Annotated in this window: 196 protein-coding genes, 2 tRNA genes, 1 pseudogene and 1 riboswitch (1 of these 200 cut by a window edge); of the genes and pseudogenes, 91 read left to right on the forward strand and 108 right to left on the reverse strand. The window is 62.3% G+C overall.

Annotated elements, in window-relative coordinates:
- Positions 1–93: 93 nt before the first annotated feature.
- The 8 genes from ABDX79_RS05605 (at position 94) to ABDX79_RS05640 (ending at position 15,945) form a co-directional block, all read left to right on the forward strand.
- Positions 94–1,434 carry a virulence-associated E family protein gene (locus tag ABDX79_RS05605; protein ID WP_346219293.1) on the forward strand — a complete coding sequence of 447 codons (1,341 nt, stop codon included), beginning with the start codon at positions 94–96 and terminating at the stop codon, positions 1,432–1,434.
- 879 nt (positions 1,435–2,313) lie between these two features.
- Positions 2,314–5,397 carry a BPTD_3080 family restriction endonuclease gene (locus ABDX79_RS05610; protein ID WP_346219294.1) on the forward strand — a complete coding sequence of 1,028 codons (3,084 nt, stop codon included), beginning with the start codon at positions 2,314–2,316 and terminating at the stop codon, positions 5,395–5,397.
- A gap of 2 nt (positions 5,398–5,399) precedes the next feature.
- Complete coding sequence (locus ABDX79_RS05615; RefSeq protein WP_346219295.1) at positions 5,400–7,334, forward strand: GmrSD restriction endonuclease domain-containing protein; 1,935 nt, start codon at positions 5,400–5,402, stop codon at positions 7,332–7,334.
- 95 nt (positions 7,335–7,429) lie between these two features.
- Positions 7,430–7,762 carry a hypothetical protein gene (locus ABDX79_RS05620; RefSeq protein ID WP_346219296.1) on the forward strand — a complete coding sequence of 111 codons (333 nt, stop codon included), beginning with the start codon at positions 7,430–7,432 and terminating at the stop codon, positions 7,760–7,762.
- Positions 7,759–10,761, forward strand: a complete 3,003-nt coding sequence (locus ABDX79_RS05625; RefSeq protein WP_346219297.1) for a site-specific DNA-methyltransferase — start codon at positions 7,759–7,761, stop codon at positions 10,759–10,761. Before ABDX79_RS05620 ends, ABDX79_RS05625 begins: the two co-directional genes overlap by 4 nt.
- A 30-nt stretch (positions 10,762–10,791) precedes the next feature.
- Positions 10,792–11,697: a hypothetical protein gene (locus ABDX79_RS05630; RefSeq protein ID WP_346219298.1), complete on the forward strand. Its 906-nt coding sequence runs from the start codon at positions 10,792–10,794 to the stop codon at positions 11,695–11,697.
- Positions 11,698–11,719: 22 nt separating this feature from the next.
- Positions 11,720–13,828, forward strand: coding sequence for a 3'-5' exonuclease (locus ABDX79_RS05635; RefSeq protein WP_346219299.1), 2,109 nt, complete (start codon positions 11,720–11,722; stop codon positions 13,826–13,828).
- Complete coding sequence (locus ABDX79_RS05640; RefSeq protein ID WP_346219300.1) at positions 13,825–15,945, forward strand: ATP-dependent helicase; 2,121 nt, start codon at positions 13,825–13,827, stop codon at positions 15,943–15,945. Before ABDX79_RS05635 ends, ABDX79_RS05640 begins: the two co-directional genes overlap by 4 nt.
- Before the next feature lie 60 nt (positions 15,946–16,005).
- Here ABDX79_RS05640 and ABDX79_RS05645 read toward each other — a convergent pair whose 3' ends face one another.
- The 5 genes from ABDX79_RS05645 to ABDX79_RS05665 all read right to left on the reverse strand — a co-directional run bounded on the left by ABDX79_RS05645 (position 16,006) and on the right by ABDX79_RS05665 (position 24,549).
- Positions 16,006–18,963, reverse strand: a complete 2,958-nt coding sequence (locus tag ABDX79_RS05645) for a DEAD/DEAH box helicase (RefSeq protein WP_346219301.1) — start codon at positions 18,961–18,963, stop codon at positions 16,006–16,008.
- Between the two features lie 2 nt (positions 18,964–18,965).
- On the reverse strand, positions 18,966–20,336 hold the full coding sequence (locus ABDX79_RS05650) for an EH signature domain-containing protein (RefSeq protein WP_346219302.1): 1,371 nt from the start codon (positions 20,334–20,336) through the stop codon (positions 18,966–18,968).
- Positions 20,333–21,232: an OmpA family protein gene (locus ABDX79_RS05655; RefSeq protein WP_346219303.1), complete on the reverse strand. Its 900-nt coding sequence runs from the start codon at positions 21,230–21,232 to the stop codon at positions 20,333–20,335. The genes ABDX79_RS05650 and ABDX79_RS05655 overlap by 4 nt, the downstream gene beginning before the upstream one ends.
- A gap of 16 nt (positions 21,233–21,248) precedes the next feature.
- A complete protein-coding gene (gene zorA / locus ABDX79_RS05660; RefSeq protein ID WP_346219304.1) occupies positions 21,249–23,777 on the reverse strand; it encodes an anti-phage ZorAB system protein ZorA in 2,529 nt (842 codons plus the stop codon).
- Positions 23,778–24,459: 682 nt separating this feature from the next.
- A tRNA-Ser gene (locus ABDX79_RS05665) sits at positions 24,460–24,549 on the reverse strand.
- A 334-nt stretch (positions 24,550–24,883) separates the two neighbouring features.
- Here ABDX79_RS05665 and ABDX79_RS05670 point away from each other — a divergent pair.
- The 7 genes from ABDX79_RS05670 to ABDX79_RS05700 all read left to right on the forward strand — a co-directional run bounded on the left by ABDX79_RS05670 (position 24,884) and on the right by ABDX79_RS05700 (position 32,772).
- Positions 24,884–25,162: a hypothetical protein gene (locus ABDX79_RS05670; protein ID WP_346219305.1), complete on the forward strand. Its 279-nt coding sequence runs from the start codon at positions 24,884–24,886 to the stop codon at positions 25,160–25,162.
- A gap of 75 nt (positions 25,163–25,237) precedes the next feature.
- Positions 25,238–25,906, forward strand: a complete 669-nt coding sequence (msrA, locus tag ABDX79_RS05675; RefSeq protein WP_346219306.1) for a peptide-methionine (S)-S-oxide reductase MsrA — start codon at positions 25,238–25,240, stop codon at positions 25,904–25,906.
- A 329-nt stretch (positions 25,907–26,235) separates the two neighbouring features.
- Positions 26,236–27,177: a nucleoside hydrolase gene (locus tag ABDX79_RS05680; protein WP_346219307.1), complete on the forward strand. Its 942-nt coding sequence runs from the start codon at positions 26,236–26,238 to the stop codon at positions 27,175–27,177.
- 227 nt (positions 27,178–27,404) lie between these two features.
- Entirely contained in the window at positions 27,405–28,682 is a 1,278-nt protein-coding gene (locus ABDX79_RS05685; protein WP_346219308.1) for an imelysin family protein, read from the forward strand.
- A 260-nt stretch (positions 28,683–28,942) separates the two neighbouring features.
- Positions 28,943–30,472 (forward strand): di-heme oxidoreductase family protein, encoded by a 1,530-nt coding sequence (locus ABDX79_RS05690; protein WP_346219309.1) that lies wholly within the window; start codon positions 28,943–28,945, stop codon positions 30,470–30,472.
- Positions 30,472–31,644: an imelysin family protein gene (locus ABDX79_RS05695; protein WP_346219310.1), complete on the forward strand. Its 1,173-nt coding sequence runs from the start codon at positions 30,472–30,474 to the stop codon at positions 31,642–31,644. The genes ABDX79_RS05690 and ABDX79_RS05695 overlap by 1 nt, the downstream gene beginning before the upstream one ends.
- Positions 31,645–31,650: 6 nt before the next feature.
- The gene (locus ABDX79_RS05700) at positions 31,651–32,772 is read left to right on the forward strand and encodes a DUF1513 domain-containing protein (protein WP_346219311.1); all 1,122 of its coding nucleotides are present in this window, start codon (positions 31,651–31,653) and stop codon (positions 32,770–32,772) included.
- Here the strand turns inward: ABDX79_RS05700 and ABDX79_RS05705 are convergent.
- From ABDX79_RS05705 to ABDX79_RS05720, 4 genes are read right to left on the reverse strand one after another with little or no spacing between them, the layout of a single operon-like run.
- Positions 32,742–33,161: a helix-turn-helix domain-containing protein gene (locus tag ABDX79_RS05705; protein ID WP_346219312.1), complete on the reverse strand. Its 420-nt coding sequence runs from the start codon at positions 33,159–33,161 to the stop codon at positions 32,742–32,744. The genes ABDX79_RS05700 and ABDX79_RS05705 overlap by 31 nt on opposite strands.
- A gap of 10 nt (positions 33,162–33,171) precedes the next feature.
- On the reverse strand, positions 33,172–33,714 hold the full coding sequence (locus tag ABDX79_RS05710) for a Smr/MutS family protein (protein ID WP_346219313.1): 543 nt from the start codon (positions 33,712–33,714) through the stop codon (positions 33,172–33,174).
- A complete protein-coding gene (gene mltA, locus ABDX79_RS05715) occupies positions 33,711–34,817 on the reverse strand; it encodes a murein transglycosylase A (protein ID WP_346219314.1) in 1,107 nt (368 codons plus the stop codon). The genes ABDX79_RS05710 and mltA overlap by 4 nt, the downstream gene beginning before the upstream one ends.
- An 18-nt stretch (positions 34,818–34,835) precedes the next feature.
- Positions 34,836–35,549 (reverse strand): Tim44/TimA family putative adaptor protein, encoded by a 714-nt coding sequence (locus tag ABDX79_RS05720; RefSeq protein WP_346219315.1) that lies wholly within the window; start codon positions 35,547–35,549, stop codon positions 34,836–34,838.
- Positions 35,550–35,762: 213 nt separating this feature from the next.
- On the opposite strand from ABDX79_RS05720, the gene ABDX79_RS05725 reads away from it, so the two are divergent.
- Both ABDX79_RS05725 and ABDX79_RS05730 read left to right on the forward strand, forming a co-directional pair.
- Positions 35,763–36,323, forward strand: a complete 561-nt coding sequence (locus ABDX79_RS05725) for an FxsA family protein (RefSeq protein WP_346219316.1) — start codon at positions 35,763–35,765, stop codon at positions 36,321–36,323.
- Positions 36,324–36,578: 255 nt separating this feature from the next.
- Positions 36,579–38,213 (forward strand): hypothetical protein, encoded by a 1,635-nt coding sequence (locus ABDX79_RS05730; protein WP_346219317.1) that lies wholly within the window; start codon positions 36,579–36,581, stop codon positions 38,211–38,213.
- 142 nt (positions 38,214–38,355) lie between these two features.
- Here the strand turns inward: ABDX79_RS05730 and ABDX79_RS05735 are convergent, their stop codons facing one another.
- The 6 genes from ABDX79_RS05735 to ABDX79_RS05760 all read right to left on the reverse strand — a co-directional run bounded on the left by ABDX79_RS05735 (position 38,356) and on the right by ABDX79_RS05760 (position 45,194).
- The gene (locus ABDX79_RS05735; protein WP_346219318.1) at positions 38,356–39,807 is read right to left on the reverse strand and encodes an aspartate aminotransferase family protein; all 1,452 of its coding nucleotides are present in this window, start codon (positions 39,805–39,807) and stop codon (positions 38,356–38,358) included.
- A 13-nt stretch (positions 39,808–39,820) separates the two neighbouring features.
- Positions 39,821–40,834 carry an NAD-dependent epimerase/dehydratase family protein gene (locus ABDX79_RS05740; RefSeq protein ID WP_346219319.1) on the reverse strand — a complete coding sequence of 338 codons (1,014 nt, stop codon included), beginning with the start codon at positions 40,832–40,834 and terminating at the stop codon, positions 39,821–39,823.
- A complete protein-coding gene (locus tag ABDX79_RS05745; protein ID WP_346219320.1) occupies positions 40,831–41,271 on the reverse strand; it encodes a DMT family transporter in 441 nt (146 codons plus the stop codon). The genes ABDX79_RS05740 and ABDX79_RS05745 overlap by 4 nt, the downstream gene beginning before the upstream one ends.
- Before the next feature lie 71 nt (positions 41,272–41,342).
- Positions 41,343–42,689, reverse strand: a complete 1,347-nt coding sequence (locus ABDX79_RS05750) for an FAD-binding oxidoreductase (protein ID WP_346219321.1) — start codon at positions 42,687–42,689, stop codon at positions 41,343–41,345.
- Positions 42,690–42,852: 163 nt separating this feature from the next.
- Entirely contained in the window at positions 42,853–44,289 is a 1,437-nt protein-coding gene (locus ABDX79_RS05755) for a UbiA family prenyltransferase (protein WP_346219322.1), read from the reverse strand.
- 158 nt (positions 44,290–44,447) lie between these two features.
- The gene (locus ABDX79_RS05760) at positions 44,448–45,194 is read right to left on the reverse strand and encodes a LysR family transcriptional regulator (protein ID WP_346219323.1); all 747 of its coding nucleotides are present in this window, start codon (positions 45,192–45,194) and stop codon (positions 44,448–44,450) included.
- Positions 45,195–45,319: 125 nt separating this feature from the next.
- On the opposite strand from ABDX79_RS05760, the gene ABDX79_RS05765 reads away from it, so the two are divergent.
- Together ABDX79_RS05765 and ABDX79_RS05770 are read left to right on the forward strand one after the other, a co-directional pair.
- The gene (locus ABDX79_RS05765) at positions 45,320–46,300 is read left to right on the forward strand and encodes an aldo/keto reductase (RefSeq protein WP_346219324.1); all 981 of its coding nucleotides are present in this window, start codon (positions 45,320–45,322) and stop codon (positions 46,298–46,300) included.
- Positions 46,297–46,683, forward strand: coding sequence for a carboxymuconolactone decarboxylase family protein (locus ABDX79_RS05770; RefSeq protein ID WP_346219325.1), 387 nt, complete (start codon positions 46,297–46,299; stop codon positions 46,681–46,683). Before ABDX79_RS05765 ends, ABDX79_RS05770 begins: the two co-directional genes overlap by 4 nt.
- 133 nt (positions 46,684–46,816) lie before the next feature.
- Here the strand turns inward: ABDX79_RS05770 and ABDX79_RS05775 are convergent, their stop codons facing one another.
- Together ABDX79_RS05775 and ABDX79_RS05780 are read right to left on the reverse strand one after the other, a co-directional pair.
- Positions 46,817–47,638: a ferredoxin--NADP reductase gene (locus tag ABDX79_RS05775; RefSeq protein WP_346219326.1), complete on the reverse strand. Its 822-nt coding sequence runs from the start codon at positions 47,636–47,638 to the stop codon at positions 46,817–46,819.
- A gap of 261 nt (positions 47,639–47,899) precedes the next feature.
- Entirely contained in the window at positions 47,900–48,406 is a 507-nt protein-coding gene (locus ABDX79_RS05780) for a DUF3429 domain-containing protein (protein WP_346219327.1), read from the reverse strand.
- 188 nt (positions 48,407–48,594) lie between these two features.
- On the opposite strand from ABDX79_RS05780, the gene ABDX79_RS05785 reads away from it, so the two are divergent.
- Both ABDX79_RS05785 and ABDX79_RS05790 read left to right on the forward strand, forming a co-directional pair.
- Positions 48,595–49,722 carry a branched-chain amino acid ABC transporter substrate-binding protein gene (locus ABDX79_RS05785; RefSeq protein WP_346219328.1) on the forward strand — a complete coding sequence of 376 codons (1,128 nt, stop codon included), beginning with the start codon at positions 48,595–48,597 and terminating at the stop codon, positions 49,720–49,722.
- The gene (locus ABDX79_RS05790) at positions 49,719–50,711 is read left to right on the forward strand and encodes a P1 family peptidase (protein WP_346219329.1); all 993 of its coding nucleotides are present in this window, start codon (positions 49,719–49,721) and stop codon (positions 50,709–50,711) included. The genes ABDX79_RS05785 and ABDX79_RS05790 overlap by 4 nt, the downstream gene beginning before the upstream one ends.
- Positions 50,712–50,718: 7 nt before the next feature.
- Here the strand turns inward: ABDX79_RS05790 and ABDX79_RS05795 are convergent, their stop codons facing one another.
- Both ABDX79_RS05795 and ABDX79_RS05800 read right to left on the reverse strand, forming a co-directional pair.
- A complete protein-coding gene (locus ABDX79_RS05795) occupies positions 50,719–51,534 on the reverse strand; it encodes an SDR family oxidoreductase (protein WP_346219330.1) in 816 nt (271 codons plus the stop codon).
- Positions 51,521–53,389, reverse strand: coding sequence for a glycoside hydrolase family 15 protein (locus ABDX79_RS05800; RefSeq protein WP_346219331.1), 1,869 nt, complete (start codon positions 53,387–53,389; stop codon positions 51,521–51,523). Before ABDX79_RS05800 ends, ABDX79_RS05795 begins: the two co-directional genes overlap by 14 nt.
- 331 nt (positions 53,390–53,720) lie before the next feature.
- On the opposite strand from ABDX79_RS05800, the gene ABDX79_RS05805 reads away from it, so the two are divergent.
- From ABDX79_RS05805 to ilvA, 3 genes are all read left to right on the forward strand, one after another.
- On the forward strand, positions 53,721–55,172 hold the full coding sequence (locus tag ABDX79_RS05805) for a hypothetical protein (protein WP_346219332.1): 1,452 nt from the start codon (positions 53,721–53,723) through the stop codon (positions 55,170–55,172).
- Positions 55,173–55,400: 228 nt separating this feature from the next.
- Entirely contained in the window at positions 55,401–57,332 is a 1,932-nt protein-coding gene (dnaK, locus tag ABDX79_RS05810; RefSeq protein ID WP_346219333.1) for a molecular chaperone DnaK, read from the forward strand.
- A gap of 576 nt (positions 57,333–57,908) precedes the next feature.
- Positions 57,909–59,168 carry a threonine ammonia-lyase IlvA gene (gene ilvA, locus ABDX79_RS05815; protein WP_346219334.1) on the forward strand — a complete coding sequence of 420 codons (1,260 nt, stop codon included), beginning with the start codon at positions 57,909–57,911 and terminating at the stop codon, positions 59,166–59,168.
- Positions 59,169–59,223: 55 nt separating this feature from the next.
- On the opposite strand, the gene ABDX79_RS05820 is transcribed toward ilvA, so the two are convergent.
- The 4 genes from ABDX79_RS05820 to rpsT form a co-directional block, all read right to left on the reverse strand.
- Positions 59,224–59,853 carry a LysE family translocator gene (locus ABDX79_RS05820; RefSeq protein WP_346219335.1) on the reverse strand — a complete coding sequence of 210 codons (630 nt, stop codon included), beginning with the start codon at positions 59,851–59,853 and terminating at the stop codon, positions 59,224–59,226.
- 126 nt (positions 59,854–59,979) lie between these two features.
- Complete coding sequence (locus ABDX79_RS05825; protein WP_346219336.1) at positions 59,980–60,540, reverse strand: GNAT family N-acetyltransferase; 561 nt, start codon at positions 60,538–60,540, stop codon at positions 59,980–59,982.
- Complete coding sequence (gene sseA, locus ABDX79_RS05830) at positions 60,537–61,385, reverse strand: 3-mercaptopyruvate sulfurtransferase (protein ID WP_346219337.1); 849 nt, start codon at positions 61,383–61,385, stop codon at positions 60,537–60,539. Before sseA ends, ABDX79_RS05825 begins: the two co-directional genes overlap by 4 nt.
- Before the next feature lie 185 nt (positions 61,386–61,570).
- A complete protein-coding gene (rpsT, locus tag ABDX79_RS05835) occupies positions 61,571–61,840 on the reverse strand; it encodes a 30S ribosomal protein S20 (RefSeq protein ID WP_346219338.1) in 270 nt (89 codons plus the stop codon).
- Positions 61,841–62,151: 311 nt separating this feature from the next.
- On the opposite strand from rpsT, the gene ABDX79_RS05840 reads away from it, so the two are divergent.
- From ABDX79_RS05840 to ABDX79_RS05850, 3 genes are all read left to right on the forward strand, one after another.
- Positions 62,152–62,454, forward strand: a complete 303-nt coding sequence (locus tag ABDX79_RS05840) for a YggT family protein (RefSeq protein WP_346219339.1) — start codon at positions 62,152–62,154, stop codon at positions 62,452–62,454.
- 44 nt (positions 62,455–62,498) lie between these two features.
- On the forward strand, positions 62,499–62,816 hold the full coding sequence (locus ABDX79_RS05845) for a DUF167 domain-containing protein (RefSeq protein WP_346219340.1): 318 nt from the start codon (positions 62,499–62,501) through the stop codon (positions 62,814–62,816).
- 62 nt (positions 62,817–62,878) lie between these two features.
- The gene (locus tag ABDX79_RS05850; protein ID WP_346219341.1) at positions 62,879–63,484 is read left to right on the forward strand and encodes a hypothetical protein; all 606 of its coding nucleotides are present in this window, start codon (positions 62,879–62,881) and stop codon (positions 63,482–63,484) included.
- On the opposite strand, the gene cls is transcribed toward ABDX79_RS05850, so the two are convergent.
- Positions 63,481–64,968, reverse strand: coding sequence for a cardiolipin synthase (gene cls / locus ABDX79_RS05855; RefSeq protein ID WP_346219575.1), 1,488 nt, complete (start codon positions 64,966–64,968; stop codon positions 63,481–63,483). The two genes, ABDX79_RS05850 and cls, sit on opposite strands and share 4 nt — an antisense overlap.
- A gap of 167 nt (positions 64,969–65,135) precedes the next feature.
- Between cls and ABDX79_RS05860 the strand changes: the two genes are divergently transcribed.
- Complete coding sequence (locus ABDX79_RS05860; RefSeq protein ID WP_346219342.1) at positions 65,136–65,900, forward strand: endonuclease/exonuclease/phosphatase family protein; 765 nt, start codon at positions 65,136–65,138, stop codon at positions 65,898–65,900.
- On the opposite strand, the gene ABDX79_RS05865 is transcribed toward ABDX79_RS05860, so the two are convergent.
- From ABDX79_RS05865 to ABDX79_RS05880, 4 genes are all read right to left on the reverse strand, one after another.
- Positions 65,901–66,647 (reverse strand): SDR family NAD(P)-dependent oxidoreductase, encoded by a 747-nt coding sequence (locus ABDX79_RS05865; protein WP_346219343.1) that lies wholly within the window; start codon positions 66,645–66,647, stop codon positions 65,901–65,903.
- Positions 66,644–66,856 (reverse strand): hypothetical protein, encoded by a 213-nt coding sequence (locus ABDX79_RS05870; RefSeq protein ID WP_346219344.1) that lies wholly within the window; start codon positions 66,854–66,856, stop codon positions 66,644–66,646. Before ABDX79_RS05870 ends, ABDX79_RS05865 begins: the two co-directional genes overlap by 4 nt.
- A gap of 197 nt (positions 66,857–67,053) precedes the next feature.
- On the reverse strand, positions 67,054–68,376 hold the full coding sequence (gene purB / locus ABDX79_RS05875) for an adenylosuccinate lyase (protein ID WP_346219345.1): 1,323 nt from the start codon (positions 68,374–68,376) through the stop codon (positions 67,054–67,056).
- 111 nt (positions 68,377–68,487) lie between these two features.
- Positions 68,488–69,243, reverse strand: coding sequence for a DUF2259 domain-containing protein (locus ABDX79_RS05880; protein ID WP_346219346.1), 756 nt, complete (start codon positions 69,241–69,243; stop codon positions 68,488–68,490).
- Between the two features lie 282 nt (positions 69,244–69,525).
- Here ABDX79_RS05880 and ABDX79_RS05885 point away from each other — a divergent pair, with 282 nt between their 5' ends.
- From ABDX79_RS05885 to ABDX79_RS05900, 4 genes are read left to right on the forward strand one after another with little or no spacing between them, the layout of a single operon-like run.
- Entirely contained in the window at positions 69,526–70,320 is a 795-nt protein-coding gene (locus ABDX79_RS05885) for an SDR family NAD(P)-dependent oxidoreductase (RefSeq protein ID WP_346219347.1), read from the forward strand.
- A 56-nt stretch (positions 70,321–70,376) separates the two neighbouring features.
- Positions 70,377–71,561: a pyridoxal phosphate-dependent aminotransferase gene (locus tag ABDX79_RS05890; RefSeq protein WP_346219348.1), complete on the forward strand. Its 1,185-nt coding sequence runs from the start codon at positions 70,377–70,379 to the stop codon at positions 71,559–71,561.
- A gap of 14 nt (positions 71,562–71,575) precedes the next feature.
- On the forward strand, positions 71,576–72,802 hold the full coding sequence (locus tag ABDX79_RS05895) for a CaiB/BaiF CoA transferase family protein (RefSeq protein WP_346219349.1): 1,227 nt from the start codon (positions 71,576–71,578) through the stop codon (positions 72,800–72,802).
- Positions 72,799–73,524: a glutathione S-transferase family protein gene (locus ABDX79_RS05900; RefSeq protein WP_346219350.1), complete on the forward strand. Its 726-nt coding sequence runs from the start codon at positions 72,799–72,801 to the stop codon at positions 73,522–73,524. Before ABDX79_RS05895 ends, ABDX79_RS05900 begins: the two co-directional genes overlap by 4 nt.
- 61 nt (positions 73,525–73,585) lie before the next feature.
- Here the strand turns inward: ABDX79_RS05900 and ABDX79_RS05905 are convergent, their stop codons facing one another.
- Positions 73,586–74,272 (reverse strand): D-lyxose/D-mannose family sugar isomerase, encoded by a 687-nt coding sequence (locus tag ABDX79_RS05905; RefSeq protein ID WP_346219351.1) that lies wholly within the window; start codon positions 74,270–74,272, stop codon positions 73,586–73,588.
- A gap of 371 nt (positions 74,273–74,643) precedes the next feature.
- On the opposite strand from ABDX79_RS05905, the gene secB reads away from it, so the two are divergent.
- A complete protein-coding gene (gene secB / locus ABDX79_RS05910; RefSeq protein WP_463671123.1) occupies positions 74,644–75,165 on the forward strand; it encodes a protein-export chaperone SecB in 522 nt (173 codons plus the stop codon).
- Between the two features lie 272 nt (positions 75,166–75,437).
- Here the strand turns inward: secB and dnaQ are convergent, their stop codons facing one another.
- Positions 75,438–76,166 (reverse strand): DNA polymerase III subunit epsilon, encoded by a 729-nt coding sequence (dnaQ, locus tag ABDX79_RS05915; protein WP_346219353.1) that lies wholly within the window; start codon positions 76,164–76,166, stop codon positions 75,438–75,440.
- 287 nt (positions 76,167–76,453) lie between these two features.
- Between dnaQ and ABDX79_RS05920 the strand changes: the two genes are divergently transcribed.
- On the forward strand, positions 76,454–77,440 hold the full coding sequence (locus tag ABDX79_RS05920; RefSeq protein ID WP_346219354.1) for a DUF808 domain-containing protein: 987 nt from the start codon (positions 76,454–76,456) through the stop codon (positions 77,438–77,440).
- Positions 77,441–77,563: 123 nt separating this feature from the next.
- On the opposite strand, the gene ABDX79_RS05925 is transcribed toward ABDX79_RS05920, so the two are convergent.
- The gene (locus tag ABDX79_RS05925; protein WP_346219355.1) at positions 77,564–77,695 is read right to left on the reverse strand and encodes a hypothetical protein; all 132 of its coding nucleotides are present in this window, start codon (positions 77,693–77,695) and stop codon (positions 77,564–77,566) included.
- Positions 77,696–77,927: 232 nt separating this feature from the next.
- On the opposite strand from ABDX79_RS05925, the gene ABDX79_RS05930 reads away from it, so the two are divergent.
- From ABDX79_RS05930 to ABDX79_RS05950, 5 genes are all read left to right on the forward strand, one after another.
- A complete protein-coding gene (locus ABDX79_RS05930; protein WP_346219356.1) occupies positions 77,928–78,512 on the forward strand; it encodes an SCO family protein in 585 nt (194 codons plus the stop codon).
- A complete protein-coding gene (locus tag ABDX79_RS05935; RefSeq protein ID WP_346219357.1) occupies positions 78,509–79,084 on the forward strand; it encodes a cytochrome c oxidase assembly protein in 576 nt (191 codons plus the stop codon). Before ABDX79_RS05930 ends, ABDX79_RS05935 begins: the two co-directional genes overlap by 4 nt.
- A 123-nt stretch (positions 79,085–79,207) precedes the next feature.
- The gene (locus tag ABDX79_RS05940; RefSeq protein WP_346219358.1) at positions 79,208–79,621 is read left to right on the forward strand and encodes a hypothetical protein; all 414 of its coding nucleotides are present in this window, start codon (positions 79,208–79,210) and stop codon (positions 79,619–79,621) included.
- A gap of 61 nt (positions 79,622–79,682) precedes the next feature.
- Positions 79,683–80,234: a copper chaperone PCu(A)C gene (locus ABDX79_RS05945; protein ID WP_346219359.1), complete on the forward strand. Its 552-nt coding sequence runs from the start codon at positions 79,683–79,685 to the stop codon at positions 80,232–80,234.
- A gap of 53 nt (positions 80,235–80,287) precedes the next feature.
- On the forward strand, positions 80,288–80,578 hold the full coding sequence (locus tag ABDX79_RS05950) for a hypothetical protein (RefSeq protein ID WP_346219360.1): 291 nt from the start codon (positions 80,288–80,290) through the stop codon (positions 80,576–80,578).
- Between the two features lie 101 nt (positions 80,579–80,679).
- Here the strand turns inward: ABDX79_RS05950 and ABDX79_RS05955 are convergent, their stop codons facing one another.
- The 4 genes from ABDX79_RS05955 to ABDX79_RS05970 all read right to left on the reverse strand — a co-directional run bounded on the left by ABDX79_RS05955 (position 80,680) and on the right by ABDX79_RS05970 (position 83,710).
- The gene (locus tag ABDX79_RS05955; protein WP_346219361.1) at positions 80,680–81,186 is read right to left on the reverse strand and encodes a copper chaperone PCu(A)C; all 507 of its coding nucleotides are present in this window, start codon (positions 81,184–81,186) and stop codon (positions 80,680–80,682) included.
- A 35-nt stretch (positions 81,187–81,221) separates the two neighbouring features.
- Positions 81,222–81,442: riboswitch (cobalamin riboswitch) on the reverse strand.
- A 74-nt stretch (positions 81,443–81,516) separates the two neighbouring features.
- Positions 81,517–81,729 carry an anti-sigma factor domain-containing protein gene (locus ABDX79_RS05960; protein ID WP_463671118.1) on the reverse strand — a complete coding sequence of 71 codons (213 nt, stop codon included), beginning with the start codon at positions 81,727–81,729 and terminating at the stop codon, positions 81,517–81,519.
- A gap of 61 nt (positions 81,730–81,790) precedes the next feature.
- Positions 81,791–82,792 (reverse strand): hypothetical protein, encoded by a 1,002-nt coding sequence (locus tag ABDX79_RS05965; RefSeq protein ID WP_346219362.1) that lies wholly within the window; start codon positions 82,790–82,792, stop codon positions 81,791–81,793.
- 234 nt (positions 82,793–83,026) lie between these two features.
- Positions 83,027–83,710 (reverse strand): DUF1007 family protein, encoded by a 684-nt coding sequence (locus ABDX79_RS05970; protein ID WP_346219363.1) that lies wholly within the window; start codon positions 83,708–83,710, stop codon positions 83,027–83,029.
- Positions 83,711–83,828: 118 nt separating this feature from the next.
- Between ABDX79_RS05970 and ABDX79_RS05975 the strand changes: the two genes are divergently transcribed.
- Positions 83,829–84,533 carry a DUF1007 family protein gene (locus tag ABDX79_RS05975; protein WP_346219364.1) on the forward strand — a complete coding sequence of 235 codons (705 nt, stop codon included), beginning with the start codon at positions 83,829–83,831 and terminating at the stop codon, positions 84,531–84,533.
- A gap of 63 nt (positions 84,534–84,596) precedes the next feature.
- Here ABDX79_RS05975 and ABDX79_RS05980 read toward each other — a convergent pair whose 3' ends face one another.
- From ABDX79_RS05980 to ABDX79_RS05995, 4 genes are read right to left on the reverse strand one after another with little or no spacing between them, the layout of a single operon-like run.
- Positions 84,597–85,607: a quinoprotein relay system zinc metallohydrolase 2 gene (locus ABDX79_RS05980; RefSeq protein ID WP_346219365.1), complete on the reverse strand. Its 1,011-nt coding sequence runs from the start codon at positions 85,605–85,607 to the stop codon at positions 84,597–84,599.
- A 42-nt stretch (positions 85,608–85,649) separates the two neighbouring features.
- Positions 85,650–86,060, reverse strand: a complete 411-nt coding sequence (locus ABDX79_RS05985) for a Fur family transcriptional regulator (RefSeq protein WP_346219366.1) — start codon at positions 86,058–86,060, stop codon at positions 85,650–85,652.
- Positions 86,057–86,914: a metal ABC transporter permease gene (locus ABDX79_RS05990; RefSeq protein ID WP_346219367.1), complete on the reverse strand. Its 858-nt coding sequence runs from the start codon at positions 86,912–86,914 to the stop codon at positions 86,057–86,059. The genes ABDX79_RS05985 and ABDX79_RS05990 overlap by 4 nt, the downstream gene beginning before the upstream one ends.
- Positions 86,907–87,734, reverse strand: a complete 828-nt coding sequence (locus ABDX79_RS05995; protein WP_346219368.1) for an ATP-binding cassette domain-containing protein — start codon at positions 87,732–87,734, stop codon at positions 86,907–86,909. The genes ABDX79_RS05990 and ABDX79_RS05995 overlap by 8 nt, the downstream gene beginning before the upstream one ends.
- A gap of 142 nt (positions 87,735–87,876) precedes the next feature.
- Here ABDX79_RS05995 and znuA point away from each other — a divergent pair, with 142 nt between their 5' ends.
- The 4 genes from znuA (at position 87,877) to ABDX79_RS06015 (ending at position 92,288) form a co-directional block, all read left to right on the forward strand.
- Positions 87,877–89,031, forward strand: coding sequence for a zinc ABC transporter substrate-binding protein ZnuA (gene znuA, locus ABDX79_RS06000; protein WP_346219369.1), 1,155 nt, complete (start codon positions 87,877–87,879; stop codon positions 89,029–89,031).
- A gap of 296 nt (positions 89,032–89,327) precedes the next feature.
- Entirely contained in the window at positions 89,328–90,005 is a 678-nt protein-coding gene (locus tag ABDX79_RS06005; protein WP_346219370.1) for a metal-binding protein ZinT, read from the forward strand.
- Between the two features lie 98 nt (positions 90,006–90,103).
- A complete protein-coding gene (locus ABDX79_RS06010) occupies positions 90,104–91,324 on the forward strand; it encodes a GTP-binding protein (protein WP_463671124.1) in 1,221 nt (406 codons plus the stop codon).
- Between the two features lie 208 nt (positions 91,325–91,532).
- On the forward strand, positions 91,533–92,288 hold the full coding sequence (locus tag ABDX79_RS06015) for a DUF3623 family protein (RefSeq protein WP_346219372.1): 756 nt from the start codon (positions 91,533–91,535) through the stop codon (positions 92,286–92,288).
- A gap of 62 nt (positions 92,289–92,350) precedes the next feature.
- On the opposite strand, the gene ABDX79_RS06020 is transcribed toward ABDX79_RS06015, so the two are convergent.
- The 5 genes from ABDX79_RS06020 to hglS all read right to left on the reverse strand — a co-directional run bounded on the left by ABDX79_RS06020 (position 92,351) and on the right by hglS (position 100,805).
- Positions 92,351–95,188: an FAD-binding and (Fe-S)-binding domain-containing protein gene (locus ABDX79_RS06020; protein WP_346219373.1), complete on the reverse strand. Its 2,838-nt coding sequence runs from the start codon at positions 95,186–95,188 to the stop codon at positions 92,351–92,353.
- A 72-nt stretch (positions 95,189–95,260) separates the two neighbouring features.
- Positions 95,261–96,493 carry an NAD(P)/FAD-dependent oxidoreductase gene (locus tag ABDX79_RS06025; protein WP_346219374.1) on the reverse strand — a complete coding sequence of 411 codons (1,233 nt, stop codon included), beginning with the start codon at positions 96,491–96,493 and terminating at the stop codon, positions 95,261–95,263.
- A gap of 41 nt (positions 96,494–96,534) precedes the next feature.
- Positions 96,535–97,755, reverse strand: a complete 1,221-nt coding sequence (locus ABDX79_RS06030) for a pyridoxal phosphate-dependent aminotransferase (protein ID WP_346219375.1) — start codon at positions 97,753–97,755, stop codon at positions 96,535–96,537.
- A gap of 124 nt (positions 97,756–97,879) precedes the next feature.
- A complete protein-coding gene (gene amaB, locus ABDX79_RS06035) occupies positions 97,880–99,361 on the reverse strand; it encodes an L-piperidine-6-carboxylate dehydrogenase (RefSeq protein WP_463671125.1) in 1,482 nt (493 codons plus the stop codon).
- A gap of 64 nt (positions 99,362–99,425) precedes the next feature.
- A complete protein-coding gene (gene hglS / locus ABDX79_RS06040; RefSeq protein WP_346219376.1) occupies positions 99,426–100,805 on the reverse strand; it encodes a 2-oxoadipate dioxygenase/decarboxylase HglS in 1,380 nt (459 codons plus the stop codon).
- Positions 100,806–100,975: 170 nt separating this feature from the next.
- On the opposite strand from hglS, the gene ABDX79_RS06045 reads away from it, so the two are divergent.
- The gene (locus ABDX79_RS06045) at positions 100,976–101,890 is read left to right on the forward strand and encodes a LysR family transcriptional regulator (RefSeq protein ID WP_346219377.1); all 915 of its coding nucleotides are present in this window, start codon (positions 100,976–100,978) and stop codon (positions 101,888–101,890) included.
- Positions 101,891–101,908: 18 nt separating this feature from the next.
- Here the strand turns inward: ABDX79_RS06045 and lepA are convergent, their stop codons facing one another.
- On the reverse strand, positions 101,909–103,720 hold the full coding sequence (gene lepA / locus ABDX79_RS06050) for a translation elongation factor 4 (protein ID WP_463671119.1): 1,812 nt from the start codon (positions 103,718–103,720) through the stop codon (positions 101,909–101,911).
- A gap of 133 nt (positions 103,721–103,853) precedes the next feature.
- On the opposite strand from lepA, the gene ABDX79_RS06055 reads away from it, so the two are divergent.
- Complete coding sequence (locus ABDX79_RS06055; protein ID WP_346219379.1) at positions 103,854–104,330, forward strand: CYTH domain-containing protein; 477 nt, start codon at positions 103,854–103,856, stop codon at positions 104,328–104,330.
- Positions 104,327–105,313, forward strand: a complete 987-nt coding sequence (locus tag ABDX79_RS06060; protein ID WP_346219380.1) for a CHAD domain-containing protein — start codon at positions 104,327–104,329, stop codon at positions 105,311–105,313. The genes ABDX79_RS06055 and ABDX79_RS06060 overlap by 4 nt, the downstream gene beginning before the upstream one ends.
- A 36-nt stretch (positions 105,314–105,349) precedes the next feature.
- On the opposite strand, the gene ABDX79_RS06065 is transcribed toward ABDX79_RS06060, so the two are convergent.
- Positions 105,350–106,021 (reverse strand): outer membrane protein, encoded by a 672-nt coding sequence (locus tag ABDX79_RS06065; protein ID WP_346219381.1) that lies wholly within the window; start codon positions 106,019–106,021, stop codon positions 105,350–105,352.
- Positions 106,022–106,399: 378 nt separating this feature from the next.
- Here ABDX79_RS06065 and uvrC point away from each other — a divergent pair, with 378 nt between their 5' ends.
- A complete protein-coding gene (gene uvrC, locus ABDX79_RS06070) occupies positions 106,400–108,451 on the forward strand; it encodes an excinuclease ABC subunit UvrC (RefSeq protein WP_463671126.1) in 2,052 nt (683 codons plus the stop codon).
- 135 nt (positions 108,452–108,586) lie between these two features.
- On the forward strand, positions 108,587–109,168 hold the full coding sequence (gene pgsA / locus ABDX79_RS06075; protein ID WP_346219383.1) for a CDP-diacylglycerol--glycerol-3-phosphate 3-phosphatidyltransferase: 582 nt from the start codon (positions 108,587–108,589) through the stop codon (positions 109,166–109,168).
- 15 nt (positions 109,169–109,183) lie between these two features.
- Here the strand turns inward: pgsA and ABDX79_RS06080 are convergent, their stop codons facing one another.
- The 3 genes from ABDX79_RS06080 to folP all read right to left on the reverse strand — a co-directional run bounded on the left by ABDX79_RS06080 (position 109,184) and on the right by folP (position 111,135).
- A complete protein-coding gene (locus tag ABDX79_RS06080) occupies positions 109,184–109,669 on the reverse strand; it encodes an Lrp/AsnC family transcriptional regulator (protein ID WP_346219384.1) in 486 nt (161 codons plus the stop codon).
- 102 nt (positions 109,670–109,771) lie between these two features.
- Positions 109,772–110,278 carry a 2-amino-4-hydroxy-6-hydroxymethyldihydropteridine diphosphokinase gene (folK, locus tag ABDX79_RS06085; RefSeq protein ID WP_346219385.1) on the reverse strand — a complete coding sequence of 169 codons (507 nt, stop codon included), beginning with the start codon at positions 110,276–110,278 and terminating at the stop codon, positions 109,772–109,774.
- Positions 110,275–111,135: a dihydropteroate synthase gene (folP, locus tag ABDX79_RS06090; RefSeq protein WP_346219386.1), complete on the reverse strand. Its 861-nt coding sequence runs from the start codon at positions 111,133–111,135 to the stop codon at positions 110,275–110,277. Before folP ends, folK begins: the two co-directional genes overlap by 4 nt.
- A 188-nt stretch (positions 111,136–111,323) precedes the next feature.
- Between folP and ABDX79_RS06095 the strand changes: the two genes are divergently transcribed.
- Positions 111,324–111,947 carry a DUF922 domain-containing Zn-dependent protease gene (locus ABDX79_RS06095; protein WP_346219387.1) on the forward strand — a complete coding sequence of 208 codons (624 nt, stop codon included), beginning with the start codon at positions 111,324–111,326 and terminating at the stop codon, positions 111,945–111,947.
- A gap of 137 nt (positions 111,948–112,084) precedes the next feature.
- Positions 112,085–112,159: transfer RNA gene (locus tag ABDX79_RS06100), tRNA-Val, on the forward strand.
- Between the two features lie 182 nt (positions 112,160–112,341).
- Here ABDX79_RS06100 and ABDX79_RS06105 read toward each other — a convergent pair.
- From ABDX79_RS06105 to ABDX79_RS06130, 6 genes are all read right to left on the reverse strand, one after another.
- Positions 112,342–113,715: an aspartate aminotransferase family protein gene (locus tag ABDX79_RS06105; RefSeq protein ID WP_346219388.1), complete on the reverse strand. Its 1,374-nt coding sequence runs from the start codon at positions 113,713–113,715 to the stop codon at positions 112,342–112,344.
- Between the two features lie 202 nt (positions 113,716–113,917).
- Positions 113,918–114,415, reverse strand: a complete 498-nt coding sequence (locus ABDX79_RS06110; protein ID WP_346219389.1) for an Lrp/AsnC family transcriptional regulator — start codon at positions 114,413–114,415, stop codon at positions 113,918–113,920.
- Positions 114,416–114,523: 108 nt separating this feature from the next.
- The gene (locus tag ABDX79_RS06115) at positions 114,524–114,970 is read right to left on the reverse strand and encodes a universal stress protein (protein WP_346219390.1); all 447 of its coding nucleotides are present in this window, start codon (positions 114,968–114,970) and stop codon (positions 114,524–114,526) included.
- 33 nt (positions 114,971–115,003) lie between these two features.
- Positions 115,004–116,281 carry a TRAP transporter large permease gene (locus tag ABDX79_RS06120; RefSeq protein WP_346219391.1) on the reverse strand — a complete coding sequence of 426 codons (1,278 nt, stop codon included), beginning with the start codon at positions 116,279–116,281 and terminating at the stop codon, positions 115,004–115,006.
- 49 nt (positions 116,282–116,330) lie between these two features.
- Positions 116,331–116,987, reverse strand: coding sequence for a TRAP transporter small permease (locus tag ABDX79_RS06125; protein WP_346219392.1), 657 nt, complete (start codon positions 116,985–116,987; stop codon positions 116,331–116,333).
- A gap of 170 nt (positions 116,988–117,157) precedes the next feature.
- Positions 117,158–118,300 carry a TRAP transporter substrate-binding protein gene (locus ABDX79_RS06130; protein ID WP_346219393.1) on the reverse strand — a complete coding sequence of 381 codons (1,143 nt, stop codon included), beginning with the start codon at positions 118,298–118,300 and terminating at the stop codon, positions 117,158–117,160.
- Between the two features lie 577 nt (positions 118,301–118,877).
- Between ABDX79_RS06130 and ABDX79_RS06135 the strand changes: the two genes are divergently transcribed.
- Genes ABDX79_RS06135 through doeB form a run of 5 tightly spaced genes read left to right on the forward strand, consistent with a single transcriptional unit; the run spans position 118,878 to position 123,875 of the window.
- A complete protein-coding gene (locus ABDX79_RS06135) occupies positions 118,878–119,666 on the forward strand; it encodes a maleate cis-trans isomerase family protein (protein ID WP_346219394.1) in 789 nt (262 codons plus the stop codon).
- A gap of 4 nt (positions 119,667–119,670) precedes the next feature.
- The gene (eutB, locus tag ABDX79_RS06140) at positions 119,671–120,657 is read left to right on the forward strand and encodes a hydroxyectoine utilization dehydratase EutB (RefSeq protein ID WP_346219395.1); all 987 of its coding nucleotides are present in this window, start codon (positions 119,671–119,673) and stop codon (positions 120,655–120,657) included.
- On the forward strand, positions 120,657–121,649 hold the full coding sequence (gene eutC, locus ABDX79_RS06145) for an ectoine utilization protein EutC (protein ID WP_346219396.1): 993 nt from the start codon (positions 120,657–120,659) through the stop codon (positions 121,647–121,649). The genes eutB and eutC overlap by 1 nt, the downstream gene beginning before the upstream one ends.
- Positions 121,650–121,676: 27 nt before the next feature.
- The gene (doeA, locus tag ABDX79_RS06150; protein ID WP_346219397.1) at positions 121,677–122,855 is read left to right on the forward strand and encodes an ectoine hydrolase DoeA; all 1,179 of its coding nucleotides are present in this window, start codon (positions 121,677–121,679) and stop codon (positions 122,853–122,855) included.
- A gap of 15 nt (positions 122,856–122,870) precedes the next feature.
- Positions 122,871–123,875, forward strand: a complete 1,005-nt coding sequence (doeB, locus tag ABDX79_RS06155) for a N(2)-acetyl-L-2,4-diaminobutanoate deacetylase DoeB (protein WP_346219576.1) — start codon at positions 122,871–122,873, stop codon at positions 123,873–123,875.
- A 42-nt stretch (positions 123,876–123,917) separates the two neighbouring features.
- On the opposite strand, the gene ABDX79_RS06160 is transcribed toward doeB, so the two are convergent.
- The gene (locus ABDX79_RS06160; RefSeq protein WP_346219398.1) at positions 123,918–125,063 is read right to left on the reverse strand and encodes an alpha-hydroxy acid oxidase; all 1,146 of its coding nucleotides are present in this window, start codon (positions 125,061–125,063) and stop codon (positions 123,918–123,920) included.
- 73 nt (positions 125,064–125,136) lie between these two features.
- Positions 125,137–125,268 carry a hypothetical protein gene (locus ABDX79_RS06165; RefSeq protein ID WP_346219399.1) on the reverse strand — a complete coding sequence of 44 codons (132 nt, stop codon included), beginning with the start codon at positions 125,266–125,268 and terminating at the stop codon, positions 125,137–125,139.
- Between the two features lie 211 nt (positions 125,269–125,479).
- On the opposite strand from ABDX79_RS06165, the gene ABDX79_RS06170 reads away from it, so the two are divergent.
- A complete protein-coding gene (locus ABDX79_RS06170; protein WP_346219400.1) occupies positions 125,480–126,256 on the forward strand; it encodes a hydroxypyruvate isomerase family protein in 777 nt (258 codons plus the stop codon).
- A gap of 268 nt (positions 126,257–126,524) precedes the next feature.
- On the opposite strand, the gene fdxA is transcribed toward ABDX79_RS06170, so the two are convergent.
- From fdxA to ABDX79_RS06210, 8 genes are all read right to left on the reverse strand, one after another.
- Positions 126,525–126,863 (reverse strand): ferredoxin FdxA, encoded by a 339-nt coding sequence (fdxA, locus tag ABDX79_RS06175; RefSeq protein ID WP_346219401.1) that lies wholly within the window; start codon positions 126,861–126,863, stop codon positions 126,525–126,527.
- A 185-nt stretch (positions 126,864–127,048) separates the two neighbouring features.
- Positions 127,049–127,522, reverse strand: a complete 474-nt coding sequence (locus tag ABDX79_RS06180) for an RNA-binding S4 domain-containing protein (protein WP_346219402.1) — start codon at positions 127,520–127,522, stop codon at positions 127,049–127,051.
- Positions 127,512–130,907: a helicase-related protein gene (locus ABDX79_RS06185; RefSeq protein WP_346219403.1), complete on the reverse strand. Its 3,396-nt coding sequence runs from the start codon at positions 130,905–130,907 to the stop codon at positions 127,512–127,514. The genes ABDX79_RS06180 and ABDX79_RS06185 overlap by 11 nt, the downstream gene beginning before the upstream one ends.
- Positions 130,908–131,028: 121 nt before the next feature.
- Positions 131,029–132,663, reverse strand: a complete 1,635-nt coding sequence (locus tag ABDX79_RS06190; protein WP_346219404.1) for a long-chain-fatty-acid--CoA ligase — start codon at positions 132,661–132,663, stop codon at positions 131,029–131,031.
- A gap of 113 nt (positions 132,664–132,776) precedes the next feature.
- Positions 132,777–133,160: a RidA family protein gene (locus tag ABDX79_RS06195; protein WP_346219405.1), complete on the reverse strand. Its 384-nt coding sequence runs from the start codon at positions 133,158–133,160 to the stop codon at positions 132,777–132,779.
- Between the two features lie 5 nt (positions 133,161–133,165).
- The gene (locus ABDX79_RS06200; RefSeq protein ID WP_346219406.1) at positions 133,166–135,265 is read right to left on the reverse strand and encodes a 3-hydroxyacyl-CoA dehydrogenase NAD-binding domain-containing protein; all 2,100 of its coding nucleotides are present in this window, start codon (positions 135,263–135,265) and stop codon (positions 133,166–133,168) included.
- 109 nt (positions 135,266–135,374) lie between these two features.
- Positions 135,375–136,658 carry an acetyl-CoA C-acetyltransferase gene (locus ABDX79_RS06205; RefSeq protein ID WP_346219407.1) on the reverse strand — a complete coding sequence of 428 codons (1,284 nt, stop codon included), beginning with the start codon at positions 136,656–136,658 and terminating at the stop codon, positions 135,375–135,377.
- On the reverse strand, positions 136,658–138,928 hold the full coding sequence (locus tag ABDX79_RS06210; RefSeq protein ID WP_346219408.1) for an acyl-CoA dehydrogenase: 2,271 nt from the start codon (positions 138,926–138,928) through the stop codon (positions 136,658–136,660). The genes ABDX79_RS06205 and ABDX79_RS06210 overlap by 1 nt, the downstream gene beginning before the upstream one ends.
- 578 nt (positions 138,929–139,506) lie before the next feature.
- Here ABDX79_RS06210 and ABDX79_RS06215 point away from each other — a divergent pair.
- Positions 139,507–140,538 (forward strand): sodium:calcium antiporter, encoded by a 1,032-nt coding sequence (locus ABDX79_RS06215; RefSeq protein ID WP_346219409.1) that lies wholly within the window; start codon positions 139,507–139,509, stop codon positions 140,536–140,538.
- A 25-nt stretch (positions 140,539–140,563) separates the two neighbouring features.
- Here the strand turns inward: ABDX79_RS06215 and xylB are convergent, their stop codons facing one another.
- Positions 140,564–142,018 (reverse strand): xylulokinase, encoded by a 1,455-nt coding sequence (xylB, locus tag ABDX79_RS06220; RefSeq protein WP_346219410.1) that lies wholly within the window; start codon positions 142,016–142,018, stop codon positions 140,564–140,566.
- A gap of 456 nt (positions 142,019–142,474) precedes the next feature.
- Here xylB and ABDX79_RS06225 point away from each other — a divergent pair, with 456 nt between their 5' ends.
- The 10 genes from ABDX79_RS06225 to ABDX79_RS06270 all read left to right on the forward strand — a co-directional run bounded on the left by ABDX79_RS06225 (position 142,475) and on the right by ABDX79_RS06270 (position 152,818).
- The gene (locus ABDX79_RS06225; protein WP_346219411.1) at positions 142,475–142,987 is read left to right on the forward strand and encodes a hypothetical protein; all 513 of its coding nucleotides are present in this window, start codon (positions 142,475–142,477) and stop codon (positions 142,985–142,987) included.
- 400 nt (positions 142,988–143,387) lie between these two features.
- The gene (dps, locus tag ABDX79_RS06230; RefSeq protein WP_346219412.1) at positions 143,388–143,915 is read left to right on the forward strand and encodes a DNA starvation/stationary phase protection protein Dps; all 528 of its coding nucleotides are present in this window, start codon (positions 143,388–143,390) and stop codon (positions 143,913–143,915) included.
- 76 nt (positions 143,916–143,991) lie between these two features.
- A complete protein-coding gene (locus ABDX79_RS06235; RefSeq protein WP_346219413.1) occupies positions 143,992–146,253 on the forward strand; it encodes a primosomal protein N' in 2,262 nt (753 codons plus the stop codon).
- A gap of 52 nt (positions 146,254–146,305) precedes the next feature.
- The gene (locus ABDX79_RS06240; RefSeq protein WP_346219414.1) at positions 146,306–146,941 is read left to right on the forward strand and encodes a hypothetical protein; all 636 of its coding nucleotides are present in this window, start codon (positions 146,306–146,308) and stop codon (positions 146,939–146,941) included.
- Positions 146,942–147,078: 137 nt separating this feature from the next.
- Entirely contained in the window at positions 147,079–147,471 is a 393-nt protein-coding gene (locus ABDX79_RS06245) for an AGROH133_08824 family phage infection protein (protein WP_346219415.1), read from the forward strand.
- 304 nt (positions 147,472–147,775) lie between these two features.
- Positions 147,776–148,336: a F0F1 ATP synthase subunit delta gene (locus ABDX79_RS06250; protein ID WP_346219416.1), complete on the forward strand. Its 561-nt coding sequence runs from the start codon at positions 147,776–147,778 to the stop codon at positions 148,334–148,336.
- The gene (atpA, locus tag ABDX79_RS06255) at positions 148,336–149,865 is read left to right on the forward strand and encodes a F0F1 ATP synthase subunit alpha (protein ID WP_346219417.1); all 1,530 of its coding nucleotides are present in this window, start codon (positions 148,336–148,338) and stop codon (positions 149,863–149,865) included. The genes ABDX79_RS06250 and atpA overlap by 1 nt, the downstream gene beginning before the upstream one ends.
- Positions 149,866–149,959: 94 nt before the next feature.
- Complete coding sequence (locus tag ABDX79_RS06260) at positions 149,960–150,847, forward strand: F0F1 ATP synthase subunit gamma (RefSeq protein ID WP_346219418.1); 888 nt, start codon at positions 149,960–149,962, stop codon at positions 150,845–150,847.
- A 25-nt stretch (positions 150,848–150,872) separates the two neighbouring features.
- Positions 150,873–152,327, forward strand: coding sequence for a F0F1 ATP synthase subunit beta (gene atpD / locus ABDX79_RS06265; RefSeq protein ID WP_346219419.1), 1,455 nt, complete (start codon positions 150,873–150,875; stop codon positions 152,325–152,327).
- Between the two features lie 86 nt (positions 152,328–152,413).
- Positions 152,414–152,818 carry a F0F1 ATP synthase subunit epsilon gene (locus tag ABDX79_RS06270; RefSeq protein WP_346219420.1) on the forward strand — a complete coding sequence of 135 codons (405 nt, stop codon included), beginning with the start codon at positions 152,414–152,416 and terminating at the stop codon, positions 152,816–152,818.
- A gap of 123 nt (positions 152,819–152,941) precedes the next feature.
- Here ABDX79_RS06270 and ABDX79_RS06275 read toward each other — a convergent pair whose 3' ends face one another.
- The gene (locus tag ABDX79_RS06275; RefSeq protein WP_346219421.1) at positions 152,942–153,682 is read right to left on the reverse strand and encodes an ABC transporter substrate-binding protein; all 741 of its coding nucleotides are present in this window, start codon (positions 153,680–153,682) and stop codon (positions 152,942–152,944) included.
- 170 nt (positions 153,683–153,852) lie between these two features.
- On the opposite strand from ABDX79_RS06275, the gene ABDX79_RS06280 reads away from it, so the two are divergent.
- Positions 153,853–154,530, forward strand: coding sequence for a haloacid dehalogenase type II (locus ABDX79_RS06280; RefSeq protein ID WP_346219422.1), 678 nt, complete (start codon positions 153,853–153,855; stop codon positions 154,528–154,530).
- A 21-nt stretch (positions 154,531–154,551) separates the two neighbouring features.
- Here ABDX79_RS06280 and ABDX79_RS06285 read toward each other — a convergent pair whose 3' ends face one another.
- From ABDX79_RS06285 to rsfS, 7 genes are all read right to left on the reverse strand, one after another.
- On the reverse strand, positions 154,552–154,770 hold the full coding sequence (locus ABDX79_RS06285; RefSeq protein ID WP_346219423.1) for a hypothetical protein: 219 nt from the start codon (positions 154,768–154,770) through the stop codon (positions 154,552–154,554).
- Positions 154,771–154,945: 175 nt separating this feature from the next.
- Entirely contained in the window at positions 154,946–155,458 is a 513-nt protein-coding gene (locus tag ABDX79_RS06290) for an RNA pyrophosphohydrolase (protein WP_463671120.1), read from the reverse strand.
- 143 nt (positions 155,459–155,601) lie between these two features.
- Positions 155,602–156,765 carry a divergent polysaccharide deacetylase family protein gene (locus tag ABDX79_RS06295; protein ID WP_346219425.1) on the reverse strand — a complete coding sequence of 388 codons (1,164 nt, stop codon included), beginning with the start codon at positions 156,763–156,765 and terminating at the stop codon, positions 155,602–155,604.
- A gap of 142 nt (positions 156,766–156,907) precedes the next feature.
- Positions 156,908–158,275, reverse strand: coding sequence for a S41 family peptidase (locus tag ABDX79_RS06300; RefSeq protein WP_346219426.1), 1,368 nt, complete (start codon positions 158,273–158,275; stop codon positions 156,908–156,910).
- Positions 158,276–158,295: 20 nt separating this feature from the next.
- Positions 158,296–159,957, reverse strand: a complete 1,662-nt coding sequence (locus ABDX79_RS06305) for a murein hydrolase activator EnvC family protein (RefSeq protein ID WP_346219427.1) — start codon at positions 159,955–159,957, stop codon at positions 158,296–158,298.
- A 461-nt stretch (positions 159,958–160,418) separates the two neighbouring features.
- Complete coding sequence (rlmH, locus tag ABDX79_RS06310; protein ID WP_346219428.1) at positions 160,419–160,901, reverse strand: 23S rRNA (pseudouridine(1915)-N(3))-methyltransferase RlmH; 483 nt, start codon at positions 160,899–160,901, stop codon at positions 160,419–160,421.
- A gap of 119 nt (positions 160,902–161,020) precedes the next feature.
- The gene (gene rsfS, locus ABDX79_RS06315; protein WP_346219429.1) at positions 161,021–161,431 is read right to left on the reverse strand and encodes a ribosome silencing factor; all 411 of its coding nucleotides are present in this window, start codon (positions 161,429–161,431) and stop codon (positions 161,021–161,023) included.
- 426 nt (positions 161,432–161,857) lie between these two features.
- On the opposite strand from rsfS, the gene cysG reads away from it, so the two are divergent.
- The gene (gene cysG / locus ABDX79_RS06320) at positions 161,858–163,303 is read left to right on the forward strand and encodes a siroheme synthase CysG (RefSeq protein ID WP_346219577.1); all 1,446 of its coding nucleotides are present in this window, start codon (positions 161,858–161,860) and stop codon (positions 163,301–163,303) included.
- Positions 163,304–163,374: 71 nt separating this feature from the next.
- Here cysG and trhO read toward each other — a convergent pair whose 3' ends face one another.
- Positions 163,375–164,262: an oxygen-dependent tRNA uridine(34) hydroxylase TrhO gene (trhO, locus tag ABDX79_RS06325; protein ID WP_346219430.1), complete on the reverse strand. Its 888-nt coding sequence runs from the start codon at positions 164,260–164,262 to the stop codon at positions 163,375–163,377.
- 52 nt (positions 164,263–164,314) lie between these two features.
- Between trhO and ABDX79_RS06330 the strand changes: the two genes are divergently transcribed.
- Positions 164,315–165,808 (forward strand): hypothetical protein, encoded by a 1,494-nt coding sequence (locus ABDX79_RS06330; protein ID WP_346219431.1) that lies wholly within the window; start codon positions 164,315–164,317, stop codon positions 165,806–165,808.
- Between the two features lie 137 nt (positions 165,809–165,945).
- Here the strand turns inward: ABDX79_RS06330 and ABDX79_RS06335 are convergent, their stop codons facing one another.
- Together ABDX79_RS06335 and ABDX79_RS06340 are read right to left on the reverse strand one after the other, a co-directional pair.
- On the reverse strand, positions 165,946–166,431 hold the full coding sequence (locus ABDX79_RS06335) for a peroxiredoxin (protein WP_346219432.1): 486 nt from the start codon (positions 166,429–166,431) through the stop codon (positions 165,946–165,948).
- 117 nt (positions 166,432–166,548) lie between these two features.
- Positions 166,549–167,493 (reverse strand): sugar kinase, encoded by a 945-nt coding sequence (locus tag ABDX79_RS06340; RefSeq protein ID WP_346219433.1) that lies wholly within the window; start codon positions 167,491–167,493, stop codon positions 166,549–166,551.
- A gap of 278 nt (positions 167,494–167,771) precedes the next feature.
- Between ABDX79_RS06340 and ABDX79_RS06345 the strand changes: the two genes are divergently transcribed.
- The 4 genes from ABDX79_RS06345 to ABDX79_RS06360 all read left to right on the forward strand — a co-directional run bounded on the left by ABDX79_RS06345 (position 167,772) and on the right by ABDX79_RS06360 (position 172,750).
- The gene (locus ABDX79_RS06345; RefSeq protein ID WP_346219434.1) at positions 167,772–168,284 is read left to right on the forward strand and encodes a MarR family winged helix-turn-helix transcriptional regulator; all 513 of its coding nucleotides are present in this window, start codon (positions 167,772–167,774) and stop codon (positions 168,282–168,284) included.
- Positions 168,281–169,567: an HlyD family secretion protein gene (locus tag ABDX79_RS06350; RefSeq protein ID WP_346219435.1), complete on the forward strand. Its 1,287-nt coding sequence runs from the start codon at positions 168,281–168,283 to the stop codon at positions 169,565–169,567. The genes ABDX79_RS06345 and ABDX79_RS06350 overlap by 4 nt, the downstream gene beginning before the upstream one ends.
- A gap of 80 nt (positions 169,568–169,647) precedes the next feature.
- Complete coding sequence (locus tag ABDX79_RS06355; protein WP_346219436.1) at positions 169,648–171,165, forward strand: DHA2 family efflux MFS transporter permease subunit; 1,518 nt, start codon at positions 169,648–169,650, stop codon at positions 171,163–171,165.
- A 169-nt stretch (positions 171,166–171,334) separates the two neighbouring features.
- A complete protein-coding gene (locus ABDX79_RS06360; protein ID WP_346219437.1) occupies positions 171,335–172,750 on the forward strand; it encodes a carotenoid oxygenase family protein in 1,416 nt (471 codons plus the stop codon).
- Positions 172,751–172,797: 47 nt separating this feature from the next.
- On the opposite strand, the gene ABDX79_RS06365 is transcribed toward ABDX79_RS06360, so the two are convergent.
- Both ABDX79_RS06365 and ABDX79_RS06370 read right to left on the reverse strand, forming a co-directional pair.
- Positions 172,798–173,337: a GNAT family N-acetyltransferase gene (locus ABDX79_RS06365; RefSeq protein ID WP_346219438.1), complete on the reverse strand. Its 540-nt coding sequence runs from the start codon at positions 173,335–173,337 to the stop codon at positions 172,798–172,800.
- A gap of 91 nt (positions 173,338–173,428) precedes the next feature.
- A complete protein-coding gene (locus ABDX79_RS06370; RefSeq protein ID WP_346219439.1) occupies positions 173,429–175,612 on the reverse strand; it encodes a putative bifunctional diguanylate cyclase/phosphodiesterase in 2,184 nt (727 codons plus the stop codon).
- Between the two features lie 566 nt (positions 175,613–176,178).
- Here ABDX79_RS06370 and ABDX79_RS06375 point away from each other — a divergent pair.
- The gene (locus ABDX79_RS06375; RefSeq protein WP_346219440.1) at positions 176,179–177,798 is read left to right on the forward strand and encodes a vWA domain-containing protein; all 1,620 of its coding nucleotides are present in this window, start codon (positions 176,179–176,181) and stop codon (positions 177,796–177,798) included.
- A 17-nt stretch (positions 177,799–177,815) separates the two neighbouring features.
- Here the strand turns inward: ABDX79_RS06375 and ABDX79_RS06380 are convergent, their stop codons facing one another.
- The 3 genes from ABDX79_RS06380 to ABDX79_RS06390 form a co-directional block, all read right to left on the reverse strand.
- The gene (locus ABDX79_RS06380; RefSeq protein WP_346219441.1) at positions 177,816–178,229 is read right to left on the reverse strand and encodes a curlin; all 414 of its coding nucleotides are present in this window, start codon (positions 178,227–178,229) and stop codon (positions 177,816–177,818) included.
- A 114-nt stretch (positions 178,230–178,343) separates the two neighbouring features.
- The gene (gene csgH / locus ABDX79_RS06385) at positions 178,344–178,733 is read right to left on the reverse strand and encodes a curli-like amyloid fiber formation chaperone CsgH (protein WP_346219442.1); all 390 of its coding nucleotides are present in this window, start codon (positions 178,731–178,733) and stop codon (positions 178,344–178,346) included.
- A gap of 34 nt (positions 178,734–178,767) precedes the next feature.
- Complete coding sequence (locus ABDX79_RS06390) at positions 178,768–179,202, reverse strand: curlin (RefSeq protein ID WP_346219443.1); 435 nt, start codon at positions 179,200–179,202, stop codon at positions 178,768–178,770.
- 484 nt (positions 179,203–179,686) lie between these two features.
- Here ABDX79_RS06390 and katG point away from each other — a divergent pair, with 484 nt between their 5' ends.
- Positions 179,687–181,978 carry a catalase/peroxidase HPI gene (gene katG / locus ABDX79_RS06395; protein ID WP_346219444.1) on the forward strand — a complete coding sequence of 764 codons (2,292 nt, stop codon included), beginning with the start codon at positions 179,687–179,689 and terminating at the stop codon, positions 181,976–181,978.
- A gap of 27 nt (positions 181,979–182,005) precedes the next feature.
- Positions 182,006–182,275: a hypothetical protein gene (locus ABDX79_RS06400; protein ID WP_346219445.1), complete on the forward strand. Its 270-nt coding sequence runs from the start codon at positions 182,006–182,008 to the stop codon at positions 182,273–182,275.
- A 68-nt stretch (positions 182,276–182,343) separates the two neighbouring features.
- Here the strand turns inward: ABDX79_RS06400 and ABDX79_RS06405 are convergent, their stop codons facing one another.
- The 8 genes from ABDX79_RS06405 to ABDX79_RS06440 all read right to left on the reverse strand — a co-directional run bounded on the left by ABDX79_RS06405 (position 182,344) and on the right by ABDX79_RS06440 (position 192,977).
- Positions 182,344–183,762 (reverse strand): amidase, encoded by a 1,419-nt coding sequence (locus ABDX79_RS06405; protein ID WP_346219446.1) that lies wholly within the window; start codon positions 183,760–183,762, stop codon positions 182,344–182,346.
- Positions 183,759–184,901, reverse strand: coding sequence for a M20/M25/M40 family metallo-hydrolase (locus tag ABDX79_RS06410; RefSeq protein ID WP_463671121.1), 1,143 nt, complete (start codon positions 184,899–184,901; stop codon positions 183,759–183,761). The genes ABDX79_RS06405 and ABDX79_RS06410 overlap by 4 nt, the downstream gene beginning before the upstream one ends.
- A gap of 72 nt (positions 184,902–184,973) precedes the next feature.
- Positions 184,974–186,137: a M20 aminoacylase family protein gene (locus ABDX79_RS06415; RefSeq protein WP_346219447.1), complete on the reverse strand. Its 1,164-nt coding sequence runs from the start codon at positions 186,135–186,137 to the stop codon at positions 184,974–184,976.
- A 57-nt stretch (positions 186,138–186,194) separates the two neighbouring features.
- Positions 186,195–187,733, reverse strand: a complete 1,539-nt coding sequence (locus ABDX79_RS06420; RefSeq protein ID WP_346219448.1) for a M81 family metallopeptidase — start codon at positions 187,731–187,733, stop codon at positions 186,195–186,197.
- Positions 187,730–189,418 carry an ABC transporter ATP-binding protein gene (locus ABDX79_RS06425; protein ID WP_346219449.1) on the reverse strand — a complete coding sequence of 563 codons (1,689 nt, stop codon included), beginning with the start codon at positions 189,416–189,418 and terminating at the stop codon, positions 187,730–187,732. The genes ABDX79_RS06420 and ABDX79_RS06425 overlap by 4 nt, the downstream gene beginning before the upstream one ends.
- A 5-nt stretch (positions 189,419–189,423) precedes the next feature.
- The gene (locus ABDX79_RS06430) at positions 189,424–190,320 is read right to left on the reverse strand and encodes an ABC transporter permease (protein WP_346219450.1); all 897 of its coding nucleotides are present in this window, start codon (positions 190,318–190,320) and stop codon (positions 189,424–189,426) included.
- Positions 190,320–191,261 carry an ABC transporter permease gene (locus ABDX79_RS06435; RefSeq protein ID WP_346219451.1) on the reverse strand — a complete coding sequence of 314 codons (942 nt, stop codon included), beginning with the start codon at positions 191,259–191,261 and terminating at the stop codon, positions 190,320–190,322. Before ABDX79_RS06435 ends, ABDX79_RS06430 begins: the two co-directional genes overlap by 1 nt.
- A 102-nt stretch (positions 191,262–191,363) precedes the next feature.
- Positions 191,364–192,977, reverse strand: a complete 1,614-nt coding sequence (locus ABDX79_RS06440; protein WP_346219452.1) for an ABC transporter substrate-binding protein — start codon at positions 192,975–192,977, stop codon at positions 191,364–191,366.
- Positions 192,978–193,132: 155 nt separating this feature from the next.
- Between ABDX79_RS06440 and ABDX79_RS06445 the strand changes: the two genes are divergently transcribed.
- Together ABDX79_RS06445 and ABDX79_RS06450 are read left to right on the forward strand one after the other, a co-directional pair.
- Positions 193,133–193,900 carry an IclR family transcriptional regulator gene (locus ABDX79_RS06445; protein ID WP_346219453.1) on the forward strand — a complete coding sequence of 256 codons (768 nt, stop codon included), beginning with the start codon at positions 193,133–193,135 and terminating at the stop codon, positions 193,898–193,900.
- A complete protein-coding gene (locus ABDX79_RS06450) occupies positions 193,887–195,479 on the forward strand; it encodes a gamma-glutamyltransferase (protein WP_346219454.1) in 1,593 nt (530 codons plus the stop codon). The genes ABDX79_RS06445 and ABDX79_RS06450 overlap by 14 nt, the downstream gene beginning before the upstream one ends.
- Positions 195,480–195,513: 34 nt before the next feature.
- Here ABDX79_RS06450 and ABDX79_RS06455 read toward each other — a convergent pair whose 3' ends face one another.
- From ABDX79_RS06455 to ABDX79_RS06505, 11 genes and pseudogenes are all read right to left on the reverse strand, one after another.
- Positions 195,514–197,280, reverse strand: coding sequence for a BatD family protein (locus ABDX79_RS06455; protein ID WP_346219455.1), 1,767 nt, complete (start codon positions 197,278–197,280; stop codon positions 195,514–195,516).
- Positions 197,281–197,295: 15 nt separating this feature from the next.
- Positions 197,296–199,389, reverse strand: coding sequence for a VWA domain-containing protein (locus ABDX79_RS06460; protein ID WP_346219456.1), 2,094 nt, complete (start codon positions 199,387–199,389; stop codon positions 197,296–197,298).
- Positions 199,390–199,535: 146 nt separating this feature from the next.
- A complete protein-coding gene (locus ABDX79_RS06465) occupies positions 199,536–200,654 on the reverse strand; it encodes a vWA domain-containing protein (protein WP_346219457.1) in 1,119 nt (372 codons plus the stop codon).
- Complete coding sequence (locus ABDX79_RS06470; protein ID WP_346219458.1) at positions 200,651–201,115, reverse strand: DUF4381 domain-containing protein; 465 nt, start codon at positions 201,113–201,115, stop codon at positions 200,651–200,653. The genes ABDX79_RS06465 and ABDX79_RS06470 overlap by 4 nt, the downstream gene beginning before the upstream one ends.
- Positions 201,112–201,810 (reverse strand): annotated as a pseudogene (locus ABDX79_RS06475) (DUF58 domain-containing protein); the annotation flags it as partial. The gene ABDX79_RS06470 and the pseudogene ABDX79_RS06475, both read right to left, overlap by 4 nt.
- A 12-nt stretch (positions 201,811–201,822) precedes the next feature.
- Positions 201,823–201,960: a hypothetical protein gene (locus tag ABDX79_RS06480; protein WP_346219459.1), complete on the reverse strand. Its 138-nt coding sequence runs from the start codon at positions 201,958–201,960 to the stop codon at positions 201,823–201,825.
- A gap of 17 nt (positions 201,961–201,977) precedes the next feature.
- Positions 201,978–202,967 carry an AAA family ATPase gene (locus ABDX79_RS06485; protein WP_346219460.1) on the reverse strand — a complete coding sequence of 330 codons (990 nt, stop codon included), beginning with the start codon at positions 202,965–202,967 and terminating at the stop codon, positions 201,978–201,980.
- 249 nt (positions 202,968–203,216) lie between these two features.
- Positions 203,217–204,194, reverse strand: coding sequence for a sensor histidine kinase (locus ABDX79_RS06490; RefSeq protein ID WP_346219461.1), 978 nt, complete (start codon positions 204,192–204,194; stop codon positions 203,217–203,219).
- 96 nt (positions 204,195–204,290) lie between these two features.
- Complete coding sequence (locus tag ABDX79_RS06495) at positions 204,291–205,340, reverse strand: L-idonate 5-dehydrogenase (protein ID WP_346219462.1); 1,050 nt, start codon at positions 205,338–205,340, stop codon at positions 204,291–204,293.
- A gap of 64 nt (positions 205,341–205,404) precedes the next feature.
- A complete protein-coding gene (locus ABDX79_RS06500; protein WP_346219463.1) occupies positions 205,405–206,184 on the reverse strand; it encodes an SDR family oxidoreductase in 780 nt (259 codons plus the stop codon).
- On the reverse strand, positions 206,184–207,389 hold the full coding sequence (locus ABDX79_RS06505) for a mandelate racemase/muconate lactonizing enzyme family protein (protein ID WP_346219464.1): 1,206 nt from the start codon (positions 207,387–207,389) through the stop codon (positions 206,184–206,186). The genes ABDX79_RS06500 and ABDX79_RS06505 overlap by 1 nt, the downstream gene beginning before the upstream one ends.
- Before the next feature lie 125 nt (positions 207,390–207,514).
- Between ABDX79_RS06505 and ABDX79_RS06510 the strand changes: the two genes are divergently transcribed.
- From ABDX79_RS06510 to ABDX79_RS06555, 10 genes are all read left to right on the forward strand, one after another.
- Entirely contained in the window at positions 207,515–208,357 is an 843-nt protein-coding gene (locus tag ABDX79_RS06510) for a GntR family transcriptional regulator (protein WP_346219465.1), read from the forward strand.
- A 58-nt stretch (positions 208,358–208,415) separates the two neighbouring features.
- Positions 208,416–209,438 (forward strand): TRAP transporter substrate-binding protein, encoded by a 1,023-nt coding sequence (locus tag ABDX79_RS06515; protein ID WP_346219466.1) that lies wholly within the window; start codon positions 208,416–208,418, stop codon positions 209,436–209,438.
- Between the two features lie 80 nt (positions 209,439–209,518).
- Positions 209,519–210,103 (forward strand): TRAP transporter small permease subunit, encoded by a 585-nt coding sequence (locus ABDX79_RS06520; protein WP_346219467.1) that lies wholly within the window; start codon positions 209,519–209,521, stop codon positions 210,101–210,103.
- Complete coding sequence (locus ABDX79_RS06525; RefSeq protein ID WP_346219468.1) at positions 210,100–211,428, forward strand: TRAP transporter large permease; 1,329 nt, start codon at positions 210,100–210,102, stop codon at positions 211,426–211,428. The genes ABDX79_RS06520 and ABDX79_RS06525 overlap by 4 nt, the downstream gene beginning before the upstream one ends.
- A 519-nt stretch (positions 211,429–211,947) precedes the next feature.
- The gene (locus ABDX79_RS06530) at positions 211,948–212,625 is read left to right on the forward strand and encodes a response regulator transcription factor (RefSeq protein ID WP_346219469.1); all 678 of its coding nucleotides are present in this window, start codon (positions 211,948–211,950) and stop codon (positions 212,623–212,625) included.
- Entirely contained in the window at positions 212,612–214,036 is a 1,425-nt protein-coding gene (locus ABDX79_RS06535) for a sensor histidine kinase (protein ID WP_346219470.1), read from the forward strand. Before ABDX79_RS06530 ends, ABDX79_RS06535 begins: the two co-directional genes overlap by 14 nt.
- 438 nt (positions 214,037–214,474) lie before the next feature.
- Positions 214,475–214,990, forward strand: a complete 516-nt coding sequence (locus tag ABDX79_RS06540; protein WP_346219471.1) for a cytochrome b — start codon at positions 214,475–214,477, stop codon at positions 214,988–214,990.
- 146 nt (positions 214,991–215,136) lie between these two features.
- Positions 215,137–216,789, forward strand: coding sequence for a phosphoethanolamine transferase (locus ABDX79_RS06545; protein ID WP_346219472.1), 1,653 nt, complete (start codon positions 215,137–215,139; stop codon positions 216,787–216,789).
- On the forward strand, positions 216,786–217,178 hold the full coding sequence (locus ABDX79_RS06550) for a diacylglycerol kinase (RefSeq protein WP_346219473.1): 393 nt from the start codon (positions 216,786–216,788) through the stop codon (positions 217,176–217,178). The genes ABDX79_RS06545 and ABDX79_RS06550 overlap by 4 nt, the downstream gene beginning before the upstream one ends.
- A gap of 170 nt (positions 217,179–217,348) precedes the next feature.
- On the forward strand, positions 217,349–217,960 hold the full coding sequence (locus tag ABDX79_RS06555; protein ID WP_346219474.1) for a phosphatase PAP2 family protein: 612 nt from the start codon (positions 217,349–217,351) through the stop codon (positions 217,958–217,960).
- 56 nt (positions 217,961–218,016) lie between these two features.
- Here the strand turns inward: ABDX79_RS06555 and ABDX79_RS06560 are convergent, their stop codons facing one another.
- From ABDX79_RS06560 to xdhA, 6 genes are all read right to left on the reverse strand, one after another.
- Complete coding sequence (locus ABDX79_RS06560) at positions 218,017–220,785, reverse strand: bifunctional acetate--CoA ligase family protein/GNAT family N-acetyltransferase (protein WP_346219475.1); 2,769 nt, start codon at positions 220,783–220,785, stop codon at positions 218,017–218,019.
- A gap of 171 nt (positions 220,786–220,956) precedes the next feature.
- On the reverse strand, positions 220,957–222,291 hold the full coding sequence (gene guaD, locus ABDX79_RS06565) for a guanine deaminase (protein ID WP_346219476.1): 1,335 nt from the start codon (positions 222,289–222,291) through the stop codon (positions 220,957–220,959).
- A gap of 64 nt (positions 222,292–222,355) precedes the next feature.
- On the reverse strand, positions 222,356–223,951 hold the full coding sequence (locus tag ABDX79_RS06570) for a xanthine/uracil/vitamin C permease (protein WP_346219477.1): 1,596 nt from the start codon (positions 223,949–223,951) through the stop codon (positions 222,356–222,358).
- Between the two features lie 46 nt (positions 223,952–223,997).
- Positions 223,998–224,879 carry a xanthine dehydrogenase accessory protein XdhC gene (gene xdhC, locus ABDX79_RS06575; protein WP_346219478.1) on the reverse strand — a complete coding sequence of 294 codons (882 nt, stop codon included), beginning with the start codon at positions 224,877–224,879 and terminating at the stop codon, positions 223,998–224,000.
- A 3-nt stretch (positions 224,880–224,882) separates the two neighbouring features.
- A complete protein-coding gene (gene xdhB, locus ABDX79_RS06580; RefSeq protein ID WP_346219479.1) occupies positions 224,883–227,330 on the reverse strand; it encodes a xanthine dehydrogenase molybdopterin binding subunit in 2,448 nt (815 codons plus the stop codon).
- Positions 227,331–227,352: 22 nt separating this feature from the next.
- On the reverse strand, positions 227,353–228,819 hold the full coding sequence (xdhA, locus tag ABDX79_RS06585) for a xanthine dehydrogenase small subunit (RefSeq protein ID WP_346219579.1): 1,467 nt from the start codon (positions 228,817–228,819) through the stop codon (positions 227,353–227,355).
- Between the two features lie 149 nt (positions 228,820–228,968).
- Here xdhA and ABDX79_RS06590 point away from each other — a divergent pair, with 149 nt between their 5' ends.
- Complete coding sequence (locus ABDX79_RS06590; protein ID WP_346219480.1) at positions 228,969–229,898, forward strand: LysR family transcriptional regulator; 930 nt, start codon at positions 228,969–228,971, stop codon at positions 229,896–229,898.
- A gap of 42 nt (positions 229,899–229,940) precedes the next feature.
- On the opposite strand, the gene ABDX79_RS06595 is transcribed toward ABDX79_RS06590, so the two are convergent.
- Positions 229,941–230,686, reverse strand: partial view of a urate hydroxylase PuuD gene (locus tag ABDX79_RS06595; RefSeq protein WP_346219481.1) — the 3' portion only. The gene runs 493 nt beyond the window's last position; 746 of the gene's 1,239 nt are visible here — the last part of the coding sequence; the start codon falls outside the window, past its right edge — the gene reads right to left on this strand; its stop codon occupies positions 229,941–229,943.

Raw genomic sequence — 230,686 nt, forward strand, 5'->3', positions numbered from 1 at the left:
CATCCACCTGCCGCAGCTTCGCGACGATCTCTTCAGGCTTGTGCTTCTTGTTGGGCATGCTCTCGTCCTCCGATGGTGCCAAAACCATACTTCATGAAGGACCACTTTTTCGGGGGCAGGCCACGGTGCGACGACCCCGAGAACGGCAACCCCTTTACGGATTACGAGCTGGCGTGGCTCCGGGCCGTCCTCGACTCGCCGACCGGCAGTTCGGGGTATGGCCTCAAGACGGGCAAAGAGCGCGTCAGCGAGTGCCTGATCAACGTCGCGATGCGCAATCGCTTCCACCCGATCAAAGACATGCTTGAAAGCCTCGGGCCGTACGATCATCGGGACTACAACGGCACGGCCCTTGAGCGCCACCTGGGCGTCCCGCAGACCGTCTATACGACCGAAGCCTTCCGCTTGATGATGGTCGCCGCCGTGGCGCGCACATACGAGCCGGGGCACAAATTCGACAACTGCCTCGTGATCGTCGGCGAACAGGGCATCGGCAAATCGACCTTCATCGAAGAGATCGCGATGGGCCGCTGGTTCGACAACTTCAACGTCAATTTCGACGATCCCGGCCGCGCCATCGAGAAGATGATGGGGAACATCTTTCTCGAATTTGGCGAGATGGCCGCGTACAACAAAGGCGACCTGGAATCGGTCAAGTCGTTCCTATCGCAGACCGAAGACACCCACCGCCTCGCCTATGCCCGCACGCCGACGCATTTCAAGCGCCAGTGCGTGTTCTTCGGCACGTCGAACAATCCCGAGTTCCTGCGCGACGAGACGGGCAACCGCCGCTTTTGGCCGGTGCGATCCGAACTGCCGTACATGACGCTCGGGCCGGCTCGTCAGCTTCTCCGCAGCGAGGTTCCGATGATGTGGGCTCAAGCCCTTCACGAGTACCGCGAGCTGCGCCGCAAGCACCCGACCGGCCCGCTGCCGCTCCTGTTGTCGCCGGCCGCAGAAGCGCTCGCCAGACAGGCGCAGCGCGAGGCCAAAGAGATGACCGCCGCCGAGATGTACGCGGAGGATATCAGGCGCGGCATGGACCGCGTTGTGATGCGATCCGAGCTTGGGACCGACAATGTGGCCGACCGCTTCGACGACGCGTCAGACGAGCCCGATGTGCCGATGATCCGAAATATGATCTCGCGATCCGACATCATGTCCGACATGCTCGGCATCGCGAAACGCGAGATCAAGAGCCAAATGTCGACCGTTACCGGGGCGATCAACATTCTCGAACGCGAGGGATTCTTGACCGTACCGCGCACGCAAAACGGGAAGGAAGCCAAGGCTAGATTCGGTAGCGGCGACAAAGAGCGCTTCGTCGTAAGGGCTAGTTTGGAACAAAACAGTACGTTTAGGCGGGCAAAGTGGGTTCCGGCCAGTGTGGTCTACCCGGTCGACGACGACGAAATAGCCGATCTGATCGGATGAAGCTTAAAGCCCCCTAACGGGGGTTTTTCTTTGCTAACCGTATGTTTTCCGAAAACTCGTTTGAAATGGGGGCCATCGACAGAGAATCGATGACCCCACCGCAATCCCCTGAGAAATAAGGGGTTGCGGCATTTTGGGGCCATTGGTGCCATCGATTCTCTATGTAGCTCCAGAGGAAAGAGAGACAGATGCACACCTGCTATAACACCCCGTTAGCTAACCGTACGTTTCCCCCGTAACCCCCCTTTATTCCCTTTTTCTCTCTCTTCTCTCTATTTCTATATTTCCTTTATAAGAAAATCGATGGCCCCAATGGCCCCACTAGGGGTAGGAATCCTTATTTCTCAGGGGCTCCAGCCGGGGCCATCCCTGGGGCCATCGCCGGGGCCATTGGCATCGATGGCATCACCCTTGGCCCCACCCCTGTTTCCGTGCATTCGGTACAACCTATAGGTGGTACAACCGGGCATATCCTACCTACTCAGTGGGGTATATCACGCGCCCGTGAGCGGGTATTCCGTCGAGATCGGAAACCGGCTAGGGAGCCCACGCCCGGAAACCGTACCTTTACAAAACGAAAAGAAGTATTTTTCAAAAATCCACATCGGATGCGGCCCCGCGTGCTCTTCGCACCCCCCGGCAGCTCGACCTCCGATTAAGGACCCTGAGCGACAAAGAGTAGTTTAGCAGCTGCAGACAGCAGCACATCTCCAGCCGCTGACTACCATCTTTTTGGGGTAGACGCGCCCAACCCAGAACCTGCAGAGCGGACCAGTTGTTTCTACCGCAACAGCTGGTTATCAAACCAAAAGTCCATGATTGATGATTGGTTGCGGACAACCGGGCCGGCGAGGAACGGACTGACGAGGAGAGACTGTTTTGGCGACACCGTTCTATGAACAACCTATCCTCAATTCGCCCTATCACTTCCCGACGCGCCACCATTGCCTTGATGATCGCGGGCAACCGACGGCCCTCGATCCGCTTCCTGGAAGACGTCGATCCAAATATCTGACGCCGGTTCCGACAGCGAAGCGGAGACGTGCCGACCAGGCCGAGCTTGCCTTTCACACACAGGAAGGAGAACCCGGCACCTACAGCGAAAATCCGATCGTCAATGAAATCCGCACTCATCTCTCGGCTTGGCGGTCTCTGCCCAATCCAGCCGACTGGAGTGTTTCGCCGACGACGCAGCGACTGCTGCTGCACTGGCGGCAATACGCGTTCGAGGGCCCTCGCCCGTTCTTCTGTCAATTGGAGGCCGTTGAAACGGCGATCTGGCTGTCAGAAGTCGCACCGAAGAATAGCAAGCGGTACGCGTCGCTCTTTTCCTATCTGGAAACGGCCAATCTCAACGCTAATCCCGAATTAATGCGGTTGGCGCTAAAGCTCGCGACCGGAGCCGGCAAGACAACCGTCATGGCGATGTTGATCGCCTGGCAGACCCTTAATGCGGTGCGCAGTCCGAGCTCAAAGCGTTTCTCCAAAAGTTTTCTGATTGTCACGCCCGGCATTACGATCAGGGATCGCCTGCGAGTGCTACTTCCGGCCGATGGCGAGAACTATTATCGCACCCGGGAGTTGGTGCCGGCCGAAATGCTGACCGATCTCGGCAAGGCGAAGATCGTCCTGACCAATTACCATGCATTCCAGCTTCGAAAGACGAGCCCTTTGAACCAAGTCGGCCAGGCGGCCATGCGTGGCTGGCGCGAAGAGGCGATCGAAATCGAGGAGAGCGAAGAGGCGATGCTGGAGCGCGCCTGCGGCGATCTTCTTCGCCTGGGCCGGCCGGTCGTTGTCCTCAATGACGAAGCTCACCATTGCTATCGCGAGAAGCCGGAAGACGAAACCGTCGAAGAGACGAAGGTCTCCGCGGACGAACGCGAGGAGGTCAAGCAGAACAAGGAGGCCGCACGGCTCTGGATTTCAGGGCTAGAAGCGCTCAATCGCAAGATCGGCGTAAAAACCGTCTATGATCTGTCGGCGACGCCCTTCTTCCTGCGCGGCTCCGGCTATGCGGAGGGGACACTGTTTCCATGGGTGGTCTCGGATTTCTCACTGGTAGACGCCATCGAATGCGGCATTGTAAAACTGCCGCGCGTTCCAGTATCTGACAACACGGTCGCCAACGATTTGCCGATCTTTCGCAATCTGTGGGATCATATTGGCAAGGCCATGCCGAAGAAGGGCGCGGCGAAGAGCGGCGATCTCTCGCCCGAGGACCTTCCCGATCTTCTGAAAAACGCGCTTCTCTCGCTTTACAGCCACTACGAAGATACGGACGCAATCTGGCGCAAAGCCGGGATAGACGTTCCACCGGTCTTCATCGTCGTATGCAACAACACTGCGACGTCAAAGCTCGTCTACGAGTGGATCTCCGGCTACGAGCGCGAGATCGAAGGCGTGCCCACGCTCCAGAGGAACGGCCATCTGGAAATGTTCCGGAACTACGATGAGTATGGCAATCCGCTGCCGCGCATGAACACACTTCTGATAGACTCCGAGCAGCTGGAGTCCGGCGAGGCCCTCGATTCGAATTTCCGCAAACTTGCCGAGACAGAGATCGAGCAGTTCCGCCGTGAACTACGCGAGCGCCAAGGCTCTGAAGCCGGAACGCTTTCCGACGCAGATCTGCTTCGCGAAGTCATGAACACGGTCGGACGCAAGGGCCGGCTTGGTGCCGATATCCGGTGCGTCGTCTCCGTTTCGATGCTGACCGAAGGCTGGGACGCAAATACCGTGACCCACGTCCTTGGTGTGCGCGCCTTCGGCACCCAGCTCCTCTGCGAGCAGGTGATCGGCCGAGGCCTGCGTCGCCAGTCCTACGAACTCGGAGAGCAGATCACGCCCGAGGGCCATCCCCTTTTCGACGTCGAATATGCGGACATTCTTGGCATCCCGTTTGATTTTGCAACGGAAGGCCGGCGCACCGCGCCGACGCCCCCCAAGAAGCTGACCCATATCCGCGCTCTGAAAGAGCGCGCCGCTTGCGCCATAAGGTTTCCACGCGTCGCCGGCTATCGCACCGAGCTTCCCGACGATCGTTTCTCGTATGAATTCGATAAAGATTCGGCTCTCACCGTTACCACCGACAATATCGGCCCTGGCACAACCCGGATGGAGGGCGTTGTCGGCGAGGGCTACGATCTGACGGCGGATGTCCTTGACGAAACGCGACCTGCCGCGATCACCTTCCATCTCACCAAGCGACTGATCGAGCGCTATTTCTGGCCGGAAGGCGCCGCTCAACCCTCCTATAATCTCGTTCCGAGGCTACAGCCGGTCGTGCGGCGCTGGCAGCGCGATCATCTGGTGCTGACGGGTGAACTGAAGCCGGCCGTCATGGTCTACTTCTCAGTTCAGGAAATGGCAGTGGAGCGCATCTACCAGGCGCTTGTGCGCGGTGCGGCGAAGGCCGACGGAAACGGCTCCGATCGGCAGGTCATCCGCGCGATCCTCGATCCGTACAATCCCTCCGGCGTCACCGACCATGTGGGTTTTTCCACATCGAAGGACCGGCTCTGGGCAACGGCTCAGGACAAATGCCACGTCAACTTCGTCGTCGGCGACAGTGACTGGGAACTGGAGGCGGCCCGCGTCATCGAGAGCCATCCAGCGACGATCGCCTACGTCAAGAACCAAGGCCTCGGCTTCGAGATTCCATACCGTTCAGGCTCCATCGCGCGCCGCTACGTACCGGACTTCATCGTCCAGATCGACGATGGCAACGGCCCGGACGATCCGCTGCATCTCATCTGCGAGACGAAGGGCTATCGCGGCGAAGACGCCAAGGACAAAAAGACGACGACCGAGACCTTCTGGCTCCCCGGCGTCAACCGTATGGGCACCTATGGCCGCTGGGCTTTTCGCGAATTTCGCGACATCGCTGATTTCCAGAGGCTTTGGGACGAGGCGGCAAGCGAATTCATCGCAACCAAATCAATCCATTTGCAGGACGCATGAAAATGCCCGGTTCTACCTTCACGACCAACCCCGTCTCATTGCATGAGCTTCTGAAACAGAGCCACGAGGGCAAGCTTCAACTTCCGGATTTCCAGCGGAGTTGGGTCTGGGACGAGGACCGCATCAAAAGTCTGATTGCTTCGATATCGAGGGCGTTCCCGGTTGGAGCGCTGATGACGCTCAACACGGGCGGCCCCGTCAGCTTCAAACCGCGTCCGATCCAGGGGGCGCCGGACGGTATCGGACCGAACACTGCCCAGGCGCTTCTGCTTGACGGCCAGCAAAGAACGACATCGCTCTATCAGGTCGCGTATCGCGGCGAAGTCGTGAAAACGATGACCGTGAAGAAGAAACCGGTGGAGCGCTGGTTCTATATCGACATCGAGAAGGCACTCGATGCATCGATCGATCGCGAAGAGGCGATTATCTCGATTCCGGCCGATCGCAAACTCAAGTCAGACTTCAATCGTTCGATCGATCTCGATCTGTCGACGATCGAAGACGAGTTCAAGGCGCTGATGTATCCGGTGACCCAGCTTTTCGCATGGAGCGAATGGCAGATGCGGTTCATCACCTGGGCGAACCGGAACGGAACCTTTCCTGAGAAGTGGCCGATCATCGACCGGTTCTACAAGGAGATCGTCCAGAACTTCGAGCAATATCAGGTTCCGGTCATCGCTCTCGACAAGGAGACGTCGAAGGAAGCGGTTTGTACGGTCTTCGAGAAGGTGAATACGGGAGGCAAGTCTCTAGACGCCTTCGAACTCGTCACCGCGATGTTTGCAGCAGAAGGCCATGAGCTGCGTAAGGACTGGTACGGCAAAGGAAACGAGCGGGGTCGCCATCATCGGCTCGTCGATACGATGCGCGCCGGCAATCAATCGAAGGGCATCGTCTCCGAGGTCTCCAACACCGATTTCCTTCAAGTCGTCGCGCTGTTTTATGGCCGCGATCGGCGACGTGCCGCTGCCGAGGCCGGCAAAACTGGCAAGGAATTGCCAGCCATCGCACCGAACCGGCAGACGCTGCTGGATCTGCCCCTCGCTGCCTATCTAAAATACCAGGATCAGGCCGAAGAGGGCTTCGTTCGCGCAGCGAAATTTCTTCATTCGCTCAACATCTTTCGCGTCTTCGACCTGCCCTATCAGTCGCAAATCGTTCCGCTTGCCGCGATCCTCGCCGATCTCGGTACAGAGATCGACAATCACGCGGTCAAGAGCAAGCTCGTCCACTGGTACTGGAACGGTGTCTTCGGCGAGCTTTACGGATCGGCAGCCGAAAGCCGGATGGCAAGGGACTTCCTGGAAGTTCCGGATTGGGCGCGCGGACACGGCGCCGAACCTTCCACGGTTCGCGACTCCATCTTTCGCGCAGATCGCCTCCACACCATGCGAATGCGCCTGTCGGCAGCCTATAAGGGCGTGAATGCCCTGCTGATGAAACGAGGGGCGAGAGACTGGCTCTCCGGCCAGGATTTCAGCCTTGCGGTCTTCTTCGATGAGAATGTCGACATCCACCACATATTCCCGAAAGACTGGTGCAAGAAGAAGGGGATCAAACAGGAGCGCTACGACTCCATCATCAACAAGACACCGCTTGGTTCACGAACGAACAGGATCATCGGCGGCAGTGCGCCGTCGTCCTATCTGAACAGCCTCGAGACCGGTTCGGCGACGCAGCAAGCGATTGCGACCGACCACCTCGATGCGTCGATGAAATCCCATCTGATTGAACCTTCCCTGCTTCGAGCGGACGATTTCGACGCGTTCATGCTCGATCGCCAGAACCAGCTGATCGCTCTGATCGAGGATGCGACCGGAAAGAACGTCCATCGCTCGACGGCGGAGCCCGACGAAGAGGCGGAAGCGGTCAGCGCGGACGAGGAGGATGATGCAGACGCCTACGAGGCCGAACTCACCATGGAGGCCGCTGAGTGACGGTAGATCCGAAACCTCTGACGCCGCCCCGCATTCTCGCGTTCTGGCAGCACTTGATGAAACGCCATCGAAAAGAATGGGAGTGGGGCCGCCCCATGCACGACGCCATGCGCTGGCACGAGCATGACAGCTTCAAGCTTGCAGTCGCTCAGACGATTGGTTCGACCTATGCGAGCGTCTACACGCGTGGCCTGGAGAAGGTTTCGGCAGCCAGCGTGAAGGCGCGGCTGGAACCATGGCAGGACGAGCTAAGCGAACGGACAAATGCGCCATTCGTCGCGAAAGGCGATCGCAACGCATTTCTTCGACAGCAACTGGACATCGACATGACCGATGAGACGAATTGGGACACTGCGTCCGATTTCATTATCGAAGCAACTGATCGGCTCGAAATGGCGCTTTCCGAACGACTGGTACTCCGCACATGACCCGCCGCCCCCGCCGCTCCGCTTCCTCTCCGAAAGACGTCGAAGCTCTCACCCATGAGGGCGCATCGCGGCTGAACAATCCGACGGCCGAGATGGCGTCTCTCTACGAGCAGCAGGCCGAAGCGCTCGGCGAGATGGATGTGACGATGACCACTCCCCGCGACAGGCCGCTTTCCCACGGCGAGACCCGCGAGCGCGAGACGCTGCATGATCCGCAGATCGTGTGGAAGAACGCCAAGCTGAAGCTTTCCCAGAAGCAGATCCAGGCGCTTTTGAACGGCGAGACGGTGGATCTGGGTGATGCGCAGTTCACCTGGAAGGGCAAAGACGCGCAGGACTGGTCCGATCTCGTGATCAACGCGCCGCCGCTCTACATTCAGGAAAAGGTGCATCCCAAGGCGATCATCGACGGGCTGAAGAAGGCGGCGAAGAAAGCCAGACAAGATGCGGTGAACGGTAAGCCGGACGCAACCCCCGATCTCTTCGCCGATTTCAACGGCCTCGAAGATCCGGAGGCCCGGGCCGAGTTCTACCAGCATTCCAAGCACTGGCAGAACCGGATGATCCTTGGCGACTCCCTGCAGGTGATGGCCTCGCTGGCCGAGCGCGAAGCCTATCGCGGCAAGGTGCAGTGCATCTATTTCGACCCGCCCTACGGCATCAAGTTCAATTCCAACTGGCAGGTCTCGACACTCAGCCGGGACGTGAAGGACGGCAAGTTCGAAGACGTGACGCGCGAGCCCGAACAGGTGAAGGCCTTCCGCGACACCTGGAAGGACGGCATCCACTCCTACCTCTCCTATTTGCGCGACAGGCTCTCCGTCGCCCGCGAACTCCTCACCGAAAGCGGCTCGATCTTCGTCCAGATCGGCGACGAAAACGTTCATCGCGTGCGCGCGCTGATGGACGAAGTGTTTGGAGAAGAGAATTTTGTTAGTTTGATTGTAGTTGCAAAGACAGCAGGGGCAACGTCTCAGTATTTACCGCCAATAGCCGATTACGTTTTATGGTATGCAAAAAGTAGCGAATCGCTGAAATACCGCCAGCCCTACGTCCAAAAAACCGCTGAAATCGGAGGCGGCGAGTACAAATACCTATTACTGAATGATGGCCGTAAGAGGCCAGCGACAGCCTCGGAAATTGCAGGAACCATTCCGGAAGGTGCCAAACTATTTCGACCTAGCGCAACAACTTCGCCGAAAGCTCCTGGAAACGACCCACTAAACTTTGAGGGAAAACAATACACCCCGAACCGTAGCCAGTACTGGAAAACGAGTATACGGGGATTAGAGCGCCTCGGAAAAGCGGGGAGGTTAATCTCACGAAAGACAACGGTATCTTACCTTCGGACACTCGTTGATTTCCCCGTGATGGGAATCAACAATATTTGGACGGACGTTCGCTGGGGTTTTGACGCCTCGGAAAAAAGATATGTTGTCGAAACAAACCCGCAAATCTCGCAACGTTGCATCCTCATGACCACCGATCCCGGTGATCTCGTTCTCGATCCCACCTGCGGCTCTGGCACGACAGCGACCGTCGCCGAGCAGTGGGGCCGGCGCTGGATGACCATCGACACCTCGCGCGTCGCCTTGGCGCTCGCCCGTACCCGGCTGATGAGCGCGCGCTATCCCTATTATCTTCTCGCCGACAGCGAGGAAGGCCGCGAAAAGGAGATGGAGGTCTCCGGCAAGGTCCAGCCCGATGGCCGGACTCTTGGCGATATCCGCCAGGGCTTCGTCTACGAGCGCGCACCGCACATCACGCTCAAATCCATCGCCAACAATGCCGAGATCGACACGATCTGGGAGCGCTGGCAGGAAACGCTCGAACCCTTGCGCGAGACGCTGAACGCCTCCCTCGGTGTTGCATGGGAAGAATGGGAGATCCCCCGCGATCTCGATGCGTGGCTTAAAACCGAGAACGGCAAGAGCAAGGCCGGTCTCGTGAGCGATAAGGCCCGAAGAGCCCATAGTGACTGGTGGGAGGCCCGGATCGCGCGCCAAACGGAGATCGACGCGTCCATCGCTAAGGCGGCCGATGTCGAAATGCTCTACGACCGCCCCTACGAGGACAAGTCGAAAGTGCGCGTCGCCGGGCCTTTCACCGTGGAAAGCCTCTCGCCGCATCGGGTCGTGACCATGCGGGACGATACGCTGATGGACGACATCCATGCCGTAGAAGGCGCGCTTCAACCCTCCCCCGCCTCCGTGCCCGAGGCCGATTTCACGGCCATGGTGTTGGAGCACCTGAAAAGCGAAGGCGTCGTTCAGCAAGCCAAGAGCGACCGCGTCACCTTCACCGCGCTCGAACCCTGGCCAGGGCACTATCTGGCGGCCCTCGGCACCTATGAGGACGCGAACGGGGCGGAGAAGCGGGCCGGCGTACTGATCGGACCGGAGTTCGGCACCCTTGCCCGCTCCACCATCACGGCCGCGGCGCGCGAAGCCTCCGACGCACGGTTCGACGCGCTGATCGCCTGCGCCTTCAACTTCGAGGCCCAGGCCTCCGACCTCACCCGTCTCGGACCGCTCGCCATCCTGAAAGCGCGCATGAACCCGGATCTTCACATGTCGCAGGAGTTGAAGAACACCGGCAAGGGCAATGCCTTCGTCGTCTTCGGCGAGCCCGATGTGGAACTCCTCGACGCGCCCGGCGGCAAGATGCGCGTGAAGGTGAAGGGTGTCGACGTATTCGACCCGTCCAACGGCGAAATCCGTTCCGACGGCACCGATGGCATCGCGGTCTGGTTCGTCGACGACGACTATGACGAAGAGAGCTTCTACGTGCGACATGCCTACTTCCTCGGAAGCGCAAAGTCGGGTAACGATCCCTACAAGTCGCTGAAAACGGCGTTAAAGGCGGAGATCGACAAGGATGCGTGGGACACGCTTTATTCCGACGTCTCCGTCCCGTTCGACAAACCCCGTAATAGGAGAATCGCTGTGAAGGTGATTAACCATTTCGGCGACGAGGTTCTGAAGGTGTTTGGCGTTTAGGCCACCATAGACAAGAAAGTTTCATAGTTTATGCCTTATGATTTGCATCAGAGTCTATCAGAATTTTCTTATGGGTATGGGGTTACTCGCGAAATAGAAGACTTACTCGGTGGGATGGGTTTTCGTACAATACCATATCTGCCAAATCTGGTTCATGAGGGAAAACAGGGTTTCGACGCAGGTTTCGACCGTCCCGGGAAAGCTCTTCTGATACAATTTAAACTTGGCCATGAGCTGAAGCAATTCAGAAGAGCTCGCGGCTATGGAGGGAAGCCTGCAAATGTCGGGAGCCCATACTACAGGTTCGATGTCGATATAAGCGCCGATGAAGGACAATTCGGCTTACTTTCAAAAGCGCAAAGAGATGGCGCGGAGGTGTACTATATCGCTCCAGTCTTTAAGAATTGGATTGAGTATTCGAATGCGTTTCTCGACGAAAAAATATTAGAGAATTCGATTATCGTCATGCCGAATGAGATACTTGCTGCAGCAAGTTCAATCGCCGCCGAAAAAAACTACGAAAGTAAACATCGCGTTCTTTACGATTCGGATGGAAACTGGGGTATTTGTTCCGAGCCGGTCGAGATGCCACATCGTAGTATCAGAGAATTTATAACTGAGCGGTTTCAACCGAATTTTGATAAAACGATTTCGGAGCAAATATCTGAAATCTATCGAGGTCTCGATGATCAGTTGAAATCAGAATTTCGCTCTTCGGTGCCAGAAAGGGATGAGGAGAAGAAACTCCGAGAAGCGTCAGCTTCTAAAAGATCTGAGAATTATTCGCGAATGCGCTCGCTAGGTTATTCTGAGATAGAATCTCAATTTCTGACGCTGGGCTTCGAAGCTTGGATTAAAGGTGCTCAATTATTGACGGTGACTAATGATATGTCAGATGAAGATCGCGCAGCTATCGATGGGCTAGTTCTGAGTTAATTTTGATGCTGGGGACTAGCTCATGCCCACCCTTCTGGCCGACACGTTCCAGTCCGCGCTGACGAAGCTCACCAATGACGAACAGAAGCAGGTGAAGATCTGCGTGTTCGATCTGCAGTCGAACCCGTCCCATCCGGGCCTGAAGTTCCATCGGATCGACAAGTCGAAGGACCCGAACTTCTGGTCCGTTCGGGTGGGTCGGGACATTCGGGTGATCGTCCACAAGACCGGCGATACGACTGCGCTCGTTTATGTCGATCATCACGACGACGCCTATAAATGGGCAGAACGGCGCAAGCTGGAGCGACACGAGACCACCGGGGCGTTGCAGATCGTCGAGGTGCGCGAGCGGGTCGTAGAGATCGAACAGCAAGTAGCACCCGATCTCTTCGCGGATTCGGAAGCTGGAAGCGCATCGCGGTTCGAGCCTGAACCGAAATCCACGCGTTCCAAGCGAAGCGCGGAGCCGATCAAGATCTTCTCCGGTCTCGCAGAGCGCGATCTCCTCTCCGTCGGCGTGCCGCGCGACTGGCTGAGCGATGTTCTCGGCGCGGACGAGGACGGCTTCTTCCGCCTTGCCTCCCATCTGCCGCAAGAAGCCGGCGAAGCGCTGCTCGAATATGCCGCGACCGGAACCTTGACGCCCTCCCCGCCGCCGCAGGAGGATGCGGTCGCTCACCCCGACACCCTGCGCCGCTTCCGGGTAATGGAAGGCGTAGAGGAACTGAAGGCTGCATTGGAGGCGCCTTTCGAACGTTGGGCGGTCTTCCTCCACCCGATGCAGAATGCGTTGGTTCAACGCGGCTATACCGGCCCCGCGCGGGTGACGGGATCGGCCGGGACAGGTAAGACAGTCGTTGCCTTGCACCGGGTGGTGGCGCTTGCGAAGGCCGATCCGGCGGCTCGAATTGCGCTGACGACCTTTTCGCGTCCTCTCGCTGAAACGCTGAAGGCAAAACTCGAACTTCTCAGCGAGCATCATCTCGGCCTTGACGCGCGGGTGACGACGGCGTCGTTCCTCGATCTTGCGCGGGAAACGCTTACACTAAAGACCGGCCGCGAGCCGAAGCTAGTGTCCGACGTAGATCTGCGCGCCATCGCAGAACGAGCGCTCTCGCAACATGCCGATGCGGGGTTCGCGCTGCCTTTCGTTTTGTCCGAATGGCGCAATGTCGTCGACGCCTGGCGCATCGAAACGCTAGAGGCCTATCGCAACGTACCACGCATGGGCCGCAAGAGCCGGCTTGGCGGGAAACAGCGCGACGCTTTATGGCCAGTGTTCGAAGCCATTCGGGCCGGGCTCAGGCGGATTGGACGCGTAACGCCTGCGGGTTTGTTTGCAGAGGCAACGAGCGTTTTGGAAGCTGGCGCCAAACCCTACGATTATATTGTCGTCGACGAGGCTCAGGATCTGGGGGTTGCCGAGCTTCGGTTCCTCGCTGCAACCGCATCCATTCGTCCGGACGCACTGTTCTTTGCAGGCGATCTCGGCCAGCGCATCTTTCAACAGCCGTTTTCCTGGAAGGGTCTTGGCGTCGACGTGCGGGGGCGCTCGGCGACACTCAAGGTCAACTATCGCACCTCCCACCAGATCAGGAGGATGGCGGATCTTCTGATGCCGAGCGAACTGACGGACGTGGACGGCGTTCTGTCCGATCGGCAAGGAACGGTCTCGGTCTTCGAGGGACCGGAACCGGTCATCGTTCTGGCCGATGACGAGGACGATGAACGTGATCGGGTTGCAGCAGTCCTGAAGGCCGCGATCGCGGCCGGGCTCGAAGCGCGTGAGATCGGGGTCTTTGTGCGATCGGAAGCGCAGCTCGATCGAGCACGTGCCTTGGCGCAAGCCGCTGGTCTGCCGATCGCACCCGAAGCCGATGCTGCGACGGTCGGAACCATGCATCTCGCAAAGGGTCTTGAATTTCGTGCCGTTGCCGTCGTTGCCCTGGACGAGGATGCGCTTCCCACTCCCGAAGCGCTTCAGGACGTCGCGGACGGGTTCGACATCGATGAAGCCATGGCAGGAGAACGCCAACTTCTCTACGTCGCAGCTACCCGGGCGCGCGATCGTCTCATTCTGGCCGGGGTCGCCCCTGGCTCCCCATTCATCGAAGATTTGAGAGTCGAATGACGACCGAAACGTTTGAGATCAGGCCAGCCTCCCTTCTGGAGGATCATCTCTCGGCGGCAAAGCTCGATCCGTTCCAGCGTAAGTTCGTCGAAGCGGACGACGGGCATGTTCGTCTCCTCGCGCCGGCCGGCAGCGGCAAGACGCACTCTTTGCTCTGGCGATGCGCAGAACTTTACCGGCGCAGTAATGGCGCGTCTCGCTTTCTCGTCGTCACCTTTACGCGAGCGGCACGAGATGAATTGCGCAACCGGCTGTTTACGCCCGAATTCAAGGCATTCGCCACTGATACGGACGTCGTGACCCTTAACGGCTGGGGCAACCGCGTGATCAAAGATCATTTTCAGAATATTCAGATGAAGGTGAGCGAAGGCGACAAGACTTTTTTGATGAAGAACGCTCTGCAATCCGCCTGGAGCGAAGATGATGCTCTGACTCAGGGTATGAAAGACCAGCCTTTCAAATTGCCGAAAGTCTTGATCGATCTTCTTGAGACGATGAAATCGCTCGGGTTCGACCACGAGGACGGCTCCATGCGCCACGCGAATGATCGCATTGACGCACTGGAAGAGTTGGGGCTGATGAGTCATCTCGACGAGATTTCGCGCAAGCTCCTCGAATTCGGCATCCTGGAAAACGGACGTCTGGAAACCTTCGTCGAAACCGCCATGCCGTTTTTCGTACACGCTTGCGAGACGCAACAGGCCCAGGCGGTCTTCACGCTCGAAGACCAGAAATATGTTTCATGGCTGAAACTTCGCAAACTGGCGCAAGAGGGCTCGCATCCTGACCCTGGTGCAGCATACACTCATATCCTCGTGGATGAGTTTCAGGACATCAATCCGCTAGATCTCGCTCTCATTCGCCAGATCGCCGATCTACACGGCGCGCGAATAACGATCGTCGGAGACGATGATCAGGCGATCTTCGAATGGCGCGGCGCGACGCCGGATTATATTCTGGAGCCGCAACGCTTCTTCGATCGAAGTTTCGAAACGCACATTCTGGAGCGCAACTATCGCTGTCCGAAGAACATCGTCACGATGTCCGGCCAGCTGATCGCGTACAACAAACGGCGGGTCGCGAAGACCATGACGCCGATGCTGGAAAGAGACGCGAAAATCGATTTCTTCGACGCGGAACGGTTTGTGGACTCCACCGAGGCCGTCATGGCCGAAGCACGTAGATTCGTAGCTGACAACAGTCCCGGCGCGAAATTTGCAATTCTGTCGCGTAAGCGGGCGCAGATCATTCCTTATCAGATCATGATGGCACGCGAAGGCATGTCGTTCTGTGCCGCAGAAGACCTGTCGATCTTCATGTCCGAGACCTTTGATCGCCTGATACGTGCGCTCCAGACCCGCGCTATGGCCGCCTTGCCGATCCGCGTTCCCACGATGGTCGAAGACGTACTTGGCCTCTGCAACTCGGTGCGTCGGTTCCCTTTGTCAAAATCCGATGCCGATCGGCTCGGCAAGCATCTCCGAGCGGCAAAACCCAAAAGCTACGATGCGGTGCTCGACGCGCTCGAAGTTTTTACCGGCAGCCTTAAAGGCAAGAACGACGACGGCAAAGTTGCGGCAAGTTTCGCGCGTTCGCTCCGCCGCCTCGTCCACGCGCCGACGGTCAAAACAGCGTTGGAAGCGATAGAGGAGCTTGACGGTTTCAAACAGGATCACGGACGCGGCCAAGAAGACATCTTCCTGACGGATCCGCCATTCTTCTACCTAACAGAGTTTGCCGAATCCTACGGCGATGACTTCCAGTCCTTTATTGACGATCTGGAAACAGCGAAAGACACGCTCGTCAAGCTGCCTGGAGAGGATCGCGAGGATGCGGAAAACGCCATCTGGAAGCGGCCGATCCATTTGATGACGGCGCTGCGCGCCAAGGGTAAGGAGTTTGACACGGTCGTCATGCTCGACATGGTGGATGGGATCTGGCCCCTCAGGATGAACGCGAAGACCGAGCGCGGTCTGGAAGCGGAGAGGCGCCTCTTTTATGTCGCTATGACCCGCGCGAAACGGCGGCTCATCTTGACCTCGTCTGGACGGATTGGCGACCAGGCCGTCCAGCAATCGCCATTCATCGAAGAGTCTGGTCTCGCCTTGCGTCGCTGAGACGTCCGTGAAGATGAGACAAGTCAGGCGCGATAGCAGCACCGCGAGCAAGCTTTGCTGTCAAGCAGCCTCGCGCACACTCGCGGCAAAGAGGTTGCCCACATCGCCGTCCTCGACTGGAGGAATCAGCATGTCGCGCGATAGCGATCGTTTGCGCTCAAGAAGCTGATCGAGCGTCACGTCGAAGCTTGCTTCGCCAAAACTGGCATGAACGGCGACCGGAATATGGATTGTAACGTCCTTGTCCTGACCGATGCGGTAGGCGCGATCGTTGCACTGATCCTCGACGGCCGGATTCCACCAACGTGACAAGTGGATCACATGATTGGCAGCCGTGATCGTCAATCCGACCCCGGCAGCCTTCGGTGACAGGATCAAGCAATCGAAACCAGGCGGTGATGCTTGAAAAGCGTCGACGATTTGGAGGCGTTTGTCTCCGGGAACTGTCCCATTTATGATCGGCGGCTCCCGATCAAGACCAAAATAGGTCGCGAGTGCAGACGCAATTGTTGTCTGAACTTTTCGGTCTTCGAGGAAAATCAAAGCCTTTTCCCCTCGATCTCGGATGGCTTCAAGGCAAGTGACGGCATGGCTCATCCGGGCTGATTGATCGAACCAGCCTCGAACGGAAGCTTTGTCGTAGGTGTCGAACGCATCGCTTGCATTCGGATGAAGCGAGATGCCGCGGAACGCGTGGATCGCCTTCAGCATGGCATTCATGTTGCTGCCACCGGTTCGAGCAAGAGCGACAGCCTTCTCATATGCCTCCGCCTGTTCCGCTGGCATATCAATACGTGTGGTTTCGACACGCTTCTCTGGAAGGCCCGTCAGGATATCCGTCTTCATCCTGCGAAGCAGGACAGCTGGCGCACCCGGTTTGGGAGGCTCCAGTTTTTGGCGCAGTTCTGCGCGGTCTTCCGCCCCACCCTCTTCGTAACGCTTGGCGAAGCTTTTCAGATCGCCGAGATAGCCCGGCACGATGCGATCCATAATGCACCAAAGATCGGACAAGCGATTTTCGATTGGCGTTCCGGTCAAAGCCAGAACGAAGTCGACATTCATGGCTTTGGCCGTCTGCGTGTTAATTGATCCGGGTGCCTTTATCTTCTGGGCTTCGTCGAAGATTGCGACGCTGTAACTGAGGCGAGCGAATGCGCGGTGATAATTCGCCAGCGTCTCGTAAGTGGTCAATATCCAGTCCGCTTCGCGAAGGACACGGACGTCGAGAGCGTCCTCCGGTGCGACATCACTCGCTTTTGAGCGCTTGAGTTTCGAAAGCTTCGAGCCGAAGGCATCGACGCGCTTGCCGAGCACGCCATCGACGAGATGGCGTTCGCTTTCGTCCGCCCAGTTCCGAAGCAGCGCGGTCGGTGCCACGACGAGGATCGGCTGGCGCTTGGTGCCGTCCTGGAGACCGGCCTTCGCGCGAGCATCGCGAAGCCAAGCCAGGAAGGCCAAAGCCTGAAACGTCTTGCCGAGCCCCATGTCGTCGGCAAGAAGCACACCAGGCCAGCCCATGCGCCAAGCCTCAACGAGCCACGCAAACCCTTCCGTTTGATGGTCTTTCGGCACACTTCGCGTCAAATGCGGATGCGGGAACGCGTCGTCTGCGACCAGTTTGCGTTTTGGCCATGAGATCTCAAAGTCCACTCCCTCGAGATTCTGCGAAATCAGCAGCACATCTCGGTCGACCGAAACATCGTCAAGCGGCTCGATTATCGGACTGGTCGGCTGGTTTGGAGTTTGCGGTTCATCATCAAACGCAGGCAAGTACGGCTCGAGAGCTTGCCGGACGTCATCGACGGCATGTTCGGTGTCCTCGAAAGCGACAGTGACGTCTTTCGAGGCTTCCGCAGTCTCGTATGCCTTCTTCAGTGCAAGAAAACGCCTTTCATTCATCAAGACATCGCGATTACCGATTTTCAACGGAAACGTTTCGGGCAGCCATTGTCCGGCTTTGTTCTGCAGCCACGGGATCGCCGGCGGTTTCCAAAGCCCCAGTCCCAATACACGTTCGGAATACTGAGACGTTTCGACGAACAAGGATGAGGGCACATTCTCGTATCCAAGACCTATCGCTTCTGCAATCGAGGGTTTTGGGTTGCGCAAAAAAGCACGTCGTTCCTCAACCGGTGCGCGACGTTTTTCCCGCACGACGTCAAGGGCCCTCTTCAACTCCGGTTCCACGACAAGATAAGTGTTCCGATCGAGCACATATCCGGACCGGGTGCGGCTTTCGTTCGAAAAGAGATCATCGGCGAAGCGCTTCTGCAAAGCTTCCGGCAAAAGCGCGTCGGCAACGACGTCGACGATTGCGTCGGTCTCCTCGTCTCCGGCTTGTTCTTCTTCGATCGCCTTTTTCTGCGTACCCATGACGACGGGAACGAAATCAGGCCCGTTCGCCGTTTCACGAACGTCGAGCGCGAACGCACCGGCTTGATAGATCGATAGACTCTTCAGGTATACATCGTCCGAAGCGACATCTCGTCCGAACGATTGTTTGAGTGCGGACTGAACCGGTGCCCATCGACGAATCCTTTCTTCGGGCTCGCATCCTTCACCCGAGTTGTAGGCGTTGATGGCCTCACTCAGGGCATAAAGCGGCTGGGAGAGACGGTAGGTTTTCGTGCCGATTGTTATGAAACACCCTGTTCTTTTCGGGCGCACGACATTGTCGGCTGCGTCGTACCAGCGAACCCTGATCTTGCCGTCTGGATCAGTCATCTTTCCTTCGAAGGAGAGCGTCGCCGACACCGTCGCCACCGATGGAAGACCGATCGCTTCAGCCTGCGCCTGCGAAAGCTCGCAGATGGTCTGAAATGGTAGGACGTAGCGCTCGCCGTCTATCGATATCTTACCTGCGTCTTCCAGACGCGACAGCGATCGGGACACCTGACCGATGGAGCTGTTCAGCGCCGTCCATTCTGAAACCGAGATAGGTTTTCGCGAAAAGAGCCGACGCTCTTCGACGCCGAGCGAGAGGTGCGTTTCGGTGATGTCGTAGACGAAGTTCGCCACGATCAAAGATACTCCGAAGCCTGCATTGCCGTTCCTGTCGCCGAGAAGATGCGCCGAGCGACTTTATGCTGCCAAGCGCCGGGCCCGTGATGCGGGTAATGCCGCACCTCCAAAACCGGATCGGCTCCGCGATTGCCTCGCAGTTCCTCAGCGGCATACAAACTTCTATAAAGCGAAGGGACGCCATGCGCGCTGGCATTCGCCCAAAAGCGGCATGCTCCGCTGTGACTCCATTCTGCGCAGGTTTCGCTTCCGATCTTCAGAAGTAAGACGGAATGGCCGGTCTGGATTCCGCCGCCTTTCTCGAAGCGACCAAATCGAACCTTGCCGCCAAACCTTCGGCGCGCCTCCGCTTGTCCTTGTGGATCGAGGACGACCCATGCTCCGCTGATCAGTTTTTTGTCGTAGACAGCTTCCCAGAATGTTCGCCGATAACTCCACATTTCGTCTGGTGCAACAGCATCGACGACATCGAGAAACTGCCGCAGGGCTTGGCGGGTTAGCCAGCCACGCGCGATCTCTGCCGCTTCGGGCATAGCCGCCCATTGGCCCGAATTTGTACGCGGATCGCGAAACAAGCCGATCAGAACATCGAGATAGCGATCGCAAACCGCTTCGTCCGGCTGATGGTCGCGAAAAGGAAGGAGCAAGGCATTTGCCACGACTGCCGCGAACTCGGAAAAATACAGTTGGCCCTCTGGATTGATCGCAAGATCCTTAACGAAGTCGAGACGTTCTTCCGGATCCTCGACTCGCATCGATGACAGCGCCTGCAGCGCATCGAACGTCGCGGTCTTTGCGAAATTCCCTTGCGATATCGATGCAGAAAACTTTTCGTCCGTCATCAATGCGCTTGGTGCGCGCCTGCGATCGATGGCGAGCTGGGCTAGTCTGCGAGAGCCTTCTCGCCCGTCGAACATCGCCCACTCTCGAGCCAGGCGTGGAAAAGGTTCCCGAGCGATCTCCGCGACTCGTTTGAGCGTCGCTGCCACGTCTTCGATCCCATCAGCATCGGGGTGGTATTTATAAAGATACGCAAGAGCCAGCGCACGTGTGCTCGATCGAGCACCAATCCGTTCAAGTTGAGCGAGAAACTCCCGCAACGCCGAATCAGACGACGCAATTTTCGCCTTCAAGCCCCAAAGGCACCAGGCTACATCGCGCAACTGCGTCCGTGTGAGACCCACACCATTTTCAAGAGACATCAGACACTCGGCGGCAATCGCTTCGTAATCTCGCGCCTCTTTGCGCGCACCCGCCTCCGGAAGCTGCATCCTGGCTGCGACCGACTGCGTTTTAGACGTCCGCTCCGACATTGGGCGGGTAGGATGTCGATCGATCAATTCGCCGAGCGCATCGCGAAAGGCAGTCATCTCAAGCTACCTCGAAGCGAGGGACCGGCATCTGACGGCGCAGTCTGCTGCCGGAGCCGGCCGAGTTCGTCCTCCATTCGATGCAGCAATTCCTGGACCTCGGTCAGTCGCGACCGATCCTCATTTTCCATAACAAATCGCAGGTCGATGCGACGGTTCTGATCCCAATCCTGGCGTTCATTCGTACCGAGGCTCGGCAGTGGACGTGTCGAGGAATACCCCGAAACCGACATGATCTCTTCGCCCTTGCTGTTCCTTAATTTGCGAAGCGTCGGCTCTGCGGTGACAAGGCTGCGGTAAGTATTTACGGCTCGTTCGGTAGATAATGCCCAGTTGCGGGCGTCGGACCCGGTCACGTCCGTGTGGCCTTCAATGAAAACGGTCTCGACCTTGAACGGAGCTTCGTTCAAGCAGGCCTCGCTCGTCTCCGCGCAATCGGCATACTCCTTCAATGTTGCGCCAAGAACCTTGCCGATCACCTCGACCGTTCCCTCAACCTGAGGCGAGAGGTCGGAGCGATCCGTCGAAAAGCGCACGGCATCTTCGGTCAGTCGCAAGACACCGTTTCTCTCATCGATGATCACCGGGACATCGAGGAGGGCCAAACGTCTTTCGATATCGGCCAGCATTTTCGCGCGCGCTTCCTCCGCACGCTCGATGGCTGCGATCGCTTCAGTGACCGCCTGATTCTGCTCGCGAAGCGTCTCGGCAACTTCTTCGGCGATGTTAATATTTCGCTCCTGGTTGTCCGTTTTCTCACGAAAATTCAGCGCGAACATCATAAGCATGATGATGAAGATGAAGAGGATACCAACCATCATGTCGGTCATGGAGACAAAATAGTTCTCCTCCTCGTCCGCGCTGGTTCCTTCGGCGACGTCGTGTTCGGCAATCATCGAAAAGCTTCCTCGATCATTCAGCCGCTATCTGGCGCATGTTGCGCGACAACTTGTCTGCACTCTCACTGAAGCTTTCGGCGCTGTCGTTAAGCGTTTCAAGCAGACCGCTCAGTTTGCCGACGGCGTTGCCCAAGCCATCGTCTGTATCGCGAACATGCCGATCCAACACCTGCTGGTGGTTGGTCGTCGCAGTCGAGAGCGCATCCACTGCACGGCCCAGCTCAGTATCGATCCCACGGAAACTTTCCGCATAGTTCTGCCAAAATCCGCGCGACTCCTCGTGGGCTTCGCCAAGCGATCTAGCCATGGCCTCGGAAGCACCCTGCGCCAATCGGATCGCAGAAAGCGTTTCCTCCATGCGGGTTCCAAGTGTCTCGGTCGCCATTCCAAAACGCTCCCCGACTTGAATCAACGGAGCGGAGGCCGATCGGACGCTTGCAGCCGTCTCGTGAAAGACGTCTGCTGTTTTGCGGGTTTCAGATGTTGTGGCCGTGATGGCTGTGGATTGGGACTGCAAGCTCGTTTCAAGACTGCGTATTGTCCCAGTCAAACGTTCGAACTCGCCCGAAACCGACTGCATGACGTCGGTCATTCCCGCCCTCAATGTCTGCGTCAGTTCGTTCGAGAGCGCGAGCATGGCGTCCGAAGCTTGCCGTTGTGCTGAAGCAACGTGGGCGGAGGTTTGTTCCAGTTCGCTGCGTATGCCGGACTGATACCGACCGACGTCTTCGCTGAAGCCTCCGACTTGGCCTTCAAGTCTCTCCAGAACCCGACCCATCGCCTCTTCGAGACGAACTGACGCGCCGGTCGCGGCACTCCCAAGAGCTTGGTCGACCTGCGTGTTGGCGCGCTCCATCGTCTGGCGGAGCGTTTCCGCGATCTCGGCTAGCGCTGCGCTGCTTTGCTGGGAGCTCGCCCCGAAAGTTTCTCCAGCGCGCGCGACCATTTGGTTGAGATTGTCCGCGGCTTCGGAAATCTTCGTTCCGAACTGCTCACTCGTTCGGCTTGCACCGGACCGCAACACTTCCGAGAACTCTTCGCTCATCCGCGACGAGCGTTCTGCCGCTTCCCTTTGAGAGCGCACGAGTTCTTCCTGTGTCGTCTCAATCTGACTGCGCATGTCCGATTGGAAGCGCCCCATTTCGGTAGCCAATCTTCCAATCTGGGTTTCAAGCTTCTCGAGGACGCGGCCCATCGTCTCTTCGAGTTGTGCTGATGCGCCACCCGCAGCAGACCCAAGCGCCTGTCCGATCTGCGCGTTCGCCGTTTCCATCGTTTCGCGAAGCGTGTTTGCGATCTGGTCGAAGGCTTCCTTACTCTGTTCGGACGATCGTCCGAGATTGGCCCCTGCTTCTCCTACCATTTTCGTGAGATTGTCGGCAGCATCGGCCATGCGACGGCCAAAATCCTCACCTGTGCCGCGCAAGCCCGCCTGCATCTCCGCAAGGCCTTCCTGCATCTTGGATAGCGTTTCGGCGAGCTCGCGCATCTCAGTGCCAGCGCTGCTTTGAACGCTCTGTGAAAATTCTTTGATCAGCTCGCCGACACCAGTCTCGTTCTGGTTCTTCATCTCGACAATTGCTCTATCGAGACTTTGCGTGACCGGGCCAAGCGCCCCGCTCATCGCTGTATCAATACGTCCGCCAAGGACGCTAAGCGCATCGTTGATTGACTTGTCGAACTTCGGCGCGATCTCCTCGCCCATGCGCGCGAAGAAATCACCTTGAGTGATCTGCTTAAGCTCGTCACGCTGCTCCTTCATCGTTCGATTCATTTCGATCGAAATCGATTGAGGCGCTTTGTACAGAAGAGCTTGTTCCAGTGTCCGGCACAACCGATGGAATGAGGCTTCAATTGCGATCGTATAGGCTCTGAAAAGGATCGCGAGCAGGATCGACATCCCAAGCCCAGCAATCGAAGTTGCAAACTTGAACGTCGCGATCTGCAGAAGCTCACCAACGGCTCTTTGCATATCGTCGACGTCTTGTGCTGCAGCTGCCGCGCCAGCTTTACTAAGCGCCAAAACAAGCCCAACGAAAGTAAGCAGCAGACCGATCCCGACAAAATAGCCGGGCAGCGCATTCATAAACTTCAGACCGCCGAACGTTTCTTTGGCTACGCCTGGATTTATGAAGGCCTGTGGTCTGACGGTGTTGCATACAAGATCGGTCCGGTCCTCGTCGACAACCAGAGTCTCGTCGAACTCATGGAATGCGTGACCGATAAGACCGTTATTTCGAAACCTTTCGCGAACCGCATCGTAATTCTTCGCGAAAATCTTCCGATCGATACCACGGCCCTTCGTTGCGCTTTTGCTTAAGACTTCGACAGTTTTACGCAGCGAGTGAAGCGAGAAGCTGATCCAAACCACGTAAAGGACGAAATAGCAGGCTGCAAACCCAAGGCCTGCCGCAACAATCGCCCAAGCCAATGCGAAAACGAATGTCGGTCGGCTGAGTGCCTCGACCGAACCGCTCAACGAATCTTGAACCGCGAGCGTGAGATCGCCAAAGCTGAACCATGGATTGAAGAGTTCGAACACGAAGTTCGTCGCGACGAAAATTGCGACGAATAAAAACGATCGTAGAGCGAAATTCGAGAGGGAATTCATATCTGCCCTGATTTGCAGTTTGCGTCTGTCACTATCGCCCTCGGAGTGCGAAGGACGATCGTGTGAGGGGTCGAACAATTCGCCACCATGGCATTCGTCAGTTTGCCTGTCTGTCGCTAGATTGCAGCAGTCCGATCAGTTCTTTAATCGTAACGTGCATGTGCCAAGCGCAAACATTCCGGATTCGACGAATGCTCGAATCTACCCGCTGAGACCGACTTAAACGCGTTAAGCATCCAGTCCCGCGCTTTGGTGCTAGCTTATCAAGCCAGCATAGGAATGTGATATAGAACAGGGTGTTCAGGGAAGCGCCACGACCAATCACGTTGCTCGAGCAGCAATAGACCAATCTAAGGTTAAGTGAACCTTGCTTTAATGCAGCCTCAGCGAGAACGCATCGTTTGCAATTCCGAATTTAGCTGGTTCAGTCAGCCACTCTTTGTATCGAACCGACCCGCGAAGCAAACTGGAGGGCAATCCGCCTTTAAAGGCGCTATCGCCCGCGTTAACTGCCGTACCTCTAGAGCCAAACCGTCTGTTGGGGTAATCGTTGGGGCAAGCCGTCCCCGAACTGCAATTTTGTAAGCTAGAATAGAAGCTTATACCAAAATAATGGCGGTGAGAGAGGGATTCGAACCCTCGATACGGTTTCCCGTATACACGCGTTCCAGGCGTGCGCCTTCAACCACTCGGCCACCTCACCAAAGTCCCTTCGCTTTCCTGGCGATTCGCCTTCGAGCCTCACAGAGGTGGAAGGAACCGAACGCTTGGCGGAAAAGCAGCGGACGGCGCGGGACCTAAGCCAGAAATCGTCGCGGTTCAAGCGTTTTGTCCGGACCAAGCCACGGAAGTTCGATCTTTCTTCGATCGACGGGCGGTTTTCGCCCCTGCCGAGCGGCAATCGAGAAAAGCGGGCGAGACATGACGCAATTGCAACACAGGCCAGCGCCGTTGCCAAAAGACCGGCGAGCCCCCATCTTCCCGGTCTGAATAACGAGACCTGAAACGCCCTCGCCACACGGGAGCCCACCCCTTCGATGCGCTTTTTCCTGCGGATGATCGGAACCCTGTTTCTGGCGATCGCAACCGTCTTCGCCGTTGGCGACATCGCCCAGTATGTAGCCGACGACGTGATCCGCATGGCGACGATCGCGGAAATTGCACGCATGACCGGCATTGGCTCGGGCTTGTTTGGCCAAGGCGCCTCACCCACGATCGCGGCCATCGGCACCTGGCCGTTCGCGATCACCTTCGCCGTCATCGGCGCGATACTCATGCTGCTCGGACGCAAACCGCGCAGGATCGGGCGAACCTGACCCGGCAGACAGATCAAACAATGCCGGCCAGTGCGCATCCCGACAGAGCGCAGCGCCGGCGAAAGGAGCGAGACGATGTATATTCTCGACATGTTCGCCAAGAAGACCAAGATGATCGCCCCGGCCGACGCCCTCAAAGGGCGCTCCACGGAAATGCCGGTGCCGGAAACGCACTTCGTCAACGGCGCACCGCTGAAAGGGCCGTTTCCCGATGGCATGAAGCAGGCCGTCTTGGGCATGGGCTGCTTCTGGGGCATCGAGCGCAAATTCTGGCAGCTCGACGGCGTCTATTCGACAGCGGTCGGTTATCTCGGAGGCTATACACCGAACCCCACCTATCACGAGGTCTGCACGGGTCAGACCGGCCATAACGAGGTGGTGCTCGTCGTCTACGACCCGGAGAAGGTCAGCTATCGCGAGCTCCTGAAGACGTTCTGGGAAGGCCATGATCCGACCCAGGGCATGCGTCAGGGCAACGATATGGGTACGCAATATCGCTCCGGCATCTACACCTTCGACGACGAGCAGGCGGAAATCGCGGAAGAGACGAAGGCGGCCTATCAGCAGGCGCTGAAGAAGGCCGGACACACCGGCACAATCTCCACCGAGATCAAGCCCGCCGGCGAGTTCTACTATGCCGAGGACTACCACCAGCAATATCTCGCGAAGAACCCGCGCGGCTATTGCGGCGTCGGTGGTACGGGCGTGACCTGCCCGGTGGGTGCAGGCGTCGCGGCGGAGTAAACCGCGCGGGCTGCCCATCATTATAAGAAGGTGGACGCCCGTGCGGGGCGTCCGCCTGTCGAAGCGGGACATCCCTCGCCGGTCGTCGTTCCCGGGCTAGGTTCCTGCTATCCATGCGGTGTCGATGCGTAATGCGAACACCCGTCAGGCCGAAGCAGTGCCCCTTACCCACCCTCGGCACTGAACGTTCGGCGCGGTGGCCGATCATGACGGAGGCTGGGGCGGGTATGGGCGATCCTATCGCGGCTTTCGTGGCATGAGACCGCTTTCTTTCCCTCGCCAATAGGGTATGGCTCACGCTGCACGACAACGAGCCGAGGACAGGTGACATGGCCCAGAAGGTGATTTTCGATACCGATCCGGGGCAGGACGATGCCGTTGCGATCCTGACCGCCCTCGCCTCGCCCGATGACATCGATCTACTCGGCATCGTCACGGTCGCGGGCAATATTCCGCTCGATCTGACGACGAAGAACGCCCTCAAGCTTCTCGAGCTTGCCGGCCGCACCGATATTCCCGTCTATCCGGGTTGTTCAAAGCCGTTCGGCCGCACACTCGTCACCGCCGAGCATGTTCACGGCGAGACCGGCCTCGACGGGCCCGACCTGCCGGAGCCGTCGATTGCCGCCCAGACCCGGCACGGCGTCGATTATCTCATCGAGACGATCCGCGCCCACGAAGCCGGCTCGATCCGCCTTCTCTGCCTTGGCCCGCTGACCAATGTCGCACTGGCGTTCGCAAAGGCCCCCGATATCGCGGCGCGCCTCAAGGACATCGTCCTCATGGGCGGAGGCTATTTCGAGGTCGGCAACATCAAGCCGACCGCCGAGTTCAACATCTATGTGGACCCGGAAGCAGCCAGCGCCGTCTTCCGCTCGGGCGCATCGATCACCGTTCTTCCCCTCGATGTCACCCATTTCATGCGCTCGACCAAAGCGCGGATCGAAGCCTTTGGCGCGATCGGCAACCGGTCCGGCGATGCGGTGGCGGCGATGCTCTCCTTCTCGGAACGCTTCGATGTCGAGAAATACAACTGGGAAGGCGCGCCGCTGCACGATCCGTGCGTGACGGCCTATGTGCTGAAGCCCGAGCTCTTCGAAGGTCGCCATGTCAACGTGTCCATCGAGACCGCCTCCGAGCTCTGCCGGGGCATGACGGTGGTCGACTATTGGGGCGTGACCGACCGGACGAAGAACGCCGTCTGGGTGCGCTCGGGGGATGCGGACGGCTTTTTCACGCTGCTCACCGAGCGGATCGCGCGCTTGCCCTAAGGGCAAGAAAGCGCCAGCATCACAAGAATAGAAGAATTCTAAAAACCCGATTTCAAAATAGAACTATTCTAATCTGAAAGTAGAACCATTCCAAAAAGCTGATTTCTATTTGACAACGACTATTCTGCCGCTTAGCCGAAAGGGCGGGAGGCGATCGTTTTAAGACGGTTCCGCCGATCCCTCGACCTTCATCGGACTTTGCCCCCGGCAGGAGATTGACCCGTCCCATGGCCTTTTCAGCATCGCGCGTCCTCACGCTCTCCGCTTCGATCCTCGCCGTCTCGGCGCCCGCTTATGCCGCAGACGTCTCGAAGGAAGCGATTCTCACCAATTACGCCGACATCGCCCTTGCGGGCTATTCGGATGCCCTCAAGAAGGCCAAGGCGCTCGACACTGCGACGGACAGGCTGATCGAGAATCCGAGCGACGAGACGCTTAAGGCCGCGCGAGAGGCCTGGCGGGACGCGCGCCCCAGCTACCAGCAGACCGAGGTGTTCCGCTTCGGCAACCCGATCGTCGATGCGTGGGAGGGCCGCGTCAATGCATGGCCGCTCGACGAGGGGCTGATCGATTATGTTGACTCCAGCTATGGCGACGGGTCCGACTCCAACCAGCTCTACACCGCGAATGTCATCGCCTCGGACGAAGTGACAATCGGTGGCGAGACGGTGGACGTGACGACGATCACGCCCGCACTCCTTCAGGACAAGTTGCAGGAAGCGGGCGGTATCGAGGCCAATGTGGCGACCGGCTATCACGCCATCGAATTCCTGCTTTGGGGCCAGGACCTCAACGGCACCGAAGCCGGAGCGGGCAACCGCCCGGCGACCGACTACGCCACCGGCGACGCTTGCACGAACGGCGCCTGCGAAAAGCGCGGCCAGTACCTCAACGCCGCCACCGATCTTCTGGTCTCCGATCTCGAAGAGATGGTGGCGAACTGGGAGGACGACGGCGAGGCCCGCGCGGCACTTATGGAAGACGAGAACAAGGGCATCAGCATGATGCTCACCGGCATGGGCTCGCTGTCCTATGGCGAGATGGCCGGCGAGCGCATGAAGCTTGGCCTTCTTCTGCATGATCCGGAAGAAGAGCATGACTGTTTCTCGGACAACACGCACGTCTCGCACCTTTACGACGTGGTCGGCATCCAGAACGTCTATCTCGGTCGTTATGAAGGCGCGGACGGCAAGACGGTAGAAGGTCCGGCGCTCGCCGATCTCGTCGAAGCCACGAACGCCGATCTCAACGAGGAGATGAAGGCTGACCTCGACAAGACGCTCAAGGCCATGCGCTCAATTTCGGATGCCGCCGAAAACGGCGAGGCCTACGACCAGCAGATTGCCGAGGGTAATACCGATGGCAACGAGCGTGTGCAGAGCGCGATCGACGGCCTGATCGGCCAGACCCGCACCATCGAACGCATCATCGCCGCACTCGACGTCGGCGGCGTCTCCATCGAGGGTTCGGATAGCCTCGACAATACGAACGCCGTATTCCAGTAAGCGATACGGACATCGACAGGTGGCCGCGGTGGCGACACCGCGGCTGCCAGCCAGTGACATGGCGGGTTCTCGTCCCCGCAAGAATCGCTCGCCACCTCTGAGACGTGGCTCCCGGACCCAAGGCGGGCAGAGCCCTCTGGCCTGTCCCCGGAACGACGAGGATGGCGGGTAGGAAGGCGAGAAGCCTTCCGACGCCCCTCAAAGGCTGATGTCACGCCCTGCCGGAAGGCGTCGCAAAAGAGGAAAGTCGAAACAGCCCCATGCCGACCCGCCGTATCGCCGCCTTCGCTGCAGCCTCCCTCACCGCTCTTTTCGCTCTGCCGCTCGCGGCGGCAATCGGCGAAAACCAGCCGGTCCGGCAGGATCTGAGCGCGGCAGATCTCAAGCGGGTACGCACGGTCACGGCGCCGACGACGGATTTCTCAAAGCCCGAAGCCTTCGAAGCCATGCAGGCCGGCGCATCGACGTCCACAAAGGCGATCAACCACGACGCCTTCAGCCATGTCTCGGCCAATCAGAGCTTCGAAGGCGAGGATCGCTTCAAGCTCGGCAATGCGCTCTTCCGCAAGTTCTGGGTCTCCTCGCCGTCTTCGACCGAAGCCTCCGATGGGCTCGGTCCCCTTTACAATGCACGCGCCTGCCAGAGCTGCCACATCAAGGACGGACGCGGACGCCCGCCGCTCGATGGCGAAGACGCGGTTTCCATGTTCCTGCGCCTTTCGGTGCCGGCCCACACCGAGGAGGAGCGCGAGAAGCTGCGGACCAAGGAGCTGACGCGCATTCCCGAGCCGACCTATGGCGGCCAGCTCCAGAATTTCGCCGTGCCGGGCTACAAGCCCGAAGGGCGCATGGTCGTCGATTACGAAGAGATGCCGGTGACGCTCAAGGGCGGGATGACCGTGTCCCTGCGCAAGCCCTCCTACAGCGTCGCTGACCTGCAATATGGACCGATGGCCAAGGACGTTCTCCTCTCGCCGCGCCTCACCCCACCCATGATCGGCCTCGGCCTGGTGGAGGCGGTCGAGGCGGCGGATATCCGGGCGCTCGCAGATCCTGACGACAGGGACGGTGACGGAGTTTCCGGCAAGGTTTCGGAAGTCCGCGATCCTGAGACCGGCGAGATCGTGCTTGGCCGGTTCGGCTGGAAGGCGACGACACCCTCGATCAAGGTGCAGAGCGCGGAGGCCTTTTCCGGCGATATCGGTATTTCGACCCCACTGAAGACCGATGCCTTTGGCGAATGCTCGAACGCCCAGGAAGATTGCCGCACAGCCCCTTCCGGCGTTCAGGAACGCCTCGGAGAGGTGGAGGCCCCCGATCCGATCCTCGATCTCGTCGCCTTCTATTCGCGCAATCTCGCGGTCCCCGCGCGCCGCGATGTGGGCAAGGACACTGTCCTTGAAGGCAAAAAGGCCTTCTACGAGGCGGGCTGTGCCGCCTGCCACCAGCCGAAATTCGTGACATCGCGCAAGGCGCAGGACGAGGCCCAGCGCTTCCAGCTGATCTGGCCCTATTCCGACTTCCTTCTCCACGACATGGGCGAAGGCCTTTCCGATGGACGGCCTGTCGGCGATGCGTCGGGCAGCGAATGGCGTACGGCGCCACTTTGGGGTATCGGTTTGACCGAGACCGTCGGCGGGGCCGGCTTCTATCTTCATGACGGCCGCGCCCGCAGTCTCGAGGAAGCGATCCTCTGGCATGGCGGTGAGGCCGAGGCGGCACGCGATGCCTATATGGACATGGATGCCAAGACCCGTTCGGCCCTGATCGAATTTCTGGAGTCCCTGTGATGCATCTTTCCCCGAGCACCGCCCGCTTCTCACTCCGCCTCGCCCTCGCTGCGGCCGTCGGCGCCTTGACACTGTCCCTTGCCTCCGCGCCGGCTCAGGCGCAGTCCTCCGGCGAGGGTGGATCGGGCCCTGACACCTCGGGACTTTTCGATGAGACCATGGCGCTCGATGTCGTGGCGAACGCCGTCGACAGTGCGATCCGCCCGGGATACCAGGCTTTCGACGACGCCGTGCGTGAACAGGCCTTCATGCTGGAAACCCTGTGCTCCAATCCCAATCAGGACAATCTCCAATCGGCACAGGAGAATTTCGGCGGGCTCGTCTCCGCCTTCTCCCAGATCGAGTTCGTCCGCTTCGGGCCGATCCGCGAGGACAACCGGCTGGAGCGCATCCTGTTTTTCCCCGATCCGCGCGGCGTCATGAAGAAGCAGGTCGAGGCGATCCTCAAGGATCAGGCGGACGACGCGCTCCATGCCGACGACCTCGCCAAGAAATCGGTCGCCGTGCAGGGCCTCCCGGCCCTCCAATATGTGCTCTTCGGCGAGGGTTCGGACGATCTGACCAAAGAGAGTGCCGCCTATCGCTGCAGCTATGGCAGGGCGATCGCTGCCAACCTCAAGGCGATCAGCACGTCTCTGGTCGACGATTGGGGTAACGAGTCGGGCATCTCCAATCGCCTCATGGAGCCGAGCGAGGACGATCCGGTCTATCGGACCGCTTCCGACTCCCTCGGGGCTATCGTCTCGATCTTCACCGACGGGCTCGAAATCATCGCCGAACAGCGCCTGTCGCCGCCGCTGGGCGCCACGGACGGCGCGGACACGCCGGCCAAACCGAACCTTTTCCTGTTCGGCGCCTCGGACAACGCCCTCACGGCTCTTGGAGCCGATTTCCAGGGGCTGAAACAGCTTTTCGAGGCGTCGAGCTTCTCCTCGGTCCTGCCCTCGGACAAGCAGTATCTCAGCCAGTCGATCGAACTCGAATTCGAGCAGATCGGTTCCAATCTCAACGAGGTCGAGACGCCGCTGTCGAAGGCGGTGAACGATGCCGATTCTCTTGGGAAGCTCGGCTATGTGCTGATCGCGACCGAGAGCCTGCGCTCCCAGTTCACCGGCCAGCTTGCGCCCGCCCTCGGGCTGTCCTCGGGCTTTTCATCCCTCGACGGAGACTGACCGCAGATGAGGCTCGTGCGAACGCCGCTCCTGTCCCGCAGACTGTTCCTCGCCGGTGCAGGATCGGCCTTCGCCGCCGGTCTTCTGCCGCGTGAAGCGGATGCGTTCGAGGGGACCGATGCGCTTTACGCCTCGGCCGTGCGGCGGGACGATGGCGGTTTCGGCTGCGCAATCTTTGCCGAGGACGGGCGGATCGTCTGCGAGGTTCCGTTGCCCGATCGCGGGCACGACGTCGCCTTCGATCCCGTCAGCCGCCGTGCCGTCGCCTTCGCCCGCCGACCGCGCACCTTCGCGGTCGTCTTTGATCCCATGTCCGGCGCGATCGAGCGAACGCTCACCTCGGCAGAAGGTCGGCATTTCTTCGGCCACGGCTTCTTTTCGCCGGACGGCAAGCTTCTTTATGCGACCGAGAACGACTTTGCCGAGGCAAGGGGACTCATCGGCGTCTACGATGTGGCCCGTGATTTCGCCCGGATCGGCGAATTCGAAACCCACGGCATGGACACCCACGAGGCCCTGCTGATGCCGGACGGCGAGACGATCGTCGTTGCCAATGGCGGCATCGAGACCCACCCGGACTATGGCCGCCAGAAACTCAACATTCCGACCATGGACCCGTCGCTGGTCTTCATCGACCGGCGAACCGGCGATCTTGTCAGCCAGCACCGGCTGCCGGCCGATCTCCATCAGCTCTCCATCCGCCATCTGGCCATCGACGGCCGGTCGCGCGTCTGGTTCGGCTGCCAGTACGAGGGCGCGGATATCGACGTGCCGCAGCTAACCGGATTTGCTTCGCCCGAAAACGGCTTGCAACTGGCCGAACTGCCGCGCAGCCAGCTCGTCCAGCTCTCCAATTATGTGGGGTCCGTCGCCGCGAACAGGGACGGCAGCCGCATCGCGCTCTCATCGCCGGTGGGCGGCACATTCCTCATACTTGATGCGGCAACAGTGAGGATCATCGGCGAACGCAGGATCGAGGACGGCTGCGGGCTCGCCCCCTCGGGACCGGGCTTCATCGCGACCAGCGGAAAGGGTCTCGTCGCAGAAATCGGCGCCAAGACGCTTGAGCCAAGACACACGACCTATCACTTCGACAATCACGTTCTGTCGCTGCGCCGCTCGGCCTGAGGTCTCGGCGCCTTTCGTGCGCCACGGGCGCGAATTTCAGCTCTTTCGACGATTTCCAGGATCTCGTCCCGGTCGCTCGCGTTCAGAACCTTGAAGGTCTCCGCCAGCCGGTTGGCAAGATGGGTGGTAGCCGGCGAAAGCCCGCCGGTATCGATCGTCACCTTCGGATGGGACTTTTCGGCAAGCCGCTGCAGCTCCTCCGCTTCATCCCAGATCACACCGAGGCACCCGATGATCCGGTGAACGAGATCGAAGGTCGGCTTGCCTCGCCGACCATGTTCGAGCGCGGAAAGATAGGCATTCGAAACCCCGATCGCCTTCGCCATCTCGCCCTGTGTCATGCCGCGCTCCCGGCGCAGCGCCCGCAGATGTTCGCCGAAGGGCGTCATGAGCCTTTCCTCATCCTCGCCTGCGCACCCTGACATAAAGCGCGCCCTCTCCGCCATGATGGCGTTCGGCGCTTTCGAAGGCCGAGACCAGCGCACGGAACTCGTTGCCGGCGAACCAGAGCGGCACCATGCGCCTGAGGATACCGCGCGAGCCGCCGGGCTTGCCGCGCCCGGTGATGACGAGGACATGGCGAAAGCCGAGAGCCTGGGCCTGACGCAGGAAATTCGACAGCGCCGCATGGGCGCGCTCCTGGGTCATCTCATGCAGGTCGATGCGCGCCTCTATGGCGATCCGGCCTTTCGAAAGCTTGCGCCGGGTTGGCCGCTCGATCGTCGGCTGAACCTGCATGGGCTTGGGCTCGGTGCGCTTGGCGGGCAGCGGCGCGAGCGTCGGGCGCGGTTCGTGGAAGGCCGGATGCGGCTCTTCCTTCGGTTTCGCAATCTCCTCCGGCGGAGCGTTCGGCACGCTCTTGTTTCGCAAGGGCACCGCTGTGCGCGCAACGCTCGCCCACAAGCGCCTGTCCTCCGCCGAAAGGGTCTTCGAGCGCTTCATGGCAGAAGCTTTGCCGCAAGGATGTGCGGCACCAGGACGGCGAAATCGGCGGCATGCCTCACGGAGCCTGCGATATCCCCAGCACGCTCACCCGAGCCGAGAAAGATATCGGCCCGCGCATTGCCGATGATGGCGGAGCCGGTGTCCTGGGCCACCGCGATCCGGTGATAGGGCTCGCCGTCGACCGTCAGGTCGGACGCCGCGATCAGATAGGGAATGCCATAGGTCGCCCGCTCCCGATCGACCGCGATGGAGGCAAGAGGCGTCAGCGGCACCTTGGCCGCACCGATGGGCCCGAGGCTCTGATCGGTGACGGGATGCTCGGTAAAAAAGATGAAAGATCGGTTGTGATCGAAGAGCCAGCGCAGCCGGTGGGGATTGCGGGCGAGCCAGGCCCGGATGCCGGCCATGTCCGCTTCGGCAAGCGTCAGTTCTCCGCTTTCCACCAGAACCCGGCCGATCGCCGTGAAGGGATGACCGGTCTTTGCGGCATATCCGACGCGCCGAATACTGCCATCGCTCATCCGAAGACGTGCGGACCCCTGAACATGGATGAAGAAGGCATCCACCGGACTTTTCAGCCAGGCGATTTCGAGCCCATGCCCGCTCAAGGCACCCCGCTCGATCGCCGGACGGTCGGGATATTCCTCTAAGAGTCCGGAGGGCAGACGGCGGGCGAAGCGGAAACTCTCCTCCATTCCCGGCGGCCGGTTCACGTCATCGACCTTCACCAGATCGTCCGGCCTGGCATAAAGCGGCGCCTGAAACGCACCTGTTGCAACGGGCGACGCCTCGACCTCGGGCTCGTAATAGCCCGTGACGAAACCCCGCTTGCGTGGCGATTGCGGCTCCGGGCTCAAGGTCAGAACGGTGAAACGGGATTGGAAGAAATGGCGTGCTTCCGCTTCGTCCAGATTGTCGGACGTTGCCAAAGCGGCCTCGGCGGCATCCCGATAGGACGCCGGGTCGAGACCCAGCGTGCCGGTCCCGTATCGCCCTGCGAGCAGCTCCGGCGCACTCCGGCGAAACGCCGCAAGCGCCTCGGCATAGCCGAGATCGCCGTCCGGCAGAGCGCCATCGCCGCGTCGGGAGAACGGCCCCATGGGACGGACGACCCGAACTTATTCTTCGGATTCGGTTCCGACCAGCTTCCAGTTCGGATCACGAGACTTCGTGTCGCGGCCGAAGGTCCAGATGTCGCGGACTTCGACGACCGTTTCCATGTCGCCGTCGAGGACATCGCCGTTGGAATTCAGCGTCGCGGAGATCATTTCGGAGACGATCCGGATCGTCACGAGCGCCTCGCGCCCACGCAATTCGGCAGATACGATCTTCGCATCGTCGATGCCGATGAAGGACGAGCGCATGGTCTCGCCGCTTTTCTCACGCGCAGCGATCGCCGCCTCGAAGCCTTCGTAGACTTCCGACGACAGAAGATTTCGCAACGTGTTGCGATCGCCCTGGGCGAACGCGTCGACCACCATCTCATAGGCGATCTTGGCACCTTCAAGGAACTGCTTCGGCTCGAAGTCCGCATCCACGTCCTTGATCTTGCGAAGTTCCTTGTTCAGCGGCGTTCCCGGCTGAGCGACCTTGTCGATCTCGGCATAGCGCATGCCTGCCGGCACATCCTCGGTCCTGTCGCTCGCGCGCCGGTTCGGCAGGGTAACCACGTTGTCGCCCGCAGCTTCCTCGCCCTGGCCCTCGCGGTTCCGGTCCCGGCTATAGGGATCGAAGGGCGGTCGCTCGTTACCGGTTCGCCGCCCAAGAACATTGTAAAGCTGGAACAGGACGATCGCCGCCAATACGATAATGAAGATCGTCCCAAAACTCATAATGCGGCAAACCCTTGGTCTTTTGATCTTTGTGATATTCGTCGATCGCGGATTGCGTTCATATAAGAGGAACACGTCCCGCATTCAAATCATCGGTTTGGCTCCCTATCTGTGAAAGAAGCGCGTTTTCGAGAATACGGGTCTGCGACCAGTCGCGATGGCCCTTTTCGACGGGGAAACGCAAGTTCCAGCTTCGAAGAAGTGATGTCACCCATGCCTCTCGCACTGATTCCATTCCTGCTTCTCGTCGTACCAATCGTCGAGATTGCCGTTTTCATCATGGTGGGCCAGCTCATCGGTCTCTGGCCGACGATCGGGTGTATTATCCTGACGGCCGTGATCGGCTCGATGCTGCTCAGGCGGCAGGGGATTTCGACCTTGAACCGGATTCGCGCCGAAATCGACGCCAAGCGCGTGCCCGGCAAGGATCTGGTGTCTGGTGTGATGATCGCGGTCGCCGGCGTTCTTCTTCTGACGCCCGGCTTCGTCACCGATACGATCGGCTTCATCCTGTTCGTGCCGAAGGTGCGCGAAAAGGTCTGGTCGTTCCTGAAAAACCGCGTCGTAGTCGTCGGACAGCAAGGCGCAGGACGCTTCGGCAGCCGCAATCCCTACAGCCGCGAACCCGGTGGCTCGATCGACGACGGAGAGCTTCGCCGCCCCTCGAACCGGCCCGACGTGGTCGATTTGTCCGGGGATGAGTTCAAGCGCAACCCGGACCCGTCCTCGCCCTGGAACGCGGACGGCAACGACAACAAGCCGACGATCCACTGATATCAGGTCCCACCGAAGCCGGTCGGGCTGCGCGTCGAAAGGGCCAGACAGCCGAGGGAGGATTGAAAGCGCTGCTTTCAACTGGCCGTCGGCGTACGAAACGGCATGGGAAATAGTTCGTGCAGCTCAGCATCTCGCCGATTTGAAGATGCAACTCTCAACCTGAAGGTCTGAAATTCGAGGCTTGCTTCATTGACCGGTGCGCCGGCATGGCCAGATAATCGCGTCAGGTGATTTGGTAGCGAAAGGCTGACCATGACGACGCGACTTGCAGCCCTGACGATCGCACTCTCCCTGACTGCCGGCTCCCTGACCGTGGGCACAGCCCTCGCCCAGACAGCATCGGATGCGATCGTTTCGGCGGCACCGGATCTGAAGGCGCTTGTCGACACGCCGGTGCTCCAGCCCGGCGATGAAAGCGGAGCGGCCGAGCTCAGAACGTCGCTAGAGCCCTATGTGACGAAACAGGCCTTCGAGAACGGCGTCATCTCCATCGAGCCCACGGACGAGGGCTATCGCCTCGATTTCGCGTTGCAGGCTTTGATTGACTCCATTCCCGCAGCCAAAGACATGTCCATAACGATCAGCGACTACTCGGTGCTCGTGAGCGAGCAGCCGGACGGTCGATGGTATGTCTCAGCGAGCGGCCCCCTCGCCTTCGGCTACAAACTGGATACGCCGCCGGGCGCGCCCCACAACGATGCGGTGCCCCAATCGGTCGAATACGACACGGAGACGATGGACTGGACCGGCTATTTCGATCCGAGCATCGCCACCTATTCGAACTGGGAAGGCTATTTCGGCAAGACCCGACAGGTGCAGCGGAGCACGGATGGAACCGTAACCGCAGTCACCGAGCCGATCCGCGTTCAATTCAGCGGGCGTCCCGCCACGGATGGCACAGTGGATATGGAGGTCATTCAGTTTGGCGGTGGCGCCCGGCAGGAAATGAATGTTCCCCTCGATCCGGCAAACCCGCAGTCGATCCTCCCCATTGTGATCAGCAATGGTGCGGCGGAATCCGTCACGATCGGCAAGGAGGTCAAGACCAAGGAACTGTTGCGGCTCTATGCTGTGGGACTTCAGCTGATCCAGGACCCGGAGCGCAAGGGATTGCTGGAGGAGTTGAAATCGGCGCTCCAGATGGCTCTCCCGCTCTGGACCGATCTCGCGAGCGAGACAAAGGTCTCCGGCTTCAACGTCGACCTCGGCAGCTTCGGCTCGGGACAGGTCGGCTCCCTCGATTTCGACATGGACCTCGACGGGATCAGCGAGGCCGGCGACTACACCATGGCCTACGATCTCTCCGACATGTCCGTCAGCTCGCCCTTCGTGCCTGAATGGGCAAATGCCCTGATTCCGACGCGCGTGCTGATCCGCTTCGACGCCGAGAATGTCGATCTCTGGAGACCGGCTGCTGTCCTGATTTCGGATTTGCGGCTCGATCCAAAAGCTCCGATCTCCGAAGAGGCCAAGGGAAAGATCATCGAACTCTTCAAAACCTCCCAGGCAAAGCTTGGCCTCAAGAATTCCGCCGTCACAGGCCGAAATTACCACATCGACTATTCCGCCGAATTCGAGGACGGCGATGTAGCGGTTCAAGTGCAGGCCGAGGGTATCGATGCGGTCATCGCCAGTCTGCAGGAGGCGAGCCAACAATATCCCGAAGCTCTTCAGGGCGTCAGCTTTCTGCAGATCGCCAAAGGATTCGGACGGCCCGCCGGCGATGACGCGCTTGAATGGAACGTGGATATCGCGAGCGACGGATCGGTTACCGTCAACGGCGCGATGCTGAAAGGCCCCGATCCGACGCCGCTGCCCGGTTCAGGCAACCAGCCGCTCGATCTCGACGCTCCCCCGCCGACCAGTCAGCCCAGCGACCCTCTGTAAAAGAAAATTCGAAGGGGCCGAGCGTTTCCGCCCGACCCCTTCGTTTGCCTTCCCTGTCGAAGGTCTCTTGTAGCGCCGGACAGATGACTTTGCCCCTTGCGGGTCAATTTCTGTCCGACGAATGACTCACCCGCTTGGGCCGTCAGCCCACCTGGGACTGGACGAAATTCTTCACGATCGAGACGATGCCCTTTGAAAGGAGATCGTCCAGCGCGTCGCAGAACGTGTCCACATGGCTCTCGTCGCAGATCAGCGGCGGCTCCAGACGGATGACGTTGCGGTTGTATTCGGTGAAGGCGACGAGGACGTCGTAGTCGCGCAGGAGCGCGGCCCCGATGAAGCCCGACAGGGAGCCCTTCAACTTGTCGTCCAGAAGCGCCACCATCGGACGCAGCGCGAAGGGCAGCGTCTGGGAGAAGTCCTGGAATTCGAGCCCGACCATCAGGCCCTGACCGCGAACTTCCTTGATGATCTTCGGATATTTCGCCTGGATGTCCTTGAGGCGCTTCAGGAGATAGGCACCGGTTTCGGCCGAATTGCCGATCAGGTCCTCGTCGTAGAGGACATTCAGCCCCTCGATCGCCGTGACGCAGGCCTCGCCGATGCCGCCAAAGGTCGCCTGGGCGTGGATCATTGCCGTCTTCGGCGTGCCATAGGCCTTCATGTAGACTTCGCGCCGCGCGATCATCGCACCGACGGGGGCCTTGCCCGCGCCGAGGGACTTGGCGAGCGCCGTCACGTCCGGCACCACGCCGTGATGCTCGAAGGCGTAGAACTTGCCGGTCCGGCCATAGCCGCACTGCACTTCGTCCGCGACCCAGAGCACGTTGTGCCTGTCGCAGAGTTCGCGCACGCCCTTCCAGTAAGCGGTGGGCGCGGTGATGATGCCGCCGCCGCCCTGCACGGTTTCGAGCACGACGACACCGATGTCGGAATCGTTCTCGATCACACGCTTGAGCGCCGTCAGATCGCCAAACGGCACCTTGTAGGTGTTGCCCGTCAGCTTGAAGTCGCCCTGATAGAGCGGCGAATCCGTGATCGAGAGAACGCCCTTGGACTTGCCGTGGAACGAGTTCTCGGCATGGACGATCTTGCAGTTCTTCCGGCCGGAGGCACGCTCGGCGACCTTGATCGCCGCTTCCATGGCTTCCGAGCCCGTGGAGCCCAAAAAGACCATGTCGAGATCGCCCGGCGAACAGGCGGCCAGATTCTTGGCCAGCGCCGAGGCGTATTGCGACATGAAGGCGATCGCGATCTCGTGGCGGTTCTCATCCTGGAACCGCTGGCGCGCGGCGATGACGCGCGGGTGGTTGTGGCCCTGTGCCAGCGAGCCGAAGCCGCCGAAGAAGTCGAGGATCTTCCGACCGTTCTGGTCGGTATAGTACATGCCCTCGGCGGTCTCGACCTTCACCTTGTGGAAGCCGAGCAGCTTCATGAAGTGATACTGGCCGGGATTGATGTGATCCTTGAAGAGATCGGCCATCGTCTTGACGTCGAGCGCCTTGGCGTCCTCGACGGAAAGAAGGTCCGGCTTTTTCGGGCCGGTCCGGTTGATGTCGAGGCTCGGAGCCTCGACCGTCGTGCGATCGAGCATGGAAGAGCCTTTCTTATTCGGCGGGTTGGAGGGATGAGACGGGCTTGCCCGCCTTGCCGGTGAGCTTCGCGCGATATTCGCTATAGGCGGCGATCAGCATGTCCTCGTCGCGGTACTGCGGCACCCAGCCGAGCTGTTCCTTGCCCTTGGTGACGTCGAGCACGCAGTTTTCGTCTGCGATGAGATACTGCTCGGGGTCCATCAGCGGCTTGTTCAGCCAGTCGAGGGTGTCGAGGGTCTTCTTCACCGCCCAGCCCGGCGTCGGGATCAGGATCGAGCGCGATTCCGCATGGCGGATCAGGTCACCAAGCAGCTTCCGCACCGGTGGCGGGTTGAGCGAGCCGAGATTATAGGCCTCGTTCGGAACGCCGGCCTTCCAGGCAAGCCGCGCAGCTTCCGCGCAGTCGAACACGGAGATAAACTGGTAAGGGTTCTTGCCCGAGCCGATCATCGGCACCGGCAGGTTGTTGTCGATCAGCTTGAACAGCTTTTCGAGGATACCGAGACGGCCGGGGCCGATGATGAGACGCGGACGGAAGAGCGAGATGTTCATGCCCTTCTCGCGCCAGTCATGGGCGAGGAACTCGGTGTCGAGCTTGGACTGTCCGTATTCGCCAAGCGGCGCGACCGGGTGTTCCTCGGTCATCGGATAGGTGACCGTATGACCGTAGATCATGTCGGTCGTGAAGTGGACGAGGTTGGAGGCACCTGCCTTGTCCATCGCCTCGATGATGTTCTTCGTGCCGTCGTAATTGACCGGGTAGAAGAAATCGTGACGCTTGGCGCGCACCTGAAGCGGAGACAGCATCTTGGCCGACAGGTTGTAGACCATGTCGTCGGCCTTCAGCCCGAGCCGCGCGATCGCTGCGGGATCGGTCACATCGCACTGGACGTGGCGGACATTCGCATAATGGGAAAAGTCGCCCTTCGCGATGTCGGCAACGACGACCTCTTCGCCGTCTTCGTTGAGTTTGCGAGCAAGGTGCCGGCCGACAAAGCCATCACCACCGAAAAGAATATGTCTCATTGGGAAACCTCGTGGGCAGCGGTCTGGGTGAGTTCGACGGCCTTTTCCGCCTCATCGCTGACGGACGAGCCGCCCTGGGCGATGAAGTACGTGCCGACGCAGATGAGGGCGATCCCGCCGACCCGGTACGCGTTGAGGTCTTCGGAGAACACGAAGTAAGCAAAGACCGCGACGGCGACATAGGCCAGCGAGAGGAAGGGATAGGCGTAGGACAGCTCGACCTTGGACAGGACGTAGAGGTGTGACGCCATCGAGATGACGAACGTACAAAGGCCCAGGAACACAAACGGGCTGAAGACGATCGACAGTAGCTTCAGAACCGGATTGACGCCGGCAAAGCTGATCGTGCCAAGCTGCATCATCCCGTATTTCAGCATGACCTGAGCCGCAGCATTCGTGAATACCGTAAACAAGATAAAGGGGATATACTTCGACATGGGCTTTTGAAGCTCCGTTCGGACCAGTCTTTCGCTGGCTCCGTTTCTAGGCGTCAGGATCGACTGAACTGTTAAAAAGCGCGCTTTCTCGCGAAAGCGTGAGCAGCAACGTCCCGTAAGGTAAACGCATCGTTCTCGACCGCCTCAGATCCAGCCCCGGCCACCCGCGCACATGGTGCTCCGAGCACGGTCCGCGCCCAGAAATCGGACATCATCGCGGGATCGCGCAGGGCCTCGAGTTCGCCGTTGCGCGGATAGCTCGCCCGGAAAGTCTCCGCGCTCATACGGTGATGCTTGTAAGGGTTGACGGCACCGCCGGCTTCGACGGTGATCCGGTCGAGGTCTGCAAGCAGCCGAAGCGTTTTCTCGCCGCGATCAGGGAAGTCGAGCGTCAGGGTATAGCCGGGTCGGGGGAACGAATTGAGCCCAGGGCTCTCGATCGCACCGAAGCGTTTCAAAACGGTCAGGAACGAGCCCTGGCCGTGGGCATGGGCACATTCGATGAGCGCGCGAACGCCCTCACGCCCCGTCTCGTCCGGCAGAACGCCCTGATGCTGACAAAGGCCGCGCGGACCATAGAGCCGGTTCCAGCGCCCCACCCTGTCGAGGGGGAAGAAGAACCCGTCGAACGGGACGGTTCGCGTGTGCGTGCCGGCCTTCGCCTTGCGATAATAGGTTTCGTTGAAGGCTTTCAGCGCCGGCCCCATGAGAGGGCTGAACGGCGGTGTGAACGGGATGCTCGCGATCGGCGGGCGTGAGGCTCCGGATCGGGGTCCCGTCCGCGCATGATCGCCGCAGATCAGGTGGCCGCGACCGAACTGCCCGCCCTTGGCGAGCGAATCGATCCAGGCGACGGCATATTCGTGCCGCGCATCGGCCTCCTCGGCCAGATCGAAATAATCCTCCAGCCGGTTAAAACGCGTCGTCGTCTCGACGATATCCGTGGAAGCGACCGGCATCAGCTTGAGCGTCGCCTCCTCGATCAGGCCGGTCATACCCATGCCGGAAATCGTCGCGGCGAAGATGTCGGCGTTCTCGCTGCGAGAACAGACGAGACGCCCCCGATCGGAGCGATTGAGGACGATCGCCTCCACGTGGCAACCGAAGGTGCCGCGAAGATGGTGGTTCTTGCCGTGAATATCGTTGGCGATCGCGCCGCCCACCGTCACGAATTGCGTGCCCGGCAGGACAGGCGGGAACCAGCCCTGCGGCGCGACATAGGCGATGAGATCGGACAGGAGAAGGCCGGCCTCGACGCGGATCGTTCCCGCTTCGGCATCAAAACCCAGGACCCGGTTCGCCTTCCGCGCCTCGATCATCGTGCCGAAGGACAACAGACAGCTATCGCCGTAGGAGCGGCCATTGCCGAACGGCAGTGCCGGAACGGCGGGTTCTGTTGACGTTTGATGGGATCGCATCCCTCTCTGCCCTGTCAAGCATCTCTCCCCATTGGGGAGAGATGTCGGCGCAGCCGACAGTGAGGGGCCTGAACCGTCTTTATTCTTGCTCGCCGACGCCCATTCAGCGGGCGAGACGCCAACCGCGTGCCTCGCCGTCGAGCCGCCCCAGCTTCGGAAGTGCTCAGACATAGACGGCACCGAGGAACATCAGCCCGCCAAGGCCCATCATCATCTGCGAACGCCAGTCCTGCAGAATGAAGACGACCGGGTCCTCGTGCATCTGATCGCGCCGGGCGAGGATCCAGATGCGGGAGATGATGTAGAGAACCAGCGGGCACAGCGGCCAAACGAGATAGGGGATGTCGTAATGGGCCGCGACTTCCGGGCTGTTGATATAAAGCGCCAGAACGAGAACCGCAGCAAACCCCGACGACATGCCCATCTGGCCGAGCGTTTCGAGATCGGCGTTCACATAACCGCGCCCCGTCGTCGCGCGGCTTGCCTCCTTTCCGTAATCCTGGAGCTCGGTGTAGCGCTTCACGAGGGCGAGCGAGAGGAAGAAGAAGATCGAGAAGGACAGAAGCCAGAAAGAGACACCCACGCCCGACGCCTCGGCACCGGCAATGATGCGCGTCGTATAAAGAAAGGCGAGCGTCATCACGTCGACGAGAAGCATGCGCTTCAGAGCGATCGAATAGGCCGTGGTCGCAACGAGATAGCCCACAAGAACGACGGCGTAGGTTATCGGAAGAAGCGCCGCCGCCGCGGATGAGATCGCGATCAGGGCGAGCGCCATCTTGAGGCCCGTCGGGATGCTCAGCCGGCCGCTGGCAAAGGGCCGGTTCCGCTTGGTCTTGTGGCGGCGGTCGGCCTCCAGATCGAGAAGGTCGTTGACGATATAGACCGAAGACGCGGCGGCCGAGAAGCTGATGAAGGCGAGTAAGGACGCCCACATCATCTCCAGATTGAGGAATTCGTGGGTCAGAACCATCGGCACGAAGACGAGAACGTTCTTCGACCACTGGTGCGGACGCATTGCCTTGATTGCCGCTTTCAGGCGTCCTTTCTCGTGATCGATCCGGGCCGAGCCCGTCCGCTTCTGCCACCGATCCGCCGTCTTGTCCGGCGCAACCACCGTCGCCTCGGCCGCATTTTCCAGAAGGCAGATGTCCTCGTGGGAATTGCCGAAATAGTCGTAGCCGGCGTCCCCCGCCTCGGCCTCGATCCTCTCGAGCTTGCGGGTGGAGGTGAGATTGACCTCGTCATTGGAGGCCATCACGTCATCGAAGAGGCCGAGATGGCTCGCCACGGCATGGGCAAGCCGCTCATTCGAGCCGGTGGCGAGCACGATGCGGCGACCATTCGCACGAAGCGCGCGCAGCTCGTCGACCACCTCCTGGCGATAGGGCAGAGCACTCGCATCGAAGCTGACATTGCGTGCCAGTTCGGCCTTCAGCTGCGCCTTGCCCCGGCTCAGCCAGAGCGGCACCTTCGCAAGAAGCATCGGATCCTGCCGGGCGGTCAGGAACAGCGTCTCCCAAAGAAGATCGCTGTGGATCAGGGTTCCGTCGAGATCGACGTAAACCGTGCGTTCAGTCTGGGGTACTCTTGCGTCCACTGTCCAAGCCTCCGCATCGGCATCGCTACCGGTTCGATGGCCTGTTTTTAGGAAAAGGCTGTTTGGAAACCTTTACCCAAAGGCAGCGCGCGGCCGCTTTCCGGCCGGAGGGTTAATGATGTGCGAGCGGATCGAGATAGGGCGTCTCGTTGCGCGGTTCATACGACATTCCCACAAAGCGCGGTTTTATACTCCGAAATGACCCCTCGCAGAAACTCGGCGACGGCCTGCACCCGTCGTGAGGTCACGAGATCGGATTGCGTCACCAGCCAGATCGGCTGATCGATCCCCAGATCACGATCGAGACAGATCAGGTTTTGCTGCTGTGCGAGGAAATGCGGAAGAACCGCGAGACCCAATCCGGCTGAACACGCCGAGACCTGGGTCGCAAGGGATGTCGTGACGATGGCCGGCGCGCGGCCGCGAAGGGCGCGTTCGATCCACTGCGCCGCCGGCAGGTGACCGTATCCCTCCGCCCAGGTGATCATGGCGTCCCGGTCGAGGTCGACGGACGCGCCGCCGGCGTGCTCCTGAACATATCCCTGCGCGGCATAGAGACCGTAGCCGAGCGTTCCCAGGCGCTGCAGGGAAACATGCCCGCGCGCCGGCACGATCAGAACGGTCGCAAGGTTCTCGGCGGTCGCAAGGCGAACGGTGCCGGAAACGTCCGGCGCTTCCGTCAAACCCGACGCGAAGGCTCTAGCGGCGGCCTCCATTTCCTCAGCGCGCTCGATCAGGGCCGAGCCTTCTTCCGTCAACTGATAACCTGTGTGGTGCCTCAGAAAGAGCGGGCGTCCAAGACGCCTTTCCAGCCGCTCGATCCGCCGGGAAACGGTCGCCACACCGATCGAGAGCGACAATGCGGCGCCGCTCAACGAGCCCGAGCGGGCAACGGCGAGAAACAAGGGAACATCATCCCATATCAGCCGGCTATTTTCCATTAATGGAAACCTCGTCGCCGTTTACAGCTATTCATAGCCACTATCGGAAACGCCACCTCTCTGTCGACCATATCGGACAGGAGACAGACATGAGACGACGGAGACTTGGCACCAATCTGGAGGTCTCGGCTCTCGGACTCGGCTGCATGGGAATGAGCGAGTTCTATGGCACGCGCGACGACGAAACGTCACTTCGGGTGCTGCATGAAGCAGCCGAACGCGGGATCGACTTCCTCGATACCGCCGACACGTACGGCCCGCATCACAACGAAGAGCTGATCGGTCGCTTTCTCAAAGAGAATTCGACACCCATGAAGGTTGCGACGAAGTTCGGCATCGTGCGCGCGCCGGGCGAGTATCGCCGTACCATCGCCAATGGCCGGGACTATGCCCGCACGGCTTGCGAGGCCTCGCTGCGCCGTCTCGGCGTCGAACGGATCGACCTCTGTTACGTTCACCGGTTCGAAGAGGGTCGCCCCGTCGAAGACACGATGGAAGGGCTCGTCCGCCTTGTGGACGAAGGCAAGATCGCACGGATCGGCCTCTGCGAAGTCAGCGCCGAGACGCTCCGGCAAGCCCATGCAGTGCATCCGGTCACTGCGGTACAGACCGAATACTCCCTCTGGTCCCGTGGGCCGGAAACAGAGATTCTACCGACCTGCCGCGAATTGGGTATCGGGTTTGTCCCCTATTCTCCGCTCGGTCGTGGCTTCCTGACGGGACGCTTCCATGACGGTCACTTCGAGGACGGCGATGTCCGGGCCTCGTTGCCGAGATTTCAGGAGGAAGCGGCGCAGGCGAACCGCCGGATCGCCGATCTCGTCGCGGCGATGGCAGCGCGGAAGGGGTGCACGCCCGCGCAGCTGGCGCTTGGCTGGCTCCTTGCGCAAGGAGAAGACATCGTGCCGATTCCCGGCACGAAGCAGTCGAAATATCTGCGCGACAATGTGGGAGCAACGGATGTCAGGCTCTCGGAAAGCGATCTTGCCGAGATCGAGGCAGGACTCGCAGATCGGCCGGTTTCGGGTGCCCGCTACACGGCCGAAGGCATGAAGGGGGTGAGCGCATGAGCGAACGATCGGATCGTCTGACCCGAGCGCTTTCCCTGCTCGAACGCCTTGAACCGAGCGCACCGGACCGGGTGAAGAGCAGTCTCGATGCATTTCATCCGGACACTGCGGAGCTTGTCCTTGGATATGCGTTCGCGGACATCGTCGGACGCCGCGGGATCGACCTCAAAACGCGGGAAATGCTCACAGTCGCCATGCTAGCGGCCATGGGCACGGCGCAGGACCAGCTCGAGTTCCATGTGCGGGCGGCGATGAATACCGGCGTCAGCCGGGAAGAGATCGTCGAGATCGTGCTACAGGTCTCGGTCTATGCCGGCGTACCGGCCGCAATGAATGCGATCGCGGCAGCGAAGAGGGCTTTTCCACCAACGGAAACCGCTTGATCGATCAAGCGGCAGCTTCGGTATGAAAAGCTGCCGCTTGTCAAACGCCGGACAAGCGGCGGCAACGTCCCAATTGCAGTCATTTTCCGGCCGGAAGGAATCACTGGGCAGGCGTCGATCGCCGCCCAAATCCTCAATCCACGAAGGCGCGCTCGACGACATAGGTGCCGGGGGCGTTGTTCGCGCCCTCCTCGAAACCGCGTTCCTGCAGCAGTTTCTCGGTATCCTTCAGCATCGCCATCGAGCCGCAGATCATCGCACGATCGGTCTTCGGATCGAGCGGTGCGATGTCGAGATCGGTGAAAAGCTTGCCGTTTTCGATGAGACGCGTCACGCGATCGCCAAGGACTTCGCCCTTCTGGGTCGCCGTGGCGTGGAGGAAGAGCTCTTTCTCGCCCACGATCTCCTGCATCATCTCGTCGGTCTTCATGTGCTCGACGAGCTGGCGGCCATATTCGAGTTCCGCATCCTCACGGCATGTCTGCGTGAGAATGACCTGATCGAACTTCTCGTAGGTCTCCGGATCGCGGATGACGGAGGCAAAGGGCGCGATGCCGGTGCCGGTCGAAAACATAAAAAGGCGCTTGCCCGGAATCAGCGCGTCGTGGACGAGCGTTCCCGTCGGCTTCTTGCGCATGAGAACGGTGTCGCCAACCTTGATCTTCTGGAGATGCTCGGTCAGCGGACCGCCAGGCACCTTGATGGAGAAGAATTCAAGCTCTTCGTCCCAGGCCGGCGAAGCGATGGAATAGGCGCGATAGACCGGCTTTTCGGCGTTCGGCAGGCCGATCATCACGAATTCGCCCGAGCGGAAGCGAAAGCTCTGCGGCCGTGTCATACGGAAGGCGAACAGCCTGTCCGTATAATGGGTGACCGAGGTGACGGTCTCGGCGAAGACGTTCGCGGGAATCGGAAAGCTTCCGGTTTCGGCGGTCTTTTCTGCGACGGAACTCATTCACGGTCCTTCTCGGCATTTTGGGGGAGAAGAGCGACGCGCGACGGCGTGTTGAGCCATCGACGAGCGCTTCGAATTCTCCGCGTGGATGTCACGGGTTGCACCCGGCCGGCCTCAGCCCGCAAGTGCGATTGGCTGGAACATAGGCATAAATCGAGCATTTCGCAGCCGCAAAACGTCCTATTGTTTCGCGAAGACCCAGATGATTTTTTCCTCAATCCGGCAAATTGGAGCTCCGACCCGCGCAGCTCTCATGCCCCATCAGAAGAAAGGGCTGGTGGCCACCCAGTATCCGACGACGGCAAGGGAAAGGATCGGCAGCAGCATCTGAACCGGTCGAAGCTTTCCGAAATAGAGCGGCGCCGTGCCCTTTTTCGCACTGATCGGATCGACCACCGCCAGCGCCACATAACCGAGAAGTTCGAGGCCGACGGCATAGAGCGGATAGGCCCAGACGACCGACAGGATCGCCGCGAAGCCCATGACAAAAAGAAAGAGCATCATCGCGATCTGCGTCACCTTCGGCCCGCCGGGCTGGCGGAAACTGACCCCACGACGGACGCCGGAGAGAAAGGTCAGGATGGCCGCGCCCCAGAGAAGGGTGAAGTTGAGCGTCAGGAAGGCCCAGTTGTCCGGCAGGACGAAAAGACCGATAGCCCCGGCGACCATCGGCAGCATCGCAAGATAGGCGAAAAAGAGCCCGTCGGTCGGAATGTCCGCCGGCTCGTCGGCGACGATCCTGCGCGCGTCGGAATGAGATTGCGTCATATGCGTTTTGCCTTCGATGTGCCGACCGGTGATAGCCAAAGCTGGAACGCGCGGGACGCGCGGTGGTTCGCAAGTGCCGCTCTCTTGCGAAATCCGTTTGATCGCTTCGCGATGACGGATTTCAGAGATCCTCACGCGCCGTGCGAGCTTCGATACCGTCCCCGGATTCATCAGCCGGAAATGGTATCATGCACCGACGACCCGTTTCCCGCTGGGGCTTCCCGGTCTATGGTTTCCCCATGTCTATGCCCATACTTCGGATCGCAGCTCTTCTTGGTTACGTGCTTTTCGCCTGCGCGCCTGCCGCCGCGCAGGAACGGGCGGTCATCGGCGTTGCGGCGCCGCTCTCGGGGTCGAGCGCGCGTCTCGGCGAAGAGATCGTGAACGGCGCAAAGCAGGCAGGAGATGGCCTTGCCAATATCGCGACGGCGGACACCGAATGTTCGCCGGAAGGCGGGGAAGCCGCCGCGCGATTGTTCGCGCAAGCACAGGCGCGGGTCGTCGTCGGTTTTCTGTGCACCGAATCGCTTCTCAGCGCCCTCCCGATCCTCACCGAGGCCGGGATTCCCGTTCTCGACGTCGGGGTGCGCGCCAACCGGATCACCGACGAGCGCGCAAAGACCGGTCATCTTGTCTGGCGTCTCGCGCCGCGATCGGATGCGGAAGCACGCGCGATCGCAGAGACCATCGTCCAGCGCTGGCGGAACCAGCCCTTCGGCCTGATCGAGGACGGCTCCATCGCCAATCGCGGTCTGGTCGACACGGTTCGCCGGCTCGTCGCCGACCAAGGCCTCGAGCCCGCGACGAGCGATAATTTCAGGCCGGCGGAAGAAAAGCAGTTCGGCCTTGCGCGCCGTCTCGCCCGGACCGGCGTCACGCGGTTCTTCATTGGAGGCGACCGGCCGGATATTGCGGTGATCGCAAGGGATGGGGGCGAACTCGGTCTTGATCTCGAGATCATCGGCGGCGAAAGCCTGCTCGACGAGACGAGCGTCGATCAGCCATTGACTGAGGGCGTTCTAGCGCTCGCCCCACCCTATCGCTACGCTCTGCCCGCAGCGGAGGGCGCGGAGGACACCGCGCTGTCCGGCTATGGCGGCATTGCCTATGCCGCCGTCGAGACTGCCATCGCGGCCATCTCGGATGCAAGCACGTCCGGTCGTTCCCTCAAGGACATTCTCGACCAGAAGAGCTTCGAGACCGTGATCGGCAGTGTCGATTTCGACGAAAACGGCGACGCGAAGGCCGTGACCTATCGTCCGCTGCGGTGGACGGGCGAAGACTTCGTCCCGGACACGGGAGCTTCCGGCCAATGACGCCGTGGAGCGCAGGCGCCCGGAACGACCTTACCGATATCGCGGGTCTCAGCGTCGGTCAGGCCGAGGACGCGCGGCTTGAGAGCGGCACCTCCGTCGTCGTCTTCGACGAACCGACGGTTGCATCCCTCTCGATTCTCGGCGGTGCACCGGGAACCCGCGAGACCAATCTTCTCGACCCGGAAAATCTCGTCGGCGGTGTCGATGCGCTGGTCCTCTCCGGCGGGTCCGCTTTCGGCCTCGATGCCGCGAGCGGCGTTCAGGCAAGGCTTCGCGAACAGGGGCGCGGATTTTCGGTCGGCTCCGCCCGCGTGCCCATCGTACCGGCCGCGATCCTCTTCGATCTTTTGAATGGCGGGGACAAGGATTGGGGCCGGTTCCCGCCCTATCGCGATCTTGGCTACGAGGCTGCGGCGAGCGCAAGTCGCGATCCGGTTCGCCTGGGGCGATATGGGGCGGGCTTCGGCGCGACGACGGCACGAATGCGCGGAGGTCTCGGAAGCGCCTCCTGCGTCCTCTCCTTCGGTACGACGATCGGTGCCATCGTCGCGGTGAACGCGGTCGGCTCTCCGACGATCGGAACGGGACGGCATTTCTGGGCCTCGCCCTTCGAGATCGATGGCGAATTCGGCGGCACCGGCCTGCCCTCGACCCTGCCGGACGATGCGACGGAGCCTTACTCGAAGATCCGTGTCGCGGAAGGCGCGAACACGACGATCGCCATCCTCGTCACCGATGCGAGGCTCGACAAGGCAAGCTGTAAACGCCTGGCCGTCGCTGGGCAGGACGGTTTCGTCCGGTCGATCTGGCCGTCTCACACGGATTTCGATGGCGATCTCGTCTTCGCCGCCGCGACCGCCCGCAATGACGGGCCACGCACGAATGTCGAGCGAATCGAGTTGATGGCGGCCGCGAGCGCCGTCATGGCCCGCGCCGTCGCACGCGGCGTTTACGAGGCCAATCGGGACATATTCGGGGCCGCCACCTGAGTGGCCTTTAGCCGTGGCCCTTGAAGCCGGGATAAAGCGACATGCCGCCATCGACGAAGATCGTCTGACCGGTCACGTAGTCGGCGGCATCCGAGGCAAGCCAGGCAACGACGCGGCCGATATCCTCCGGATCGCCGATCCGGCCATAGGGAATGAGCTCGAGCATCGCCGTGCGGTCTTCCTCGGTCTTTCGCGCACTGGCGTTGATGTCGGTCGCGATGGCACCCGGAGCGATGGCGTTGACGCGGATCTTCTCCGATCCCGTCTCCTGTGCGAGCGACTTCATGAGCATTTCGAGCCCGCCCTTCGCCGCCGCGTAATTCACGTGGAACGCCCAGGGAATGATCTGGTGGACCGAGGAATCGAAGATCAGCTTTCCGAGCGCCCGCGACACATCCTCGCGCATGCCCTTCTTGCGGAAGCGTTTGATCGCCTCGCGGCCCACGAGGAACCCGCCATCGAGAATGACGGAGCCGGTCTTGTGCCACTGTTCCAGTGTCATGTCGCCGATCGCGGCATCGGCCTGAAGGCCGGCATTGGAAAAGACGATATCGATCGGGCCGAGTTCGGCCTCTACCCTGTCGAACATGGCGATGACCTCGTCTTCCTTCGAGACGTCGGCCTGAACGTCGGTCGCCTTGCCACCTTTCGAGCGGATCTCGTCGCGGATCGCCTTCGCGGCGTCCTCGCTGCCCATGTAGTTGATGGCGACGTTGGCACCTGCCTCGCTGAGGACCTTGACGGTTGCAGCGCCGATACCGGAGGAACCACCGGTCACGAGGGCCGTCTGGCCTTTGAGGGAGAAGAGATCAAAATAGCCCATCGGGATCTTCCAGCATGTTGAATTCGAAGTAATGAGGGTCCTTGCGGTCGCCGTTCAAAGCACGGTCCAGCCAGATTGCCGCCGAGATCAGCGACAGATGCGTGAGCGCCTGGGGGAAATTGCCCAAATGATCTCCGGCGGAGGACAGCTCCTCCGAGTAGAGCCCGAGATGGTTCGCATAGGTGTGCAGTTTCTCGAAAAGAAGCCGCGCCTCGGCGACGTATCCCGTGCGCGCAAGAGCCTCGACATACCAGAACGAGCAGACCGTGAAGGCGCCTTCCTGACCGTCCAGCCCATCGTCGTTTTCGTCGCTGTTCCTGTAGCGGTAAACGAGACAGTCATGGACGAGTTCCCGCCTCACCGCCTTTAACGTGGAGGTCCACATGGGATCGCGCGGATTGATGAATTTGACGAGCGGCATCATGAGAACGACGGCATCGAGGGTCGTCGAGCCCTTGAACTGTGTGAAGGCGCCGATCTCCGGATTCCAGAATTCCTCCAGGATGCTCTTCTGAATCGTGTCGCGCTCGCGGCGCCATTCTTCCACATTGGCCGGCAGGGATTCGTCGAAGGCCATGCGCAGGGCACGGTCGAGGGCGACCCAGCACATCAGGCGCGAGGAGAGATATTCCTTCGGCTCGCCTCGACTCTCCCAGATGCCCTTGTCCTTGCGCCGCCAGTTCGCGCAGACCCAGTCCATCATCCGCGCCAGCTTGATCCAGACCGAATAGGCCGGTTTGCCCCGTGCCTTGGATGAGATGTAGACCGCATCCATGAACTCGCCATAGATGTCGAGCTGGAGCTGGCTGAAAGCTCCGTTCCCGATGCGCACCGGCTTTGAGTCGGCATAGCCCGAGAAGTTGTCGAGCGTCGTCTCCTCGAGCTCGGTCCGGCCGTCCATGCCGTACATGATCTGCAGGCCTTCCGCGCCGTCCTCGACGGCCCGCTCCATCAGGAAGTGGATGAAGTTTTCCGCCTCGTCGTAATAGCCGAGACGGGAGAGGCTGTAGAGCGTGAAGGCCGAGTCGCGCACCCAGCAATAGCGGTAGTCCCAGTTGCGCTCGCCGCCCGGCACCTCAGGCAGTCCGAAAGTGGCGGCGGCAGCGATGGAGCCGTGCTCGGCGGAGGTCAGAAGCTTGAGCGTCAGCGCCGAGCGCACCACCAGTTCGCGCCAGGTCGAAGGATAGTTTCCCCGGTTGACCCATTTGTGCCAGTAGTCGCGTGTTCTCCTGAACTCGGACGAAACGTAGTCCTCGTCGACCTTCGGGCTGCCCTTTCGGTTGGGGCAGAGAACGATGTAGGCGCCCTCCCCCTCCTCGAGCGAGATGCGGGCCGTCACCCGTCCATCCTTCACGTCCATCGGAAATGAGGCATAGATCGACACCGGATCGACGTCGTCGTTCCAGCTGACGGAAAGGCCGCCCTCGATCGGCTCGATCGTCGGATCGGTGCGGCCGTAATCCGGGCGTGGCGTCATATCGAGTTCGAAGTCGACCGCATCCGTGATCGCCTTGGCACGGCGGATGATCCGGCCGGTGCCGTCAACGGGCATGAAATCGCAGACCTCGCCGATGCCGCTTTCGTCGAGAAACCGCGTGATGAGGATGTTGGTATCCGGCAGATACATCTGCCGCGTATTGGGCTTTTCCTTCCCTGAATCCGCCGCGAAGCGGAACGAGCCGCCTTGCTCGGCATCGAGGATCGAGGCAAAAAGGGTGGGCGAGTCGATCTCAGGGTGGCAAAAGAAAGTGATCGTCCCGTCATCGGCCACCAGTGCGGCGGTCTTCATGTCGCCGATCACGCCATGGCTCGATATCGGGTGCCGGATTCCCGCCTTGAAATCTGTGCCCATCATGTCCCCTCACAAATAACGCATACCAATGGCTCTTGTGCACCTGATCGAAGTGCGGCCGTGCTCGGATATCTGAGACTTTTTGCACTGCGAGCAAGTTCTCGACGTAGACAAACCGGAGAACCTTGGGCAACCACATAAAGCACGGGGTCGGCGGTGGCTTGCCGATCGTGTCTCCAAATTCGACCGAACGGCAAACGGCTTGCGAAACTGGGCGATTGCACCACCCTGGAAGCTTCCCTAAAATCCTGCGGCGTCAGGCGGAAGAGCGGACCGGGACCCAGGACAGGCTGCGTAATCGTTTCGGCTTCGGCCGATGAAGGGATGAAGACTTGTGACGAGCCCGATCGAGAAGAGCATCCGGCGTGCGTTGGAAGCCGGTGCTCCGGATAGCCTGAAATTTCGCCAAGGCGTCTATCGGGCCGCCGAGCGGGCTGTCGAGCGCGTGCTGACGAGCGAAACCGACGATGCGCAGGCCGACGCGATGCGCAGGGAGCTGGAAGAGGCTGTCCAGAGGGTTGAGGCCGATTACAGCGAGACCGCCAGCCAGTCCGAACCGGAAGCTCCGCCAGAGGGCGCTACCGAAGCGTCGGAATTGTTTTCAGATCCTACTCCGTCACAATGGGCACCTTCAGAGCTGGAGCCTGCATCAGAAGAACCGGCCGCACCTGCTGACGAAACCATCGATCCAGCCTTCATCCCGCAGCCCGAAACGCGAAAGATCGACGACACCGGTTCGGCGCCGATCGTCCACCCCGAGGAACAGCCGGAAGACCCATCCGCCAGAACCGTGATGCCTGTTCGCCCTGACGCGCCCGGCAGCCGGCGCGAAACGCCGGGCGTTGCGGCGCCGCGCCTCGACGAGCCGTCTCGCGATGATCCTCGACTGGACGCGGCACCCTCGACCTCGCACCGACAGCCTCGCGCATTCGCTCCGCCACCACCCGATGGACACGGCGAACCTTTCGAGGACGACCTCGATCCCGCCGGGATCACGCCGAGCCGGGAGCCGGCGACGCGCGATCCCGGCCATGACGGCGACGGCCATCTTGGCCCCCTCAGCCGTAAGGAGGACGGGCTGGAGGGAAGAGATCGCCATCAATCCGGCGACCGGCGGCCCGACTTCGACACGTGGCGACCCGGCTCCAAGCGCCGGACGGTCAAGCGCCGGAGCAAGGCCGGCGGCATTCTGGTCTCCGCCGTCATCATCTGCCTCATCGCGTTTCTTTTCCTTGCGGGCGCTTATCTTCTGGCACCATTCCTGATGTCGGCGACCAGCAGCGACGCACCGCTGAGCGCCGCCGAGGGGGAAAGTACGGAAGGCGCAGCCGGCGAAACGCAGAACTGGATCACGGTTTTCTCGGGCCGCGAGATCAGCGACATTACCACGGCCAACGGAGGACGGGTGACCGCCGAACAGGCGCCGGACGGATCGCCTGTCGTGCGGATCGCCGGCCCCCTCGACGGTGGCGGCGGCGAGATCGGTTTCGAAGTGGGTCCGGGCGTCGTAGCCCAACTCGGCGGAGCGAAGGCCCGTGCCGAATTGACGGTCGGCACGACGGATGGCGCGGAGCGTTCATTCACCGTCCGCTGCCTTTTCGACGGCGAGACCCGCTGCGGCAGGCAACGCTTCACCACCAGCATGGCGAGAGAGTCCTTCATCTTCGCCATCGATCTTTCGAACGTAGATGAAAATGGCGGTGAGATCGCGATCGATCCAGCCATCGGTGACGGCAACGACCTTCTGGTCTACGAACTGCGTTTGACCGCAAACGACGGAAATTGAAGGCTTCGGCGTGGCGGCGACGGAAAATCACACGGCGTCACGGTTTCGAGAGCCGACCGCCTTGCGAGCCGAAAAACCGCTTCATATATACCCGTCAACGCCGCAGAGGCCGGGCGGCACTTACGTTTTGAACGGCCTACGGAAATTCCGCGCATAACAGGGGCCGGCCTCCAGAATGCCTCTTACGAGGGTCGCCGGACGGCTCGCTAACGAAGGAGAATGAGGAACATGGCGAAGGTCATTGGTATCGACCTCGGGACCACCAATTCCTGTGTCGCCGTCATGGACGGCAAGAATTCGAAGGTGATCGAGAACGCAGAAGGCGCGCGCACGACGCCGTCCATGGTTGCGTTCAGCGACGATGGCGAGCGCCTCGTCGGACAGCCGGCCAAGCGCCAGGCCGTCACCAACCCCGAGAACACGATGTTCGCGGTGAAGCGACTGATCGGGCGTCGCTATGACGATCCGACCGCACAGAAAGACAAGGAACTCGTTCCTTACAAGATTGTCGAAGGCGAAAACGGCGATGCCTGGGTCGAGGCGGACGGCGAGAAATATTCGCCTTCGCAGATCTCGGCGATGATCCTTCAGAAGATGAAGGAAACGGCCGAAGGCTATCTCGGCGAGAAGGTCGAAAAAGCCGTCATCACGGTTCCCGCCTATTTCAACGACGCCCAGCGCCAGGCGACCAAGGATGCCGGCAAGATCGCCGGTCTTGAGGTCCTCCGCATCATCAACGAGCCGACGGCAGCTGCCCTCGCTTACGGTCTGGACAAGACCGACGGCAAGACCATCGCGGTCTACGACCTTGGTGGCGGAACGTTCGACGTGTCGATCCTCGAGATCGGTGACGGCGTGTTCGAGGTGAAGTCGACGAACGGCGACACCTTCCTCGGTGGTGAGGACTTCGACCTGCGTCTGGTCGATTACTTCGCGTCCGAGTTCAAGAAGGATCAGGGCATCGACCTGAAGGGCGACAAGCTGGCTCTTCAGCGCCTGAAGGAAGCTGCCGAGAAGGCCAAGATCGAGCTTTCCTCCGCTTCTCAGACCGAGATCAACCTTCCGTTCATCACGGCAGACCAGTCCGGTCCCAAGCACCTGACCATGAAGCTGTCGCGCTCCAAGTTCGAGAGCCTCGTCGACGACCTCGTGCAGCGCACGGTCGGCCCGATGAAGGCCGCGCTCAAGGATGCGGGCATGTCCGGCAATGAGATCGACGAAGTCGTTCTTGTCGGCGGCATGACGCGCATGCCGAAGGTGCAGGAGACTGTGAAGAAGTTCTTTGGCAAGGAGCCGCACAAGGGTGTGAACCCGGACGAAGTGGTTGCCATGGGTGCCGCCATTCAGGCTGGCGTTCTGCAGGGCGACGTGAAGGACGTTCTCCTTCTCGACGTCACGCCGCTCTCGCTCGGCATCGAGACCCTTGGCGGCGTGTTCACCCGTCTCATCGACCGGAACACGACCATTCCGACCAAGAAGTCCCAGACGTTCTCGACGGCCGAAGACAACCAGAACGCCGTTACCATCCAGGTCTTCCAGGGTGAACGCGAGATGGCCGCCGACAACAAGTCGCTCGGCCGGTTCAATCTCGAGGGGATCCCGCCTGCACCGCGCGGCGTGCCGCAGATCGAGGTCACCTTCGACATCGACGCCAACGGCATCGTCAACGTCTCGGCCAAGGACAAGGGCACCAACAAGGAGCAGCGGATCACGATCCAGGCTTCCGGTGGTCTCTCCGATGCCGATATCGAGCAGATGGTGAAGGATGCCGAGGCGAATGCCGAGGCGGACAAGAAGCGGCGCGCCACGGTCGAAGCCAAGAACCAGGGCGAAGCGCTGGTCCATTCGGCCGAGAAGAGCCTCGAAGAGTACGGCGACAAGGTCTCCGAGGATGACCGCAACGAGATCCGTTCGGCTATCGACGCTCTCAAGGCCGAACTCGAGAAGGACGACGCGGACGCCGAATCCATCAAGGCCAAGAGCGATACGCTCGGTCAGGCTTCCATGAAGCTCGGCCAGGCTATGTACGAGGCTTCTCAGTCTGAACAGGCCGAGAGCGATGCCGCGGCCGATGCGGCCAAGGACGCCTCGAACGACGACGTGGTCGATGCCGACTACGAAGAGGTCGACGAAAACGACGACAAGCGCAAAAGCGCTTGATGCTCATCGGGGTGTCTCGTGACATCCCGACCGTTCGAAGACATCCGAGCCCCGGTGGTGCAAACCGCCGGGGCTTCGTTTTAGACACCCGACGACCTTTCCCCCGTTCAAGCCGTAAGGGTCCAGCTCGCAATGATCCTGCGGCACGGCGCGGTCGCTACAACCGGATCGACTTTGAGCCATTCCGTCCTTCGTGCGAGCTGACGACTTTACAATCGCGCCACGATCGCCCAAAAGCGCGATCAACCGCAACGCATGGCAACACAGGGAGCGCTCACGATGATCATTCGTTCGACCGGCTGGACCTCCCTGTCGATTATCGGCGCCGGCGTCTTCGCCGGGCGGCAGGGCTCCTAAAGCTCCGCACCCTCCCGGCGATCGCGACCGGCGGATCAGGCGAGGTGACAGATGCACCGATCGCCCCCGAAGCCCATCGCTTGAACCTTTCCTGAGAGAGTTCGACCCGTTTTAAGCAGTTCGCGAAAGCGCAATTGCTTCGAGACAGCGCGCGCCAAGCCGTTTAGAGAGCGGATCAGTCCACCCCGGCGCCTGTCAGCAGACACAAAGACGAAACCCATGACCGATACCGAATTCACCGCCGGCGTGCGCGAGGCGGAAACCGCCCTTCGCGATCTCTTTCCAGAGACACCGCTTCAGCTCAACGAGCATCTTTCGGCCAAATACAATGCGCGTATCTATCTGAAGCGCGAGGACCTGACGCCGGTTCGCTCTTACAAGATCCGTGGCGCGTTCAACTTCATGCGCAAGCGCATGGCGAACGGCGACAATGGCGCGAAATTCTGCTGCGCCTCGGCCGGTAATCACGCGCAGGGCTTTGCCTTCGCCTGCCGGTACTTCGGCGTGAAGGGCCGGATCTACATGCCGGTGACGACACCGCAGCAAAAGATCGCCAAGACCCGCACGTTCGGCGGCGACGCGGTCGAGATCGAGCTGATCGGCGACTTCTTCGACGACTGCTACCGGGCCGCCAAGGCCTATGCCGAAAGCGAGGGCGCCGAACTCGTGCCGCCTTTCGATCATCTCGATATCGTCGAGGGTCAGGCAAGCGTCGCGCAGGAAATCCTCTCGCAGCTCGGCGAGGAAAAGGCCGATATCGTCATCATGCCCGTCGGCGGCGGTGGGCTTGCCTCCGGTATGACGCGCTTCTTCCACGGCACCGAGGGCACGCCGACTGATTTGCGCTTCGTGGAACCGCTCGGCGCGCCGAGCCTCAAGACCAGTCTCGACAGCGGCGTTCTGACGAAGATGGAGAAAATCGACGGCTTCGTGGACGGCGCCTCCGTCGCCGAAATCGGACAGATCCCCTTCGATATTCTGAAGCGCTTTGAGAGCGGCGTCGTTCATCTGGCGCCGGAGGGCCGGCTTTGCGGCACCATGCTCGAAATGCTCAATGTCGAGGGCATCGTGCTGGAGCCGGCGGGCGCTCTGACGATCGACTCGCTGAAGGGCTTTGGCCGGGAGATCGAGGGCAAGACCGTCGTCTGCGTCGTCTCGGGCGGCAATTTCGACTTCGAGCGTCTGCCGGATGTCAAAGAGCGCGCGCTGCGGTTCGAGGGCAAGAAGAAGTACTTTATCCTGCGGCTTGCCCAGCGGCCTGGAGCCCTGAAGGATTTCCTTAATCTTCTCGGCCCGGACGACGATATTTCGCGCTTTGAATATCTGAAAAAATCGGCCCGCGACTTCGGTTCGATCCTCCTCGGCATCGAGACGAAGGACCGGGGGAACTTCGATACCCTGCTCGCGCGCTTCGATGCTGACGGTATCCGCTATCAGGACATCACCAGCGACCCGATCGTCGCCGATCTCCTGATCTGACGATAAACCCCGAGAGGGCGACTGGCGACGCCCGCCGGTCGCCCTCTCAAATGTCTCAGCGCTGCTGCTGGAGCGCGAGCCGCAGGCCGAGGCCGCAATAAATGCCGCCGACCACCTTTCCCTGCCATTTCAGAACGGTCGGATTTCGGCGCAGGACAGTGCCAAGCCAACCGGAGCTGACGGCGAACACGATCGTCGCAAAGAAGCCGATGAAGGCGAAGGTGAGGCCGAGAATCGTCAGCTGCAGAAAGACCGCTCCGTTCTCCGGCTTCACGAATTGCGGAAGAAAGGCGAGGAAGAAGAGCGCGGTCTTCGGGTTCAGCACCTCGGCAAGAATCGCCTGACGAAACGCCTGCCCGGCTGTCAGGGGCAGCTGGCCTGCGCCGAGCGCTGTGGGTGCCTTCTCCACAATCGCCTTGATGCCGAGATAGACGAGGTAGGCGGCGCCTGCATATTTCACCACACTGAAGAGCAGGCTCGAAGCCGCGATGATCGCCGAGATGCCGACGACGGCAAAGAGCGTGTGGAAGATGTCGCCGGCGGTGATGCCGGCTCCCGTCGCGATGCCGACCCGCGTGCCGGATGTCGTCGCACGCGCGACCGTCAGGAGCGTTGCAGGTCCCGGAATGAAAACGAAGCCGAGCACGATCGCGCAATAAGTGATCAGGGTGGCCGGGTCGATCATGGGCGTGCTCTCCAGTCAGCATGAAGAGCAAGCCATAAGGCGGGATCGAAACGCAAGCCTTATCAGAAAGACGCAGAGAATTCCCGCGTCTTCAGCCAGCGGTTTCTCCAGCCGGAAGGGGCCGGTTTATTCCGCCGCCGTCTGTGCCTCGGCAAGGGAAGCCCAGGTCGGCGTTTTTACCTCGCGCGTCGCGTAGGGAATAAACCCGTGCTTTCGGTACAGATTGAGCGCCGCCGGATGATCGAGCGTGTTCGTCTCGATAGTCAACCGAAAGGGCCGGTCGGCAAAGCCCGCCGCGATCGCTTCCTCAAGCATCGGACCTGCAAGCCCCTTGCCCCGATGGGCCGGCAAAATCCCGAAATGCACGATCCGCGCCTGACGGATGTTCCGCTTCACCTCGAGCTCGAACCAACCCGCCGTCTGATGGCCCATGTCGGCAAGGTAGATGCGCGTACGCGGATTGTGAATTTCTTCGGCAAGCCGCCTGTCCGGCATCAGACGGGACGTCCAGTGATGGGCCGCACCGACACTGGCATAGAGGTCTCTGTAGCGCTGTAACGGAAGACGCGGCACCTCTTCGACGCGCAAAGAGGGCACCAACGGCGAGATACGCCTGCGCGCGCTGTGCGCCTCCGCCGTCATTTCGAGGCTGGTGACGCGCGTCGTCAGAAGTTCGACGGCTCTCACGGCCGGGTCTCGACCGGCGTATCGGTGGCCGAACCCCACTCGCTCCAAGAGCCGTCATAAAGCTTCACGTCGAAATTGCCGAGGCTGGCGAAGGCAAGGTTGAGGACGGCCGCCGTCACGCCTGAGCCGCAACTCGTCACGGCCTTTTCCTGCGGGTCGACACCGGCACCCTGCATTTCGGCCCTGAGAGCGTCCGGGCTTTTCAGCCGACCATTCTCCTGCAATGTCAGGAAGGGCAGATTGCTCGCACCCGGCATGTGCCCGGAGCGAACGCCCTCGCGCGGTTCGGGCGAAGTGCCGTCGAACCGATCGGCAGGTCGCACGTCGACGATGCGACGATCACCACGGCCGTTCGCGAATGCGCGCATCTCGTCCAGCGAGGCGACGGCGCTTCGGTCGAAGTCCGCCGCGAACGTCACGGGATCGATCTTTGGCGCCCCCATCTCTCGTGGGAAACCACCTTCGATCCATGCGGGAAGCCCGCCATCGAGCACCCGGACATCCTTGGCGCCGAAGGTGCGGAACATCCACCATACGCGCGGGGCTGAGAACAGGCCCATCCCGTCATAGACCACGATCGTATCGGCTTCCGAGACGCCGAGCGCGCCGACCTTATCGGCAAAGATATCCGGAGAAGGAAGCGTATGGGGAAGCGTTGACGCCGGATCGACGATCTCGTCCTGATCGAAGAACACCGCGCCCGGCACGTGGCCGGCCTCAAATTCCGACTTCGCGAAACGGCCCATCGCCGGCAGATACCAGGATGCATCGACGATCGAGAGACCGCGACGTCCGAGTGTGTCGGCAAGTTCGGCGGGGGAGATGAGGAAAGGGTTCTGGTTCATGGGGATAGATTGTGGGAGCAGGCGTTCTTGGGCAAGAGTCCGGGCCCGATGAAACACTCGGCCGGGGCGAAATTTTTTGGCACTCTCGCACGGCGTCGCCGCAGGTTCGAAAAACGCCAAAAGGCCCGGATTTCCCCGAGCCTTTCAACGATCGATCCCAAGCCGGGAAACCCCGGCGGCAGGGCTCAGGCGTCGGCGAGTTTCTTCACACGCTGAGCGAGACGAGAAATCTTCCGCGAAGCAGTGTTCTTGTGGAACACGCCCTTGGAAGAAGCGCGCATCATCTCGGGCTCAGCCTGGCGGAAAGCTTCCGTAGCGGCCTGCTTGTTGCCGGAGGCGATCGCCTCTTCGACGCGGCGCAAGAACGTGCGAACGCGCGAGCGGCGGGCGGTGTTGACTGCGGTACGGCGGGCGATCTTGCGCGCCGCCTTCTTGGCCGAAGGAGTGTTGGCCATCGGGCGTCTCTTTCTTGTCTATCCTGATCGTCGTCAGATGCTTGTCGTCACGCCCTCGAAATCGTCAGGTCCGAAAACCTTTCGACCGCTCAAAGGCGAAAAGCGCCCACGAGGGCGCTCACAAAAGTCTTGAGCGGGTCTATAAGCGCGCTGGCCGCATGCGTCAAGCATCCCGTAGATTCACATTTGAGCAAGCTCGATAGGGCAAACAAAGGGAGTCATATCCCGCCCACCGCCGCCTTGCTTGCGGGCAAGCCCTGCCATCGCTACATGGCAGGGAGACCAAACGCCAAGAGGAAGTCACCCATATTATGCTCGCCGTTCTCAGTGTCGTGATGCTCGCCCTCAATATTTACTGGTGGATCATCATCGCCTCGGCGATTCTTTCCTGGCTGTTTGCCTTCAACATCGTCAATTCGGGCAATCAGTTCGTCGACTCGATTGCGACCTTCCTCTACAAGGCAACCGAGCCGCTCTACCGCCGCATCCGCAGCGTCCTGCCGGATCTCGGCGGCATCGACCTCTCGCCGCTCGTTGCTCTTCTCGGTATCTTCTTCCTGCAGCAGGTCATCATCATCTATCTCTATCCAGCCGTTGCCAACGCCGGCATCTGATCGACGCCATCGTTTCTCGATGATGTCGAACTCGCTCCACTAGAATGACAGAGCCGTTCTTCGAGGCGAGCGACGCAGGTCTGAAACTCTTCGTCCGCGTGACGCCGAAATCCTCCAAAGACGCTCTGGAAGGACTTGCGGACGACGGCGCGGGGCGATTGCGCCTGAAGGCGAAAGTCCGCGCGGTTCCCGAAGACGGCAAGGCGAACGCCGCACTTGAAAAGCTCGTCGCGAAGCGCTTCGGCGTTCCGAAATCGGCGGCAAGCGTCGTCGCCGGCCCAACCAGCCGTTCCAAGACCGTCCTGATCGAAGGTGACCCGGGCGCCCTGTCGACGATTGCACGGTTGCTTGAGATGCCTTGACAGCTGCACCGTGCTGCCGGATCGTCAAAGGTCAGGGGCTATCCTCAGACGGGAGCGGTCAGGTGACTTCATCGAAGAATCTGAAAGACAGGCCCGCCCTTCGCGAAACGCGCTTTTTGCTGACCGGCCTCATCATAGCGACAACCTTCCCAGCGGTCGCCGCCGCGAACGACAGCACCTATACGAAAATCGACTTCGACGCCTGCGAAACCCTCTTCTTTTCAGATGAAGGCGGCTCCGTTTCTCTCAAATGCCCCGGCTATCGCGGTATTCCGGTCTATTATAACGAGGGTGATCTGCGCGCCGACGTCGATTTCGGCACGCCCAATCAGTTTTTCGAGACCTTCGGCGCCTTCAACTCGACGGGCGACACGGTGGAATGGCGTCTTGCTGCGGGCAAGCCGATCGCCGCGATCCTGCGCTTTCATCTCGATCCGGGCGACGGCGGCGAAAAGGGCCAGGTTCTCTCGGTTCACAAGATCGGCTTTAAAGGAAAAGCCGGCTGCGCGATCGCCTATGTGGACGCTCGGGCGAACCCGAATGCCAATGGTCTTGCCCGGGAAGTCGCCGACGACCGCGCGCCCTCATTCGCATGCGGCACCGATCGGCCAACCTATGTCGGCAAGGTCAGCCGGTCGGGAAGAGGCGCGACGGCGGTGAATGATTAGAGCAACGGGCTGATCAGCCGTGTGATGTTTTCCGCAAGCTGCCTGAAGAAGCCCCGCTCGCGCCATGTGGCGAGTTCCAGCCGCTTGGACTTCGCCCGATAATCGCCTTCGATCTTTGCCAGCTGGGATGCGAGATCGCGGTCGTAAGCGATCAGGGTCACCTCCGAATTCAGCTCGAAGGACCGCAGATCCATGTTCGACGACCCGATGATCGCGATATCCTCGTCGATCGAGAGATGCTTGGCGTGCAAGAACCGCTCGCGATAAAGATAGACCTCCACGCCTGCGCTCAGAAGTTCATCGAAATAGGACCCTTGCGCGAGGTCGATCAGGAGGCTGTTCGTCGTCGCGGTAATGTAGAGCTCGACCTGCACCCCTTTTCGGACTGCGGTCGAGATCGCGTTCAAAAGCTCGTCGTTGGGCACGAAATAGGGTGTCGCCAGGGCAATGCGCCGGCGGGCATTGTGGATGAGATCGGTGAAAAGCACATCCACGCCGGCTTCCGGGAAATCCGGCCCCGTCGGCATCACCTGAAGGAGCGATCCGGAGCCGATCTCGGCGCGGTCCAGCGCATCCGGCGGCAACAGCTCCTCGGTCGCGATATCCTCTTCGGTCTCCAGATACCAGTCGCCGACGAAGATCGTCTGGAGTTCGAGGACGACCGGCCCGGTCACCCGGGCCATCAGCTCGCGATAGAAGGTCTTCGGCTCGTATTCGATCCGGTGCATGTTCTGGGAGCCGACCCAGCCGATCTTGCCGTCGATGACGACGATCTTGCGATGGTTGCGCAGATCGAGCCGCGTCGCCTGGCTCCAGAATCGCAAGGGAAGGATCACGTGCATTTCTACGCCCGAGCCCTTGAGGCGCCGGGTGATGCGGCGGCGATCGGCGGACGAACCGACGGCATCGATGAGGAGCCGGCAGGTCACACCGCGCGCCGCCGCCCGCTCCAGCGCGCTGAGAACGCGGTTTCCGGCCTCGTCGTCCTGCAAAATGTAGAAGCAGAGATGGGCATGGTGCTCGGCGGCATCGATATCGGCCGCGATGCGATCGACCACGCGGTTATAGTCGCCATCGAACTCGATCTCGTTGCCATGAACCGGCGGAAGGCGGCCGATCTCTTCCACCAGTTGCGCCGTGATCCGATGCCGGGTCTTCAGCGCGTCGATGGCGGTCGGCGAGCGCTCGCCGATTCGCCGGATAATGGGCTCCAGAATTCCCGGTATCTGCTTGAGCCGGCCCCGGCGCCATTTCGGATGAAGCGCATTGCCGAGGAAGAAATAGATCGGCAGGGCCACCCAGGGCAGGAAAAAGAAGAGGAGAAGCCAGGCCTGGGCCGCTGCGGGCGAGCGCTTGAAGGGAATGTAGACCAGCGCTCCGAAAACGATCGTCCAACCAGCGATCCCCAGGAGTGTCGGCAGAACATCGATCGTGAGGACGTGAAAAATCGTGGGTCTCGTAAGCTTCAGGCGGTGAAACGACAGGACAAGGCCAAACCTCTGGCGCCAGCCGTGCGGGAGAGTTTAAGGCAGCGCTTCCGATCTGGAAGAGCCCATCTGTCTGTGCTCAAGGCTGGTATCACGCAAACGCGCGACTATCTGCCAGAACTCAGACCGACAAAGACCGCCATAAGCCGAGAAGCCATTCGTCTGTGACACGCATCGTCTACGCCAACCTCGGTTACCTTCGCGGGATCGACGGCTCCATCCGCCAGCATGTCGGGCGGTTCTGGCGGCACGTCTACACGCCGCTTGCAGCCCAGACCGAGAGCATATCCCAACTGAGCGCGAAGATCAGGGAGCTGTCTCCCGATCTCTGCTGCCTCGTCGAGCTCGATCGCGGCTCGATCACCAATCGCTTCTTCGACCAGCTGCCGACCATCGGCGGCGATCTTCTTCCGGTGTCCGGCGCGCACGGCAAATATGGCCGGACGCGAACGCTCTCGCCGTTTCATATCTCCTACGGCAAATCGAACGCCTTCCTCGCCAAGAGGCCGGTCACGGCGACGGACCGCTATCTTACAGACGGCAAGAAGAAGCTTGTCTATGACATCCGCCTTCAGACCGAGAGGCTTGCGGTGCGGGTTCTCGTCGTCCACCTGTCTCTCGTCGAAAGCGAACGAACGCGGCAGATCCGGGAGCTCGCGACCTGGGTCGCTGAAGATCACGCCTCGACCGTCGTCGTCGGCGATTTCAATGCCCTTCGCGGCGAGAGCGAGCTCGCCCCCCTTCTCGCATCGGGCCATCTCTACCATGCCAACAAGGGGATGGAGCCGACCTTCCGCTTCGGGCCCTGGCGTGCAGCGCTCGACACCTGTCTGATCTCGGAGGATCTGCGGGAGACCGCGACGATCAGAATCGTCGATCAGCCCTATTCGGACCACCAGATGCTGGTGATGGATGTAACGCCCGGCTGATCAGCGGGCGAGCTTCCTCACCACCCATCGCGCCATGCCCGGGGCGACCGCGTTAACGCCGCGAAGGACGGCGGCAGGACCGACCCAGATTTCGCTCTCGGCGTTTTCGAGCCCTTTCACGATGCGCTGCACCGCCTTTTCCACGGAGACCTTCTGGGTCTTGTAATGGGTCGTCATGGGCGTTTCGACGACAGGCAGCAGGATCTCGACGATCTTCAGGTTGGGCGCATGGGCTTCGGCCTGGTAGCGCATCGACATGGTGAAGGAGCGAAGGCCCGCCTTGGTCGCGCAATAGATCGGATTGTTCGCCGTCGGTGCCACGGCGAGCCCGCTCGTATTGTTGACGATCATCGCCGAGGGCTGCTCGGACAGCGGCTTGAACAGCCGGTTCGCGATGTGGATCGGCGCTGTGAGATTGACCGCGATCTGCTGATCGGCCCGGGCATTAAGCTCCTTCGGATCAGTCGTGAGGAACCGGCCCTGTTCGCCTGTGCCGGAATTGTTGATGACGAGGGAGAGGCCCGGATGTTTCGTCGTCAGCCGGTTAAGGGCGTCGTCGAGCGCTGCAGAATCGGAGAGATCGACCGCCTCGTGCTCGATCAGATCGCTGCTTATCTGAGGCGCCCGCCGCGACCAGACGATGACGCGGCACTGGCGCTCGACAAGCATCTTCAGAAGCGCCGCTCCGACGCCGGACGAACCGCCGGTGAGAAGGACCGTCCGCCGATCGAGTTCGAAACGGCTCACTGTTCGCCCTGCCCGGCTCCGTTCCCCGTGCCGGTTCCGCCGATATCGCTCTGGGTCGCGGGCTCGAGCGGCTCGTCGGACGGCGTCTGATCGCCCGGCTGATCGACGAACAGGAAATAGATGGCGATCGCGGCGACCAGCACGACGACCGGCCAGATGATTGCGCGACCGCGCCCTTTTTCGAAGCTCGGTCCCATTCGCGGTGCCATTGCTCAACCTCCAGATTGCTGATCCTGAACAAGGATCTAGCGCTCGCTCGCGCCGATCAAAGCACGAGCGAGCGGAGAGGTTTTAACGTCTGACCTTTGAAAGCAGCGCCTTCAAAGGTCAGTCGGCTGCCCGAGCGGCGCTTGCGTCGTGCGACCGGCGAGAATTGGCCTGAGGTCAATTCATGTGTCCGGCAGTCTTATCCGAATACGCGGCGGAAAATCGTGTCGGCGTGCTTGGTATGATAGCCAAGATCGAACCGCGAGCGGATTTCCTCCTCCGACAAAGCGCCGCGCACCTCCTCGTCGGCGAGAAGCTGCTCGAGGAAATCCACCTTTGCGTCGCCGGAGACGTGATAGCTCTCCCAGACCTTCATGGCGTTGCGCTGGACGAGCCGATAGGCATCCTCGCGGGAAACGCCGGCCTGGGTGAGTGCCAGCAGGATGCGCTGGGAATGAACGAGGCCGCCGAGCCGGTCCATATTGGCCTGCATGCGCTCGGGGTAGACGAGCAGATTCTCAACCACATTGGTGAGGCGGTGAAGCGCGAAATCGAGGGTGATCGTCGCGTCCGGGCCGATATAGCGCTCGACGGAGGAGTGCGAGATGTCCCGCTCGTGCCAGAGGGCGACGTTTTCCATGGCCGGCATGGCGTAGGAGCGCACCATGCGGGCAAGGCCGGTGAGGTTTTCCGTCAGCACCGGATTGCGCTTGTGCGGCATGGCCGAGGAGCCCTTCTGGCCCTTCGAGAAGAACTCCTCGGCTTCCAGAACTTCCGTGCGCTGGAGGTGGCGGATTTCGGTCGCGAGCCGCTCGACCGAAGAGGCGATGACGCCGAGGGTCGCGAAATACATGGCGTGGCGATCGCGCGGAATGACCTGGGTCGAGACCGGCTCGGCCTTCAGTCCCATCGCCTGGGCGACATGCTCCTCGATGCGCGGATCGATATTGGCGAAGGTGCCGACCGCACCGGAAATGGCGCAGGTCGCGATCTCCTCGCGGGCCGCGACGAGACGGGCCCGGCAGCGCTCGAACTCTACATAGGCCTGGGCGAGCTTGACGCCGAACGTCGTCGGCTCGGCATGGATGCCGTGCGAGCGGCCGATCGTGATCGTATCCTTATGCTCGAAGGCCCTTTTCTTGAGGGCCTCCAGCAACCTGTCGAGATCGCCAAGCAGGATATCGGTGGCCTTGGTCAGCTGCACGTTGAGGCAGGTGTCGAGCACATCCGACGAGGTCATGCCCTGATGGACGAAGCGCGCATCGGGCCCGACGATTTCGGAAAGATGGGTCAGGAAGGCGATGACGTCATGCTTGGTCTCGCGCTCGATCGCATCGATCCGCTCGATGTCGAAGGTCGCGGCGCCGCCCTTTTCCCAGATCGTCCGTGCCGCTTCCTTCGGGATCACGCCGAGGTCCGCGAGCGCATCGCAAGCATGGGCCTCGATCTCGAACCAGATGCGGAACTTGGTCTCGGGCGACCAGACGGCGACCATATCCGGTCGGGCGTAACGGGGAATCATGAGGCTTTGGGCTTTCGATATCGGACGGAGGATCGGGGTTTGATCAGCGCTCTACCAGACACCTCGATTTCCCTCAATCGAGGCAGGGCCCCTTGTTCTCGTATCCAATCCTCAGTCCATCGGCACGGGCAGAGCGATATGGCGGGTGTCGGGCCCCTCGAAGCCGACGCTCTCGACGGCAATGATCGCAACGCCCGCATATCCGCCGGAAGGCTTGGCATAGAGCCGGACCTGACGAATGGTGTAGTCCAGCGGACATCCACGAGAGAGAGGAATTCCCGTATCCTCGTGAAGGGTGACCGTCTGCTGGCCCTCGGCGAGACCGATCTTGGTCAGCCTGTATCCGGCAGTCTCGGCAATCCCTGCGCAAAGTTCCGGTCCCGGCATCGGGAAGGTCGAAAGCCGCAATTCCACGGCCGGATCGACCGGCGGAACGATCCGGCGCGGCATGAAGCGCGCGATCTTGCCGTCGGTCGAAAGATCGGTCGGCAGGTTCTCGACGACGGCAAGCCCCCGGCGCGGCTCCGGCATGAGCCTTGTCAGAATGTCGGACGCTTCGGCTCGCGCTTCGGACATGGCCTCCGCGACGCTCATGGTCTCGTCCTTCAGCAGCACCCGGACCGGCGATGGCTCGATGAAGCGGTCGCGCTTCAGGTCGAGGACGAAAATATTGGCATAGGGAAAGCCCGAGCCGTCCTGAACGCCGGTTTCCTGAAAGGCGAACACCGAACCGTCCTCGGAAAAGCCGATGGGTTCGAGCTTTGCGAGGTCTCCGGCGTGGGCAGACAGGTCCCATGGATAAGCGGCCAGAAAGAGGGCGCTGGCCACGAACCCGATCAACGCCCTACCTATAACCCTCAGGGCCATTCAACATCCTTCGTCGATTCCGAGCGAAAAACCATGAGTCGGACCCGACATTTCGCGCTAAGTCTTTGTTTTGCGCATGATGTCATCCGAAAAGTCCTGCAACCTTTGTCATCATGCTCCAATCGCGGCGAAGTTTATCCAATGGCCGGTCGCGCGCAAGTCGAGGCCGCGGCGCAAAAATCGCCACGCTAAGAACAGGACACCGGAGCGCATTGCCCCACATCCCGGCAGGCCGGCCGGCGTTGTTGAAGGCGGGCGGAACGAAAACGAAGGAGAGCGATCATGGCACTCGACGGACGCGTAGCGATCGTCACCGGAGGCGCGAAGGGCATCGGCTATGCCGTGGCGCGCCGATTCCTGCATGATGGCGCGAAAGTCGTCATCGCCGATATCAACGAGCGGGCGGGCCAAGAGGCAGCGCGCGATCTCGCCGAATATGGCGAGGTTCATTTCGTCGCGGCGAACGTCGCCGAGAAGCTCGATGTCCATAACCTCATCGCATCGTCGCTCGATGCCTTCGCAGATATCGACATCCTCGTGAACAATGCCGGCATTGTCCAGAAGGCGGGCTTCCTCGAGCTCGACGTCTCCGATTTCCAGAAGGTGCTCGACGTCAATCTGAAAGGCGCGTTTCTCTGCGGACAGGCGATCGCCCGGCACATGGTCGAGAAGATCAAGCAAGGTGGCAGTGCGGGGACGATCATCAACATGTCCTCGATCAATGCCGAATTCGCGCTGGCCGATCAGGTCGGCTACTCGGTTTCGAAGGGCGGCCTCAAATCCTTGACGAAGGTCATGGCGCTGTCGCTCGCCCCGCATGGCATAAGGGTGAACGCCATCGGACCCGGCTCGATCATGACCGATATGCTGAAGAGCGCGGTCGGCGACGAGGCCGCCAAAAAGATGATCCTGTCCAGAACGCCGCTCGGACGCGTCGGCGACCCGAAGGAGATCGCCGCGATCGCGGCCTTCCTCGCCTCCGACGATGCGAGCTACATTACTGGAGACACCATCTACGCCGATGGTGGACGCCTCGCACTGAACTATCTGGTTCCCGTGAAAGACGACGAGGACTGACGGAACGAGGCTGCGGTCCTTCACAGGTTGAACCAAAGGAATACGAAAGCGAATTCATGCTGAAGACCATTTCCGCCTTCGACCGGATCGGCGAGGAAAACGCCTTTGCGGTTCTCGCCCGCGCGACCGCCTTGTCCGGCGAAGGCCACGACGTCGTCAATCTCGGGATCGGTCAGCCGGACTTCCTGACGCCGCCACATATCGTCGAAGCCGCCGTCAAGGCGCTCAAGGACGGTCATCACGGATATACGCCCGCGAATGGTCTTCTTGCGACCCGCGAAGCCGTTGCACGGCGCACCTTCTCGCTCACCGGCGTGGAGATCTCGCCCGAAAGCGTCATGATCATGCCGGGCGGCAAGCCGACCATGTTCGCCGCGATCATGATGTTCGGCGAACCGGGCGCGGAAATCCTCTATCCCGATCCCGGCTTTCCGATCTATCGCTCGATGATCGAGTTCACCGGAGCAAAGCCGGTCCCGGTTCCGATCCGCGAGGAGAACGGTTTCGCCTTTTCCGCCGAAGAGACCTTGTCGCTGATCACCGACAGGACCCGGCTCCTGATCCTCAACTCGCCGGCCAATCCGACCGGCGGCGTCACCCCGAAGGCTGAGATCGACAAGCTCGTCGCGGGGCTTCAGAACTTTCCGGACGTCGCGATCCTGTCGGACGAGATCTACGATGTCATGACCTATGACGGCGAGGTCCACACCTCGCTCCTCACCTATCCCGAGATCCGCGACCGCCTCATCGTTCTCAATGGCTGGTCGAAGACCTGGGCAATGACCGGCTGGCGCATGGGCTGGTCGATCTGGCCCGACGCGCTCTACGGCCATGTGCGCAAGCTCGCGGTCAACTGCTGGTCTTGCGTCAACGCGCCGAGCCAGTTCGCCGGGATCGCGGCCATCGACGGGTCGCAGGAGGACGTCAAGCGCATGATGGAAGCCTTCGACCGGCGCCGCAAGCTGGTCGTCGAGCGGGCAAACGCCCTGCCCGGCGTCACCTGCGCAACGCCGAAAGGGGCCTTCTATGCCTTTCCGAACATTGCCGAGACGGGCTGGAAATCGAAAAAGCTCGCCTCGTCGCTTCTGGAAAAGGCCCATGTCGCGCTTGTCGGCGGGCCGGACTTCGGCACGCTCGGGGAAGGTTATATCCGCATCTCCTACGCCAATTCGGAGGTGAACATCGCCCGGGCGATGGACCGCATCGCCGAATTTCTCACCGGGACGAAACCGGACGCCTGAAGGGAGAACGGCGAATGGCTGGACCGCTTTCGCACATTCGGATCGTCGATTTCACGACGATGATCGCAGGCCCGCTCGCGACGATGACCCTTGCGGATCAGGGCGCGGAGGTCATCAAGATCGAGCGGCCGGATGGCGGGGATCATTCCCGCCAGGTCGCCGATCAGCGTGGGGGTTTCTCGGCCTCCTTCCTCCAGAACAACCGGGGCAAGCGCTCGGTCGCGATCGACCTCAAGACCCCGGCCGGGCTGGAAGCGGCCCTCAGAATCGCGGAGACGGCCGATGTCATCGTCGAGAATTTCAGGCCGGGCGTCGCGACCCGGATCGGGATCGGTTACGAGGCCGTTCGCAAGCGAAATCCTGCCGTGATCTATACCTCGATCGCGGGCTTCGGCTTTACCGGCGAATGGGCGAAGCGGCCGGTCTATGATCCGCTGATTCAGGCCCTGTCGGGACTTGCAAGCGTTCAGGGCGGCGGCGGGCCGCGCCCTAGGCTCGTGCGCACCATCGTGCCGGACAAGGTGACCGGCATCCAGGCGGCACAGGCGATCACTGCCGCGCTTTTTGCCCGTGAACGCAGCGGCGAAGGCAACCATCTGACGCTCTCGATGCTCGACACGATCGTCGCGTTCCTTTTTTCCTCCGACATGAGCGGCCACACCTTTGTCGGAGCCGAGGCCAATGAGAATGGGCCGGACGATTGCGACCCGGACGAGGCCCAGAGCTTCGTCGAGCTCATCTACCAGACAGCCGACGGCTTCATGGCGGTCTCGGCCCATACGGACAAGACGTGGAAGGGCCTATCGGCCGCGGTCGGCAGGCCGGAATGGCTTGAGGACGAGCGCTTCGCCACCGTGTCGGCCCGCGAGATCAACAAGCGTGCACGGCTCGAACTGACGCAGGCAGCCCTTATCGAGGACACGACCGAGCACTGGATGAAGCGTCTCACCGAGCACGATGTCCCGTGCGCGCCTGTTCTCAAGCGCGGCGAGATGATCCATCATCCGCAGATCGAGGCGAACGGCACGGTCGTTGAGATCGCCCATCCTGAGGCGGGCCAGATCCGGCAGGCCCGTGCGCCTGCGCGCTTTTCCGAAACACCGCTCGACGCCCCCTCGCCTGCCCGGCGGCTTGGCGCCGACACGCGGGCAATTCTTACCGAAGCCGGATATGACGCAGCCGCGATCGCCGACCTCTTTGCCTCGGGCGCGGCGGCGGAACCAGACGGAGACCAACGATGATCGACTTCTATTATGCGCCAACGCCAAATGGCTGGAAGGTCGCGATCATGCTGGAGGAATCCGGCCTCGACTACGACCTGAAGCTGATGGATCTTCATGCCGGCGAACAGTTCGAGCCGGCCTTTCTTGAGATCAGTCCGAACGCCAAGATGCCGGCGATCGTCGATCATGGTCCGCCCGAAGCTTACGGCAAAGCGCCGGTACCCGTCTTCGAGTCGGCGGCAATCCTGTTCTATCTGGCTGAAAAGACCGGCCGGTTCGCCCCGGCACGCGATGATCGTCTAGCCATGAAAGAACTCGACGAGTGGCTGTTCTGGCAGACCGGCAGTCAGGGGCCGATGGCCGGACAACTCAGCCATTTCAAGAATTATGCCCCCGAAGACGAACGCGACTACGGCTTCAGGCGCTATCTCGGCGAATATGACCGCAATCTCGGCGTTCTGGAAAACCGGCTTTCGGACCGACCTTACATCATGGGCGACGATTATTCGATCGCCGACATGCAGGCCTTCCCCTGGGCTTTCATCGCCAAGCCGCTGGGCGCGTCGCTCGATGCGTTTCCGAACGTTTCGGACTGGCGCGGACGCATCAAGCAGAGGCCGGCCGTCCAGCGCGCCATCGACCTTGCCAAGGACAGGCAGAACAACGGCCGGCATCGGGTCGACAACAACGAGATCATGTTCAATCAGAGTTCGAAGTCGCTGAAGGGCAGAAGCGCTTAGAGCACGATGCCGACCCAGACTTATCGCATCTGGCGCTCGAACGAAGCTCTGCGGGAGCCGGTCAGGCGAGCCAGGTCGCGTAGTCGCTGACCAGAAGCCGGTGCGGCGGCTCGTCTTCCTCGATCCTGGCAAACCGGCCGATCGGCTCGCGGAATATATTGTCCGTCTCGTCGTCGTTCACCGTCGAAACCTCGCCGATGAGAACGTCTCCGCCCTCGCCCCAGAAGGCATGCCAGTCGCCCGGACGCAAGGTCACGCTTTCGCCCGGCGCTAGCGACAGGCGCTCCCCGGGGGCATAATCGCGCCAGACCCCGTCGCACATCACGCGCCCGCCGGCGGTTTCGCTGAAGCTGCCGCTTTCGTCCGAGCCGAAGAGTTCGACCACAAGCGTCGCACTCCCGCGATTGATGATGTCCTCGGCCTTGATGACATGGGTGTGCATCGGGCTGAGTTGATTTTCGCGTGAAATCAGCAATTTCTCCGCGTAGCACATGCCCTGACCGGCGGAGAGATCGGAGAGCTGGCCGTTTCTGAGCGTAAAGAGGAAAAGGCCCATCTCGTCGTACCGCCCAGCGCCGTAATCGGTGATGTCCCAGCCGCAGCGGCTGTCGATCACGTGGCGGGCCTCGCCCTTGCGCGCCTTGAAATCCTCGGGCGTCCAGTTGGCGAAGGGTGGCAGGACGAAGCCATGGGCCGCGATCATTTCGGCGGCGTCCGCCATGATGCGATTGATGTCGGAACGCTTCATTGTCCGGGGCCTTCATGATCGAACTGGAATGGAATGATAAGGCATGGTCAGCACTTGCCGGCATGCCTCGATCCGAAGCCAACTGGATAGCTCTCCGATGATCCCGACCGCAAGACCATGGCGAAAGGGCGCGGCATGTCCGCGCGACGAGACCGGAGCCCGATCTTCTCAAGTCCGGCGACGGACTTTTCCGTAAGACACTCGCCATCCGGGCGTAGCCTTGTCCGTTTCGGGCGTGCGTGTTAGCTCGCCTTCAAGACCGCTTGCAGCCCTCTTGTCGGAGCGCTGACAGCGACAGGATCGATCGATACGAACGGCAGCGGGTCTTTTTCGAGACGAAAGCCTCGTGTGCCTCAACCCAGCTTGGAGATATCATGTCCGAAACAAACGGCCAGACACCGAACGGCAACGGGGCACAGACCGGCGAAGCTGCGCCCCAGCTCAACATTCTCACGCAGTTCGTGCGCGACCTCTCCTTCGAAAGCCCGATGGCTCCCGCCGTCCTGCGGAACCGTGAGCAGGCACCGGGCATCAATATCGGCGTCAACGTGACGGCCAATCAGATCGAAGGCTCCCAGACCGATTTCGACGTGCGCCTCAAGCTCGACGCCAAGGCCGGCGAAGGCGAGCAGACGCTGTTCCACGCCGAGCTGGAATATGGCGGCGTTTTCCGCCTGCAGAACTTCAAGGACGAGCACCGCGTCCCGATCCTCTTTATCGAGTGCCCGCGTCTTCTCTTCCCGTTCGCGCGCCAGATCATCGCCGACGTGACGCGCAATGGCGGCTTCCCGCCGCTGATGATCGACCCGATCGACTTCGCGCAGCTCTTCCAGCAGCGTGTTGCCGAAGAGCGTGCCCGCCAGCAGGTGCAGCAGCCTTCCCAGCCGAGCTAAGGCCGGCGGACCTTTGAAACCATCGGCTTCATGGGTCGTCGGCAGCCCGAGCGGCGTTTGAGCCGTTTGCCGGGCGTGGATTGACCCAACGGGCCAATTCATTCGTCCGGCGGTATAAGGCAGAGGATGAGAGCTTGGATGCCAATGCATGGCATTCCCGCTCTCGCAAGGCTCGAACGGTTATTGGTTCAGCTTTAAAGCCGGAGTGGTCTCGCCGCTCCGGCTTTTCTTATGAAGACGGATATTCGATCAAATTTTGCAGGTGACCGCACCTATTCCGCGGCAACGCTTTCGCTCGCCCCGCGCGGCAGGTATTTCCACCAGAGCGCCTCTTCACCCAGGCTTTCGACGAAGGCGGCATGACGCTCGCGCTCGTCCTCGCTCAGCCTCGGGGCAAGCGGTTTCTCGCGCGCCGCGACGGGAGCTGCGCTGCCCGTGTCTCCATAGTCAAAGGCCTCGTCCGCCTCGACCGTCAGGCCGAGCGCCGACTGCCGCCCGCCGATCAGCTCGATATAGACATCGGCCAAGAGTTCGGAATCGAGCAGCGCGCCGTGCTTTTCGCGCTTCGACGTATCGACCGAAAAGCGTGAGCAGAGCGCATCGAGGCTCGCCGGCGCCATCGGAAACTTGCGCCGCGCCATGGCCAGCGTATCGATGACGATCGAAGGCTCGATCGGCGGCTGGTCCAGCCGTCGAAGCTCGGCGTTCAGAAAGCCGATGTCGAAACTGGCATTGTGAGCGATCAGCTTGGCATCGGAAAAAAAGGCCAGGAACTCGTCCGCGATCTCTTCGAAGAGCGGCTTGTCCACGAGGAATTCGTCCGAAATGCCGTGGACGTCGAAGGCCGCCGGATCGACCCTGCGGCCGGCCGGCCGGATAAACTGGTGATAGGTCTTGCCCGTCGGAATGTGGTTCCAGAGCTCGACGCCACCGATCTCGATCACACGGTCGACCTTGTTGTCGAGGCCCGTCGTTTCGGTATCGAAAACGATCTCGCGCATGGGGCTTTCTCCTCGGCAGGCTGGGCTCGTTTCAAACGCGTACCAGCAAGAACTTCAAGAGTGATTTCGAAGACCGGGCATTTCATCCACCGCGCATCCAGTTTGTTCTATATTTGTTTCCATCTTCTTTCGCTTTTGCGGCTGGAATTCTTTCCGCACTCCTTCGAATAATGTCGTTCCCCGCTCACCATCCTTCGCGGAATGGATCCCTGCCCTATGTTCCACTGACGATTTCGAGCGGGCAGACCTTGGCCCGTCACAGACACAACCACGAACGGAGACGCCCCTTGAGTGTCGGACTGATCGCCCTTCTCGACGACATCGCGGCCCTCGGAAAGGTCGCGGCGGCCTCGCTTGACGATGTCGGGGCACAGGCCATGAAAGCCGGCTCGAAGGCCGCCGGCGTCGTGATCGACGATGCCGCCGTTGCGCCGCGCTACGTCACCGGCTTCAAACCGGAACGCGAGCTGCCCATCATCTGGCGCATCACGCTCGGCTCGCTCAAGAACAAGCTGATCTTCCTCCTGCCGATCGCGCTGCTTCTGTCCGAATTCGCACCGTGGGCGATCACCCCACTCCTCATGCTCGGCGGTTTTTATCTTTGCTACGAGGGTGCGGAGAAGATCTTCGAATGGATCGTGCCGCACAAGGCGCACGGGCACGAGAAGAAGGTGGGCGCCAAGCCTGAGGATCCGCAGAAGCTGGAGGATCAGAAGGTAAAAGGAGCGATCTCGACGGATTTCATCCTCTCGGCAGAAATCATGGCGATCACGCTTGCGGGCCTTCCGGCAGACGGAGGCTTCTGGACGAAGGTGGCGGTCCTTGCAATCGTCGCGATCGGCGTGACGGTCGCCGTCTATGGCGCCGTCGCGATCATCGTGAAGATGGACGATATCGGCCTTGCCATGGCGAAATCGAAGGCCGGCGGCTTCGTCCAGTCGATCGGACGCGGCATCGTCATCGCCATGCCCTACTTCATGACGCTGCTCAGCATCGTCGGCACGGCGGCCATGGTCTGGGTCGGCGGCGGCATCCTGGTGCATTCGCTCGCCGATTTCGGGTTTGCGGCCCCCGAGCATTTCATCGAAGGGATCGCCGACACTCTGGCGCACGGCACCGGAGCCATGGAAGGCTTCCTGCACTGGCTCGTCTTCGCGATCGGATCGGGCTTGATCGGCCTCGTCGCCGGCTTCGTCCTCATTCCGATCGTCGGCAAGGTCATCGCGCCGATCTATCAGTCGATCCGAGGCAGCAAGACTGAATCGGCTCACTGATCCTGACGGCGCGGCCGGCCTCAGCATGCAAGCCGGCTTTTATGTGCGACGAGAGTCCCATGGGTCTCTCGCCTCCCCAGGGGAACGCGAAAGCGCGCCCGGCTTCATCAGCCGGATGCGGTATCAGTCGTTCGCAGCCGGCTCGTTCAGAAGATAGGCATTGTTCTCCCATTGCGCGCTTCGCACCTCCGGGGAAGGCGTCGAACAGGCCGAAAGCATCAGGGCGGCGGCAAGGCCAAGAATGAGAGCGCGCATGGCGTCGGTTCCTAAGATTGCAAGATCGATCACCCCGGCACTATAGCGCCGGACCCAAAAGTGCCATCCGGTTTTTTTTGCGCCCGTCGCGCCGTCAAGAAGGCGAGATGGCGGCCTTGCTCAAGGGGGCGATGCTTCGTCGCGGGTCACTGAAACGTGTGGTGCCCGAGATGAATCGATCGGCGATCCGTCGTAAGGCTTGACCGAGATTCCGCACGAGAAGATCTGGGCAATGATCAATCGCACCCATGTCATTCTGGGAAGCTTTCTGGGCTTTGCGCTTCTGGTGGCCGCAGGCTTCGTTCTCGCATTCGACGAGGGCGAGACGCGAAGCGCGCCCACAGGCCCCCTCGCCATGACGAATCAGAACGGCGAGCCGGTTTCGCAATCCCTCTTCGAAGGCAAACCCACCGCGCTCTTTTTCGGGTTTACCCACTGCCCGGAAGTGTGCCCGACGACGCTTGCCGAACTGTCTGCCGCGATGAACGAACTCGGCCCGAAGGCCGACGACCTGAACGTCATCTTCGTCACGGTCGATCCGGAACGAGACACGCCGGATGTCCTTGCCGATTATGTCGCCGCGTTCGACGACCGGATCGTCGCCCTCACCGGCTCTCATGAGCAGATGGACGCCATGGCTCAGGATTGGGGCGTCTATTACAAGAAGGTGCCCCTCGACAGCGGCGGCTACACGATGGACCACACGTCGACCGTCTTTCTGCTCAATCGCAGCGGCGAATTCACCGGCACGATCGGTTTCGGTGAGGATCATGACATGGCGTATCGCAAACTGCTCAGGCTCGTCGACAAGTCATGACCGGATCGCCAGCCCATCAAAATCAGGCAACGGCCGCCGGAACTCGGGTTCTCGCGCTCGTCAGCGCCGCCCTTTTGACCGGCCCGTTTCTTCTCGGCCCGGCATTGGCAGAGACCGCAAAGCCCTCGGGCGGCGCGATCACGGGAGGGGCGACCGAAACAAAGACCGGCGATCCGGCGAAAGACGAAGCCGGCGCAAAAACCGTGCGCCTGCGTTTCGAAAGCCGCAGTCTCGACGGTGTCGATGCCACGCTCGAACCCAAGGAAGAGGTGGTCACCGTCGAACCCGGCAAGGTGACGCGCCTCTACTTCTTCCTGAGCAACCGAACCAGCAAGACGGTGCCGCTTCGCGTGAGCTATCGCGTCGCGCCTGCGGAAGACTCAGTCTTCTACAATCAGTTGCAGGGCGTCTGCACCACCGGGCAGACGCTGGGGCCCTGGGAGACCAGCTTCGTGTCCGATTCGATCCTGATCGACCCGTCCATTCTGAAGGACGCGGCCGGGGAGGACGGGAAAACCCTGACCGTCCACTACACGCTGAAATATGCGGACGAGTTTCCCGAATTGCGCTGAGACCGGGTTTCCCGTGTTCGTCGCGGAGGCCGAACGTCCGAACCCGGCACTCTTACTGTGTCGCCGCTCCGATCACGAAATCCAGACTACCGACGCCATTCTCCATGTGCTAATCGCAACCCCATGAAACCGCTCCGGCAGCTTCTTGCAGACCGCCTGTCTGCCTTGGCGATGATCGTCATCATCGCGCAACTGCTTGTGCTCCAGGCGGTTGCGGCGAGCTATGCCTGCGCCGGCATGGACGCCACCAGGGCGGGCGGCACGCTCGTCCTCTGCCACGGCGAGGGCACGTCCGCGTCCGAGCAGGCACCGCCGCCGCCTCAGTCCCATGACTGCTGCACGGACTGCCTGTGCGCCATCGGTTGTGGTCATGCGCCATCGGCGCTCGCCGCATCGCTCGACGCGAACAACCTCCCGGCCGCCCATTTCGAAACCGATGCACGCCTATCGTGGCCTCTTGCGGTCGACGCCCTCGGTCCGCGCGCGCCGCCCGAAGGGCTCGCCTATAAACGCGGTCCACCCGCCCTCTCCGTCTGAACGACACAAGGCCGGACCTTTCTTCCGGCCACCCCATTCCTGTTCAATCGGAGATCTTTCCATGTTGTCCCGTATTTGTCTTGCCGCGAGCGCGACCCTGACCCTTGCCGTGTCGGCACCCGCCTTCGCCCACGATTACAAGGCTGGCGATATCGTCATCGGCCATCCCTGGACCCGCGCCACTCCGCCCAATGCCCCTGTCGGCGGCGGTTACATGAGCCTCGACAATCAAGGCTCCGGCGAAGATCGCCTCATCGGCGGCTCATCGCCGGTCGCAAGCGAAGTCCAGATCCATAAGATGGGCATGAACGACGGCGTCATGACGATGCGCGAACTGCCCGACGGCCTGCCCCTGCCAGCCGGTGAAACCGTGGACCTGAAGCCCGGCGGCTATCACCTCATGCTGTTGGGCCTGAAGGAGCCGCTGAAGGAAGAGAAACGCGTTCCCCTGACGCTACGCTTCGAAAAGGGCGGTGAGGTCGAGGTCGAACTCGCCGTCGAGGCGATGGGTGCCAAGTCCAGCGAGGGCGACCACCACATGCATCATGGCTCTGCGGACGGCGACGCCGGGATGGAAGGTCACGACACCATGGGCCACGGCTCGGCTCAGTAAGCTTTCAAGCGACGCGTGCGACTGCGCGCGCGGCGGAGGATGACGTCTTCCATATGGGACGGATGGGCTGGTGGAACGTGATCCTCAACACGCTCTTCTGCCTGTCGATCATTGTCCTGTCGGCAACCGGCATCGTCATGTGGTGGCTGAGACGGCCAAAGGGCGAATTCAGGCTTGCCGCGCCGCAGGTTCCCGGTCCCGCTCCTCTGGTCAAGGGCGTCGCCTTCATCGCGCTCGCCCTCGCGGTCATCTTCCCGCTGATGGGCCTGGCCCTCATCGCGCTCCTCGCCTTCGATCTTCTCGTCATTTCGCGAGTGCCTGCCCTCCGGCGCATGGTCGGATAAAGCCGCGACGCGGGATACCCACCGAAAGCAAAACGGCCCGGCTCATCGAGAGCCGGGCCGCTGTCATGTCATATCGTCAGGCCGTTCGGCCCGAATGCGCCTCAGACTTCGCCGTCTTCATGGCTATGGTCGTGGTCATGGTCGTGCTTTTCGCCCGGCGCTTCCTCGACCTCCACTTCGATCTCCACCGGCTCCATCCCGGCGAAGGTCAGCGTCAGATCGAAATGCTCGCCATGCTCGAAGGTCTGCTGAACGCTTTCGAGCTCGATCCACGCACCACCCGGCTGCATGGTCAGCGTCTGCCCGACATTCACGGTGATCGTTTCGGGCTGTGCGGTGACCAAAGATCCGTTTTCGATCGCCTGCGCCTCAAAGAGGGCATTCTCGGCAAATCCGACGGACGCACCCGTCAGCTCGACCGCTTCCTCGCTGCCATTGGTGATCGTGAGATAGACCCGCATGGAGTGCGCCATATCGGCGTTCTCGAATGTGTAGGCGTGGCTGACCGTCACGTTTGCGGCAGCCTGCACCTGTTCGCCGGCATGGTGGGCGAAGGCAGGTGTCATCATCGACGCGCCGAGTAGCGCGGCTACGAGAAAATGCTTCATAATGTTCCTTTCGAGGACCCGCCGTCCTCTCTTTCGAGGTTTTACGTCCGTCGACCGGTTTCCTGGCTTGCGCATCGACACCGAGACCCGCCTTCCCGAACTTGATGTCCAGTGGCTGACATGGGCCGGCTCCGCGCTTACAGTTGCGGGGGCAGCTGAGGATTGAACGCCCCGAATGGACGTTGTCACCACATTCCCGATTAAGCCCTGCGATTCGCGTGGAACCGCGTTGGGCATCGACACCATCGACTTAGAGCCTCACAGTTGCGGAGTAAACGGGAAGCGTCCGAGAAAACCGGCCTTCTTTCGATCGGCCGGATGCGCGCGATCCTACTCGGACTGCAGGGCGCCGTAGCCTTTGGCGAGGATTGGGCCGGTCGGTCGTCCGGTCGGTGAACCGCCTTCGGGTTCGAGCGTGATCTCGTAGAGCTGGTCGTTTTCCGGAGCGGACAGATCGAAATCCTCAAGAAGCCGGGCGCGGACCTCCGGCAGCAGGCCCATGGATTTCGGACCGAGCTCGGGCGACGGAGTAGCCGGAGACATGGGCGAGCAGGATGCCGTTGCGCTTGTCTGTGCTGCCCGTCAGGGCAACCGCCGTCCGCGACTATTTGCAGATCGGCAGCGGGTCCCAGGAGCGTTTCGGCCTTGACGCCTCATAGCGCTCGATCAGCGGCTCGAGGCTCGCTGCAGACCAGAAGCGCGGCTTGCCGATTTCTCTCAGACACGAGGCATTCCAATAGGTGCCGGCCTCCGACGGCGAACGCCCGGCCCCAACGGCCTCAGACACCGCTTCGATATCCCGGGCTTCCGGATAGATGTAGACCGTCGTCGGATTGTTCCTGACCGTCGAAACGATGACCTCGTTATCGGCGGACGACCAGCTGGTGCAGCCATTGCTCCGGCCGGAGGCGTAGTCGACGAGCTTGCCGAAGGCGACGAAGCCCTCGTCATTGGCGTACGGGTCGCCGGGGCTCTGCCGGCGGCACTGGGCCCGGATCAGGGTTGCCTGATGGCCACCGATCGCGCGGGGACGCGCATTCGCAGTCGCGCCTTCTCCCTCGAACTGCACGAAAGAACGGACAAACGGCACCTCATTGCCGCTGGATGTCCGGTAATAGCCTTTGAAGCCGTCCCGGATTTCGGCGGTGGTATAGGCGCCGCCGGTTGTGAGGGACGAATTTTCCGCGTTCCCGAAATTCTGTGCGCACTGCAGCCCGTTCTTGAAATCGGCAAACCCTTTTAGATCGCGCCCGCTTCCATAGCCGGACGACATTGCCCGGAAGACGCGCCGATCCTCGCAGATCATGTAGAACCGACGGGAGGGCTGACCGCTGGAATTGGTGCTCGGGCGTGTCGCATCCAGCGCGAAATAGCAGGAATTGCCGACATCACCGGCCGCGACCTTGCGCTGATGGAGCGCCCGCGCCCGCTGGAGCACCACCGGAGAGATCTTGCCGTCCTCGTCACCCACATGGGCGCCGAGCCATTGCGGAGAAGCGGCCTGCGCCAGGTCTATCGGGGAGGGCACAAGGTCCGCCGCCGTACAGGCCGGCAGGAGGACAAGGCCGAGAAGAGCAGCGATCCTGCGAAGCCGGTTGGCAATCATCGAAGTTCCTTTGCGCTTACCCGGTTTTTGAAACTCAAGGTCCAGCAGCGGTGACGAGGCCGGCGGAAAAGGGCCGGACTAACCTTCAGAGAATAAAGGGCAAACCTCTAGAAGCCATTTCGTCTTTTTCGAGACGACGGCTTTGCCGCCTGCGATGGATGAGTGCCAGACCAAGCTGATTCGACGCTGAATGATCGGGAATCCTTAGGCACTGGCGCATGAGGCCAACCAGTCTCAACTGCAGGTCAGCTGAACTTTCGTCGAGAGAAGTTCGGCGTAGTTGATCCCGTCCGCCGGAATGGTCTCTGACTTGCCGAGACCCGCGATCTGATTCAACCAGTCGGTCGCTCCATCGCTCTTCGGCTCATCGGCATTGAGCATGGTGTGACAGCTGCCCGGAACATCTGTGAGGCGGATCTGCCGGTCCGAGGTCACGTCGAAGGACACATAATAGCTCGGATCGTAGATCGAGAGCGTCAGGGGTCCGTCCGTCAGCGCGACATGATGCTTTGGTCGCATCTCGGTCATGATGACGAGGTGACCATTCTGCATGACGGCGTGAAAGAGGTCGGGCGGGGACAGGGCAAGCGAGGCCCTGCCCTGCTTCAAAAACGTGAAGAAATCGTAGTCGCGAGCCGATCCAAGGACCGTTCCGGCGATCGTCTTGAGTTCGCTTTCATCGAGGCGACCATCGGCGTTTTCGTCGAAATCCATCAACAGCGATGCGGAGAAAAGCTCGTCGAAGACCCATCCGGTGCGGATCGCCGTAAGATCGCCCTTGCCGTCTCCGACGAACTGCACGGATGTCGTGACGAAGACATGAGGGTGAGCGGAGGCTGTGGCCGGCGCGAAGGCAGCGCAGGCCATCAGGAGCGCCCCGGCAACAGACCTCGCCCATTTCACGCCGCATCCATCCATCAGAAGACCTCCAGAGATCATTGATCATGCATCAATTTCGCATGGCGAGATTAAGACCGGCCGCCGGTCGCCCGACTTCGCTCGTTCGGGCGTCCTTCGGGAGATTCAGGAGGATTGCATGGCCCGAAGACTTTGGATGCCGTTCGCGATCGGCTTTGCGGCCATCGCGACCTCCCAGCCCGTTTCGGCCCATCCCCATGTCTTCATCGATGCGCGCCTGGTGGCCAAGGGCGACGGGGCCGGGCATCTGACCGGGCTCGAAAATGTCTGGGCGATGGACGAGCTGTTCTCCTCAAGCGTGATCCCCGACTTCGACGCGAACGCCAATGACCGGCTGGACCCCGATGAGCTGGAGGCTGTCGGCAAGCAGGTGCGCGGATCGATCGCCGAGTGGTCGTATTATACCTTCGTGAAGGTCGACGGCGAAACGGTGAAGCTGACCCAGCCGGATGCATTCAAGGTGGACTGGGACGAGGCCACCGGCCGGCTCCTCTTCCGCTTCGAGATGCTGCTCGATGAACCGGTCGCCCTCGATACGGTACGGGTGAGCCTCAGCACTTACGACCAGACCTATTTCGTCGCCTTCGATTTTCCGGACGAGAGCCGGTTCATGCTCGACGGCATCTCCGATTCATGCGCCCGGCATATGGAAACGCCGGAGCCGGACGAAGCCGAACGGATCTGGCTGGATACGCTCGCCCAGTTGGGGCCGGATGAAGAAACGCCCGAAGACGGCATCAATTTTTCCGACGCGCTTGCAACGCGCTTCGAAATCGACTGTCGCGACAAAGGCCCGCTCGCCAGCCACAAATCCGGCGGCTGAGGGGCTCGATTCCATCCGAGCCTTCAGGCCCTTCAACGGATCAGAGGGTTCACAGAAGCTGGCTTACTCCCATTCCAGTTCGGCATAGGCCGCCGTCGCGTTTCGCACGTTGAAGTCGTCGAAAAGCTGCCAGTCGTCCTTCTGGGACTGGCCGGCCGTCGTGCTGGCCTCGGCGAGCGGCACCCCCTCATCGATCATCTGCCGGACATCGCGGGTCAGGACATCGAGATAGCGGATCTGTGGATCGGCACCCGAGGGCCAGGCGATATCGATGGGTCCGTGCCCCGGCACCGCATGATCGGCCTCGATCGCCGTCAGGTTGCCGAGAACCTCCGTCCAGCCGAGAATGCTGCCGTCCAGCGACGGGCAATGATCCTGGAAAACGAGATCGCCGGTAAAGAGTGTTCGGGTCGTCTCGTCCATAACGGTGAGATCGTTGTTGGTGTGGGCCGTCGGCCAGGCGCGCAGCGTGAGCTTGCGGTTTCCGAGGTCGAGCACCGTCTCCTCCGCAACGGTCAGGGTCGGCGGGATGATCGAAACCTCCGCCATGAAATCGGCGCCCATCAGGTCGAGATTGGAGCGCAGATAGGTCTCCCTGCGAGCTGCCAGCGCGTTCGGCAGGTTGTGGTGGCCGACAAAGGTCGCATCGCCTCCCGCATAGGCCGCATTACCGAAGATATGATCGGGGTGCATGTGGGTGTTGATGACGTAGCGGATCGGCTTGTCGGTTCGCTCCGCGATGGCCGCAACCATCCGGCGGCCTTCGAGAACGCTGCCGCCGCTATCGATCACCGCGACCCCATCGTCCCCGATGATGAAACCGATATTGGCGACGCCGCCCTCGTTCGAGGAGCGCATCAGGTCGACGACACCGTGATGGACGAAGACGCCGTCAGCGATCTCCGTGACATCGAGCGGATCGGCTGCCGCATCGGATGCGGGGGCGGCGAGAGCCAGCCCCGGAAACCAGGGAAGAGCGACGAAGGGGCCCGCGAGACAGAGAAAGCGCCGCCTCGTCGGCCCGCGATCCGCGCTCATCCTGCCGTCCACAAGGTCTTCCAGAAACCGGCACATCGAAGCCTCCCAGCTGTCCGTTTCGTCTTTATGTCGCGCGGCTCACGCCGCCGTGCATTCGCTGCAGATGCCCCGCAGCTCGACGATCGACTTCTTGAGCGCGAAGCCGGCATCGAGCGCCAGATTGCGCAAATGATCCGCCAGCGCCCCATCGCTGACCTCGGTAACCTGATCGCAATTCTCGCAGATCATGAAGATGATGATCCGATCGCCCTCGCAATGGGCGTGACGACAGGCGACGAAGGCATTGAGGCTTTCCAGCCGATGAACGAGACCATTGTCGATCAGCTTGTCGAGCGCGCGATAGACCTGAAGCGGCGCCCGGAAGCCCTTTTCGCGCAACTGATCGAGGATCGTATAGGCGCTGAGCGGCCCGTCCGACCGGCTGAGCGCGTTCATCACCAGCGTCTGGTTCTTCGTCAAACCGGCATCGCCATGGGTGTGCTTGGTCATGGGCGCGTTCCTTCCTTGGTGGCATCATCGCTCGAGCGCGCCTGCCGTGCCTTCGATCCTAGCGGCAATCGGATGGGTGAGGGAAGGATGGAGAGGATGAAGAAGCCCAGCGCCGCGACGACGATGCTCGGGCCAGCGGGTGTATCCCATTCGAGCGAGCCAAAGAGGCCACCCGTAACGGCGAACGCCCCGATGCCGGCTGCGAGGATGGCCATCTGTTCCGGGCCGGCCGCAAAGCGCCTGGCGGTCGCCGCCGGAATGATCAGCATCGCCGTGATCAGAAGGACGCCGACGATCTTCATCGCGATCGCGATGACGGCGGCCATCAGCAGCATGAAGATGATATTGGCTCTCTCGGGATGCATGCCTTCCGCCTCCGCCAGTTCGCGGTTGACGGTGGCCGCGAAGAGCGGACGCCAGATCGCCGCGAGGACGGCGAGAACCACCGACCCACCAAACCAGATGATGGCAATGTCCGTCGTCGAGACGGCGAGAATATCGCCGAAGAGGAACCCCATCAGGTCGACCCTAATCCACGTCATGAATGCCAGAACCACGAGGCCGATGGCGAGGGCCGAGTGCGACAGAAGGCCGAGCAGGGCGTCCGAGGAGACGGCCGCGCGCTTCTGGAGCAGAAGCAGCGCGATCGCGACGCAGCCAGAGACCGCGAAGACGGCGAGTTCGATATTGATTTCGAAAAGGAAGGCAAGCGCGACGCCGAGCAGAGCTGCGTGGGAGAGCGTATCGCCGAAATAGGCGAGCCGCCGCCAGACGATGAAGCAGCCCAGCGGACCGGCAATCAGTGCCGTCCCGATTCCCGCGACGAGCGCACGGGTGAAGAAATCGTCAAGCATCGGTTCGTTCCTCCTCCGGCGTTTCGTGATGATGGCCGTCGTCCGGGTGGCAATGGTCGGTGACGGTGCCATCCGCGTGCTTCACGCGGCCATCGGCGAGATGGGTGTGATCGTGGTCGTGTTCGTAGACGGCAAGGGTCGCGGCGGCGCGGTTTCCGAACAGCGCCCGGTATTCCGGACTGGAGGCGACCGCCTTCGGCGTGCCCGAGCAGCAGACATGGCCGTTCAGACAAAAGACGCGATCGGTCGCGGCCATGACGACATGCAGATCGTGTGAAATCAACAGGACGCCGCAGCCCAGATCGTCCCGAATCTTCACGACCAGGTCGTAAAGAGCGATCTCGCCGGTGAAATCAACGCCCTGAACCGGCTCGTCGAGAACGAGAAGATCGGGCTTTCGCGCCATCGCCCGAGCCAGCATGACCCGCTGGAACTCACCGCCCGACAGCGTCCGCACCTCCGCCCCCACAAGACGGGTGGCACCGGTCGCTGCCAGTGCCGCTTCGGCCTCGTCAGCACTGATCCGTCCGGTCAGATGCATGAACTGGCCGACCTTGAGGGGCAAGGTCCAGTCGACGGCCAGCTTTTGGGGAACATAGGAGATCTTCACGTTCTGGCGGCGCGAGGACGTGCCTTCGTCCGGCTTGACGAGGCCCAGCGCCATGCGCGCCGTGGTCGACTTTCCCGAGCCGTTCGGCCCGATCAGCGTGACGATCTCGCCTGCGTCGACGGACATGGAGATACCGCGCACGAGCCAGCGCCCGGCGCGATATATACCGGCATTGTCGAGCGTGACGAGCGCATCCGGTCTTCGAAGCATGGGTCGAAAAAATCCTTCCAGTCAGTCGGCGATGGGCCTTGCATCGGCTATGCCATACGTTATACCGTTACACAACGATGTAATAATATAACATCGCTTATCCAGCGGATCATTTATCTCCATGCAATATCGGAGTTTCTCCATGCGCCCGATCAAGGCCCTCCTTCTCACCTCCACCCTGATTGCCCTGTCTCCGGCGGCTGCCCAAGCAGAGGTGAATGTCGTCGCTTCGATCAAACCTGTCCATTCGCTGGTCTCAGCCATCATGGAGGGTGTAGGCGAACCCGGGCTGATCGTCGACGGGGCCGGGTCTCCGCACACCTATGCCATGAAGCCGTCCCAGGCGCAGATGCTGGAAGATGCAAATCTCGTCTTCTGGATCGGCCCTGGCATCGAGACCTTTCTGGAAAAGCCGTTGGAGACGATCGGCACCAATGCCAAGACGGTCGAGCTGATGGATACTCCCGATCTCGTCCTTCTTCCGATGCGCGAAGGCGGCATGTTCGAGGCCCACGATCACGGCCATGGTGATAATCATGATCATGGAAGCCATGGCGCGGAAGAAGCATCGGCCGAGGGTCACGATGGGCACAGCCACGACCATGACGAAAGCGCCGGCCACTCGCACGACGACGGCCATAGCCACGATCATGAGGAAACGGCCGAGGCAGGTCACGACCACGACCATGGCGAGACTGCGGAGGCAGGACATGATCACGATCATGACCACGAGAAAACCGCTGAAGCAGGGCACGGGCACGATCACGCAGAGGGCGAATACAACCCCCATATCTGGCTCGATCCTGTGAACGCAAAGGCCATGGTTCACGAGATCGAGGAAACGCTTGTCGCCGCCGATCCCGACAATGCCGCGAAATACGAAACAAATGCCAAGGCGGAAATGGCGCGGCTGGACAAGCTGACGACCGAGGTCAGCGCCGAGCTGAAGCCGCTGAAGGACAAGTCCTTCATCGTTTTCCACGATGCCTATCCCTATTTCGAAAACCGCTTCGGCGTAGAGGCCGCCGGCTCCATCACCGTGTCGCCGGAGGTCGTGCCGGGCGCGCAGCGCGTGGGCGAAATCCGGCACAAGATCGAGGAGCTGGGCGCGACCTGCGTTTTCGCCGAGCCGCAATTCGAGCCGAAGCTGATTTCCACCGTAACGGAAGGCAGCGACGCCCGCTCTGGCGTCCTCGACCCGCTCGGAGCGGATATCCAGAACGGCCCGGATCTCTATTTCAAACTCATCCAGAACATGGCGAATTCGATGAAGGATTGCCTCGCCCAGTCGAGCTAACCGGCGCACAGTCAGCGATGGGCGGCTGAGCCGCCCATTTCTTTGGCGAGTGTGTGTAATGATATAACATTTTTACGCAACGACACGATCAGCGGTCGCTGCGAACAAAGACGTGCGCGTGACCGGCGGCACGAAAGCCCTCGCGTCCGCCCTCACAAGCTCAACCGGCACGCGCCGTGCGCAACTCCTGTTTCCGCTTCCGCCAGCCTCAGCAAGGCTTGGCGGTTCCCGATCCGCAGCAACAGGGCCGGCGGATCATCCCTCTCACCCCGTCACTCCCAAGAAGGACAACTGACATGCAACGATCTCTCGCAATCGCGGCGGCACTCTCCCTCGTTCTGACGAGCAGCACCATGGCTCTCGCCGAACAGAAGGGCCATGACCATGCAAGCAGCGACCATTCGCACAGCCATGCCGATCACGCCCACAACCACGACGATCAGCAGGTTTACAAAGGCTATTTCGAAGACAGCCAGATCGCCGACCGCCCGCTCTCGGACTATGCCGGCGACTGGCAGTCGGTCTTTCCATATCTTCAGGACGGCAAGCTCGACCCTGTCTGGGAGCACAAGGCCGAAAATGGAGAGATGACGGCCGCCGAATACAAGGACTATTACACGACCGGCTATCGCACCGATGTCGGGCGGATCACCATCGAGGGCGATACCGTCTCGTTCTACAGGGACGGAGAGCCGGTGGAAGGACAGTACGCCTATGACGGCTACGAGATCCTGAACTACAAAAAGGGAAATCGCGGCGTCCGTTTCATTTTTGAAAAGACCGATGGTGACGAAGCCGCGCCCCAATTCATTCAGTTCAGCGACCACAAGATCGCGCCTGAAAAGACCGGCCACTATCACCTCTATTGGGGCGATGACCGGGCCGCGCGTCTCGAAGAACTCACGAAGTGGCCGACCTATTTCCCCGCTTCGCTCAGCGGAGACGAGATCGTCTCCGAGATGATGGCGCACTGACCCCATCTGCCTGTCTGACGACCGCCTCGCCTCCCGGCGGGGCGGTCCACTCCCCACTTCCACGCTTCAATCAGTGAATGAGGTTCGCCATGAGCGAGATGCAACCGGCCGGGCGCCGCCTCCCCGTCACCGTCCTCTCCGGCTTTCTCGGGGCCGGCAAGACGACCCTTTTGAACCGCGTCCTCAACAACCGCGAAGGTCGCCGGGTCGCCGTCATCGTCAACGACATGTCCGAGGTGAATATCGACGCCGATCTCGTACGGGAGGGCGGCGCGAAGCTGTCCCAGACCGACGAGACGCTTGTCGAGATGTCGAATGGCTGCATCTGCTGCACGCTGCGCGAGGATCTTCTGAACGAGGTGCGCAAGCTCGCCGAAGACGGCCGGTTCGACTATCTCCTCATCGAATCCACCGGCATTTCCGAGCCGCTTCCGGTCGCCGCGACCTTCGAGTTCAGGGACGAGCACGGCCGCAGCCTGTCGGACCTGGCGCGCCTCGATACGATGGTGACGGTCGTCGACACGGCGAACCTTCTCAACAACTATTCGAGCCACGACTTCCTGTCCGATCGTGGTGAAACCATGGGCGAAGGCGACGAGCGGACCATCGTCCAGCTTCTCGTCGAGCAGATCGAGTTCGCTGACGTCGTCGTCCTCAACAAGGTGTCCGATGCGACGCGCGAACAACTGGATGCCGCCCGCAAGATCGTGCGCAGTCTCAATGCCGATGCCCGGATCGTCGAGGCGAATTATTCCGATGTCGCGCCGGGCGAGATTCTCGATACCGGTCTTTTCGACTTCCAGAAGGCGCACGAGCATCCCATGTGGGCCAAGGAGCTCTATGGCTTCGCGGACCACGTGCCGGAGAGCGAGGAATACGGCGTTCAATCCTTCGTCTACAGGGCGAGGAGACCGTTCGATCCGCAAAAGATCCACGATCTTTTCAACCACCCGCTGCCAGGCGTCGTGCGCGCCAAGGGGCATTTCTGGGTGGCGACACGTCCTGACATCGTCGCAGAGTTCTCGCTTGCCGGCGCGCTTTCCAGCGTCACCCCGCTCGGCGTGTGGTGGGCCTCGGTGCAGAAGGAGAAGCGGCCGAACAATCCGCAGGCAAACGCCTATCTCGCGGAGCGCTGGGCTGAACCCTTCGGCGACCGGCGTCAGGAGCTGGTCTTCATCGGGATCGATATCGATTGGCCCGGGCTCAAGGCTCGGCTCGAGGCCTGCCTGGCACCCGCCGAAAGCCTCGCCGATCTTGAAAGGCTCGCGGGCCTGCCGGACCCGTTCCCGGCATGGCAGAACCGGCGCGAAGCGGCATGAGCGCGCTTGAAGACTGGAGCGCATCCCGACAGGACGAGGCATCGCCCATCTGCCGGGATGCTCGACCATCGGTTCTACAAGCGATTTACCGACCGACCACCGAGCTTGCCGTCTGGCAGAGATCGCGGCCCGCGACATCCGGCGCAGCGCGATTCTGTCTTGTCATCGATCCGGCGGGCGAGGACGAAGCGACGGAGCGGCATCGGGCATGATGGCGCTTCTCTCGTTCGGAAGCGTCATCGGGGTCTGGTGGCTATCGACCGGCCTGATCCTGATGGCGACGCGCCGCCTCGCGCCAAACGGAACCGCGACCAAACTCGTTGCCGCTGGTGTGGCCGCGGCCGGGCTCATCGCGGCGCTGATGAGCGAAAACATGGCGACGGCCAATGGCGTATGGCTCGGCTTCTTTGCCGCCATCCTGCTCTGGGGCGCCCATGAGATCGCCTTCCTGACAGGCTGGATCACTGGTCCACGGACATGGCCCGACAATCCCGATTGCAGGCCGACATTCCGCGAGGCCTTCCAAACGATCAGGGATCGGCAGATCGGGCTCGTTCTGACGGCCGGCGTTCTGACGATCGGTCTCGCCGGAAGCGCCAACAACGCCGTTCTGTTCAGTTTTCTTGCCCTCTGGGGGCTGCGTTCGCTGGCAGAGATCAACCTCTTTCTCGGCGCGCCTTGCGCGGCTATCCATATGCTCCCGCGACGCCTTCATTATCTCGCGAGCTATTTCAGAAAGGACAGGATCAGCCCGGCGCTGCCCGTGACGATCAATATCCTCGTCGGAACACTTGTAATCCTGGCACTTAGCAGTCTCGACCACCCGGACGCGATGGCATCGACACTGGCGGGCATCCTCGCATCTCTCGTCTGTCTCGGCATCGCCGAGATGTTCTTTCTGATGTTCCCCTTCTCCGAGGACCGGCTCTGGCGCTGGACGGGGCGGGAACGGACGGACCGGTGATCAAGCCGGGATCAACGCGACGTGACAGTCTTTCCAGACCGACCGGGCGTGTAGCGCCGGCCTCAAGCCGGGCGGTCCAACCGGTCTGCGATCAGGCCGAGCGGGTGGCGAACGGTGCGATCGGCAAGCCGCTCGGACTGGCAACGGCAGGAAAAGCCCGTCGCGGCGGCCTCTTGCGCATCTTCGAGCGGCATGGCCCAGCTCATATCGAAGAGCTTGCGCGACATCGCGCCATGACGCTTCTTGTGGCCGAAGAGCCCCGCCATGCCGCAGCACCCCGTTGCCGGGGTCTCGGGCTCGATGCCGATCGCCTGAAAGACCGTCGTCCATTCCTTGCGCGAAGAAGGCGCGCCTGTCGTCTCGGTGCAATGGGCGAAAATCGTCGCTTGACCGCTGCCATGCGGAAATGACCGTCCGCGCGCGACCTCGGCCGCGAGAAATTCCTGCGGCAGCTGGATTTCGGGCAGCCGCCGCCCGGCCTTGGCGTAATCCTGGCGAAGCGCCATCACGAAGGCCGGGTCGAGCCCGATCATCGGCGCGCCGGTTCGGGCCCCCGCTTGCATCGCTTCTTCTACTCTATCGGCCATTCGGGCAAAGCCCTCGCGCTCTCCCATGTCCCCGGCGAGCTTGCCCGAGGGGCGCATTTCGACAAAGAGCGGGCGGTAGCCGAGCGCGCTCAGCCCACGCAAGACATCGCGCTGCGCCGCTCCGTCGAAGAGCGCCGAAAACCAGTCCATCCAGACGAGAACCGTGTCATCTGCCAAGGCCGCACGGCCAAGATCGGCGACGCGAATTCGTGCCTCTTTCGGCAGAGGCGGCGCGATCCGGTCCGGCAAATCCTCCATCGCCATCATCACGCCTGCGAGCCGCGACATCATGGGCCAGATCGGGCGAAGAAGCGGAGCTGCCCGCACCATCAAGGGGCTGAGACGCTCGGCCAGAAGGGTGAGCCGGTCCATCAGCGGTCTTGCGTGATCCTTGTAATACTCGGCGAGAAACGCCGCTCGCATCGCCGGGATGTCCACCTGGACCGGGCAGGACGAGGCGCAGGCCTTGCAGCCGAGACAGGTGTCGAGTGTGGCGAGAAGATCCGCCTCTTCCACCGTCCGCTCGCCGGTCCGCCGCCCCTCGTTCCAGGCGCGCAGCGCGTCGGCGCGGCCTTTCGGCGAATGGCGCACATCGTTCGTCGCCTTGAAGGACGGGCACATGGCGGTCGTTGCGGCATAGCTCAGGCATTGGGCATTGCCGTTGCAGCGGAACGCTTTTTGCAGCGGATCGCCTTCCGGCGCGTTGAACGGCCGGAAGGGGGTCGTTCCAATCCCCATGATCGGCGTCCCATTCGAGACGAGCTTGCCGGGATTGAAGCGCCCCGCCGGGTCGAAGGCGGCCTTGACGCCTTGGAGGGCACGATAGGCGTCCGGCCCGATCCAGCGTTCCAGATAGGCGCCGCGCATCCCCTTGCCGTGTTCGCCCCAGAAGATGCCGCCATGGCGCTGGACCAGATCGAAGATCTCGTCGGAAACAGCGACGAGGCGGGCGCGGTCGGCATCCTCGTCGATATCGAGGGCGGGACGAATATGCAGGCAGCCCGCATCCACATGGCCGTAAATGCCGAAGCCCAGCCCATGCCGAGCCAAAATGCCAAGGAACCCGTCCAGAAAGTCCGGCAGTTCCTCGGGCGGAACGACGCAATCCTCGACGAAGGCGACCGGGCGCGCCGGGCCATCGACCTTTCCAAGAAGCCCGACGCCCGCCGAGCGGATCGCCCAGAGTTCGCGGATTTCGGCCGCATCGCTTGCCACATAAACAGCGCGGATGCCGGGAAGGCCGTGCAGCCGGTCTTCGCAGGCCGCGAGGCGCTTCGAAAGTTCATCCGGATCGTCGCCGTTGAATTCCACGAATGTATAGGCGGGCGCGGTGCCGCTCGCCGGGCGCAGCGCTTGCGGAAGCCGGTCGAGCAGAGACGCCTCCCCCGCCAGCGCCGTGACGCGTTCATCCATCACCTCGATCGCGGTAGGATCGTCTGCGAGAAGCGGCACGCCGGCTGCAAGGGAGTCGCGAAAGCTCGCAAAGGCTGCGACCACCAGCCGCTTTTCGCGGGCAAGCGGACGCAGTTTCACCCGAATGCGGGTGATCGGCCCGAGAGTGCCCTCGGAGCCGGGGAAAAGCCGCCACCATTCAAAGCCGCCACCATCGCAGCAGGCGCGTTCGAGGTCGTAGCCGGTGAACCTTCGGTTGAGCTTCGGCGTAGCCGCGATGAAAGCGTCGCGTCCGGCCCGTGCCGCAGCTTCCGCCGCTTGAAGCATCGGCCGGGCCCAGTCCGGTGCGGGTTCGAGACTGGAGACCAGCCCCTGCCCCCGCGCGATCTCGACCCCGAGAAGATTGTCGGACGTCTTGCCATAGACGCGCGAGCCTTTGCCCGAGGCATCCGTCGAGACCATGCCGCCGATCACGCAGCGCGTGGAGGTCGAGGTTTCGGGCGCGAAGAAGACGCCGTGGGGTTTCAGCCGCGCATTCAGATCGTCGAGCACGATGCCGGGCTCCACATCGGCCCATTCGCCCGCCGGATCGACCTCGATGAGCCGGTGCATGTGACGCCGCATGTCGAGGATGACGCCGCTGTTCAGCGACTGCCCGTTTGTTCCGGTGCCGCCGCCGCGCGCGGTGACGGGAATGGTGTCGAAAGGGGATGTCTCCAGCACGCCCATCGCCGTCACCACATCGGCGGCATCGATCGGTGCGAGAACGAGATCGGGCGTAATACGATAGACCGAGTTGTCCGTAGACATCGCGGCGCGCAAGGCGGTGTCGTGCTCGGCCTCCCCTCGAAAGCCGGCCTCGCGGAGAGCCTCGGGCAGAGCGGCGAAGATGGATCGCGATGCGGGTGTCGCCTCGGTCATGTCATACCTCCGGTGTCACCTCTTCATGCTTTTGGCGGCACCACCGCCTTGTCCGCGGCGAAGCGAGCAAGATCAACCCATGAGCCGCGTCGGCAGGGCATGGGTCATGGTCGCACCCAATTCGTACCACGCCCCACGAACGCTGCGGAACCGCTCCGAATGGCGCTCCTGAACGGGAAGCGGGATGGCCTCGGGCCGGTCTTCGAGCAGAGCCTCGGCAGCGGCGGTGCCGATGACGGTTCCCGGCGCGATGCCGCGTCCCGAATAGCCGAACGCGGCATAGGCCGACGGGCCGAACTCGATGAGTTTGGGAATGTGGTCGCCGGTCATGGCGATGAAGCCCTGCCAAGCAAAGTCGAAGGACAGGTCACCGAGTTCCGGATAGAGGCTGCGCAATTTCCGGCGCGCCCAATTCGCGTGGATCGGTGCGCCAAGCCCCGCCGCATTCCCGACACCGCCGATGATCATTCGGCCTGCCTGGTCGAGCCTGAACGAGGACATGACCAGCGCCGTGTCCCAGCACCCCTCGCCGCCGGTCAGCACGCGCTCACGCGCCTTAGACTCAAGTGGGACCGTTGCGAACTGGCTATAGCCGACCTTCACGTAATGGGGCGCCTCGATCCCTGCGAGGTCACGATGATAGGCGTTGGTTGCCAGAAGCAGCGCTTTCGCCCTCACCCTGTGGCCATTCGCATGGACGATCCAGACGCCGTCACCGCGCTCGATCCGCGTTGCCGGCGAAGAGACGTGAAGCCGCGCGCCGGCCTCGACGGCCGCGCGGGCAAGGCCTACGCAATAGGCGCGCGGCTGGATGGTGCCGGCGCGCGGATCGAGGAGAGATCCGTGAAAGGCTTCACTTCCGGTTCGCTTCGCGGTTTCCTCGGCATCGATGAGCTGAAGCGGCGCGCCGATCCGGTTGCCCTGCCGGCAGCGCTTTTCGAGTTCCGAATAGCCTGCAGCGGAGTGGGCGAGATGGAGCGTGCCCTTGCGCGTCGCCTCGCAATCGATGCCATGGGTCTCGATCCGCTCGAAGACGGTGCGCGGCCCCTCGCCGAGCGCCGAAAGCAGGCGGGATCCCGCCGTCTCGCCCATAGCCGAGATAACATCCTCCGGCGGCAGCCAGAGGCCCGCATTGACGAGGCCGACATTACGGCCCGAACCGCCATAGGAAACCGTTTCAGCCTCCAGGAGAACCACAGAGGCCCCGCGCCGCGAGGCTTCGAGCGCGGCCGAACTCCCCGTAAACCCGGCGCCGATCACCACCAGATCGGCAACGGCATCCTCTGCCAGCGGCCGGCTTTCCACGTTTTCTCGGCAGGAATCGTTCCAGAGATTCCTCATAGTCCTCACGAAGCGATCCTTTCGGCTGGCTTTTCGCAATGGGCGGTCTGCGGCACTTCTGACAGGAACCGTTCGAGCCGCTCGAGGCCCGCTTCAAGATTAGCCTGCGAATAGGCAAAGGAAAGCCGCACATGGCCGGGAAGCCCAAACGCCCGCCCCGGCACCAGTGCGAGGCCTTCCCTATCGAGAAGTTCTGTGCAGAACTCTGCGCAGGTCTCAAGGCCCATGGCCGCCATGGCGCCGGTCACGTCGGGAAACACGTAGAAGGCGCCATCGGGCACCGCGCAGGTGATGCCCGGCATGGCGTTCAGCCGCGCGACGACGAGATCGCGGCGATCCCGCAGGATGGCGAGACGCTCAGCCAGAATATCCTGCGGCCCGGAAAGCGCAGCAACGGCTGCCGCCTGAGAGATCGAAGACGCACCGGAGGTGATCTGACCCTGCACCGCGCCCATCGCGGCGATCATATCGGCCGGGCCGATGCCCCAGCCGATCCGCCAGCCGGTCATCGAATAAGCCTTCGAGACGCCGTTGACGATCAGCATGCGATCCGAGAGTTCGGGCACGACCTCACGCATCGAGGCAAAATCGCGATAGCTCAAGAGATCGTAGATCTCATCGACCAGCACCATCACATGGGGATGGCGCTCGAGAACGCCCGCCAGCGCGCGCAGGTCCTCGCGCGCATAGATCGCCCCGGTGGGGTTGGAGGGCGAGTTCAGCATCACCCAGCGCGTGCGCGGTGTGATCGCCGCTTCGAGCCGCTCGGGCGTGATCCGAAACCCGGTCTCCATCGTGGCGGGGACGACGACCGGGCTGCCGCCGGCCAGCAAGACGATGTCGGAATAGCTCGTCCAGTATGGGGCGGGCATGACCACCTCGTCGCCGGGATCGAGGCTCGCGAGCATTGCATTGGCGAGCACCTGCTTGGCACCCGTGGAGACGATGACATTCGCCCGGCCAACACCATTCTGGCTGGCGATAAGATCGCGCAGCTCAGGCGTTCCGAGGGTCGCTGTATACTTCGTCTGCCCAGTGAGCGCGGCCTGATGGGCGGCCTCGATGACGTGAGATGGCGTCGGAAAATCGGGCTCACCCGTTGAAAGCGCGACGATGTCGCGGCCCTCGGCCCTGAGGCTCGCAGCGCGCTCGGTGATCTGGACGATTTCCGAAATCTCCAGGGATGCGATGCGCGCTGACCGTCTGAACGTCCGAGATGCTGTCATGCCGTCCTCCCCGAGCGATAATCAATGCCATGTCTTGAGATGATCGGGCGACCCATCGGCCGCCCGATCAAGTTGAGCTTTGATAAGGCGCTGGACGAAGCCCCACGCCTCACCTCTTCCTGCTTCAGCCGATGTCGAAGCTGACGCCCTGAGCGAGCGGAAGCTCGCGTGAGTAGTTGATCGTGTTGGTCGCGCGGCGCATGTAAGCGCGCCATGCATCCGATCCGCTCTCGCGGCCGCCGCCGGTCTCCTTCTCGCCGCCGAACGCCCCGCCGATCTCGGCGCCGGACGTGCCGATGTTGACATTGGCGATGCCGCAATCGGAGCCCCGCGCAGACAGGAAGGTCTCCATCTCGCGCAGATCGGTGGTGAAGATCGAGGAGGAGAGACCACCGCCCACATTATTGTGCTGTTCGATCGCCTCGTCGAAGTCCGAATATTTCATCACATAGAGGATCGGCGCGAAGGTTTCGCGGGTCACCGGGCCGGTCTGGGACGGCATTTCGACGATGGCGGGCTTCACATAATAGGCCGTATCCGGCCCCACATCCTGCCGCTCGCCGCCATGGACCGTGCCGCCGGCGGCCTCTGCTTCCTTGAGCGCCTCGACCATGCCGTCAAAGGCCGCCTTGTCGATGAGCGGCCCGACCAGCGCGTTCGTTTCCAGCGGATTGCCGACGCTGACCGAGGCATAGGCCTTCTTCAAAGCGGACACGATCTGGTCGTAGATGCTTTCATGGACGAAGAGACGGCGCGTCGTCGTGCAGCGCTGACCGGCGGTGCCCATCGCGCCGAAGGCAACGGCCCGAAGCGTCATGTCGAGATCGGCCGAGGGGCAGACGATGCCGGCATTGTTGCCGCCAAGTTCGAGGATCGAGCGGCCGAAACGCTCGGCGACCTTCGGGCCGACGATGCGGCCCATCCGGGTCGAACCGGTGGCCGAGATCAGCGCGACATCCTCGCTCGTCACCAGCGCTTCACCGAGCTCAGGCCCGCCGACCAGGACCTGGCTGAGGCCTTCAGGGGCATCCTCGCCGAAGCGGGCGAGGGCGCGCTCCAGCACGGCCTGGCAGGCAAGCGCCGTGAGCGGGGTTTTCTCCGAAGGCTTCCAGATGACGGGATCGCCGCAGACGAGCGCCAGCGCCGAGTTCCAGGCCCAGGGCGCGCAGGGGAAGTTGAAGGCGGTGATGATGCCGACGACGCCGAGCGGATGCCAGGTTTCCATCATGCGATGGCCCGGACGCTCGGTCGCGATGGTGAGGCCGTAGAGCTGGCGCGAGAGGCCGACGGCGAAATCGCAGATGTCGATCATCTCCTGCACTTCGCCGAGACCTTCCGAGGGCGACTTGCCGGCCTCGATCGAGACCATCCGACCAAGATCGTCCTTGGACTTGCGCAGCTCTTCACCAAAAAGGCGGACGAGCTCGCCCCGGCGCGGCGCAGGCAGCATGCGCCACTTGCGGAAGGCGGTGCGAGCGGTGCTTACCATGGCCTTCGCGTCATCAGCCGAATGGGTGGCAAGACCCGCGACCGCTTCGCCGGTGAGCGGCGAGACGACGGTGAGACCATCGGCGTCGAGCGAGGCGGTAACGCCGCAGGCTTCCATGGTCTTGCGGGTGGTCGCGGCGAGCGGGTTCGTCGACATATTCAGATCCTTTTCGGTATTCGGTTCAGGCGGCCTTGCGCGACAGCTTGGTGCGCGCGCGGGCCAGCGAAGCGGCTTCGGCTTCGGCATAGAGCTGGTGAAGATCGGCGACGGGGGCGCCGAGATCGGCTTCGAACCGCTCGCGGTTCGGATTGGCGGAGAAGGCGCGCGACGCGCCATCGCCGAGATTCGACTGGAAGATGCCCGCTGCCGAGACAGGCAGGAAGTCTTCATAGACGATCGGATCGGCGCGCAGGACGCCGGCCGCAACGAGATCGGCCGCGCTCTCCCCGATATCGATATTGGCGGTCTCGCCGGTCGGGGCATAGCGGAAATAGCCCAGCCCCTCCGTCCGCAAACTATCGAGATCGTCAGGGAATTCGGCGAAGACCTCGTCCAGCACCGCCATGTATTCACGGGCGTTGGAGCCATCGGCCGCGGGCGTGACGCGGGCGCGGGCCTCGCCCAAAAGCCGGTCGTAGAGCGCCTGGCCCTTGGGCGTCAGCGCCAGCCCGCGTTGTTCGATCTCGCCGAAACGGGCGGTATGGCGACCTTGCGCGTCCTCGTCTTCCAGAAAGGCGACCGGTTCTTCCAGCGCCTTGAACGAGGTCTGCCGCAACAGGATCGGCACGCGCCGCGAGGGCGGTCCCTCGATCACGGCCTTGGGCGCAATCCCCTCCCCGGGCATCCGATCCTGCACCGTATCGATGTCGAGGGTCCGGGGCGTCAGGTGGTTGATATGCGGGCCCTTGAAGGCGACCACATCGGCGACGAGCCGGTGGGCGTCGTGCAGCCGGCGATAGAGGGCGGCGGTGACATTGGCCTCTTCATGCCAGCGGAAGGTTTCGAGCGCCTCGGTGACGAAGGCCTCTGCGTCAGCCTCATCGAGGCCGTCCGCCTGCTCGGCCTTTTCGATGAGCGCGAGACAGCCACGGGTGAAGATCTGGCGCGCGTCCAGCACTTCGGCCGCCTCGGCGCGAAGCGCTTCATCCTCGATGAGGTCGAGTCTCAGAAGCGAGGTGAAGACCCGGAACGGGTTCGCAGAGAGCGAGGCAGGATCGACCGGGCGGAACGCGGTCGAATGCACCGGCACGCCCGCGACCGACAGGTCGTAATAGCCGACGGGAAACATGCCCATGACGGCAAAAAGCCGGCGCATCGTGGCAAGCTCGGCCGCCGTGCCGAGCCGGATCGCCCCGTGGCGCTCCTCGTTGATGCGGTCGAGATTGTCCGTTGCCGCGAGCCGCGCCTTCTCGGCCGGGTCGGCGGCAAGCGTTTCCGCATTCACCGTCTCGACAAGGCTGACGAGCGTTCCGTAGGCCGGAACCTCGGCGCGATACATATCCGACATGGCGCGGGCGAAGCGGGCGCGGATCTCGTCGGGGGAAACGTGATGATCTGTCATGGCATCTGATCCCTTGGCTGTTCAGCGTGGCGACAACTCTAGCGGCGCTGAGCGCCGACGCCAGCGAACGATGCGACTACCCCCATTCCGCCAGCGCATGGTGATCGGCCGCGACGTTTTCAAACACAGCTGCTAGGAGTGGCATTCGGACAAAAAGACACGGGACGATCATGCTCGAACGCCGCAATCTGCCGGACATGAGGATGCTGCAGACCTTCGAATGCGCGGCACGCCACGGCAATTTCACCCGCGCTGCCGACGAGCTGTCCCTGACGCAGAGCGCCGTCAGCCGTCAGGTCCGCGAACTCGAGGCGCAGATCGGCGTCGAACTCTTCGACCGGGTTCCCGGAAAGGTCGTCGTCACGCGCGAGGGCGAGCGGTTCCTGAGGGAGATCGAGCGCCTCCTGAGCATGGCCGAAACGACCATGCGCCATGCACGGGCGGGCGGTCCCGGCACGGAGGTTCTCGCCATCAACGCCCTTCCGACCTTCGCCATGCGCTGGCTCATGCCGCGTCTGCCGAAGTTCATCGCGGACCATCCCACGACGTCCTTCGATCTCACGACACGGCGGGACATCTTCGATTTTTCGAAGGTTCAGTGCGATCTCGCGATCCATTACGGTCAGCCCAACTGGCCGGGCGCGACCTGCACCTATCTGTGCAGCGAGATCGTTCTTCCGGTCGTTGGCGGCGCCTTGGCGAAACGGGTCTTGAGCGGCGCTAACGACCTGCTGGACGCGCCGAAGCTGCACTTGAGCGAACGCCAGACGCTCTGGCCCGACTGGTTCACGGCCATGGGGGTGAAGACGTCGTCCTCGATGAACGGACACTGGTTCGACCAGTTTTCCCTGACGATCGAGGCGGCCAAATCCGGCCTCGGCTACGCGCTTCTGCCGCGCTATCTCATCGAAGCGGAACTGGCGTCCGGCGACCTCAAGGTCGTCCTCGACTCGCCCCATTCGACCGAACAGGCCTATTACATCGTAACGCCCGATGGACGCGGCGCCGCCGTCGACGCGTTTCGCGCCTGGCTGCTCACCCAGGTCAGCTTCCGCCCGCTCGCATCGCACAGGCAGTCCGGCTGAAATCAGCCGGATACGGTATCAGCTGTCCATCTTCAGCGCGGCGATGAAGGCTTCCTGCGGGATCTCCACCTTGCCGAACTGGCGCATGCGCTTTTTGCCTTCCTTCTGCTTTTCCAGAAGTTTGCGTTTGCGCGTGGCATCGCCGCCATAACACTTGGCCGTCACGTCCTTGCGCAGCGCCGAAATGGTTTCGCGGGCGATCACCTTGCCGCCGATGGCGGCCTGGATCGGGATCTTGAACAGGTGGTTGGGGATGAGCTCCTTAAGCTTCTCGCACATGGCCCGGCCGCGCTTTTCGGCCTGGGTGCGGTGGACCAGCATGGAAAGCGCATCCACCGGCTCGGCATTCACCAGAATGCTCATCTTCACGAGGTCGCCCTCGCGGTACTCCGCCATCTGATAGTCGAAGGAGGCATAGCCCTTCGAGATCGATTTCAGACGGTCATAAAAGTCGAACACGACCTCATTGAGCGGCAGCTCATAGGACACCATCGCCCGCTTACCCACATAGGACAGGCCCGTCTGGATGCCGCGCCGTTCCTGGCAAAGCTGCAGGATCGGCCCGAGATAATCGTCGGGAGTCAGGATATTGGCGGTGATCCACGGCTCGTTCACATGGTCGATCTTGACCACTTCGGGCATGTCGGCCGGGTTGTGGAGCTGGGTCGTCTCGCCATTCGTCAAGACGATGTCATAGACAACCGAGGGCGCCGTCGCGATGAGATCGAGATCGAACTCACGGCTGAGCCGCTCCTGAACGATTTCGAGGTGCAAAAGCCCGAGGAAGCCGCAACGAAAGCCGAAACCAAGGGCAGCGGAGGATTCCATCTCGTAGCTGAACGAGGCATCGTTCAGCCGCAGCTTGCCCATGGCGGCGCGCAGATCGTCGAAATCCGCAGCATCCACCGGAAAGAGGCCGCAGAACACGACCGGCTGGGCCGGCTTGAAGCCCGGCAGCATCTTGGCGGTGGGGCGCTTTTCCTCGGTGATGGTATCACCGACGCGGGTATCAGCCACTTCCTTGATCGAGGCCGTGATGAAGCCGATTTCGCCGGGCCCGAGCGCGTCGACCAGCACCATCTTTGGGGTAAAGACGCCGACCCTGTCCACCGGATATTTCGCGTCGGTGCCCATCATGCGGATCTGCTGGCCCTTTTTCAGCTCGCCATCGATGATGCGAACGAGAACCACGACGCCGAGATAGACATCGTACCAGGAATCGACCAGCATCGCCTTCAGCGGCGCGCTGCGATCGCCCTCCTGGGGCGACGGCAGACGCTTGACGATCGCTTCCAGCACATCCTCGATCCCGAGGCCGGACTTGGCGGAGATCATCACCGCATCGGATGCATCGAGGCCGATCACGTCCTCGATCTGCTCCTTCACCTTGTCCGGCTCGGCGGCCGGAAGGTCGATCTTGTTGAGGACGGGAACGATCTCGAGATCGTTGTCGAGCGCGAGATAGACGTTGGCGAGTGTCTGCGCCTCGACGCCTTGGGCCGCGTCCACCACCAGAAGCGCGCCGTCGCAGGCGGCCAAGCTGCGCGAGACCTCGTAGGCGAAGTCCACATGGCCTGGCGTGTCGATCAGGTTGAGGACATAGGTCTCCCCATCCTTCGCGGTGTAGTGCAGACGAACGGTCTGCGCCTTGATCGTGATCCCGCGCTCGCGCTCGATATCCATGTTGTCGAGCACTTGCTCTTTCATGTCACGGACTTCGAGACCACCTGTGTTCTGAATCAGACGGTCGGCGAGCGTCGATTTCCCATGGTCAATATGGGCGACGATCGAAAAATTGCGGATGCGCGAAAGCGGCGTATTGGCGGGCATTGTGCTCATGGCGCCCGATATAGAAGTTTGCGCAATTTTATGGAAGCGGGGATCGAAGCGGAAATTGCCGCGCTGTAAGCACTTTTTGGCACGATCACAGGGAACCACCGCTTAGGCAGGCGCATCTTCGAACATGGCTCAAGAAATCGAACGAAAATTTCTGGTCGAAAGTGACGCCTGGCGCGAAGCGGCAGACGAGGGTGTGGCCATCGAGCAGTTCTATCTGTTTATCGCCGAGGACCGGACGGCGCGCATCAGAATCAAGGACGGCACGAACGCGCGGCTGACGGTGAAGACCGGCACCGGCATCGCGCGCGGCGAATTCGAAATCGATGTTCCGATAAAAGAGGCTGAAACGCTGCGGGAGGCGCGGGTAGGCGCGGTGATCGAAAAGACCCGCTTCAGGGTGTCGCTCGGCGAACTGACCGTGGAAGTCGATGTCTTTTCCGGCGCGCTCGACGGCTTTATCCTCGCCGAGATCGAATTGCCGACGAAAGATCACGAGGTCACGTTACCAGCCTATCTGGGACGGGAGGTGACAGAAGATCCGGCCTATACGAACGCCCGTATGGCCCTGAACGGATTGCCGACGAAAGGCGACAGATCATGAGTTACGCGATCGATCCGGCCAAACATCTCGGAGCCGAAGTCCAGCGGATCGCCGAGGAGCAGATCGGCAAGGCGCAGGAATCGCTTCGCGAGACGAGCGACGAACCCCATGAGGCGATCCACGATGCGCGCAAGCGCATGAAGAAGCTGCGCGGGCTGATCCGGCTCATCCGGCCGGAGTTGGAAGAGTTCTACCAGACGCAGAACGCTCTCTTTCGCGATACGGCCAAGCGCCTTTCCGGCATGCGCGACAAGGCCGCCCTCGTCGAGGCGATGGACAAGCTGGAAGAACGGTTCGCAGACGAGCTGGTCACGGATGCGTTCGAGCCGGTGAAAGCAAAGCTGATCGCCGACCGGGACACCGAGATCGAAAGCGGAGCGAAGGATGCGCCGCGCATGATCGAGGAGACGCTCAAGGCGCTGGGCGAGGCGAGAAAAGCGTTCCGTCGATGCCGCTTCGATAGCGCGAAACCCAAACCGAAACGGGATGCCAGGATTGCAGCGGCCGGGCTCGAAAAAACCTATGGCCGGGCCCGCGAAGCCCTGGAGGTTGCCCGCGCGTCCCGCGATGCGGAGGATCTTCACGAGCTGCGCAAGCGTGTGAAATACCACTGGATGCATCTGCGCCTTCTGAAAGCGCTCTGGCCCGAAGGATTTGCGCCAGCCGTCGATTTGGCGAAGCAGATCGCCGACGATCTCGGGGACGATCACGATCTGGCGGTGATGCGCGCCGAGATGGAGGGCGATCCCGAGGGCTTCGGCGGGAAAAGCAATCTCTCGATCGTCCTGGCGCTCATCGATCGGCGTCAGGCCGAACTGCGCGAACGGGGTCTTGACGCGGCAGCAATTCTGCTGGCTGAAAAGCCGGACGCGATCGCGGCGCGGATCAGGCGGCTCTACCGGCTTGCAGCCCAACGTTCGGCTCGCTCTTCTGCCTTGCCGCCGATGGAGCCGGCCGCAGCACTGCGTGTGGCGGAAGCGTAATCCGTCCGCCATTGCGCACGCCGCAATCGGTCGCGGTCAGAAATTGAGGCTGACGCCGGCCCGGACCGAATGCTCATCGAAGCCTGAGGAGACGCTGGTCCGGCCGAGATCGTAATCGGAGGAGCCGAAGTCGGAATAGCGATATTCCAGCCGCGTGCTGACCGAGTCGGTGATCCTCGCCTCGACGCCCGCGCCGAGCGTATAACCGACACTGGTCTCGCTGTCGGAAACGCCGCCAAGGCTCAGCTCGGTCTCGGCGATGGCAAGACCGCCCGTGCCGTAGACGAGAAACGGATCGACATTGACGCCCACCCGGCCGCGCAACGAGCCAAAGACATTGCTTTCGCCCGAAAGATCGAGCTTGCCGAGCGCATTTCGGCGCGTCGCATCGAAACCCGCGCCGCCAATATCGCCTTCGACACCATAGACGAGTGCGCCATCCTGAAGGTTGAAGCCGGCATAGGCACCGCCGGAAACGCCCTCACCCGTGATCGAGGCGCCGCGCAGATCGTCGAAGTGGGACACGTTGTAGCCGACGAAGGTGCCCGCATAAGGTCCCGACCAGATGGCGATTGGTGGCGCGACATCGGGTATCCGCTCGGTGGGAAAGGCGCGCTCTCCGCTTGCATCCTGCGCATGGGCGGGAACGGTCACCGCCGGCGATGCCAGGGCAAGACTCGCCAGAACCGTCGTGGTCTTCAATCGCAAGGCCTTGAGCCTCCGTTTGATGGGATCGAACCCCATGGGATCTTTCGAATGCCATGTCTCGGCCTGTCTTATCTGGCGCGCCGGGCACCAGACCCCAAGAGGCAAATCAAGCACATTTCTGCCACAATCCAACATTGATTACGACTGTGGCCGATGCACAACATACGGCGCCACCTCAAACAAACCGAGAGAGAACGAAGCGGCGGCGCTCGCCGTGCCCTCACCCGCCGCCACTGAACAAATCGACCGCGATCGCTTATATAGCCGTGTGAATCGAAGGTGACCGCCACGCGTCGCATCCGCTCCCGTTCCCGCCCGCAGCGCTACTCCCGCCATTCCGGACGCGGTCTCACACCACGCCAGTTCGACAAGGACGACATGCCCGATACCGACTTCGATCTCGAGGATGAAACCGGAGAACCCGAACTGGCGGAGAGCGAGGACGCGCCCGTCAGCGAGGGGGCGGCGGCCCTCCTCGCCGAGATCGACTGGGCCGATGCAAAGAGCGACAGCGGAGACCTCGAAGGCGCGGAGCTGATCGCGGCGCTGGTCAAGCAGCTGCCGAACCAGCCCGGCGTCTATCGCATGTTCGGTGCAACCGGCGACGTCCTCTATGTCGGCAAGGCGCGCTCGCTCAAGAAGCGCGTCGCAAACTATGCGCGGCTCGGCGGCCACACCCAGCGGATCGCGCGGATGATCCGGCTGACCCGGCAGATGGAGTTCGTCACCACCCGCACCGAAACCGAGGCGCTGCTCCTCGAAGCCAATCTCATCAAGCGTCTGAAACCCCGCTTCAACGTCTTGATGCGGGACGACAAGTCGTTTCCCTATATTCTCGTCACCGACGATCATCAGGCGCCGGCGATCGTCAAGCATCGCGGCGCACGCAACCGGAAGGGCTCGTTCTTCGGCCCGTTTGCGTCCGCCGGCGCGGTGGACCGGACGATCAACTCGCTGCAGCGGGCGTTTCTTCTGCGCACCTGCACCGATTCGGTCTTCGAAAGCCGCTCGCGCCCCTGCCTCCTCCACCAGATCAAGCGCTGCGCCGGCCCCTGTACCGGCGAGATTTCCGAAGAGGATTACCGCTCCCTCGTCAAGCAGGCGAAGGGCTTTCTCTCCGGCCGCTCGGGTCAGGTGAAGGAAGCGATGGCGGAACAGATGACGGTCGCCTCAGACGATCTCGACTTCGAGCGCGCCGCTCTCTTCCGCGACCGCCTCGCCGCGCTCTCCCATGTGTCGAGCCATCAGGGGATCAATCCGTCCGGTGTCGAGGAGGCCGATGTCTTCGCGATCCATCAGGAGGGCGGGCTGACCTGTGTTCAGGTCTTCTTCTTCCGCACGGGCCAGAACTGGGGCAATCGCGCCTATTTCCCCAAGGCCGATCCAAGCCTCGAACCCGACGCCGTGCTCGGCGCCTTCATCGCCCAGTTCTACGACGACAAGCCCGCGCCACGGCTGATCCTCTCGCCGGTCAAGCTCAATGACGAGGCGCTTCTTGCCGAGGCGCTCGCCGTCAAGGCCGAGCGAAAGGTCAAGATCGAAATCCCGACGCGCGGGGCAAAGCGCGATCTTCTCGACCACGCCGCCTCCAACGCCAGGGAAGCGCTCGGGCGCAAGCTCGCAGAGACCTCGTCTCAAGCCCGCCTTCTGGAGGGGTTGCGGGAGACCTTCTCCCTCGACAGGACACCGCGCCGGATCGAGGTCTTCGACAACTCGCACATCATGGGCACGAACGCGGTGGGCGCGATGATCGTCGCGGGACCGGAAGGCTTCGTGAAGAACCAGTACCGCAAGTTCAACATCAAGAGCACCGAGATCACGCCGGGCGACGACTTCGGCATGATGAAGGAGGTCATGACCCGGCGTTTCTCGCGCCTCCTCAAGGATCATGCGGACGAGATGCCGGGGGCGAATCCTCAGCCCGCACCGGACGCGGACGCCGACGAGACCGAGGAGCTCGGCGATGCCCCCTTCCCCGCATGGCCGGACCTTGTCCTCATCGACGGCGGCAAGGGGCAGATGTCGGCCGTGCGCTCGATCCTCGAAGAGCTGGGGCTCGCCGACAAGGTGACGACGATCGGCGTCGCCAAGGGCGTAGACCGCGAGGCCGGCCGGGAGCGCTTCATCCAGGGCTCGAAGGATTTTTCGCTGCCGCCGCGCGATCCGGTTCTCTACTTCGTGCAACGCCTGCGCGACGAAGCCCATCGCTTCGCCATCGGGACCCATCGCGCCAAGCGCAAGAAGGAGATGATCAAGAACCCGCTGGACGAGATCGCCGGCATCGGCCCGACCCGCAAGCGCGCCCTCCTCCAGCATTTCGGCACGGCCAAGGCGGTTTCGCGTGCCGGCCTGCCGGATTTGCGCGCGGTCGACGGCATATCCGAGGCGATCGCAAAGCTCGTCTACGACCATTTTCACGACAATGGCTGACCTTGCCGACCCCTAAGGCAGCCATACGATCCGACCTAATCTTTTGGCAATGGTTGACCGCAAGCCTTTCAACGGCTTTGAGAGAGACTACCTGAAGCCGGGCCGCCCGTACTGAGGACAAGTTCCGTTCGCTCCATGTCGTCGACCACATACAGCCTGCCGAATCTCCTGACCTATGCGCGCATCGTCTGCGTGCCGCTGGTCGTTGTTTGCTTTTTCGTGGAAGGCTCGCTGAAGAGTCCCGACTATGCCCGCTGGACAGCGCTGGGCATCTTCGTCGCCGCGTCGATCACCGACTATTTCGACGGCTATCTCGCGCGTGCCTGGAAGCAGACATCAACCATCGGGCGCATGCTCGACCCGATCGCCGACAAGCTGCTCATCGCCGCCGTTCTGCTGCTGCTTGCCGCCGAGGGCACGATTGCCGGCTGGAGCCTGTGGGCGGCGATCGTGATCCTCTGCCGCGAAATCCTCGTCTCGGGCCTTCGCGAATATCTCGCCGAACTGAAGGTTTCCGTGCCGGTCACGCGCCTCGCCAAATGGAAGACGACCTTTCAGATGGTGTCGATCGGCATCCTGCTTGCCGGGCCGGCGGGCGACAAGCTGATCCCCAACGTCACGGAAGTCGGCATCGTTCTTCTCTGGGTCGCAGCCCTTATCACCCTCATCACCGGCTACGACTATTTCCGCGCCGGCCTGCGCCACATCGAGGATTGAGGCCGACAGGAGGGATCACACGTCCCGGGTCTCCTTGTCGAAGACCATGTAGTCGAGCGGCAATTCGGTGGTCGATTTGATGCGCTCCATGGCGAAGGCGGACGAGACGTCGCGGATCTCGATCTTCTCGATCAGCCGTTTGTAGAAGGCGTCATAGGCGGCGATATCCGGCACGACGACGCGCAGGAGATAGTCGACGTCGCCGCTCATCCGGTAGAATTCGATGACCTCCGGAAAGGTCGTGATGACCTCGGAAAACCGCTTGAGCCACTCCGTGGAGTGCGAATTGGTCCGGATCGAGACGAAGACCGTGACCCGCGTATTGACCTTTTCCGGATCGAGGATCGCGACCCGGCGCTGGATCACGCCTTCTTCCTCCAGCTTCTGGATGCGACGCCAGCACGGCGTCGTCGACAGTCCCACCCGCTTGGCGACATCGGCGACAGCGAGCGTCGAATCGGCCTGCAAAAGCCTCAGGATTTTCTTGTCGAGCCGGTCCATGCGTGCCTCGTGAAGCGGATTTGCGGGTTATTTCGCCACCTGTGTCTCAATATAGAAGCCCGGTGCCGCGCGATAGGCGTATGGCGGACCTTCCCCGTCCCATCACCGACGCCACCAGTCGCCGTCCTCGCTGATCGGCCGGATACCGTCGCCGGCAAGAACCGCAAGGCGCTGACGTGCGGTCTCGCCATGAATAGCAAAGTCCGGGTCGAGATCGGCGAGCGGGCGAAGCACGAAGGCGCGGTCCTTCGCGCGCGGATGGGGAAGCTCCAGCCGCGCATCCGAAATGGTGCGGCGATCGTAATCGATCACGTCAAGATCGAGTGTGCGCGGTCCCCATCGCTCCCCGCGCTCGCGCCCGTGAACGCGTTCGGTCTCAAGACAGAGGTCGAGAAGCGCCAAAGGGTCGAGCCCGGTTTCCACGAGCGCGCAGGCATTGATGAAGTCCGGCTGGTCGGTCTTGCCCCAAGGCGGTGTCGAATAGAGTTTCGAAACGCCAAGAATGCGCAGGTCTTCCCGGGCATCGAACGCCCTCAGGGCCAAAGCCATCGCCGCCGGGACATCGCCCACATTGCCGCCGAGCGCGATGATCGCGTTCGCCGCGCTCACCAGCGCTCGCCCTTCATGGCCCGGCGCATGGCATCGGCGATGAACAGCGCATCGCGATTGATCGCCACATCATGGACGCGGAAGATGTCGGCGCCCCGCTCGCGCAGAAGCGCGCTCGTCGCGGCCGTTGCATAGTCGGGATTGGGCAGACGGCCTTCGGGATCGGTGCGCACGAAGCGCTTGCGGCTCGTTCCGACGAGAACCGGATAGCCCAGCGGCAGGACTTCGTCGAAGCGCGCCATCAGGACCATGTTTTCCGCGCCGTCCTTTTCGAAGCCGAAGCCCGGATCGAGCACGATCGCCTCGCGCGGAACGCCGGCCTCCTCGGCAATTTCGAGTGAGCGTTTGAGGAAGAGGAACTGATCCTCGATGACGTCCTCCAGCCGGTCGCGCTCACGGCCCGTATGCATGAGGCAGAGCCCGGCGCCGGTCTCTGCCGCCACCTTCGCGATCTCCGGGTCCTTCTGGGCGCCCCAGACATCGTTGACGATGTGAGCGCCGGCTTCGACGGCGAGGCGCGCCGTCTCGGAGCGATAGGTGTCGACCGAGATGATGCAGTCCGAACGGCGCGCCAGTTCTTCGATCACCGGCATGATGCGGCTTTGTTCTTCGCTCGCATCGACTGGCGTTGCGCCGGGCCGGGTGGATTCGCCGCCGATATCGATGATGGTCGCCCCCTGTTCGACCATCCTGAGGGACTCGGCGACGGCCGCCTCGACGCTGGCATAGCGTCCGCCATCGGAAAAACTGTCCGGCGTCGCGTTGAGAACGCCCATGATACAGGCGCGTTCGCCGAGATCGATGTGCCGGCCATGACCGACTTGCCAGCGCCCTCCCCTCGGGTCGATCACCTGCATTCTTCTAACCTCATGGCCGTCTTTGTCTTCACGAACGGCTTAGACCGTCATGGCCGATGGAGCAATCTGCCCATGGCCGGCGCCACGTTCTTAACGCTTCGCCGAACCTCTCACCATTTTTCCGTTGTTATCGAAGCCTTAGCGGCATAGCATTTGACGGAGCGCAACCCTTGGGAGGTTCGAGAACGATGACCAGGCGTCTTGTTCGGGCATTGGCCATCTGCATGGCGGCCGGCGCTGTCTCCGCGATGTCGTCCCAATCGTCCTTGGCCGGGCAGATCAGCGAGTCGACGCAATTCTTCGCGGTTCACGGCGACACGCTCTCAGAGCTCGATCGTAGCCTCTCAAAGGGTGGCCCTGTCCTTCCCGGCTCGGGTCAGCGCCATCCCGGCGCGACCTCCGTCCAGTTCGACGGCCACGTAAGCTACAAACGGGTGAATGGCGGCTGCGCGGTCGACAAGACCGATATCAAGCTGAGGCTGAAGACCATGCTTCCCAAATGGTACAGGCCGAAGCGGGTGGATCCGCACACGACACTTGTCTGGCGGACCTTGGCCGCCGATATCAGCCGACATGAAAAGCGCCATAGCGAGATCGCGATTTCCTATCTGAAACGGCTGGAAAGTGCCTTGAAGAACCTGCGGCCCGAACGGACATGCCGGCAGATGGAGGCGATGGCCAACACCGTGATGTCCCGATATCTGCGCGAGCACGAACGTGCCCAGCAGGAGTTCGACCTCATCGAAGGTCGTGAAGTGGATCTGCGGCTTCGCAGGGCCCTCTATCGATCCCTCTACAGCGCACAGCAATAGCTCCTTTTGCGCAAACTGGAGATGGCAGACCATTTTGCGCAGGCGATCGGCTTCCCCGATGCCGATCGCGATCCTGCGAACGGAAGATCACGCAGGCTCTTGCGCGAAAATCGCGAAACCCCTATGGAGCGGTCAAAGGGCGCGTAGCTCAGCGGGAGAGCACCTCGTTCACACCGAGGGGGTCACAGGTTCGATCCCTGTCGCGCCCACCATTCATTTTCTTGATAATAGTGTATTTTTCCGAGGCGCCGCAAAGTATCGCGCGTTTGTCGCGATAGTTTCACGGCCCGAAGCCCGGATCGATACCGTCAGAAACCGTCTATCGGCCTACAGACCGACAGGCCGGTTGGCGACGATCCCGCCACCCGGCCCATCGGCATCATTCGGGCCAGCGCTACCCCAGAACGTGAGTGACCGCCTCTGCCGTCTTCGCAACGATGACGTCCGCGTCTTCCTTCGTCAGGCAGAATGGCGGCGCGAAGCCCAGAATGTCTCCCTCGGGCATCGCGCGGCCCACAACGCCGCGCTCGAAGAGAGCCGCCGCGATCTGCGGGCCGATCTTGCGCGATGGATCGAAGAACTTGCGATCGTCCTTGTCCTCCACGAACTCGATCGCCGCGATCATGCCCTCGCCGCGCACTTCGCCCACATGGGCATGGCCGGCGAGCGCGTCGGACAGACCTTTGCGGAAATGCGCGCCGACCTCGCGGACATTGGCAAGCAGATCGAGCTCGTCGATCAGCTTGAGGTTCGCGACACCTGCCGCGGCACAGATCGGATGGGCCGAATAGGTCCAGCCATGGCCGAAGGCGCCCAGATCGTCGACGCCCTGAACGAGCCCCTCCCACATGCGCTTCGAGACGATCGAGCCGGAAAGCGGCGCATAGGCCGAGGTCAGGCCCTTCGCGATGGTGATGAGGTCCGGCTTCATGCCGTAATGCTCCGAGCCGAACATCGAGCCGGTGCGGCCGAACCCGGTTACCACTTCGTCGGCGACGAGCAGGACATCGTATTTATCGAGTACCGCCTGGATCTTGGCCCAGTAGCCGGCCGGCGGCGGCACGATGCCGCCGGTGCCGAGCAGCGGCTCGCCGATGAAGGCGGCGACCGTCTCAGGTCCCTCCTCGAGGATCATCTTTTCCAGCTCATTCGCGCAATGCTGCGAAAACTGCTCCTCGCTCATGGAGCGGTCCTCGCGCCGGAAATAATAGGGCGCGAGCGTGTGGAGGATCGGCGCGCGCGGCAGGTCGAACGCGTTGTGGAAAAGGTGCAGCCCGGTAAGCGAGCCGGTCATGACGCCGGAGCCGTGATAGCCGCGCCAGCGCGAGATGATCTTCTTCTTCTCGGGCCGGCCGAGCGCGTTGTTGTAGAACCAGATCAGCTTGATATTGGTCTCGTTCGCATCAGACCCCGATAGCCCGTAATAGACCCGGCTCATATGGTCCGGCGCCCGGTCGATGATCATCTTCGACAGTTCGATCGAAGCGTCCGTACCGTGGCCGACATAGGCGTGGTAATAGGCGAGATCGCGCGCCTGCTTGCCGATGGCGTCGGCGATTTCCGTACGGCCATAACCGACATTTACGCAGTAAAGCCCGGCAAACGCGTCGATATGGGTGTTGCCCTCTGAATCGGTGATGCGGACGCCCTCGGCTCCCGTCATCACCCGCGTCGGGCTCTCGCCCCTGGCATGGGTGCCCATATGCGTCGACGGGTGGAAGAAATGATCGCGATCATAAGCGGTGCGTTCGTTCGACTGGTCGAGCATGGGGAACCTTCAGCATTCAAGACATGAGGATCGGCGATGGGCTCGAAGCCCTGTCGCCGGTTCGGCTCGCTTATCTTATCGTGCCGGGCAAAGAAGCATCGGCCATAGTCTCCTCAAGCTGCCGAGGAAGTTTCTGTCAGGAGGCGGTGCGAGGGAGGAAGCCTCTCTGTCGCGTTCGACCACTGCGAGAAGCGGACGCAGTTCAGCCCGCCCGGCCATCCTCGATCATGTCAAGCGGGATTGCCGTTCGTTTCACCGGCTTCATGGAGGCGTAGGTGAAATAGCGCTTGACGCCCGCGCCGTTCGAAAGAAGCCCGTCGATGACGCTCTGATAGGCGCTCAGATCGCGGGTGACGAACTTGCAGAGATAGTCGAACCCGCCGGAGATCGACCAGCATTCGACGATCTCGGGAACGGTCTCGATCGCAGTCTCGAACGCGGCGAAGTCCTCGGTGCGATGATTCTCGATCTCGATCATGACGAAGAGCACCGCGATCGGCCCATAGGCACTGGTCGCGATCGTCGCGCCGTAGCCTTCGATGATGCCGCTGTCCTCAAGGCGCTTCAGCCGTTCCCAGCAGGGCGTCGGAGAAAGGTTCACGCGCTCGGCGAGCGCAGCTTTTGATATCCGTCCTTCCGACTGCAGGATCGAAAGGATCTTGATGTCGCGATCGTCGAGTTTGAGGCGGCCTGCGGCCATGAAGGCGGTTCCGGACTGGCGAGTTTGCTCAGTCTCACTAGCCGTTTGCCCGAGCCCGCGTCCACCGATCTTTGCTCACTTTCCCATCGAGACGGTGACGGGACCGGTTCACCGCACGATCATGCAGGGGATCGATGCCAGCGAGGAAACCTTGTGGGACACCGAACCAAGCAGAAAACCCTCGATATCGCCGGTTCCGCGTGCGCCCATGACGATGAGATCTGCGCCGTGTTCCTTGGCAAATTCAACGATCGCCCGTGATGGCTGGCCGCGCTTGGCATAGCCATAGGCATCCGCGACGCCGGCCTCCTGTGCCCGCATCTTGGCATGGGCGGCAATATCGCTCGCATGGGTCTTGAGCGCGTCATCCGGCCGGTTCGGAGCGTTCTTGTCCGCGCGCACCATGGAGAAGGACGCTTCGAGGGGCGAATGATGGCGGTAGACGCAGAGGACGACGAGGCTCGAGCCGAAGGTCGAAGCAAGGCCGATGCCGGTATCGAGGGCCTTTTCCGCCATTGCTGACCCATCCACGGGAACGAGGATCGTCTTGTACATGTGCGATGCCTTTCGAGACTCGGTTGCAACGGATCAGCGGAAGGCGAGATCGCGGGGGAAGAGTGCGATCTGCGGAAACACGATCAGAAGCGCGCTGACGCACAACAGGATCAGGATGAAGATCGGCGTTCCTCGGATCACCTCCCAATAGGGGCGTTTGAAGATCGCGATCGCCGTGAAGATGTCGCAACCGAAGGGCGGCGTCGCCGAGCCGATCGCGACCTGGAGCGTAATGATCGTGCCGACCAGCACCGGATCGAGACCAAGCCCGGAGACCAGCGGCGCGAAGATCGGCGTCAGGACGAGGATCACGACGATCGGATCGACAAACATGCAGCCGACGAAGAAGGCGATCGAGATGGCGGCGAGAACCGTATATGGGCCGGCTTCGGCAAGACCCAGTGTTCCGATGATCGCCTGGGGGATGCGCTCGAAGGAGATGACCCAGGAAAAGCCTGCGCCGGCGGCAACCAGAATGAAGACGACGGCGGTGATGAGACCTGTCGATTTCGCGATCTCGTAGATGTCGGTCACCTTCAGCGACCGGAAGATGATCATTTCGAGGATCAGTGCATAGCCGACGCAGACCGATGCCGCCTCGGTCGGCGAGAAGATGCCGCCATAGATTCCGCCGACCACGATAACCGGAAAGCCGAGCGGCCAGATCGCTGCGACCACCGCTTGCATGCGCTCGCGCCAGGACGCCTTCGGCTCGGTCGGAATGTCGTTCTTGCGGGCGTAGATATACGCATAGGCCGAAAACAGGAGAAGGATCAGGAGGCCGGGACCGACACCGGCGATGAAGAGCTCCGAAATCGAGGTGCCGGAGACGACGCCGTAGATGATCATTGCGATCGAGGGCGGGATCAGCATGGCGATGTCGGAGGAATTGACGATAAGCGCGAGCGTGAAGCTGTCGCCATAACCCGACTTCAGCATGCGCGGCCGCAAGGGGCCACCGATCGCGACCACGGTCGCCTGGGTCGAGCCGGAGACCGCGCCGAACAGCGTGCAGCTCGCCGCCGTCGCGATGCCGAGACCGCCGCGCACATGGCCGACGAAGCGCATGACCATGTCGATCAGCCGGTCGGCCGACTTGCCCTTTGTAATGATGTCGGCGGCCAGAATGAACATCGGCACCGCGATGAGCGCGGAGGGGCGAATACCCGCCAGCATCTGCTGGATCATGATTTCCGGGCCGATCGGCAGATAGATAAAGAAGCCGATCAGGGTCGCCGCGATCAGCGGGACCATCATGGGAAAGCCGGCAAGCAGAAGCACGACCATGGTGATGATCATCGCGGTCGCCATCAGCGCGCCTCCAAATCGATCAGTCCGGAAGGATAGGACACACCCGCGCTCAAACCTGAGTCTCCGTTTCGTCATAGGTGTCGATCACCGAAACGGAGAGATAGACGTCGGGCCGGGTGACGTTCGCAATCGCCGTCAGCACATACTGGATGCCCGTGATGACGAAGCCGAGCGGCAGCCAGACCAGGGTCAGAAAGACCGGAATGCGGGTCACCGGCGAGATGCGCCCCGTCTCATAGACGCTGAGGACGTAGAAGTAGGAGTACCAGGCGAGGACGAACATGATCGCCGCCGTCACCAGCGCGATGACGATCATGAGAGCCTTGCGCCCGGCATCGGGCAGCTCGTCGTAAAGCGCCGACATGCGGATGTGCCGACCATGGCGAGCGGCGTAACCGATCCCGGCGAAGGTGATGAGGATCACGAGGAACTGGCTGAGTTCTTCCGCAAAATAAAGGCTTTGTCCGAACAGGAACCGCCCGATGACATTGGCGACGGAGACGCCCGCCAGAAGCAGCGTCCCGAAGGCGAGGACAACCGCCTCGAAGATCGCCAAGCCCTTGTCGAAGAGGCCGATGGGCCTGAGCACTCCCGAAAAGCCCGGCGACGTCTGGTCGGCCTTGGCTGTCGTCGTCACGCCGGTTTCGGAAGAGCGGGGTTCCTTGGCTTCGTTCTCTTCGGCTGACTGTCGACGGGGATCGCTCATGGGCGTCAAACTTTCGATAGATGCGCCGGAGGAAAGGAACGTCGATTAACGCGCTGCCCGCCTCTTCCCTGTGCGGATGGCTGACCGGCCGCGCGAGGCGGCCAACTCAAGATTGAAGTCGAAGCCGGCCGCAGCGAAGCGTTCTGCTTGCTGCGGGCCCGGTGAGACGATCAGTTGGTGCCGGTCTTCTCGGCTTCAGAGCTTGCCGGCTCTTGCGAAGCCTCGGCCGCGTCACCCGCCGTGCCGTTATCGGCGCCCGAGCCCGAGCCACCGCCGACGCGCTCCTTGGAGGCCTCGATGTCGGCCTCGAAGCCGTCGAGCACCTTCTGGCCGCTTTCGCCGGTCATCTCGGCATAGCTTTCCCGAACCTTCTTGGCGGCTTCACGGAATGGCTGACGCTGTTCATCGGTCAGGGTCGTGACCGTGATCGAGGGCTTGGCCTCCTTGATCTTTGCGAGTGCCTTGTCCTGAAGCCCGTCCTGATAGTCGATGATGTAGTCGTAGGCCTGATCGGCGGCCTTCTTCACCATCGCCTTGTCCTCGTCGGACAGGCCGTCATAGAACGACTTGTTCGCCGCGACCGCCGTCGTGAACGTGTTGTGGCCGGTGAAGGTGATGTGGTCGGTCACCTCGTACATCTTCGTCGATTCCACGAAGAACATCGGGTTTTCCTGGCCCTGGATCATGTTCAGCTGCAGGGCGCTGAAGACCTCGCCCCAGGGCAGCGGTGTCGGCGTCGCGCCGAAAGCCTCATAGGTCTCGACGAGCAACGGCGTCGTCATCACGCGGAACTTCACGCCGTTCAGATCCTCGGGAGCCGTCACCGGTTCCTTTGTCGTCATCACGACTTCGCCCTCGGGGAACATGTCGATAAGATGCAGCGACTGGTCCTCGTAGAGCGCGGCAAGATCCTCGTTGATCGTCTTCGACGTCTTGTAGAAATCTGCGAGAACCGCCGGATCCTCAGGCAGGGTATAGGGCAGGAGGAAGACCTGCAGCTCGGGGATCAGGCTGCCGGTGAAGCCCGGCGACAGATCGACGAACTGGATCGCGCCCATCTGGGCAAGCTCCGTCGTGTCGGCGGATTCGCCGAGCGTGCCGAACGGAAAGATGGAAACCGTATGGTCGGAATTGGCCTCGACATATTCCTTGAATTTCTGCGCGTAGACGCCCTGAACCTCGTCGAGGGCTTCCTCGATCGCGTATTTCCATTCGTCTGCCGAAGCGCTGCCAGCCGAAAGGGCGAGCGTTGCGGTCGTTGCCATCGCGGTGGCGAGGAGGGCGCGCCGGGTCGTGCGGAAAAGGTGGCTCATGAAATGGGCTCCTTGGATCGTTTCAATAAGTCCAGACGATCTTGCTGATGATCGCCCGGATCCGACAAGTTCTCCCTAAGCGTACCGAAAGCTGGGGGGAGAGCAAGCCGGACCCTCCTGTAACAACCTTTTGCACATCGCATCGGCCGCTCGCTGAAAGAAGCCGAAACGCACGCATTTGGTGCACTGCGAACACGTCGGTCATTTTGGATCATCGCCGATAATGCTTGAAAGACAAGCGATTGGCGCCTCGATCCTGTCCAGAACAACTCGCCGCAAAAACCGCCTCATCGCATCTTTGCTTAATATCTCGCGATTCGGACCGGAGGCGAAGAAACGTCCTTCCGGGCCATGATCAAAAGACGGAACACCTGCCACAGCGCGCCGATGGCGACTAATCCGCCATATTTATCTGCTGCATTTTATTTCATCAGACGCCGGGCGAGTTTGATGGTTGGAAGAGATGCGCGCGGTCGATCATGGGCTGCCGGGAGCTGACTGCCACATCAATGCGATGGATGAACGCGAACCGTCCCGCCAACCTTCGGACGGGCATAGCGATGAGAGGGTGGATGACATGACGGAACCGACCCACGCCGCCAGCGCCGTTCTTCGCTTCGACGAAGACACCACCAAGCGCCTCGCGCTGATCGCGCTTGCGACCGACCTCACCAGCGAGCGCGACTATGCGCGGCATCTGTCGGGGAGCGGGATCGAGACCTTCGTCAACCGGATCGCTTTCACCAATCCTGTCACGCCCGAAAGCCTCTCCGCAATGGCGCCGCTCCTCGGCGAGGCCGCTTCCCTCATCCTTCCGGGCGAGCGCCTCGACGCGATCGCCTTTTCCTGCACGGCGGCGAGCGTCCTGATCGGGGATGATGCGGTGGAAGCGGCCATCTGGAGCGCAGGTCGGAAGGTTCCGGTCATCACGCCGCCGCTTGCCGTCAGGCACGCGCTGAACGAACTCGGGGCACAGCGCATCAGCATGTTGACCCCCTATAGTCCGGCCGTCAGTGCATCGTTTGCCGGCTATTTCGAAGATCACGGCTTTGACGTCGATCGGCTGACCGCCCTTGATATCGCGGACGATACCGAGATGGCGAGGCTTTCCCTTGCCAGTATCATCGAGGCGGCGGTCGAGGCCGACGCCCCCAAATCGCAAGCCCTCTTCATATCCTGCACGGCACTTCGATCGATCGAAGTCGTCGATGCGATCGAAGAGCGGATCGGCAAGCCCGTCGTGACCAGCAATCAGGCGGCGATCTGGGCAGCCGCAAGGGCTTGCGGCACCGCCTCCGCGCCGCTCTCCGCTGGACGCCTGATGCGCCGGCACGATAGGGCCGCGAACGCCCATGCGGGAGCCTGATTGCATGGCAAAGGTCGAGATTGCCGATATCGAGGACGCAGCGCGCCGCATCGCGGGCCATGTGCGCCGCACGCCGGTGGACCTCAGCGAGAGCCTCACCGAGCAGGCGCGTCAACCGGTCTATCTGAAACACGAGCACCGCCAGATCACCGGCGCGTTCAAGCTTCGCGGCGCCACCAACGCCGTCCTTTCCCTCAGCACGGAGGAGCGCGCCCGGGGCGTCGTCGCGACCTCCACCGGCAATCACGGCCGGGGGCTTGCCCATGCCGCGAGAGAGGCGGGCGTTCGCTGCGTGGTCTGCATGTCGAACATGGTGCCCCAGGTGAAGCTCGATGCGATCGCGGCGCTTGGAGCCGAGATCAGGATCATCGGCCGGAGCCAGGACGATGCGCAGGTCGAGGTGGAACGCCTGATCCGCGAAGAGGGCATGGTGTCGGTCCCGCCTTTCGACCACCCGAAAATCGTCGCCGGCCAGGGCACGATCGGCCTCGAAATTCTTGAGGACGTGCCGGATGTGGAGACGGTCCTCGTGCCGCTTTCGGGCGGCGGTCTCATCGCCGGCATCGCGGCGGCGGTGAAAGCGAGGCGGCCAGAGGCGCGGATCGTCGGCATTTCGATGGAGCGCGGCGCGGCCATGGAGGCGAGCCTGAAGGCCGGCTATCCGGTGGAAGTCGAGGAGCTGCCGACCCTTGCCGATTCCCTTGGCGGCGGCATCAATCTCGACAATCACGTGACTTTCGAAATGGTCCGCGCGCTGGTGGACGAGGTCATTCTCCTCACCGAAGCCGAAATCGCCGAGGGCATTCGCCACGCCTACTTCAAGGAGCGCGAGGTGATCGAGGGCGGTGCCGCCGTCGGCATCGCAGCGATCCTCGCCGGAAAGCTGAAGCCCACGGGGCCGACCCTTGCGCTTCTCACCGGACGCAGCATCGACATGGCGGTCCACTGCGCCATCCTCAACGGCGCGAACGGATTGGAGGAGGCTGCCTGATGCCGGATATTCGCATCGTGACCGAGGCCGAGCTGCGCGGCCTCGTCAAGCTCGATCACCATGGTGTCGACACGATCGAGGCGGCTTTCCTGGCGCTGGCGACGAAGCCGGTCCGCATGCCGCCGATCCTGCGCCTCGACATTCCCGAACATCGCGGCGAGGTGGATGTGAAGACCGCCTATGTCCCCGGTCTTCCGGGCTTCGCGATGAAAGTCAGCCCCGGCTTTTTCGACAATCCAAAGCTTGGCCTGCCAAGCGTCAACGGCCTGATGATGCTGATGTCCTCGACCACGGGACTGGTTCAGGCCGTCTTCTTCGACAATGGCTATCTGACAGATATCCGCACGGCGGCGGCCGGCGCGGTCGCCGCGAAGCATCTCAGCCGGACGGATGCAGGCATTGCCGCAATCCTCGGCGCCGGCGTTCAGGCGCGACTGCAGCTCGAAGCCCTGATGCTCGTTCGTCCGATCCGCGAGGCCCGCATATGGTCGCGCGATCCGGCAAAGGCCGAAGCCATGGCGCGGGAGGCGTCGCAAGCACTTGGCATCGCGGTAACCGCCGTCCCAAACGGGCGCGCGGCCGTCAGTGGTGCAGATATCGTCGTCACGACGACGCCTTCCGAAACGCCGATCCTCATGGCCGACTGGCTGGAGGCGGGACAGCATGTGACGGCGATGGGCTCCGACGCCGAGCATAAGAACGAGATCGAGCCCGCAGCAACTGCCCGCGCCGATCTCTACGTCGCCGACAGCCTTGCCCAGACCCGCCGGCTCGGCGAACTGCACCACGCCATCGCGGCCGGGCTCATCGCGCCCGACGCGGCCCTTACCGAACTTGGCGCGATCATCGCCGGAACCGTGGAAGGCCGCACCAGAGCCGACCAGATCACGCTTTGCGACCTCACCGGCACCGGCGTTCAGGACACAGCCATCGCAACCCTTGCCCATGACCGCCTTACCGCGAGCGGTGGCGGCACCATCTTCGTCAGCTGATTTCGTCATCACGAGGGATTTTACTCCATGAAACCCAATCTCTTCTTTTCGCGCGACGAATATGCCGAGCGCCTCGCCAAGACCCGAAAAGCGATGGAAGCGCGCGGCATCGACACGCTCTATGTCACCGACCCTTCCAACATGGCCTGGCTCACCGGCTATGACGGCTGGTCGTTCTACGTGCATCAGGGGGTGATCGTGCCGCCCGAAGGCGAGCCGATCTGGTTCGGCCGCGCGATGGATGCCAATGGCGCGAGGCGCACTGCTTATCTCGACCACGCCAATATCGAGGGCTACGAGGATCATTACGTCCAATCGACCGAGCGCCATCCCATGGAGGTGCTGTCGGCGATCATCACCGCACGCGGTCTCGACAAGGGCGTGATCGGCGTCGAGGCGGACAACTACTATTTCTCGGCCAAGGCATTCGCGGTGATGCAGACGGGCCTTCCGAACGCCTCGTTCCGCGATGCGACGGGCCTCGTCAACTGGCAGCGGGCGGTGAAGAGCGCGACCGAGCTCGACTATATGCGCATCGCCGGCAAAATCGTGAGCAAAATGCACGAGCGGATCGCCGAGGTGATGGAGCCCGGCATGCGCAAATGCGATCTCGTCGCCGACATCTACGATGTGGGGATCAGGGGAACCGAAGAGCACGGCGGCGACTATCCGGCGATCGTGCCCATGCTGCCCTCCGGGCCCGATGCCGTCGCCCCCCATCTCACCTGGGACGACAAGCCCATGAAGTCCGGCGAAGGCACGTTCTTCGAGATCGCGGGCACCTATCGCCGCTATCACTGCCCACTGTCGCGGACGGTTTTTCTCGGCACGCCGCCCCAGACCTTCATCACGGCGGAAAAGGCGACGCTGGAAGGCATGGAGGCCGGCCTTGAGGCCGCCAAACCCGGCAATACCTGCGAGGATATCGCCAACGCCTATTTTGCGGTTCTGAAGACCCACGGCATCCACAAGGACAGCCGCACGGGCTATCCGATCGGTCTTTCCTATCCGCCCGACTGGGGCGAGCGCACCATGAGCCTTCGCCCTGGCGATACCACCGAGCTGAAACCCGGCATGACGTTCCACTTCATGACCGCGCTCTGGCTGGAGGACATGGGGCTCGAAATCACCGAAAGCCTCGCCATCACCGAAACCGGCTACGAGCTTCTGGCGGATGTTCCCCGCAAGCTCATCGTGAAGAATTGATCCCCAGCAATGGACATGACCGAAACTCTTCCTCCCTCCGCCATTGTCGCGACCGTCGACTACGACAAGGACGGCGTCCAGCACGGTTTCCTGCGCCTGCCCTACAGCCGTGACGACAGCGCATGGGGATCGATCCTGACGCCGATCACGGTGGTGAAGAACGGCGAAGGGCCGACCGCGCTTCTGACGGGCGGGAATCACGGCGACGAATACGAGGGGCCGATCGCGCTCTTCGATCTCGCCCAGCGCCTCACCGCCGGGGAGGTCTCGGGCCGCGTCGTCATCGTACCAGCGCTGAACTATCCGGCGTTCAGGGCGGGCACCCGCACTTCGCCGATCGACAGGGGCAATCTCAACCGCTCCTTCCCGGGCCGGCCCTACGGCAATCCGACGGAGAAGATCGCCGATTACGTGACGCGCCATCTTCTGCCGCTCGCCGATATCGTGCTGGACTTCCATTCGGGCGGCAGGACGCTGGACTTTCTGCCTTTCGCCGCCGCCCATATTCTTGACGACAAGCGCCAGGAAGACGCCTGCTTCGAGGCGGTCAGGGCATTCGGCGCTCCCTATTCGGTGCGGATGCTGGAGATCGATGCCGTCGGCATGCTCGACACGACCGCCGAAGAAATGGGCAAGGTGTTCGTCACCACCGAACTTGGCGGCGGCGGCTCGACAACGGCGCGCAGCGTGGAGATCGCCAAGCGCGGCGTCGTCAATCTCCTGCGCCATGCCGGCATTCTTCAGGGCGAGATCGAACAGCGCCCCACCCAATGGCTGGATATGCCGGACGATCGGTGTTTCACCTTCTCCGAATTCGACGGGATGATCGAACCGCTTGTCGATCTCGGCGACCCGGTAACGGAGCGCCAGCCGATCGCAAGGGCCTGGCCGATCGACAGGACCGGGGCGGAGCCGTTCGAGTTCTGGGCCAAGATGGACGGAGTTCTGGCCGCCCGTCATTTCCCCGGCCTTGTCAGGGCCGGCGACTGCATCGCGGTGCTGGGCGTTCTCGAAAGCTGAGGCAATGCCCGGATGCGGCGTCCGCTGCCAGCTACGCCCGCATCAACGCGAACGCAGTTTGTCCCGCGTGAGCTCGTCGATCCGCGTGCAGCCCATCAGGCGCATGTCGCGGACGAGTTCGTCCCGCATGAGGCCAAGAGCCCGCTCGACACCGGGTTGGCCGGCTGCGGCGAGCGGAAAGAGGTAGTAACGGCCGAGCCCAACGGCCTTTGCGCCAAGGGCCAGTGCCTTCAGGACATGGGTGCCCCGCGTGACGCCGGAATCGAGGATCACGTCGAGCTTGTCGCCCGTCGCCTGAACGATCTCCTCGAGCTGGTCGAAGGAGGCGCGAGAGCCATCGAGCTGGCGTCCCCCATGGTTTGAGATGACCACACCCTTGCAGCCGATTTCGGCGGCGCGGACCGCGTCTTCCGGAGCCATGACGCCTTTCATGCAGAAGGTGCCGCCCCAGAACTCGACCATTTCGGCTACATCGTCCCAAGTCATGGAAGGGTCGAGCATTTCAGTGAAATACTGACCGATCGAGGCGGTGCCGCCCCCCATGTTCACATGCTCGTCGAGCTGCGGCAGCGAGAAGCTCTCATGGGTGAGATAGTTGATCGCCCAGGCCGGCTTGATGGCGAACTGGGCGATGCCCTTCGCGTTGAGGCGGAAGGGGATGGAAAAGCCCGTGCGCTTGTCGCGCTCGCGATTGCCGCCGGTGATGGAATCCACCGTCAGCATCATCACCTCGACGCCGGCTTCCTTGGCCCGCTCCATCATGGCGCGGTTGAGACCGCGATCCTTGTGGAAGTAGAACTGGTAGACCTGCGGGTTCGAATGCTTCCTGCGCAGTTCTTCGAGGCTCACCGTACCAAGGGAAGAAACGCCGAACATGGTGCCGAATTTTTCGGCCGCAGCCCCCACGGCCCGCTCTCCTTCATGATGGAAGAGCCGTTGAAGCGCTGTTGGCGAACAATAGACCGGCAGGTCGAGCTTCTGGCCGAGGACAGTGACCGAGATATCCACATCGGCGACGCCGCGCAGGATGTTCGGAACGAGATCCACGGTCTCGAAGGCCGCCGTGTTGCGCCGATAGGTGGTCTCGTCGTCGGCCGCTCCATCGATATAGTTGAAGATCGGGCCGGGCAGCCGGCGTTTTGCCAGTTTCCGGAAATCATCGAAGTTGTGACAGTCGGTGAGGCGCATGTGAAAGCTGGCCTTCGGTGTTTCGTTCGTGGTTCTCAGGCGCCCGCTTCGTGCGCCGGCAGTCGCGGGACGGTCAGGCCCGTCCGACCGTTTTGTTCTGTTCGCCGAGCCCATGGACATAGAGGACTGCGGCCCATTCAGCCGAGGGTTCGCCGATGCGCTGACGTTTCATGGTGTCGAAGTCCTTCCGCACTGTCATGCTCATTATGTTGCGCGCTCGCCCGAAAGGTCGAATGTCTCCCTTGGCAAATGCGTTTTCCGCGCACGCTTGCGATCCCGAAGACGGTATGAACGAAACGGCGTATTTCTGAAAGGCAACGACGCTTCGTCGCACACGGTTTGGGCCTATGTCAGAGGCGGCATGTGCGCAAAGCGAACCTGATGCTTGTTGAAATCCTCGAAAGTGAGTGTGCCTGATGACGCGTCTCTCCGCCAATCTGGGCTTCATGTGGAAGGATCGGGGCTTGCCCGATGCGATCCGCGCGGCGAAGGCTGCCGGCTTCGATGCGGTCGAATGCCACTGGCCCTATGAGACCGCTGCCGACGCGGTGAAAGCCGCGCTCGACGAGACCGGCCTTCCCATGATCAGCCTCAACACCGTCAAGGGGCCGAGGGTGGGAGACACGGGCCTTGCGGCCCAGCCGGGTCGCGAGGACGAAGCCCGCAAAGCGATCGATCAGGCCTTCGATTACGCCATGAGGATCGGCGCGGGCGCGGTTCATGTGATGGCGGGCAACAGCGCGGCCAACGAGGCGGCCTCGATGGCAAGTTTCCTCGCCAATCTCGGCCATGCCTGCGACCGCGCACGCGATACCGGCATGACCGTTCTGATCGAGCCGCTGAACCCTCGCGACAATCCGGGCTATTTCCTCATCGGCTTCGACAGGGCGAAGCGCGTGCTCGCTGCGGTTGGCCGCGACGAACTGAAGATGATTTTCGACTGCTATCACCTCCAGATCACGGATGGCGATCTCCTGCGCAGGTTCCGCGAAAACCGGAACCTGATCGGCCATGTCCAGTTCGCAGGCGTGCCCGGTCGAAGCGAACCGGACACGGGCGAGATCGCCTATGACCGCTTGCTGCCCGCCATCGCCGATAGCGGATTTTCAGGTCCGTTCGGCGCGGAATACAAACCGGCCGGGCCAACCGATGGGACCCTGCAGTGGATGAAGGCTTTTCGCGCGAAGCGATAGGCGTCGGGTTCGCACGAACGCATCTCGGGCATGGCCTTCATGAAGGCCTGCGTGACATCGTCGAAATCAAATCGTATCCACCTGATGAAGCCGGGGACGGTCTGGGAGCCCCCAGCGGCGCAGGCACGTTTTCCAATCCGGAATCCGCGAAGCGATCAGACAGATTTCGTATCAGACGGTGCCGGACGACGCTGTAACACGGCCCGGTGCTTCATCCGGGCCTTATGTCTTCCGACGCGTTGATCGAAGGATCGTAAGGGAGTTGGGATCAGTCGCCCGAACCCGGCTCGGCGGAGAAATATTTCTCGAACTTGCCCTCTTCGCCGTCGTATTTCTCGGCGTCTGCCGGCTTTTCCTTGGCGATCGTGATGTTTGGCCACTTCTCGGCGTATTCGGTGTTGACCTTCAGCCAGTGATCGAGCCCCGGCTCGGTATCCGGCTTGATCGCTTCAGCCGGGCATTCCGGCTCGCATACGCCGCAATCGATGCACTCGTCGGGATGGATGACGAGCATGTTCTCGCCCTCGTAGAAGCAGTCGACGGGGCAGACCTCGACGCAATCGGTGTATTTGCACTTGATGCAATTGTCGGTCACCAGATAGGTCATTGCAATTTCCCTCGAGCCCTTCTCAAAATTCCCGGGCGCACGGCGGACAATTTGCGCATGACGCCCCTTGTCCGGCGAACTACCGATTGCCCACGGTGCTGGCAAGGAAAAACGATGCCGCAGGCGGGGCACTTCGCGCAAAGCCATTCGCAACCCTGCAGAAATGGCGATCTTTTCGGGGCCGGCTACCAGCTTTCACGCCGCGCCCGCTCCTTTCTCGCCTTGCGCCGGTCCTTGTCGCGACGAACGGGGTCCTGCCGCTCGCGGCCGATCGCGTCGAAGACGCCCTCGAATGCCAGCGGCGGCGGCGCTTCCGGTGAGCCGCCGTCGGCATCATCATCCGCCGGAGCCTCAGCACTCATATTCTCGTACAGCGCCTGTGCATCGCTCGCCGATCCACGGCGCTCCGCAAATCCGGCGACCTTCAAGACATGGACGCGGCTCGAATAGCTGATCGTCAGAACGTCGCCGACGCGAATATTGCGCGCGGGATTGTCGATCTTTTCCTTGTTGAGGCGAACCTTCTTGGTCTCGACCAGCTGCTGCGCGATGCTGCGGGTCTTCACGACGCGCGCGAAGACCAGCCATTTGTCGATCCGCTGGGAAGAAACCTGATGGGCCTCTTCCGTTTCGGAGCCCTTGTCGCGCCTATTTGCCAAGCTTGTCCTTCAATGCGGCGAGCTTGGCGAAGGGTGAGTCCGGGTCGGCAGCCCGCTGATTGCGCTTGTCCTCACGGCGATCGCCGCCACCCTGACCACCGGCCCGATCACCCTTCGGCTTGTCGAAGCGGCGCTTGCCACCCTTGCCGCCGGGTTTGCCCTGTCCGCCACGATTCTGACGTCCGTCCTCGCGCTCGCCGGCCTGACCGCGCCCCTGGCCCTGGCCTTGGCGCTGATCCTGCTGCCCGCCTGGCCGCTGACGTCCACCGCCGGCCGGACGCCGGTTGCGTTCCGGGCGGTGCTGGCGCCAGACGAGAACCGTGCGCGGCTCCTCCGGCTCATCGGAATTGCTGGTGACGAGATCGGGCGTTGCTTCGCCCTTCTCGGCCGTAACCTCGGCATTGTCTTCGGTTGCGGTGGCGTCGGCCTTGTCCGCCGCGGCCTCAACCGAGGCGATCATCGTGCTCTCGCGATCGGCTGCCGCAGGTTCTGCAGCCTTCTGGGCCGCGATCGCCTCGCCGGTGCCGGCTTCAGCGCTCGTCTCCACGTCGACCGCTTCGCTTGCAGGACGATCGGCATGTGCGATTGGGCGCGCCTCGTGTCCGAGCGAATCGGCCTTGCTGTCCTTCTCCACATCGCCGCTGGTCGATGCGGTCGAAAAGGCCGCACCTTCGGCCGGGGTTTCAGGCGTTTCGAGCGGCGCGGCGGCGGGATCAGCCGCCTGCTCGTGAGATGCGATCTGCGACGCCGGCACGCTCTCGCCGACCGATGCCGCGGCCTCATCAGTCCCAGCCGCCGGGCTTTCGCTTTCGCTTGCGGCCGCATGTGCGGCAGCAGCCTTTTCGGCATCCGCCTTCTTGGCGGCGGCGATCCTTGCCTCGGCCTCGGCGTCGAACTGGTCGAGCTCGGTCTCGACGGTGCCCGCATCCTTCTGGTCGGCGCGATAGCCGAGACCCTTGAGGATCTCCTCCATATCGTCGGCCGTCGCGCCGAGGATCGACATCATGCCGGGCGTGATCAGGAACTGGTTGCCCGAATAGCCGCCGTCGGGGCGACGCCCCTCCCCCGGCTTCCAGGAGAGCGCCGGCCTGATGATGTCCGCGAGACGCTCCAGAATATCGACACGCACGGCACGGCGGCCGAGCAGCCGGTAGCCGGCCAGCTCATAGAATTTCGGGTCATAGGTGGTGTCGGCGACGGCGGAGGTACGTCCGGTCGCCAGAAGCTCCGGCACATCGCCATATCCGGGCCAGTCGCGCGCATCGTTGTGGATCGCCCAGAGAAGCGTGATGAGATTGGCCGGTGCCGGTTTCACGAGCAATGGCACGAAGATGTGGTAGGCACCGAAACGCACGCCCAGCCGTCGCAGCGCGGCGCGCGAGGCCTGATCGAGACCGCGCACATCCTCGGAGATCTCCCGCCGCTGCACGACGCCGAAATTCTCGTAGAGGCGATAGGCAATGCCCTTGGCGGTGCCGTCGAGCCCTTCGCCATCGCGCAGATCGATGAGCGGTTTCAGGATCGTCGTCACCTGATAGCCGAGGAATCGCTCGATCCGTGCTGCGACCTTGTCACGCGAGGGACCGGTCAACTGGTCGTCGGCCAGAAGGACGAATTTCGGCTTCAGCGGGTCTTCGCTCGAGGACAGCGCCGCGACCGGCGCACCAAGCCAGCGCACGATCGCATCGGAGCCGATCGCGAAATCGCCGTTCGGCGCATTGGCGAACCGCTCGGCGCGCTTGTCGAATTCACCAGCCAGCGCCTTCTGGGAAGCCGCACGTACGGCTTTGCCATCCTGCCCCTCGGCAGTCGTGTCGATGGAAAAGCGGAACCCCTGGAGTTCGCCGACGGCATGGCCCTCGACCATTACGGTGCCATCGTTCGCGATCTCTGCTTCCATGAATGCGTTCTCTCTTAAGCGCCTCATCAATACGCTTGTCCTGCGGTCTACGAAGCGTTTCGTCAACCTGTCGTGCAAGGCGTCCGAGAGACGGTCCTCGATGCTTCTCGTCTTTTCGCGCCAGTGTGTCGGATCGGCCAACCAGCCCGGACGATGGGAAATATAAGTCCAGGTGCGGATTTCCGCGATGCGCTGGGACAGGGTATCGATCTCTCCATCCGTGCGATCGGCCCGCGCAACCTGCTTTGCCATATAGTCTTCCGCGACACGGCCCTTCTTTGCCAGATCACGATAGACGGTCGCGATGATCTCGGCGTGCTGGGCCGGCGCGATACGACGGTAATCGGGCAGCTTGCAGGCTTCCCACAGGATTTCGACCTGTTTGGGCGTCACCGCCAGATCCATGACATCGTCGTCACGCGAGAGATATTCCAGCGCCCGGCGGTCGACGGCAGGCAGTGCTTTCGCAAGATTCCCGTCCGGCGGCGGGGTGTCGAGACTGTTCTTCAGGGCCTCGACCGTCGAGAAGTCGACATTCGCCGAGCGCCATTGCAGGACCGGCACCGGCTGGAAACTGTGCGACTGGAGCGCATCCACGAGATCGTCGGACAGGGGGTCGACATGGCCGGTGACGCCGAAGGTGCCATCGCGCAAGTGCCGGCCCGCGCGCCCGGCGATCTGGCCGTATTCGGCGGGCGTCAGCTGGCGATACTGGAACCCGTCATATTTCCAGTCCTGGGCAAAGGCCACGTGATCGACATCGAGATTGAGGCCCATGCCGATCGCATCGGTCGCGACCAGGAAATCAACCTCGCCGTTCTGATAGAGTTCGACCTGGGCGTTCCGGGTGCGCGGACTGAGCGCACCCAGCACGACGGCAGCCCCGCCCCGTTGCCTGCGAATGAGCTCCGCGATCGCATAGACCTCGGCCGCCGAAAAGGCGACGATCGCCGAGCGACGCGGCAGGCGGGTAATCTTCTTCTGCCCGGCATAAACGAGATTCGACAGGCGCGGCCGGGTCGTCGTCTGCATGCCCGGCAAGAGCCGGTTGAGAACGCCCGCCATGGTGGACGCGCCGAGAAGCAGCGTTTCCTCATAACCCCGGCAGTTCAGGATGCGATCGGTGAAGACGTGGCCGCGTTCGAGATCGGATGCGAGCTGCACCTCGTCGATCGCAACGAAGGCCGTGCCCGGATTGCGCGGCATCGCCTCCACGGTGCAGACCGAATAGCGCGCATGGGGCGGCTTGATCTTTTCTTCACCGGTAATGAGCGAGACATGGGCCGCGCCCACACGGTCGCAGACCTTCTGATAGACCTCGCGGGCGAGAAGCCTCAGGGGAAGGCCGATCGTGCCGCTCGAATGGGCGACCATCCGCTCGATGGCGAGGAATGTCTTGCCCGTATTGGTGGGGCCTAGGACGGCGGTCACCTGTCGTGCATCGGCGTGCGAAGACAAACGGGCGGTGAGGACGGAATCGCTCATAGGCCCCCATATAACAAGTCACATGCCGTTGCGCAGGGTGCCGGACAAAGGTTCTCAAGAGATTATCCCGGATACCCGATCCAACGCCAAGTGTTTGAAGGGATGAGCCGCCTCGAACCGATCAATCCTCTTTGCGAGCGAGGAAGTGATCGGCGTAGACGTCCCGCAGCTCCGTCTTCAGGATCTTGCCGGTCGCCGTATGCGGAATTTCGTCGACGAAGACGATATCGTCCGGAAGCTGCCAGCGGGCGACATGATGAAGCAGGAAGTCCCGGATAGACGGCGCATCGGGCCTCGCCCCGCTCTGAAGAACGACGAGGAGCAGCGGACGCTCGTCCCATTTCGGATGGGGAATTCCAACGACAGCGGCCTCCTCGACCGAGGGATGGCCAACGGCCGCGTTTTCGAGATCGATCGAGGAAATCCATTCGCCGCCTGACTTGATGACATCTTTGGATCGATCGGTGATGCGCATGACGCCATCAGGATCGATGGTCGCGACATCGCCGGTGCGAAACCAGCCCTCTAAATCCGTTTCGCGCTCTTCCCGCCGGAAGTAGCCATCGGCGACCCACCAGCCGCGCACCATCAGATCGCCGAAGGTTTCGCCGTCATGGGGCAAGGGGTCCCCTTCGTCGTCGACGATCTTGATTTCCACGCCGTAAAGCGGACGGCCCTGCCGGGACCTGATCTCGTCGAGTACGTCGTCCGGCGCGTTCGCGTCCTCGTGCGGCACCCGGGCAATGGTGCCGAGCGGGCTCAATTCCGTCATGCCCCAGAAATGGACGATCCGGACATCGTGGCGCTCGCGATAGTTCGTGATCAGCGAGGGCGGACAGGCCGAACCGCTTACGACGAGGGTATCGAGGGATTTCAGCATCTGCTTCGTCTTGGCGAGATATTGCAGAACGCCGAGCCAGATCGTCGGGACGCCGCAGGAGATCGTCACCTTCTCGCCGTTGATGATGTCCGTGAGATGCGGCCCGTCCAGCTGGTTGCAGGGCAGAACGAGCTTGGCCCCGGCGAGCGTCGCGGCATAGGGCAGCCCCCAGGCATTGGCGTGATACATGGAGGAGGCCGGCATCACGCAATCGCGCGAGGAGACACCGAAAGCATCCGGCATGACAGATGCATAGGCGTGCAGGATGGTCGAGCGATGGCTGTAGAGAACGCCCTTCGGATTGCCTGTCGTCCCGGACGTGTAGCAAAGCGCGGCGGCGGTTTCCTCGGGAAGATCCGGCCAGTCGAAATCGTCGCTCTCCGCATCGAGAAGGTCCTCGTAGCAGAAGAGGTTATCAACCGGCAGGCCGGAAGGCATCTCGTCCCTGTGGCACAGGGCGACGAAGGCCTTCACCGACGGGCAGACCCGCGCGATCTCGGCGACGAGATCGCAGAAGGTAAGGTCGAAGAACAGGATCTTGTCTTCGGCATGATCGACGATGAAGCGGATCTGATCGAAGAAGAGCCGGGGATTGATGGTGTGGCAGATCGCGCCCGAGCCGGAGATCGAATAATAAAGTTCGAGGTGGCGATGGGTGTTCCAGGCGAGTGTCGCGATACGGTCGCCGATCTCGACATCCAGCGATTTCAACGCATTCGCAGCACGGCGCGAGCGCCGCGCCGTCTCGGCATAGGTGCTGCGGTTGATGGAACCATCGATCAGCCGGGATACGACTTCGGTCGAGCCGTGTGTGCGGGCGGCATGCTCGATCAGCGATGCGATCGATAGCTGCCTGTCCTGCATCAAACCCATCATCGCGTCGCTACCTCCACCATCGACCATATCGATGGGTCTAGCGCGAAATGCTGCGCTGCGGCAAACGCCGGTGCGGGATCGAATGAGGGACAGGCGACCGATCGGCTGGCGGATCAGGCCTTGAGGGCCGTCGCCTCGATCTCGACCTTCATTTCGGGCTTGAGCAATCCGCAGACGATGAGGGTTGCGGCAGGGCGGATTTCGGAGAAGACGCGGCCGGTTTCCTGAAACAGCTCGGACGCGAAATCCGCGTCCGTGACGTAATACGTCATCCGCACCACGTCCGACATCTGAAAACCGCCCTCCTCCAGCGCCTTGCGAATGGTCGCGAGAGCGTTTGCAGTCTGCTCGCGAACACTGCCCGGCATGGACATGGTTTCATAGTCGTAGCCGGTGGTGCCGGACACGAAGGCCATGTTGCCGAGAACGACGGCGCGGGAATAGCCGGCCTCTTTTTCGAAGGGAGAGCCGGAGGAGATCAGCTTTCGGTCGGTCACAAGCCTCAGCCCTTCAGGCGATCCCAGCCCTCATCCGGCGTGAAGCGCTCGCCATGCTTTTCCTTCAGCGCATTCATCTTGGCGAGGATGTCGTCGACGCCGCGCTTTTTGGCGTAGTTAATCGGTCCGCCACGGAAGGGCGCGAAGCCCGTTCCGAAAATCATCGCACCATCGGCGAGATCCTCGTCGGTGATGACGCCCTCGCGCAGGCACGCGACGATCGCGTTCAGCATGGGCAGGATCAGGCGGTCCAGAAGGTCCGGATCGTCCTTCGAGCCGTCCTTCAGCGCTTCGACAGGCTTCTTTTGCGGCTTGCCCTTCTCGTCGAATTCGTAAAGGCCCTTACCCGTCTTGCGGCCAAGTTTGCCCTCGTCGACCATCTTCTTCAGCCAGCCGGGCGTTGCCGGAAACACGCCACCGAGACGCTCACGGAGCGATTCGCTGACATCCAGCGCCACGTCGAGCCCGACCTGATCGTTGAGTTCCACCGGTCCCATGGGCATGCCGAACTTTTCGGCGCGGTCGTCGATGCGCTCCTTCGGGATGCCTTCATCGACCATGATCAGGGCTTCGGCCATGTAGGGCAACAAAGCTCGGTTCACGAGGAAGCCCGGCGCGGATTTGACCGGAGCCGGCAGACGCGAGAGCTCCACGGCGAAATTGGTGGCGCGGCTCGTGGTCTCCTCGCTGACGCGGTCATGGCTGACGATCTCGATCAGCTGCATGCGCGAGACCGGGTTGAAGAAGTGAAGCCCAACGAAACGCGAGGGATCGGACAGGCCTTCCGCCAGATCGGGCAGCGGCAGCGCCGAGGTATTGGTCGCTAGGATTGCGCCCTCTTTCAGCTTCGGCTCCACATCGGCATAGATCTTGCGCTTGAGATCGAGCTTTTCCGGCACCGCCTCGATGACGATGTCGGCGCGGGAGATTCCAAGACCATCGGTGTCCGGCATCAGACGATCAAGCGCATCCCGCACCTTGATCGGATCCTTCAACACACCCTTCAGCATCTTGGACGCGGCCTTGATCGCCTTGCCCATGGGTTTCAGCGCGACATCGCCGAGGGTAACACGAAACCCCTGCTTGGCGGCCCACGCGGCAATCTCGCCGCCCATCGCGCCGGCGCCGATCACATGGACATGCTTGATGCCCGACTTGCCGGTGCGCAGACCGCGCATCTTTTCACGCAGGAAGAAGACCCGCACCAGATTGCGCGAGGTTTCGGTCTCGATCAGTTTGGCAAAGCTCGTGAGTTCGCCTTCCTGCATCGCGTCTGCGGAGCCGCCGTGCTCTTCCCAAAGATCAATGAGGGCATAGGGAGCCGGATAGACGTCCTTGGAGGCCTTTTCCGCTGTCTTCTTCCGCATCTGCTTGGCAGCGAACGAGCGGGCCGGCTTCATGGCGAAAGCCTGATGCTTCACGCCGGTCGAAGCCGGCTCGAGATCGTTATGAACAGCGGCCTCAATTGCTGCGCCCACATGGCGCTCCTCGACGACGGCATCGACGAGACCGATCGACTTGGCTTTCTTTGCCGAGGCCGACTTTCCGGTCAGCATCATCGTCATCGCTTCGATCGGATCGGCCTTCCGGGTCGAGCGGAACGTGCCGCCGAGGCCCGGATGGAGGCCAAGCATCACTTCGGGAAAGCCGAGCGAAGCATCCTTCACGCAGATCCGCATGTCGCAGGCGAGCGCGATTTCGAGACCTGCTCCCAAACAATGGCCATGAATGACCGCGATCGTCTTCGCCTGGAGGCTGGCGAGGCGATCGAGAACGAGATGCCCCTCTTTCAGCATGCCGCGGATGTCGCCGGTGGAAGCCCCGACAAACTGGTTGATGTCTGCGCCCGCCGCGAACCCTGCGGGCTTCGCCGAGCGGATCACGACCGCCGAGGGCTTCTGATCGATGATGTGATCGATATGGTGCGAAAGCTCGGTCAGCACGTCGCGATCGATCGTGTTCACCGACTTTCCCGGGCAGTCGAGAACGAGCCAGTAGACAAAGTCGCTGTCAATCGCAGCGCGCCAGTTGCCTTCCTGCTCGGCAAGCCGGGCGGCACCCAGTTCCAAGGCACGGTCTTGAAGCGCGGAAAGCATTCTGCCCATGGTTCTCTCTTGTCTTTCGTCTCGTGTCGTGCCGGTCGATCATAAAGCTGGAACGCAAGCGTTCCATGGACAGCCGGAAATCCCGCCTATCCGCATGGCATTTGATAAATCAGGCCGCTTCCAGAAGCATGGCGCCGCCCTGTCCGCCGCCAATACATTCGGTCGCGATGCCACGCTTCTTTCCGAGGCGCTTCATGGCGTTGGCGAGATGCAGCGTGATCCGGTTGCCGCTCGTGCCGACCGGATGGCCCAGCGAAATCGCGCCGCCATCGACATTGAGCCGATCCATCGCGATCAGGCCGCCCGCACCTTCGAGACCCAGCACCTCATCGGCGATCTTCTGATCATCGAACGCCTTGACGCAGGCAAGCACCTGGGCGGCGAAGGCCTCGTTGATCTCCCAAAGATCGACATCGGCAACGGCCATTTCCTGACGCCTGAGGATCGGCGCGGTCGAAACTACGGGACCAAGGCCCATGATCGAGGGATCGAGCGCACCCCATTCGGAATCGACGATCCGCGCGATCGGCGTCAGGCCATGCTGCTGGACGGCATCTTCGGAGGCGAGGATCGTCCAGGATGCGCCATCGGTGATCTGCGAGGCGTTGCCGGGCGTGACCTTGCCATAGGGCCGTTCGAAGACAGGCTTCAGCTTGGCAAGGGATTTCACATCCGAATTGGGTCGGACGCCATCGTCGCTTTCATAGACAGAGCCATCCGTGGCAACGGTCGGCACCATCTCGCCCTTGAACCAGCCTTCTTCCGTGGCCTTGGCCAAACGGTGATGGCTCTGGACCGCATAGGTATCGGCGTCCCGGCGCGAGATATCGAAAAGATGGGCCAGAATTTCTGCGGTCTGGCCCATGTTCAAGTCGGTGATCGGGTCGGTAAGACCCCGCTCAAGCCCGATGACCGGCTTGAAATGCTCCGCTTTCAGGCCGCCCAGCGTTTTCAGCTTCTGGCCGGCCGACTTTGCGCTGTTCATCCTGGCAAACCAGTCGACCGCGCCGCGCCGCAAGACGAGGGGCGAGTGACTGAGAGCCTCGGCGCCGCCCGCCAGAACGATATCGGCCGTCCCGCGCTCGATATAGCGGAAGGCCGTGTCGATCGACTGCATGCCGGAGCCGCAGTTGATCTGGACAGAAAAAGCCGGCGTTTCATCCGAGATACCAAGGCGGAGCGAGGCGACCCGCGCAGGGTTCATCTCGTCCGCGATGACATTCACGCAGCCCAGAATGACGAGATCGATCGCCGTCTGGGGGAAGGGCTGGCGCATCAGGAGCGGTCGCCCGCACTGAACCGCCAGATCAACAGGCGTGAAAGGGCCCGGTTTCCCGCGCGCCTTGATAAAGGGCGTGCGGGATCCGTCTACGATGTAGACCGGCTTTGGCATTACTCGGCAGCCTCGCGATGGAGTTCAGGGGAACGGTTGCTGGTGCCCCGCGCATCATCTGCCGTGAAGCGCGAAACCTCCGACATCTTGAAGGCGTCGACTTCGACGACCTTGCGCTGGGCAGCCTTGAACGCGGTGAAGGTGTCGAATTCCTCCGCCGTGATGACGCCGTTGTCGCGGGCCTTCTCGGCGTTGGAGGTCTTTGCTTCGCGCATCTTCTTCTCGATCGGCTCGCACTCATGGGCAAGCAGGAACGCCCGCTCGAGATCGGCGATCGGATTGTCCTCGCGATTTTCGCCGAGATAAAGATCCGGCGTCAGACGGTCTCGCTGGGACGACGGCCGAAGCAGGATATCGGCGACCTCGCGGACGAGATCATCGGACGGCTGCTGATAGGGAACGCCCAGCGGGAAGGCGATGAACCGCGTCAGCCCCGCAGCCCAACGGGCCGGCAGGTTGTCGAGAACGCCGTTGAAGGCGAGCGCGATGCGGTTGATGCCCTGCTGCATGATGAGCTCGACGATCGGGCGATCGGCTTCCGGACGACCTTCCACCTCGAAGCGCTTGAGGCAGGCCGACAGCAGATAGAGCTCGGACAGGATATCGCCCAGACGCGCGGAGATCATCTCGCGGCGCTTCAGGCTGCCACCGAGCGTGAGGAGAGCGAGATCCGAGAGCATTGCGAATGCCGAAGACAGCCGCGACAGCTGACGCCAATGGCTGGTCATCGCAGCCTTCGGTGCCGGAGCCGCAAGGCCGCCGGTCCAGCCGCGCACGAAGGCCCGGAAGACGTTCGTCACGGAGTGGCCGACATGGCCCCAAAACGCCTTGTCGAACTCCTTCAGGCCCTCTTCCTTGTCCGTATTCGAAAGCGCGAGCAGCTCCTTCAGCATGTAGGGATGCGCGCGGATGGCGCCCTGCCCGAAGATCATCAGGTTGCGCGTCAGAATGTTCGCGCCTTCGACCGTGATGCCGATCGGCACGCCGCGATAGGCCGCAGCCATGTAGTTCTTGGGGCCTTCGATGATCGCCTTGCCGCCATGGATATCCATGGATCGCTCAATCGATTCACGCATCCGGTAGGTGGCGTTCGACTTCATGATCGCGGAGATCACGGATGGCTTGTGGCCTTCGTCGAGGGCGGCAACCGTCAGGCGGCGTGCGGCATCGATGAGATAGGCGTTGGCCGCGATGTCGGCGAGCGGCTCCTGAATGCCTTCGAACTTGCCGATGGGCAGGCCGAACTGCGTGCGAACCCGCGAATAGGCACCGGCAAAGCGCGCACACATGGCCGCGGACGCAGCGGACTGGGAGGGCAGCGAGATGCCACGACCGGCCGCAAGCGCGGTCATCAGCATGGTCCAGCCCTGGCCGATCTGCTTTTCACCGCCGAGGATCCAGTCCATCGGAATGAAGACGTCCTTGCCGTAGAGCGGACCGTTCTGGAAATAGGTATTGAGCGGAATGTGCCGCTCGCTCTGATCGACACCCGGCGTCGACGTCGGGATGAGGGCGACGGTGATTCCGAGATTCTCGCCACGGCCCAGATGATTCTCCGGATCGCGCATCTTGAAGGCAAGGCCCATGACGGTCGCGACCGGAGCCAGCGTGATGTAGCGCTTCTCGAAGTTGAGGCGGATGCCGAGGACTTCCTTGCCCTCGTGCTGACCGTATTCGACAACGCCGACATCCGTCATTGCGGCGGCATCGGAGCCGGCGGTCGGCGAGGTCAGGCCGAAACAGGGAATTTCACGGCCGTCGGCAAGGCGCGGCAACCAGTAGTCGCGCTGCTCCTGCGTACCGAAGTGAAGCATCAATTCGCCGGGTCCAAGCGAATTCGGCACCATGACCGTGACGCCAGCGGCGACCGAGCAGGACGAGACCTTGCGCACGATTTCGGAATGGGCGGTGTTGGAGAAACCGAGGCCGCCATATTCCTTCGGGATGATCATGCCGAAGAACTTGTTCTCCCGCATATAGGCCCAGACTTCCGGCGGCAGATCGTGATCTTCGTTGATGATCTTCCAGTCATCGATCATCGAACAGAGTTCGGTTACCGGGCCGTCGAGGAAGGCCTGCTCTTCCCGGGTCAGCTTTGCCGGCGGCATGTCGACGAGGCTCTGCCAGTCCGGATTTCCGGTAAAGAGTTCGCGATCGAACCAAACCGTGCCGGCGTCGATCGCCTCTTTCTCGGTCTCGGAAATCGCGGGCATGACGCCCTTCGCCCATTTGAAGATCGGACGGGTCAGCTTCTCAGCTCGCCAAGACATGCGGATGCACTCCTCCTTGCTTCACCCCGTTCCAGTAAACGCTAACGTAGGCGAATCGGTTTTGTTTCCAGTCCTCGAAACGAATTCAGCAAGCCTTGCCAACGCCCGGATCGCTGCCACGGGGCATGGGGCGTCTGCGCTTCAATCGTCATCGCGGACATTACGCACCTTCCTATTTACGTAAACGGAAGACGATTGAAAAGAGGGGCGCACTGTCGCTGGTTAGCAATTTTCGCAAAGCCCCAGACGACGCCGTTGCGTAACCGCCGAGCCATATGGGAACGACCACCCGGACGTTGGTTTCGGGCGCGGATGGATCGCACCACAAAAAACCGTGACCCCAACTTATCGGCCCCCCTGTTTCAGCTTCAGCGATTTTTCCCGAACGCCGATCATACGAAATCCGTGCAATCGCTCCGCGATAACGGATCTGAGAACCCTCACGCGCCGCTTGGGGCTTGAATACCGTCCCCCGGCCTCATCGGCCGGATACGGTAGAACAGATCACTGAAACGGGCTTGGCGGACGGGCTCGCGCGCTAGTTTCAAGCGCCAAATGATCTGCGAACGGTTGAGCCATTGACGATATTGATCTGGATCGCGATCGCCGTCGCCTCGACGGCCATCATCTGGAAAGCGAGCGCTGCCCTCGAAGCGTCGAGCGAGAGCCTGTCCCGATATTACGGGCTGCCGCCCGTCGTCCAGGGCACGATCGTGGTCGCCGTCGGATCGAGCTTTCCGGAACTGGCGACCACCGTCATCTCGGCCCTCATCCATGGCGAATTCCAGCTGGGCGTCGCCGCGATAGTCGGGTCGGCGATCTTCAACATTCTGGTCATCCCGGCCTTGTCCGGCCTCTTTTCGAAGGAAGGGCGACTTCCGAGCAATCGCGAACTCGTTTTCAAGGAAGCCCAGTTCTACATGATCTCGGTGGCAGTGCTGCTGCTGACCTTCTGTTTTGCCGTCATCTATTTTCCGGTCGATACCGGAAACGGGACGGTGGATGGCGAGGTCAACCGCCTCCTCGCACTGATCCCTCTCGGCCTCTACGCGCTCTACATCTTCGTTCAGTATCTGGAGACCGTCGACACCCCGAACGAGGAAAAGCGTCCCGATATCGCACCCGGCAAACAATGGCTGATCTTCGCGGCTTCGCTTCTTGCCATCGTCATCGGGGTCGAGGGCCTCGTGCAGGCCGCGATCAGTTTCGGCGACATCTTCAATACGCCGAGCTTCTTGTGGGGTTTCACGGTGATAGCGGCGGGCACGTCGATCCCGGACGCCTTCATCTCGGTTCGCGCAGCCTCGAGGGGCGACGGCGTCGTCTCCATCGGCAATGTTCTAGGCTCCAACATCTTCGACCTGCTGGTCGCCATTCCCGCCGGCGTGATGGTCGCCGGCACGACCGCCATCGTCTTCTCCGTCGCCGCGCCCATGATGGGACTTCTGACCCTTGCGACGATCGCGCTCTTCGTGGCGCTTCGCACCTCCATGGTGCTGAAGCGGGGAGAGTGCATCATGCTTCTCGTGCTTTACGGCGCGATCGTCGGCTGGGTGGTCCTCGAAAGCTTCGGTGTCACCACTTTGATGAGTGGGCTTCTCTCCAACTAAGAAGCCTACTCCTCGTCAGCCCGGCCTATGCGCTCAGGCCTCTGATCGCCGGATAAAGCGCCCGGTAGCGGCCGTAAGCGTCCTCGAAGGCGTTCTCCATATCCGCAAGAGGCTCGAAGCTCCGTGCGATCGGCGGCATGGTCATGACCGAGGACGGGTCCTCTCCGGTCGCAGCGCACCGGCCAAGACGGGCGGCGCCGAGAGCCGCGCCGAAATCGCCGGCCTCCGGCAGAACGATCTCGGTCTTCAGGACCGTCGCCATCAGCTGTAGCCAATAATGTGAGCGGGCGCCCGCGCCGACGGCGACAAGCCTTTTGGGACGGGACGAGGCCGCACCGGCTTCGAGACAATCGCGCATGGAAAAGGCAACGCCCTCCATAACGGCCCGGGTCATCGCCGGCCGTCCGGTATCGGCTTCGAGGCCAGCAAAGACGCCGCGCATCTCGGCGTCGTTGTGGGGCGTGCGCTCTCCCGAAAGATAGGGAAGGAAGGTCAGGCGGCCGGGCGGCATCAAGTGCGCGCCAAGCGCGCCGGTCAGATCGTTCGGGCTTTCCTGCAGCAGTTTGGACAGCCACTCGATGGACCCGGCTGCCGACAGCGTCACGCCCATCTGGTGCCAGAGCCCCGGGATGGCATGACAGAAGGTATGGATCGCCGTCTCGGGTGCTGGCTCATAGCCGGAGGCCGGCGTGAACAGGACGCCGGACGTGCCGAGCGAAAGAAAGCCGCTGCCGGGCTCCGAGACACCGACGCCGCAGGCCGAGGCCGCATTGTCGCCCGCACCGCCGGCAACCTTCACGCCGCTTCTTAGCCCAAACTGCTTTGCGAGTTCAGGCCGCAGCTCGCCGGACACATCCGTTCCCTCGACGAGACGCGGCATGTTGGAGCGTGAAAGATGCGTCCGGTCCAGCATCCTGTCCGACCAGTCCCGCGCGCCGGTATCGAGCCAGGATGTCCCCGCGGCATCGGACATTTCGGACACACGCTCGCCGGTCAGCCAAAGGCGCAGAAAGTCCTTGGGCAGGAGGACCGCAGCAACCTTGGCGAAGATCTCTGGCTCGTTGGCGCGCACCCAGTCGAGCTTCGGGGCCGTAAAGCCCGGAAAGACGATATTGCCGGTGATCCTGCGTGCTTCCTCGTCGTCGAGTTCAGCAGCTTCTTTCGCCGCCCGCGTGTCGTTCCAGAGGATGCACGGTCGCAGCGAATTATCGGCTTCATCGATCAGCGTCGCGCCGTGCATGTGGCCCGACAGACCGATGCCTTCGACGGCGGCGAGCGCGTCGGCGTGATCCCGCTTCAGCTCCGAGAGCACGGCTTCGCAGGCGACGATCCAGCTTTCCGGGTTTTGTTCGGACCAGCCGAAGGCCGGCCGCTCGACCGTCAGATGAGCGGTCGCCGAGGCGATGGGCGCTCCATCATCGCCGACGAGCAGCGCTTTGAGCGACGAGGTGCCGAGATCGAGCCCGAGCGTGACGGCCATGATATCCTCCAGATATTGATTCGATTGATCGCGGTCATCGTGCCTTCGAACTTCGGTCGTTCGCAACCCGAACCTTTCCGCTTCCGTCGGGCGCCGCGTTCCGTCAGCCGCAGCTGCGAGCGAGCCCTCCTGCTCCCGGTTCCAAGTATACCAAAAGCCGACCAACGACTTATTGCCAGATCACAGCGACCGGCGAAAAATCCAACTGTTTCAGGACGCTGATCCGGTCACATCTACTCATATTCATCCCGGAACGAGAAAATAATCTGAACCCTCAGCAGGGCTGTGCATTGTGTCCCCAGAAGCGACAACACAGCGTTTCGTAAACAAGATACGGCCGGGAACGACGTTTCAGATCAAGGTGTTAACGCACCTGCTCGACCGCTCCCCTCGTGCCGAATTCCAACGAAGACAGGCCAAGTACCTGCCCTTCAAGAACCCAAGAGGAAATCTGTTATGAAGAAGCTTCTTCTCGCCACCTCCGTTATCGCGCTCAGCATGGGCCCGGCATTCGCTCAGTCTAGCGATTCCTCGAGCGACATGTCGAATAGCGATTCGACGTCGATGTCCTCGTCTGATTCCAGCTCAATGTCGTCGTCCGACTCCAGCGGCAACTCCTCGATGTCGACCGAAGACATGGTCGCCTCGCAGAGCAAGGTGCTGGATGCCCTGAAGCAGGCCGGTTACACGGACGCTGAGATCATGGACGCCGCCTACATGGTTCAGGCCAAGACCCCGGATGGCGAACAGGTCCTGATGATGATCGACACGAGCGGCCGCGTCATGGGTGCCCAGCGTGCATCGGGCAATGGCGGTTCCTCCAGCTCGGGTTCGATGGACAGCTCGTCCGGCTCCGGCTCGATGGACAGCTCGACCGGTTCCAGCTCGATGGGTTCGGGTAGCATGGACAGCTCGACCACCACCAATGGAACGACGAGCACCGACGGATCGACCGGCACCTCAAACTAAGCCTCGTCGACCCTGAGCCGCTCGCCGGCTGACATCAGCCGGCGCGCTTTAACGAGCGCGTCGGCTTTTTCGCGTCTGCAACGGATTGATCGATAGAGACAATTCGATTCCGGCAAACAGAAACGAACGGGTTTTAAGACCGCGTCCGGCGGCGACTAAACCGTTCGTCCCGTGAAAAAATCCCAACGGTCTTTGTATTCGCCTGACGGCGTGTTTCAGCCGGATGCTCTATCAACGATAAAAGTGTTGAACGGTGTGGCCACCTCGCCGTAGTGCAACCGACACATATCGCAGCTATTAAGCCCCCCGAAACGCCTGAAGCTTCCAGCCGCGCATCGATCGGCTATCGGAACGTTCGATCCGGCGATCTCATCCAATTTGCACTTGAAAGCACGGAACAATGGCAACCAAAGGCCAAGCATCACTCCACCCCACCAAGCACCCGCTTTCCGAAAACACGCGCGGTGCGATGGTGCAGCTTCTGCAGGCCCATCTGGCGACGGCCCTCGACCTCACATACCAGACGAAGCAGGCCCACTGGAACGTGAAGGGTCTCAACTTCATCGCCGTCCATAAGCTCTTCGACGAACTGCACGAGGCGACCGAGGAGTTCGTCGACGACATCGCCGAACGGCTCACGGCCCTCGGCGGTCAGGCCCAGGGTACGGTTCAGGCCGCGAGCGAGAACACCCTGCTCGATCCTTATCCGCTCGATCTCGTGGACACCGAGGGACACCTGCGCCGCCTGTCCGACTCCTACGCGAAGTGGTCGGGGGAACTCGTCAAGGCGATCTCCGAGGCCAGCGAAGCGGGCGACAGTCTGACCGAGGATCTTCTCACCGAGGTCGGACGCGGCATCGACGAGTCGCTCTATTTCCTCGAGAGCCATTTTCAGGTTGTCGACACGAGCTATCGTCAGAACCACTGATCGCCCCTTCGGCCGATCAAACTCGAATAAGCGTTTTTCCGGAAGCGCCGCGATCCATTCGCGGCGCTTCTGTCGTATGGAGCGTCCGCTTCGCCTATCTTGTGCGCATGAAATCAGCAGAGAATCAGGATTGGACGTGACGGCCAGCGACGACCTCTTTCCCGTCAGAACCGTACCGGTCCTTGTCCCGCTCCCCGTCGACCGGCCCTATTCCTATGGGGTGCCGGAGGATATGATGGTCGAGCCCGGTTCGATCGTGCAGGTTCCGCTCGGCCCTCGTCAGGTGGCGGGCGTCGTCTGGGACGCGCCCGAGAACGGGAACGCGGACCGTATCGATCCGAAGAAGCTCCGGCCGATCACCCGTTGTTTCGATTGCCCGAGCCTCGGCCCGGAGATGCGGCGCTTCATCGACTGGGTGGCGGATTATACCTTGTCGCCGCCAGGTCTCGTCGCCCGGATGGCGCTTCGCGCGCCCGCCGCCTTCGATCCCGAGCCCTGGATCGATGGCCTGGAGGCCACCGAGGCCCGTCCCGAACGGATGACGGACGCGCGGCGGCGCATCTTCGAGGCGGCGGAAGAGGCGTCCGTCTGGACGAAATCGGGCCTCGCTCACGCAGCCGGCGTCACGCCCTCGGTCGTCGACGGGTTGATGAAGGCGGGTGCCTTCAGGACGGTCAGGTTCCCACCGCCGCCTGCCGTCGCGGAGCCCGATACGGGCTATGGCCGCGCGGCCCTGAGCGCTGAACAGAGTGAGGCCGCGAGCGAACTCGCCGCGACCGGGCGGGAGGGCGCATTTTCCGTCACCCTTCTTGAAGGCGTCACCGGGTCGGGCAAGACGGAAGTCTATTTCGAGGCGGTTGCCGCGGCGCTCGATGCCGGCAAACAGGTGCTGATCCTTTTGCCGGAGATCGCCCTCACCCAAAGCTTTCTCGACCGTTTCCACGATCGGTTCGGGGCACCGCCAGCCGAATGGCATTCCGACATCGCGCCCAAGATGCGCGAGAAGATCTGGCGGCAGGTCACCGAGGGCCGCGTTCGCGTCGTCGCAGGGGCACGCTCCGCGCTCTTCCTGCCATTCAAGGAACTGGGCCTCATCATCGTCGACGAGGAACATGATCCCGCCTACAAGCAGGAGGACCGCACCTTCTACCACGCACGCGACATGGCCGTCGTGCGTGGCCGGATCGGTGCCTTTCCGGTCATTCTCGCCTCCGCGACGCCTTCCGTCGAGACACGGGTGAACGCCGATCTGGGACGCTATCGGCATGTGCGCCTCGAAGCGCGTTACGCAGCGGCCGCGCTTCCGGACCTCTCCCTTGTCGACATGCGCAGGTCTCCGCCGCCGCGCGGCAAGTTCGTGTCTCCCCTCCTCCTCACCGCGATCAAGGAGACGGTGGCGCGCGGGGAACAGGCCCTCCTCTTCCTCAACCGCCGGGGCTACGCACCGCTGACGCTTTGCCGGGTCTGCGGCCATCGCTTCCAGTGTGCCTCTTGCTCTACCTGGCTCGTCGATCATCGCCTGCGCGGCATCCTGCAGTGCCACCATTGCGGTTTTCAGGTCGCCCGGCCCGAAGCCTGCCCGGAATGCGGGACGCTCGATCACCTCGTCGCCTGCGGCCCCGGCGTCGAGCGGATCGCCGAGGAAATGCTGAGCGATCTGCCCGAGGCCCGGACGATCCTTCTGTCATCCGATCTTCCCGGCGGCGCGCGGCGCCTGCGACGGGAACTCGACGCGATCGCCGAAGGCGAGGCGGATATCGTGATCGGGACCCAGCTCGTCGCCAAGGGACACCATTTTCCGATGATGACGCTGGTCGGCGCGATCGACGCCGATCTCGGCCTCGCAAACGGAGATCCGCGCGCGGCAGAACGCACTTTCCAGCTTCTTCATCAGGTGACGGGACGGGCGGGACGGACCGGAAAGGCGAGTCGGGGCCTGATCCAGACCTATCAGAGCGAGCATCCGGTGATGCGGGCGATCGCTTCGGGAGATACGGAGGCGTTCTACTCGCGGGAAATCGCCGAGCGGGAGCGCTCCCAGCTTCCGCCCTTCGGCCGCCTCGCCGCGATCGTGATTTCCGCCAATTCCAAGAAAGAGGCCGAGAACCACGCCCGGCAGATCCGCGAGGCCGCGCCCGACGATCCGGACCTTGAGATGCTCGGCCCCGCCGAGGCACCGCTCGCGGTGCTGCGCGGTCGCCATCGTTTCAGGCTCCTCGTCCAGGGCTCGCGCCGTGCCCCGCTTCAGTCCTATTTGCGTGCAACGCTTCAACGCGCGGCCCCGCCACGCGGGTCGGTCCAGATGCAAATCGACATTGACCCACAAAGCTTTTTGTGACGTTTCGGACTAGGCCTGACGCTGCGACATTCGGGCCAGGGAGGAGAAAGCGATGAAAGTTCAGGGCCACAACACGTTTCGCATTTTGGGGTTGAGCCTTGTGGCGCTCTCAGCGCTTTCCGCACTCGCCATGTCCGCCGGTGCACAGGGAAATGGGACCGCCGATCCTCAGGGACAATCGAGCGAGGCGATGCAGGCTCCCCCCTTCGAATCGACCGAGCCGGGCCAGACTCTCCAGCCGAATGTCGGCGATCCCGCGCAGGGTTTGCGTCTGGGCGAACTCAACTGGGCACCGATCGAGAGCCAATGCGGTTTCACCAACGGGACCAAACCCGCTCCGGTCATGGATACGGACGAAGCTCAACCCCTTGTTTTCGTCACCATGGCCTCACCGAGCGAAAAAGCCGGCAGCGCGATGCTTGAACGTGGCTACATCATGGCCAACGGAATCGTGCGCGAACTGGAACGCGGCAAGTCCGCGCCCAACCGCGAGGGCACGGTGACGACCGTCTGGCGCTCGGCCGGCGAGCCCCGGATCAACGTTTCCGTCGCGATCGACGAGACGAAGAAAACGACGGATGGCGTCGAATACGACGGCACCATGACCGTGCACTGGGGCGACAAGAAAGAAGTCGTCGACATCCAGGGTCGATGCGTCGATCCCAGCGCCTATTCCGGAACGCACTGACGCCGGCGCCGACCGTGCGGCACCGACTGTTCGCATCTGCGGCATCAATTTCGACAACGAGCGGCCGACCGCTATCGCCCGCCCGGTCCGATGGTCTATAAGCCGCCCATCTTGGTCTCCAGCACACCCGACGCTCCATGCAATTTGCCGTTCCCACCGAACTCCGCGACCTTTTGCCGTTCATCGCGGCTTGCGTAACGATCCTCCTCGGATTGATCGCCCTCTTTGCGCCGCGCCTCACCTTGCGCGCCCTGCGGCTTCAGCCGCGCGAAACCAGACCCGAGGCGGCGGGCGAGCCGCGCTCCGTCATCGCGGGCTTCTGGCTCGGGGTCGGGGTCGTCGCCCTGTTTTTCTTCGATCAGATGTTCATCCAGCTCTGTCTCGGAGCGGGCTGGCTGATGAGCGCTTTCGGGCGCTTCGTGTCGATTCTCTCCGACGATGGCGTGACGCTTGTGAACTGGCTCGTTCTGCTCGTCATGCTGGCGCTTGCGTTCGCCTCTCTCGCGCCTGCCCTTGGTTTTATCACCTGAACCAAAGTCCAAACGAGCGGCCCCAAAGGCATCCGCGGTGCGGAAAACCCTTTGAAAACCAGAGTTATCCGATACCGTGACCGCCTTCGGCGCTTCCATTCGCCTTTCAGCACCAAAACCGGCCCCGCGCATGTTGTCGGTCCAAAAACCCTATGCTAGAGGGTCCGCAGTCTTCATAAGGGGTGATGCGGATGGGATCGTCCGCGCCTCGTCCTTCTTGATGTCTTGGTAGACGGCTCACCCTCTGGCGTGACCAGATGCTGAAACCTCAGGAACAACCAACGCGAAAGAGAAACGGTCGTCCGTGGCAAAATCATCCTCTCCCGTTTCGGAAGTTGCTGACCGCTACGCCCAATCCCTCTTCGATCTTGCGCGCGGGGACGGCTCAATCGAGACCGTCGAATCCGAACTGGATGGCTTCCGCGGCCTGATCGAAGAGAACGCGGATGTCAGGCGTCTGGTCGAGAGCCCTGCCTTCACTGCCGATGAGCAGTCCAAGGGTGTGGAAGCGATCGTCAACAGCGCTCAGCCCAGCGCTCTGACGGGCAATTTTCTCAAGGTTGTCGCGAGAAATCGCCGGCTTTTCGCTCTTCCCGGCATGATTCGGCGCTTCAAGCAACTCGCCGCCGCCCATCGCGGCGAGATCGAGGCTGAAGTGACGACCGCCAAGGAAATGAGCGACGCCGAACGCAACGAACTCAAGGACGTTCTCGGCAACTACGCCGGCAAGACCGTCACCCTTCGCGAGCGGGTCGATCCCTCGATCCTCGGCGGACTGATCGTTCAGGTCGGTTCGCGCATGGTCGACACGTCGATCCGCACCAAACTCAATTCGCTCAAGCTTGCACTGAAAGAGGTCGGCTGATGGACATCCGCCCCGCGGAAATTTCCGATATCCTGAAAAACCAGATCAAGAACTTCGGTGCGGAAGCCGAAGTCTCAGAGGTCGGTCAGGTTCTCTCGATCGGCGACGGTATTGCCCGCGTCTACGGCCTCGACAACTGTCAGGCCGGTGAAATGGTCGAGTTCTCCGACGGCATTCAGGGCATGGTCCTGAACCTCGAAGCCGACAATGTCGGCGTCGTCGTGTTCGGCTCAGACCGAAACATCAAGGAAGGCGACACCGTCAAGCGGACCGGCGCCATCGTGGAAGTTCCAGTCGGCAAGGGTCTTCTCGGCCGCGTGGTCGACGGTCTCGGCAACCCGATCGACGGCAAGGGCCCGATCGAAAGCTCCGAGAACCGCCGCGTCGACGTGAAGGCACCGGGCATCATCCCGCGCAAATCGGTTCACGAGCCGATGTCGACGGGCCTCAAGGCCATCGACGCCCTGATCCCGATCGGCCGTGGCCAGCGTGAGCTGGTCATCGGCGACCGTCAGACCGGCAAGTCGGCCATTCTTCTGGATACGATCCTCAACCAGAAGCCGGCTCATGACGAGAACCGCGACAACGACAAGCTCTACTGCATCTATGTCGCCGTCGGCCAGAAGCGCTCGACCGTGGCCCAGTTCGTGCGCACGCTCGAAGAGCGCGGCGCGCTCGAATACTCGATCGTCGTTGCCGCGACCGCTTCGGACCCGGCTCCGATGCAGTACATCGCACCGTTCGTCGGCTGCACGATCGGCGAATATTTCCGCGACAACGGCATGCACGCCATGATCGGCTACGACGATCTGTCCAAACAGGCTGTCGCCTATCGCCAGATTTCGCTTCTGCTTCGCCGTCCGCCGGGACGCGAAGCCTATCCGGGCGACGTCTTCTATCTGCACTCGCGCCTTCTGGAGCGCGCGGCAAAGCTGAACGACGATCACGGTGCAGGTTCCCTCACCGCGCTTCCCGTCATCGAGACCCAGGCGGGCGACGTTTCGGCCTACATCCCGACCAACGTGATCTCGATCACGGATGGGCAGATCTTCCTTGAAACGACGCTCTTCTATCAGGGTGTCCGTCCGGCCGTGAACGTCGGTCTGTCGGTCAGCCGCGTGGGTTCGTCGGCACAGATCAAGGCGATGAAGCAGGTTGCCGGCTCGATCAAGGGCGAGCTCGCCCAGTATCGTGAGATGGAGGCCTTCGCGCAGTTCGGCTCGGACCTCGATGCTTCGACCCAGAGACTGCTGCGCCGTGGCCAACGCCTGACCGAGCTTCTGAAGCAGCCGCAGTTCTCGCCGCTGAAGACGGAAGAGCAGGTCGTCGTGATCTATGCGGGCACGAACGGCTATCTCGACGATCTCAAGGTCGACCAGGTTGGCGAGTTCGAAGAGGGTCTCCTCAACGCAATGCGAAACGAGCACAAGGACGTGCTCGACGCGATCGCCGAGAAGAAGGCCTTGAACGACGAGATCAAGGACAAGCTCAAATCGGCGGTCGACAAGTTCAAGAAGAACTTCGCCTGATCGATCGCCCCAGGCGATCGAGATCAAACGGAACCGCTCGGCCCCCTCATGACAGGTGGCCGGGCCGCGACATCCCGGAGACGCGCGACAAGCAATGGCATCCCTGAAGGATCTTCGAAATCGTATCTCCTCGGTCAAATCGACCAAGAAGATCACCAAGGCCATGCAGATGGTGGCCGCGTCGAAGCTGCGCAAAGCGGAAGAAGCTGCGCAGAACGCGCGCCCCTATGCCGAGCGCATGCATTCGGTCCTGTCCAATCTCGCCGGCGTCAATCAGAACGAAGCTCCCAAGCTGATGACCGGCACCGGCAAGGACGACGTGCATCTGCTCGTCGTCTTCACCGCCGATCGCGGTCTGTGCGGCGGCTTCAACGCCTCCATCGTGAAGAAGGCGCGCTCCAAGCAGCGCGAGCTCGAAGCGAACGGCAAGACGGTCAAGTTCTACGCCGTCGGCAAAAAGGGCTATGATCTGATGCGCCGTGATCTGGCGGACAAGATCGTGGACTCCGTGAGCTTCCGCGAAGTCGGCCGCGTCGGCTTCGACGAGGCGGCTCAGGTCGGCGACAAGGTCATCGACATGTTCGAGGCGGGCGACTTCGACGTCTGCCACCTCTTCTATGCCGAATTCCAGAACGTGATGACCCAGGTCCCGACCGGTCAGCAGGTCATTCCCGCATCGGTCGGCGAGGAAGAGGACGACGCCGAGACCAAGGGTTCGAAGGTCGGCATGACCTACGAATACGAGCCCGATCCGGCCGGCATTCTCGACGAGCTCATCCCGCGCAACATCAAGATCCAGATTCTGCGCGCACTCCTCGAAAACGCCGCTTCCGAACAGGGCGCACGCATGACCGCTATGGACAATGCAACACGCAATGCCGGCGACATGATCGAGGATCTTGAGATTTCCTACAACCGGCAGCGCCAGGCCCAGATCACGACCGAGCTGACCGAAATCATTTCTGGCGCCGAGGCGCTTTAGTACACTCTCACGGAAGGAGGCCACGATGGCTGACACCGACAATCAGAACCGGCCAACGGGCCGCGTTGCCCAGGTCATCGGCCCGGTCGTCGACGTTGAATTCGACGACCATCTCCCGGCGATCCTGAACTCGCTCGAATGTGACAACAACGGCAACCGCCTCGTCCTCGAGGTCGCCCAGCATCTCGGCGAGAACACCGTCCGCACCATCGCCATGGACCTGACCGAAGGCCTCGTGCGCGGCCAGCCGGTCCGCGACACCGGCAATCCGATCCAGGTGCCGGTCGGCGATGCAACGCTCGGCCGCATTCTCAACGTCATCGGCGAGCCGATCGACGAGGTCGGTCCGGTCAATTCGAACGAGACCCGCGCCATCCACCAGGCAGCTCCCGCCTATATCGAGCAGTCGCCGGAATCGCAGATCCTCGTGACCGGCATCAAGGTCATCGACCTTCTGACCCCTTATGCCCGTGGCGGTAAGATCGGCCTGTTCGGCGGCGCCGGCGTCGGCAAGACGGTGCTCATTCAGGAGCTGATCAACAACGTCGCAAAGGCGCACGGCGGTTACTCCGTGTTCGCCGGCGTCGGCGAACGGACCCGTGAGGGCAACGATCTCTATCATGAGATGATCGAGTCCGGCGTGAACGTCGATCCCCACAAGAACAACGGTTCGGCTGAAGGCTCCAAGGCCGCACTCGTCTTCGGTCAGATGAACGAGCCCCCGGGAGCCCGTGCGCGCGTCGCGCTCACCGGTCTCACGATCGCCGAGCACTTCCGCGATGCCGGCCAGGACGTTCTGTTCTTCGTCGACAACATCTTCCGCTTCACACAGGCTGGTTCCGAGGTCTCGGCGCTTCTCGGCCGTATCCCGTCCGCCGTGGGCTATCAGCCGACGCTGGCGACCGATATGGGCCAGATGCAGGAGCGCATCACGACCACGAACAAGGGTTCGATCACGTCCGTGCAGGCCATCTACGTGCCTGCCGACGACTTGACCGACCCGGCGCCTGCGACGACCTTTACCCACCTGGACGCGACGACGGTTCTCAACCGTTCGATCTCGGAAAAGGGCATCTACCCGGCCGTCGACCCGCTCGACTCCACCTCGCGCATGCTCCAGCCGATGATCGTTGGCGAAGAGCACTACCGGGTGGCCCGCGAGGTCCAGGAGATCCTTCAGAAGTACAAGTCCCTGCAGGACATCATCGCCATTCTCGGCATGGACGAGCTGTCCGAAGAGGACAAGCTCACGGTGCAGCGCGCCCGCAAGATCGAGCGCTTCTTCTCGCAGCCCTTCGCGGTTGCCGAGATCTTCACCAACACCCCGGGTGAGCTCGTCTCGCTGGAGGATACGATCCGGTCCTTCAAGGGTCTCGTCGAAGGCGAATACGACCATCTTCCGGAATCGGCCTTCTACATGGTCGGCTCCATCGATCAGGCGATCGAGAAGGCACAGAAGCAGGCTTCACAGGCCGCTTGATCTCATGAGAAGCGCGCCTCCCGAGCGGGAGGCGCCTTCAGCGACCGCTCGCGAGCGGCCCGTCAACGCCACAAAAGACAGGCGATATGGCTGACAGTTTCAAATTCGAGCTCGTTTCCCCCGAAAAGCTCCTCCTCTCCGAAGATGCCGACTCGGTCGTCGTTCCGGGTAACGAGGGTGAGTTCACCGTCATGGGCAACCACGCGCCGTTCATGACGACGCTGAGACCGGGTCTCGTCACGGCGACGCTTGCCGGCGGCGAGGAAAAGAAGCTGTTCGTTCGCGGCGGCTTCGCGGACATCAACGAAAATGGCCTCACCATTCTTGCCGAACACGCCCAGCCAGCCGAAGAGGTGAATCCGGAGGATCTGGACGAGCATATCGCATCGGCTCGCAAGCGGATGGAAGACGCCGATCACGACCATGCCCGCTCCAAGGCTGAGCAGTTTCTGGCCCAGCTCGAGCATGCGAAGACGCAACTGTCGAATTGATACCGGATCCGGCTGATCAAGCCGGCGACGGTATCGAAGCAGTCGCGGCGCATGAGCGATTTCGAACGCCATCCCTCGGGGTGGCGTTTTTCGTTTCAGGACGGGCGTAATTCGTCCGCGAGCTTACTCTGCGGCCGGTGCGACGTTGAGCGTTGGCTGGCCGGATCGGTCGAGCTCCCGGCGCACATACCCATCTGTCTTGGCCTCTTCGACAAAGCGCGTCAGCTCGCCCGCGAGATGTTCATACCGTTTCGGCAGTGCCATGGCCTGCCCGATTGCCGTGATCGTGCCCTCCAGCATACGATAGGCGGGATCGTCTCCGAACGCCTTTTCCAGCGACTGGGTTACACCCGCGACAGCGTCTGTCCCACTCTTTCCCGTTTTGAACGCCGCGAAAGATGCGCCCGGATCCGCTTCCCTCACGAGCGTCATGTTCTTTGCATGTTCGGTGAGATAGAGATCATAGGCCGAGCCCTTCGCGACCATCAGCTTGATGCCGTCACGATCCAGCTCATCCACGTGACCGAGCGGCGAGTCCGCGCGAACCAGAGCCTTCGCCTCGATCAGAACATAGGGCGACGAGTAGGCGACAAATTGCTCGCGCTCCGGGTCTACGGCGCAAAAGGCGATCCGCCAGCCGTCGTCGGCCGCCGCATTGACCACCTTCCCCGCGCCGGAAAATTCTATCAGTTCCGGCTCGGCGCCAAGCGCTGCACAGAGTCGCTTGGCAAGAGCGACCGTCACGCCACTCAGTTCACCGGTCGTATCATCGCGGGAGGCGAGCGCTGCGTTGCCGAGATTGATGGCAACACGAAGCTTGCCGTCTTCCACCAATGCCTCCCGCATCTGTTCATACGTCGTCATGCGCACTCTCCTCGTCCCGGCACCGGACCCCGTTGCCACTCATCACCATCTGGTGCCGGAGGCGAGGATTTCGAGCACGGCGCGATCAGGCGATTTGCCGGATGGAACTTCCGATCCAGATGGTCATCAGCGGTCGCGAGAACGGCCCGCGAACACAGCGAGGCAGGTGTATGGCAATCGAAAAGCCAAAAGCGATCATCTTCGACATCATCGAAACGGTCTTCGCACTCGATTCGGTACGGCCGTCTCTTGTCGCACTCGGACTTCAGCCCGGCGACCTCGACACATGGTTCGCGTTCGGATTGCGCGATGCGTTCACGCTCAATGCGACGCAATCGATCAGCCCGTTTCCCGAGATCCTGAAGAGCGCCCTCACCCAGCTGCTTGCCAAGCGCGGCCTCGATCCTGCCGAGGAGGACCGCAGGCGTGTCTTCGAAGCCATGAGAAGCATGCCGCCCCATAAGGATGCGGCCGAAGCACTGGGACTGCTGAAAGAGGATGGCGTACCGCTCTATGCACTCTCGAACGGCGCACGCGCTTCCACCAAAAGCCTGCTCGAGCAAGTCGGTCTGACCGACTTCTTCACAGACATCCTGTCGGTCGAGACGATCGCGCAATTCAAGCCGAGCAAGCCGGTCTACGATCACGGCGTCGCCGCAACGGGCCTCGCTGCCGATCAAGTCATGTTGATCGCGACCCATGCCTGGGATTGTCATGGCGCGAAGGCAGCCGGACTGAAGGCTGCCTTCGTCGCGCGGGGCCAAGCCTATCCCGATGTGATGCTCGCACCCGATCTGACCGGCAATGAGCTTGTCGATGTCGCAAGGGCCATCACCGCACTCGAATAGTCGGGCGACGAGGCTCGCCTCTTACCGGGCGGGGGCAAGCGAGGCGCTGTTGCCACGCCAGTCGGTGGCCGCGCTCGGTTGGCCCATGCGCTCGGCCACCGAGGCCGTCCAGTCACCGGCGATCCTATCGGCAATTCCAAGGGCGACAATGACGACAAGCGCTGCGGCCACCGTGACTAAAACACTGCTTGAGGATGCGCTGCGCCGAACTGCATCCGAGGCATGATCGAAATAGGCCATCACATGATCTCCGTTCACTTTCCGTGATGCTGGTGACCCATGAGATAATCGGATTGAATAATTACACAAATGAATGTTCGGGATATCTGACATCATCGAAATCGATCGATGAACGAGGTAAGCCGGCCTCCCGCTTGGAGCCGGCCCCTTTCGTGATCGGGCGAAGCGGCTGTTTTTAACCCTTCAGATGGGAGAAGGCGGCGATGACCTTTTCATAGACCTCGCGTTTGAACGGTACGATCAGGTCGAGAAGTTCGTCCATGGGCTTCCAGGCCCACTCGTCGAACTCGGCCTGTTCATCGCCCGGCGGCGGATCGATCTGGATTTCCGTCTCTTCGCCCTCGAAGCGAAAGGCGAACCAGCGCTGCGTCTGTCCCTTGTAGCGGCCCTTGAGCGCGACGCCGACAAGGTGATCCGGCAGATCGTAGTCGATCCAGTCCGGCGCTTCATGGAGAAGACTCACCGTCTTCATACCGGTCTCCTCCCACAATTCGCGGCGCGCGGCGTCGAGTGGATCTTCTCCTTTGTCGATCCCGCCCTGAGGCATCTGCCACAGCTTGGTCGCGCCGGACATCTCGCCCTTTTCTTCCACCTTTCGGCGGCCTGCCCAGACGAGGTTATCGGCGTTGAGGACCATGATCCCGACACAGGGACGCAGAGGGAGTGGATCGAATTCGACCGGCTTCATGGGCAATCTCGCTTTTCGCGTTGGCAGATCTGGCCGCTCCCGGCCTGCTCAGGCGGTGAGATCGCACGCGAACCAAAAAGAGCAAGGGCCGGACTTGCCTCCTACGCACGAGAAACAGAAACAGAGAGATCGCAGGCAGGCTGTCAGCGTCGTTCGGGATCGAGCACGATCGACGAGACGGGTGCCACCGTGATGCCGCGCCGCTCGGCCTCACGCATCCAGCTCCCGATGACCGAAGTCGTCGTTTCGAAGGCGGATGCGACGCCGATCGCGCTACCGCGCGTGCGCGCGATCTGTTCGAGCTGATCGAGCCGGCGGCTGATCTCGCCGGCATACTGAACGTCGTCGAGCACCAGATCGGCGGCCCCCGCAGGCGTCGAAGTCATCTCCGCAAGATCGGCGGCGACGGAGCGGGCAGACGATCCGTCGTCGAGGAACATCAGCCCGCGCTTGGACATCTCGCTCATGAAGGGATGGAGGGCCCTTGCATCGGCGGTCAGCTGACCGCCCAGATAATTCATGACGCCGATATAGTTCGTCATCCGCCCCAAGGACGCATAGAGGCTGGAGAAGTCCTCCGCCGTCATCTGATCCGTCGTGACGGTGTTCTCGCCAGGATCGTTCATGGGATAACCGACAGGCTCCATCGGCGTCTGGAGAAGCAATTCATGGCCGTTCCGCCGGGCTTCCTGCATCCAGCGCGCGAGACTGTTTCCATTGGCCGCGAAAGCAAGCGTTACCTCGGACGGCAGGTTCTCAATCGCGCTCTGGGTCCCTGACTGGCTTATCCCAAGCCCACCGACGATGATCGCGATTTTCGGCCCCATACGCGAGGGTCCAGCCGCGCGGTAGACATCGAAGGGCCGGCGCCCATCGGCGGCGCGGGTCGGGAGCGGCCCGTATTCGCTGTCCTCGATCAGGTCGTAGTCCGGTACGTGCGCAGTCTGGATCGCCTGCCGCATATCGCCGAGATCGCGAACCTCGATGCTGGCCGGCTGATAGGGCAAGACTTCAGACTTTCGCCGTGCGCGTTCGGCGAGAGCCGCGTCGATATCGATATGCTTTGCGGTTCCCCGGACGCTGGATATGCCGCCGGTCGACAGCGGGTCGAGGCTGGCGGCTGCCTCCGTGGTCTTGTCGGGACCAGACGGGTTGCGGTCGATGCGATCGAGCCAGGCCGGAAACAGCGACAGGGCGACGAGTCCGACCGCCACTGTCCCGAGCCCGAAATCGGCCAGCGTCGGCCGCAGGCCAGATCGGCTCGATTGGGCTTTCGCCTTCAGGGGTTGGGAAAACAGCTCGTCCATAGACGGCCAATCTAGCGATCAAGGCTGACGCGAGGCTCGCTGTATCGTGGGCATTCTTCCGTCGTTGAAAGGCCGCATCGCACAAAAAAGCGGCCCGGACGATCAGTCCGAGCCGCTTTGAGGCTTCAAACGATGGCTGCGATCAGTTCGCGGCGGTGTCCGGGGACGACTTCGTGTCGGCCTTTGCCTGCTCCTTCGGCGGGAACATCGCATTGGTCTTGACGCCGTTCAGAAGATCGAGCGCGTATTTCAGCTGGAGATCTTCCTCGCGATCCTGCGGCACATAGCTCGACGAGCCGGAGCCTTCCTCGGTTTCCTCGTTGCCGGTGATATGGCCGCGCAGGGAAGATTCACCCCGGCTGACTTCATCTTCCGGGTCGAGTCCCATCTGGACCTTGATCTCGTCGGGAAGCGGCTGCTCGACCATAATGTCGGGATCGATGCCGCGGCCCTGGATCGAGCGACCCGATGGCGTGTAGTACAGCGCGGTCGTCAGGCGCATGGCACCGGCCGAACCGAGCGGGATGATCGTCTGCACCGAGCCCTTACCGAAGGAGCGCGAGCCCACGACGGTCGCGCGGTGCTGATCCTGAAGGGCGCCTGCCACGATCTCCGAAGCAGAGGCCGAACCGCCATTGACGAGAACGACGAGCGGCTTGCCGTCGATGTCGTCTCCGGCACGGGCGTTGTAACGACGGGTCTCGTCGGCGTTGCGGCCGCGGGTCGAGACGATCTCGCCCTTTTCGAGGAAGGCATCCGAGACCGATACGGCTTCATCGAGAAGGCCGCCCGGATTGGAGCGCAGATCGAGCACATAGCCCTTCAGATCGTCTCCGACCTGTTCGTTGATGTCTTCCACCGCTTCTTCGAGGCCGACGGTGGTCTGCTCGTTGAAGCTGTTGACCTTGATATAGCCGACATTGTCGATGACGTCGTGCTTGACCGACTGGACGGTGATGAGATCACGGGTCAGCGTCATGCGAAGCGGCTTCTCCGCGCCCTCGCGGATGACAGTGAGCTTCACGTCCGTGCCGATATCGCCCTTCATCTTGTCGACGGCTTCGGACAGCGTGAGCCCGCGTACCTGGTCGCCGTCGATTTCGACGATGAGGTCACCGGACAGGATGCCAGCCTTTTCGGCCGGAGATTCGGCGAAGGGCGATCCTTCGACGAGGACGACTTCGTCCTTCATGGTGACCTGAATGCCAAGCCCGCCGAACTGGCCGCGCGTCTGGGAGCGCATGTCCTGCGCTTCCTTGGCGTTCATATAGCTGGAGTGCGGATCGAGCGATGTGAGCATGCCGTTGATGGCGCTCTCGACCAGTTCCTGATCGTTCGGCTCTTCGACATATTGTGCGCGAACGCGCTCGAAAACATCGCCGAAAATCGCCAGCTGGCGATAGGTATCCGAGCCTGCCGCATTCGCGACGCCGTAACTCTGACCGGCGACGGTAACGGCCGCCGCTCCCATCAACGCTCCGGCACAGAGTATCGAAAGCTTACGAAACATTCCCCGTCCTTCCCATGGTCTCAATCCGCCCACCATGCGGATGGATCGACCGGTCTTCCGTTTTTGCGGAACTCGACGTAAAGGGCGGGCCCCTCCGTTCCGAAATCCGTTGCGTTGACGCTCGCAAGGCGCCGTGAACCCATAGCAGCGATCGGCTCGCCTGCAGACACGAACTGACCGGTCTCGACATCGATCCGATCCATGCCCGCGAGGACAACATGATAGCCATCGCCAGCGTCCAGGATCAAGACCTCACCATAAGACCGGAACGGCCCGGAATACAAGACTTTGGCGTCGGCTGGCGCCGTGACGACATCACCGGACCGTGAGGCATAGGACGCGCCGGTCGTCTGGCGACCGATGTCGTCTCGCTCGCCGAATCCGATGAGGCTGCGCCCTGAAACGGGAGGAATCAAACGCCCCTTCATTGTCGAAAATGCGGCGGATGGCTCCAGAAACCGAACGCTGCGGCGAAGGGCCTCGATATCGTATGCCTCTGGCGCTTGAGTGGCCTGCGCCTCGACTTCCGGTTCAAGGCTTGCAACCTCATAAGGCCCATCGACGGCAGCGTCCGAAGGCGGGACATCGGCGGATGACGCATCGGTTTCCGCACTGTCCGCCTCTGCGATCTGCTGTTCGTCCGGGGCCTTTTCCGCTTCGATTTCGGCGATCTGCCGGGCCTCCGACGCCTTTTCGGCTTCGGCCAGTCGCCGGGCGTCGTCCTCGGCGGCCTTCGCGGCCTCCAGTTGGGCCAGTCTTTCCGCTTCGATCTTTTCCTCGCGCTCCGCGATCTCCCGCTCGCGGGCAAGGCGCTCCTCTTCCCGTGCCTTCGCCGCTGCTTCCCGTTCGGCTTCCTCGACCAGTCGCGCGGTCTTCACGTTCTCGTCGAGCGAGGCGATCAGGCCCTTGAGGTCCTCCGCCTTGCTCGCCAGCTCGTCGGCCCTGCGCTTTGCCGCCTCGCGCTGCTCCAGATTCTGGTCGGCGAGCGAGGCCTTCTTCGCGGCAAGCCGCTTCAGCCGCTCTTCCTCGTTGCGATGGGTCGCGAGTTCCTTGCTGAAACTCGCCATTCGGGCAGCCAGCTCGCTTTGAACCTCGTCGAGCTGTTTCAAATCGGCCAGAAGGATCGCTGTTTCGTCGCGCAGGCTCGGGACGACGGAGCCCAGGATGATCGCGCTGCGGACCGAGCCCAACGCGTCTTCCGGCTTGACCAGGAGTGCGGGCGGCGGCTTGCGGCCGAGGCGCTGGAGCGCGGCGAGCACTTCCGCCAGCAGCCCGCGCCGTTCCGCGAGCGAGGCCTTGAGCCCACCCTCGCGCAAGGACAGATCCCCGATCTGCGCCTCGAGATCGCTCAGCTTGGCGCTTGCCTCTTTCTGACGAAGCGCCGCTTCGATCATCGCCTGACGGATTTCGTCGCGGTCATTGCGAAGGGTTTCGATTTCGCTGTCGAGCCGGGAGAGCATCTCCTTGGTGACATCGACATTGGAGGAGATCGCGCTCAACTCCTCGAGTGTCTGGCGACGCTGGCGCTCCAGGACAACCGATCTGGCTGGCTCAAGAGCTGCGGTCTGGATCGGATCCCCCGCGCCGGCGAGAGCCGCGGCGAGGCCGGCCTCGGCACGGACCATGGACGGCACGAGAACGGGCGGCAGGCAGACGAGCGCGACACCCGCAATCGCGAGCAAGCGCGAGCGGTGCGTCCCACGGATTGTCGACCGTCCCCTCAATCCGTTCCTGCCCCCTTCTTCCATGCCATCAGATCATCAAGCACTGCCGGCCTTTGCATTCAGCGACAGGCAATCACTGAGCGGACGACCGAAATTCGGCGTAGACGGTCCGCTCCAAGCCATTGTTTTGCGCATGATACCATCACGCGAGTCATGCAACTCGTCGGCATCACGCTCCAACCGAATTGAAACGATGAAAGTTAACAACGCATCAACCATGTGCAGGCAATGGCGCGATATTCGATTTGAAGCAAAATTTCAGGCGCGTTGCCCAGGAAGCACGAAGGCCGTGGGAGTCATTCAGACCGCCGACGGTTTATCCGGTCCCTCAGATCAACTCACGCCCGTTCAACAGCCGATATACCGTCAAAACTGCCGACAGACACTTCCAATCGGAGCCCGCAACACTCCGCCGTTCGTCAAACGCGATGATAGGGATGGCCGGTGAGGATCGTGACGGCGCGATAGAGCTGCTCGGCGAGAAGCACCCGGGCAATCTGGTGGGGGAAGGTCAGCCGTCCGAGCGAAAGTGCAAGATCCGCGCTGCGGCGCAGTTCGGCGTCATGGCCGTCCGGGCCTCCGATGAGGAGGCTACAATCGCGGATGCCGGCATCGCGCCAGGTGGCCAGCGCTCGGGCGAATTCTTCGGAAGACAGCGTCTTGCCGCGCTCATCGAGGGTGACGAGAACCGCCCCCTCGTCCAGCGTCGCCTTAAGCCGAGCTGCCTCTTCGGCTTTCCGGGCTTCCGCATCGCCTGATCGAGACTCGGGAAATTCGCAAAGCGCGCGCCAGTCGAGCCCGGTTTGCGGCCCGGTCTTTCGAAAGCGCTCGATATAGCGGTCGAACAGGTCCTGTTCGGGACCGCGCTTGAGGCGCCCGATCGCTGCGATCGAGATCCGCATCAGCTACGCTCCTGTCGCCAAAAGACGCATAAACGGCGCACCATCGACTTGAACCCGCGACAAGCCATCACGAGCACAATGATCCGATTGAACGCGCGCCGCCGCTTGCGGCTGGCTCGTCAGTGAACCGTCGAAGCCGCAGCGTCTCCGCCGACTGTCCACATCTTTTCGAGATTATAGAACTCACGGACTTCAGGACGGAAAATGTGAAAGATCACGTCGCCGGAGTCGATGAGAACCCAGTCGCCGTTCTGAAGGCCTTCGACCTTCGGCGCCTTCACACCGACCTGCTTCAGATCCTTGAGGAGATGATCCGCAAGGGCACCCACATGACGATGCGAACGGCCCGAGACGATCACCATGTGATCGGCCAGCGCAGATTTGCCTCTCATGTCGATGGAAACGATGTTTTCGCCCTTGGAGTCTTCAAGACTCCGCAGCGCGTGTTCAAGAACGGCCTGTCCGTCGGATGTCTCGGCGGCGGTCGTTTCGGAAGCAGCCGGATAAAATCCGCTCTTCGCTTCAGCCATTGGTCCCAGCGTCGTTTTCCCTTTCTCGAAGACCTTCGAGCCGATCGCACTTATTGCATCGGCCAACCGCCAAGGTGGCAGTGTTTGACGACGGTTTCAAGATGATCGGGATGAAAGCTCACCTGCAAGATATGTTTCGATGCGGAAAGTGCGGAAAAGACAACTAGGCGCAACGAACGCAAACGAAACATGCAATTGCACGAAAGGCGTGGTTTTGAGCCAAACAGTCTATCCGATAGGCAATCTGGCGAAAATCGCGCCTAGTCCCTTCGAATGATCGGTCTTATTGATGGGGTCTATGCAATTTCCCCAAGATCGAGGATCTTGATGACTCAGACGAATGAGCCGAAGAGCCAGCGACAGGGCCTAACCGTCCATGAAGGGACCGAGGGCACGAAGGGCTCGACGAACGAACGGCCCGAGCGGATGGGCCCACTCGCCGTTCTCCCGGTGTTCTACGACCTGAAGGACAAGCGCGTCGTCATGACGGGCGGGGGCGCCGGCGCGGCCTGGAAGGTCGAACTTCTCGTGGCCTCGGGTGCCTTGGTCGATCTTTACGCCCCGGCCGGCGAGATCGGCGACGAAATGGCCGATTTCATCTTTTCAAGCGTTGGTCGCGAGCGCATTCGTCACCACGACCGCCCCTGGGGCATCGACATCTTCGAAGGCGCTGCGATAGCAGTCGGGGACGTCGAGACCGAAGCCGAGGCACAGGCCTTCCGCTGCGCCGCGAAGGCTGCCGGTGTGCCGGTCAATCTTGTCGACAAGCCCGCCTTTTGTGACTTCACCTTCGGCTCGATCGTCAACCGCTCGCCGCTCGTCGTCGGCATTTCGACATCCGGCGCCGCCCCGATTCTCGGTCAGGCCGCCAGACGCCGGATCGAGACGCTTCTGCCGCCAAGCCTAAAGGATTGGGCGGACGCGGCCGCGCGCGTACGCGAGCGCGTCGTATCCCGTCTCTCGCCCGGCGCCGAGCGCCGCTCCTTCTGGGAGCGTTTTTCGGACATGGCCTTCAAGATGGCGCCGCCGAAGGACGAGACCGATCTCGACACTGCGATCCACACCATCGCGGCGAACCCGTCGAAGATCGGCAAGGTGACTCTTGTCGGCGCGGGCCCCGGCGAAGCGGAACTTCTCACGCTGAAGGCCGTGCGCGCGCTTCAAGCCGCCGACGTCATCCTGTTCGACGATCTCGTTTCCTCGGACATCCTCGAACTTGCCCGCCGCGAGGCAAAGCGGATGCTCGTCGGCAAGCGTGCAGCGCGCGAAAGCTGCAAGCAGGAAGACATCAACCGGATGATGGTCGAGTTCGCCGAGGCGGGCAAAGCGGTCGTGCGGCTGAAATCGGGCGACGTCTCGATCTTCGGCCGGGCCGGCGAGGAACTGGCGGAGCTCAAACGCCGCAACATTCCCTATGCGATCGTGCCCGGCATCACCGCCGCATCGGCGCTTGCCAGCACCTTCGGCATCTCCCTCACCCATCGCGACCACGCCCAGCAACTGCGCTTCGTCACCGGCCATTCCAAGAAGGGCGGGTTGCCGGACGATGTCGACTGGACGGCGCTTGCCGGCCCGCGCGCGACGACGATCTTCTATATGGGTGGGCGGATGTCACGCAGGATCTCCGACAAGCTGATGGCGGAGGGCATGCCGGCCGAAACACCCGTCGCCGTCGCCGCCAATCTAAGCCGCGACGACGAAACCCGTGCGGTCGGACGCATCGACCGGCTGGGCGAAATCGTCGAGCGGATCGGTGTCGACCGTCCGATCCTGATCGGGGTCGGCAATGTGTTCTCGGAGGTCGGTGCGAATGCGATCGATGACGGGCATCCCGAAACGGCGGCCCCGGACGTGAAGTCGATCGCAGTCTGATCTTTGGGGTCATAGCGGCGGCATCGGCGACCATCCCGGTCGCCCGACGCGTCCGCAGTGGCCGTGCGTTGTTATCCGATCGTTTTCGCGGCCAGATTCTGCTGGTGGCGCGCACGAAGATCGCGGGCCCGCTCGTCCGTCAGCCTGTCGATGCAATGGGGACAGGAGACGCCGGGCTCGAAAGCATCGGATTTGGTCTCGTCCCCGGACAACGGCTCGCCGCAGGCGTAACACGCAGTCCATGACCCGGTTTGGAGACCGTGGCCGATCGCGACCCGGTCGTCGAACACATAGCATTCGCCATTCCAGCGCGAGCGCTCGGGCTGGACCTCTTCGAGATATTTCAAAATGCCGCCCTTGAGGTGAAACACCTCCTCGAAGCCCTGGGCCAGCATATAGCTCGAAGCCTTTTCGCAGCGGATGCCACCCGTGCAGAACATCGCGACCTTGCGGTGCTTGGCCGGATCGAGTTCTGCTTCGACATAGGCCTTGAATTCGGTGAAGCTGTCGATGCCGGGATCGACCGCGCCCTCGAATGTGCCGACCTTCGTCTCGTAGCGATTGCGCGTATCGACGAGAAGCACCTCCGGGTCGGCGATCAGCGCGTTCCAGTCCTCGGGCACCACATAGGTTCCGGCCTTGACGGTGGGGTCGGCTTCCGGCGCGCGCATGGTGATGATCTCGGGCCGGATCCGCACCTTCATCCGCATGAAGGGCCAGGCATCGGCGCCGGAATGTTTCACCTCACCTTGGGAAATTCCACAGATCTCCTCCAGCCGGACGAGCAGGGCCTCGATCCCGTGACGCGGTCCGGCGACGGTTCCATTGATGCCTTCGCACGCAATCAGAATCGTGCCGCGGAGCCCCTCTCCCCGGCAAAATTCCAGGAGAGTTGCCCTGAGGCTTTCGAGATCGGCAAGGTGGACGAACCGGTAGAAGGCGACAACGTTCAGCATCATGATCGGGCTCATAGCGCCGGGCCGCGTTGTGCGCAAACCGACGAGGATCGCAGTGGCTCGACAGCGTGCCCGCACCGTTTCACTTCCCCCCTTGAAAAGGCCGCGCTATGTCTCTGAAACAACCCGACGACACATCCTGAAAGACCGTCCCATCACTGTCCCCAACCGCATTCTCGGGGCGACGCTCCTCATCACGGCCCTTGCCACGATCCTGCGCGACTGGTTCGCCGTACCGGGCAGCGCGATCGTTGCAGCCGTCGGCGTCGCCGTCTTTCTGGCCCTGGCTTTCCCGAGCGCCGCGTGGTCGCGTCGCCTGTTCGTCGTGATCGGGCTGGCGCTCGTCCTGATCACCGTTGCGACCCGCAGCGAGTGGTATGATCTGGTTTTCGGCGCGCTCGGACAGGGTGCCTTCATCGCCGCATTCTTCGTCGCTCTCGCAACGCTTCGCACGCCTGCCGGGATCTCACCCGCCATCATCCGATGCGGCGAGTATCTGGCGAGCCAGCCACCTGGAAAGCGCTATCTGGCGCTCACCAGCGGCGGCCATCTCTTCGCGCTCGTCCTCAATTACGGCTCGATCCAGTTGCTCGGCGGACTGACGGAAAGCATCGCCGGGCGGGAGCCCAACGAGGAGCTGCGCGAAATCCGCAACAAGCGCATGCTGCTGGCCGTCCAGCGCGGGTTCTGCGCCTCCCTGCTCTGGTCGCCCCTCGCTTTTGCCATGGCCATCACGACGTCGATCATACCGGGCGCGAGCTGGTCCTCGGCGGTCGGCTTCGCGATCGTGAATTCGATGATCTTCACCGCGATCGGATGGGCACTCGATACCATCGTGAAGCCGACATATTCAGGACCGCGCCCGGCGCCGTTGAAATCCGGCGGCACGTTTCGCGACCTGAAACCGCTTCTTCTGCTTCTGTCCGTGATCTTCCTCGGCGTCGGCGTTCTGGAACTTCTTACCGGATTGCGGGTCGTGACAGTGGTCATGCTCTTCATCCCCCTTGTCGCGCTCGGCTGGCTCGTGATCGAGGCCCAGAAAAAGGACGAGCCGGGCAAGACGATCAGCTCGCTCATCCAGAGCTTCGCCGTGAAGGAAATCCCGTCCTACCGCTCCGAGGTGGTTTTGCTGATCATGGCCGGCTTCATCGGCTCGCTCGGCGCTGCACTCGCGGTTCCGGTGCTGCGAGGGTCCGGCCTCGACCTGTCGGCCTTGCCGGCCTGGCTGATCGTCGCGGCGCCGATCTGGCTCATCCCGCTCTTCGGCCAATTCGGGATGAATCCGATCCTGTCGGTCTCCCTATTCGCCCCGATCCTGCCAAGCCCGGACCTGATCGGTGTCTCGCCTGCGGCCATCGTCTGCGCGATCACCGCCGGCTGGGCGCTGGCCGGCGCGACCTCGCCCTTCACGGCGACGACGATGCTGATCGGCCGGCTCGGCCATACGACGGCGTTCCGCGTGGGCGCCTTCTGGAACCGCACCTTCTTTCTGGTGGCGGCCGTGGCCCTGACCGGAACGAGCCTTTTCATCGCCGCTGTCGGCAGCTGAGCCGAATTCTTGGTCCGGCGGGTCCAATCGACCCGCCAGATTAGGGTTTGAACGTCAACCGCCGGACAAATGGCTCAGACGCCACTCGGGCTGCCGAAGGACCCATAAAGCCCATCGGCTCCATGGGTCCTTCGGTTTCAGAGTTCCGCGAGAATATTGCGCGCGGAGGTCTTTTCGGCTTCGCCGGGCGAATCCTCGATCGCCAGCGAGGAGACGACGCCGTCCTTCACGATCATCGAGAACCGCTTCGAGCGCGTGCCGAGACCGGCAGCCGACAGGTCGATATCGAGGCCGGCAGCGCGGATGAATTCGCCGTTTCCGTCCGACAGGAACAGGATCTTGCCGGATGCGTCCTTGGCTTCTTCCCAAGCCGCCATCACGAAGGGATCGTTCACCGACACGACGGCGATCTCCTCGACGCCCTTCGCGCGGATTTCCTCGTTTTCATCGAGAAAGCCCGGCAGATGGTTCATGGAGCAGGTGGGCGTAAATGCACCCGGCACGCCGAAAAGGACGACGGTCTTGCCCTTGAAGATGTCGTCGACCGACAGATCGTTCATGCCGTCTGCGGTCTTGGTGCGGAAAGTTGCGTTTGGCAGCGGATCGCCGACGGCTATGGTCATGATTTTCCCCTCGTCTTTGAGAACGCGCCGTGCCGGTGAACTCCGGGCTTTCGGCTGCAAGGGAAAACCTAGGGGAACCGGCCGATCCGGCGAGTCGCGGGCCTCATATCGCTCGGCTCAACCCTGCTGCGCACGCCAGCGGCCGGAGGGATCGGCAAAATCGGCGAGCGCCCCATGGACACCCACCACCCGCGCCGCCGTATCGCGCCCGGCCTCGACGGCATCGCGCACCGAGGCACCGGTGAGACGTGCACCGAGATAGGCCCCGTTGAAGGAGTCGCCCGCCCCCGTCGCATCGACGGGCTCGATATCCGGCAAGGCTTCGACCATTCCTTCCTCGTCGGCCGACGAAAAAGCGATGGCATGGGCCCCGTTTTTGACTGCGATCTCGCGGACGCCGGCAGCCCGGTAGCGCTCGATCGTCGTCTTCGGATCGGCATCACCGAACACCGCCGTCTCGTCGTCGAAGCTTGGAAGAACGATGCTCGCGGCCCCGGCAAGGCGCATGACCGCCTCCCTCGCCTCTTCGAGACCGGGCCAGAGAGCGGGGCGGATATTGGGATCAAAAGCGACCGTCTTGCCGGCCGCCTTTGCCTCGGCACAGAGTTCGACGAGCAAGGCGCGCCCCGCGGCCGGCAGGATGGCGAGCGTGATCCCGGAAAGATAAATACAGTCCGCCGCCGAAATCGCCTGGCGGAGCGCCTCTTCGTCGTCGGCGAGCTGCCGGGCGGCGGAGGTGTCGCGCCAATAGGTGAAGCGCCGGTCGCCGTCCTTCTGTTCGATCAGATAGAGGCCCGGCCGCTTGCCCGGGATCCTGCGGATCGCGCCGGTTCCAATGCCGTTCGCTGTCAGAAAATCGGCGATGCGATCCGAAAAGCCATCGTCACCGAGCGCGGTGAAATAGGAGACCGCGTCCCGCGCCGGATCGAGCCCGGCCCGGACATACCAGAGCGTGTTCAGCGTATCGCCGGCAAAGCCAAGCCGCCAGGCTTCGGCCTCTCCACGCCCGTGCCCGCCACCGGACATCTCGAGCATCACTTCGCCGATGGAGAGGAATTTCATCGCATTGCACCGCAGTCTCGTTGGCTTTGGCCACCTCATCTCATGGTCGAGGCGGATTTGAACAGGCGTAAGCCTCGCCTTCCTCAAAAAATGCGCGCTTGCGGTTCGGTTACACCGAAAATCAGCGTGTTTCCAAAGGTCTTCACGTCGGGCGAGGTTCGCGTTCCAGTCTCTCTTGCCCTCTTCTCAATGCGAGACAAGGCCCGGCGCAAAAATGTGATCGTAATCTAGATTACTATAACATTGAAACTGATAAGCTGGGTTATAATATCGTCGACATGACCGATACGACTCACCCAAGCCTCGGATTTCTTCTCATGGATGCCGGGCGGCTTTTGCGCCGCCGGTTCGAGGAGGATAGCCGGGATCTGCCGATGACCGGAGCCCAGCTCCGGCTCGTCGCGCGGCTCTCCAAGAACGAAGGGATCGGACAGGCCGCGCTTGCGGGGCTGCTGGAAATGGAACCGATGACGGTGAGCAGGCATGTGGACCGGATGATGGCCGCGGGCCTCGTTGAACGCGTTCAGGACCCGGACGACAGGCGCGCTCGCCAGCTCTACACCACCGAAAAGAGCCGCAAACTGCTCGCGCCTATGCGCGAAAGGGCAGCTGCGATCTTCGACGAGGCTCAGGCAGGGCTTTCAAAGGACGAGCGGCAAATCCTCCACAAAGCCCTCGAAACGATTATCGGGAATCTCGGCTGCTCTCTGGAAGCAGTGGAGGGCGAGACGAAGAAGAAGAAAGCCAGACGCGATGCCCGGACGCGCGAGCCGGCAGGAGGAGCGGTATGAACAAGCCCAACGATGAAAAGACGTTCAGGGACGCCGAACCCTATCATGGTGACGAGATCCTCGATGCCGACGGCCGCGAGATCGCCGATCATTCCGAGGACACGCCTGCCAAGCCGAAAAAGAAGAAGCGGCCGATCCGCAAGCTGCTGATGTTCGGCCTGCCGCTCGTTCTTGCCCTGGGCGGCGCCTATTTCTGGGTCACCGGGGGCCGGTATATCGAGACCGAAGATGCCTATGTGCAGCAGGACCGCGTGACGGTGATGCCGCAGGTCTCCGGTCAGATCGCGAGCGTCGCGGTCGATGAGAACCAGTTCGTCCAGAAGGGCGCTCTCCTCTTCACGATCGACGATTCCGTCTACAGCAATGCCGTCGAAAGCGATAAGGCGAAGCTTGAAGCGGCTCGGCTCGACGTCATGCGCCTGAAGGCCGCCTATCAGCAGGCCGTCGCCGAACGCCAGAGCGCGTCCGACGCCGCCAACCTCGCTCAGACGACGTTCGATCGACAGAACGCCCTCGTCAAGAAGGGCGTGATCTCGAATGCCTCCCTCGACGATGCGCGGCTGAAATTGCAGCAGGCAAATCAGGCGCTCTCCTCTGCCGACCAGCAGGTGATCTCCGCGAAGGCAGCGCTCGGCGGCAATCCGGATATCGATCCCGATCAACATCCAGAGGTCCTCGAGGCCCTTGCGGCCCTGCATTCGGCCGAGCTCGACCTCAAGCACACCAAGGTCTATGCGCCGGAAGCCGGCATCGTCTCGCAAACCGCCCAGCTCCAGAACGGCCAGTATGTGACGCCGCAGACATCCGTCATGAGCCTCGTCGAAACCGAGACCAGCTGGATCCAGGCGAACTACAAGGAAACGGAGCTGACCGATATGCAGGTCGGCCAGCCCGCCGAGATCTCGTTCGACACCTATCCCGATCAAGAATTCAAGGGCCATGTCGGCTCCATCGGGGCCGGCACCGGCTCGGAATTCGCCCTTCTGCCGGCGCAGAACGCGACCGGCAACTGGGTGAAGGTGGTCCAGCGCGTTCCTGTGCGCATCGCACTCGATAACGGCCAGGACTTGCCGATCTTGCGCGCCGGCATGAGCACCACCGTGACGGTCGATACCGGGCATAGCCGCGGCGTGCCGGACTTCGCAAAGCCCGTGGTCTCAGCGCTTGATCTCGCACCCTATCTCGAGGACCAGCCGAGCCATGCGGCCCCGAGCGCTCAACCCGATACCCCGCGCCAGAAAGGCGAGAGCGCCGCTGATGCGGCGGCCTCGGGGGGACAATGAGCTCCACCGCTGCCGGCGGCTCGAAGCCATCCAGCCGGGCAGTCGGGCATGCGAAAGCAACCCCCGCAAAGACTGGCGGCATGAATCCGGATCAGGTCGCCAACAAGGGCCTGATTACCGCATCGATCATGCTCGCGACGATCATGCAGGTGCTCGACACCACGATCGCCAACGTCGCGCTGCCCAATATGCAGGGCTCTCTCGGGGCGGCCCAGGACCAGATTACCTGGGTCCTGACATCCTACATCGTCGCAGCCGCCATCATGACGCCGGTCACCGGCTGGCTGTCGGACAAGATCGGCCTGCGCCAGCTTTTCATCGGCTCGGCGGCGGGCTTCGTCCTCGCTTCCATGGCCTGCGGCGTGGCGACGAGCCTCGACGAGATGATCGCCTTCCGCCTCATCCAGGGACTGTGCGGCGCTGCGCTCGTTCCCCTCTCCCAAACCGTGCTTCTCAACATCAACACGCCGGAAAAACACGGGCAGGCAATGGCGATCTGGGGCGCCGGAATCATGGTTGGCCCCATTGTCGGACCGACGCTGGGCGGCTGGCTGACGGAAACCTTCAGCTGGCGCTACGTCTTTTTCGTGAACCTGCCGATCGGCGCGCTGGCGCTTCTCGGCATGATCTTTTTCCTGCCGAACACCCCGAAACGCGAGCGCGGGTTCGACTTCTTCGGCTTTGCCATGCTGTCGCTCTTCATCGGCGCGCTGCAACTCCTGCTCGACCGGGGCCAGCAGGTGGGCTGGTTCGCCTCGCCCGAAATCTGGATCGAGCTCGGCCTTGCGATCACCGGGCTCTGGGTTTTCGTTCTCCACATTACGGGAACCGAAGCCCCGTTCATCGATCCGAAGATCTTCCGCGACCGCAACCTCGTCATGGCGCTGGTCATGATCTTCGTCGTCGGCATGATCCTGCTCGCCGGACTGGCACTGTTGCCGCCGATGCTGCAGAATCTCCTGAACTATCCGGTGGTGACGACGGGTCTCGTGCTTGCCCCGCGCGGTGTCGGAACGATGATCTCGATGCTCGTCGTGGGGCGGCTGATCGGCAAGTTCGACACTCGGCTCCTGATCTTCGCGGGCCTTTGCCTGACCGCGCTCTCGCTCTATCAGATGACCGGTTTCACGACGACGATGGACGAATGGCCGGTCATCACCTCGGGCGTCGTCCAGGGCCTCGGCCTCGGCCTTGTCTTCGTGCCCCTGTCCACCATCGCCTTTGCGACCCTGGAGCAGAAGTTCCGGCCGGATGCGGCCTCGCTGTTCTCGCTCTTGCGCAATATCGGCTCGTCGGTGGGCATCTCCATCGTTTCGGTCGAACTCGCCCAGAACATGGTGATCGCCAAATCGAGCCTCGTTGCCGGTCTCAACCCGTTCAATCCGAACTTCGTCGAGGCGGTCGCAAAGATGGGCATGAGTCAGGAGACGGCTCTCGCCGTCCTGAACGGGCAGGCCCAGGCGCAGGCGGCGATGATCGCCTATGTCGACGACTTCCGCCTGATGATGATCATCACGCTCTGCGCGATCCCGCTTCTTCTTCTCATGAAGCCCGGAAAGGCGGGCGGCGGCGGCGAGCCCGGTCCCGCGATGGAGTAGACGGTTCCTTCATGGCGATGGGAACCGGCGGCGGTTCTCTTCGAAAGTCCACCCGTCCCGGCGCGGCCTGCGTTAAGGCCGGCTTGACCCTTCTCCCTTACGCTTTACCAAGGGGCATGATCCGAAGCGCCGCACCGCCCTTCGGATGTCGCACGGGAGGATCGGGTGAATGGGCCAGGAACACATCTTCGAAACGATCGACTGGCGCTCGGACGATCCGCACCTGTCGGGAAATTTTGCACCGATCGGCCGCGAGATCGACGCCGACCGGCTGGAGGTGGTCGCGGGGAAAATCCCCGAATACCTTCGCGGCGCCTATATCCGCAACGGCCCCAATCCGCGCTACGAGCCGGTCTCCTACAATTATCCTCTCGAGGGCGATGGCATGCTGCACGCCATCCGGTTCGAGGGCGGGCGCGCGAGCTACCACAACCGTTATGTGCGCACGCGCAGCTTCGAGATCGAGGACAAGGCGGGCCATACGGTCTTTGGCGGCCTGATGACGCCGCGGCCCATCGATACCGATCTTCTCGGCCCCCACGATGATCCCGACAATCCGTTCAAGACTTCGGCGTTTATCGGGGTCATGCACCATGGCAACCATCTGCTTGCGCTTGGCGAGGGCGAGCCGGCCTGGGAGATTGGGCCGGATCTGGAAACGCGCGGGCCGTGGACGGCAGGCACGGACGAGCCGATCATGCTCGGGGCGCACAACCGGGTTCATCCGGTGACGGGGGATCTCTTCGCCCTCGCCTACGATCTCGAGAAGCCTATTGTCACCATGCACCATATCGGGCGTGACGGCGTCTTGCGGCGCAGTTTCGATATCGCCCTTGCGGCCCCCAGCATGATCCATGACTTCGTTCTGACCGAGAATCATGTGGTTCTGCTCATCGGGCCGCTGGTCTTCGATATGCAGGCCATGATGTCCGGCGGGTCCTTCCTGCAATGGCGTCCGGATCTCGGCACGCGCATCGCGGTCGTGCCGCTTTCGGGCGGCAAACCGCGCTGGTACGAGGCCGATCCGTTCTTCGTCTTCCATTTCGCCAACGGGTTCGAGCGCGGCGGCGACATCGTCATCGACTATGTCCGCCACCAGAAACTTTATGTCGGCTACGGCGAACCCAATACCCAAGCCCCCAAGCTTCAGCGGCTGGTTCTCAACACCGTGTCCGGCAGCGTTCAGGAACAGTGCTGGTTCGACAAGGTGGCGGAATTTCCAAGGATCGACGACCGTCGCAACGCCCTTGCCAGCCGCTACGTCTACGCGCCCACCCTGACCAACACCCTGAAGGGCGACGACCACGCATCGGCGACCTTCAACTGCCTGCTTCGCATCGACACGGAAACCGGCGATGTGAACGCCCACGACTTCGGCAACCGGATCGCCGGCGAGGCGGTGTTCATCCCGCGCGGCGAGGCCGAGACCTCCGGCTGGCTGGCCAGCTATCTCTACGATCCGGTGAGCGAGACCAGCGAGCTGGTGCTTCTGGATGCGGAGGCATTTTCCGATGAACCCGTCGTGCGCCTGCGGCTGCCGCAGCGCGTGCCCCAGGGCCTGCACGGCACCTGGGTTCCGGCCTAAGGGAACCGGAGCCCCGTCCCGAGCGGTGGTTTCAAATGCCCGGCGGACTACCAGATCTCCGCCCTTTCCAATGCGGAGACGCATGTCGGGACCCCGCGAAGACGAGGCATCGGCCGATCCGTCAGGGATTGCCCGATCCATCCGTGGGGATGACTGAGCGGCAGGGGCGCACGCGCCTGGCTTTCCGCGATGGGCAGAAACCCGACCCGTTCGTAATAGTTCGGATCGCCATAGGTGAAAGCGACGTCCACCCCCGCGAATCGAAGCATCTCCAGCGCATAGCGGATCAGAGAGCTTCCGACACCCCGGCGCTGATGCGTGCTCGCCACCGCCATCGGCGAGAGCAGAACCACGTGGTGGGGATCATCCGCATAGGTCAGGCGGGTGAAGACAGCCGCGCCGATGAGTGCGTCCTCCTCTTCGGCGCGGAACACATGAATATCGGTCTCTGGCGTATTCGCCAGCAAATCGCGAACCAGGCCGCCGATCAGCTCGCCCTCCTCCGCCCCTTCGGAGACGGTGAAGGTTGCGGCGAACAGGTCGATGATCTGTTGTTCGCATCCCTGTGCGCCGGTACTGAACGTCACGGCAGATCTCCCCACAGATTAAATCCGTCTGCCCGCTCGGCGCCCGCAGTTTTAAAGCCCCGTCGTCGCCACGCTGCTATCGGGCGCAAATTTACGCGACCGATGAAACCGGTATGGTTGTTTGCGTGCCCATCGCCGCTTCATAGGCTGTCGCCGGCATCGGGCGTCCATAGAGATATCCCTGTCCGTGATTGCATCCCTGGTCGCGCACACGCTCGTGCTGTTCGGGCGTCTCGATTCCTTCCGCCACGACGACGAGATCGAGGTCAGACGCCATCGCGGCAATGCCTTTCGCGATCAGCTTCGCCCGGTCGTCGGCACCCGGGCCGCTGACGAAGGATCGATCGATCTTGATCTTGCTGATCGGAAAGTTCCGCAGCATGCTGAGGGACGCATAGCCGGTGCCGAAGTCGTCGAAGGAGACTGAAACGCCCATCTCGCGGATGGCTTTCAGCTTGCTCAGGACGTGTTGGTCCGAGTTCAGGATGGTGGTTTCTGTAATCTCGATCTCAAGACCGTCGGGTGGAAGCTGCGTCAGCTCCAGGATCTCCCTTATTTGGGCCGACAGGTCGCGGACCTCGAACTGGACCGGAAAGAGGTTCACCGCGACGCGGAAATTGGGGTGGATCGTCCGCCGCCATTCTGCCGCTTGCCTGCATGCCGTTTCCAAAATCCACTGACCGACAGGGGCCGCCAAGACGTCGCTTTCGAGAACATTGATGAACGCGCCGGGTGCGAGGACACCGTGCTCGGGGTGGTTCCAGCGCAGAAGTGCTTCCGCCCCAACTGGATCGCCCGAAACGAGATCGATCTGCGGCTGATAAAAGAGTTCGAACGCACCCGTTTCCCACGCGTTCTGAAGCTCCTCTCGTGCGAGAATTTTCGACGTGACCGCATGGCGCAGGTCCTGTGTGAAGAGGCAGGCTCGTCCCCGCCCATCGTTCTTCGCCTTGTAAAGCGCGAGATCGGCATCGCCGAGCATCGTTCGATGATCACCCGCCACGGCCGTGGTGCAGATGATCCCGATGCTGGCACTGATGTTGACCAGCGACGAGCCAAGCGCCATGGATTCCTCGATTGTTGAGATGATGGTCTCGGCAAGCGCGTAGGCATCCATCGGGTTGGCGTTGCCCTCGATGAGCACAACGAACTCGTCGCCGCCCATACGGGCGACGAAACTTTCTGGCGGCATCAACGCTCGAAGGCGCCGACCGATTTCCATCAGCACCTCGTCGCCAACCAGATGGCCAAGCTTGTCGTTCACCTCCTTGAAACCGTCGAGGTCGATGAGAAGCATGGCGAAGCGCGTGTCATCCCGCTCCATGGCCTCAAGCCTGGCGCTGAGGCTTGCGCGGTTCGACAAGCCCGTGAGATGGTCGGTCACAGCTGCAGTGCGCAGTTCTTGTTCCGCCTTTTTCCGCGCGGTGATGTCGCGAACAATCGCGCCAAACTGCATTCGCCCGGCTTCCCTCCAGCGCGATAAGGTTAGTTCGATCGGGAACTCGCTGCCGTCCTTTCGCAAAGCTGTGAGTTCGATGGAGGTTCCGACCAGTCTCGTAGGTTCGCCCGACGCAACGCGACGAACTGCCTTCTCGTAGACAGCGCGCATCGAGATAGGCACGACAAGGTCAAGCGTCCGGCCCATCGCTTCAGTCTTGGTATGGCCGAAGATCCGCTCTGCGGCAGCGTTCCACGTGACGATTCGTTTCTCGGCGTCCGCTACGACGAATGCGTCAGGCGATGACGAGGCAATGCTTTGCCTCCTCGCTTGGGCATCACGCGCTTTCAGCCTTAGCCTCCGGGCCTCCAGGCGATCCATGACAACATTTGCAAGAAGGCGCAGGGTGCGACGGTCAGGATCGGTGAACTCGCTGCGGGGCTCGCGATCAATGACGCACAATGTCCCGAGCGCAATGCCTTCCGGGTTGCGCAGGGGCGCGCCTGCGTAGAACCGGATGAAGGGTTCACCGGTGACAAGGCGGTTCGCCGCGAAAAGCGGGTCCTTCGTTGCGTCAGGCACAATCAATAGCTCGGACCCGTCGAGCGCATATTGGCAGAACGAGGACTCCCGCTCGGTCTCGCACACGGCGAGTCCGGTCCGCGCCTTGAAGAACTGTCGCTCCTCGCCAACGAGGGAAATCAGAGCAATCGGAACCTTTAGAACGTGCGATGCAATCTCTACGATGTGATCGAACTCTGCTTCGGGAAGCGTGTCGAAGATCTCGTATTCAGCGAGTACTGCGAGACGTTGCTGCTCCGTTGCGTCGACGATCATGAAAAATGCCCCTCCATCACGTGTGCGAGACCGTAGGGTGGAACACTTGCAAACCATTTAATCGGTCACGCCAAATGACGAATCGATTTCGTCAGTAGTTGCTGACGTGAATGCGGTACGCAGCGACACGGTTACCCAGAAAAGCGTCCTGACCTTTCGGGCCATAACGCGTTGAAAAGCAATGACTTGAAGCGAAAGACCAGCTCGCGTATCCGTCGTGCTGCAGGCACAACAGGTCGCCGTAAGAGTTGGCCTTGAAAATCAGGCGGGGCTCCGTGAGCAATGAACGCGCTGCGCAATGGCCGCAAATAATAACAGTCGATATTTGTTCTGGACTCACCATACCAATCAGCACATGGCTTTAGTGGTTGCATAAAGAGGAAAAAATTTACTCAACGCCCTGCGCTATCTGAAGTTGGAGAATTACATCAAAAGATAAGTATATAGAAAAAGACTCGAATTTCCTCATTCATCTGGGGAGTTATCTGTGTTTCCGCAGCATATTCTTAAACAAATTGCATTTGAATGGCGACAAAAGACGCGACAAACACGCCTGAGCCCCTCCCATGAAGACTTTTCTGTTCGATAGATCCGGCAATTTCGGAATCACCGCAGCCCTTTTGGCAACGCCCCTCATTCTGGCAGCCGGCGGCGTGATCGACTATGCCGGAGGCCTGCGTGCAAAGAATTCCGCTCAGAATGCCGCCGATACCGCAGTTCTCGCGGGAACCCGTCAAGCGGGAGACCTCGCAAGCAAGAAGGCCAAGGCGAAAGCGCACTTCGAAAGCAACATCAGCGACAATCTCGACGTCGTCTCTCATGCATTCAACGATCTTGGAAACGGCTCCTACGAATACGTGGTCCAGCTTCAACACAAGCCGCACTTTCTTCCGCTCATCGGCATCAACCAGATCGACATGAACGTCAGGTCTCAGGCGCTCGATGCCAAGACCAATCTCGATATCGTCTTCGTTCTCGACGCCTCCGGCTCGATGGGAACGTCCGACGGCGCGACCACGCGAATGGCCGAACTCAAAAAGGCGGTGAAGCTTTTCCTCGGCTCGTTCCAGACCGGTAGCACTGTGCAAGCCGCTCTTGTCCCATTCGACACCCAGGTTCGGGTCGACAACGCGACCATGGTTTCCAACACCGCCACCGCGAACACGTCCAATCCATACGGCGCCACGACGGATTGTTCGACCATCGCCGACCCGATCGATCGAAAGAGCTGCGAGGACAACAAGCCGGTCTATTACGCCGACTGCACGAAGCTCTCGACCGCTCACCGGGTTGACGATGCGTTTGATCGTGAAATGTGCGGGCGCAAGGTCGCGGGCTTCCGCTTCGATTCCACGGGTGCCTACGCCGAAAGCAGCTTCGATTCCTACCAGTATATCGCGACGACCTCGGGCGGTCGCCACAGGATCGTGCGGAACGAAGGCGACAAGTGCACGACTGTCCACAACACGAGCACGGCCGAATGCGTCGGCTTCGTCTACAAGAAGACGGAAGGATACATCTACGATCAGCCGGCGCCCGCGCCGACGGGGCCAGCACCCTCGACATCGAAAACGAATACCGACACCACGGCGACGAACAATCTCCTCGTCCAGGGCAGCGAGACCTGGTCGGGTTGCGTGATCGACCGGTCGCAAAGCTACGACGTCAGTTCGGCGCCGCCGGTCTCCTCACAGCCCTTGACGCAGTATCCCCGCTCCCACTGCGCGCAGTCCTCTCTTCTTGCCGTCAAACCCCTGACGAATAACCTTTCAGGGCTCTCGACCTATGTCGACGGCATGAAGCCGAACGGCAATACGAACCTCACGATCGGCGTTCAGTGGGGCATGGAGGCGATGACGCCGAGCTTTCCCCTCACCGGCGCGCGCACCGATCCGTCCACCCGGAAGATCATGATCCTTTTGACGGACGGCGAAAACACGCAAAACCGCTGGTGGGGCTGGGACCGCCGCGCCGATATCGACGGTCGCGCACGCCTTGCCTGCGACAATGCGAAAGCAATGAGCATGGAAATCTATGCCGTGCGGCTCATCGGAGGCAACGAAACCCTTTTGAAGCACTGCGCCGAGGATGCTCAGCACTATTACGGGGTCAATACTGCGAGCGAGCTCTCCGATGTGTTCGAGAGCATCGCGATAGACCTGCGGCGCATTCGGCTGACGCATTGAGCACAACGCCGCAGGCGTTACCAGCCATAGCTGAAGGTCACGCCGCTGCGGTCCCTGCCGCTCTGGACCAAATCGTCCTTCGATCCGCGTCCGTACTGGAAAATGCCATAGGCATTGCGCTCGCCGGTCTGCCGAAGCGTGCCGGAATGGGCATCGCCCCGCTGTTCGATCAGACCGGTGTTGCCGTGCCCGCTCTGATCGAGACCCGCGCTGTTATTTCGGCCATATTGACGCACCGAGCCGCTCTTGAGGTCGTTGAGGACCGAATAAAGCCGAAGCCCTGTCGAAAGGGCGTTCGATGTCCGACGATCGCCAGGCGATAAGTGGAAGGAGATCTGGCCCGCTGCGGCGGGATCCGAGAAGGCACCGAGACTGCCGGTGGCAAGGACCAGCGCGGCGAATGCGGTTTTCAGGCTGAACATTGGGGTCATGAACATCTCCATCGCCCGCATTTCGCGGGGGCTCTCGGGTACATCTGTTGAAAAGCCTGCCGGGCGGATCGCGATCTGAGGGGCTTGTCGCTCGTTGCCCGCCCGGCGGCGTGCTCAGATACCGCCGACGATCCGCTTCGTGCAGGACGCCGTGTGTCCGCCGACCGTCACCTCCAGATCGGCTTCATATCGGGCGCCGCTCGCAGACAGGGTGACCGTGCCGACCGTTTCCGGCTTACCGGGTTTCACGGTGAAGGGGCCGCTTTGACGAATATCGGTTCCCGATCCGGAGACCTGAAAATCGTACTGGCCGTTTGCCCGCTCCTCCCCGTGGACGAGGGCGGTGAGCGCGACGCCGTGGCCGGTTCGCGACACGGTCAACTCGCAGCGATAGGGCTCGCCGCCCGCCGTCTTGAACAGCGGATGGGCAAGAGCGACGCCGGACGTCGCCATGAGCGCGACGAGCGCGGCGATACGTCCGTGAAATCGGCTGATCGATGGCATGACGGTTCTCCTCGTCGGGGGGGTGATAATCAGATCAGTCGCACGCCTGGACGATGGCGGTGACGTTGCCCTGGCCCTGTTGTGCGACATTGGCGTCGCAGCCATGACCAACCTGCACGCCGGCAGCGATATTGCCGTTGCCGTCCTGGGTCAGGATCGTCGTGTGGTTCGAGCCGAACTGGCCGATGCCGGCGGAATTACGCTTGCCGGTCTGGTAGGTCGCGCCGAAATTGCCGCGTCCGTTCTGGCCGACGACGGCGAGATTGCGCCTGCCGCGCTGGTCGCCGACCTGCGTGTTGTAACGGCCCTCCTGCTGAACGCGCATGCGGTTGCGATAGCCGGTCTGCGAGCCGCCGCTGGAATTGGCCCAGCCGTACTGCTCGGTGCGGAAGCCGTTGGCGGATGCCGGGGCGATGGCGGTGAAACCGGTGAGAGCGAGGATCGCGGCGGTGAGGGGCAGGCGGATCATGGGGACATCTCCTTCAGGGTCGGCGAGATCGTTCGAAAGTGAACACGCTCATCCTGGAACATCCTCGCGGAACCGCTCCTGAAGAGGCCGTTTACCCAACGTTCAGCACCATGGGCGGTCCACCCTCGCCGGGTCTCGCAGGACCCCTAAAGATGTCCAATTCTTAATTCCGGAAATGTCCGACCCCTCTGGCGAGCGATCGGCCGCGTTCTATTTTCGAAGGTACGCCACGCCTCATGGGATCGTGGCCGCAATCCTTTCAATCGAACGCAGCACGTCAGGAAAATCAGGCTTCATCTTTCGGCGGCGAGCGATTCGCTCTTCATGATCGAACGCGAGACGCGCCGGGTCAGAAATTTCGTCGCACGTCACGGCGGTTTTAATACAAGGCCCTACTTGGACGGCAGGGCCGTGAATTGAGAACGCGCGGTCTCGGATGCTCGACGAGGGTCCGCAACTTCGCAGGTAAAAAGGTTCGTTCACGATGAACATCAAAGCAGACATCTCCAATCGCGGCGAATGCCCCTTCGGCGGCACCCGGATCGGCGGCGCTCTGGGCTCGGAGCCGACGCTGGAACACTGGTGGCCCAACCGCCTGAAGGTCGAGCAGCTGCACCAGAATCCCGCCGAAGCCGATCCGCTCGGTCGTGACTTCAACTATGCCGAGGCCTTCAAGACGCTCGACCTCGACGAGGTGAAGAAGGACATCAAGGCCTTCCTCACCTCCTCAGTGGACTGGTGGCCATCCGACTACGGCAATTATGGCCCGCAGATGATCCGCATGGCATGGCACTCGGCGGGCACCTATCGCCGCGCCGATGGTCGCGGCGGCGCCGGACAGGCGATGCAGCGCTTCGCGCCGATCAATTCCTGGTGGGACAACGGCAATATCGACAAGTCACGCCGCCTGCTCTGGCCGATCAAGCAGAAATACGGAACGGCGCTCTCCTGGGCCGACCTCATCATCCTCGCCGGCAACTGCTCGCTGGAAATCATGGACTTCCCGACCTTCGGCTTCGCCGGTGGCCGTGTCGACGCCTGGGAGCCGGATACGGCGATCTACTGGGGCCCCGAAGGCTGGAATGGCAAGAAGCCATTAGAAACCGCACCCGGTCCGATGGAAGGCCATCCCAACCAGATGGTCACCCGCACCATGCGCTGGGAGGGTGAGCCGAAGGACGATTACTACGATCTCGAAAATCCGCTCGCGGCCTCGCATCAGGCGCTGATCTACGTCGATCCGGAAGGCCCGAACGGCAACGGCGACCCGCTCGATTCGGCCCGCGACATTCGCACGACCTTCGGCCGGATGGCGATGAACGACGAGGAAACCGTCGCGCTGATCGCCGGTGGCCACGCTTTCGGCAAGTCGCACGGCATGACCCCGCCCGATCAGATTGGACCGGCTCCCGAGGGCGCGCCGATCGAGGCCATGGGCATGGGCTGGCAGAACCCCAACGGCACCGGTTTCGCCCAGTACACGATGACCAACGGCATCGAGGGCTCGTGGACGCCGAACCCCACCAAGTGGGACAACGACTATCTGACGAACCTCTTCAAGTTCGAGTGGAAGCAGACCAAGAGCCCGGCAGGCGCCCTCCAGTGGATGCCGGTCGATCCGGACGCGCCGAAAACGCCGGATGCACATACCGGTGAAATGCATCCGCTGATGATGATGACGTCGGATCTGGCGCTCAAGATGGACCCGGAATATCGCAAGGTCTGCGAGAAGTTCCTCGCCGATTTCGACGCCTTCACGGATGCCTTCTCCAGAGCCTGGTTCAAGCTCGTCCATCGCGACATGGGCCCGAAGAGCCGTTATCTCGGACCGGAAGTGCCGGAAGAGGATCTCCTTTGGCAGGACCCGATCCCGGATCTCGACCATGAGACGGTCGACGAGAACGACGTGAAGAGTCTGAAGGACAAGATCCTGTCGGCCGGTATCTCGGTCTCCGATCTCGTCTTCGTCGCCTGGAGCGCGGCCTCCACGCACCGCGTCTCCGACAAGCGCGGCGGCGCCAATGGCGGGCGCATCGCGCTCGAACCCCAGTCCAGCTGGGAGGTCAACGATCCGGCCCGCACCAAGAAGGTGCTGGAGGGTCTGCGCCTCATCATGGACGAGTTCAACGCTGCCCAGTCCGGCTCCAAGAAGATCTCGCTCGCCGATATCGTCGTCCTCGCGGGCTGCGCGGCGGTGGAGAAGGCGGCCAAGGATGCCGGCGTCGACGTGACGGTGCCATTCACTCCGGGCCGCATGGACACGACGCAGGAGCTGACGGACGTGGAACAGTTCGACTGGCTGCAGCCGGTCTCGGACGGTTTCCGCAACTATCACCGCACCGACATCGTCTATAACGTTCCGCCCGAGCAGCTCTTCCTCGACAAGGCAGCGCTTCTCTCACTCACGGCACCCCAGTGGACGGCCCTTGTCGGCGGCCTGCGCGTTCTCGACACGAACTGGGATGGCTCCAAGCACGGCGTCTTCACCGACAAGCCGGGCGTCCTGTCGAACGACTTCTTCCTCGCGCTTACCGATATGCGGATGGAGTGGCGCAAGGCCGACGATGCGGGCATGAGCTACACGCTCAACGACCGCTCGACGGGTGCAGAGAAGTTCACGGCGACCCGCTGCGACCTGATCTTCGGCGCGAATGCGCAGTTGCGTCAGATCGTCGAGGTCTATGCCGGTAGCGACGGCCACAAGCGCCTGGTCGAGGACTTCGTATCGGCCTGGAACAAGGTCATGATGCTCGACCGCTACGATCTGGCGGCCTGATCCAAACGGTCGAATAGAAGGCCCAAGATGCCCCGGTCGGCTTGTCCGACCGGGGCATTTTTATATAGCAATCGCTCGATCGCGCCGGACAGTCGATCGAAGACCACCTGGCGCCGTGTCGTCCTGGTGCGGGATGACTGCGATGGTCCGCGCGCCGAAATCGCCAACTTTCAACGTGACTGCTACTGGCTTCATGCCCAACGGCTCGCCGTCTCGCGCAACGGCGGACTGACCCTCGGTGAAGAGGCGATGAACGTCGTCATCGAGGGCGTGTCATCCGGGAAGGGCGGCGGTTGAGCGTTCTTGAAATCCGCGATCGCGAAGCGATCAAACGGATTTCGTATGAGGTCCTGCTTCCGGCGATATCATGTGGCCAGCCCCATCAGATCCGCCTCGCGACCGTGGGGCGCGATGAGCTGGACGCCGGTGGAGAGACCGCCGCGAAAGCCCGCAGGCATGGCGAGAACCGGGCAGCCCGACAAGGTGCCGGGGACGACGCATTCCATCCAGCGATGATAGCTGTCCATGGAACGCCCGGCGATGTCCCTCGGCCAGCGCCATTCGATCGGAAAGGGCCAGACCTGGGCGGCGGGAAGGGCGAGAATATCGAAGCGCTCGAAGAGCGCCACCAGCCGCAAATGCCAGGCTGTGCGCGCCTCATAGGCCCGATGGAGGTCCATCGCCGAAAGCTTGAGGCCGTTCGCGATCTCCCATTGCATCTCCGGCTTCATCAGATCGCGCTTTTGGGGATCGGCGAAGAGATCGCCATAGCGCGCGGCGATAACCGCCTGCCGTTGAAGGGTGAAGCTCTGCCAAAGGCTTTCGGGATCAAGACCGAGCTCGGCCCGCTCAATGCTGCTGCCGGGAATGCGCGCCAGCGCGGCTTCACAGGTTTCGAGAATGCCGTCTTCGGTGGCGAGATGGCCGTCCAGATCGCCAAGCCAGCAGATCCGCACTGTCCGGCCTGCAAATCTCGAAGCCTGATCGATCTGCAGAAGGCCTGAGGACAGAGGCTGGCGCGGATCGGCCCCGGCCTGAACGGCAAGGAGAAGCGCCAGATCGTCCGCGCTTCTCGCCATCGGCCCATCGGTTGCAAGAGAGGCGGAGAAGACATCGCCCGCCGGCAGGCTCGGGACCCGGCCGAAGGAGGGTCTGAGGCCATAGACATTGTTGAAGGCGGCGGGATTGCGCAGCGAGCCGCCCATATCGGAACCGTCGGCAATGGGGACCATGCGCAACGCGAGGGCGACGGCGGCGCCGCCGCTCGAACCGCCTGCCGAGCGGGCAGGATCGAAGGCATTGCCCGTCGCCCCGAACACTTCGTTGAAGCTGTGGGAGCCAAGGCCGAATTCCGGCGTGTTGGTCTTGCCGATGATGATCGCGCCCGCGCCGCGCATGCGGGCCGTGGCGATGCCATCCTCGTCCGGGACGAAATCCCGATAGATCGGCGAGCCGAAGGTCGTCGTCAGGCCTTTGGTCGGCGAAAGGTCCTTGATGGCGACGGGCATGCCGAAGAGTGGTCCGGCCTCTGCGCCTTTCGTCAGCGCCGCGTCGGCGGCGTTTGCTTCAGCGAGGATGTCAGCGCGCGAGCGCAGCGAGACGATCGCGTTGACGCGCGGGTTCTCGGCGTCGATCCGGTCGAGAAAGGCAGACACCACTTCGAGGACGGACAGTTCGCGCGCCTTGATCCGGCGCACGAGGTCGCTCGCATCCATGGCGCAGATCGGCGCAATGGCCGAACCTTCAGGCGCGAGGAGGCGGCCCTCTCCGTCGAAGGGTGTCATGCACCAAGCTCGGCGAGAAGGCCGGCGATGAGGCGCCCGCGCGAGGCGAGACTGTCCACCTCGATATGCTCGTTCAGCGTATGGACGTCGGCGCCGACGACGCCGAGCCCGTCGAGGGTCGGCAGCCCCATCGCCCCGGTGAAGTTGCCGTCGGAGCCGCCGCCTTCGCTGGCATGGGCGAGCGGAAAGCCGAGACCGCCGGCGATGCGCTTGGCGCGCTCGTAAAGGTCCATCGTGCCGGCGCTCGCCTCCCAGACGGGGCGAACGACGCTCTTTTCGACGAAGAAGCCGGTGCCGTCGTCCTTGCGGTCGTTGAAGGCGAGAATCCGCTCCGTTCCATTGTCGAGATCGCCCTGGCGCTTGGCCATGGAAAGACATTCGGCCCGGCAGATCGTCGGCACGCAGTTCACCCATTGCCCGCCGTGCATGACGGAGACCGAGAAGGTGCAGTCGTCGTCGGTCATGTCCTCGATCTCGATGAGCTTGTGCGCCATCATCTTGACCGCCGATTGGCCGGCCTTCAGGGCCGCGCCCGCATGGCTCGGGCGCCCGATGGCGGTCAGATGATAGCGCGCGATCGCATAGCGGCCGGTGACGACCGTGTTGCGCGCCCAGGCCGGCTCGGGAACGAGGATATACTTGTGCTTGGCCGCCTCCGCCTCGATCAGGGCGCGCGTGCCGGGCGTGCCGATCTCCTCGTCCGAGGTGAGGAGAATATGGACCGGAAGCGGGGTCTCGACGCCCATCTCCGCCAGGGCCTTGACCGCGCTGATCGCGGCATAATTGCCGCCCTTCATGTCGCAGATGCCGGGGCCCCAGCAGATATTGCCCTCACGGCGGAAGGGGAGTTTTTCCAAGGTGCCGAGGGGATGGACCGTGTCGAGATGGCCCATGATGAGGATGCCGGGTTCGCCGGCCTTCGGATGGGGAAAGGAGGCCTTCGCGCAGTCGCCGAGCCCTTCGGGGCCGGGAATGATCTCGACGTCAAAGCCCATCCCCTCCATGTCCTCGGCAGCCATCGCCGTCATCTTGTCCACGGACGGCTTGTCATAGGTCGGGCTTTCGAGTTCGACCCAGCGCTTCAGCCCGGTGAGCATGGCTTCCGGGTCGAGGGGTACGGTGTTCACGTCGATCGTCATGTCAGTCCTCGTTTGGTCTGGTCGGCCTGCGGGAGGCTTGCGGGCGAAGAGGGGCCGGTGCCCTATAAACTCTCAGGCTTTCAGCCGCTTCTCGGCGATGCGGGCAAGCAGGCTTGCGCCGATGGGCAGGATCTCGTCGTCGAGGATGAAGCCCGGATTGTGCAGCGGCACCGTGCCGCCATGGCCGACCCAGCAATATGAGCCGGGGACGGTTTTCAGCATGTCGGCGAAATCCTCGCTGCCCATGGTGGGGCGTGGATCGGTGATGACGCTTTCACCGCCGACGATCTCGGCCGCCGCCTCACGCAGAGCCTCGGTCGCCGCCTCGTCGTTTTCGAGCACCGTAAAGACATCGCGAATATCGACGTCGATCTCGCAGCCATAGGTCTGCGCGACACCCGCCGCGATCTCGCGCAGTCGGGCCCGCACCAGTTCGCCCACCTCGTCGTGAAAGAAGCGGATCGTGCCGGCGAGCGCGGCTTCCTCCGGAATGACGTTGTAGGCCGAGCCGGAGATCATTTTGGTGATCGACAGGACCGCCGGTTTCAGCGGATCGACATTGCGGCTGACGATGGTCTGAAGGTTCTGGGCAAGCGCCATGGCGATGATGATGGCGTCCTTCGAATTATGCGGCATGGCCGCATGGCTGCCGCGGGCCTTGATCGCGATATCGAAAAAGCTCGCCCCGGCCATCGCCTTGCCCGGAAACACCGCGACCTGACCGATCTCCAGATCCGGCATGTTGTGAAGCCCGTAGATCTCGTCGCAGGGGAAGCGTTCGAACAGCCCTTCGGCCAGCATCGCCCTTGCGCCGCCGAGGCCCTCTTCAGCCGGCTGGAAGACGAAGACGATCGTGCCGGAAAAATCGCGATTGCGCGCGAGATAACGCGCTGCGCCAAGCAGCATGGTGGTGTGCCCGTCATGGCCGCAGCCGTGGAAACGGCCGGGATTTTGCGAGCGATAGGGAAGATTGGTGAGTTCTTCCATGGGCAGGGCGTCCATATCGGCCCGAAGCCCGATGCGCCGCCCCTCCCCGCCAGCACCTTTCAGGATACCGACGACGCCCGTCCCGCCGATTTCCGTATGGACCTCGTCGAGGCCATAGGATTTGAGGGCTTCGGAGACGATGGCGGAGGTGCGGGTTTCCTCAAAGCCGATCTCGGGATGGGCGTGAAGATCGTGGCGGATCGCGGTCAGATCGGCCTTGAAGCTCTCGATCTCGGGAATGATGGTCATAGTCTTCTCTCCTTGCGGGCCGCATCGAGGGCGAAGCCGCCATGTCCTTGCGTTGTGTCAGCCGGCACCGTTCAGGGCCGGTTCGTACGGCGCCAGGGCGACGCCGGGCCGCAATTTCGTGAAAGGAAGCGAGGCCGGCGACAGCGGCATCGGTCCCGGCGCGGTCGCTGTCAGGATGGTCTCGGCAATAGGCGAGAAATCGGCGCGGAAATGGACCGAGCTTTTCACCACCAGGATCGCTTGCGCCTCCGGCTCGATGCCGACGAAGCGGAACATCTCGCGATCGGCGGCCTGAGCCTTGGCCGAGCCGACGACGATGCTGACCCCGCCGATCGTCAGGCATGCCGAGGGGCCAAGCTGCATCCGCGCCCCTCCATAATAGGGCCCGGGCGCGATGAACTCACCATCGGAGAGGCCCGTGACCTCGAAACTGCCGACAAAGGCCCCATCGCCCGGAACGCCCGATTGGCCGCCGAGAGAGACCGTGAGCGTCGCGCCGAGGCCGGCTTCATGGGCGGCTCTTGCGGCGGCGGGATCATAAAGGACGCCGATCGCCGCGCGTGTCGCGCCGGCTTCGACAAGCGCTTTCAGCATGCCCGTCGTATTGGAATCGCCGCCGGCGCCGGGATTGTCCTGGGTATCGGCGATGACGACCGGTCGATCGGTGGTGGCGGAGAGGCGCATTGCCTCGCGCACAGCCTCCAGCGGCTCGAAGGAAATGCCGGCGAAGGCAGCCCTGGCGGCCTCGACCCCACTTGCAATTGCCTGTGCCGCGCCCTCTGCCGCCTCTTTCGTCGCGCCATAGGCCAGCACCGAGGGGCCGCAATCGGCGATGTCGGCGGCCGGAAAGCCGCAGAGAAAGGAGACCGAAGCGATGTCGCCGGTCTCGATCTCGGGCAGACGCCCATAGATCGCGGCGTTCGGCTCCATATCCGTCGATTGCCAGGCGATCGGGATCAGAAAGGGGATCTGCCGGAACGCCTTTTCGGGCCGCTCGCCTCTGAGAAGACGGACGAGATGGAGTGCGGTCCGCCGGCCTGTGTCAGCCATGTCCACATGGGGATAGGTGCGATAGGCGGTGAGGAGGTCAGCCGTCTCCACCATCAGGGGCGTAACATTGCCGTGAAGATCGAGGCTCGCGACAAGCGGAATGTCGGGGCCGATCACCGCCCTCACCCGCGCCAGAAGCTCACCCTCGCCATCGTCGAGATGCTCGGTGACCATCGCCCCGTGCAAATCGAGATAAACCGCATCGACCGGCAGCGCTGCCTCGATGCCGGCAACGATCCTACCCGCGATCGTCTCGAATGCCTCCTCGGTCACGTGAGCCGAGGGGCTGGCCGCCGTCCAAAGGGTAGGAACAAGAGCCCAGTCCTGGCGCGCGGCCTCCTCGATGAAGCCGCAAAGGCCCATATTGACGTCGCGAAGCGCCTCCAGCACCGCCGGACCTTCGGTCATTGTCGGCCAGCCGCCGCCATGCTCGAACGCGGCAAGGCCGGCCTTCGTCGGCGCAAAGGTGTTGGTCTCGTGCATGAAGCCGCCGACGGCGATGCGCGGGGCGCGTTGACGAGCGCCCTCCCCGGCTTCTGCGGTCATGGCCTCACCTCGTGTCCCGCCCCATCAACCCCCATGGGCGCGAGCGGGCGGAAATTCGGGAAATCCCAATGGCGGCCGGGCGCCGCCTCGATCAATTGCCGCGTATAGGCCTCGCGCGGTTGGCCGAGCACCTCGGCCGTCGGCCCGTATTCGACGATGCGTCCGTTCTGCATCACCACGACCTCGTCGCAGATCTGCGCCGCGACGCGCAGATCATGGGTGATGAAGAGCAGCGCGACGCCAAGCCGGGCCTGGATGTCGTCGAGAAGGTCAAGCACCTGGGCCTGAACCGAGACATCGAGCGCAGACACCGCCTCGTCGGCGACCAACACGTCCGGCTCCATGGCAAGGGCACGGGCAATCGCGATGCGCTGGCGCTGGCCGCCGGAGAACTGGTGCGGATGGCGATCGATGGCGTCGACCGGAAGCCCGACGAGTTCGAGCAGTTGCCGCGCCCGCTCGCGAGCCTCCGTCGCCGACGCCCCGTAATTGATCGGCCCCTCGGTGATGCTGTCGCCGACGGTGAGACGTGGATTGAGCGAGCGGTTGGGATCCTGGAAGATCATCTGAATGCGCTTGCGGGCCGGCCTCAAGGCCCGGCGCGAGAGGCCGGCGATCTCATGGCCGCGCAGGCGGATGCTGCCCTCCGTCGGGTCGATCAGCCGCATCACGCAGCGCGCGACGGTCGACTTGCCTGAGCCGCTCTCGCCGACGACGCCGAGGGTGCGTCCGCGCGTCAGCGTCAGATTGACGTCCTTCGCCGCAACCGTCCCCGCGCGCTTCCTGAACATCGAGGCGCCGCCATAGGTCATGCCGAGCTCGGTGGTCGAAAGCACCACCTCCTTCGAGGTGCTGGCCCGCGCCTCGCGCGGATGGAGCGCCGGCACCGCCGTCAGAAGATCGCGGGTATAATCGCGCTTGGGGTTTTTCAGGATCTCGCCGATCGGCCCCTCTTCCACGAGTTCGCCGTGGCGCATGACATAGACGCGGTCCGCAATATCCGCGACGACGCCCATATCGTGGGTAATGAAGAGAACCGAGGTGCCCAGACGCGTCTGGATCTCGGCGATCAGCTTCAGGATCTCTTTTTGCGTCGTCACGTCGAGGGCGGTCGTCGGCTCGTCGGCGATCAGGAGCTTGGGCTCCAGAACGAGCGCCATGGCGATCATCACGCGCTGGCGCTGACCGCCCGAGAGCTGGTGCGGATAGGAGCGGCACATGCGTTCCACATCCGGCAGGCGGACGAGGGAGAGGATGTCGCGGATGCGGCTCCGCCTCTCGGACCCGCTCATCTGCGAATGGGCCGAAAGCACCTCTTCCAGCTGCCGCTCGATCGTCAGCACCGGATTGAGCGCGGTCATCGGCTCCTGGAAGATCATCGACATGCGGGTGGCGCGCAGCTGGCGCAGCCGCGACGGCGGGGCGGAGAGCACGTCCTCGCCCTCCACCAGAATGCGGCCCGAGCGCGCGGCAAGCGCGCCCTTGGGCAGCAGCCCCATGGTCGCGAGCGAGGTCACCGATTTGCCCGACCCGCTTTCGCCGACGAGACAGACGGTCTCACCGGGCATGACACGAAGCGAAATGCCTTTGAGGATGGGGCTCGGCTTGCGGCCCGCGGTCTCGACGACGAGATCTTCGACGACGAGAACAGCGGCCTTTTCGGCGTCTGTCGGCTCTCCATTCATCGGGGCTACCTCTTCTTTCCGAGCTTCGGGTCCATGACGTCGCGGGCGGTATCGCCCAAGATGTTGATCGACAGAATACAGAGCGAGAGGAAGAGGCCCGGCCAGAAGATGAGGCCCGGCTTCAGCTGAAAATAGAGCCGGCCCTCGGACATGATATTGCCCCAGGACGGGGTCTCGGTGCCGATGCCCGCGCCGAGGAAGGACAGGATCGCTTCCGTCAGGATCGCCGAGGCACAGACATAGGTGCCCTGAACGATCAGCGGCGCGACGGTGTTGGGCGTCAGATGCCGCCACATGATCTTCGGCAGGCTTGAGCCGACGGCGATTGCCGCCTCCACATAGGGCTCCTCGCGGGCCGACAGGACGACCGAGCGCACCAGGCGCACGACGCGGGGTATCTCGGGCACGGTGATCGCGACGAGCACGGTCCAGAGACTGGAGCCGACGAGCGCGACGATGGCGATCGCGAGCAGGATCGCCGGGATCGCCATCAGCCCGTCCATGACGCGCATCAGCACCGCGTCGAGCACCCGGAAAAAGCCCGACAGAAGACCGAGCGGCAGGCCGATCAGCACCGCGACAAAGGCGGCGCCAAGCCCGACGATGAGCGAGGTCTGGGCACCATAAAGGGTTCGCGACAGAACATCCCGGCCATAGCCGTCCGTTCCGAAGGGATGGGCGAAGCTTGCCGGGGCGAGACGGGCCATCGGATCCATCTTGATCGGATCATAGGGCGCGATCAGCGGCGCGAAGATCGCGGCAAGAACGATGAGACCGAGGACGATCGCGGCAAGCGTCGGCGCGAGTTTGAGGGAGGCAAGATCGATCCTCGGCAGGAAATTGCGCCGCACCAAAGGCTTTCCCCCAGGTCCCACGGCGGCAGTGGTCGTTTCCTCAGCCATCAGTAGCGGATCCTCGGGTCCATGAACGCATAGGAGATATCGATCAGGAGGTTGATGACGACATAGATGCCGCTGGTCAGGAGAATAAGCGCCTGGATCACCGGATAGTCGCGGGCAAGGATCGCATCGACGGTGAGGCGGCCGAGGCCCGGCAGATTGAAGACGCTTTCGGTGACGACGACGCCCGAGATCATCAGTGCGAAACCAGTGCCGACCACGGTCAGGATCGGCACGGCGGCATTGCGCAGCGCGTGGCGGAATAGGACGATGCGTTCGGAAAGGCCCTTGGCGCGGGCGGTGCGGATGTAATCCTCGCCGAGAACGTCGAGCATGGCCGCGCGGGTCATGCGAGCAATCAGCGCGATATAGATCGTCGCGAGGGTCAACGAGGGCAGCACGATCCGCTCGAAGAACGGCCAGAAGCCGTCCGAGATGCTCCTGAAGCCCTGGATCGGGAAGATGCGCATGTCGATGGCGAAAAGCTGGATCAGGATGTAGCCGGTCACGAAGACCGGGATCGAGAAGCCGAGAACCGAGATCGCCATGATCGCGCTGTCGGTCAGCGTCGCATGCCGCCAGGCCGCGATGACACCCATCGGGATCGACAGGAGGAGCGTGATGATCATGGTGACGATCGCAAGGCTGAGCGTCGGTTCAAGCCGCTGGTGGATCAGCGTCAGCACAGGCGTCTTGGAGATCAGCGACCGGCCGAAATCGCCGGAAAGGAGCTGGCCGCTCCAGGTCACGAACTGGGTGACGAGCGGCTCGTTGAGCCCGAGACTCTCGCGGATCTGTTCAAGCTGAGCGGGCGTTGCCATGTCGCCGGCGATGATCGCGGCCGGGTCGCCCGGCGTCAGCCGCAAGAGCAGGAAGACGAAGAGTGCGACGACGATCATCACCGGGATCGAGGCGAGGATGCGTCGGATGATATAGGCAAGCATGGCGAAGCCCCGCTCAATGGGTCCGGGGCGCCCATGTCAGGCACCCGTGTCGATGCCCCCGCCGAAGACCGGCGAGGACATGCGCGTTTGCGAAGGCTTTGCCTATTCGGCCTTCGTCACGTTCCAGAACACCGGGACCGGCATTTTGACCATGCCCGTCAGGGATGTGCTGAAAGCGGACGGGATCTTGTATTCGCCGACGGGGATGTAGTTCACCACCTCGTAGGCGTGTTTCTGGATCTCCGCTGCGATCTTCTTCTGCTCGGCTTCGTCCGTCGCCTGGGCAAATTCGGAGCGCAGCTCATCGAGCTTCGGATCGTCTGGCCAGCCGAACCAGGCCGCTTCCTTGCCGCCGCCGTTCAGCATCGGGTTGTTGATCGGGCTCCACACCTCCGGAATGATCCAGTTGGTGAAGAACATGTTCCAGCCGCCTTCCGCCACCGGAGCCTGGCTGGCGCGGCGGGTGACGAGAGTCTGCCAGTCCATCGGCTGCATGTCGACGGTGAAGCCGGCCTCGCGCAGCTGCTGCGCGGCAACGACCGGCTGGGCCGTCAGGGCAGCGACGTCGGTCGGCTGCATCAGGAGGATGGGCGTGCCGTCATAGCCGGCCTCGTCAAGCAGGGCTTTGGCCTTGTCCGGCTGCGGACCATCCATGATCATCTCGTCGCCCGCATCGGTGGCGAAGGGCGTGCCGCAACCATACATCGAGCCGCACGCGTCCATATATTCGGGATTGCCGACGAGCGCTGCGAGGATCGGATCCTGCCCGAGGGCCAGCACCGCAGCCTGACGAATCTTGACGTTGTCGAAAGGCGGGTTCAGCCAGTTCAGGCGCCCCATCGTCTGGTAGCCGAGCGGGCTCACGACTTCCACAGTCAGTTCCGGGTTCGACTGCAGGATCGGAAGCAGGTCGAACGGCACCTGTTCGAGGTAATCGATCTCGCCGCCATTGATGGCGTTCACGGCGGTCTGAACGTCGGGCATCGTCACCCATGTGACCTTGTCCACCTTCACGACCTTGCCACCGGCGGTCCAGCTCGGCGGCTCGTCGCGCGGGACATAGTCCTCGTTTTTCTCATACACCGCCTTGATGCCCGGCTCGTATTCGGCCTCGACGAACTTGAAGGGACCCGAGCCGGTATAGTCGGTGATCGTCTCGCCCGCCGGCGTGTTGGCGACGCTCTCCGGCATGATGAAGGTCGGCAGGCCCGAGGGCTTGGCCATCAGTTCGAGGACGTAGTTGAACGGCTCCTTGAGCTTCAGCACGGCCGTCTTGTCGTCGCTCGCCTCGAGGCTTTCGACCGACTTGAACATCATCTGGGCGCCACCGTCCTTCTCGCCCCAGCGCTTCAGGGAGGCGACCACGTCCTTTGCCGTGACCGGCGAGCCGTCATGCCATTTCAGCCCGTCGCGCAGGGTGAAGGTGTAGGTCATCCCGTCGTCGGAGACCTCCCAGGATGCCATCTGCGGCTGCGGCTTCAGATCCGAGTCCATGCCGAGCAGCGTGTCGTAGATCATGTAGCCGTGATTGCGGGTGATGTGCGCCGTCGTGATCACCGGATCGAGGACGCGGATTCCCGAATGCATGACGGCGCGGATTTCCTGTGCGGCGACGGGCGCTGCGGCGAGACCTGCAAAGGCGACCGAGGATGCCAGGAGCGCGGTTCGCAAGAGCCGGGAGGGCCGAAAGGCGGATGCAGAGGGCAGATAGGACATGCAAGGCTTCTCCAGTTGTGGCGACGATGACGACCGTTGGGCGGAAGCTGGAACGATTAGCGCAATGCGATAATCATTTGCGGATTGAGATATCCTAGAAACATGTCTACGATCGCGTCAACTGCCATTTCAGACCAATTTTTGTGCAACGCGGAATGAATTTGAAAACAGAGCGACGAACCGACAGCCATTTCGTCGCCTCGCTTGAAAAGGCGATGCGCGTTCTGGAGGCGTTCGGACCCGAACGGGTTCGCATGGGGCTGACCGAATTGTCCGAGGCGACCGGCCTCGACAGATCCAGCGTCCAGCGGCTGACAACCACGCTGCATCGGCTTGGCTATCTCGACAAGGATACGAAGACCCGTCGCTTCAGCCCCTCGATCCGCATGACCGAACTCGCAAACCGGTATCTGTGGTCGGACGAACTGGTGAAGACGGCGATGCCGCGCCTCATCGACCTCAGACAGTCCCTCGGCGAGACGATCAATTTCGCCCGCCTCGATAGCACCGACATCGTCTATACGGTCCGCCTTCCAAGCTCGCGCACCAGCTATGCCGCGATGATCCTCGGCCGCCGGGTGCCGGCGCTCAATACGACAAGCGGACGCGTCATGCTGGCTCTTCGCCCCCCGGAAGAGCAGATCCGCGCCGTGGAGGAATGGCCGATGCGGCGCTACACACCGCAAACGACCATGGACCGCGAGGCGGTCAGGCAGCTGATCGAGGAAGCGGCCGAGACCGGCTATTCGATCGCGGAGAACGAATTGCAGGTGAACGAACTCGCGCTGGCCGTGTCCGTGGGCGGCAAAGATCAGCCGAACGGCGCGATCCACTGCTCCGTCAGCGGCACGCTTTGGACCCGCGAGCGGTTGCGGGAGGAAGTGATGCCCCGGCTGCGCGATGCGGCGAATGGAATTGGATGAGGCCAGCCCGACCATGCATAATTTTTCCAGATCCCAGATCGTCCGCAAGCCCGCTGTCTCCTCCAAAGGCGGGATCGTCGCCTCGCAGCATCGCATCGCCTCCGAGATCGGCGCCGAGGTGCTCGCCTCCGGGGGCGACGCGATCGACGCGGCCGTCGCCGTCAGCTTTGCGATCGGCGTCCTGGAACCCTGGATGAGCGGCCCGGCGGGCGGCGGCGCGATGATGGTCTGGCGGGCCGGCGAGGCCCAGCCCTATGCCCTCTCCTATGGCATGCGCGCTCCGAAGGGTCTCGACATTCGCAAATTTCCACTCTCCGGCGAAGGACTGGCCGGCGACCTCTTTCCGTGGAAGCGGGTCGTCGATGACCGCAATCTCGAAGGGGCGTCGGCCGTTGCGGTTCCGGGCGTCGTCGCCGGCATCGGAATGGCCCATGAGCACTGGGGCCGGATGCCCTGGCGCGATCTCGTCGCGCCTTCGGTGGGGCTGGCGCGCAAAGGGCTGAAGGTCGACTGGTATGCGGGGCTGATCATCGCATCAGCCGCCCGCTCGCTCGCAAAGGACCCCGATGCCGCGGCGCTTTTTCTGGAGGACGGCACCTGGCCGCCGGTCGGCGCCTGGACCGCCCTGACAGATCTGCGCCTGCCGCTCGCGCGCATGGCCGATACACTGGAGACGATCGCCGCCAATGGCCCGCGCGAAATGCAGGAGGGTGACGTCGCTAAAGCCCTGGCGGAAGACGTCACTGATAAAGGCGGCTCGCTGCGGTATGAGGATCTGAAAGACTATCGCCCGGATCTCGGCGAACCCTTGTCGATCGATGCCTTCGGCGGACGCTGCCATGTGACGCCGAGGCTGACAGCCGGCCCCACCATGGCCGACAGCTTCGCGCGGCTGGAGGCGCTGGGCTCAAAGACGAGCGAGGGCGAACGTCTCGCGGCCCTCGCAACGGCCCTCACCGGCGCCTACGAGCATAGGCTTGCCACCATGGGTGATCATGAGAGCCCGAAAGCGCCGGGATCGACGACGCACTTTTCCATCGTCGACCGGCACGGCAACATGGTGGCGATGACGCAGACGCTTCTGTCGATCTTCGGCGCGAAAGTGGTGTCGCCCTCGACAGGGCTTCTCCTCAACAACGGCATCATGTGGTTCGACCCCGAACAGGGCCGCCCCAATTCATTGGGCCCCGGCAAGAGCTGCCTGATGAATGTCTGCCCGGCGATCGGCGAAAAGAACGGGACCCGCTTTGCCATCGGCGCGTCGGGCGGCCGCAAGATCCTGCCTGCCGTCGCGCAGCTCACCTATCGCATGCTGGCACTCGGCGAAGACCTGGATACCGCCTTTCATGCGCCGAGGATCGACGTATCGGGCGGCAAGACGGTGGTCGCCGACGAAGCGATGGGGCCGCAGATTCTAGCCGAACTCGGCAAGGCCCATTCGGTCAAAGCTGTTCCGCGCCTGCCCTTTCCCTACGCCTTCGCCTGCCCGGCTGGCGTGATGCGGCGCGAGGATATGAATTTCGGCGCAACCGAACCCGCTTCGCCCTGGGCGGACGCGGTGGCCGAGCCAGCCCCCTGAGTGCCAAGGGGAAGCCCGCCGGAGCCTACCTGCCTCAGGACGGATAAAGCGACGGCAGCCGCGGGGATGTCTCCCGTTCCGTGGAGGCGATCCGGCGATCTTCCTTTGCCAGAACGTTGAGCCAGTCGCGGGGCTTTCCCTCTGCGGTTTCGGCGGCGGGGGCAAAGGCGGCTTTCTCAAGAGCGGCGATCGCGTCTCTGGCCAAAGCGCTCATGGCCGGATCGCCGCCGGCAAGCCGGCGCCAGGCACGAACGCAGCCATAGCAGCCACGCAGATCGCCGGATTTCTCCTTGTTCGATGCCAGCGCCAGCTGTTTGCGACGGTCCGACAGATTGTTCGAACGGCTTGGCTTCACGGGTTGCGCGACGACAGGCTTGCGGGCGCTATCGCCAGGGCGGTTCCTTCGCCGGAGATAGGTGGCCGCGCCGCCGAGCGCGGCAAGAAGCGCGGCGGCTCCCAGCCCGGCGAGCAGGGAGACGGGCCAGTCCCGACTCGCGACCGATTGCTCCTGCGGCACGATCTGCGAGGCGGGCGCAGCCTCAGGTGTCGCCGCCGCGCTCTGGCTCGGCGGCGGCACCGTTCCTTCGGCGGTGATCACCTCGCTCGGCAAGATGGCTGTCTCGGCCTTGCCGGAGACGCTGTCGGTCCAGTTCATCTTGATCTCGGGAAGCGTGATCTTGCCGCCGTGTGTCGGCACCACGGAGAGGAGAAAATCCTTCCTTGCGACGGTGCCCTCGGCGGTCTGATCCTCGCCCGTCTGAACGTCGTCGAGATAGATCCGGGCGCCATCAGTGTTTTCGAAGGTGAGGTCCGGCAGCTGCACCGCGCTCACGCCGAGAGCCAGAAGGCTGACGCGCCGGGTCACGGCCTCCCCTTCCCGGAAGACCAGGTCCTTTGGCGACCATTCGGACGTCAGCTGGACGGACTTGGCCGGCAGGAACCACTGGTTCTGCCCGGAACCGCCATTGGGATCGGCGCGCACTGTCAGCTTGATCGGGTCTGAGCGCACGGCAAAGGGCTTGCCGGGATCGAACATGTCGTCGAACATCGACGAGCCGAAACCGGGAAAATTGCCGAATCCCATGTCCGCGAGCGGATCGCGCCGCCGCTGATTGGGGTCCTCGACATCGCCGCGCAACACGAAGGGCGGGATTTCGATCGCGCCCTCCTTCTGGGGTTTCAGCATATAGCTCCGCTCGATCAAATTGACCGGCCGCCCGTTCCGTGTCGCCTGGCTGGCCCGGTCTTCTCCACGCTGAACGAGTTCGAAATCGCTCGATTGCGGCGCGATCAGTTCGGCGCTTCTGATGGGCGCGCTCGTTTCGATCCGCACGGTCAGCGGCGTTTCCTGAAAGAGAAACGGGCTGTCGTCGCCAAGCTTCGCCGTCAGGTCGATGCCGGACGCCCCGGTGGATTTGGGCATTGCGCCGGCATCCACCACCGTGATGGCGACAGGCGAACTGCTGAGGCTCCCCGCGCTGATCGAGGGGATTTCGAGCGTGCCCTTCGATGTCGGCGAGAGCGACACGATCCAGCTCATGCTTTGCGAGCGTTGGCCGTTGATAATCTGCGTCTGCATGGATTGCGACGTGCCGAGGATGTCGAAATCCTTGGTAAGCGGCGAAAGATCCGGGCTTACGTTCACCTGGCCGTCAGTCGTCAAGGTGAGCTGAAACGTGTCCCCCTCGGCCACAGTGCCGCTGTTCACATGGGCGGCGAGCCCGGCGGGGAAGGCCGGGGCGGCCAGCGCGAGGGACAGGACGGCGGCGCTGATGGTGATCTTGAACGTCTTGAGATTCACGGGTTCTGGTCCCCCTCAATTGGCGCCGGAGCGAAGCTGGACGTAATGTTGACGGATGCGGGCCCGCAGCAGGCCGGTCGGGTCGTCCGGCACCTCGCGGAGCTGCTGCTCGACGGCCTGATCGACCACCGGAGCCCCCGGAACATCGGCCTTTACCGGCTCGACCTTGGCGTCCTCGCCATTGCCTTCCAGCACGCTGGAGAAGAGTTTCGACAGAGCACTTTCGCTCTCCTTGCCGGATTCCGCTCCGCTATTGCCGGCAGCGCTGGCCTGCTGACGGGCCTTGGCGGCCTCCTGAGCGGCCCGGTCCGCCTCGGCCAGCCCCTCGGAGCCGGTCTCGTCCTGCCGTTCGGCCTGGGCTTGCTCGCTGCCGCCTGCCTGGCCCTGAGGCTGGGCCGCTGAGGCTTCCTGCTTCTGGTCCTCGCCGGCACCGGCTTTCTGATCCTTAGCCTTTTGTGCCGCGCTTTTCTCTTCACCAGCTTCGGGAGACTGGCCGTTCTTCGCGTCGGCCGAGGATTGGTCCTTGGGCAAGGACTGATCTTGCGCCTGTTCGTCCTGCGCCGCGCTTTGCTGCCCGGCCTTGTCTGGCGAGCAGCTCTCCTGCCCTTGCTGTCCGGCAGACTGTTGCTGCTGATCGCCGGACTGACCGGACGTCCCGCCCTCCTGCTTCTGGGAGCCCTCGGAGGCCTGCTGCTGTTCGCCAGACTGGCCGTCAGCGTTCTGCTGATCTTGCTGCCCCTGCGAACCGGACTGCTGATCTTGCTGGCCGGACTGGCCGCCGGATTGCTGCTGGTCCTGCTTTTGAGAGTTGCCGCCGGACTGCTGCTGTTGATCCTCGTCGCCGGAGCCACCGGACTGCTGCTGGTCCTTGTTGTCGCCCTGTCCGGATTGTTGCTGCTGCTTGTCCTTCTGCTGCTCCTGCTGCTTTTTCTGTTCGTCGAGCAGTTTCTGGACGAGATCGCGGTTATATTTGGCGTCCGCGTCGTCAGGGTTTGCGGCCAGCGCCTGATCATAGGCACCCAGCGCCTCTTCGAGTTGGCCGGATTTCGCCAGCGCGTTGCCGCGATTATAGGCGTCGGCCGAAAAGTCCTGAGCCGCCGCCGCGTAGTCTCCGGCCCGGTAGGCGGCGCTGCCGCGCCAGGAAGGCGTCTCGAAATGGCCGGACGCCGCGCCGTAGTCGCCCGAAGCGAAGGCCGACTGGCCCTGCTGGTCGGAGGTCGACCAGAGATCCTGCCAGGTTCCCGCATGGGCGGGCTTGACCGCGAGACCGGGCGCGAACCCCATGCAGGCAATCAGTCCGATGCTGAATATGAGCCCGCGACGGAAAGCGAGGGGCAGGAGAAGCACGGGCAGGATCAGGAGCCAATAGCCCATATCGACCCAGCTATCGGCCTGAAAATCCTGGGCCTTGCCGGCGCTTTCGATCCGGTCGGACTTGGGCAGGATGCGATCGAGGTCGGCGCTGTTCGCGGTCACGCCGGAATAGGCACCGCCACCGGCCGTCGCGACCGCGCTGAGACCTTCGGCATCGAGCGATGTCGTCATCGTGTCGCCGGAGCGGCCGGTGATCGCCTTGCCGCTCGCGGTCTGCAGCGTGGCGCCCTTTTTGGTGCCCACACCCAGAACCGAAACGGTGTAGCCGGCTTGCCGCGCCGCGCTCGCGGCCTTTTCGGTGGCGGCCGTATCGCCCGCATTGTCGGCGATCAGGACGATTTCACCGCGCCCCGCATTGGCCCGCTTCAGAACCGACACCGCCTCGGAGATGGCGAGATCCGGCCGGTCGCCCAGAACCGGCATCAGCTTGGTGGAAAGTTCGGGAAGCATCTGCGCAATTACCTTCTGGTCGCTGGTGAGGGGCGCCGCGACGAAAGGGATGTCCGAATAGATGACCAGGGCGCGCTCGTCGCCTTGCGTGCGGTCGAGAATGTCGCGCAGCTTGTGCACCGCCCGCCGCAACCGGCTTGGCGACAAATCGTCGGAGTTCATGGATTGCGCCAGGCTGAGGACCGCGACCACCGGCTCGCCGCCGGTGAAGGAGGGCACCTCGGCCTTCTGCCAGGTCGGCCCGGCGAGCGCCGTCACCAGAACGAGCACCCCGGCCGCCGCCATGGCCGGCAGGAGACGCGATGCGCGGGCGGCCGCGCCGCCGATCGCCAGATGCCGCTACAGATGGGCGTCGACAAATTTGCCCCAGTTTCCGCCCGTGGCGCTGCCCCGCGCTCTGAGGGCGAGCCAGAGGAGAAAGGCCGCCGGGATCAACGCGCAGAACCACTCCGGGCGCAGGAAGTGAAATTGATCGGTTCCCATGTCAGGCTTCCTTGTGGACCGGGCCGTGAGAGACGGGGGACCTGTATTCGGAGCCCCCTGTATTCGGAGCGTCTCGTGACGAGGGCGGGAGCCGTCGCGATCAGCACGGCCAGCCCAGCAAGCAGCAAGGCGAGACCGGCGGGCCAGAAATAAAGCGCGATCTCGGGGCGCACATGCACCGGGTCGGCCCCGATCGGCTCCAGCTTGTCGATGGAGCGGTAGACCTGGGCGAGGCCCTGGACGTCGGTCGCCCGAAAGTATTGTCCGCCGGTCATCTCCGCGATCTTCTGCAAGGTGCCTTCGTCGAGATCCGCCGACGGATTGACCAGCTGGCGGCCCATCGGGGTGTTGACCACCATGGGACCCGCGCCGACGCCGATGGTGTAGATCCGGATTCCCAGCTTCTTGGCGAGTTCCGCCGCCTGGATCGGGTCGATCTTGCCTTCATTGTTGGCGCCATCGGTCAGGAGAACCAGAACGCGCCCTTCCGCCGGCCTGTCCTTCAGCCGCTTCAGGGACACCGCGATGGCATCGCCGATCGCCGTCTTCTGGCCGGTCAGACCGACCTGGGCCTGATTGAGGAGATCGCGAACCGCCTGCCGGTCGAAGGTGAGCGGCGCCTGCAGATAGGCGCGGTTCGAGAAGAGCACCAAGCCAACCCGGTCGCCTTTCCGGCTTTCGATGAAGGTGTCGGCCGCATCCTTGACCACGTTGAGGCGCGTGGTAGGCTGGCCGCCGACGGCGAAATCCTGCTCGGCCATGGAGCCGGAAAGGTCGATCGCCATCATGATATCGCGCCCTTCGGCGGGCAGCGGAACCTCAGGCCCAACATAGGCCGGGCGGGCGACGGCCGTGACCATCAACAGCCAGACCAGCGAGGCGACGACAAGCTTCCACCAGGATGTGGAAGTCCGGTCGGCCCGGTTTCCCAGATCCCGCGAGAGGCTTGCAAAGAACGGCACTTTCAGCGCGCCGCCCAGGCCCTTGTCGGCCGGTTTCATGAAATAGCGCAGCAGAAAAGGCAGCGGCAGCAGAAGAAAGGCGAAGGGCCACAGAAAGGTGATCATCCGTTTTTCCTGATCCAGGTGGCGGTCTCGGCACGCAGCGCTTCGGGCTCGAAATTCTGGTTGGCCGGCGGGCCATAAGGACCGGTGGCGAGAAGCGTCGCGCTGTCGCGGCCCATCCCGTATTTGCCTTGCATCAGGAACGCACTCCACGCCTTGCCGGTCAGAACATCGGGCCCGGCCGAGCGGCGCCGGGCGACACGCCGAAGCAGGGACGAGAGCTTGGTGAGAAATTCGCCGTTCCTCTCCGGCTCGATCGCCTCGAGTTCGCGCAGCGCCAGAAACCGCGCGCTGCGGCGGCGGATCATCATCCAGACGAGGACGGACACGGCGAGGATGAAGATCAGGCCGATGAGCGCCCACCAGCCGGGCGCGAGCGGCCACCAGCCGATCGGCTCGGGCAGGTGAATGTCGCGAAGCTGATCGAGCTTTGCCAGCGTCTGCGGAGAGACTTCGGGGTTCATGCCGCCATGCTCCGGTTGAGATGGGGATGGAGGACCGAGGTCGGATCGTCCTGTGTCATGAGGAAATGGCAGACCATGCCGTGGTGCCGGCTGACCCGTTCCAGCCGCTGGCGCCGCGCCTCGAATTCATGGGCGTAGCGCTCGAGCTTGCGCCCGCCGAGCGCCGCAACGGCCAGCGCGTGCTCGCCATCGGTCAGGCGCCCACCGCGCGGCGGCAGGGCCGCATCGAAGGGATCGTTGATCTGGTTATTGGTGACATGGGCATTCACGGCGAGATGCCGCAGCTCGGTCTCGGCTTCCTCGCCGAAATCGGAGAAGTCGCTGATGAGGAAGGCAAGCGTTCCCGGACGGTTGCGGCGGCGCAGACGTCGCAGGCCATGGGCGAGCGTCATTTCCGTTCCCAAGGCGCGCTCCAGCCGGGTTTCCTCCGCAAGCGCCTCCAGAAAGCCGAGCACAACGCGCCGGGTTCGGGAGGCGCGGAAATCCCGCACACCGTCCCGCGTCATGGCAAGTCCGCCGACACGGTCGCCGCCGTCATGGCCGGTCCAGGCCATCGTGGCCGCCACTTCCGCCGCCATGTTGGCCTTGAAGCGGGTTCGGGTGCCGAACTGCATCATCGCTCGCAGGTCGGCCAGAATGACGATCGGCCTTTCCCGCTCTTCCTGGAAGAGCTTGGTATAGGCGTGGCCCGTGCGGGCCGTGACGCGTCAGTCGATGGATTTCACGTCGTCGCCGGGCTGGTAGATCCGGCTTTCGGCGAACTCCATCCCGCGCCCGCGAAACACGGATCGGTTGGCGCCCCATTGATGGGTCGCGACGATGCCCTTGAGGTCATGCTCCATCATGACGGCCCCCTCTTAGTTCACGCCACCGGAACCCGGTCGATCAGCGTGTCGATGAAGCCGTCGGCGGTCTGGCCTTCGGCCTCCGCCTCGAAGCTCAGAATGATGCGGTGACGCAGCACGTCATGGAGGATCGCCTGCACATTGGACGGGGTGGCGAAGTCCGCGCCGTTCATCCAGGCATGCACCCGCGCACAGCGGTCGAGAGCGATCGTCGCGCGGGGCGATGCGCCATAGGAGATCTGATGGGCGAGATCATCGCCATAGTTTTGCGGACGGCGCGTCGCCTGGATCAGCTGAATGATGTAGTCGGTCAGCGCATCCGAGACATGGGTTTTCAGGGCCGCGCGCCGCGCGTCGAAAATCTCCTGCTGCGATACCCGGAAAGATGGTCTCACGGTTTCGGCCATGGCTTCGCCGCGCACGATCTTCAGCACCTCGCGCTCGGCTTCGAGAGACGGAAAGTCGATCTTCACATGCAGCATGAAGCGGTCGAGCTGGGCTTCCGGCAGTGGATAGGTGCCTTCCTGCTCGATCGGGTTCTGGGTCGCCATCACCATGAACAGCTCCGGCAGGCGGTAGGTCGCGCCGGCAACGGTCACCTGACGTTCGGCCATGGCTTCGAGCAGCGCCGACTGCACCTTGGCCGGGGCGCGATTGATCTCGTCCGCAAGGATCAGATTGTGAAACAGGGGGCCGGAGTGGAACTCGAAGGTGCCTTTTTCAGGCCGGTAGACCTCCGTTCCCGTCAGGTCGCTGGGCAAAAGGTCCGGGGTGAACTGGACCCGGCACGGTTCGCCCTCGATGAGTTCCGCCAGCGTGTTGACGGCCTTGGTCTTGGCAAGGCCCGGCGCGCCCTCGAGCAGAATGTGCCCATTGCCGAACAGGCCCAGAAGCAGCCTGTCGACGAACTGCTCCTGACCCACGATCCGCTGGTTCATGTGATCGCGGAGCGCATCGACCAGCCCATTGCTCGGGCGGGCTGCGGCGTGAAGTGCATTGCTGGTCATCAAAGTCCCTCGCAATCGGGCCCGGTGTCGTGCCGAGGCACGGCGGTTTCAAAGTCACGAATTTCGGTGACAGCGTGGAACCGGCTTGCGGGGGCGTCAGGCGCCGCGCGGGCTTTGATTCAGAGCCCGACCGAACCAGTCGGACACCGCATCAAATCGGGTCTCGCTTTCACCGCTCATGGTTCAAAACTCCATGAACAGCGAGAACCCTACGCCGCCGCCTTCGAGGCAGCTTGCGGCGTTCTTTAATTATTGTTGAACTTGGCGCCTGGGAAACGACACGGTGACCGTGAGGCCTGGATGATCGGCGGAGCCGGGATCGGTCGCAGAAAGCTGAATGCCGGCCTCGTGATGGTCGGCGATGGCCTTGACGAGGGCAAGGCCAAGGCCGCTGCCGGGCTTGCTGCGGGCGCTGTCGATCCGCTTGAAGAGGTCGAAGACGTCCTGCCGCTGCGCCTCGGGAATGCCCCCGCCCGTGTCCTCGACGATCAGATCGAGCGTTTCGGGCCGGTCCTTCAGGCGAACCCTGATCGCAATGCCGGGGCCGCCATGCACGATCGCGTTGCCCACGAGATTGGCGAGCATCTGCTGCACCATGTTCTTGTCGCTCAAGAGCCGGCTTTCCGCAGCTGCGCCGGGCAGAAATTCCAGCGTCTGGCCGTTCTCCTGGGCGAGCGGCGCGAAGAGTTCGACCGTATTCGCGGCGAGACCGGAAAGGTCGTTCACCTGCATGTCCTTGCGCGGCGAGCCCGCTCTGATCCGGGTGATCCTCAAGATCGTGTCGATGATCTCGTTGAGCGATCCCGTCTCGGCGAGCGCCCGTTCCACGTGCGGCTGCGGATTGCCGCCGGCCTCGATCGCGTCCAGGGCCTCGTTCAGCACGATCTCGACACGGGCGAGCGGGGTCTTCAGATCATGGGCGACCGCCGTCGTCGTCGCGCGCATCGAATCCATCAGGCTGGACAGCGCATCGAGATTGGCGTTGATCTGGCTGGCGATCCGGTCGATCTGGTCCCTTTTTTCCTCGATCGGCACACGCGCATCGGACTCGCCGCTTGCGACACGGGCGAGAACGCCCTCGATCGACCGCAGTTTCGAAAAACTCTCGCCGCTCGCCACAAGGCCGAGAACCAGCGTTCCCAACGTCAGGAGCACGGTCATGACGACGAGGCCCACGATCATCTGAAGTCGCATCTCGTCGACGCCCTTGAGACTTCGGCCGACCACCAGCGTGGCGTCGCTGAACTTCTGGACGGACAGGATGAAAAAGCCCTTCCGCGAAAGTGCATATTCGCCCGGTCGGCGCGGTGGCTCAGCTTGGAATTAAGCCTTCCACTCCTGCAGATCGAGATGGATCTTCATGGCCTGTGAGCGGTCCGAAGCAAGGTTGAAGGCCTCGATCGCGCGCGCCGCAGGCAGTCGGTGGGTGACGAGTGGCCGGAGGTCCGCTCTGCCGGATGCGATGAGGTTGACGGCAAGGGCGAACTCCTCGTCGAAGCGGAAACTGCCGACCGTCTCGATCTCCTTCGTCACGATCATCGGCATCGGCACTTCAATTGAACCGCCGAGCCCGACGGTGACGAGGCGTCCGCGCGGCCGCAGGATCTCGAGCGCGGCGGCGAGCGCGCCTGCATGCCCGGAGCATTCGAAGACGCAGTCGGTCCGGCCCTTGCCGGCCTTCAGATCATCGAGGCCGGCCGGGTTGGACGCCGTGTTGACCACGCGGTCGGCGCCGAGTGCCTCGGCGATCTTCAGGGGCGCGTCGTGGACGTCGCAGGCGATGATCCTCGCGGCACCCGCAAGCCTTGCCGCCGCGATGGCAAGGCATCCGATCGGTCCGCAGCCGAAGACGGCGACCGTCCGTCCGAAGAGATCACCCGCACGGCGCGCGGCATGAAGGCAGACTGCGAAGGGCTCGGCGAGCGCAAGAAGCGAGGCGTCCGCGATCCCTTCCGCCTTGACGAGCTGGCCCGCCAGCACGGTGATCGTTTCGCGGAAAAGGCCCTGAACATGGGGAAAGCGCATCGCGGAGCCGTTGAACACCATGTCGAGGCACTGGTTGGGCAGGCCCCTTCGGCATTCCTCGCATTGACCGCAGGCACGGGAGGGATTGAGCGCGCCGATATCGCCGATCGCGAGCCCTTGGACGCCCTCTCCCAGCGCCTCGACCGTCCCCGATACCTCGTGTCCGAGGATCATCGGCTCTTTCAGCCGCACCGCACCGAAGCCGCCATGGTGATAGTAATGGAGGTCCGAGCCGCAGATGCCGCCGACGGCGAGACGCAGCCGCACCTCGCCGGGACCTGGATCTCCCGCCGCCGCGCGCTCGTCGAAGCGCAGGTCATGGGGGCCGTGGGCGACGATTGCGCGCATCGGATGGTTTCCTTGCCTTTTATGGGATGGTTCGTGGCGCTCGGGTGATTGCCGGCTGCCGCCGTCAGAGGACCGAGATCATGCCGCCATCGACGAAGATGATCTGGCCATTGACGTAATTGGAGGCGGGCGAGGCGAGGAAGACAGCCGCGCCGACGAGTTCGTCCGGCTGCCCCCAGCGCTTCGCGGGCGTGCGACCCTTGACCCAGGCATCGAACTCCGGGTTCGACAGCAGCGCCTCGTTCATATCGGTCACCATATAGCCGGGGCCGATCGCATTCGCCTGGATGCCGTGCTCGGCCCATTCTGCGGCCATGCCCTTGGTCAGCATCTTGATACCGCCCTTGGCGACCGTATAGGGCGTCACCGTGCGGCGCGCGAGGTCGGAAGTCAGCGAGCCGATATTGATGACCTTGCCGCTCCCGCGCGGGATCATGCGCTTGGCCGCCTCCCGTCCAAGGAGAAAGGCCGCCGTCAGATTGGTGTCGATGACGCGCTGCCAGTCGGCAAGCTTCAGATCGACCATGAGCTCGCGATGCTGGATGCCGGCATTGTTGACGAGGATGTCGATTTCGATGCCTTCGGCGTCGAACCGGGCGAAGGCCTCCTCCACCTCTTTCTCGACGGCGACGTCGAATACGGCCTCGAGGACGTCGTAGCCCTTGGCGCGCATCTCGCTTGCTGACGCAGTCACGGTTTCCGCCTTGCGACCGTTGACGATGAGCCGTGCGCCTGCATCCCCGAGCCCTTCCGCGATCGCCCGGCCGAGCCCGCGCGAGGAGCCGGTGACGAGCGCGGTCTTGCCGGAGATATCGAACAGCGGATTGGGTTTGGCGTCAGGCATCAGGAGAGCTCCGATTTGCGGGTGGTGAGGTCGGACCGTTCGAAGACGGACGGAAGAAGTTCGGTGCCGAGCCCCGGCCCCTCCATGGGAAGGACATGACCGTTCTCGATCTTCGGCAGCTCGGTGACGAGCTCCCTGTACCAGCCGGTATAGAAGGCGCGAACCGATTCCTGGATCAGTGTGTTGGGCTGCGAAAGCGAGGAATGGACGGCGGCCACATAGGCGACCGGCCCGGTGCAGTCGTGCGGGGCATAAGGGCGATGATAGGTGTCGGCGAGCGCGGCGATCTTGCGGCCTTCGGTGAGGCCGCCCGTCCAGACGAGGTCGGTCATGACGACGCCGATGGCGCCGGCCTCCAGCATGTCCTTATACGGGAAACGGCTCCCCAGCGTCTCCGAGGCGCAGATCGGCACGCTCGTGGAAGCGGCAAGCTCCTTAAGAGCCGACACCGAGTTCATGCGGATCGGGTCTTCGTACCAAGTCGGCTCGAAGGCTTCGAGTTCGCGGGCGATGCGCTTGATCGTCGGCAGGTTCCACAGGCAGTGGAACTCAACCATGATCTGCATCCGATCACCGACGCGCTTGCGGATCTTCTCGAAAGGCGCAAGGGCCTCGCGCATCTCCGCGGCCGAGATGAAACGTCCGTCATTGGCGATGGCCGAAGGATCGAACGGCCAGATCTTCATGCCGGTAATGCCCTGTTCGAGCAGGCTTTCGGCGACCGCGCCGGCATCCGTCATGAAGCCTTGCAGGTCTTCATAGGGGCCATCCTGCGACGCCCCGAAATTCCAGGTGTCGACCGGCTTGATCTTGTTGGAGCGCACATAGCCGTAGCCGGCGCAGGTGTTGTAGACGGGCACCTTGTCGTGACACAGGCCGCCCAGCATCTGGTGAACGGGCTGGTCGCAGACCTTGCCGAAAATATCCCACAAAGCGAGGTCGATGGCGGAGGCCGCACGGTATTCCGCCCCGGTCGAGGACTGGGCCATCGGCAGGTTCACGAGCTCGCGCGAATGGGCTTCGATGCGCAAGGGATCCTTGCCGAGAAGCCGGCCAGCAAGGGTGTCGTGGATATGCGCCTCGACGGCGCCCGCGCCATAGAACGTCTCGCCTAGCCCGATCGTGCCCTCATCCGTGTGAACGCGGACCCACAGAACATTCGAGAACTCCTCGGTCCGCAAGGTTTCGATGGCGGTGATCTTCAAAACTTCGTCCTCATCGCGGTGGCCCGGTGGAGCGCCCGGCCGTCGGGGGCCCTTACGACCCTCGTTGACATTCTCATATATATCGTGAAATATCACAGCCAATCGATACGGTATTGGATAAAGCTTTGCAAGGTTCGATCTCAGGGAGGGACGAGGAAGATTGCGCCGCCGGCTCGGCTGGCGCGGGTCTTGAGCCTCGTGGGCGCAAGGGCGCCGGACCTTCGATCGACCTGACCGCGCAGGCTTATGAGCAGATCGAGGAGCTGTTCGTCTCATTCCGGATCGCGCCCGGTTCATCGCTGCGCACGCAGGATATCCAGTCGCTCGTGGGTCTTGGCCGCACGCCCGTTCATCAGGCGATCCGCCGGCTCGCGGCCGAGACGCTTTTCGAGGTGCGCCCCCGCAACGGTCTTCGCGTCGCCCCGATCGACCTTGCACGCGAACGGCATCTGGCCATTCTTCGCCGCGACCTGATGCGCTTCGTGACGGAAGCGGCCATGCGGAACCTGACGCCGAACACCCGCTCGCGCATCCATTATCTTCGCCGGGAACTGCTTTCCCCCGACGTGCCGATGACTGTCGACCGGTTCAACGGGATCGACAAAAGCTTCGACATCCTGCTCATTCAGGCGTCCGGGGAGCGGTTTCTCGAACGGACCCTTCGTCCGCTCCATGCAATCGCGCGGCGGACCGGCTATCTTCACCTCACGCAGATCGGCGGCGCGGCGGGGCTTGCGAGCACCGTCGAGCGCCATGTGGCCATCATGGACGCGATCCTGAGCGACGACTTTGAAACCGCTCGATCGACCTGCGACGACCTCATCGCCTTCGGTATCGCCATGATCGAGGCGCTGGAGGACAAAGTCGATCCGCAATGGCTCGACGCGGCCTTTGCGCCCCTTTCCGCGAGCGCGCCGGGACGCGCCTCGCTCCTGACCGCGCCCAAGGCGGAGGAGACCTTTTCCTAGGCTTTTATCGCGGGGCCTTGTGAACTATCCAGCGACGATTCAATCAGGGAGGAACCTTATGAAACGACAGATCAAGACGATCGCTCTGGCCACAGTGGCCGCCCTTGCGATGGCCGGCTTTGCCAACGCGCAGGAATATTCATTCCGCTTCCAGTCTTCGGACCCGGCGGGCAATCCGAATTTCGAATACCAGAAGGGCTGGACGGATCTCGTCAAGGAGCGCTCGGACGGCAAGGTTCAGATCGAGCTTCTGCCGGTCGGTTCGGTGGTCGAGTATAACGAAACCCTCGATGCGGTCGCCGCCGGCATTCTCGACGGCCAGATCTGCGACAGCTCCTATTGGGCCGGCAAGGACCCCGCATTCGGCCTCATCGCCAATCCGGTCGGTGCATGGTCGGACCCGGCCCAAATGATCGACTTCGTCGAGAACGGCGGCGGCAAGGAAATCATGCAGGACCTTCTCGGCTCCTATGGCCTGCACTTCATCGGCGTCTCGACGCCCGGCCTCGAAGCCTTCGTCTCGCGCGTTCCGCTCGATGGCGTCGACGATCTCACGGGCCTGAAGATGCGCTCGCCGGAAGGCCCGATCGCCAATGTCTTCGCGGCCGCCGGCGCCTCGCCGGTCAATCTGCCGTCCGCGGAAGTCTATACCTCGCTCGACAAGGGTGTCGTCGACGCCGCCGACTATTCCGTGTTCTCGGTCAACCAGCAGCAGGGCCTCAACGACATTGCGCCCAATCCGGTTTATCCGGGTTTTCACTCGCTTCCCCTCGTCGAGGTCTCGATGAACCAGGCGAAGTGGGACGCCCTGCCCGACGACATCAAGACGATGCTGGAAGAGACGGTGAAAGAGTTCCAGCAGACCCAGATCGAAGGCAACAAGGCAGCTGACCTCAAGGCGGTCGAGGAAGCCAAGGCGAGTGGCAAGATCACCATTCACGACTGGTCCGAGGAAGAGCGCGCAAAATTCCGCAAGCTCGGCCAGGCCGAGTGGAAAACCATCGCGGCGCAATCGCCTCAGGCCCAGAAGGTCTATGATACGCTGACCGCCTATCTGACCGAAAAGAACCTCCTGCAGTAAAGGGGTTCGACGGTCGCGCCTCAACGAAGGCGCGGCCGTTTTCGTTCGTTGTCATTCTTACCGATTTGGGCGCGATCATCATGAGGGAACCATCCCGCACCGAAGACGAGATCGATGTGGCCGCAACAAGCGAAGGCACCGGCAGCACCGCGCCGGAAGCCGGGCTGATGGGCCGTCTCGTCGATCGCAGCGGCTATCTCTTTGCGGCCGGCATCGTGATCGCGGCGGCGATTCTGCTTTACGAAGTTTTCATGCGCTATTTCTTCAACAGCCCAACGATCTGGGTGCATGAGACAAGCGTGTTCCTGTGCGGCCTCGCCTTCGTGTTCGGCGGTCTCTACTGCACCTCCCGCAACAGCCATATCCGCGTCGTCCTGCTTTACGACTTTTTTCCGCCCTGGCTGCGACGCATCGCCGATATCGGCATCTCCATCGTCTCGGCGATCGCTTCCGGCTTCTTCGCCTATGCCGCCTGGCACATGGTCGTGCGCGCCGTCGTGACGCCCGCCGGCACGATCCGGCTGGAGACCACCGGTAGCGCCTGGAGCCCGCCGACCCCGGCCCTGATCAAGATCTTCGTCTTCGTCATCATGGTGCTCCTGGTGATCCAGTTCCTTATTCTCGCCGTCAATTATGCGCGCGGCAGCAACCGGTCGGCCAAATGAGCCAATTTCTCGATCTGTCCTTCAACCTTCAGTCCCTCGGCATCGGCTGGGGAACGCTGGTGATGTTCATCATGCTGGTGACGCTGCTGCTCACCGGCATGCCGCTGGCCTTCGTGACGCTGCTCGTGGCGCTGATCTTCGCGCTCGGCTGGTTTGGCCCCATGTCGATCCCGCTGATCACCAGCCGCGTCTATTCCTTCGTCATGAACTTCGTGTTCGTCTCGGTGCCGATGTTCGTCTTGATGGCGGCGATCCTCGACCGTTCCGGCATCGCACGCGATCTCTTCGACGCCATGAAGCTCTTCGCCGGGCGCATCCGCGGCGGCGTCGCCATTCAAACCGTCTTCGTTTCGGTGATCCTGGCAGCCATGAGCGGCATCATCGGCGGCGAGATCGTCCTTCTCGGCATGATCGCCCTGCCCCAGATGCTGCGGCTCGGCTATGACCGCAATCTGTCGATCGGCGTCGTCTGCGCGGGCGGCTCGCTCGGCACGATGATCCCGCCCTCGATCGTGCTCATCATCTACGGCCTGACCGCGAATGTCTCGATCGGCGAGCTCTTCACCGCAGCCTTCCTGCCGGGCTTCATGCTGGCGATGTTCTACGTCGCCTACATCCTGTTCCGCGCCTATGTGTCGACCGGTTATGTGCCGGCGCCCTCGAGCGAGCCGATCCCGACCGCCGAGAAGATACGGCTTCTCAAGGGTCTCACCCTTCCGGTCCTCGTCGTGGTGATCGTTCTGGGCTCGATCTATGGCGGCGTCGCCTCGGTGACGGAAGCCTCCGCCATCGGCGTCGGCGGCGTGGTTCTGTCGACCATCCTGCGCGGCGAATTCTCCTATGCCCTGATGCGCGACGCGGCGATGCAGACGCTTGCCACCGTCGGCATGATCGTCTGGATCGGCATCGGCGCGACCGCCATCGTCGGCGTCTACAACCTGATGGGCGGCGTCAATTTCGTCTCGGAGATGATCACCGGCGTCTCCGACAATCCGACGGTCATCATCCTCTTGATGATGCTAATCCTCTTCGTGCTTGGCGCATTCCTCGACTGGGTGGGCATCGCGCTTCTCACCATGCCGATCTTCGTGCCGATCGTGCGCGATCTTGGCATGGATCCGGTCTGGTTCGGCGTCCTGTTCTGCATGAACATGCAGATCTCGTTCCTCTCGCCGCCCTTCGGCCCCGCCGCCTTCTACCTGAAGTCCGTCACCCCGCCCGAGATCTCGCTGGGCGACATCTTCAAGTCCCTCCTGCCGTTCATCTGCCTGCAGATCATCGCGGTCGGACTGCTCGTGGCCTTTCCGGGGATCACCGGCCGATAGGACCGATCTGGGCCGTACCCCGGCCCAGATCCCATGGCTCCCGTAAAAGGGGGATGGACCATCCTCGCAAAGGCCTGAAACCCCGCGGCGATACGGTCGTCATCCGATATCCGTTCGAGACCGCCTGCCGATTGAGGTCCCGAGAGCTCTCACCGCGCGTATGTCCTTCCGATTATACGAAAGCGTATAGCGCCGGTCATTTTGCGGCATAGGATCGCTCTTAAGCCGACTGGACGTCGTGTGTTCAGGAATGCCGCCCGTGCCCGCCCTTCACCGTCCAGTCCGTATTCTCGCCATGGCGATCGTTCGCGGTGAACATCCCGCGCTGACGTCGACGAGCCGATAATATGCTATCGCGTGCAAACGTGAGGAAAGAGCGGACGATCAGCGATCCGTCGTATACGCTCGCCTTCCGGAGCTCCGGTGTGGGACAGCATCCATGGACCCAGCTTGCGAGACTTTCATCATCGCGAGCCCGGCATTGCGGCAAGTGGCGGAAGGCAAGGAAGGAAACGCGCAATGAAGGTGCTCGTCATCGAGGACGACCGTTCGACCGCCGACTACGTCACCGGCGGCCTCAAGGAGGAAGGTCACGACCCGGACCACGCGGCGTCGGGACCGATCGGGCTCGAACTTGCCTGCACACGCGATTATGACGCTATGGTCATCGACCGCATGCTGCCGGGTCTCGACGGGCTTTCGATCGTGCGTGCGCTGCGCTCTTCGGGGCGTGACACGCCGGTCATCTTCCTGACCTCCGTTTCCGGTCTCGACGACCGCGTCGAGGGGCTGGAGGCCGGCGCCGACGATTATCTCGTCAAGCCCTTCGCCTTTTCCGAACTGATGGCGCGGCTCAATGCGCTCGCGCGGCGCTCCCCCATGCGCAAGGAGGAGACGCTCCTCAAGGTCGGCGATCTGGAGATGAACCTCATCGCGCGCTCCGTGAAACGTGGGGCCCAAGAGATCGACCTCCAGCCCCGCGAATTTCGCCTTCTCGAATACATGATGCGCAATCGCGGACGGGTCCTCACCCGTACCATGCTGCTCGAGCGCGTCTGGGACTTTCATTTCGACCCGAAGACCAATGTCGTCGAGACCCATGTCAGCCGGCTGCGCGGAAAGGTGGACAAGCCCTTCGCAAGTGAGATGATCAGAACGATCAGGGGCGCGGGCTACGTCCTCAATGTTTCGTCCTGAACCCTTCCGCTCGATCTCCTTTAGGATTGCGGTTCTTTACACCGTGTTCTTTCTCGGATCGGTTCTCGCGATTCTCGGCGTCACATATGTCGCCGCTTCTTCCGAAATGGCCGGCATCCTGCGCTCGGCCGTTTCCGACGACATGGAACACGTGCGGCAGACCTTCCAGGGAGAAGGCGTTCCGGGTTTGCGTCATGAAATGGAAGAACTCTTCGAAAGCCAGTCCGAGGATCGTTTCGTTCTTCTGAAAGGCCCTGACGGAGAGGTTCAGGGCAATATTCCGCCCGGCTTGTGGCGGGAAGGCTGGAACGATCAGAAAGTGCCGTCGGACATTGTCGCGACGTCGAGCGACATGAGCGCGGCGGCAAGGCGCCAGTCCGAAAGTGAGGTGACGCTCGTAATCCTCGGAGAGCGGATCGGCCCCTTCGAGATCATGATTGGCCGCAATTCCCACGTTCTCGACGAAACCCAGGAAATCATTCTGGCGGCCATGCTTTGGGGAGCGCTGCTTACGACGCTTCTCGCGCTCGTCGGCGGCTTCCTCTTCTCCATCGGTCCAACCCGCCGGGTCGACGAGATCGCTGAAACCACGCGGCGCATCGTCGAAGGCCATCTCGACCTCAGGCTTCCGGTCACGAAACGCGGTGACGAACTCGATCGTCTCGCAATCGACATCAACTCCATGCTGGCCCGCATCGAGACGCTGCTTTCGAGCCTTAAGCAGGTCTCGACCGACATCGCCCATGATCTGAGGACGCCGCTTGCGCGCCTGCGTCAGGAGCTTGAAGGCGTGCGGCGCAAGCCGCGCTCGCAGGAGGACTACGAGGCGGCGATCGACCGGGCCATCGAAGAAAGCGATGCCGCGATCGAAACCTTCAACGCGCTTCTGCGAATCGCGCAGATCGAGGCCGGCACGCGGCGGGCTCGCTTTCGGCCCCTGAAGCTTACCGACATCGTTCGCAAGGTCTGCGACGTCTATAGCGAGGTCGCCGTCGACGAGGGACATCGCCTTTACTGGGAGGATCTCGACGACGCGGAGATCGAGGGCGACGAGGAGCTTCTGACGCAAGGCCTCGCAAACCTTCTGGAAAACGCGATACGTCATGTTCCGGCACCCGGCCGGATCGATGTCACGGTTTCGAGACGCGGCGACCGAGTAAGGCTCGATATCGCGGATGATGGTCCGGGCGTGCCGGAAGACGAGCGCGAACGGATCTTCCAGCGGCTCTACCGGCTCGACCGGAGCCGCACGACGCCCGGAAGCGGGCTCGGTCTCGCCCTTGTCGCGGCGATCGTCGAGATGCACGACGGCACGGTCGAGGCACTGGACAACAATCCCGGCCTTTTGATTCAGATCGAATTTCCGGTTCTGGCGGAGAGCTTCGAAACGAGCCGTTACCAAACGGTATAACCCCAGAGAAGCGACCGCAATCCTGGTCACCTAAAGCCTTCATCGAGCCGCGGAGGAGCGTCCGGCCGCCAACGCAGGGCCATGACCGGCTGACGCCGCTCGGGCTGCCGGCGGCCCATGGAACCGATGGTTTCAAAGGTCCGCCGGTATCAGACCTGAGGGCGTCCGCATTGCGGGCGCCCTTTTGGTTTCACAGGAGCTTTGTAATTCGGAGAGACGCGCCGCGTCACGCCCATCGCGCTCGCAGATGGCCCCGTTTCCCCGGCGCTCAGGAGCCTGCCACGGAGGGCAAAAGACCGGAAGGCCGGAATTCTCACCCTCTGGCCTTTGGATTATCGAATTGCCGCGATTACAAAACCGTATAGTCCCGGTAATTGAGGCGTCGGCTTAGACAGCGAAAAGGGCAGACAAAGATCGTCCCCAATTCGGAGCCCCGCCGTGCCGGCATCCCGCAATCGGTCCGACTGGACCTCACTCAATGTCTTCCTTCACTGGTCGATCGTCGTTCTCATCATCGCCCAGTGGATCGAGGGCGAATGGATGTCGAGCCTTTGGAATAATGTCACGGAAGGCCAATCGATCGGAACGACCGGGCTCGTGCTCGGCTATACGCATATCGTCTGCGGCACCCTCGTCCTCGTCGCGGCCGCCGTCCGGCTTCTCGACCGTTTCGTGAACGGACGCCCGCCCTACTCCGACAGCGAGCCGAACTGGGCCACGGTGCTGGCGAAGGTCACCCACGGGCTCCTTTATGCCGTGCTTCTCGCAATGCCGGCGCTCGGCCTTGCCGCGTGGTTCACCGGCAGCGACACGATCGCCGGCTATCATACCTTCCTCTGGAACCCGCTGCTCGTCCTGATCGGCCTCCACATCCTCGGCGCTCTCGCCCAGCAGTTCTGGTTCAAGTCCGGTGCGCTCAAGCGCATGCTGCCCGGCATCCGGCAAACCTCCTGAAGAAACAGTCGGCCCCCTCCTTCGCAGCGGGCTGACGTATGCCCCATCCGGTCCGCCCGCCCGGTTTCGAGCGCGGCGGCCGAACCGCTTCGTCTACGACGAGCGGCCGCGTATCCCATTCCATCCAAAGACCGAAGCCAATTTCCATGAAACGTCCCAGCCTGACGAGCATCCAGTTGAGCATGCTCGTAACCTTGTTCGTTCTCGCGGCAGCCAATGTCAGCTTCTGGACAAAGGCGTTCCTGTATTTCGAAGGCTTTCCCTTCGCCCTTGCAGGGTTTGTCGTCGCGATCTTTCTTCTTGGGGCATCGCTTGTGACGATGTTCTCCATGAAATACGTCATCAAGCCGGTCTTCATCCTCTTCGTGCTGATCGCGGCCGGCGCATCCTATTACGTCGATACGTTCGGGATCGTCGTCGACCGTGGCATGATCCAGAACGCGCTGGAGACGACGACGGCGGAGGCCGGCGCTCTCATCACGCCGCGCTTCCTCATGCACATGACGCTGTTCGGTGTTCTTCCGGCCCTCTTGATCGTCTGGGTCCGGGTCAGGCATCGGCCGTTTCTGGCGAAGGCCGCCTGGAATACGGCATTCATCGCCCCGGCGCTTCTCGTCGTGCTCGCGATCGTGACGGCCAATTTCTCGACCTTCGCCGCGACGTTTCGCAACCATCGCGATCTGATGGCAAGCCTCAATCCGGCCAGCACGATCGTCGGTATCGGCAAAGTGATCGACCGGCGCTTCGAGGACCGCAACCAGGTTCTGGCAAAGCTTGGCGAGGACGCCCGCATTGCTCAGCACCGCGATGGCGCACGTCCGCGCGTGCTTGTCGTTGTGGCCGGCGAAACCGCTCGCGCGGCGAACTTCAGCCTGCTCGGTTACGATAAAGACACCAATCCCGAATTGTCGAAGCGGGATGTCATCGCGTTCCCGAACGTATCGAGCTGCGGAACGGCAACGGCGGTTTCCCTGCCCTGCATGTTTTCCGTCTACTCCCGCAACGATTACACCGAAGCCAAAGGCAAATGGACCGAAAACCTGCTCGATGTTCTCGGCCATGCCGGTGTCGGGACCATCTGGCTGGACAACAATACCGGGTCCAAGGGCGTTGCGGACCGCACCACCTACGAGTTCCTGCCCGATAACGAAGATCCGCAATTCTGCGAAGGCGGGGAATGCCGTGACGACGTCCTCGTAAAGCGACTGGAGGAGGTTCTTGCGAACGTCGATCAGGATACCGTCATCGTCCTGCATCAGATCGGCAGCCACGGGCCGTCCTATTTCAAGCGTTACGCGGAGGACGAGCGGCATTTCACGCCCGACTGCCGGACACCACAGCTTGCGGACTGCACCAGCGAGGAACTCGTCAACGCCTATGACAACTCGATCGTCCAGACGGACCGCAACCTCAGCCAAATCATCGATACCCTCGCCGAGCGCTCGGATCAGCTCGACTCCGCCATGGTCTATGTGTCCGACCACGGCGAGTCGCTTGGCGAAAGCGGGCTCTATCTTCATGCCGCGCCGTACTTCATGGCCCCGACGGAACAGACGCATATTCCCATGATCGCATGGTTCTCCGATACCTTCGCCAAGGACGACGGTCTCGACGCGAGCTGCATCGAGGCCAGCAGAGCCGAAACCCTCAGTCACGATAACCTCTTCCACTCCGTGCTGGGGCTGATGTCCGTGGCGACCGAGGTCTATGATCCGGCTCTCGATTTCGCCGCATCCTGCCGGGCCACCGGCGCGGGCGCCGCAGGCGACACAAGCACGGACAAGGAGCCGGGGGCTTGAGCGGTGCAGAAGAGGACGTCCCACGCAAACTGACCGGAATGGCCCATGTCTTCGCCGCCGCCGGCTATTCATGGGGCGGAATCAGCACCCTCTGGCGCGAACAGGCATTCCGCCACGAAATTCTCGCGGCAGCCGTCATCTGTAGTCAGCACCTGGCTTTCAGCGTTCCGGTCTGGGAGATCGTCCTCCAGATCGTTCTGATCGCGATCCTTCTGACCGCAGAAGCCCTGAACACGGCGATCGAGAAGGTCGTCGATCACCTCTCTCCCGGCTGGAGCCTGTTTGCGAAGGAGGCGAAAGATCTCGGCTCGGCGGCGGTCTTCTTCCTGCTGGTCGCGAACGGGCTCGTCGCAGTCATCTTCTGGCTTGCAGCGTTCGATCTCGTCTGAAGAGCGAAAGGCTCAAGCGCAGCGCTGATTGGCGGTTGGAAACTACCGTCTCGCAGGCTCGAATACCCCTATGTTCGGAGATCTGCGGCGGCGTTACAGATCGGTATAGTTCCCGCCATCGGGCTGCGATCCCCGCGATTGATGGTCACGCGTCCACGAAAGAGGATGCCATGCCCACGCAATTCGATCTCTCCGTCTTCGGCTTCATCCACGGCTTGGCCCCGGACCTGTTGATGCCGTTCGAGGAGAGAGCGGCAGTCTGGCTGATCGGTCTCGTTCCGCTCACCCTGATCGCCCTCTGGTTTCGCAATCGCGGAGACGATCGCATGGCCGTCGTCGCAGCAACGATCTCGGCTGGCGGGGCCGTTTCGATCGCCGGTATCATGTCCTTCCTCGTCTTCGAGCCGCACCCCTTCATGATCGGCCTGTGTGGAAACGTGCTCCATCATGTCGCCGACAGTTCGTTTCCGAGCGGCTATATGGCCCTGACGTCTGCGGTCGCCGCCAGCCTTGAGCTGACGAAGCGGCGGGGTGCCGCGATCGCCATCGCCGTTGCCGCCGTCCTCATCGGCTGGTCGCGCATCGCGATCGGCGTGCACTTCCCGATCGACATTCTGGCTGGCGCGGCAATCGGTGTGACGATGGCGGTCATTCTCCAGAGCGCCCCGGTGACACCATTCTTCGCCTTCGTCCTCAGGCTCGGCGAAGGCGTCTCTGCCGCAATCGGACTGGACCGGATCGGCTGTCTCGTGGGCCGATCCTCTGCATCGCGCTTTCGATAAAGTGCCCAGACTCCCGACGGAGCTTCGAAAGCGGTGCCTTCAAAGGCTTACCGGTTTCACTCGTCCGGCTCCGCCTCCACCCATTTTGATGCCTTCTCCACATCGAAAATCACATGGGCCGTTTCCGAGCCGGGCTCATAGCGTCCCGTGTCGAAGCCGAGATGGCGGGCCATGCGCATCATACCGGTGTTTTCGCGCAGAACCTCGCCATAGACTTCCCTGAGGCCGCGCTTCGAAGCATAGGCGAGGATGGCGCGCATGAGGCCGTAACCGAGCCCCTGCCCCTTCATGTCCGAGCGCACGAGAACGGCATATTCGGCCTTCTCGTTTTCCGGATCGGAGATGATCCGCACGACACCGTAGATCGTGCCATTGCCATAGGCGGCCCCCGGATCGGTGGCGATGAAGGCCATTTCCCGATCATAGTCGATCTGGGTGAAGCGCGCCGCCGTCTGGTGGGGGAAGACCTTCATCGGGCCCATGAAGCGCAGGCGCAGATCCTCAGGCGTGCAACGCGAGACCATGTCGGCAAGCGCGGTCTCGTCCTCCGGGCGGATAGGGCGCAGAAGGAAGTGCCGCTGATCCTTCAGGGTGATCACCCGCTCCCATTCACGCGGATAGGGGTGGATCGCGAGCCGACCCTCGCCGTGCTCCAACGGGCGCACGGCAACGCGCGCATCAAGCGCGACGACGCCCTCACCCGTTGCCAGAAACGGGTTCATGTCCAGTTCCACGATCTGCGGCAGATGGACGATCATCTCCGACAGGCGCACGAGCACATCCTCGATCGCGCCGGGTGCGGCGGCCGGCACGTCGCGATAGCCGGCGAGAAGTTTCGAGACCCGCGTTCGGTCGATCATCCGGCGGGCAAGCACGGAATTGAGCGGCGGCAGGCCGATGGTGCGGTCGTTGATCACCTCCGCCGCCTTGCCGCCACGCCCGAAGAGAAGCACCGGGCCGAAGGTCGCGTCGGTCGCGATGCCGGCGATGAGCTCACGGGCATCGCGCATGTCGATCAGGCGCTGGACCGTGAAGCCTTCGATATCCGCATCCGGATAGGACTGGCGGATGTGCGACAGCATGGCTTCGGCCGATTCGCGCACCTCGTCCGCGCTGCGAAGGCCGAGCCGCACGCCGCCGACATCGGATTTGTGGGTGATGTCCTTGGACAAAATCTTCAGCGCGACCGGATGGCCGATCGCCTCGAAACGCGCGGCGGCCTCCTCGGGCGTCTTGGCCCGGAAGGTTTCCACGATCGGGATGCCGAAGAGCGACAAGAGCTCCTTGGCCTCCGGCTCGGTCATCACCGTGCGCCCCGCGGCGATGACCGCCTCGATCATGCGATGGGCAGCCGCGATCGCGTGGTGGGAGATCGCGACGCCAGCGGCCGGGGTCTCCATCAGGTTTTCCTGGTTTCGCCGGTAGCGCACCAGATGCATGAAGGCGCGGATCGCCTTGGTCGGGCTCTCGAAGGTGGCGATCCGGTTCTCGGCGAAAAGATCGCGGGCCGACTGAACGCTCCGTCCGCCGAGCCAGTTGGTCAGGACGGGCGCGCCGCGATGACGCCCGGCCACATCGACGATTGCCTGGGCGACCTCATGGGGATCGGTAATCGCCGAGGGGCAGAAGATCGCGAGTGTCGCGTCGTCGTTTCTGCGCGACAGGAGCTTGTCGAGAGTCTCGGCATAGCGCTCGCCCGGCGCATCGCCGATGATGTCGACCGGATTGGCGCGCGACCAGTTATGCGGCAAGACGCCGTCCAGCGCCTCGATCGTTTCCGGATCGAGGCTCGAAAGGCGGCCGCCAAAGGCCTCCAGCGCATCGACCGCCATGACACCCGCGCCGCCGCCATTGGTGACGATGGTCAGCCCGTCGCCACGGATGCGAACGCCGGTGGCGAGCGTCGCCGCCGCCTCGAACATTTCTTCCAGTTTCGAGACCCGCAGGAGACCTGCCCGCGAGAAAGCCGCGTCGTAGACGACATCGGAGCCGGCGAGGGCTCCGGTATGGCTGTGGGCGGCCTTCGCGCCGGCGGCCGAGCGGCCGGACTTGATGACGATGACGGGTTTGGCGCGCGCAGCGGTCCGCGCCCCCGACATGAATTTCTTCGCGTGGGTGATATTCTCCACGTAAAGGAAGATCGCCCGCGTTGCCCGATCCGTCGATAGATAATCGAGAAGATCGCCGAAATCGACGTCGCTCATATCCCCCAGCGAGATGGCATGGGAAAAGCCGATGCCTCGCTCCGCGGCCCAGTCCAGCATGGCGGTGACGATCGCGCCCGATTGGGAGAGGAGCGCGATATCGCCCTTTTGAGGGGTCAGATGGGCAAAGCTCGCATTGATGCCGACATGGGGCGAGATCAGTCCGATGCAGTTGGGCCCGACGATCCGCATCAGATGCGGGCGTGCGGCATCGAGCATGGCCTGGCGCAGTTCGCGGCTGCTGTCCACCTCTCCGAAGCCGGCCGAAATGACGATGGCCGCCCGGCACCCTTTCTTGCCGAGTTCCTCGATGATCCCCGGCACGCTTTGCGCCGGCGTCGCGATCACCGCGAGATCGGGCGCCATCGGCAGTTCGGCGACCGAGCGATAGTTCAAGGTCGAGCGGATCGACGTCTCATGGGGATTGACCGGCATGACCGGCCCCTTGAAACCCGAGGTAAAGAGGTTGTCGGCGATGACCGCGCCGACCGAATGGGGCTGGTTGCTGGCGCCGATAAGGGCGATCGATTTCGGACGAAACAGCGCGTCGAAATTGCGAATACTCATAGAGGTCTTGCCTGTCTTGCGATCGGGACATGGCGCATCCCCCTCCGAGGACATGGCACCGTCTTTCACCAACGAGCTTAGCGAGCCCGTGCGACGGAACAATGATCAAGATCAAGCGGCCTCCATTCGCAGGAGGCGATTTTAAAAGTGGTGCTGACCGAAATCGCGGCAATCCGGGCCGGAAAGCCCGGATCTCAGGCCGATACGATCAGACCCTTGCCGGCATCAGGCCATGGCGAGCGATCTTTCGCGCTGTGCCTCTTTCGCGCGTGTCTTGGCCGGCCGGCCATTGACATAAACCTCGGCGATCGACCGATCGTCGCCCATGACCTGAAGCACGAAAAGCTCCTGAGAAAGGGTTTCGGCACGCTCCATACGCAAGGCCATGGCGTCGGTCGCGCGCGCGTCCAGAACCACGATATCGGCGGCCGTTCCCTCGTCGAGCGTGCCGATCCGGTCCACCAGCCCCAAGACGTCGGCATTGCCGCGCGTCGCCCAGTCGAAAGCCTGGAGCGGATGGAGAGCCTGCCCGTTGAGCTGAAGGATCTTGTAGCCCTCCGAAAGCGTCTGAAGCATCGAATAGCTGGTGCCCCCGCCCACATCGGTCGCGATGCCGCTTCGAATGCCACGGCTCGTCAGCCCGGCATGGTCGAAGAGACCGGAGCCGAGGAAGAGGTTCGACGTCGGGCAGAAGACCGGATGGGCCCCCGTTTCGGCCAGCGCATCGATCTCGCGGGTTTCAAGATGGATGGCATGGCCGAGCAGCGTGTTTGCGCGCACGAGGCCATAGCGCTCATAGACGTCGAGATAGTCCCGCGCTTGCCGGTAAAGGCTCAGCGTATAGGCGATCTCGTCCCTGTTTTCGGACAGATGGGTCTGGATGGGACAATCGGGATTTTCCCGCGCCAGAACGCCGGCCATCTCCATCTGCTCGGGCGTCGAGGTGATCGCGAAGCGGGGCGATATCACATAGCGTGCGCGTCCCTTGCCGTGCCATTTGGCGATCAGCGCGCTCGTATCGTCATAGGCCGATTGCGGCGTGTCGAGAAGCGCGTCAGGCGCATTGCGGTCCATCAAGACCTTGCCGCCGAGCATCGCCATGTCGCGCCGGGAAGCTTCCGCGAAGAAGGCTTCGGCGGAAGCGCGATGCACCGAGCAGAACGCCACCGCCGTCGTCGTGCCATGACCGATCAGCTGATCGAAGAAGGCGGTCGCCATCCGCTCCGCATGGGCGGGATCGGCAAAACGCGTTTCTTCGGGAAAGGTGTAAGTGTTCAGCCAGTCGAGAAGCTGCGCGCCCCAGGAGGCGATCACCTGCACCTGCGGAAAATGGATATGGGTGTCGATGAAACCGGCCATCATCAGATGCGGCCTGTGATCGGTGACCTGAGCCTCGGGGGCCGCGCGCGCCACCTCGGCATAGTCGCCACGCTTTTCGATAAGGCCGTCGCGGATCAGCAGCGCCCCATCCTCGATATAGGTATAGGCGCCGCTGTCATCGCCGTTCCGAGGCGCCCGGCTGAATGTCAAAAGGCGTCCGCGCAGCACCTTGTCGGTCATGTCTCGTCTCCGTTCGGTTCAGAAATCGGGGCGGCGCAAGGGCCGCCCCGGATAAAGTCGGGGTTCATTCGGCCGGAGCGCTTCGCTCCAGCATGTCGGGCTCGTCCGGCACGATGATCCGCTCCACGAGATCTTCTTTCGGCGCGACCAGCGGATAGAGCCAGAGGAAGCCGCCTATGATCAGATAGCCGGTGGTGATCCCGTCCAGTTGCGGCCATTGCAGCTCATGGGCGTGGATGATGCCGAACGAGGACATGACGGCGGCGGCGATGGCGAAGCTGCCTGCCATCCTGAACCGTCCATCGATCACGTCTGCAACGATCGCGCCCCAGATGAGACCAGTGATGATGGCGCCCTGGCTGAGTGCGAGATGGCCTTCGAAATGGGCCCCCTCGCGCAGCAGCGCTTCGGTGAGTTTCGCATCGCCGAGCGCGGGCAGCCCCTCGACACCGGCGTTTCTGAGCGCGTTCATCATCGAACCCCATTTGACCATCAGGAATTCCGAAATGTGGGGCAGGATCGCGAAGGACACGGCCGCCATATGGGCCGGCTTCACCGCAAAGGCCGTATTTGTAATCAGGCTGACGGAGACGAAGACCAGCACCGGCGCTGCCGCTGCGACCGGGATCAGGGCCGCAAGGAACGACAGGAAGCCGAGAAACGCCGCCGCCGCGATCACGACAGCAACGCCGACGATGTAACCGGCATGGGCATCCAGCCGCTTATAGGCGGGATGGCCGATATAGACCGTCGTCGGAAAGGGCGAGCCGAAGACCGAGCCGAGCATCGTGCCGACGCCGTCCGTCACCTGGCACAGCCCGACCGGATAGCTGTCACCGGCCGCTTCCGCGCTCTCCACATTGTTCATCGTCTCGATGAAATTGTAGATCTGCACCGGGATCAGTACCAGGAACAGTTCGGGATTGGCGAAGAGATACTGAATGCCCGCGATCAGGTCGCCGACATAAGGCACCGGCGGGTAGAACCCGATGCCGCTGGCATCGAAGCTCGATTCCCCCAGGAACATGGCGATGATCGTACCCGCCGCGATGGCAACGAGACCGGCCGGAACGTTACCGGGCAGTCGGAACCGCCCGATCAGCCCCCAGAGAATGAAGAGCAGCGAGGCAAAGCCGATCACCGGATGCTCGAAGATCTCGGCGAGCGGCACTGCGCCGATGAAGACCAGCGCTATGCCACACAGTGTGCCGAGCATGCCCGCGCGCGGGGTAATGCTTTTCAGGAAAGGACCGATGAGCGCGCCGAGCGCGGCGACGATGCCGCCCATGAACCCCGCGCCGATGCCCACCTGCCAGGCGAGCATCGGGTCCTCGGTCGCCCAGTAGATCGGACCGATGACACCGAAGAGATAGACGAACATCACCGGGGTCGAAATGCCGTAAGGCAGGGCGGTGACGTCGCGGCCATGGCGCTCGGCCGCCCGTTTGGCGAGATAGGTGTAGACAACGACGCCGGCCAGAATGGCGATCGCCGCGCCCGGCACGATGCGGCCATAGACGATTTCGGCGGGCATCTGGAAGACGAACTGGCAGACCCCGGACAGGATCAAGAGATTAACCAGATTATCGGTAAACAGCGCCCAGAACGCGCTGAAGTCACTTCGTGCAAACAGCCTGTATTGATATGTGCCTGTGTTCATGAGGGCCTCCTCTTCCTCCCATGCGACCCAGACGAAACGCGTTCCTTCAGTGTCTCGCTTCGACCCGGTCTGTGTGTTCGCCCCTTGCGGGCGTCTGCGATGTGCTGTGGACCGCCGCTTTCGCAGCCTTATCGGTCAGCGCCGCCATCACCTCGGCGATGACGAAGGCCGCGATGACATGCGGTCGCTTGTCCCGGCTGCCGTTCCCTCCGATCGGGCAGACGAGATCGTCGAAGACTTCGGCGTTTGAGTTCTCGCGCATCCAGCTGCGGAACTTGGCCCGTTTGGTCGCGGACCCGATCATCCCGACGTAAGACGCATCGCGCCGCTCCAGCGCGGCGCTCGCGAGCAGGAAATCGAGGCCATGATCATGGGTGAGGACGATGAAGGCGCTGCCCTTCGGCGCATGGGCGACATCGATTTCAGGCATTGCACTGACGCGCATTTCGACCTTCGCCGAGCAAAGACCCACCTCTTGCGCCCTCTGGTCGACGAGAATGCAGCGCACAGGGAGATGCTGGAAAAGATCGGCGAGACCCCGGCCCACATGGCCTGCGCCCAGAATATAGACATTGGGGCGGTTCTCAGTCGCTTCCCTGACGCGTGCACAGGCAGCGCGTTTGTCGGAGGCGCGCATGCGCCGTAACGTGATCTCGACGCGCCCGCCGCAGCACTGGCCGATCTCGGGGCCCAGCGGCAGATCGATGACCCGGATCAACTCTGCGTCTCGCAGCATCCGGCGCGCCGCCTCGATGGCGCGGAACTCGAGCTGGCCGCCGCCGATCGTGCCCCAAAGACCCTCTGCGGAGACGAACATCTCCGTGCCTTCTCCGCGCGGCGACGAGCCACGGACACGGGTCAGCGTCACGGCGATCAGGTGCGGGTTCTCCTCCAAAAACCCGGCCAGGTCTTCGTTCGGGCCGCTCATCCCTCAGCCTCTGCCCTGAAGGCGTGACACCGCCATGAGAATGCGCTCGGGCGTTGCCGGCGCATCGAGGCGCGGGCATTCGCGATAGTCCGCGACGCTGGCGACGGCCATGGACAAGGCCTCGAATACCGAAATGCCAAGCATGAAGGGCGGCTCGCCCACGGCCTTCGAACGCTTGATCGTCAATTCGCGGTTTTCCGACCAGTCGGCGAGTTCGACATTGAAGATGCGCGGACGGTCGGAGGCCAGCGGAATCTTGTAGGTGGACGGCGCGTGGGTGCGAAGCTCGCCTTTATGATCCCACCAGAGCTCTTCGGTGGTCAGCCAGCCCATGCCCTGAATGAAGGCGCCTTCCACCTGCCCCTTGTCGAGGGCGGGATTCAGGGATCGGCCCACATCATGCAGGATGTCGGTGCGCTCGACCCGGTATTCCCCGGTCAGCGTGTCGATCGTGACCTCCGAACAGGCGGCGCCATAGGAGAAGTAATAGAACGGGCGTCCGCTGCCCGTTTCGCGATCCCAATGGATCTTCGGTGTCTTGTAGAAGCCAGCCGCCGAAAGCTGGACGCGGGCTTTGTAGGCTTCGCGGATAAAATCGTCGAAGCTGAGCACCGTCTCGCCGATCCGGACCTCGTTCGCTTCAAACGTCACCGCGTCGGCGGCGACACCCCAGTTTTCTGTGGCAAAGGCCACGAGCCGCGCCTTGATCTGCTCGGCAGCATCGAGCGCCGCCATGCCGTTCAGATCCGATCCCGAAGAGGCTGCGGTCGCTGAGGTGTTCGGCACCTTTTCCGTGGTGGTCCTGGTGATCTTGATGCGCTCGAAATCCACCTGAAAGGCATCGGCCACCACCTGGGCCACTTTCGTGTTGAGCCCCTGCCCCATTTCGGTGCCGCCATGGTTGAGGTGGATCGATCCGTCATTATAGACATGGATCAGGGCACCCGCCTGATTGTACCAGGTGGCGGTGAAGGAGATGCCGAATTTCACGGGTGTCAGCGCGATGCCGCGCTTGAGGATCGGGGACGCCGCATTCTCGGCGATGATCGCCGCGCGGCGCTTGCGATAGTCGCTCTTTTCCTCAAGCTCCGTGACGAGCCGAGCGAGGATATTGTCCTCCACCGTCTGGTGATAGGGCGTGACATCGCGACCAGCGGAGCCATAGAAATTGGCCATGCGCACATCGAGCGGGTCTCGACCGGTGGCGTAGGCGATCTCCTCGATCATCCGCTCGGCAACGACCACCCCTTGCGGGCCGCCGAAACCCCGAAACGCGGTGTTGGAGACCGTATTGGTCTTCAGGGGCTGCGATTGCAGCCGCACATGGGGATAGAAATAGGCGTTGTCGGCGTGAAAGAGGGCCCGGTCGGTGACGGGGCCGGACAGGTCCGAGGAATAGCCGCAGCGCGCCGCGAAGGTCGCGTCCACCGCCTCGATCCGGCCCGTCTCGTCGAAGCCGACCTCGTAATCCACCACGAAATCGTGGCGCTTGCCCGTCGCCGTCATGTCCTGATCGCGGTCGGGACGGATCTTGACCGGCCGCCCGCATTTGCGCGCCGCGATCGCCGCGACGGCGCAGAAAAGGTTCATCTGGCTTTCCTTGCCGCCGAACCCGCCGCCCATGCGGCGCACATTCACCGTCACCGCATTGGAGGGAACGCCGAGGACATGGGCGACCATGTGCTGGGCTTCGGACGGGTGCTGGGTGGAGCAATGGACGACCATGTCGTCGTCCTCGCCGGGAATCGCGAAGGCGATCTGGCCCTCCAGATACATGTGATCCTGGCCGCCGATCGCGATTTTGCCGCTGATGCGGTTCTTCGCGCTGGCAAGAGCCGGCTCCGCCTCGCCGCGCTTCAGCGTCAGGGGCGGCGTCACATAAGGATGGCCGGCTTCGCGCGCCGAAACCGGATCAAGCGCGAAGGGCAGCGGCTCGCAATCGACCTTTGCCAGGATGGCGGCGCGCCGCGCGGCCTCGCGGGTTACGGCGATCACCGCGAAAAGCGGCTGGCCATGGAACTCGATGGCATCGGTCGGAAAGACCGGCTCGTCATGCTTGCCCGTCGGGCTGATATCGTTGACGCCGGGAATGTCCTCGGCGGTCAGCACATCGACGACCCCGGGCGCAGCCCTCACGGCGGAAAGATTGAGGCCGTTGAGCCGGGCATGGGCGATCTGCGAGACGCCGAGATAGGCGTGCAGCGTGCCTTCGGGCTGAGAGATATCGTCGGTATAGTCGGCGCGGCCGGTGACGTGCTTGGCGGCACTGTCGTGGATGCGATCGCGGTGAACGGTGCCTGAGACGCCCCTCCGCTTCTGCGATTGTCGCGCGGGCGCAAAGTCAGCCGGCTCGATGTCCCTCAGGACAGTGTCCAGTTCGCCGATCCCATCGGAACCCTCGATGACGCGGTCATCATCCATGGCATGGGTCATCGTCTCGCTCTCCTTCATCGCACTCGCCTCCCGCATTCGATCAGGCAACAGCCATTTGGGCCGGCTCGCTGCGCCCCGCGTCCTGTTCGAGGAAGAAGCGGCGCAGGAGGTTCTGCGCTGCCAGCATCCGGTAGGCCGCCGAGGCCCGCCAATCGCTCAAGGGTTCGAAGTCTTCAGGCAGAAGGGCCGCAGCTTCAGTGAAGACCGCTTCGCACCACGGTTTTCCGATGAGAGCGGCTTCCGCCGCTGACGCGCGTTTGGGCGTGCCGGCCATGCCGCCAAAGGCGATGCGGCATTGGGTGATCTGTCCATCGGCGACGGTGACGCTGATCCCGGCGGCAACCGAGGAGATATCCTCGTCGCGGCGCTTGGAGATCTTGTAGGCCGCATCGCGCTGCCCCGGCTGAGACAGTGGAACCGTGATCGCCTCGACGAATTCGCCGGGCGCGCGATCCTGCCGGCCATAGGCGATGAAGAAGTCTTCAAGCGGAATGACCCGGCGCGCAGATCCAAGGCGCAGGGTGAGCTCGGCGCCAAGCGCGATCAGCGCCGGAGGCGTATCCCCGATCGGCGAGCCATTGGCGATATTGCCGCCGACCGTGCCCATATTGCGGACCTGCCAGCCGGCAATACGGTTCCAATAGCGCTCAAGATGGGGGAAATGTCGGATGAGGTCGGCCTGAGCATCGCTATAGCTTGCGCCAGCGCCCATCCAGAGTTGATCGCCTTCGAGGCCGACGCGCTTCATCTCGGTGAGATGGCCGGTGAAGATCGCGGGCGCGATGGGCTTCAGGAACTTCGTCACCCAGAGCCCGACATCGGTGGCGCCGGCAATGATCGTGGCGTCCGGATGCTCGGCGAGGCAGGCGGCGAGGTCGTCGGCATCGGCGGGCAGAATGCTCCGATTGTCGGCCGGGCCGGTGACGATCCGGTCTGTGCTCTCAAGGTCCTTGAGGCGCGTGGAAATCGCCTCGCGCTCGCGGTGGATCGGATCGGCCGCCGGTGAGCCGTAGCGGCTGATCGCGACCGCCGCGCGGATGATCGGCGCATAGCCGGTGCAGCGGCAGAGATTGCCCTGCAAGGCCGTCTCCACCTCAAGTTCTGTCGGCTGCGGCTTCTCCATCCACAGGGCATAGAGCGACATGACGAAGCCCGGCGTGCAGAAGCCGCATTGGGAGCCGTGATGGTCGACCATCGCCTGTTGCACCGGGTGGAGCGTGCCATCTTGACCCGCCAGATGCTCGACCGTGACGACGTGGCAACCATGGACGCTGGCAAGGAAACGGATACAGGCATTGACCGGCGCATAGGCGAGTCCGTCCGCCGTCAGCCGCCCGACAAGCACCGTGCAGGCGCCGCAATCGCCCTCCGCACAGCCTTCCTTCGTTCCGGTCAGGCGTCGATCGAGACGCAGGAAATCGAGAAGGGTCCGGTCGGCGGCGACATCGGACAGACAGATGTCACGGCCGTTCAAGATGAACCGGATTTCGCTACGACGCTGCGGCATCATCGCCTCCCGCTGGTGATACTTGAGCTGGAGACGAGCTTAAGCGGCCCGATTACCAATGAGAATGCGCTGAGACGGCAAATACTTTCAACGATCCATTGAAAATCGTCTGGCTGCCGGGATACCCTGATCGCGAAGGGGGAGCGATCATGTCCTATATCGAAAGCCTGCGCGTGTTCGTTCGCGTGGTGGAACTGGGGAGCATCACCTCCGGCGGGCGCGATTTGAGGCTCACCCCGGCCGTCGCGAGCAAGCGACTGAAAGAGCTGGAAAATCATCTGGGCGTTCGGCTGTTCAACCGCACCACGCGCTCGATCACCCCGACCGAGGTCGGCCGGGTGTTCTATGACGATGCGCGGCAGGTGCTCGAGACGCTCGACACCGCCGAGGCACGGGTCGCGAGCTTCTCCCAAAGCCCCCATGGGGCGATCCGGGTGACCGCGCCGCTCGGCGTCGGCCGCCGGATCGTCGCGCCTTTCGTGCCGGAGTTCACCGACCGGTATCCGGAAATCGAAGTGCGGATGCGCCTGTCGGATCGCCGGGTGGATCTTCTCGCGGACGGTCAGGACATGGCTTTTTTCGTCGGCGCGCCCCAGGACAGCAATATGAAGCTGCGCAAGATCGCCGATTGCGAACGCGTGTTATGCGCCTCTCCCGCCTATTTATCGGCCTTCGGGACGCCCACGCAGCCGGAAGATCTCATGGAGCGCCAGCACAATTGCCTGCTGCTGCGCTATCCGCGCTCGCCGGAATATTTCTGGACCCTCATGTCCGCCGGCGGCCCCTTGAAGCTGGAGGTTCGCGGTAAATTCGACGCCGACGACGGCGACGTTCTGACCGACTGGGCGCTGGCCGGCAGAGGCATCGTCAACAAGCCGCGTTTCGACGTCGCGGACCATCTTGGCTGCGGCGCCCTGGTCGAAGTGCTGCCGAACACACCGCCCGTTCCCAGCATCTTCGGATGCCTTTACCCGCACAAGAAGCTTCAGGACCCGAAAATCCGCCTCTTCGTCGAGCATATCGCGGCCCAAAGCCGGTCGATATTCCTTGGTCACCAAGGCCCCGGCGCGCGAAGCTGAAAGCTATCCAAGCTTTGAGACCCGAGGCGTTTCGTCGGAGCCTTATCCACGGGAGGCGTTGCGGTACCAGGTGACGAGAGCATCGCGATATTCGTCGGTCATTGTTGCCGCAGCGTTGGGTGGCGGCATGGCATGGGTCACACCCGCCTGCAGGAAGATCGCCTCGGCATGACGCGCGACGTCGGATTTCGTTTCGAGGACGACGCCCTTCGGCGGCCATAGCATGGTGTCGCTGTAGAAGGGCTCGCGCGAATGGCACATGGAGCAATTGCCCGCGACCACGTCGTAGGCTTCGTCAAAACCGGCTGCAGACGCGAATTTTTCCTCATAGGGCGTGAGCGGCCGCGCCTCGGCGTCCTCGACGCTGTCCATCATCGGCGCGGTCGAGAGCCAGGCGATGACGATCATGATGAGGATGGTCACCGCCCAGGTCCAGGACGGACCCTTGCCGGTCTTGTGCATGGTGTTGAAATAATGCCGGATCGAGACCCCCGTCAAAAAGATCAGGCTGGCGATGATCCACGAATACTCGGTGGCAAAGGCCAGCGGGTAATGGGTGGAGAGCATCAGGAAAACGACCGGCAAGGTCAGATAGTTGTTGTGGGTCGAGCGGACCTTGGCGATCTTGCCGTATTTGGCGTCCGGCGTGCGCCCGGCCTTGAGATCGGCGACGACGATGCGCTGGTTCGGCATGATCTGGAAGAAGACGTTCGCCGTCATGATCGTGGCGGTGAACGCACCGAGATGGAGCAGCGCCGCCCGGCCTGTGAAGATCTGGTTGTAGCCCC

Origin of the sequence: Fulvimarina fulva (assembly GCF_039652615.1) — a bacterium.
In the GTDB taxonomy this organism is placed as follows: Bacteria; Pseudomonadota; Alphaproteobacteria; order Rhizobiales; family Rhizobiaceae; genus Fulvimarina.

What these genes read in the sequence shown, in the direction of transcription:
- ABDX79_RS05605 (WP_346219293.1), top strand. Translation starts at nt 94, where the DNA reads ATGAAGGACCACTTTTTCGGGGGCAGGCCACGGTGCGACGACCCCGAG.
- ABDX79_RS05615 (WP_346219295.1), top strand. Translation starts at nt 5,400, where the DNA reads ATGCCCGGTTCTACCTTCACGACCAACCCCGTCTCATTGCATGAGCTT.
- ABDX79_RS05620 (WP_346219296.1), top strand. Translation starts at nt 7,430, where the DNA reads ATGCACGACGCCATGCGCTGGCACGAGCATGACAGCTTCAAGCTTGCA.
- ABDX79_RS05625 (WP_346219297.1), top strand. Translation starts at nt 7,759, where the DNA reads ATGACCCGCCGCCCCCGCCGCTCCGCTTCCTCTCCGAAAGACGTCGAA.
- ABDX79_RS05630 (WP_346219298.1), top strand. Translation starts at nt 10,792, where the DNA reads ATGCCTTATGATTTGCATCAGAGTCTATCAGAATTTTCTTATGGGTAT.
- ABDX79_RS05635 (WP_346219299.1), top strand. Translation starts at nt 11,720, where the DNA reads ATGCCCACCCTTCTGGCCGACACGTTCCAGTCCGCGCTGACGAAGCTC.
- ABDX79_RS05640 (WP_346219300.1), top strand. Translation starts at nt 13,825, where the DNA reads ATGACGACCGAAACGTTTGAGATCAGGCCAGCCTCCCTTCTGGAGGAT.
- ABDX79_RS05650 (WP_346219302.1), bottom strand. Translation starts at nt 20,336, where the DNA reads ATGACTGCCTTTCGCGATGCGCTCGGCGAATTGATCGATCGACATCCT.
- ABDX79_RS05655 (WP_346219303.1), bottom strand. Translation starts at nt 21,232, where the DNA reads ATGATTGCCGAACACGACGTCGCCGAAGGAACCAGCGCGGACGAGGAG.
- ABDX79_RS05670 (WP_346219305.1), top strand. Translation starts at nt 24,884, where the DNA reads ATGCGCTTTTTCCTGCGGATGATCGGAACCCTGTTTCTGGCGATCGCA.
- msrA (WP_346219306.1), top strand. Translation starts at nt 25,238, where the DNA reads ATGTATATTCTCGACATGTTCGCCAAGAAGACCAAGATGATCGCCCCG.
- ABDX79_RS05680 (WP_346219307.1), top strand. Translation starts at nt 26,236, where the DNA reads ATGGCCCAGAAGGTGATTTTCGATACCGATCCGGGGCAGGACGATGCC.
- ABDX79_RS05685 (WP_346219308.1), top strand. Translation starts at nt 27,405, where the DNA reads ATGGCCTTTTCAGCATCGCGCGTCCTCACGCTCTCCGCTTCGATCCTC.
- ABDX79_RS05690 (WP_346219309.1), top strand. Translation starts at nt 28,943, where the DNA reads ATGCCGACCCGCCGTATCGCCGCCTTCGCTGCAGCCTCCCTCACCGCT.
- ABDX79_RS05695 (WP_346219310.1), top strand. Translation starts at nt 30,472, where the DNA reads ATGCATCTTTCCCCGAGCACCGCCCGCTTCTCACTCCGCCTCGCCCTC.
- ABDX79_RS05700 (WP_346219311.1), top strand. Translation starts at nt 31,651, where the DNA reads ATGAGGCTCGTGCGAACGCCGCTCCTGTCCCGCAGACTGTTCCTCGCC.
- ABDX79_RS05705 (WP_346219312.1), bottom strand. Translation starts at nt 33,161, where the DNA reads ATGACGCCCTTCGGCGAACATCTGCGGGCGCTGCGCCGGGAGCGCGGC.
- ABDX79_RS05710 (WP_346219313.1), bottom strand. Translation starts at nt 33,714, where the DNA reads ATGAAGCGCTCGAAGACCCTTTCGGCGGAGGACAGGCGCTTGTGGGCG.
- mltA (WP_346219314.1), bottom strand. Translation starts at nt 34,817, where the DNA reads ATGGGGCCGTTCTCCCGACGCGGCGATGGCGCTCTGCCGGACGGCGAT.
- ABDX79_RS05720 (WP_346219315.1), bottom strand. Translation starts at nt 35,549, where the DNA reads ATGAGTTTTGGGACGATCTTCATTATCGTATTGGCGGCGATCGTCCTG.
- ABDX79_RS05725 (WP_346219316.1), top strand. Translation starts at nt 35,763, where the DNA reads ATGCCTCTCGCACTGATTCCATTCCTGCTTCTCGTCGTACCAATCGTC.
- ABDX79_RS05730 (WP_346219317.1), top strand. Translation starts at nt 36,579, where the DNA reads ATGACGACGCGACTTGCAGCCCTGACGATCGCACTCTCCCTGACTGCC.
- ABDX79_RS05735 (WP_346219318.1), bottom strand. Translation starts at nt 39,807, where the DNA reads ATGCTCGATCGCACGACGGTCGAGGCTCCGAGCCTCGACATCAACCGG.
- ABDX79_RS05740 (WP_346219319.1), bottom strand. Translation starts at nt 40,834, where the DNA reads ATGAGACATATTCTTTTCGGTGGTGATGGCTTTGTCGGCCGGCACCTT.
- ABDX79_RS05745 (WP_346219320.1), bottom strand. Translation starts at nt 41,271, where the DNA reads ATGTCGAAGTATATCCCCTTTATCTTGTTTACGGTATTCACGAATGCT.
- ABDX79_RS05750 (WP_346219321.1), bottom strand. Translation starts at nt 42,689, where the DNA reads ATGCGATCCCATCAAACGTCAACAGAACCCGCCGTTCCGGCACTGCCG.
- ABDX79_RS05765 (WP_346219324.1), top strand. Translation starts at nt 45,320, where the DNA reads ATGAGACGACGGAGACTTGGCACCAATCTGGAGGTCTCGGCTCTCGGA.
- ABDX79_RS05770 (WP_346219325.1), top strand. Translation starts at nt 46,297, where the DNA reads ATGAGCGAACGATCGGATCGTCTGACCCGAGCGCTTTCCCTGCTCGAA.
- ABDX79_RS05775 (WP_346219326.1), bottom strand. Translation starts at nt 47,638, where the DNA reads ATGAGTTCCGTCGCAGAAAAGACCGCCGAAACCGGAAGCTTTCCGATT.
- ABDX79_RS05780 (WP_346219327.1), bottom strand. Translation starts at nt 48,406, where the DNA reads ATGACGCAATCTCATTCCGACGCGCGCAGGATCGTCGCCGACGAGCCG.
- ABDX79_RS05785 (WP_346219328.1), top strand. Translation starts at nt 48,595, where the DNA reads ATGCACCGACGACCCGTTTCCCGCTGGGGCTTCCCGGTCTATGGTTTC.
- ABDX79_RS05790 (WP_346219329.1), top strand. Translation starts at nt 49,719, where the DNA reads ATGACGCCGTGGAGCGCAGGCGCCCGGAACGACCTTACCGATATCGCG.
- ABDX79_RS05795 (WP_346219330.1), bottom strand. Translation starts at nt 51,534, where the DNA reads ATGGGCTATTTTGATCTCTTCTCCCTCAAAGGCCAGACGGCCCTCGTG.
- ABDX79_RS05800 (WP_346219331.1), bottom strand. Translation starts at nt 53,389, where the DNA reads ATGATGGGCACAGATTTCAAGGCGGGAATCCGGCACCCGATATCGAGC.
- dnaK (WP_346219333.1), top strand. Translation starts at nt 55,401, where the DNA reads ATGGCGAAGGTCATTGGTATCGACCTCGGGACCACCAATTCCTGTGTC.
- ilvA (WP_346219334.1), top strand. Translation starts at nt 57,909, where the DNA reads ATGACCGATACCGAATTCACCGCCGGCGTGCGCGAGGCGGAAACCGCC.
- ABDX79_RS05820 (WP_346219335.1), bottom strand. Translation starts at nt 59,853, where the DNA reads ATGATCGACCCGGCCACCCTGATCACTTATTGCGCGATCGTGCTCGGC.
- sseA (WP_346219337.1), bottom strand. Translation starts at nt 61,385, where the DNA reads ATGAACCAGAACCCTTTCCTCATCTCCCCCGCCGAACTTGCCGACACA.
- rpsT (WP_346219338.1), bottom strand. Translation starts at nt 61,840, where the DNA reads ATGGCCAACACTCCTTCGGCCAAGAAGGCGGCGCGCAAGATCGCCCGC.
- ABDX79_RS05840 (WP_346219339.1), top strand. Translation starts at nt 62,152, where the DNA reads ATGCTCGCCGTTCTCAGTGTCGTGATGCTCGCCCTCAATATTTACTGG.
- ABDX79_RS05845 (WP_346219340.1), top strand. Translation starts at nt 62,499, where the DNA reads ATGACAGAGCCGTTCTTCGAGGCGAGCGACGCAGGTCTGAAACTCTTC.
- ABDX79_RS05870 (WP_346219344.1), bottom strand. Translation starts at nt 66,856, where the DNA reads ATGGCACCGCGAATGGGACCGAGCTTCGAAAAAGGGCGCGGTCGCGCA.
- purB (WP_346219345.1), bottom strand. Translation starts at nt 68,376, where the DNA reads ATGATTCCCCGTTACGCCCGACCGGATATGGTCGCCGTCTGGTCGCCC.
- ABDX79_RS05880 (WP_346219346.1), bottom strand. Translation starts at nt 69,243, where the DNA reads ATGGCCCTGAGGGTTATAGGTAGGGCGTTGATCGGGTTCGTGGCCAGC.
- ABDX79_RS05885 (WP_346219347.1), top strand. Translation starts at nt 69,526, where the DNA reads ATGGCACTCGACGGACGCGTAGCGATCGTCACCGGAGGCGCGAAGGGC.
- ABDX79_RS05890 (WP_346219348.1), top strand. Translation starts at nt 70,377, where the DNA reads ATGCTGAAGACCATTTCCGCCTTCGACCGGATCGGCGAGGAAAACGCC.
- ABDX79_RS05895 (WP_346219349.1), top strand. Translation starts at nt 71,576, where the DNA reads ATGGCTGGACCGCTTTCGCACATTCGGATCGTCGATTTCACGACGATG.
- ABDX79_RS05900 (WP_346219350.1), top strand. Translation starts at nt 72,799, where the DNA reads ATGATCGACTTCTATTATGCGCCAACGCCAAATGGCTGGAAGGTCGCG.
- ABDX79_RS05905 (WP_346219351.1), bottom strand. Translation starts at nt 74,272, where the DNA reads ATGAAGCGTTCCGACATCAATCGCATCATGGCGGACGCCGCCGAAATG.
- dnaQ (WP_346219353.1), bottom strand. Translation starts at nt 76,166, where the DNA reads ATGCGCGAGATCGTTTTCGATACCGAAACGACGGGCCTCGACAACAAG.
- ABDX79_RS05925 (WP_346219355.1), bottom strand. Translation starts at nt 77,695, where the DNA reads ATGCGCGCTCTCATTCTTGGCCTTGCCGCCGCCCTGATGCTTTCGGCC.
- ABDX79_RS05930 (WP_346219356.1), top strand. Translation starts at nt 77,928, where the DNA reads ATGATCAATCGCACCCATGTCATTCTGGGAAGCTTTCTGGGCTTTGCG.
- ABDX79_RS05935 (WP_346219357.1), top strand. Translation starts at nt 78,509, where the DNA reads ATGACCGGATCGCCAGCCCATCAAAATCAGGCAACGGCCGCCGGAACT.
- ABDX79_RS05940 (WP_346219358.1), top strand. Translation starts at nt 79,208, where the DNA reads ATGAAACCGCTCCGGCAGCTTCTTGCAGACCGCCTGTCTGCCTTGGCG.
- ABDX79_RS05945 (WP_346219359.1), top strand. Translation starts at nt 79,683, where the DNA reads ATGTTGTCCCGTATTTGTCTTGCCGCGAGCGCGACCCTGACCCTTGCC.
- ABDX79_RS05950 (WP_346219360.1), top strand. Translation starts at nt 80,288, where the DNA reads ATGGGACGGATGGGCTGGTGGAACGTGATCCTCAACACGCTCTTCTGC.
- ABDX79_RS05955 (WP_346219361.1), bottom strand. Translation starts at nt 81,186, where the DNA reads ATGAAGCATTTTCTCGTAGCCGCGCTACTCGGCGCGTCGATGATGACA.
- ABDX79_RS05960 (WP_463671118.1), bottom strand. Translation starts at nt 81,729, where the DNA reads ATGTCTCCGGCTACTCCGTCGCCCGAGCTCGGTCCGAAATCCATGGGC.
- ABDX79_RS05965 (WP_346219362.1), bottom strand. Translation starts at nt 82,792, where the DNA reads ATGATTGCCAACCGGCTTCGCAGGATCGCTGCTCTTCTCGGCCTTGTC.
- ABDX79_RS05970 (WP_346219363.1), bottom strand. Translation starts at nt 83,710, where the DNA reads ATGGATGGATGCGGCGTGAAATGGGCGAGGTCTGTTGCCGGGGCGCTC.
- ABDX79_RS05975 (WP_346219364.1), top strand. Translation starts at nt 83,829, where the DNA reads ATGGCCCGAAGACTTTGGATGCCGTTCGCGATCGGCTTTGCGGCCATC.
- ABDX79_RS05980 (WP_346219365.1), bottom strand. Translation starts at nt 85,607, where the DNA reads ATGTGCCGGTTTCTGGAAGACCTTGTGGACGGCAGGATGAGCGCGGAT.
- ABDX79_RS05985 (WP_346219366.1), bottom strand. Translation starts at nt 86,060, where the DNA reads ATGACCAAGCACACCCATGGCGATGCCGGTTTGACGAAGAACCAGACG.
- ABDX79_RS05990 (WP_346219367.1), bottom strand. Translation starts at nt 86,914, where the DNA reads ATGCTTGACGATTTCTTCACCCGTGCGCTCGTCGCGGGAATCGGGACG.
- ABDX79_RS05995 (WP_346219368.1), bottom strand. Translation starts at nt 87,734, where the DNA reads ATGCTTCGAAGACCGGATGCGCTCGTCACGCTCGACAATGCCGGTATA.
- znuA (WP_346219369.1), top strand. Translation starts at nt 87,877, where the DNA reads ATGCGCCCGATCAAGGCCCTCCTTCTCACCTCCACCCTGATTGCCCTG.
- ABDX79_RS06005 (WP_346219370.1), top strand. Translation starts at nt 89,328, where the DNA reads ATGCAACGATCTCTCGCAATCGCGGCGGCACTCTCCCTCGTTCTGACG.
- ABDX79_RS06010 (WP_463671124.1), top strand. Translation starts at nt 90,104, where the DNA reads ATGCAACCGGCCGGGCGCCGCCTCCCCGTCACCGTCCTCTCCGGCTTT.
- ABDX79_RS06015 (WP_346219372.1), top strand. Translation starts at nt 91,533, where the DNA reads ATGATGGCGCTTCTCTCGTTCGGAAGCGTCATCGGGGTCTGGTGGCTA.
- ABDX79_RS06020 (WP_346219373.1), bottom strand. Translation starts at nt 95,188, where the DNA reads ATGACCGAGGCGACACCCGCATCGCGATCCATCTTCGCCGCTCTGCCC.
- ABDX79_RS06030 (WP_346219375.1), bottom strand. Translation starts at nt 97,755, where the DNA reads ATGACAGCATCTCGGACGTTCAGACGGTCAGCGCGCATCGCATCCCTG.
- amaB (WP_463671125.1), bottom strand. Translation starts at nt 99,361, where the DNA reads ATGGAAGCCTGCGGCGTTACCGCCTCGCTCGACGCCGATGGTCTCACC.
- hglS (WP_346219376.1), bottom strand. Translation starts at nt 100,805, where the DNA reads ATGACAGATCATCACGTTTCCCCCGACGAGATCCGCGCCCGCTTCGCC.
- ABDX79_RS06045 (WP_346219377.1), top strand. Translation starts at nt 100,976, where the DNA reads ATGCTCGAACGCCGCAATCTGCCGGACATGAGGATGCTGCAGACCTTC.
- lepA (WP_463671119.1), bottom strand. Translation starts at nt 103,720, where the DNA reads ATGCCCGCCAATACGCCGCTTTCGCGCATCCGCAATTTTTCGATCGTC.
- ABDX79_RS06055 (WP_346219379.1), top strand. Translation starts at nt 103,854, where the DNA reads ATGGCTCAAGAAATCGAACGAAAATTTCTGGTCGAAAGTGACGCCTGG.
- ABDX79_RS06060 (WP_346219380.1), top strand. Translation starts at nt 104,327, where the DNA reads ATGAGTTACGCGATCGATCCGGCCAAACATCTCGGAGCCGAAGTCCAG.
- uvrC (WP_463671126.1), top strand. Translation starts at nt 106,400, where the DNA reads ATGCCCGATACCGACTTCGATCTCGAGGATGAAACCGGAGAACCCGAA.
- pgsA (WP_346219383.1), top strand. Translation starts at nt 108,587, where the DNA reads ATGTCGTCGACCACATACAGCCTGCCGAATCTCCTGACCTATGCGCGC.
- ABDX79_RS06080 (WP_346219384.1), bottom strand. Translation starts at nt 109,669, where the DNA reads ATGGACCGGCTCGACAAGAAAATCCTGAGGCTTTTGCAGGCCGATTCG.
- folP (WP_346219386.1), bottom strand. Translation starts at nt 111,135, where the DNA reads ATGCAGGTGATCGACCCGAGGGGAGGGCGCTGGCAAGTCGGTCATGGC.
- ABDX79_RS06095 (WP_346219387.1), top strand. Translation starts at nt 111,324, where the DNA reads ATGACCAGGCGTCTTGTTCGGGCATTGGCCATCTGCATGGCGGCCGGC.
- ABDX79_RS06105 (WP_346219388.1), bottom strand. Translation starts at nt 113,715, where the DNA reads ATGCTCGACCAGTCGAACGAACGCACCGCTTATGATCGCGATCATTTC.
- ABDX79_RS06110 (WP_346219389.1), bottom strand. Translation starts at nt 114,415, where the DNA reads ATGGCCGCAGGCCGCCTCAAACTCGACGATCGCGACATCAAGATCCTT.
- ABDX79_RS06115 (WP_346219390.1), bottom strand. Translation starts at nt 114,970, where the DNA reads ATGTACAAGACGATCCTCGTTCCCGTGGATGGGTCAGCAATGGCGGAA.
- ABDX79_RS06120 (WP_346219391.1), bottom strand. Translation starts at nt 116,281, where the DNA reads ATGGCGACCGCGATGATCATCACCATGGTCGTGCTTCTGCTTGCCGGC.
- ABDX79_RS06125 (WP_346219392.1), bottom strand. Translation starts at nt 116,987, where the DNA reads ATGAGCGATCCCCGTCGACAGTCAGCCGAAGAGAACGAAGCCAAGGAA.
- ABDX79_RS06130 (WP_346219393.1), bottom strand. Translation starts at nt 118,300, where the DNA reads ATGAGCCACCTTTTCCGCACGACCCGGCGCGCCCTCCTCGCCACCGCG.
- ABDX79_RS06135 (WP_346219394.1), top strand. Translation starts at nt 118,878, where the DNA reads ATGACGGAACCGACCCACGCCGCCAGCGCCGTTCTTCGCTTCGACGAA.
- eutB (WP_346219395.1), top strand. Translation starts at nt 119,671, where the DNA reads ATGGCAAAGGTCGAGATTGCCGATATCGAGGACGCAGCGCGCCGCATC.
- eutC (WP_346219396.1), top strand. Translation starts at nt 120,657, where the DNA reads ATGCCGGATATTCGCATCGTGACCGAGGCCGAGCTGCGCGGCCTCGTC.
- doeA (WP_346219397.1), top strand. Translation starts at nt 121,677, where the DNA reads ATGAAACCCAATCTCTTCTTTTCGCGCGACGAATATGCCGAGCGCCTC.
- doeB (WP_346219576.1), top strand. Translation starts at nt 122,871, where the DNA reads ATGACCGAAACTCTTCCTCCCTCCGCCATTGTCGCGACCGTCGACTAC.
- ABDX79_RS06160 (WP_346219398.1), bottom strand. Translation starts at nt 125,063, where the DNA reads ATGCGCCTCACCGACTGTCACAACTTCGATGATTTCCGGAAACTGGCA.
- ABDX79_RS06165 (WP_346219399.1), bottom strand. Translation starts at nt 125,268, where the DNA reads ATGAGCATGACAGTGCGGAAGGACTTCGACACCATGAAACGTCAGCGC.
- ABDX79_RS06170 (WP_346219400.1), top strand. Translation starts at nt 125,480, where the DNA reads ATGACGCGTCTCTCCGCCAATCTGGGCTTCATGTGGAAGGATCGGGGC.
- fdxA (WP_346219401.1), bottom strand. Translation starts at nt 126,863, where the DNA reads ATGACCTATCTGGTGACCGACAATTGCATCAAGTGCAAATACACCGAT.
- ABDX79_RS06185 (WP_346219403.1), bottom strand. Translation starts at nt 130,907, where the DNA reads ATGAGCGATTCCGTCCTCACCGCCCGTTTGTCTTCGCACGCCGATGCA.
- ABDX79_RS06190 (WP_346219404.1), bottom strand. Translation starts at nt 132,663, where the DNA reads ATGATGGGTTTGATGCAGGACAGGCAGCTATCGATCGCATCGCTGATC.
- ABDX79_RS06200 (WP_346219406.1), bottom strand. Translation starts at nt 135,265, where the DNA reads ATGGGCAGAATGCTTTCCGCGCTTCAAGACCGTGCCTTGGAACTGGGT.
- ABDX79_RS06205 (WP_346219407.1), bottom strand. Translation starts at nt 136,658, where the DNA reads ATGCCAAAGCCGGTCTACATCGTAGACGGATCCCGCACGCCCTTTATC.
- ABDX79_RS06210 (WP_346219408.1), bottom strand. Translation starts at nt 138,928, where the DNA reads ATGTCTTGGCGAGCTGAGAAGCTGACCCGTCCGATCTTCAAATGGGCG.
- xylB (WP_346219410.1), bottom strand. Translation starts at nt 142,018, where the DNA reads ATGGCCGTCACGCTCGGGCTCGATCTCGGCACCTCGTCGCTCAAAGCG.
- ABDX79_RS06225 (WP_346219411.1), top strand. Translation starts at nt 142,475, where the DNA reads ATGAAGAAGCTTCTTCTCGCCACCTCCGTTATCGCGCTCAGCATGGGC.
- dps (WP_346219412.1), top strand. Translation starts at nt 143,388, where the DNA reads ATGGCAACCAAAGGCCAAGCATCACTCCACCCCACCAAGCACCCGCTT.
- ABDX79_RS06235 (WP_346219413.1), top strand. Translation starts at nt 143,992, where the DNA reads ATGGAGCGTCCGCTTCGCCTATCTTGTGCGCATGAAATCAGCAGAGAA.
- ABDX79_RS06240 (WP_346219414.1), top strand. Translation starts at nt 146,306, where the DNA reads ATGAAAGTTCAGGGCCACAACACGTTTCGCATTTTGGGGTTGAGCCTT.
- ABDX79_RS06245 (WP_346219415.1), top strand. Translation starts at nt 147,079, where the DNA reads ATGCAATTTGCCGTTCCCACCGAACTCCGCGACCTTTTGCCGTTCATC.
- atpA (WP_346219417.1), top strand. Translation starts at nt 148,336, where the DNA reads ATGGACATCCGCCCCGCGGAAATTTCCGATATCCTGAAAAACCAGATC.
- ABDX79_RS06260 (WP_346219418.1), top strand. Translation starts at nt 149,960, where the DNA reads ATGGCATCCCTGAAGGATCTTCGAAATCGTATCTCCTCGGTCAAATCG.
- atpD (WP_346219419.1), top strand. Translation starts at nt 150,873, where the DNA reads ATGGCTGACACCGACAATCAGAACCGGCCAACGGGCCGCGTTGCCCAG.
- ABDX79_RS06270 (WP_346219420.1), top strand. Translation starts at nt 152,414, where the DNA reads ATGGCTGACAGTTTCAAATTCGAGCTCGTTTCCCCCGAAAAGCTCCTC.
- ABDX79_RS06275 (WP_346219421.1), bottom strand. Translation starts at nt 153,682, where the DNA reads ATGACGACGTATGAACAGATGCGGGAGGCATTGGTGGAAGACGGCAAG.
- ABDX79_RS06280 (WP_346219422.1), top strand. Translation starts at nt 153,853, where the DNA reads ATGGCAATCGAAAAGCCAAAAGCGATCATCTTCGACATCATCGAAACG.
- ABDX79_RS06285 (WP_346219423.1), bottom strand. Translation starts at nt 154,770, where the DNA reads ATGGCCTATTTCGATCATGCCTCGGATGCAGTTCGGCGCAGCGCATCC.
- ABDX79_RS06290 (WP_463671120.1), bottom strand. Translation starts at nt 155,458, where the DNA reads ATGAAGCCGGTCGAATTCGATCCACTCCCTCTGCGTCCCTGTGTCGGG.
- ABDX79_RS06295 (WP_346219425.1), bottom strand. Translation starts at nt 156,765, where the DNA reads ATGGACGAGCTGTTTTCCCAACCCCTGAAGGCGAAAGCCCAATCGAGC.
- ABDX79_RS06300 (WP_346219426.1), bottom strand. Translation starts at nt 158,275, where the DNA reads ATGTTTCGTAAGCTTTCGATACTCTGTGCCGGAGCGTTGATGGGAGCG.
- rlmH (WP_346219428.1), bottom strand. Translation starts at nt 160,901, where the DNA reads ATGCGGATCTCGATCGCAGCGATCGGGCGCCTCAAGCGCGGTCCCGAA.
- rsfS (WP_346219429.1), bottom strand. Translation starts at nt 161,431, where the DNA reads ATGGCTGAAGCGAAGAGCGGATTTTATCCGGCTGCTTCCGAAACGACC.
- cysG (WP_346219577.1), top strand. Translation starts at nt 161,858, where the DNA reads ATGGGCCCACTCGCCGTTCTCCCGGTGTTCTACGACCTGAAGGACAAG.
- trhO (WP_346219430.1), bottom strand. Translation starts at nt 164,262, where the DNA reads ATGATGCTGAACGTTGTCGCCTTCTACCGGTTCGTCCACCTTGCCGAT.
- ABDX79_RS06335 (WP_346219432.1), bottom strand. Translation starts at nt 166,431, where the DNA reads ATGACCATAGCCGTCGGCGATCCGCTGCCAAACGCAACTTTCCGCACC.
- ABDX79_RS06340 (WP_346219433.1), bottom strand. Translation starts at nt 167,493, where the DNA reads ATGAAATTCCTCTCCATCGGCGAAGTGATGCTCGAGATGTCCGGTGGC.
- ABDX79_RS06345 (WP_346219434.1), top strand. Translation starts at nt 167,772, where the DNA reads ATGACCGATACGACTCACCCAAGCCTCGGATTTCTTCTCATGGATGCC.
- ABDX79_RS06350 (WP_346219435.1), top strand. Translation starts at nt 168,281, where the DNA reads ATGAACAAGCCCAACGATGAAAAGACGTTCAGGGACGCCGAACCCTAT.
- ABDX79_RS06355 (WP_346219436.1), top strand. Translation starts at nt 169,648, where the DNA reads ATGAATCCGGATCAGGTCGCCAACAAGGGCCTGATTACCGCATCGATC.
- ABDX79_RS06360 (WP_346219437.1), top strand. Translation starts at nt 171,335, where the DNA reads ATGGGCCAGGAACACATCTTCGAAACGATCGACTGGCGCTCGGACGAT.
- ABDX79_RS06370 (WP_346219439.1), bottom strand. Translation starts at nt 175,612, where the DNA reads ATGATCGTCGACGCAACGGAGCAGCAACGTCTCGCAGTACTCGCTGAA.
- ABDX79_RS06375 (WP_346219440.1), top strand. Translation starts at nt 176,179, where the DNA reads ATGAAGACTTTTCTGTTCGATAGATCCGGCAATTTCGGAATCACCGCA.
- ABDX79_RS06380 (WP_346219441.1), bottom strand. Translation starts at nt 178,229, where the DNA reads ATGACCCCAATGTTCAGCCTGAAAACCGCATTCGCCGCGCTGGTCCTT.
- csgH (WP_346219442.1), bottom strand. Translation starts at nt 178,733, where the DNA reads ATGCCATCGATCAGCCGATTTCACGGACGTATCGCCGCGCTCGTCGCG.
- ABDX79_RS06390 (WP_346219443.1), bottom strand. Translation starts at nt 179,202, where the DNA reads ATGATCCGCCTGCCCCTCACCGCCGCGATCCTCGCTCTCACCGGTTTC.
- katG (WP_346219444.1), top strand. Translation starts at nt 179,687, where the DNA reads ATGAACATCAAAGCAGACATCTCCAATCGCGGCGAATGCCCCTTCGGC.
- ABDX79_RS06400 (WP_346219445.1), top strand. Translation starts at nt 182,006, where the DNA reads ATGCCCCGGTCGGCTTGTCCGACCGGGGCATTTTTATATAGCAATCGC.
- ABDX79_RS06405 (WP_346219446.1), bottom strand. Translation starts at nt 183,762, where the DNA reads ATGACACCCTTCGACGGAGAGGGCCGCCTCCTCGCGCCTGAAGGTTCG.
- ABDX79_RS06410 (WP_463671121.1), bottom strand. Translation starts at nt 184,901, where the DNA reads ATGACGATCGACGTGAACACCGTACCCCTCGACCCGGAAGCCATGCTC.
- ABDX79_RS06415 (WP_346219447.1), bottom strand. Translation starts at nt 186,137, where the DNA reads ATGACCATCATTCCCGAGATCGAGAGCTTCAAGGCCGATCTGACCGCG.
- ABDX79_RS06420 (WP_346219448.1), bottom strand. Translation starts at nt 187,733, where the DNA reads ATGACCGCAGAAGCCGGGGAGGGCGCTCGTCAACGCGCCCCGCGCATC.
- ABDX79_RS06425 (WP_346219449.1), bottom strand. Translation starts at nt 189,418, where the DNA reads ATGAATGGAGAGCCGACAGACGCCGAAAAGGCCGCTGTTCTCGTCGTC.
- ABDX79_RS06430 (WP_346219450.1), bottom strand. Translation starts at nt 190,320, where the DNA reads ATGGCTGAGGAAACGACCACTGCCGCCGTGGGACCTGGGGGAAAGCCT.
- ABDX79_RS06435 (WP_346219451.1), bottom strand. Translation starts at nt 191,261, where the DNA reads ATGCTTGCCTATATCATCCGACGCATCCTCGCCTCGATCCCGGTGATG.
- ABDX79_RS06440 (WP_346219452.1), bottom strand. Translation starts at nt 192,977, where the DNA reads ATGTCCTATCTGCCCTCTGCATCCGCCTTTCGGCCCTCCCGGCTCTTG.
- ABDX79_RS06445 (WP_346219453.1), top strand. Translation starts at nt 193,133, where the DNA reads ATGAATTTGAAAACAGAGCGACGAACCGACAGCCATTTCGTCGCCTCG.
- ABDX79_RS06450 (WP_346219454.1), top strand. Translation starts at nt 193,887, where the DNA reads ATGGAATTGGATGAGGCCAGCCCGACCATGCATAATTTTTCCAGATCC.
- ABDX79_RS06460 (WP_346219456.1), bottom strand. Translation starts at nt 199,389, where the DNA reads ATGGCGGCGGCCGGGGTGCTCGTTCTGGTGACGGCGCTCGCCGGGCCG.
- ABDX79_RS06465 (WP_346219457.1), bottom strand. Translation starts at nt 200,654, where the DNA reads ATGATCACCTTTCTGTGGCCCTTCGCCTTTCTTCTGCTGCCGCTGCCT.
- ABDX79_RS06470 (WP_346219458.1), bottom strand. Translation starts at nt 201,115, where the DNA reads ATGAACCCCGAAGTCTCTCCGCAGACGCTGGCAAAGCTCGATCAGCTT.
- ABDX79_RS06480 (WP_346219459.1), bottom strand. Translation starts at nt 201,960, where the DNA reads ATGATGGAGCATGACCTCAAGGGCATCGTCGCGACCCATCAATGGGGC.
- ABDX79_RS06485 (WP_346219460.1), bottom strand. Translation starts at nt 202,967, where the DNA reads ATGACCAGCAATGCACTTCACGCCGCAGCCCGCCCGAGCAATGGGCTG.
- ABDX79_RS06495 (WP_346219462.1), bottom strand. Translation starts at nt 205,340, where the DNA reads ATGCGCGCAATCGTCGCCCACGGCCCCCATGACCTGCGCTTCGACGAG.
- ABDX79_RS06500 (WP_346219463.1), bottom strand. Translation starts at nt 206,184, where the DNA reads ATGCCTGACGCCAAACCCAATCCGCTGTTCGATATCTCCGGCAAGACC.
- ABDX79_RS06515 (WP_346219466.1), top strand. Translation starts at nt 208,416, where the DNA reads ATGAAACGACAGATCAAGACGATCGCTCTGGCCACAGTGGCCGCCCTT.
- ABDX79_RS06520 (WP_346219467.1), top strand. Translation starts at nt 209,519, where the DNA reads ATGAGGGAACCATCCCGCACCGAAGACGAGATCGATGTGGCCGCAACA.
- ABDX79_RS06525 (WP_346219468.1), top strand. Translation starts at nt 210,100, where the DNA reads ATGAGCCAATTTCTCGATCTGTCCTTCAACCTTCAGTCCCTCGGCATC.
- ABDX79_RS06530 (WP_346219469.1), top strand. Translation starts at nt 211,948, where the DNA reads ATGAAGGTGCTCGTCATCGAGGACGACCGTTCGACCGCCGACTACGTC.
- ABDX79_RS06535 (WP_346219470.1), top strand. Translation starts at nt 212,612, where the DNA reads ATGTTTCGTCCTGAACCCTTCCGCTCGATCTCCTTTAGGATTGCGGTT.
- ABDX79_RS06545 (WP_346219472.1), top strand. Translation starts at nt 215,137, where the DNA reads ATGAAACGTCCCAGCCTGACGAGCATCCAGTTGAGCATGCTCGTAACC.
- ABDX79_RS06555 (WP_346219474.1), top strand. Translation starts at nt 217,349, where the DNA reads ATGCCCACGCAATTCGATCTCTCCGTCTTCGGCTTCATCCACGGCTTG.
- ABDX79_RS06560 (WP_346219475.1), bottom strand. Translation starts at nt 220,785, where the DNA reads ATGTCCTCGGAGGGGGATGCGCCATGTCCCGATCGCAAGACAGGCAAG.
- guaD (WP_346219476.1), bottom strand. Translation starts at nt 222,291, where the DNA reads ATGACCGACAAGGTGCTGCGCGGACGCCTTTTGACATTCAGCCGGGCG.
- ABDX79_RS06570 (WP_346219477.1), bottom strand. Translation starts at nt 223,951, where the DNA reads ATGAACACAGGCACATATCAATACAGGCTGTTTGCACGAAGTGACTTC.
- xdhC (WP_346219478.1), bottom strand. Translation starts at nt 224,879, where the DNA reads ATGAGCGGCCCGAACGAAGACCTGGCCGGGTTTTTGGAGGAGAACCCG.
- xdhB (WP_346219479.1), bottom strand. Translation starts at nt 227,330, where the DNA reads ATGAAGGAGAGCGAGACGATGACCCATGCCATGGATGATGACCGCGTC.
- xdhA (WP_346219579.1), bottom strand. Translation starts at nt 228,819, where the DNA reads ATGCCGCAGCGTCGTAGCGAAATCCGGTTCATCTTGAACGGCCGTGAC.
- ABDX79_RS06590 (WP_346219480.1), top strand. Translation starts at nt 228,969, where the DNA reads ATGTCCTATATCGAAAGCCTGCGCGTGTTCGTTCGCGTGGTGGAACTG.